The sequence below is a fragment of the Jannaschia faecimaris genome (assembly GCF_900107415.1).
Taxonomy (GTDB): domain Bacteria; phylum Pseudomonadota; class Alphaproteobacteria; order Rhodobacterales; family Rhodobacteraceae; genus Jannaschia; species Jannaschia faecimaris.
On record NZ_FNPX01000004.1, the window covers coordinates 1 to 223,942 of the forward strand.

The following is a 223,942-nucleotide window of genomic DNA, read 5'->3' on the forward strand; positions in this document are numbered from 1 at the left end:
TCATCTTGCATCCTTGGCGAAGTACGCGGCGGCCTTTTTTAAGATATCGCGCCCCCCAGTCATCCGCGCCAGCTCGCGCTTGAGCCTCCGGTTCTCAGCCTCGTGGTCCACAGATGATGCCTGTGACGCGGCTTTCGCATACAACTTCATCCATTTGTAGAGCGAGTAAGTGCTGACGCCTAAGCGCTCTGAAACCTCACGAACGGCGTACCCCCGCACTGCAATCTGATGCACCGCATCACGCTTAAAATCTTCACTGAAATTTGGCTTCCCCATAACGGCCTCCCTGCCTCAAAATTAGGGAAGAAAGCGTCTACAATACTGGGGGCTATTCAAGGGGCTATTCAGGGGTTGGTCCTCGACCTGCAGCACATCGTGTGTCACTCGCGTAGCGGCGTCAGCGGGAGAAACCGCGCAGGTAGTTGAAGAACTATCCGGCACGCGGCGAGTACATCGGCCCGGTCTGAAGATACATTTAATGTAATAATGGGGCCGCGCCTTTGACACCGGCCCCTTTTGCCTTGGGTTGGGTGCTAATCCAAACGCCACTTTAACGCGCAGTTGGGCAGGAGATCTGTGCGGTTGTCCTGTCACCAGCGCATGGGACGAGACAATCATCTCCGCAGGATACTGCTCCCCCGTGACAAGTCCACCGTCAGGAGCGTGGCAGATTGCGCGCCTGCGAACATCGAAGGGTAGGGGTTCACCAATATCCAAATGGCCCAGCCTCGCGGCACCCATATCGCCCAATTGTCCTGAGCGGCACGGTCACAATCAGCGCGCCGGCGGGGTTACCTGCGGCTGCCGACCACGCCGCTCAGGGGGGCGGTTCGAGTGCCTGTAGCTCAGACGCTCTCGACCCGTCGCGCCTGACGCCGATAAAGGAATTCCAGAACCTGCTCGCGATAGCGCACGGCCCCTCTAGCGGTCGCCAGTTCCAGCCGGTCGCGGGGGCGATCGATAGCGACCGCCAAGTCATCCCCGATCTGCGCCGCCGGGCCGTTGGTCATCATCAAAATACGGTCTGAAAGAAGGATCGCCTCATCCAGATCATGGGTAACCATGACCGTTGTAGTCGCGGTATCTGCCATGATCCCCATCAGCTCGTCTTGCAGGCTGGCCCGTGTCAGCGCGTCAAGGGCACCAAAAGGTTCGTCCAGCAGCAGCAGCGCGGGCTCCACGGCCAAGGCGCGGGCAATGCCGACTCGCTGCTTCATGCCACCCGAGAGTTCGGCCGGATAGCGCTTTGCAGCATGCGTCAGGTGCACCAGCTCAAGCGCTGCCGCGGTACGGTCGCTCAGCTCACTCTTGGATTCGGTCCTGCTGAAGACTTGTCTGACCCCCAAGAGTACGTTTTCAAAGCAGGTCAGCCACGGCAGAAGGGCATGGCTTTGAAACACCATCGCGCGGTCCGGCCCGGGACCGGTGACCGGGCGGCTGTCGCATATGATCCGCCCGGTTGTTGGCTGCGTCAGCCCTCCGATCAGATCGAGCAATGTGCTCTTTCCGCAGCCGGAGTGCCCAATCAGAGTGGCGAATTCGCCCTTTTCGATTTCGAGCGAAATCCCGTCGAGCGCGACGAAATCCGGCTTGCCCTTGATCGGGAAGCTTTTGGTCAGGTCCTGGATACTCAAATATGCCATTCGTTCACTCCTTGTGCGACCATCGGCGGCCGATCAGGCCCAACAGCGTGTCGAGTGCCAACCCCACGAGGCCGATCAAGACGATGGCGACGATCATGCTGGCGATGTCGAGGTTGTTCCATTCGTTCCAAATGAAATAGCCGATGCCGCTTTGCGTCCCGACCATCTCGGCTGCGACGATGACGAACCATGCGGTTCCAATCGAAATCCGCATCCCAGTCAGGATCATCGGCACGCTGGCCGGGAGGATCACCTGCCTGACATGGCCAAAGGACGACAGCCCGAAGACGCGGCTGACATTAATCCATTCGCGCCTGACCGAAGTCGCACCCACGGCCGTGTTGATCAGCATCGGCCAGACAGCGCAGATGAAGATGATGAAGATCGTTGCCGCAGAAGATGACCGCAAGATGTAGAGCGCCAGAGGCATCCAGGCCAGCGGAGATACTGGCCTGAGAATTTCGATGAACGGATTAACGATGCGGTGAAAGAGGGGCATGACCCCGAGTGCAAACCCGAGGGGCACGGCGACCACGGCAGCGATGACGAAGCCAAGCATGACGCGGCCCAGCGAATAGATCATGTGCCATAAGATGCCGACGTCATTCGGGTTGGACCGGTCAAGCGCCCCGCCGGCCAACTCCACCGCCCGGACCAGTGTGGCACCGGGACCGGGGATGACGCTGGCGGTTGTTGCCTCGGCGCTTTTACCGGCCAACAGGGCGTATTCCCTGTCGACTTCCGACATTTCCTGAACCGGGGCCAGCGTAAGCACGTGCCAAATGGCCACGAACAGAACGGCAAGCAGTATTGTCCCGATCCAGCTGTGATTTTCGAGGAGGTCTTTCATGAAATGCCAGACACCCTCAGAGGTAGTCTTCTGGCTTGCTTGAGTCGAAGGTTTCGCCGCCGATGGTTTCGGTGCCAAAGCCCACTTCAGGGGGCGTGCCACCCATCTCGGCCATGATGTCATGAGCTTGTGTTGCAAGCATCACCTCCTGCGCAAGCGCCTTGAAATCCATGTCTTGGTCGACGTAGTTCCAGCGTTTCAATTGAACCATCATCCAGACCGCCGCCGAGTAGTGCGGGAATGGCTGGTAATCGACACGGCGGGGGTCTTCCTTGATATTGCCCAGCCCGTCAGCATAGCGCCCGCCCACAACCTGTTGGATCACCACTTCGGGCGCGTTCAGGTATTCCGGCCGCGACATGATTGCTGCCATGTCGCCCCGGTTCGCCGGGTCGGATACGTGGAGACTGGAGGCGATGATCGCCCGGTAAATCGCCATAAATGTGTTCGGGTGCGCGTCGATCCAGGATTGCGTGGCCGTGACCGAGCAGCAGGGGTGACCATCCCAGAACTCCCTCGAGATCATGTGGATGAAGCCGGCATCCTCGTAGACTGCGCGCTGTCCGCCGGGCTCGCCGCCAAAGAAGCCGTCGATCGTGCCGACACGCAACATCGAGACGTATTCGGTCGGTGGCACAAGCCGATAACGAATATCGGTGTCCGGGTTCAAACCATGCTTAGCCAGATAAGCGCGCAGTTGCAGGTTCTGGTGGCTGTGTTCGAACGGTACGGCGAAGGTGAAGCCCTTCCAGTTGGCCGGATTGTTGTTGTCGGCGTGCCGCTTTGCCATAACCAGGGAGTTGCCGTTCTGGTTGAGAATGGACAACACCTTGGTCGGTATCGCCTGGCCACCAACGCCAGCGGACATAGTCAGCGCGACGGGCATTACCTGTTGCGAAATGTCGAGTTCACCGTTGATCATCTTGTCGCGGATGACCGGAACGCCGGGCACCTTGTTCAGCGTGACATTGAGTCCTTGCTTGGAATATTCACCCAATTCAGAGCCATAGATCAGTGGTGCCGCGCAAGTGATCGGGAGGAAGCCGAGGTTCAGATCAGTCTTCTCGAGCGGCCCCGGCTCGGCTGCCATGGCTTTGAGGGTATCGACCGGAAGGATCGTTGACAGCGCGCCCAGAACGGTCGCGGCTCCGACGGTGCGCAGAATGGTCCGGCGGGTCATTGGGTCGGGAAAGAGCCCGTGCAGAAGTGCCTGGTCCACGGCATCTGACATGACACTGTCATGGTCGCCTGTTAGGTGGTCGCTGCTGCCGCAAGTAAGACAGCCGCAAGGTGGCTGAAGTGAATTCTTGGTCATTTTTCTCTCCTGTCGGTGTCTCCACCCTCGGCTTGTTTTATTGGATTTCCGAGGTTGTCCCGAAACGCTAGGCTCGAAAGGTCGCACAAACTATCGCGCAAATTCGCAAGGTACTTTGCATGAATGCGCAGCGTTTTTTGACTGCCTGATTATTTTGCAAGAACGATCCGTATGGCGGCAATGTAATCGTTAACATTGCGTCAGGCGTATACTTTCGCCAATGCTCCGGCCAAGGAGATGGCAATGTATAACTGGCACGATCTCACATTTTTTCTGGAATTGGCGCGTCTTGGGCGCCTGACTCCTGCTGCCCGACGTCTTTCGGTGGACTATACGACCGTCAGCCGCCGCATTGCCGAGTTGGAAAAAAGCCTGGGCGTGTCCCTCTTTGAGCGACGCTCTGAGGGGTTCGTGATGACGTCGGACGGGCATCGCCTTTTTGCCATTGCCGAAAAGATGGAAGTTCTCAGTTTCGAAATAACGGAATCTACGCAGGAAGCCACGGTTGAACCCGCCGGAAAGGTGCGTCTTGCGACGATGGAGGGCATCGCTGCCTTTTACCTTTCACGCAAACTGAAGGATTTTCACGACCTGCACCCGAACATTACTGTCGAACTGGTGACGGAAAGATACCTCCTGAACCTTACGAAACGTGAGGCGGATGTCTCGCTCAGCTTCATGCCGCCTGCGGGCCCGCGTCTTACCGTGGACAAGATCGGCCAGTTCGGTCTTGGGCTGTTTGCGTCGCGCGAATATCTGGACCGGCGGGGAGTTCCGCTTAATATCAATGACCTGAACGAGCATGATTTCGTCGACTACGTCTCCGATATGGTCGAGATCGAAAATGTGCACTGGCTTCTGGACGTGCTAGACCCGGAAAACGTCGTCTTTCGGTCAACCAGCATGGCGGCGCAACAGCGGGCCGCCGCGTCCGGATTCGGGATTGCCCTGTTGCCGTTCTTTTCAGCCAAGACTGACCCGGCACTGATCCAGGTGCTGCCGAACAAGGTCCTGGTTAAACGCGATCTATGGCTTTCGGCCCACGAAGACACGGAATATCTGGCCCGGATCAAAGCCCTGCTGCGGTTCCTGCGCGAAGCTCTCTCCCAGGACTCCGACTATTTGAACGAACTGGCCTGAATCGTCGCAAGGTGATTTGCAGGGTTTCAGGGCGGTTACCGTCTGATCGCTGGGGTACGTTGTGGAAACGACAACAGGGAGTATCTCATGGCCGTGCGGATGGACCCGCCCACGACGACGCTGTCGATTCCGATGCAGCCCGCCGATATGCTCGACCAGATAACGCCCGTGTCGCAGATGATTTCCTTGTCGCATCTGGGTGTGCCGCAGATCCAGCGGTCCAATTGGCGGCTGAAGATCGACGGCCTGGTCGAACGCGCTGCGGAATTGACCTTCGATGACATCGCAGCTTATCCGAAGCACCGGATCGTCGCCGCCCATCAATGCGCGGGCAGCCCGTTGAATCCCCAGGTGCCGACCCAGAGGGTCTGCAACATGGTTTGGAGCGGGGCGCGCCTTGCTGACATCCTGGCAGATTGTGGACCATGTCTGGACGCCCGGTTCGTCTGGGCCACCGGGGCCGATCACGGAAGCTTTGCGGGTGTCGACGTCGAGAACTTTCAAAAGGATCTGCCGATAAGTCGGGTCGAAGAGGATGTTCTTCTGGCATACGAGTTGAACGACGCTCCATTGCCGGATTTCGCGGGCTTTCCCGTCCGACTGTTCGTGCCGGGCTATTACGGAACGAACAGCGTGAAATGGCTGACGCATCTGCACCTTGCAACGGATCGCGCCGACGGCCCGTTCACGTCGAGATGGTACAACGACCCGATGCCGGACGGTCCGGCCCGACCGGTCTGGGCCATTGCGCCGGCCTCGTGCATTGTCACCTCGTCCGGTCAAAAACCGTCCGGGCCGCAGGAAGTCTGGGGATGGGCCTGGGGCGACCGGGGAATCGACCGGGTCGAGGTCTCAACTGACGGCGGCACATCATGGCACACAGCCGTGCTCGAACCAGCCGAGGATCGCGGCTGGCAACGATTCAGCCTTGAGTGGTCACCCAGCAAAGGCGCTGCGCTTCTGATGTCTCGGGCCTATTCCAGGACCGGTGACGTTCAACCGGCCAGCGGAGCACGCAATGCCATTTTTTCCGTCGCCGTTACCGTAACCTGATGGCAATGCGGAATTCTCGCAAAGGCGCGTGCAGGTTTCCCAAATTCTGGCGGTCAGGCTTGCGCGTTACAAGCGTCCGATCCGAAACAGAAGAGGGCCTGACCCAGTGACCGCAATCGCAAATTCACCTCTTCCCAACCTGAAGGTCGCCGCCTGTCACGTCGCCCCGGTCTTTCTCGACACCGAAGCGACGGTTGCCAAAGCTGTTGACCTTATCGGTGAGGCCGCGCGGAACGGGGCCGAGGTCATCGTCTTTCCTGAATCCTACATTCCGGCCTTCCCCGTATGGGTGGCGCTGCAATCGCCCATCCAGTCGCACGATCTGTTCCGGGCATTTGCGCGGGCTTCGATCCGGATTGACGGCCCGGAGATCGCTCAGCTTCGCGAAGCGGCGCTCCAGCATGACGTTTATGTATCGGTTGGGTTCTCGGAGAGCACGGACGTCAGTCTGGGATGCCTATGGAATTCCAACGCGCTCATCGGGCCGGATGGTTCGCTGATCAACCATCACCGCAAGCTGGTCCCAACCTACTACGAAAAGCTCGTTTGGGCGAGCGGGGACGCGGCGGGACTTCAGGTAAGCGAAACGCGGGCGGGTCGCATCGGAATGCTGATCTGCGGGGAGAACACAAACCCGCTCGCGCGTTATGCCCTCATGGCGCAGGGGGAACAGTTGCACCTGTCGACGTATCCCCCGATCTGGCCGACCCGTCCATCAAGCGAAGCCGGAGGGTATGATCTCAAGTCAGCGATCCGGATCCGCGCGGGTGCTCATGCGTTCGAGGCCAAGGTATTCAATGTGGTCGCTAGCGGTTTCGTTGACGCCTCCCTCCGCAAGGTCGTGGAAACGCTTGGTCCGGAGGCGCTTGAGACTTTCGACACCTGCGCACGCGGAGTCAGTATGGTGGTCGGGCCGACCGGCGAACAGATCGGAGGCGAGATGCAGGAGGATGAAGGCATCCTCTATTGCGACATCAGCCTCGCGGATTGTATCGAGCCGAAGCAGTTCCACGATGTCGTAGGTTATTACAACCGTTTCGACATTTTCCGTCTGGAGGTCGATCGCACACGGCGGCCCCCGGCGGAGTTCGTCGGCGGCTCGGCAAAGCAAGGGTAGCTTTGCAATTGTCGGAAATAGCTTGCGACCCATCGTTCAGCCCGGCGGCATGATGGCAAGAAAACGTTCGTAAGATTGGCCGCCAATTCGCGCGACGGCTGTCGGCCGCGTCGGACGGGCTGCATTTCGACTACCTTGCCCGGACAACGTCGCCGGTCGGCGGTGGGGGCAGCGTGTTACGGACTGTCCCTTCCTCCCGTTTAGACTGGATTGAGGTCAACGCAGGCTGAATACTGCCAGCCCCACGACCAGCAGCATCGACGCCGCCATCGCGATGTTGATGCCCCGCTGGACCGCGCCGCTCAGGTTCAGGCTGCGCAGCCAGATGCCCAGACCCAGCCAACCGAAATGAATCGGCAGCCAGATGCTGTTCATGATGAGGAGTTTAATGCCAGCTTCCACCAATGGCGTGTCGGGCAGAAACGTAAACCCCGCGAACAGCGCCGTATTTACCGCGTAGGCCTTGGGGTTGATCGCCTGCAATGCCAGGCCATCGCGGACACCTGGTTCGCGCGTCGCGGGGATAATGGCGATTGTCGTGCCGGCTGTGGCGATCCTGTAGGCTAGATACAGCAAATATCCGGTCGAGCCGAGGAACAGGGCGACCCGCAGGGGGGGCCACGCCAGAAGGATGGCCGCCACGCCCGATATCACGCCAAAGGCCACGATATTGGTCCCGATGAACAGGCCCATCATGTAACGCGTGCCCGCCCGTGGCCCGAAGGCGGACCCCACGCCCGCCGTCGACAGGACACCCGGCCCCGGCGTGATGATCAGGAAAAAGACTGCGGCGGCAAAAGTTAGCATTTCATAAATCCCGTTGGACGCGTTCGCGCCACCAGATGACCAGCCCTGCAGCGGCGATGACAGCGGCTCCGAGCAGCGTCATCATATCGGGGACCGTGCCAAATACGACAAAGCCGCTGATCGCAAGGTAGATCAGGAACGAATAACTGAACGGCATCAGGACGCTCGCCTCGGCATAGCCGTGCGCCTGGCTGAAGAAGTGATGGCCACCCCATGCAAAGCAGCCGATTGCCAGCAATAGTCCCCAGTCCAGTGCCGTGGTCGGGCTGTCCCAGACCCAGAACGCGACGGGGGCAAGGACCACGCTGCCGACCAGCCCGGCGTACAACTGCATCGTTCGGGGGGCTGCGACGCCGGCCATCTTGCGTGTCATGATCGAGAAAAGCGCGAGGGCCGTCGCCGCCGTCAGGCTGAACAGGACAGCCCAGTGAAATTCCGCCGACCAGGGCCGGACGACGATCAACACGCCCAGGAACCCAAGCACGATCGCACCCCACCGCCAGGGGCCGACACGTTCTCCCAGCAAGGGCACCGAAAGGGCAGACACCAGGATCGGGGAGGAAAACATGATCGCCGCCGAGACGGTCAGGTCCAGGTATCGCAGCGCGATGAAGTTCGTCGTCGTCGACACCAGTAGCAATGTCCCGCGCCCCAGCATCGCCAGCGCCTGTGCGCGTGGGGCTGTCCATCCCGAATGGTCGGCCGATGTGATCATCGGTCCCGTGGACAGGGCCAGGTGTACGCTGAAGCGCATGAAGGCCATTTGCATCGCCGGGATGCCTGCCAACGACAGCCATTTGACCGACGTGTCCGTACAAGCGAATAGCCCATAAGCCAACAACATCAGCGCGATGCCGCGTCCGGGGTTGTCCTCCCGGGCGCGGGCAAGGTGGCTGACGGGGGCGGGTGTTGGCATCTAGCCTTTGAACCGGTCGACGTAGAAATCGACCATCTGGCTGACCATGTCGTCGCCGCGCCCCTCTTCGATGGCTTTTGTCATCGCCTCCTGCGCGCATTTCGACATAATCGTCTCTGCAGACAGGTTCTCGGCCATTCTCCCGTAATACCCGACATCCTTGGCCGCGTTGCGGATCGAGAACGCCAGCTTGCTTGCGTCGCCCTCGATCCCGTAGGCTGCCACGAAATCCATCATGCCTGAATGTAGCGGGCCTGCCGCCATTACTTCGTGGAGTTGTCGGCGATCGATTCCCGCGCAATCTGCCATGGCCAAGGCTTCTGCCATGGCATTGGCGACCGTCATGCCGAAGAAATTGTTGATCAGCTTGATCGTATGTCCGCTGCCCAAGGCCCCCAGGTGAAAGACGTTCTCGCCCAAGTCGTCCAGAACGGGGCGGACCTTGTCGAAGGCCACCTTGTTCCCCGAACACATGATGTTCAACTTGCCCTCGCGCCCGTGGCTGGGCGTGCGCCCAAGGGGGGCGTCCAGATAGATGCCACCTGCCGCCGCAACCTCGTCGCCAAGTGTCTTGGTTGACTCGGGCAGCGAGGTGCCGAAATCGATAACGACCTTACCCTCCGAAAGTCCGGCGATCACGCCGTCAGGCCCACGCATCCGGCCCTCGACATGATCGGATGTGCCCATGCAGAGCATCGCTATTTCACTCGCGGCAGCAACGTCACGGGCGGTCGCCACTTCGGTCGCGCCGCGCGCCAGCGCCGCGTCGACCCCGGTGCGGTCGCGGTTGCCGAGCACGGTCAGCGTATGTCCCTTGTCCAGCAGCCGCTGCACCATCGCAGAGCCCATGAGGCCCAATCCGATAAATCCGATGTTCGCCATCTCTTATCCTTTCGCCGTTTCGAAGGACCGCGCATGCAGACCTTTCTGGATTTCGTAGATCGTCTTGCCGATGGGCGGGGCGGGCAGGGGAACACGTACCGGCACGTCCGCCAGCCGCGGTTGCCGGGGCTGACCGCAGAGCAGTCTGCTGTCGTAATCGGCCAGATCGGTGAACTTGGTCATCGATCCCATGATCGGCCAGGCATCGGCCGCCATCATTTCGTAGAATAGGATGCGGCGCGATTTGCTGGAGGTGTTTAGGGCGGAGCCGTGCACGATACGCCCGTGGTGGATGCTGATCGACCCTGCCGGGCCCATCAGCGGGACCGCGTCCTTCATGTCGTACCCATCCCGCGCGAGGTCCATAGCGCCGACGAAGTATCCATCGGCGTGATGATCATGGATCGCGCCGCGATGGCTGCCGGGAAAGACCATCAGCGGGCCGTTCTCGGGGCCCATGTCGTCAAGGATAACTCCGATCGCCAGCACCGCGTCATTCGTGTGCGGGTAGAAGGCGAAATCCTGATGCCATTCGACGGCCGCCCCGTAGCCCGCCTCCTTCATGTTCAGCTTGGTGGTGTGCAACCGCAGGTCCGGCCCAATCAGGTCGCGCGCAGGGGCGAGGATCGTATCCGACAGCATCATGTCGCGGAACACGGCACTGTGGGTATGCGGCAGCTTGATGCGCCGCACGCGGGGGGCTTCGGGTTGGTGGCTGTCTTCCAGATCCAACTCATCGGTTCCCTCCGTCAGCCCGCGGGCCTTGGCTGTGTAGCGGTCGATCTCATCGTGGAGGGTAGCCAGCTGTTCGGCCGACAGACGTCGCTCCAGCAACAGGTAGCCATCCCGGTCATAGGTTTTCTTCTGGGTATGTGTCAGGAACTCCATTCCGTCACCTCGGTCTGAGTTCATTCAGTTTCGGCAAGGTCGTGGCGGGGTCGGGTGCAATGCCGGTGTAGGCTTCGAAACTCTGCATCGCCATAAAGCGGAACAGGTCGAAACCGGTCAACACCGCCAGCCCCGCACCCGAGGCACTGGTCAGGAAGGGCGTGTCTGTCGGCGTGTAGACCGCGTCGAACGCCCAGGCCTGCCGGTCCAGCAATGCCGCATCGAAGGCCGTGCCGCCATAGGGGTCCATGCCCGCCGGCGTGCAATTGGCCAATCCTTCGGCGTCGAGGATCGCGTCCGCCGCATCCGCGATGTCGATCGCCGTCGCGCCCGTTCGGGCGGCAAGATCACGGGCCCTTTCGGCGTCCCGGTCCCACACATGCACGGGCCCGGCACCCATCGCGATCAACGCGGGCACGACCGCCCGGGCGACCCCGCCTGCACCGGCTACGGCGACGGCCCCCGGCGGGCGATCGAGGACATTCGAAAACGCTGACAGAAACCCCGTGTAATCGGTGTTGAACCCCGCAAGTGGCGAAAAGATCAGCGTGTTCGACGCGCCAAGTGTCTCCGTCCCCGGCACCATTGCATCGCCCGCCCAATCGGCAGCGTAGGTTTTCCACGGATGGGTCACGGTCACCCCCGTCCAGCCATCGTGGCGGAGCAGGTCGACCTGTGCGTCGAAGTCGAATGCGTCCTGCCCCTTGGTGTCGATGGGCGTGAATGTGAATTCGATGTCGTGATCGCCGCACATGATAGACAGCGCGCGCGACAGTCGCGAATTTCCGATGTTGTCGCCGATAAGGCCGCAGATAAGTGTCTTCATCCGGACAACGCAGGGGTCTGCCCCGGTGCCCCCCGCAAAACGCAAGTGCAAGGAAAGACGGTCATCCGATCCCCGTCGTCGCTTCGATTTTCAGGACGACCTCAAGCGTCCCACGCGCGCTGACTGCGTCCACGATCGGGGCGGCGTGGCCCGCGATGACGTCTGCGAAATGTTCCAACTGGCGGATCAGGGGAACGGCGTCTTCGACGACCGTATCGTTTGGTCTCGGCTCCTCGTTCCAGTTGGCCGCACCCGACCAGACGCGGAGGCTGGGGAACTCGACACCGCCCGCCGTGCCAGCGATGCGCAGGCTATCCTGCGAAGTCTGCGGGATGTTCGGGTTCTCGCCCGTGCCCGCCTCGAACCCCCAAGGGGTCGGCGTTGTGTCGGCGTAGGTCAGGGTCGCAGTCACCCCGCCCTCGAAGCGCAGGACCGCCCCTCCGCTTTCAGGCCGTGCGGCCCCGCGAATGGCGTTGGAGGCGAGACCCACGACCTGCGTCACGTCGCCGAACAGCCAGCGGAGCGTGTCGATGTCATGGATCAGGTTCTGCTTGATGGGAGAGCCGTCCATTCCTGCGCGCCAGTCCAGATCAAAATATTCGTCCGGTTTGCGCATCAGCCACAGCAAGGACGCGGCAACCGGCGTCCCGATCCGACCGGATGTCACCACCTGGTGCAGCTTGGCCACGCGCGGATGATGGCGGCGGTGATGGCCGACGAGGATTTTCACGCCCGCTTCGTCCGCCGCGGCAATCATGGCATCGGCGTTTGCCAGGGTGTCTGCCACGGGCTTCTCCACCAGCACATGCCAGCCGCGTTTGGCGGCGGCGATGGTCAACGGCGCGTGGCTGGGGGTGGGGGTGGCGATCAGAACGCCGTCAACGGGCACGTCGACTTCGTCAAAAGACGAGAAGCCGCGTGCTGTGGGATGCGCGCGCCGGGCTGGATCGGGGTCGACGATGCCCGCAAGTGTCAGGTCTGGGTGCGCATCGATATGGGCCAGATGCCGTTCGCCTATCAGACCCGTACCGGCGAGGAGTATGCGGGTCACGGGAAACGCCTCACATCACCGCCCCGATCTGCCAAGGTACGAACTCGTAGTCGCCAAGGCCTTGTGCCTCGGACTTCGTGACCTCGCCCGATGCCACACGCAAGAACATCTCGTAAATTTCCCGTCCCTTGGACTCTACGCTGCTGCGCCCGTCCAGGATGTCGCCCGCGTTCACGTCCATGTCTTCCGGCATCCGGTCGAACAGGGTCTGGTTCGTGGCCACCTTGATCGTGGGGGCCGGTTTCGATCCGAAGGCCGAGCCGCGTCCGGTGGTGAAGCACACGATATGACAGCCGCCCGCGATCTGGCCCGTGACGGACGCGGGGTCGTAGCCGGGGCTGTCCATGAAGGTGAATCCCGCCGCCCGGACCTGCTCGGCGTATTTGTAGACGCCCATAAGCGGCGTGGTGCCGCCCTTGGCCGCCGCCCCGAGTGATTTTTCCAGGATGGTGGTCAAGCCACCCTTCTTGTTGCCGGGCGAAGGATTGTTGTCCATCGAGCCACGGTTGCGCTCCGTGTAATCCTTCCACCACTCGATCAGCCCGATCAGGCGGTCGCCGGTGGCACGGTCATGCGCGCGGCGGGTCAGCAGGTGCTCGGCACCGTAGATTTCGGGCGTTTCGGCCAGAACGCCCGTCCCGCCCTGCGCCACCAGAAGATCGCAGGCGTGGCCCAGTGCCGGGTTCGCGGTGATGCCCGACCAGGCATCGGAACCGCCGCATTGCAGGGCGACCTTCAATTCGGATGCGGGGCAGGGCGTGCGGGTCGCCTTGTCGGCGATGGGTAGCATGGCGCGAACCTTTTCGATGCCCAATTCAACGGTGCGACGGAGGCCGGCGACATTCTGGATGTTCATCGTTTGGAAGGTCGGGCCCTGTTTCACGCCCCAGGCTTCCAGCAGCCAGTCGATCTGGTTCATCTCGCACCCCAGGCCCACCATGAGGACGCCGGCGTGGTTGGGATGCTTGGCATAGCCCCACATGACGCGCTGCAACGCCTCGAAACCGTCTCCAGAGTCCGCCATGCCGCAGCCGGTGCCGTGCACGAAGGCGCAAACCCCATCGACGTTGGGATAGGCGGCCAGATCCTCGGGGCCAAAGGCATCGGCGATGCGGCGGGCGGCGGTGGCGGAGCAGTTCACCGAGGTGACGATGGCGATGTAGTTGCGCGTGCCGACCGTTCCGTTGTCCCGGCGGTACCCCATGAAGGTATCGCCTGTCGCGGGGGGCACGGGGTGCAGGTCGGTGCCGAATTCGTAATCCACATCCGTCGCCGCAAAGTCGCAATTCTGGGTGTGCACGTGGTCGCCGGGTGCGATGTCCACGCTCGCGTAGCCGATGATCTGGCCGTACTTGCGGATCGGCTCCCCGGTAGGGATCGCGCGCGTCGCGATCTTGTGACCGGACGGAATCAACGTCGCGGTCGCGACGTCCTCGACCGTCGCACCTGCTTCCAGGGCACGGGTTGCGGTCACGACATTGTCGAGCTGGCTAAGTCTGATGGTCAGGTTCATGGTCTCATGCGCAATGCGGGCTGTCAGATGTCCAGCGGTGGATCGGAATGTGGTCACGGGCGGCGCAGGCCAGACGTGCCTCGCCCCAAAGCCTGCGCCAGTGTCGCCAGTCGTGCAACTCGGATGCAGGGTGCGCCCTGCTGCGGGCAACGAAGGCGGGGAAATGGGCGCGGCCCGTCGGCTGGCCCGTCACTTGGTAGCGCAAGTCGAAAGACCAGCGGAACCCGTCGGAGAGATTGTCGAGCGAGGCATGCGGTACCATCGGATGCAGCAGAACAACTCCCCCGCGCCGCACGGGCAGCGCGCGGGCGCGTGCCGGGTCCAGATGTGCCTTCGGAATCGCCGTCTGCGACAGCGGGCAGTGGGGCAGCATGGACTGTGCACCGCCGTCGTCGTCCGCGAAGGGTTGCACGATCAGACATCCGTTCTCCTCGGTCGCGTCGGTCATCGCCACCCAGACGGTGATCATATCCGTGGCATCCGCCTCGGCATGGGCGACCCCGCGGTCCTGATGCCACAAGGTGCCGCCGACATGGGCGCGGGCCTCACCGGGGACCAGGTCGCGTGCCGGCGGTTTGATGCGCAGGTGCTGGATCGGCGTCGATGTGACCTCGGGGCCAAGGAGAGCTTCGGCGATGTCCAAAAGCGCGGGGGAGGTCAGCAATTCGAAGACCGCCGGACCGGCGTGGAACGGTGTATCCGCCGCGATTTCGTCACCGGGCAGGGAGATGTCCATCGGTTGAAACCAATCGTGCCCAGCCAAATGCATGGCGTGCAGCGTCGGGAAGAACCCCTTCCAGGGCAGGCCCCATCTTGCCGACAGACCGCGCAATACATCGGCGTACTCGGTCTCAATCAGGTTCAGCAAGTCCGTAGACAGAACGTCCTCCACCACCAGGTATCCCTGGCGGTGAAATGTCTGAACCCGATCAGGGGTAAGCGTCATGCCGCCCCCGTCAATCCAGAAGGATTTCAATGATTGGCGGATAAATCAGCAGGACCGACAGCGCACAGAGCTGAATGCAGATGAATGGCAGGAAGCCCTTGAAGATATCCGTCAGGGAGATGTGAGGTGGTGCCACGGATTTCAGGTAGAAGGCCGCCGGGCCGAACGGTGGAGATAGGAAACTGACCTGCATGTTCATACAGAACAGGACCCCGAACCAGACGGCCAGGTACCTGGGCTGCAACTCGCCCAGCAGGCCAATCTCCTCGATAGGCAGGCGCTGCACGATGGGCAAGAAGACCGGAATGATCAGCAGGACGATCCCGACCCAGTCCATGAATGCCCCCATGAACAGCAGGATCAGCATCATCACCAACAGGATGCCCATCGTGGGCAGGTCCGCGCTGACAATCATGTTGGCGACGTAGGTCGGCCCTCCAGCGATGGTGTAGGCCCCCGCAAGGGTCGCGGCCCCGATGGTCACCCAAATGATCGTCCCGGTGGATTTCAAGGTGCGCATCAGGCTGTCCCAGACCAGCTCAACGCTAGCCTCGCCCCGGAAAACCGAGATCAGGAACACCGCGATCACGCCCATGGCCGCCGCTTCGGTAATGCCCGAGATTCCGCCGTAGATGGAGCCCATGACCACACCGATGACAACGATAGGTGCAACCAGACCCTTACCCATGTTCCAGCCCCGCGCGCCGCGTTCCTTGCCGAAGACAAGGAAAATAAGCGCAAGGCAGGCCGCCAGGACGACGCCGGTCCAGATTACGTGATGGGGCTGACCCATTGTGATCGGCTCAACATTCTCGATTACCGCGTTTTGGCCGGTGATGGTGAAAAACGTCGCGCGCAGGAACAGCGCCGTGGCAAACCCCGCACCCAAGATGGCAAGGAACGCGCCGAAAAGCATCGTCTTCTCGGCACCCTTGGGATCGTTGGGGTCGTCGGGTGGCAGGGGGGCCAGGCTGGGGTTCAATTGCGTGCGTACCACGATATAGATGATAATGAACGAAGCCAGCATGAAGCCCGGCACGAAGGCCGCGGTGAACAGGGCCTTGATCGAGGTTTCGGTGATCAGGCCGAAAATGATCAGCACGATGGATGGCGGGATCATCGTACCCAGAGAGCCGGACGCACAGATCGTGCCGATTGCCATGTTCTGATCGTAGCCGAGGCGCAGCATCTGCGGCAGCGCGATAAGGCCCAGAAGGACGACCTCGCCACCGATGATGCCTGACATCGCCGCCATGATCACAGCCATGATCGACGTCACGATGGCGATTCCGCCGCGGGTCCGGCTGAGCCATACGTTAAGGGACGAGTACATATCCTTGGCGATGCCCGAGCGTTCTAGCAGCGAAGCCATAAAGATGAACAGCGGAATTGAGATCAGAACGTAATCCGTCAGCAGCCCAAAGATCTTCTGCGCCAGAATGCCGAGCGGCCCGGTCCCGAAGCGACCGGTCAGCAGCCCCTCCCCGAACTCCCAGGGAGCGGTCAGCAATTGCGGCTCGAACTTCATGACCAGGACAAGCACGGCAAGGACGGCCGAGGCGAATCCCAGCGGCATCCCGATTGCAAGCAGCAGCATCAGTCCGATCAAAAGGACCAGTGAAATCGTTCCGACATCCATGTCGTGCCCTCCCCCAGGGTGCCCGTCTCGGGCTTTAGTCGTTGGAGCCTACGGCGCGGCGCAGCCGCTCCAGCTCATCTTGGTCAATATCGTCGGCTGCCGTGTGAATAACCGGTTCCAGGTTCCAGTCCCGGAACAGGTTTGCCACGGCCTGCACCGCAACAAGAACAATCACCAAAAGGATCATCGGCTTGATTGTCGCGGGAAGCGGCGGGTTGAAGGCGGTGCCATACAACTCCCAACGCAGGAACTTGGCCACCGCTTCGCCATAGCCTCCGTACACAAGGAAGAACGCGAAGGTCACGATAAGCGCGGTCGAGATCACGTCACAGGTTCGCTGAATCCCGCGCGGCATCAGATCGTAAAGCAGGTAGATGCGGATGTGACTGCGCTGCTGCATAGCATAGAGGCCGGACAGAAGGAACGTGAATCCTGCCAGCCAGAGCGTTACCTCGTTGGCCCAGAGTGTCGGTTTCTCGAAGGCGTAACGCAGGAGGACTTCGTAGAGCATCACGCAAACCATCAACGCAATGATCGTCATGACGACGCGACCCAGGAAGCATGACACACGGTCGAACAGGCCCCAGTCCTGCCACTCCATCGGTGCACGTTTCACCGTTTTGATGCCGACGACCAGCAGAACGAAGGAGGCCAATGCCATCAGCCAGTCTATCGGGCCGAGCAGCGGCCATTCGCGCGCCAAACGGTCCAACTCGGGCCCGGGTTCGCGCAGCAGGATCAGAAATCCGGGAAAGTGCCAGGTCGTCCAAGCCATCGTTACCACGAATAGGAGCGGTACAATGACCTCGATCGCGTCGGGCTTGTAGACCATCGGACCGGCATCGGCGGCGGTTTCGACCGGGGTTGCGGGGCGTATCTCGGTCATGGTGACCTCATCGTGGGACTGCGCTGAAAATCATCCCGCCGGCCGATCGAATGAATCGCGGGGCGGGGTAGGTTGGCGCGGCCCGCCCCGGAATCGGGATGGACCGCGCCGAAAGGCTCAGATTATTCCTGAACCAGACCCAGTTGACGCAGATACGTCAGGTGCGATTCCACCAAGGCCTCGGCCTCAGGGGTGGTCGCGAATTCGGGCCAGGTGGCCTGAGCGGCGTTGCGGAATTCCTGCAGGTCTTCCGGTGACCACTCCGAGAGGGTGACCCCATCAGCGCGCAGTTGTGCTGCGGCTTCGGCGTTCTTCTTCTCGAACGTCAGCGCGGTTTGCAGGGCCAGGCTCTCCATCGCGATCGACATGATGCGGCGGTGATGCTCGGGCATACCGTCCCAAACGGACTTGTTGCACGCCAAGTGGTCCGACGGCATCGAGTGGAAGCCGGGGAAGTTGGCGAACTTGGCAATGTCGTAAAGACCCAGACCCACGTTGTTCGACAGGCCCGAGGCGTCTGCGCCGTCGATGATGCCGGTTTCCAGCGCGGTGAAGATTTCGGTGAAGTCCATCACGATGGGCGTGGCACCCAACTTCTCGAAGATCTTCGTTTCCATGCCCGGAGGCGAACGGAACTTCCAGTTCTGCAAGTCGCTGATCTGTGCGATCGGCTTCGTCGATGCAAAGCTCTCCTGACCGTAAACCCACCAACCGACAAGCTGCATGTCGTACTGGTTGTAGAGTTCCTGAGCGGCGGCAAGGCCGTCACCGTAGTACAGCCACGAAAGCTGCTGATAGGGGGTCGAGTAACCGCCCATGATGTCGCCGACGAACTGGAACGCGGGGTTCTTGCCCGTCTGGTAGGCCCCGCCGGTCATGTCGCAATCGAGAATGCCGGTCGCGGCCGCGTCGAATGTCTCGGTCGGCTTCACGACGGAGGCCGAGTAGAACATCTCGATCGCGATTTCGCCGTTCGACATTGTCTGAACGTTGTCGACATAGGCGGCCGCGAGACGACCCGACTCGGTCTCGGGGGCGTAGTGCGTCTGAATGCGCAGGCTGGTCGTGGCGTGTCCATCTGCCAGTGCCGCGGCACCTGTCAGAGCGGTTGTGGCGGCGGCAAGCGCAGCCAGGGTAAACGTCTTCATTCTTTCCTCCCTAAAAAATCGTAACTTGCGGCCCGGATCCGAAATGAATCTCCCTTCGAGCCGCGTGCTTCCGGAGCCTAACGGGGATTCGGCATAGCGCAACACAGAAAATGAAAATCGGTAGACAACCTGACATTTTCCAGAATATCAAAATTTCAGGAGGTAGATTGATGCGGGATAGTCGGATCGGAACGCCCGATATCTATGCAGATTTGCAGCATCGACTGCTGACGGGGGGATTCGCGCCCGGCGCGAAATTGATGCCGTCTTCGCTGCATGCGGAATATGGATGCTCGGCGAATACGGTCCGTGACGTTCTGCTTCAGCTCTCCAAGGTCGGTCTGGTCGAATTCGAGATCCAACGGGGATTTCGCGCCCGGAACGTCAGCGTTCAGAAACGAGCCGAGATTGCCCGGTTCCGCGTCTTGCTTGAACAGGAGGGGGCGGTCGCCTCCATGCGGAACGGCGGGTTGGAGTGGGAAGCAGCGCTGGCCGCCGCCCATCATCGATTGATGCATATCGAACAGCAGTTCGCCAAGGTGCGCGACGACATTCCGTTCGTCGGGATCTGGTCGGATGCGGAACTGTCGTTCCACCGGACCCTGCTGTCCGAGTGCCGACTGCCCCCGCTGCTAGAGACCTTCGACAGCGTCTACATGCAGTTCCGGCAACAGATGGTCGGCCTGGAGAAAAACTGCGTGCCCAGCTATTTTCACCGCATCGTTCAGGAACATCAGGCCATTGTTGACGCCGCTACGGCCAACGACGAGGCGGCGATGCGCCAGGCCATTTATGACCATCAGGCGCGCCACACCGAATTGGTGCCTCAATGAAGTCCGTTCAGTGCTTTGAGCTGCAGGAACAGCGCCGAATGATCCAGGTCGGCCCCGTCCATCTGGTCGCGCAGGATCTTGAAGCGGTCATTGATCGCGGTAACCGTCGGCAGCGTCAGGCCCAAGTCGTCGGCCTCGGCCAAGGTGTTGTCGAGGTCCTTGATCTGGAACTTGGTCAACCCGCCGGGAATGAAGTTTCCTTCCGTCATGCGCGCGCCGTGCTGTTGCAGGATGGTGCTGTCGGCAAAGCCACCCTTCAGGGCGTCGCGCACCGCCGCCGGGTCCGCCCCGCCCCGCTCCAGCAGCAGCATCGCTTCGGCGACAGCCCCGATTGTGCAGGCCACAATCGCCTGATTGGCCAGTTTAGACAACTGCCCCGCACCGACCGGTCCGACGTGAACCGGACGACCCAGGTCCGACAGCACGGGCTTGACCTTGGCAAAGGTTTCCGCGTCGCCGCCCGCCATGATAGCCAGCGTCGCGCCCTCCGCCCCTTTGGTGCCGCCGGACACCGGCGCATCGATGTATCCGATACCATGTTCGGCGAAGCGCGCGGCATGGGCGCGGGATTCCTCGGGCTTGATCGACCCCATCTCGACCCAGATCGCGCCGGGGGCAAAGGCGTCCATCGCGTCTTGCTGCACGTGCCCGGAGGCTGTGCCATCGGAGAGCATGGAGATCACGATCTGCGATCCGGCCACGGCCTCGGACGGCGTGTCGCACACCGTGGCTCCATCGGCAGACAACGGCGCTGCCTTCTCGCGCGAGCGGTTCCAGACTTTCAGGTCATGCCCTGCTCTCAGCAGGTTGCGCGACATCGGTGCGCCCATCAGGCCGGTTCCGAGAAGGGTAAGCTTGGTCATGGGGTATCCTTTGTTTGCGCTCACAGTAGAAACTCAATAGCCCGGTATACAAGCGGGCATCCTCGCAGTCGGAGTTCACGATGACAGATCGCCTCAAGGGTAAACGCGCCCTCATAACCGCCGCCGGACAGGGTATTGGGCGCGCAACCGCCGAGATGTTCATTGCCGAAGGGGCGGAGGTTTTCGCCAGTGACGTGAACACCGACCTGTTGGCCGGGCTCGATTGCGAGACGCTGATGATCGACGCGCGCAATGATGCCAGTGTTAATGCCGGGGTCCAGAAGGCGCAGCCGGATGTCCTGTTCAACTGCGCCGGGTTCGTTCATCACGGCACCGTTCAGGACGCCACCGATGCCGACTGGGAATTCGGTTTCGACCTGAACGTCAAATCCATGTTCCGCACCATTCGCGCGGCCCTGCCGATCATGCTTGCCAACGGGGGCGGGTCGATCATCAACATGTCGTCGGCCTGTTCCTCGGTCATCGGTGCGCCCAACCGGTTCATCTACGGCACGACGAAGGCGGCCGTGATCGGCCTGACCAAGTCGGTCGCGGTCGATTACATCAAGCAGGGGATCCGGTGTAACGCGATTTGCCCCGGCACGGTCGAGAGCCCGTCGTGGCACGACCGTGTCAAAGCCCTGGGCGAGCAATTGGGATCGGCGGACAAGGCGATGGAGCAGTTCGTGTCCCGTCAGCCGATGGGCCGGGTGGCATCCGCCGCCGAGATCGCGGCGTTGGTCACCTATCTGGCGTCGGACGAAAGCGGCTTCACGACCGGGCATCCCCATATCATTGATGGCGGCTGGTCCGGGCAGTAATCAATACCTTACGAGGCAAAATTCATGTCAAAGCTCCGCTCCCGCCTGTGGTTCAATAACCCCGACAATCGCGAGATGACCGCCCTCTATCTGGAGCGGTATCTGAACTATGGCCTGACGCGAGAGGAATTGCAGGGCGACAAGCCAATCATTGCCATCGCCCAAACCGGCAGCGATCTGAGCCCCTGTAATCGGCACCATCTCGAACTGGCGAAACGTGTGCGCGATGGCATTATCGAAGCGGGGGGCGTGCCGCTTGAAGTGCCGGTCCATCCCATTCAGGAAACGGGCAAGCGGCCCACCGCGTCGCTGGACCGCAACCTGGCCTACCTCTCGCTCTCGGAAACGCTGAACGGCTATCCGCTGGATGGCGTCGTCCTGATGATCGGCTGCGACAAGACCACGCCGGCCCTGCTGATGGCTGCGGCGACGGTCAACATCCCGGCAATCGCACTGTCCGTCGGCCCGATGCTGAACGGTTGGTTCAAGGGGGAACGGACCGGCTCCGGCACCATCGTCTGGAAGGCGCGGGAGATGCACGCGGCGGGCGAGATCGACGACGCGGGGTTCATGGAAATCGTCGCCTCCTCCACGCCCTCGGTCGGGTATTGCAACACGATGGGCACGGCGACCACGATGAACTCTCTGGCCGAGGCGCTGGGCATGCAACTACCTGGAAGTGCGGCGATTCCGGCCCCTTATCGGCAGCGGGGCCATATCAGCTACCAGACCGGACAGCGGATCGTGGGTATGGTGCATGAGGACCTGAAGCCTTCCGACATCATGACACGCGAAGCGTTCGAGAACGCAATCGTGGTTAACTCCGCCATCGGTGGTTCGACCAACGCGCCGATCCACCTGAACGCCATCGCCCGGCACATGGGTGTGCCGCTGAACAACGATGATTGGCAGGCATTGGGCCACGATGTGCCGTTGCTGACAAACCTGCAACCGGCGGGCAAATACCTGGGCGAGGATTATTACCACGCGGGCGGTGTACCAGCGGTCACCGGCCAGTTGATCGCGGCGGGGATGTTGCCGCATCCCGGCGCGCTGACTGTCAACGGCAAGACCATGGGTGAGAACTGCGATGGGCTGGCCACTCAGCTGCCCGATGTCATCAAACCCATCGATCAGCCCATGGTGAAGGCCGCGGGTTTCCTGAATCTGAAAGGCAACCTGTTCGAGTCTGCGATCATGAAGACGAGCGTGATCTCCGATGCGTTCCGCAAGCGCTATCTTTCCGATCCAAACGACCCAGAGGCCTTCGAAGGGCGCGCTGTGGTCTTTGATGGACCGGAAGATTATCACATGAAGATCGACGATGAGAACCTTGATATTGATGACAATTGCATCCTCATCATGCGCGGTGCAGGTCCCATCGGCTATCCCGGTGCGGCAGAAGTCGTAAACATGCGGCCGCCGGCCTATCTGCTCAAAAAGGGCATACAGGCACTGCCCTGTATCGGTGACGGACGGCAGTCGGGCACCTCTGGCAGCCCTTCGATCCTGAATGCCTCGCCCGAGGCGGCGGCCGGCGGGGGCCTCGCGTTGGTGGCCACAGGCGACCGGGTGCGGATCGATCTGCGCCGCGGTACCGCCGACATGCTGGTGGATGCGGACGAGTTGGAAAGACGCCGCGCCGCCCTGCCGGACCGGCCCTTCACCCCCGACAGCGAAACGCCTTGGCAGGAGATTTTCCGAGAGCGGGTCGGGCCGCTGTCCGAGGGGATGATCCTGCGCGGGGCGGATGCCTACCGCGGTACAGCGCAAAAGGGTGTCTCGCGCGACAACCACTGAACCGATACAAAGACCAAGAGAATTCAGGGAGATAAGAGATGAAACTTTGCCGCTTTGGAGAACCCGGTGCCGAAAAGCCGGGCATGATCGACCACAACGGCGATCTGCGCGACCTGTCGGAAGAGATCGAGGATATCGCGCATGAGGCCCTGACGGACCTGTCGCTGGAGATCCTGTCCAAGGTCGACCCCATGAAACTGCCGAAGGTCGAACAACCCGTGCGCTTTGGGCCCTGCGTGTCGGGCATCGGCAAGTTCTTGTGCATCGGGTTGAACTACTCCGATCATGCCGCCGAAACCGGGGCCGACATCCCCGAACACCCTATCTTGTTCCACAAGGCCACCAGCGCCGTCGTCGGCCCGAATGACGACGTGGTGATGCCCCGCGGCTCGACCCACACCGACTGGGAGGTCGAATTGGGTGTCGTCATCGGCAAGGCCTGCAAGTACGTCGATGAGGCGGATGCGCTGGATTACGTTGCCGGTTACTGCGTGATCAACGACGTGTCCGAGCGTCACTTCCAGACCCAGCTTACCGGCCAGTGGACCAAGGGCAAATCCTGCGACACCTTTGGGCCGACTGGCCCATGGCTTGTTACCCGCGACGAGGTGGGAGACCCGCAAAACCTGGGCATGTATTGCGACGTGAATGGCAAGCGGATGCAGACGGGCAATACCTCGACGATGATCTTCACCGTGGCGCAATGCATCAGCCACCTGAGCCAGTTGATGACCCTGCATCCGGGCGACGTGATCTCGACCGGCACGCCTCCGGGCGTGGGCATGGGGATGAAGCCCGAACCTATCTATTTGAAGGTCGGCGACGTGATGGAACTGGGGATCGACAAGCTCGGCAGTCAGCGACAGGAGGTGCGTGAGGATGCCTAAGGTCAAACTTCTTCAGATCGGGGCCATAACCGACCGCATGCGCGACGCACTCTCGGACGATTTCGACATCGATATACTGTTCGACCGTGACGATCGGGCCGGGTTTCTTGCCGCGCATGGGGCCGATTATCCGACGATCCTGACGAATGGGCACTGGGGTGTGCCCGATGACGTTGCTGCCGCGACGCCGAACCTGAAGGTCGTGTCGTCTTACGGCGTGGGCTACGATGCCATCGACGCTGACGCCTTTGCCGCGCGCGGGATCAAGGTGGCGCACACGCCCGACGTCCTGAACGACGAGGTGGCGGATACCTTCGTGATGCTCTGGCTTGCGGTATCCCGGCAGTTGATCCCGTCTGACCGTCACGCCCGCAGCGGCAAGTGGGAGACCGAGGGGAATTTCCCCCTGACCCGCTCGGTCCAGAACCGACGGGTCGGCATTCTGGGTCTGGGCCGGATCGGTCAGACGATTGCCGACCGATGCGAGGCCTTCGGCGCGGAGATCCATTACCACTCCCGCTCACCCAAGGATGTCGACTATATCTACCACGACAGTGCCAAGTCCTGCGCCGCAGCGGTGGAGGTGCTGGTGGCGATCACGCCGGGCGGGCCGTCCACGAAGCACATGGTGAACGCGGATGTCCTGGAGGAGCTCGGCCCAGACGGGTTCTTCATCAATGTGGCCCGCGGGTCGGTCTGCGACGAGGCGGCTTTGATCAAGGCGTTGCAGGATGGCAAGATCGCCGGCGCGGGCCTGGATGTTTTCGAAGAGGAACCAAAGATCCCGGACGCGCTCAAGGCAATGGACAACGTTGTCCTGACTCCGCACGTTGCCTCGGGAACGCACGAGACGCGGCAGGCGATGGGTGACCTTGTGGTCACGAACCTGATGCAATGGCTGAAGGACGGGTCTGTGCAGACGCCCGTTCCCGAATGCAAGCACCTCTGATCACCTCCGTCGCGGCACGTTTGTTCGACGTGCCGCTTGACGAAGTGCTGGTGGACGCCAAGCACGGCGACCACACGCATTTCCAGCTTGTGACCTGCACGATCACCACGTCGGACGGATTGTCCGGCACGGGCTATACCTACACCGGCGGCAAGGGGGGCACGGCGATCGTGGCGATGATCCGCGACGATCTTGTCCCCATGTTGATGGAGCAGGCGGCGGACCCGGACCTGCTTTACGATGCGATGCAATGGCACGTGCATTACGTGGCGCGCGGCGGCATCGCTTCGTTCGCCATATCCGCCGTGGATATTGCGCTTTGGGACATTCGCGGTAAATTGCGCGGCCATAGCCTGGTGCTGATGGCCGGCGGCGCGTCTGACAGGTGCGGGGCCTATGCCGGGGGGATCGACCTTGGCTTTGAGCTGCCCAAACTTCTGATGTCGATAGAAGGCTATCTTGAGCGCGGATTCGACGGCGTGAAGATCAAGGTCGGGCGTCCCGATGATCAGGCCCGCGCCGCCGCCGTTCGCAAGGTGATCGGCGACGACCGCGCCTTTATGGTCGATGCGAACTATTCCCTGACCGAGGCGCAGGCGATCGAGGCGGCCAAGGGTTTCATGGATCAGGACATCCTCTGGTTCGAGGAGCCGATTATCCCAGACTACTACGCCGGCTATGGGCGCATCCACGACGCGACGGGCTGCCCGCTGGCCATGGGAGAGAACCTGCATACCGAGTATGAGTTTGGCTATGCCTTGGCCCAATCCAAGCTGAGCTACCTGCAACCTGACGCCAGCAACTGCGGCGGTATCACCGGCTGGCTGCGCGTGGCGGCGATGTGCCGGGCGGCGGGCCTGCCGGTCTGTTCGCACGGGATGCAGGAATTGCACGTCTCGTTGGTGGCAGCCCAGGAAAATCCCGGCTTGATCGAGGTGCACAGTTTTCCCATCGACCGCTACACCACGCGGCCGCTTGTGTTGGAAAACGCGCAGGCCGTCGCGCCGTCGGATCCCGGCACGGGCGTTGTCTTCGATTGGGGCAGACTGGCACCGTTCGAGCGCGCCTGACGCCGTTCCATGGGATAGTCGTCGGGTGCCGGGTCGGTACTCAACCTGCCTTGGGCATGGTCCCGATCCGCGCTGCAAGGTGCGCCACGCGGTCCCAGACTTCGCCCCGGATCACGCCTGAACGGGGCGCGTCCCGAATGGTGGTGAACCAATGATCAGGCGGGTTCTTGCCCCGCGAATTGCCGTCGAACCGCAACCCGCGCAGTACGGCCTCCGCATTCGGGGGCAGGCGGTCTGGAATATCCTGATCGGACAAAACGGCCCAGGCCCCTGACCAGAGCCGCCCGACCGACCACGGATTGTATCCGCCCCCGCCCAGCAACAGGAACCGGGGTGCCAGCGGCGTCAGCGCCGCCAGCGTGTCGAAATGCGCGTTATTAGACAAAGTCAGGCGCGACAGCGGGTCTTCCTCCACTGCGTCGGCCCCGCATTGCAGGACGATGGCATCTGGGCCGAAGGCCTCGACCGCGGGCCGGATCAGGCGGTCGCGGACATGGGCGAATTCGGTATCGTTCGTTGCGCGGGGCAGCGGCAGGTTAAATGTCTGTCCGATGCCCGCATCCATCAGTGCGCCGGTGAAGGGCCAGCGCCTCTCTTCGTGGGTGGAAATCAGCAGAGTGTCCGGGTCGTCGGAAAACGCATGTTCCACGCCGTCCATATGATGCGCGTCGATGTCGATATAGGCAATGCGCCGCACGCCGTTTCGGCGCAACGACAGGATGCCCAGCACAGCGTCATTCAGGTAGCAGAAGCCGTTCGCCCGGTCGGGCATTCCATGGTGCGTCCCGCCGCCGGGGTTGTGGACGCGCCCCCCGTCACGCAGCAGCTCTCCGGCCAGAAGCGAGGCACCGGCACCCGTGGCCGGGCGGCGATACATCTCGGCGAAGACGGGGTTGGAATTGGTGCCGAGGCCGTGTCGATCACGCGTGCCGCTGTCCACTGCCCCGGTCGTTTCTGCGCTTTGCAGCGCCGCAAGGTATTCGGGCGTGTGCCAGACGGTCAGCGCGGCAGGTTTGGCGCGGGGCGACGTGCGGAACTGGGCGGCGGGAAGCCAGCCCATCGCACGGGTCAGATCCAGCACGGTGGAGACGCGGGGTACGCGCAGTGGGTGCCATTTACCGTAGGAGGAGCCGCGATAGATCTCCGATCCGAGCAACAGCGGCGTCATTCCGGCAAAACGGCCTCAATCGCGCGGATCATGCGGGGCGATTGCGGCCGCGTTCCCGCGCCCTCGAAGGCGACCAATGCGCCCGACGAGTCCAGCAGCGCCTTGTTGAAGTTCCAGGTAGGGGCCATGCCCTGGGTATCGGCCAACCAGCGGTAGAACGGGTGCGCGCCGTCGCCGATCACGGGGGTGATCGTCGTTAGCGGGATCGTCAGGCCGTAATTCACTTCGCAGAAGTCGGCGACTTCCGCTTCCGTTCCAAGTTCCTGACGAAAATCGTCCGACGGCACGCCGATGACGGTCAGGCCGGCGTCGCCGTAGGTGTCCTGCAAAGCCTGAAGTCCCGCGTACTGATCGGTAAATCCGCAGAGCGACGCCGTGTTTACAACAAGGACGGCACGACCGCGCAAAGCGTCGAGGTCGATGGTACCGCCTTCGAGGGCGTCGAACTCGAACGCGGCGGCGGGGCAGGTGAGGAAGAGAAGGGCCAGTAATAGTCGCATGGGGAGGAGAGTAGCCGTGACGCCCGCCCGATCAAGGTCACTCGCTTGCGTCGGGTGTAAAAGAACCTAGATTGAGAGGATATTATCAATAGGACTTGCGATGATCCGCTATTCGCTGAAATGCAAGGATGGCCACGGCTTCGAGAGCTGGTTCCAATCCGCCGATGCCTTTGATGCGCTGGTCGCGAAAGGTATGATCAGCTGTGCGATATGTGGTTCGGATGCGGTCGAGAAGGCCCTGATGGCCCCCAAGGTTGACACCAAAAGGCCCCTCACTGCGCCTACGTCAGACGCTGAGACCAAGCTGGCCGCCCTGCGTAAGAAGATCGAGAGCGAAGCGACTTATGTTGGTGGCCGCTTCACCGATGAAGCGCGGAAACTTCATGAGACCAAGGTCGACAAGCCGATCTATGGCGAGGCGAATGCCCAGCAGATCAAGGGCCTTCTGGACGACGGCGTCCCGATTGCCCCTTTGCCGTTCCTGCCGAAATCGAAAGCGAACTGATGCGTACACTCGTTACCGGGGCTTCGCGTGGCATCGGGGCCGCGTTGATGACCGAGGGGCGCGCGCGCGGGCACGTGATGCTTGGCACGGTGCGGTCGGGCGATGGTCTGCTGCTGGATGTCACCGACCCGAAAGCACAGACGCGTGTCGCTGCGCAGGTCGGTGCGCTGGAACTGGTGGTTTGCAATGCGGGCGTTTTCATTGACCGCGGCAAGACCGTGGACACCCTGACCGCGGACGACCTGAACGCGACCTTTGCGGTCAATGTAACAGGCGTGTTCCTGACTGTGCAGGCACAGCTGCGCAACCTGACCGAGGGCGGTCGGATCGCGGTGATCGCGTCGCAGATGGGTTCATCGACCAAGGCGACGGGCGACAGTTTTGCCTATCGCGCGTCCAAGGCGGCGGTGATAAACCTTGGCCTGACGCTCAGCGATGCGTTGCGGGCGCGGGGCGTGGCGGTTGGCATATATCACCCCGGTTGGGTGCAGACCGATATGGGCGGTGATAGCGCCGCCGTAGCGGTCGCGGACTCGGCTCGCGGCCTTTGGGACCGGTTCGAGGCCTTGGACATGACCCGAAGCGGCGCTTTCGAGACCTACGATGGCCAACCCCATCCGTTCTGACATCACGCGCCGCGGACTACTGGGCTCGGCGCTGGCGTTGATCTGGGTCGGCGGCGTGCGGGCGGCGGAGCGTCCCGTGACCGTCTTTGCGGCGGCAAGTCTGAAACCTGCGCTGGATGAGATTGCCAAAGGCTGGGATGTGGCATTGGCTTATGGCGGCAGCGGCTCAATCGCACGCCAGGTGGCGGCGGGTGCGCCGGCGGATATTGTGATCCTGGCGGCGACCGATTGGATGGACTGGCTTGTCGGCCAAGGTGTCCTGTCCGGCACCGCTCGGGTGATCGCGCGCAACCGGCTGGTTCTGGCCGGCGCGCCCGGTGTGGGTCCGGTCGCGTTGACCCGCGACGGTGTGATGCGCGCGCTCGGGACGGGACGACTGGCCATGGGCGACCCGCTGTCGGTGCCCGCCGGACGCTATGCCCGGCACGCATTCGAGACGCTGGGCCTGTGGACTGCACTTTCCAACCGGCTGATCCTTACGGAAGACGTGCGCGCGGCGCTTGCCTACGTCGCGCGGGGCGATGTGGCCCTGGGGGCGGTCTATGCGTCGGATGTGGTCGGCACGGACGTGGAGATTGCGGCGCGGATTCCATCCACGGCGCATGCGCCAATCGTCTATCCGGGGGCTGTAGTTTCGGGGCGACCGGACGCGACGGTTTTTCTTGATCATGTTGCAGGGGCGACCGAGATTCTTGCCGCCCATGGATTCGCCCCATGATCGACCTGCCGCCCGAGGCGTGGGAGGCGCTGATGCTGTCGCTCAGGGTGTCGATTTCGGCGACGATCTTGTCGTTGCCGCTGGCGATCTGGGTTGCGCATCTGCTGGCCCGCGGCCGCTTTGCGGGGCGGGGCCTGCTGGATGCGGCGGTTCATCTGCCGCTGGTGCTGCCGCCGGTTGTCACGGGCTATGCGCTTCTCCTCCTGTTCTCGAGGGCGGGGCCGTTGGGCGGCGTGTTGGAGCCGTTGGGCCTGGGCCTCGCGTTCCGTTGGACCGGTGCGGCGCTGGCCGCCGGGATCATGGCCTTTCCGCTTATGGTCCGCTCGATCCGTCTGGCTTTCGAGGCTGTCGACCCCAAGTTGGAGGAAGCAGCCGCGACGCTCGGGGCGTCCTCTTGGAAGGTGTGGCGCACGGTGACCTTGCCGCTGGCGGCTCCGGGGGTGCTGGCCGGTGTGACGTTGGGTTTTGCCAAGGCGTTTGGCGAATTCGGTGCGACGATTACCTTCGTCGCTTCTATTCCCGGTGAAACGCGGACCTTACCCTCGGCAATATACGCATTCCTTCAGGTGCCGGACGGGGGCGCGGCGCTGCGTGGGCTGGTCCTGATCGCGGTAGCGGTGGCCATAGGCGCGGTGTTGGTGTCGAACTGGCTGGCCCCGCGCATTGCTGCGCGGGTCGCGGGGCGCTGATGCTGGAGCTGTCGATCATGCGAACGGTCGGGACGTTCACACTGGACATGGCGCTGAAGGCCTCGCCAGGGGTGACTGCGGTATTCGGGCCGTCGGGTGCGGGCAAGACAAGCCTTGCGCGATGCGTTGCGGGCTTGGCGCGACCGGACTCTGGTCGCATCGCATTGGACGGTCGTGTCTTGTTCGACGCGCACACCGATGTCGCGGCTCATCGGCGCGGTATCGGGTACGTATTTCAGGAAGCCCGTTTGTTTCCACACATGAGCGTGCGTCAGAACCTGCTGTACGGTGCCGCGCGTGGAACCGATCCTGGGCGGGTCGCGGAGATGCTGGGAATTGTTCCACTTCTCAAGCGCCGCCCGGCCGGTCTTTCTGGAGGGGAGGCCGCGCGTGTCGCGATTGGACGGGCGTTGCTTCGTCAGCCGCGTCTGCTGATTTTGGACGAACCGCTCGCTGCGCTTGATGCGCGCCGTCGGGAGGCAGTGCTGCCTTGGCTGGAGGGGTTGCGCGATGCCGGGGTGCCGATCCTCTACATCTCGCACGCGATCGAGGAAGTGGCGCGGTTGGCCGATATGCTCGTGCTGATCGAGGGCGGTCGCGTTGTCCGCTCCGGTCCGTTGGCCGAGGTGCTGTCCGATCCGGCGGCTGCGGCGCTGATGGGTCCCTCGCAGGCGGGGGCAGTGCTGGACGGGCTGGTCACGGGCCATGCCGACGGGCTGGCAACAGTCGAAACGCCTGTCGGTGCCTTGCAAGTCGCCGGGGTCGGGCCGCACGCAAGGGCCGTCCGCGTCCGCATCCGGGCGGAGGACGTTATGATCGCGACCGAACCGCCGACCGGATTGTCTGCGCTCAATATCCTTCCGATGATGATCGCGAAGGTGCAGGCAGGGCAGGGGCCGGGCGTGATGTTGCGCCTGACATCCGGGGATGGCGCGCTGCTGGCGCGTATCACCCAACGGTCGCTGAAACGGCTGCACCTGAAACCCGGCCAACGGGTCTGGGCGGTCATCAAGACGAGCGGTGTCGCGCGCGCGGATGTGGGGCTGACGGGATCAAGATGACACTTTGAGGCGACCCACGACTGGGCTCAGACAGGGACCATACTAGGCGATCTGGGCCAGCTTGCGGTCGATCAGGGCCTGAAGGCTGCGCCGTTCCTCGGGCGTCAGGAAGGCACCGATCTCGACCTTCCGGGGCCCACCTTCCAGCGTCAGGTAGTCGACAATCCTGTTCACCTTGTCATGGCGTTTGACGCGCACCCAGTAGGAATTCGCTTCCCATGTAAGCAGGGTGCCGTCGGGCTGTTGCCGGGTCAGGCGGGCCGTGTCATTCGTGACAGTGAAGGTTTCGAGGATGTCGCGGTCGCGCCAGGAACGGTTCAACGACCACCAGAGCGCGCCGACAGAGATCATCGCGAAGGGTAGTATCCCCCAGAGGACAACCGTGCCCAACAATGCGAAAAGAGGCAGCATCGCCATGACGAAGGTGCCGCCGATGATCCAGACGAAGCCGTTGCCGGTCAGGCTTTGGTGGGGCCAGAGCTCCACTTGATACAGAAAGGCCCCGGGCGATACCGGGGCCTCCTGTCGGTCTATGGTGACCTTGTAGGGCATCAGTGACCCGGTTGCTTGTCCCACATGTCGCGGGTCGGAAGCTGCTCGAAGGTGTGCTCGGGCGGCGGGTTGGGCAATGTCCACTCCAGCGTGTCTGCATGCTCGCCCCAGTACGCCTTCTCCGTGATCTTCTTGCCGGCGAAGATCGTGTAGAAGACGACGCCGATGAAGAAGAGGAACGAGGCGAAGGACAGGAATGCACCCCAGCTTGACACCGCATTCCAGAGCGCGAAGGCATCCGGATAGTCGATATAGCGGCGCGGCATGCCCTGACGGCCCAGGAAGTGCTGCGGGAAGAACGTTAGGTTCGCACCGATGAAGAACGCCCAGAAGTGCAGCTTGCCGGCCCATTCGGGATACTGGCGACCGCTCATCTTGCCGATCCAGTAGTAGATACCGGCGAAGATACCGAACACCGCCCCCAGCGACATCACGTAATGGAAGTGCGCCACAACGTAATAGGTGTCGTGGTACGCCCGGTCGATGCCCGCCTGCGACAGGACGATGCCGGTGACGCCGCCCACGGTGAACAGGAAAATGAACCCGATTGCGAAAAGCATGGGCGTCTTGAAGGAAATCGAGCCGCCCCACATCGTTGCGATCCACGAGAAAATCTTAACGCCGGTGGGCACCGCGATGATCATCGTCGCGACCATGAAATACGCCTGCTGTGTCAGCGACATGCCCACGGTGTACATGTGGTGCGCCCAGACGACGAAGCCCAGACCACCGATCGCCACCATGGCGTAGACCATCGGCAGGTAACCGAAGATCGGCTTTTTGGAGAAGGTCGAGACGACGTGGCTCACGATGCCGAAGGCAGGCAGGACCACGATGTAGACTTCGGGGTGACCGAAGAACCACAGGATATGCTGGTAAAGCACGGGGTCGCCGCCACCCGCCGGGTCGAAAAACGTCGTTCCGAAGTTACGGTCGGTCAGCAGCATGGTGATCGCGCCGGCCAGCACGGGCAGGGCCAGAAGGATCAGCCATGCGGTCACGAAAATCGACCAAGCAAACAGCGGCACCTTGTGCAGGGTCATCCCCGGTGCGCGCATGTTCAGGAAGGTGGTGATGATGTTGATCGCGCCCAGAATGGACGACGCACCGGATACGTGAACGGCGAAGATCGCGATGTCGGTCGAGTACCCCTGTTCCGTCGTGGACAGCGGCGGATAGAGCACCCAGCCGATGCCGGATCCGGTTTGTCCGTTGCCGCCCGGCACGAAGACCGAAAGGACCGCCAGCGACGTTCCAGCAACGAACAGCCAGAAGGACAGGTTGTTCAGACGCGGAAATGCCATGTCCGGCGCGCCGATATGGAGCGGCATGAAGTAGTTGCCGAAACCACCGAACAGCGCGGGGATAACCACGAAGAACATCATCAGGATGCCGTGGCCGGTGATCAGGACGTTCCAGAGGTGCCCGTTCGGGGTACATTCGCCAGCAGCGGCGGCGGTCATCCGCGCGCCCTCGAGGCACATGTACTGGACGCCGGGGTCCATCAACTCCATCCGCATGTAGACGGTGAAGGCAACCGAGATAAAACCCGCAAGTCCGGAGACGAACAGGTAAAGGATCCCGATATCCTTGTGATTTGTGGACATGAACCAGCGCGTAAAGAAGCCGGGCTTCTCGTGCGTGTCGTGTCCGGCGTGTGCAGCGTCAGCCATGCGGTCGCTCCCCGTGACGTGAAATACGATTCTTCGGCGGGATTAGATTCACCCTACCGTTACTGGGGCGTTCTAGCCATCGTGGCCCGCGACGGCAACGGCACAAGTCGTCGCGCGGACCGGGAAAATTGACGCAGGCCGTGCCGGTCCGCAGCGACAATCAACCCAAACGGCCCGGATTATCCAGAAATCCTGCGTTTTCTTGACTGCTTTCGACACGAAACGGGCGAGGTGCTGCCGTCTCGATCCTTAATCCTTACGAAATGACGAAAACCCCGGAGCCCAATTCATGAGCAGTTTTTCCTACGACATCACAGGTGGAGACGTCACCGTTCGCGTGATCATCACCGAAATGGACGGTGGCTTGACGTTCGACCTCGAAGTCCTTGGAGACAGCGGAACGATTGGCGATCTCAACGCGCTTTATCTTGATATTCTTGACGACGATCTTACCGAAGGTCTGAGCGTTACCGGGACGGATGTCACCGCGTTCGAGTTCGACGCAGACGCCGTCACAAAGGTCGACAATTTCACGACGATCAAGGGAGAGGTTCTCAAGGAATTCGGAGCGTTCGACATGGGCGTCCAGTTCGGTACGCAGGGTATCGGCGATGACGACATCCAGTCGACGAGCTTCTTCTTGTCCCACGAAACCGAAACGCTCGAGATTGAAGATTTCCTGATGCAGGATTCAGCCGTACGCCTGACGTCGGTCGGCGAAATTGACGGGGAGCGCGACGGATCTCTGAAAATCGGCGGTATCGCCGAACCCATTTCTGAGCCTGAGCCGGAAGGTCCGATCTTGGAAGAGCCCCCCATCGAGGAGGAAGGTCCAACCGTCGGTGAAGACATAATTATCGTGGAGGAAATCCCGCTTGAGGACGAATTCGTCTTCTTGTCCGACCCGATCAACGGCGAAGGTCTTGGCGGCGAAATGATCCTCGACGTCTCTGTCGAAGAGGAAATCGGGGCCATGATCGAAGCGGAGCAACCGCTTTACGGCGGTGAGACGATCATCGTCGCGCCGATCGAAGATCCGTCGGGCGAGTGGATCACCACCTGAAACAAATGCCCGCGTCCGGCTGACCGGGCGCGGGCCCTCCCCGTAGCCTGTAAATCAGGGAAAGCGCGCCGCAAACGTTCGTTTCAGCGCCGCATCAAGGTCGTGCAGGGTGACCGGCAGTCCCAGGTCTACAAGCGACGTTATCCCGTGGTCGGTGATCCCGCAGGGGACTATTCCGTCGAAATGACTCAAGTCCGGCTCCACATTGATGGAAATGCCATGGAAACTGATCCATTTGGACAGCCTGATGCCGATCGCCGCGATCTTGTCTTCGCGCATTGATCCATCGGGCAGGGGCGCTTTGTCGGGTCGCTCAATCCAGACGCCCACGCGACCTTCGCGGATGTGCCCGGTCAGTCCGAATTCCGCCAACGCGTCGATCACCCAGGCCTCCAACCCGGCGACGAAGGCGCGCACGTCGCGGCCCCGCGCGCCGACGTTCAGCATGCAATAGGCGACCCGCTGGCCGGGGCCGTGATAGGTGTACTGACCGCCGCGCCGCGCATCGAACACCGGGAACCGTGCCGGATCGGTCAGGTCTGCGGGCTTGGCCGACGTGCCGGCTGTATAAAGCGGCGGATGCTCCAGCAGCCAGATCGCCTCGTTCGCGGTGCCCGCCTGAATGTCTGCGACGCGTGCCTGCATCGCGGCCAAAGCATCAGGATAGGCCACGGGGGCGTCGGAAGTGATCCAGTCGGGTTGCATCGGTCAGCCTTGGGATTCGCGGGTCGGTTGCCAACGTATTTGCGCCTTGCGGAACCCGAGCGCAAATCACCGAAGACTGTGTGTAAAAAGCTCTTCCCTTTCCGACGCGACGCGGCTATCCCGCGCCAACCTGACGGGCGACTGCGGTCGTGGCGGAATTGGTAGACGCGCAGCGTTGAGGTCGCTGTGAGGTAACACTCGTGGGGGTTCGAGTCCCCCCGACCGCACCACGTCCGTCAGGTAAATCAATTATTACGAATAATTTCGGGTCTGGTCCGCAACTTGACCCTCAAGCTGGCGCGCTTTCTGCGGGCTCATCTCTTGCTATAGGCGATCATCTCCCCTTCTCGGACGTACGGCGTTGCCTCTCGCCTGCGCGTAGCGATCTTGCCGGTCTTCGCCAAGCGATTGAGTTTCGCGCGGCTGATCCCGAATACTTCGGTCGCCTCATGCGATCTGGGTTTTTGCGTTTGGAGGGCTTCGCTTCCAAGGCCGAGGTCGATGCTCCAAGGGGCCCAGGGCCGCACGCAGCCAAGACTGAAGGCTCGCATGTTCGTCTGGTGCAGAATGGACGCCGCGAAAGAAAGGGCGGAAAGCGATCGTCTGCTGCGAGCTGCATTCAGGTCCGGTTTGCGGGATGCAGCACCAATTCGCGGCAGGAATACCAATGGCCGGTACCAGCGCATCAGGAATTTGCCTTTCGCCGCAAATGCACCAATGCCTATGAAAGAACATGCAAAGACGATGTCAGCCTGGGTTCGCTCCGAGCGGCAAAAGCGGCCAGCTACCCTCAGCTTCGCAAGAGTTATATTTTCTGGCGATCGTGCCCGGCCGGGAGCTTAAATATCGTGGTATCCGGCGTTTTCCATTGCGCGGGAAAGTGAACGTCGCGCTAAACCTGCTGATCGCGGACGCCTGAGGCATCACCTTCCAAAACCGGTCGCAGAAAGTGTCTATCGTATCGCAGGATGCATCTGGTTCTAACGGCGAAATCATAGGCCGCTTTGCAGTCTGGGTCGGCAGAACTTTCTGTCCGATAGGATTCGTAAGCCGCGAGGGATGTAAATGAAAATGCCGCAAAGGCTAGGTCATTCGGTCCTTCATGTGGCAGGAAGTATCCGTGATGCGAGCCCCCAAATCGTTCTACAAGAGGGATCCACGCACTTGCATAGACCTCGAATTCAGCGACTTTTTCGGGATCAATCTTGTAGGTCACGTGACAGGTTATCATGATGTTTCCGATTGCAATGTATCGCCGAAACCCGTCGCCGTTAATTTGGTACCTTAGGTCCCAATTACCGGAGCTTTGGGAATTCCGCGTGTGCGGGAACCTGCTCCAGATTCGACGCCCATGAAGGTTGCTCAGAGGTGAATATTCTAACCCGTTCGGCGACGATCGCGGGCTCACTTAACGATCCGGCAGGAACGATCATCTTGGTTCCGTCGTCGCTGGACCAAGGAACACCGGACCCGCAGACCCGGCAGAACGACTTGGAAATATCTCGCCCGGGCAATTGGTAATTTACAACATCGTCGGCACCCTTGAGCCAGTCGAACTCTTCGATGCTGACGAACAGGTTAGATGCAAAAGCTGAGCCGGTGATTTGGCGGCACTGATCGCAGCTACACATGAACAGCTTTTCAAAGGTATTTGCGACCTCGAATGAAATTGCTCCGCAAAGGCAGCGCCCCTTGATTTTCGTCATCGTCGTTATCCGATCTTATTTGGCTCAACTAGACTGCTTATCCGTCGCAAATGTTCTTCAGCCTGCGAAATCATTGCGTGGAGCGTGTCTTGCGCGGGTTCGATAGCTCTAATGAGATCAGCGGCTTCCCCGACAATCACCGGGGCGATGTCTGTATCGTCGGCAGTCCGAGCGGCCTCAAAACGCGCTTGCTCCTCGCTGAGAATTTTCGTGAGGCCCTCGGTATCCCCGCTCCATCGCCGGGTAAAGGAGTTTCGCAGCGTTCGGATATTCCAGTCGGCAGGCCAATCAAGACCGCGTGCCATGTCGAATACGGAGCTGCGCTCGGTATCATCACCAGAGCCGTTGATGGCGGTTTGTTTGGCGTTTTCGCTTGCAAGGGACTCGTCGCTGGCAAAGAATCCGGTTCCGCACAAGGCACCTGAAGCTCCGAGTGCCAGTGCCGCAGCCAAACCCCGCCCGTCGGCGATGCCTCCAGCTGCTATCACCGGTATTTCTTTTGCGATATCCACGACTGCTGGAACGAAAGGGAATGTCGCTCTGCTACCGCCATGTCCGCCCGCCTCGGTGCCCTGTGCCACGATGGCATCGACACCAGCTTCCAAAGCTTTGCGCGCTTGGTCCAGTGTCTGAACCTGAACGATTAGTTTGGTCTGTCCGCCCCTGATCTTGGGGAGAAATGGTTGAAAGTCGCCGAACGAGAGCATCAGCACGGCGGGCGCTCGGTCGAGCACCAGGTCCAGCAAGTGCGGCTGACGTGCCAGAGACCACGTGATCAGGCCCACGCCAATACGCGCATTTCCCGCCGCGTCGAATTCGCGGTTGAGCCAATCGGCATCGCCGTAGCCACCACCGATAAGTCCCAGGCCGCCAGCCCGGCTTACAGCGGCGGCAAGTGCGCCGCCGCTGACACCCGCCATTGGTGCCGAAAGAACAGGATGTTCGATGTCAAACAAACCGCAGAGGGGTGTGGTAATGGACATTTCGGTTAACTCGCGGCTTTGCGTCTGTATTGTTCGACCGGCAGGCCACCAACGCCCCAATCCTCAAGCTCGACTTCGTCGATGGTAACGAAGGTCGTCGCAGGGTTCTTGTTCAGAACGCGAACCAGCAAGTCGGTAGCGCCACTGATCAACTCGGCTTTCTGATCAGTGGTTACGCCCTCGCGGGTTATTTTGATGTTTACGTAGGGCATATGAGTTCCTTTCAGCTCTCACGTTCGGTTATCTGGAAGATCTTGGTCATGATCTTCCAAGTGCCATTGGTACGCACAAGGGTCAGGAAGTCGATGAAATCCTTCGTGCCAATCGAACACCGTACGCGGGCAAAGGCAGTATTCTCGCCCGCGAACTCTATGGATTCGATCACGTCGCGCCGGACTTCGCCGCGCGAAGCCGGGGATACGCGTTTCGCCACCACCGGAAGATATTCATCCATCGTGCGATACAAAAGCGGTGTTTCATCCGCCGTTGCATAGATCGCTTTTGGATGAAATGCGTTCCCCAGCCTTTCAATGTCGGCGTGGTAGAGACCATCGAAATAGGTCTCCAACACGTCGGTTACTGCGGCAAATACAGTCATGCAGCCTGCTCCATAAGACCCTCTGCGACCATCGCTTTGATCGAGGCAGGGCGCGCCGCGATACGCGCCACGTAAGCTTGGGTTTTTGGATGCGCGTCAAGGCTCACCCCGACAAAACCAGCCCAGTTGAGCACCACAAAAGCATAGGCGTCCGCGACGGTGAAAGTGTCACCTAGAAGAAAGGCGCGACCGTCTGCGAGGTTTCGTTCAATATGTGCGGCGCGGCGTTGGACACCAGCCTCGGCTTTCTGCCTTGCGTCGCCATCAAGCTCAGTACCCGAAAAGAACGGGCTGAAAGACTTGTGCAGTTCGGACGACACAAAGTTAAGGGCTTCCTGAAGCCGTGTGCGCTCCAGCGTGCCGTTCGGCGGCGCAAGTCCGGCATCGAGGGCCTGATCGGCCAGATACTGTAGCACAGCAGGGTTTTCCGTGATGATGTCACCAGCGTCGGTGACCAGGGCAGGAACATAGCCGTTCGGGCTGATCTTGAGGAAGTCCTGACCCGCCTCGGTCTTCTTGGTGTCGGTATCTGTTTTGTCGAGTTCAAAAGCGACACCGAGTTCGTTGAGGATGATGTGAGATGCCAACGAGCACGCGCCGGGCTTGTAGTGAAGTTTCATGATCGGTCCTTTTCTGAGGTACGTCGTATCGGTTCGAAAGCGATACCGTTCCAGATGGCCCATTAATAATATTGATTTTTCAATTTGATGATCTATATTATAGATCGTGTTGAGCAAGATGAGATGAACTGGGCCATGAAATTTGAACAGTTGATAGTGCTGCACGCCATCGTCACAGAAGGGACCTTTCGAGGCGCAGCCGAGAGACTCAACAAATCCCAATCCGCCGTTAGTCACATGCTCAAAAACCTTGAAACCGAGATCGATATCATTCTGCTTTCGCGTGAAGAGTACAGACCTACCCTAACTCGGGCAGGAGAAGTGTTTTATCGGCAAGCCACACGCGTATTGCAGCAGATGAAAGAGTTGAGCACTGTGGCGAGTAATCTTAACGCCAAGCAGGAGCCAGAGGTATACTTGGCCGTTACGGCCACGTTTCCGTTGAAGCCTGTTCTTGAAATTATCGGCACCATTAGGGATGAATATCCAGCCACCCATATTCGCTTGTCGCGGGAAAGCATGGGGGGGCCGATTGAGCGACTTTTAAGAAATGACGCTGACATAATCATCGCAACTATGGATAGTGTTCCCGTTGAGTTAGTAGAGGCGTTGTATTTTTCACAGGTAACCATTGTACCGGTAGCCCATCCAGACTTCGAACCCGCACGAAGTTCGCACATGAAAACAATCAACGAGATGCAAGGCTATACACAGGTTGTCGTTGCCGATAGCAGTACTGGCGAGTTTGTTCAGAGCCGGGATCTGCTTCCGGGCGGTCTTCGCTGGACGGTATCGGATTTTGCCGCAAAAAAGGAGATATTGTTGGCGAAACTTGGTTGGGGCGGTATTCCCACTCATATGATCGATCGTGAATTGGCTCGAGGTGATTTGGTAGTTCTCAATGTTGAAGGCTATCAAAAACGACAGTCACAACTTTTTCAAATGCGTAAGCGCGACAAGGATGTCGGAATTGTTGCGCAGTCGATCTGGGAGAAGCTCCAAATGTAGAGTCCCATTTCGCCTTTCATTTCAGAAACCCGATTTCTGGAGAGTGGCAGTCGGCTTGCGTTGCAACAGTCCAAGCTCTGCGCAGCGTCACGTTCTATTGGCCTCTGAGCGGTAGTTCGTTGCCTAAAAGCATCGCGGCACTCAGGCATAGGATTTGCCGCCACAGGCGACCATTAGCCGCCGATCACGCGGGATATATTGAGCGACATCTTCACAGCCCTTTGCAAACAGGAGCAAATCCGCAATCGAGTGTTGTCAGTCCATCGGCCAATACCGCGCGGATCAGTCGACGCCCAGTTTTACTTTGACCCTTGATCTTTGACTCCTCAAGACTTGCCTTTCCGCGTCAAGAAAGGTCGGGCCATGTTCACTGACGAGTTCTTTGGAAACGACGATCAACGCGCCGTGTTGCGACGGGGCCGAAGTATGGCGGCCTTGCTGGGTTCAGATAAGCGCTACAGCTACTACGGGCGTACAGTTGGCCTGCCCGAGCCAGAAGACGGCGACATTGATCAGCTGGCCGCCTTGGCCAAGGTTCAGGGTAACGCGGCCTACGGTGCCGTTCCTTTGAACCAGATTGACGCCATTAAGACCGCGTTGCAGTCGCGTGGATTGGTGCCCATGCATTATGACAAGTGGCAGGGTGCACGCTCCGCCATCGAGGCTGCCCGACTGGTTGTCGCGACCCTGTCCCTGCCTGAAGACGTGAAGATGCTTCGCCTGGATGCGTCGACACCCGGCCATATTATGGCGTCTCTGGCCGAGATGGCCTTGGGCTGTGGCGTCCTGCCTCCCTGTGGAGAAGTCTTGCGCGGACTATACCGGCCGGCGGTCTGCTTGGTTGCCTTGGATATCGCGTCAAAGGTCATTTCCTGCGCAGCGTCCTCGGCCTACGCTCACGAGGAACACGTCAGGCATGGCGAACAGGCTTGGTGGGGTATGTTGGCCACAGATCCTGCGCGGCGCGGTCAACGGCTGTCACTGATTCTGGGGGCAAATGCCCTGCTCGAGATGGAAACGCGGTTCGGTTTTGGCGATTTCATGACCGGCGTTGAGCCTGGAAACGCGCCATCAGAGGCCGTCTGCACTCGAATGGGGCTTTCACGGGCAGATGTTGCGATCATCGGCTGCGCCGATCCGCATGCCTTGGCGAGCGGAAGAATGACGAAATAGCGCCTAGGCCTGTCACATAGCCCGCTGATGACGGAACGGCATAACCGCCAGCATTGCGGACGCCGTTGCTAGATACTGGCAGGATCTGCGGTTGGACCCCTGCGGATATTCATGATGATTGCAGCAACTGTCCGCTTTGAGCCCTGAGCCGACACCTGGCTGGTCTTCGGTCAGCGGTTCAAATGCAAAAACCAGAGCCCACATCGATCAATGTCTTTCCAATGGTGCCCAATTGAGCGCACGGTGCGGCAGGAGGATCCCCATGGACATTGGTATGGGTGGCTTGGCGGCCATCGGGAATACGCCGCTTGTGAGGCTCGGAAAAGTCGTTCCCAAGGGTGCCGCAGAAGTTTGGGTAAAACTCGAGGGCGGCAACCCGACAGGCTCTTACAAGGACAGGATGGCTATTTCTGTCCTGTCATCCGCCATCGACCGCGGCGATCTGTCTCCGGGTGACACGGTTGTCGAATTTACTGGAGGAAGTACCGGCACTGCACTGGCATTCGTGTCGGGCGTACTGGGCCTGAAGTTCGTCGCCGTCTTTTCGGACGCCTTTTCAAACTCCAAGCAGCAGGCGATGGAGGCGTTCGGGGCGAAGGTTTTGGTTGAGAAGTGTATCGACGGCAAAATAACGCACGAACTCGCCGAACGCATGAAACAGCGGGCACTGGCCTTGGCTGGGCAACCGTCACACTACTACGCGGATCAATTCGGCTCTCCGGATGTCCGACGAGGTTATGTTCCCATGGGAATGGAGATTTCGCGCGCACTGGACGGCAGACTTGACGTCCTTTGTGCGGCGGTCGGCACGGGCGCAGCCTTAATGGGAACCCTTGACGGATTGCACGGGCAAGGCGTCAGTCCGAAGGTTATCGCCGTCGAACCCGCACAATCACCTCTTCTTACCACGGGAAAATCGGGCGGACACAAGGTCGAGGGTATTTCGGTCTTTCCCGACCCGCCGTTTCTGGACAAATCGGCGCTGAACGACGTGCGAACCGTGGATCAGGACAGGGGCTTTGATATGTGCCGCCGCCTTGCACGGGAAGAAGGTATCTTTGGCGGCGGTTCCACGGGCTTGAATGTTTGCGCCGCATTAGAGATCGCCAGCGAAATCGGGACGGGGTACCGGGTGGTCACTTTTGGCTGTGACAATGGTGTCAAGTATCTGGGCGGCCACATCTACAACTGAGGCTGCTCGCGCATTTTGCTGGCCGGGGTGGCTTGGAATACCAGCGACGGCTTTGTCCCGCATTGCGGACCTTGGTGCGCTCGGCAGCGAACGGCGGATCTGAACCCACTGCAACAGATGCGGCACTCGGCCCGGATGCCCCTTGCCTGCCAGTTCGCAGCAATTGACAGACGTCATGTATCAGCGCTCAGTAGAAAGAATTGCTAGGAGATGACATGTGACCGGGAGCCTCCTGAACGTTTTGCGAACTGAGAAACCAATTTTGTCTGCACCTATGGCTGGGGCGGCGGGGCCCGAATTGGTTGCTGCAGTCTGCAATGCAGGCGGCTACGGCGTCATACCGCTTTGGGGCAGATCCAAAGAGCAAGTGAGCAGCGGCATTGATGGACTAAGAGAACTGACTGACCGGAATTTTGCTGTCAATCTGAACCTGTCGTTCGCCTATCAAGAGCAATTGGAAATGTGCATCGACAAAGCTGTCCATGGGGTTTCGCTTTTTTGGGGAATGGATCCATCGGCCATAAAGCAGGCCAAGGCGGGAGGTCTAATCGTATTGGTCAGCGTCGGAAACGCTCAAGAAACTCGCACAGCGGCCGACGCCGGTGCCGATGTAATTGTAGCCCAAGGATGGGAGGCTGGAGGTCACGTTTGGGGGCAAGTGTCGACCATGGCACTCATTCCGGCGGTTGTCGACGCTGTCGGCATTCCAGTCGTTGCAGCAGGAGGCATTGCCGACGGTCGCGGGATGGCAGCGGCCATGATGCTAGGAGCCTCAGGCGTCTGGATCGGAACACGATTTCTGGCGAGTTCGGAGGCGACGATCCATGAAGTCTACCGGGCTCGCATCCTGCAAGCATCAGAAACAGATACGCAATGGGCCCATGATCTTTATGATGTTGGCTGGCCTGACGCTCCCCATCGTGCGCTCTTCAATACGACATCGAAGGCTTGGGTGGATGCGGGCTGTTCTGCGCCGGGCAAGCGACCGATGGAAAACGAACAGATCGGGCAACGGCCAAGCGGCGATCCAATCGTGCGATATCAAAGCTATACGCCGCTTCCCCAGACGGTCGGTGATGTGGAAGCGATGTCGCTTTGGTCAGGACAAGGTGTGTCGCTGGTGCGCGAAATCATGCCTGCAGCGGATATTGTTGATGAAGTCTACCAAGACGCGAAGAGGCACCTGCAAATGGGTGTCTCAGTCCTCCGATAGAAGTTGAATGGCAAGGAACCCGCAGGGCCGGACTTTCCGGGGAGACCAGATTTTTCCACATAGGCGCTGTCGCGCCGAAAGCACACTTTTTCACAGGGCAGATCTCGATGCAGACCGCAGGGAACGTCCGGTCTCGGCCCATTTCGACCGAAGCTATGCGCGGTGCACTGGGCGCGCTATCCACCGGTCTCGACGGCTGCTGACGACAAGTGGACGGGCATGTCATTGCCCGCGCCTTCGGACCCCTTGATCCGGCCGGCAGGCACGGTCCAAGTGTCACCGGCGATTTCATCCAACCGTGCGTTCCTGACGGAAAGGGTCCGCATTGTTATTGACATGTGCCAAGGTCCACAATTCGCGGCCGCAGATTTCCATGCGCGGGGCCGCTCGTTGGCCGCCGGGGTATCCTGCCAAGGCCTTACCGCATTCGGCACAGGCTTGTGCATCACTTCACCCAAGCTGCCGTTTACCATGCCCGCGACGCCTTGACTGCAGGGAAAGCACCATCAGGCGCGGGGTGCGCAACACGACCCGCGTTCGATCTATATCTCGTGTTGCCGTTGGGTGTTCCGTCCTTCTGATAGGCCGACCCACGTGACGATGTCGAAGCACCCACTTCCCGCCTCCGGCCCTCGCTAAGAGATTGAGGCCGTTGATGTCATGCAGCTTCCATCGGCGGCATTTTTCGTTTGCCATCAGCGGCTCAGGCCGTGCGCGTGCCCAGGCGCCAACCGGGGCGTGTATCCGTCAGCTTGATTTCACCATGCCGTTCGGACCCCAGACGAAGGCAAGCCTGACGCAGGATTTCGATCCCGGCGCTCGCGTCTTTGGGAAGTGCTGCCCCGTCAAGCGGGCGACCAAAGGTCAGGTGGTACGGCTGAACGTCTTTGTTCAGCGTCTCGTGGAACAACGTGATGTCGCGTAACGTTGAGTGGATCGCATCGAACGCATAAAACATTGCCGAATTGCGTGCCCGGATATGAAGCGGAATCACCGGCAGCTGGAACTTCCGCGCGATCATCGCTGCCGAGGCCATCCAGGGCCGTTCGTGCAATCGAAGGCCGCGCCGCTTGGCCAACCGGCCCGAAGGAAAGATCACGCCCATCCGCCCGGCTTCGAGTGCGGCGCGGGTCAGCTGCATCGTTTCGCGCGTCTTGGCGACGGTGCGTTTATCCTCGCGCCATTCCACCGGAACGATAATGTCGGCAAATTGCGGCAGTACGCGCAGGATGTCGCTGTTGGCGTAGTAGAATGCGTCGGACCGGCGGCTAAGCAATTGGTCTTGAAGGATGATCCCATCCGCAATGCCGGTCGGGTGGTTTGTTACGATCAGGGCCGGGCCGTCCGTCGGCACGTTTTCCAGACCGGTCGCCGTCACTCGCCGCGCAATGCGACGTGCCAGATCGGCCATAATCTCGGACACTGGCAAGTCGAGGTAGGTCGTTCCAATCTCGATCGACCGCTCATAGGCCAGCATGCGATCCAGAACGGCGCGAGCCGTGCGGGCCGAAATGGTTGGCTCGAACAGCCACGGCGCACGCTCGGCGATCAAAGGGTCGACACGGTCGCGCATGGCGCATCCCCAGAATTTTGTGCGTCAGAGTTTCAATCCTGACCAATACTTTGGCAATAGCGGTGTCTGGCATGCTTTTCCACATGGATTTGACGCCGGGCGGTATCCGGCCTTTTTCAGCGCCCGCCCGAGACGTCCAAAATAGTGTCGGTGACATAGGAGGCTTGGTCGCTGAGCAGCCATAGAACGGCGCGCGCAACCTCGTCAGCCGTGCCCGCACGCCCCATCGGAACCGTCGGGGCCAGCCTGTCAACGCGGTCCGCCTGACCGCCCTTGCCATGAATCGGCGTGTCGATGATGCCGGGGCGTATGGCAGTGACCCGGATGCCTTCGGCGGCGAGCTCCTGCGCCAGCCCCTTGGAAAACACTTCCAGCCCGCCCTTGGTCGCGGCGTAATCGGCGTATTGGCCGGGACTGCCGAAACGCGTTGCAGCCGAGCTGATGTTCACAATGGCAGCACCACGGACCATGCGCTTCGCGGCCTGTCCTGCCACGAGGATCGGAGAGGTCAGGTTGATCGCGACCATCCGGGCCACGCGGGCGGGCGTGAATTCGGTGACCCGCGCGGCGACATCCACGATGCCAGCGTTGTTCACCAGACCGTCCAGCCGATCATGAGCCCGGTCGAATGCCTCGAACAGGTCGGCCACGCGCTCTGGGTCGGACAGGTCCGCTTGGATCAGCGTGACGCGCGCGCCTTCTTGACGCGCAGCGGCGGCAACTTCCTCGGTCCCGTCACGATTGCGGTTGTAGTGCAGCGCCAAATCGTGATCCCGCGCGGCCAAACGTGCCGTTGCTGCGCCGATCCCCGAGGAAGCTCCGGTAATCAGCAATGTCTTGCGGCTCATGACTTCAGCATTCGCGTAACCATCTCGGACAAGTCGCGGCTCAGGCCTTCGGTGCCTGAGATCCGCTGCAACTGGGCGCGCATCAGGTCTTGGCGATCCGCATCGTAACGCTTCCAGCCGTCGAAGGCGGTCGACATCCGCGCAGTGGTCTGCGGGTTCGATTTATCCAAGTAAAGGAGCCAATCGGCAAGGAATTTATAGCCGCTTCCATCGGGATTGTGAAAGCCCGCCGGATTGCCCGCCGTCAGTCCGGCCATCAGTGAGCGGAAGCGGTTGGGGTTCGATGCGTCGAAATCCGGGTGCCGAGTCAGCGTGTCGGCCAGCGTCACCGCGTCGCGCGGGGCAGCATGGGCGACCTGCGCCATGAACCATTTGTCCATGACAAGACGATCATGTTGCCAGTCGTTCTCGAATTGCTTCGCAACGGTCGTATCGCCCGCCTCCAACAGATTGGCGAAGGCAGCCATCCGGTCGGTCATGTTGTCTGCCGCGTCATATGCGGTGCGTGCTGCCACGCCACCGTCAAGCATTGTCTGCAATCCCAGAAGGCGACCGGCCAAGGCCCGCTTGCCCGCGTCCTCGGCCTTCGGGTCGTAATTGCCGGGCGTGGCCATTGCATCGCGCAGGCCGGGCAGGGCATCACGCAGGCGGGCGGCAATCGCCAGCTGTGCCGCGCGGCGAACGGCATAGATCCGATCGGGATCGGGGACGACGCCGGCACCATACAGCGACTGGGCCAAGTCGTCTTCGGATGGCAACGCGAGCGCAAGGGCGCGGAACGCCGGGTCGGCGAGTTCGTCAGTGGCTAACGCCGCGACCGCGTTCAGCCAGGCATCGTCGAAACCGGCGTCTTTGGTGACCGCACGCATCAAACGGTCCTTGGCCAGCACGCGACCCGCCTCCCACCGGTTGAACGGGTCTGAGTCATGGGCCAGCAACGTCAGGCGGTCGCTTTCGGTCTGCTCGAACTCCAGGATCACCGGGGCCGAGAAGCCGCGCAGGATCGACAGCACCGGCTTGGCGGACATTTCGAACGTCATGCTGCCGGTCTCGGTCGTCAACTCGTGAACCTGTGTTGCCTGCGTTTCGGTCCCGTCCTGCGACAGCAGGCCAAACGCCAGCGGGATGTGCATCGGGCACTTGTCCGTCTGGCCGGGCGTGTCCGGAACGATCTGTTTCAGATCGATGCGGTAAATCCCGTCCTTGAAGGTCTCGGATACCTGCACGCGCGGTGTTCCCGCCTGCGCATACCACAGCTTGAATTGCGACAGGTCGCGGCCCGTTGCAGTCTCGAAGCAGGCGAGCCAATCCTCGATCGTGGCCGCATCGCCGTCGTGGCGCTCGAAGTACAGCGCGCAGCCGGCGTCGTAGCCCTTGGGCCCGACCAGAGTGCGCAGCATCCCGATCAACTCGGCACCTTTTTCATAGATTGTGGCCGTGTAGAAATTGTTGATCTCCACGAAGCTTTCGGGCCGAACGGGGTGGGCCAGCGGTCCCGCGTCTTCGCGGAACTGACGAGCACGCAAATTCAGGACATCGCCGATGCGTTGGGTCGCAAAGCCCCGCTCATCCTGGCTGAACTGCTGGTCGCGGAAGACGGTCAGACCCTCCTTCAGGCAAAGCTGAAACCAGTCGCGGCAGGTGATCCGGTTCCCGGTCCAGTTGTGGAAATACTCGTGCGCCACGATGCTTTCGATGTTTGCGAAATCGGCATCGGTCGCGGTTGCTGGTGAGGCGAGGACGTATTTGGAGTTGAAGATGTTCAGCCCCTTGTTCTCCATCGCGCCCATGTTGAAGTCGTCCACGGCCACGATGTTGAAGACCGACAGGTCATAGGGCCGGCCATAGACTTCCTCGTCCCAAGTCATGGAGCGTTTCAGGCTGTCCATCGCAAAGGCCGTCAACCCTTCGTCACCGGGACGGACCCAGACGTTGAGCGTGACGTCGCGCCCCTCCGAGGTGGTGAACCTGTCCGATGTGGCCAGAAGGTCGCCCGCGACAAGGGCGAAAAGATAGGTCGGTTTTGGCCACGGATCGTGCCACGTCCCGGGGCCCGTTTCGTTCCCGTTCGACAGCCGAACAGGCAGGTCGCCGCCGATTTCCACGTCATAGGTCGCCATGACGTCCGGGCGATCGAGCATATAGGTTATACGACGAAAGCCTTCTGCCTCGCACTGGGTGCAATACATGCCTTTCGACATATAGAGACCGGACAGCGCCTTGTTGTCTTCGGGGGCGATTTCGACTTCGGTTTCCAGCACGAAGCTGTCCGGCGCATCATACAGCGTCAGTGTCGTATCGGTTCGTGAATAGCGGTCTGCGGCCAGGGGCACGCCATCGATCGCGATGGATAGGAGTTTGAGCATTTCGCCATCGAGCACCATATCGCCCGACCCCTTTCGTTTGCAGGTCAGGCGCGCGGACACACGAGTTGCCTGCGGATCCAGGCGAAAAGACAGCGCCACATGGCTCACGGTCACCGGAACCGGCGTATAATCCTTGAGGTAGACGGTCTGGTTCTGTTCGGGTGTTGCGTCGCGCATGTGGGTCTCCTTTCGGCGCAAGCTAGGACTGGCCGGACGGAGCCGCCACCCTAATATCGGAGCAAATGACGCGATTTGCAGGGCAGGAGGACACAATGGCCAAGATGCGACGCAAGGGCGATCTGCCCACGAAGATTTGCGCGACCTGCGGCAAGCCCTTTGCCTGGCGCAAGAAGTGGGAGAAGGTGTGGGAGGAGGTGCGATATTGCTCGGATCGCTGCCGCACCAAGAGAAGTTGATCCGAATCGGTAAGATTATTTGACCAATTCTTGTTGCCGATAGGAAACCTGCGCGTTACATCGGCTTCAACGCTTCAAGGAGGATGCCCATGACCCGCACAAACAAACACGGCCTTCAGGTCTCTGACGATCTTGCCGCCTTTCTTGAAAATGAAGCGCTTGCCGGGTCCGGTGTGGAGCCCGACGCATTTTGGAAGGGGTTTTCCGAGCTGGTACACGATCTGGCCCCGAAGAATGCCGTGCTGTTGGAGAAGCGCGAGGAAATCCAAAGGCAGATCGACGATTGGCACAAGAAGAACACAGGCAAGCCGCATGATGCGGAGGCTTATACTGCTTTCCTGACCGAGATCGGCTATCTGGTGCCCGAGGGTGCGGATTTCGAGATCGAGACCGCAAACGTGGACCCCGAGATCGCCGAGTTGCCCGGCCCGCAGTTGGTCGTGCCGATAACCAATGCGCGCTATGCGCTGAATGCCGCAAACGCCCGGTGGGGCAGCCTGTATGACGCGCTCTACGGCACGGATGCCATTGGCGACCTGCCGACGGGCAAGGGCTATGACGAAGCGCGTGGCGCGCGGGTTATTGCCTGGGGCAAGGACTTTCTGGACCGCTCGGTTCCGTTGAAATCTGGCAAGTGGTCTGATGTCATCGCCATTTCGGCGACCGACGATGCGCTGACGATCGAGGGTGCCGGCGGGCTGAAAGATACCGGTGCTTACAAGGGCTGGGTCAAGGACGGGGACACCCTGCGGGTCCTTCTGCGCAACAACGGGCTGGGCATCGTTCTGGTCATCGCCAAGGATGGCGCGATTGGCGCGACCGACCCAATGGGCCTTGATGCGATCCACCTGGAGTCGGCGCTTTCCGCGATCATGGACTGCGAGGATTCGGTTGCCTGCGTCGATGCCGAGGACAAGATCGTCGCCTATGCAAACTGGTTGGGCCTGATGCGCGGCGACCTGGAGGAGAGCGTCACCAAAGGTGGTAAGACCTTCACCCGTAAGCTGAACCCCGACATGGAGTTCAACGGCCCGGACGGTCTGGTCTCGGCCAAGGGCCGCGCGCTGATGCTGATCCGGAACGTGGGTCACCTGATGAGCAACCCCGCGATCCTTCTCAAGGACGGCAGTGAGATACCCGAAGGCCTGATGGATGCGGTCGTAACCACGCTGATCGCGATGCATGATCTGGCCCGTGACGGCGGCAATTCGGTCAAGGGCAGCGTCTACGTGGTGAAGCCCAAGATGCACGGGCCCGAAGAGGTGTCCTTCGCGGACGAAATCTTTACACGTGTCGAGACACTCCTGGGTCTTCCCGCGAACACCGTGAAACTGGGCATCATGGATGAGGAGCGTCGCACCTCGGCCAACCTCAAGGAGTGCATCCGCGCCGCGAAATCCCGTGTGGCCTTCATCAACACAGGCTTCCTGGACCGTACCGGCGACGAGATCCATACCAGCATGGAAGCCGGCCCGATGTTGCCCAAGGGCGAGATGAAGATGACGCCGTGGATCGCCGCCTACGAAGATCGAAACGTGGATATCGGTCTGGCCTGCGGCCTTAAGGGCCGGGCGCAGATCGGCAAGGGCATGTGGGCCATGCCGGACCTGATGCAGGCAATGCTGGAGCAGAAGATCGGTCACCCCAAGTCGGGTGCGACATGCGCCTGGGTACCGTCGCCGACCGCCGCGACCCTGCATGCAACGCATTATCACGAGGTGGACGTACTTGCCCGGCAGGACGAGCTGAAAGCCGGTGGCCCGCGCGGCACCTTGGCCGATCTCCTGACCATCCCGGTGATGGAGGGGCGCAATCTGTCGGACGCGGAAGTCACCGCCGAGATCGAGAACAACGCGCAGGGTATCCTGGGGTACGTCGTGCGCTGGGTCGACGCTGGCGTCGGATGCTCCAAGGTACCCGACATCAACGACATCGGCCTGATGGAGGACCGCGCGACCTGCCGTATTTCGAGCCAGGCGCTGGCAAACTGGCTGCACCACGGCATCGTCACCAAGGAGCAGGTCGAAGCCAGCTTGCAAAAGATGGCCGCCAAGGTCGACGCGCAGAACGCGGGCGACCCGACGTATAAGCCGATGGCACCGGGGTTCGACGGCATTGCATATAAGGCCGCGCAAGACCTGATCTTCGCCGGGCGTGAGCAGCCGTCGGGCTATACCGAGCCGGTCCTGCACCGTCGTCGTCTTGAGCTCAAAGCGGCCTGAGCTTGCGCGAACCGATTACAATTCAAAGGAAGAACCATGCCTGAACTCAGCCTGCGCCGTGCGCGCCAGATCATCCGCGGTACACTCGCCAAAGGGCGCGAAATGGACCTGAAACCCCTATCGGTCGTGGTGCTGGACACCGGCGGTCACGTCAAAGCCTTCGAGCGCGAGGACGGGGCATCGCCCGGTCGGTTCGCCATCGCCCATGGCAAGGCCTATGGCGCGATCATGCTGGGAATGGCGGGCAAGGCCCAGATGGCTCGCGCCGAGCAGCAGGCCTATTTCATGGATGCCGTTAATGGTCTCTTCAGCGGGCAGGTTGTGCCCGTCCCGGGCGGCATCCTTGTTCGCGACGCCAAGGGCAACGTGCTGGGTGCGATCGGCGTGACCGGAGACACGTCGGACAATGACGCCGAAGCCGGCGTTGCGGGCATCGAAGGCGCAAACCTGGCTGGCGAAGCCTAAGCTCGAATTTGATAGCACCGCTGCCGAAACTATTGGCAGTGGTGCCAAGGCCTTGTGCGTCTGGCCGTCTGTGCATTTGCGCACTTCGATCTCTACCGAGTAGAGCCTTTGAATTGGGTGGATGCTACGTATACCTACGTGCAACCCGGAGGTCCGCATGCGCCCCATCGTCGGCATCATCTCGAACCATCACCTGCTCAATGATCAATATCCTTGCCATTTTAACGGCAGCATGAACACCGACGCGATTTCGCACGTCGCAGGTGCGATGCCGCTGACCTTTCCGGCCGACCCGTCGGTTCTGGAAATCGATGAATTGCTGGAAGTTTTCGACGGTTTTCTGTTCACTGGTGGTCGGCCCAACGTCCACCCAGAGGAATATGGTGAGGCCGAGACCGAGGCACATGGGACTTTCGACCGGAACCGGGACAGGGTGGCTCTGCCGCTGATCCGCGCCGCGGTTGAGCGAGGGCAACCGATCCTGGGTATCTGCCGCGGGTTCCAAGAGGTCGCGGTCGCATTCGGCTCCACCCTGCATCCCGAAATTCGTGAACTGCCGGGCCGCAACAACCATCGTATGCCACCCGATGGTTCGGTGGAGGAGAAATTTGCTCTGCGACACCCGGTTAGGTTTACGGAAGGCGGCCCTTTTGCCAACCTGATGGGATCTGGCGTAGTTCAGACCAACACACTCCACGGGCAGGGGATCATGCAGGCCGGTCCGCGCGTGCGGATCGACGGCTGGGCCCCGGATGACACGCCCGAAGCGCTGTGGATCGAAGACGCCCCGGGCTTTGCCTTGGCCGTTCAGTGGCACCCGGAATACAATGCCATTCAGGACCCGGTCTCTCGGCCGCTGTTCGAAGCATTCGGCGACGCGTGCCGGGCATGGCGGGCCGCACGGGGACAGACGCTGCGCAAGGTAAGTTAGGCCACGCGCCGCCAATCGGACCTTATCCGTAGGTTTCCAGCATTTTAAGAAGATCCTCGTGCGTGTTCGCCTCCGCGACGGGCTTGTCCTGCCGCCAGCGCAGCATTCGGGGAAATCGTAGTGCAACGCCTGATTTGTGACGACTGGATTTCTGAATCCCTTCGAACCCGATCTCGAATACATGCGCTGGCGGCACGCGGCGCACGGGTCCGAAACGCTCCAAAGTGTTGCGACGCACCCAATGGGTGATGTTGTTGAACTCCGCATCCGTCAGCCCCGAATAGGCCTTGGTGAAGGGTACTAATTCGTCGCCTTTCCATACAGCGAAGGTGAAATCGGTATAGAGGTTCGCGCGCCGGCCATGGCCCGCTTGCGCATAGATCATCACGGCGTCGATCGAGAGCGGGTCGAGTTTCCACTTCCACCAATCGCCCTTTTTGCGACCGACATGATACGGGCTGTCGCGCCGTTTGAGCATCAGGCCTTCCGCCGCCGCCGCGCGCGCATCGGCACGGATGGGGGCCAGATCGAACCACTCATCGAACGCAACGATAGGTGACAACGCAACGGGCGCTTCGGGGGCGATGCCCCGGAGCAGAACCTCCAGTCGCGCGCGCCGATCAGCAAAGGGCAGGGCGCGCAGATCTTCGCCATCCTGTTCCAGCAGGTCATAGGCGCGCAGGATCACCGGGGCTTCGATCAGTAATTTTTTGGGCACGGTCTTACGACCGATCCGCGATTGCAGCGCGTTGAAATTGCGCGGCCTCTGCGCGTCGGCGTCCCAGACCAGAACCTCACCATCAAGGACGGTACCTTCGGGCAGAAAATCGCGCGCGCGGGCGAATTCGGGGAAGCGGTCTGTCATCAACTCCTCACCCCTGCTCCAGAGGTGATGTTGCCCACCGCGCAGGATCAACTGACCCCGGATGCCGTCCCATTTCCATTCGGCCAGCCAGTCTGACGCTGGGCCCAGGTCCGCCGGATCACCCTCCACTCCATGCGCCAAGCAGAAAGGATAAGGACGGCTCAGCCCCGCCTCCGGATCGGGTTCGGTGATGAGCGCGGCATAGGATGTCGTGTTCGGGGTCCAGTTGCCCATAAGACGATGGGCCAGTTCCGCTTCCGGGATATCGGTCGCATGCGCCAGGGCGCGGGTCATCAGTTTCTGGCTGACACCTACTCGAAACCCGCCTGTAATCAGTTTGTTAAAAACGAAGCGTTCAGTTCCTGCCAACTCGTCCCAAGCCCGCAAGATCGCGGCCTTGCGCGCAGCCTCATCCTGCGGGGCCAGGCCACGGATCACGTCGATCCATTCGGACAGGCTTCGTTCGGACGTTTGACTTGGTTCCGGTAAGACCAGGTGGATCGTCTCGGCCAAGTCGCCGACCACGTCGTAGCTGGCTTTGAAGAGCCACATCGGAAGCCCCGCCACGTCTGCAGCCCATTCCGAAAGTCGGCTGGCATTGACGGTGCGCTTGGGCCGGCGGCCTGACAAAAGGGCGATCGTCCAGAGACGGTCCTCCTCGGGCGCTTCGCCAAGGTATTCAGCCAGCGCGGCGGTCTTCACGCTGGTCTTGGTCGTTTGGTCCAGCGCGATGAACAGGGTGGCAAAGCGCTTCATGCCTCGCCGCGCAGAAAGTCGGCCATCCGTCTCACGGCTCGGTCCGCCTTTGGCGTTCGATCCACGAAGATCTGCCAGACGTGGGGAACGCCTGACGTCTTCTGCACCGTCACGTCGGCCCCGCCATCGCGTAGACGGGCCGCGAGGGCGTCGGTATCGCCCTCCAGAAGTTCACCCCTGGCGCATTGGATCAGGGTCGGCGGCGCACCGGTGACGTTTGCGTAAATCGGGGAGACGCGGGGGTCTTTGGGGTCTGCATGTCTCGTGTAATCGCGGGCCACGCGATACAGGATCGAGAGTGGAAAGAGCAATTCGCCAGACATGTCTGGTACGGCGCGCTCAGGATCCAGGTCGACGACGGGCGAGGCAAGGATCAGACGTCTTGGCGGTGTTCCATCACGCAGCAAGTCGCTGAGGATGACGGTTGCCAAACACCCGCCAGCACTGTCGCCGCCAAGGGCGAAGGGGCCTTCGGATGCAACCACGCGTGCCACGGCAAGACAATCGTCTGGGGCGGCGGGAAATGGATGTTTGGGGGCGAGCCGATAATTCGGCAGGATCACGCGATACCCCGACTGTCGCGCCAGCGCCGCAGCCAGTCCGACATAGCTGCGGGCCGATCCAAGTACGAAACCGCCGCCATGCAGCCACAGCAAGGTACCTTCGACCACGGTTGGAGTGACCATGCCGCAGGGTACGCCCGCAATATCCTTCATCCCGAAGGTCGCACCCCGCACGGGAAGCGGCGGGGCAACCAGGCGAAACGCCTGTCGGTGAACGGACCAGGGCAGGGGCAGGCGAAGCACTTGTTTGACGATCGCGCGAGACGTGAGGGCCAGCACCTTGTCGCGCCACGTCATGCGGTTTCCTCCGCATCGATCAACTCGTCCCCAAATTCTGTGCGCACGATTTGCGCGTCGTATCCCTGCATTTCCAACCATTGACGAAACGTCTCGGTATAGCCGTGGGTTGCGAAGATTCGCGTCGCCCCAGTTTCGGCAATCGCCGCATTCAATCCTCTCCAGTCGGCATGATCGCTGACCACGAAGCCGCGATCAATTGCACGCCGTCGCCGGACGCCGCGCAGGGCCATCCAGCCGGAGGCGAAGGCCGATGCCACCGGGGCGAAACGCTGCGACCACCGGCTGTCGAGCGCGGAAGGTGGCGCGATCAGGAGAGCGCCGGGGTAAGCCTTTGCGTCCGTGTCGGGTGTTACTCGGACGGTGTCCGGCAAGCTCAGGCCCTGTCCGCGCAGCACCTCATTTGTATTTTCGACCGCCGCATGGGTCAGGATCGACCCGATCGCCGGGTCGACCATGGTGAGCAACCGTTGCGCCTTTCCCAGAGAGTAGGCACCGATGGCGCTGACCCGCCCGTCGGCCGCATTCGCGCTCCACCAAGCGTTGATCTCAGACGCGAGCGCCGCCTCGTCCTTCCAGTCGAATACCGGAAGGCCGAAGGTACATTCGGTGATGAAGGCATGGCAGCGCACTGGCGCGAAAGGTTCGGACAGGCCATCCGGTGTTGTCTTGTAGTCGCCCGAGACGACCCAGACCTCGCCCTTGTGCTCCACTCGAATTTGCGCGCTTCCTGGTACGTGCCCGGCGGGGTGAAAACTGACGCTTACGCCGTTGATGGATCGTGTCTCGCCGAAGTTCACCGTGTCGATCGCAATATCGCCAAGGCGATGACGGATCACCGGTGCCGCCGCAGTGCTGGTCAGATAGTGTGTGTGCCCCGGGTACGCGTGATCGGCGTGACCATGCGTGACCAGCGCGCGGTCGACCGGACGCCAAGGGTCGATATGGAAGCCACCGGCGGGGCAGAAGATGCCTTCGTCACGAAATTCAAGAACCATGAACGATACCTAGGGCTCGCATCCGCCTGCTGCCAGTCTTGGATACGAATCGGCGTCGGTCATGTGCTTTTGAAACCCAGCGAAATTGAGGCATCGATCGGGCAGGGCGCAGAAGGGGTGGCGGCCGAATCCGCCCAATTCTGGCAGCGCACCGCCACAGTATTGCCTTACTCTAGCCGTTGTAGCGCCAAGATCGACGATTCCGCCCATTGATTGCCACAATGTCTGGGCAGAATGGCCTTAATTCAAACAAGGGTTGCTGCCATGAACTTCTGCTTTAACGGCCTCAAGTCCGGCCCGATTTGCATCGGGGATACGATGTCGCAACTTCACGGCGATGAATTGGGCATGGGACATGTCGGTCTTGGAATGCTGGCTGTGATTGTGGTTGCGGTTTTCGTCTTCGTATTCCGCAATCCGGCCTAGGCTCCTCAATCCTCCCTCAGGCTGAGCGAGAGTACGCCCTCCTCTTCCATCTCCCGTATCACGCCCACGATTGTGGCTGTCGCGTCCTCGTATTCGTCGGGCGTCGGTGATGACCGATCCTCGATTTCTTCGCGCAACTGATCCCCCAGGCGTTTGGAAATCGTGGTCAGGATGAAGTCCGCGATTGCGCTATCGTCTTGCGGAATTCCGGCGAGAGCGGTGATCAGGACTTCGCTGTCGATGTTGCGGATGACCCGGGGCATGTCGCGCGGGGCGACGCGGTCGGGGATGTTTTCGAAACTGAAGACCACGGCGCGCACGCGCGCGGCGAAATCGGGGTTCGACATCTCGAGCGTTTCCATGATCCCGCGACGAACGCGGGCGGTGGCTGCATTCAGGATGTCGCCCACCCGTTTTACGCCATCCATTTCAAAGACAGGAGCCTTTCGCGCTGCCGTTTCCCGACCAAGGGCAATGCCGATCTGCGTCACCGCCGTTGAGGCGACCCCGTCGGTTCGGGCAAAGGCGGCCGCAATCTGATCGGCCCGCTCGCGGGGCAATAAACGTATCATGTCTGCGGCCCGCGCTGGTGGCATTTTCGACAACACAATCGCGCTGACTTCATCGGATTCGCTGTCGATCAGCTCGACCAGAACTTCGGGCTCCAGCGTCGCCACCTTGTCCCAGTGACCATGACCGGGCAGCAGGTCATCACCGAGTTCGGCTGATAACTCTTCAATCACTTCCAGCGAGAGCTGCGAGTCAAGCATCGAGAGGACTTTGGCCGGGTCGCGGGGAATATGCAGCCCGATGCTGTCCAGTTCTCGCGCGAACTCCGCAATCACCTCAGCCAGCGTTTCCCGGTTGATGAACCGCAACTGCGTCATGTCGCGCACCAATTGCCGCTGTTGGGCGGTTGGCAGGTCACGCAGTCCCGGATCGGCCCCGCCGGTGACCAGCAGATGCACGACCACGGCGGCCTTTTGACGTCTGCTTAGTGTCTGACGACCAGGCATGCCGGCGAGTTTGGGCTGGAACGACAAGAGGGATCTCCGACCTTAAGGTACGGCAGATGATTGCGCCCAAAATGTTAAAAAGTCGTTGCGGAATATGTTCCGCAACGGCCTTGGTCTCGCCGACGTGTCATATGGATCTGCGGAGTGTCCGTTTAGTCCGAGACGCTCGGGTAGGCATTGTAGCAGTTCACTTCGTTGCTGACCCAGTTGGTGCCTTCGTTGCACTCACCGAGCTCAAGGTTAGCCACATCGGATCCAGCCACGGTCGTTCCTTCAGCATTCGTCGTGGTACCGCTTCCGGAAACATCCAGGGTCAGAACGGACTGACCATCCTCGGTGGTTTCAACACGGGCGACGATGGCATTCTGCTCATCAGCGGACAGGGCACTTCCGTCGGCATTGGCCAGAAGCGCTTCGATCTGCTCGATCGTCGCCCCGTCAAAGACAACACTGTCGCCGTATGCGGAGAGGTCTATAACGGCGACCGGATCGGCGTCCGTTGCGACGGGGTCGGACGTGGACTCCTGCGTGGACGAGACAAGCGCGGGATCGCTGTCTCCTTCGACGCTGACAAATTTCTGAGCGTGTGCGATACCGGGGGACAGCATCAGAGCAATTGCAACACAGCGTAGCATGGTTAACACCTCGGGTTTGGCAGACCCTGTCAACCTTGCTTATATTTGCGGCAGAATTTGGATGTCTTTATGTCAGCCCGGCGGTTTCTTTGGCCCCGATCATGACGTTCAGGTTCTGCACCGCCGTGCCGGATGCGCCCTTGCCCAGGTTGTCCAGAACGGCGACGACCGTGACCCGGCCCTGTCTGTCTCCCTGAACCGAAATCTCCATCCGGTTGGTGTCGCGCAGGGCCTGCGGGTCGACCCTGTCGCCCGCTTGCACGACACTGACGAAGGGATCTCCGGCATAGAAATGGCGCAGGGCTGCCTCGATCCGCTCGTGTCCGGCGACCTCGCCGGGCAGAAGATCCGCGTGCAGGTGCAACTGGACAACCATGCCCTGTGCAAAATTCGCGACTATCGGCTGAAACAGCGGTTTCCGGGTCAGGCCTCCGTATTTCATGATTTCAGGCACGTGCTTGTGGGCCTGATTCATGGCGTAGAGGAACAAATCGGGGGCAGAGCCGGCCTCATATTCCGCGATCAGGCTCTTGCCACCGCCGGTGTAGCCGGAGACTCCGGTCAGCGTGACGCCTGCATCCGAGGGAAGGATACCCGCATCCGTCAAGGGCCGCAGCATCGCAATGGATCCCGTCGCATAGCATCCGACGTTGGCGACCAGCCGGGCGTCCTGGATCCGGTCCCGCTGGCCGGGAAGTTCGGGCATACCGTAAATCCACCCCTCCGCGATGCGGTGGGCGGTGGAGGCATCTATTATGCGCGTCTTGCCGGCGAGCGTTACTGCTTCGCGCGCGGCATCGTCAGGCAGGCACAGGATCGCGACATCGGCCTCGGCGAACGCGGCGCGGCGGGCGTCAGCATCCTTGCGCTTTTCGGGGTCGATCGAAACAAGTCGGATATCCTCGCGCGCCGTCAGCCGCTCGCGGATCTGCAGGCCCGTTGTGCCGGCTTCGCCATCGATGAAAACTGCGGTGGTCATGGGATGCTCCTTGTATCGATGAATGCGGGATAAGGTGTCGCGGGCCTTGGTGCAACGGGCTTCGCCTCTGGGTGGGCTGCGCTGCACATCGACCGCACCCCTGTGGCAAGGAATGAGGCCCAACACCTGCTTCTGCGGGACGATCCGAAGACCGTCTGTCTGGCGCTCGCAGGGGGCTGCCACATACCAGGTCTTTCTCAGGGAAGCGGCCAAGAGGTTTTCGCGAAAGCTCTTCCAACCCCACGCGTGGCGGCGTAACCCGAAACCATGCGTATTTTATTCCTCGGCGACGTCATGGGCCGTACCGGCCGTACCGCTATCACTCAACGCCTTCCCGGCCTGCGCGCTGATTGGAAGCTGGATGCAGTCGTCGTCAATGGCGAGAACGCGTCGTCGGGGCGCGGCCTGAATGCAAGCCAGGCCAAGACCATCTTCGAGGCCGGGGCCGACGTGATTACTCTTGGCGATCATGCCTTCGACCAGAAGGACATGATGCAGGCGGTCGAACACGACCACCGAATCCTGCGCCCGATCAACTTTTCCAAGGTTGCGCCCGGCAAGGGGTGGCGGGTCTTCGACATTGCGGGGCGCAAGGTGCTCGTGGCGCAGGTTCTGGGGCAGGTGTTCATGTCGCGGACCTATGACGATCCGTTTTCGGCGATCGAGCCGGTGCTCAAGGCGCATCCACTGGGCCGTGCCGTTCAGGCTACACTGGTCGATGTGCATTGCGAGGCGACGTCTGAGAAGATGGCCATGGGCCATTTCTGCGACGGCCGGGCCAGCATGGTGGTCGGCACGCACACCCATGTGCCAACTGCCGATGCCGGCATCCTGCCGAAGGGCACCGCGTTTCAGGCCGATGCAGGCATGTGCGGCGATTACGACTCGGTGATTGGCATGGAAAAAACCGAACCGATGCGTCGCTTCATCACGGGTATGACCCGCGACAGGTTCGAACCGGCGGGCGGCGAAGCGACGTTGTGCGGCCTGTTCGTGGAGACCGACGACGCGACCGGTCTTGCGCGCGAGGTCGTTCAGGTCCGCCAAGGGGGCCGCCTGTCTCAGAGCGGCCCGTCGTGAGGGCCGCGTGACCTGGATCGACCTGCCCCCGGGTAGCGATGCCTGGATCACCATCGCGGTGTTGGTCGTGATGCTGGCCCTGTTCATCAAGGAGGTTTACCCGACCGAAGTGGTGGCCATGTCGGGCGCGGCTTTCCTGCTGGCCACCGGCATCCTCCCGTATGATGCGGGCGTCGCCGTCCTGTCCAACCCGGCCCCTTGGACGATCGCGGCTATGTTCCTGCTGATGGGGGCGTTGGTGCGCACAGGCGCGCTCGACTGGTTCACGCGCTTTGCCGAGGGGCAAGTCGGGTCGCGGCCGCGGTTTGCGATCGGGGTGCTGTTGCTGTTCGTTCTGGTGGCCTCCGCCTTCGTGGCGAATACGCCTGTGGTGGTCGTCATGATCCCGGTATTCGTGCAACTGGCGGGCAAGATGGGTCTTGCCCCGTCCAAGTTGCTGATCCCGCTGTCCTACGCGTCGATCCTGGGGGGGACGATCACGCTGATCGGGACCTCGACGAACCTGCTGGTCGATGGCGTCGCGCGGGCGCAGGGTCTCAGGCCGTTCACGATCTTCGAGGTGTCCCCGCTGGCGATTCCGGTTGCGGCGGCGGGCATGGCCTACCTCTACCTTGTGGGGCGGCACCTGTTGCCCGAGCGTACGTCGATGGCCGCAATGCTGGGCGGGACGCGCAAGGCGGCCAAGTTCTTTGCTGAAGCGGTGATCCCGGCGGACTCGAACCTCATTGGACGCGAGGCGCAGGACGTGCAGCTTTTCAAGCGCGAAGGGGTGCGCCTGATCGACGTGGTGCGTGGCGATGCCTCGCTGCGGCGCAACCTGAAGGATGTGAAGCTGAAGGTCGGCGACCGGGTCATCCTGCGCACCGAGATCGCGGAACTTCTGACTCTGCAACGCAGTCCGGACCTGAAGCGACTGGACCAGGTCGGGGCAGTGGAGACCACGACGGTCGAGGTTCTGATTACGCCGGATGCCAAGATGGTGGGCCGCCGACTGGGCAGCCTGCGCCTGCGGCGGCGCTATGGCGTGTATACGCTGGCCTTGCATCGGCGCGACCGGAACATGTCGGGGCAGCTCGACGATGTGGTGGTGCAGGTCGGCGATACATTGCTGCTGGAAGGCGCGGCCGAGGATGTGCATCGTTTGGCGCAGGATCTGAACCTTGTGGAAGTCAGCCAACCGCGCGAACAGGCTTTTCGGCGCGAGCGCAGCTGGATCCCGATCGTCGCCGTCGCCGGGATCGTCGGCCTTTCGGCGTTGAATTTGGCCCCGATTTTTGCGCTGGCCGTGATGGGGGCCGTTATCGTGCTTCTGACCCGCAGCGTGGACGCGGACGAGGCGTTCGGCTTTGTAGACGGGCGTCTTCTGGCGATGATCTTCTCTATGCTTGCGGTTGGTGCCGCGCTTGAGGCATCGGGTGCCGTTGAGATGATCGTGAACGCGATTGCGCCAGCGCTGGAGACCCTGCCGGGGCCGCTTCTGGTGCTGTTCGTCTTTGCCCTGACATCCATTTTGACCGAACTGGTCAGTAACAACGCCGTCGCCGTCGTTGTCACGCCGATCGCCATCGCACTGGCGCAGACACTGGGCGTCGATCCGCGCGGGTTGGTCGTGGCGGTTATGATCGGCGCAAGTTGTGCCTTTTCGACACCCATTGGTTACCAGACGAACATGTTGGTCTATGGTCCGGGCGGATATCGGTTTACCGATTTCGCGCGGGTGGGAATCGGGCTTAATATTCTGGTTGCCCTCGTGTCGTCGGCCCTGATCCCGCTGATCTGGCCACTTTGACGGCCCTGTGAAATGCTTTTTGGAGGCTCTGCGATGCGCCCGGCCCTACTTCTTCTTCCGCTCGCCATCGCGGCCTGTCAGCCGGTGACTTCGGGCACGCAGGGCGTTGGTGCAAATGTCCCCCCCGGCGAGGTTCGCGTCGCCGCCGTCGATGCTACGCCCAGCCGGGTGGTCATTCGTCTGTCCAATGGGAAACGTTGCGTCTCCGAACGGCCCGAGGGCGTGCCTGGAAACTGGTCCGGCGTGACTTCGGGCGAAGACTGCGGCTACAAGCTGCCCTTCGCGGTCAGCTTCAAGCAGGGTGCAACGCCCCAGCGATTCACGATCGAAGCCGCGCCCGCCGGTGTCGGTCCAAGGGCGGAAGTGTTCGTCACCGATGTGGACGGCGTTCGGCGCCTGTTTGCATCGCCGCTGGGCCCCAACGTCCGGTTCGAACAGCAGGCTTGATCGTTGGGGCCATCAGGCCCCGCATCATTCCCCGGCCATCAACGTCTTGGGATGATGCGGTACCGGGGTCGGTTCAAGGCCACCGGGCGCGCTGCGCCCCTCGGAGGCCAGGCGCGAAAGCGCTGCGTTCAGGCGACGGCGAGCAGCGGGGCTGGCCCCCTTGCGTACCATATGACCGGCGACCAGGGCAGACAGCCACGGCCGGTCCATCCGGTCCGTCTTGCGCAGCAGGCCCATGAGCCAGGCGCTGTTCTGCCGCCGTCCGCGCCACAATTGCGCGAAGCGGAGTGGTGTGAGGTTGCCGGCCTCGGCTCCGGCGAGCAGGCGATCAAGAATGTTGATCTCCTCCAGCCGAGCCTGAATATCCGCCCCTGCGTGATGCGCGGCGCACCGGATCACGTGCTCGCCCTGGAAAAGGGTGGCATGCATCGCGTCAGCCGCCTCGGTCGGGTCGGTGATGACATAGACCCGGTTCGCCGCGTCGATCATCTGCGCCGCGTTGCCATAGCGCGGCTCGAACGCCATGGCCCAGGCCGAGCGGAAGCGGCGTTCCCAGGGGGCGATCTCTCGGTTGAGCGTCGCATAGGGCTGCATCAGGAACACCGTCGCGCCGGGTGCCGCGACGCTATGTGCCGCGGCACCGTAAGCCCCCATGCCTCCGCCAACGAAAAGAACAGAGTCGTAGTCGTCGAAGAAGCCATCATCCGTCAGGTTGTCGAAGAAGTCGTGAAGATCTTCATCTCGGAACCACGTGCGACCCTCGGCCATGATATCCAGCGTTGCGCAGCCGCGCTTGCGGGCAAGGCCGGTCGAGATGGGCAGACCGCCGTCACGAGCGCGGGTGGTATCAAGTGCTTCGAACGAGACGACCAGCGTATCGCCACCCGGTCGGAACAAAGCCAGATGATCATCCCCGATCTGCCGCAGATAGCCGAGATCTCCCGCCGCCTCGATAAGCGCTTTGCGATGGTCCGCGCGCGACATTGGCTGCATCTTGCGATCGTCCATCAGAATCCTCGGGCCTTAGTTCGGATTTCAGGATAACGCGGCCAGCCGCTGAATTCAGGCCTAAAAATGACGCGATCGCTTGATATTCCGGTCGCATTGTTCCCGTATCGGCGATGATGATGGCATTGGCAGGTTATTTGCCTGAATGGAGAGACATGGCCGAAGTCCCGCGTATCACTGTCGTAACCTGCTTGCGCGACGAAGGTCCGTACCTCGTGGATTGGGTTGCACATCTGCGCAGCATTGGTGTCGGGCAGATTTTGGCCTTCACCAACGATTGTCGGGATGGGACGGCGAATCTGGTCGATGCGCTGGCCCCGGCGGGGGTCGTCCACGTTCCACAAGGCGATATCCTCGCGCGCGATGGTAAGCCTCCCCAATGGCGGGCCATGGCCGCCGCCTGGAACCATCCGGCCTGCACCGGGGCGGACTGGCTTTCGCATCTGGATGCCGACGAATACGTGGCGATGACCGGGCACGCGACTTTGACGGGGTTGATCCGGGAAATGTCCGATGCTCAGGCCATCGCGTTGCCTTGGCGGCTGTTCGGATGCGCCGGGCGGCTTGAGGCGGGGCAGGGGGCGACACCTGCGCGGTTCGACCGGGCCGCACCTGCGGGGCTGGCCTATCCGGCGCTCGCCTCATTCTTCAAGACGCTGTTCCGTCGGGATGGCCCGTTCACCGGTTTCGGTATTCACCGCCCGCAGCAATCCGAACCGCCTGTCTTCATGGACGACACCGGCGCGCGCGACGACGGGCTGGCACGGGCGGCGAAGCGCATCCTGCTTTGGCGCAACGGGCAGGAGCCTGCGGGCCGCAAGCTGCAACTGAACCATTACTCCACACGCTCGGTTCACGAATTTCTGGTCAAACGGGGGCGAGGTCTGCCCAATCACACGGACAAGACGGTCGGCCTCGAATACTGGGTTGAACGCAATTTCAACGAGACGCGCTGCATCATGATCCAACCCCAACTGCCCGCTCTTGCCGCCGAGGCGTCGCGCCTGCGGGCGCTGCCCGGGGTGGCCGATGCCGAAGCGGCGGCCCGAACCTGGTATGATGCGGAACTGAAGCGCATCCTCGCCTCGCCCGAGGGCGCGCGGCTTTGTGGTCGCCTGGTGCTGGCGGCAGGCAGCCATGCGCCATCGCCGGGTCTTGGCCGGGCGCTCCTCGATCTTTATGCCCGCGCGCAGGGGGCGGCGAAATGATCGAGACACGGGCATTGGGCGCGCAGATCGTCGACGGGATCACGGTGTTGGATGTGGTAGGCGACCCGATGGGTTTGCGCCTGTTCCTTGGTACGGATACAGATCCAAGGGCGATCACAGCGCAGCGCGACGTGGTGCCAAAAACGGTCACGTCGGTCAGCAAGGCCCTGATGATACTGGCCGACTGGCCCGGTGGCGACCGCGCGGCCCTGCCGATCCGCGACAGCACGGTCGACATTGCAGTGACGGCACCCGAGCCGGACCTTTTCGACGATATGCGTGTCCTGCTCGCCAGTAGGAACGGCGAGACGCCCGAACTGGTACAGGATTGGCTCCGCTACCATGTGGAAAATCAAGGAGCTGATGCGGCGTTGGTTCTGGACCGGACGCGCCCGGACGAGGCCCCGCTGGCTCCCGCCCTCGATGCGCTGATTGATGCCACGCCGATTGCCGGACTGAAACGCCTGGTCATCGTGACATCGCCGCTGCCGCTGGGTGCAAACGCGGTCAGTGAACGCCATCCGTTGCAGGCCCCCGACGCACCCGGCAAGGACCGGATGGAGGCTCCCCAAGCCGACCCGTGGACAGCGCCGTTGGGACAGATGATCGTCTGGGAGGCGCTGCGATGGCGGTTCTTGGCGCGCGCGCGCGCCATCGCATTTCTTGAGGTGTCGGACCTGCTTGCTCCGGCACCGATCGGACGCCGTGCCTTTGACCTGATCGAAGGGACCGAAGCCGGAGTGGTCGCGCTGGTGGGGCGGCGCATCTATCCGTGGCGCATTCGCAAGGGACACGCGGCAAACTTCGGGGACCACATCTGTGACCAGTTCGACAACCCCTCCGGCAACCGCCGCTGGGTCGCCGCGCCCGCGCGTATTCCCGATGAGGCCCCCTTTCGTCTGGTTCGGGTTGGCAGCCAGAAACCCGCACCGCAAGACGTGGCTTTCTTTTACCGCGCCATGGGCGCACGCGTGTCCGAGGACGCGGGGACACCGCTGGCCCCCAAGGCCGGGCTGGTCGTCGATGAAGACCTGCTGACGCTGTCGCGCAGTGAATTCGGCTTCGACCCGGTCCTGCCGCCTGTGAACGACGCGCCGGATGCGAAGGGTCTTCCGGCGACGGTGCCGGGGCGAACGGCCATCGTCACCTGCATGAAAAACGAGGGGCCGTTCGTCCTCGAGTGGATCGCCCATCACCGTGCGATCGGCGTGGACGATTTCATTGTCTACAGCAACGATTGCACCGATGGCACGGATACCCTTCTGGATCTTTTGCAGGATCAGGGCATCCTTGCACACCGCGAGAATCCGTTCCGCGATATGCCTGATACGAAGCCCCAGCACGCAGCCCTGGAAGCAGCGGAATCAGAGCCGATCATGGCGCGCGCCGCGTGGGCCGTGTGCATGGATGTCGACGAGTTCATCAACATCCACGTCGGCGAAGGCACCCTGCGCGACCTTTACGCCGCTGTCGGCGACGCAAACATGATCTCGATGACCTGGCGATTGTTCGGGAATTCCGACCTGCGGGACTTTGTGGATATGCCGACACCCGCGCGTTTCGACCGCTGCGCCCCGCACCTGATCCGTAAACCGCACCAGGCATGGGGGTTCAAGACCCTGTTCCGGAACAACGGCATCTACCGCAAGATGGGCGTGCACCGACCCAAGGGCCTGAAGCCCGACCTGTGGGAGCAGATTTCGTGGGTCAACGGCTCGGGTGAGCCGATGCCCAAGCAGATGCTGCGCACGGGATGGCGTTCGTCGGTTGACACGTATGGCTATGACCTTGTTACGCTGAACCACTATGCGGTGCGCGATGCCGAAAGTTTCCTGGTCAAGCGCGATCGGGGCCGGGTGAACCATGTTGAGCGGGATCAAGGCCTTGGCTACTGGTTTCGCATGAACAACAACAGCGAACGCGACACCTCGATCCGTCGGATGCTACCCGCAATGGAGGCGGAAATGGCGGCGCTGAAGGCGCTGCCCGGCGTGGCCGAGCAGCACGACAAATGCGTCGCGGCCCACCGCGTCCGTATCGCCGAACTGCGTGGGCAGGACGAATTTGCTGCCATTTTCGCCCAGATCACCAGCCGGCGCATGGAACGGCTGAGCCGGATGCACCGCCATTTCGGGGCGAACGTGTTCTTGGCAGGTCCGGACTGCGTGCCGGAAAAGGTCTGGAAGGTGCCGGCATATCCCGACGATTTCTTCTTCACCGTCGGGGATGTCGACGAAACGGCGCACTGACGTGCATCAGCGGGTGCAGATCTCCCTCAGCGCCTGCCAGAGCGTGTCCTCCATCACCGGGGGCATCATCGAGGGCGCAGCGTCCCCCTCGGGCAGGTTTGTGGCGCGCGCGTAAGCCCCCCAAGTCAGACGTGCGGCGTCGAAGCCGGGGCGCAGCGTTTGGGCCGAAAGCATTTGCGGATCGGACAGCACCAGGCGCTCGACGTGGTTTTCAATCGCTGCAACAGGTACATTCCCGGTGGCGAGCATCCGCGTCAGGTTCAAGAAGCTCATCCGGTCGAGGAACGTCTCCAGCGGCACTACGGCCCGCGCCGTCAGGGCGGCGGCCAGGATGTGGCCGGCGGCCACGTCGGGATCGTCCTGCCGGTTCAGTACGCTGTCCGACATGGCAATGATCCCACCGGGCAGTGTCAGGGTGGTGCGCGGCAGGTCGCGCAGAATGACAAGCTGGACCGGCGTTGTGGGAAACAGACGTTGGCGCAGCTGTGCCAGCGCCTCGGTCCCGGTGGGGTTGCTGCAGGCGGGGCCTGTCAGCGCTGTCACCTCCTCCAGAATCGCGGTTCCGATTTCCATGCGCTGTGCCGGAGGAATGATCGTTGCGGCCTGCTTGCGCAGCGCGCCCGGTAGCCAGAGAGCACCGATCCCGACGACAAACCCAACGGTGAGGCCCAGCGTCAGGCGTCGCAGCGCGCCGGGGCGACGCCGCCCTTTTTCCACCGCCCGCATCACGCGGTCGAGCGCTGCGATCATCTCCGGTTCCTCGACCTCAAGCTGCTCGTCACTGGCATCCGAGGGGGCGAAGCGGGCAGGCAGTTCGGACGGGTTCAACCGGACGAGCGCGGGCAGGGACCAGTGGGACAAGGCGGTTCCGGCCTTATCCTCGATCACCAGTTCGGCGTCGCCCACGGTGATGTAGACGTTGCGCCGCTGCTCATCAGGGCCGGAGCGCCACAATCCCGGAGCCTCGAGTCGGTCAAGCCCGTCAAGTGCTGTCATTCAGGCGTCTCGCGGGCCCGCTCGCGCAGGACGAATTTCTGGATCTTGCCGGTCGAGGTCTTGGGCAACGGCCCAAAGGTCACGGCCTTGGGCGTCTTGAACCCGGCAAGCCTGTCGCGCACGAAGGCAATGACCTCGGCTTCGGTGGCGCTGGCCCCATCGCGCAGTTCGACAAAGGCGTGGGGAACTTCGCCCCACTTGTCGTCCGCCCGGGCCACCACCGCGCAGAGCGAAACCGCGTCGTGGTGCATGATCGCGCCTTCCACTTCCACGCTGCTGACATTTTCGCCGCCCGAAATGATGATGTCCTTGGCGCGGTCGCGGATCTGGATATAGCCGTCGGGGTGTTTGACGCCAAGGTCGCCCGAACGGAACCAGCCGCCGGCAAAAGCCTCGGCCGTGGCCTCCGGGTTCTTGAGATAGCCCTTCATGACCGCGTTGCCGCGCATCGCGATCTCGCCCTGCGTCTCGCCATCGGCGGGCACGGGGGTGCCATCCTCGGCGAAGACGTCGACCCCCTCCATCATAGGGAACGCCACGCCTTGGCGTGCTTTCATCGCGGCCCTGTCGGTCGCGTCCAGCGCGTCCCAGTCGCCGGGTTGCCAGACGTTCTCGACCACGTGGCCGTAAGTTTCCGTCAGGCCATAGACATGGGTGATGTTGAAGCCCAATGCCTCCATCCGGGCCAGCGTGGCGGCGGGAGGTGGGGCACCGGCGGTATAGACCTCGACCAACTGATCGAAAGGCCGACGCTCCGACATGGGTGCGTTCACCAGCGCATTCAGCACGATGGGCGCGCCGCCGAAATGGGTCACCTTTTCGTCCGCAAGCGCATCAAAGATCGCCGGGGCCGTCACGTCACGCAGGCAGATCACGGTCCCCCCAACCAGCGGTGCCATCCATGTGTGGCACCAGCCGTTGCAATGGAACAGCGGCACCACCACCAGCAGACGCGGATAGAGAACCATCCGCCAACTGACGACCGTGCCCATGGTGATCAGATAGGCCCCGCGGTGATGATACACCACGCCCTTGGGCCGTCCCGTCGTGCCCGAGGTGTAGTTCAGCGCGATGCTTTCCCATTCGTCCGCAGGCAGGATCCAGTCGAAGGATGCGTCGGCCTTGACAAGCTCGTCTTCATAGACGGGATGGCGGCCCGAGGCTGGAAAGCCTGTGTCCGGCACCTCGATCAGGAGGGGCGGAGGCGAGACATCGGCACAGGCCGCTTCCGCCAGATCCAGGAACTGGCTGTCGACCAGAATAACTTTCGCCCCGCCGTGGGACAGGATGTAGGCCACCGTGTCCACGTCCAGCCGGGTGTTGATGGTGTTCAAGATCGCCCCGCAGGCGGGCACACCGAAGCTGGCCTCAACCTGCGCGGGCACGTTTGGCAAAATCGTCGCGACAACATCGCCCGGCATCACGCCCAATGCAGACAGCATCGACGCTTGCCGTGTCACCCTGTCCCGGTACTGGGAATACGTCCAACGTTTCTGGCCATAGACCACCGCCTCGCGATCCGGCCAGATCAGTGCCGCGCGGTTGAGGTGTGAAAGCGGTGTTAACGCCACATGGTTTGCGGCGCACCGGTCCAATGCGGTTTCGTCCTGAAGCCAGCCCATGGATCCTCCCTTTGCGCCTGTGCCCATTGATGGCAATAGTGCGCGCACACGACGTCGAGGACAAGAGCGGGAGGGACCGTCATCAAGCAGAACCAACCCCTTGCCGCGGCAGTCAATATCCTTGCGGCGACTGCGCTTTTGTCCTTCGTGGATCAGTTCATCCGGATCATTGCCGCCGAAAGCAGCCTGTGGACGTTTCACATCGTACGGTCTGGTATGATGTGGGTCTTGGCGTTGGTCTTCGTTGCCGTGATGGGGCGGCGATTGAAGGTGGTGAACTTGCGGGCGGTCGCCGCACGCTCGGCGGTCATGTCCACCGCAATGATCCTGTATTTCGGGGCGCTCGGCTTCATGTCGGTTGCGGAAGCGGCGGCGGGATTGTTCTCGGCCCCGATTTGGGTGCTGATCTTCTCAGTTGTGTTCTTTGGCCTGCGGATCGGTCCGGTCAGGGTGGCCGCCGCTATCGTGGGCTTTGTCGGCGTGATTCTTGTGCTGTCGCCGGATATGGCGGCGCTTTCGGTCCTGAACCTTTTGCCTGTCCTGTCGGGCGCGTTCTACGCCGTCGCTGTGATCGCAACCCGAGAATGGTGCGACGGGGAGGATGCAATCACGCTGGCGCTGGGCGTGTTCAGTTTCATGGCATTCTGGGGCCTCTGCGGCATAGCCTTGGGCGCGGCTCTCGGGTGGGAGCCGACGGGCTATCTGACGCGCGGGTGGGTGACGCCGTCGAGCACAGTTTTCTGGCTTTGCGTTATGCAGGCCGTGTGCAGCTTGGTCGCGGTGACCCTTCTGACCCGTGGATATCAGTTGGCTGAAGCCTCGTTGGTATCGGTGTTCGAATACTCGGTTCTGGCGTTCTCGGCGCTGTTCGGCTTCCTTGTCTGGGGGGATCTGCTGACCCTTTGGTCGGGCCTCGGGCTGGTGCTCATTGCCGCCGCCGGCAGCCTGATCGCCCTGCGTGATCGGGGTGACCCCCGCGTGGTAGACGCAGTGGGGCGCTCGCCATGATCCTGTCGCCGGGCCGCGGATATGCCTTCGTACATGCGCCCAAGACGGGTGGCACGGCGATGGCATTGGCGCTGGAGGCCCACGCGATGGCCGACGACATCCTTATTGGCGATACGCCCAAGGCGTTGAAACGCCGTGGCCGGTTGAACGGCGCGCAGGCGGCAGGGCGGCTTTGGAAACATTCGACCCTGCGCGATGTTCGGGGGCTTCTGCCGGACCCGGTTCTGGACCGGCTGACGCCCGTGATGCTGGTGCGCAATCCCTGGGACCGGATGGTCAGCTATTACCACTGGCTGCGGGCGCAGGATTTTGACAACCCGGCCGTCACCCGGGCCAAGACACTTGGCTTCAAGGCGTTCGTGCTGGACCCGAAGACGGGCGAAAGCTTCCGCCGAAACCCATCCGCCAGTTACGTCGCAGGCGGGGCATTGCCGATCTTCATCCGGTTAGAACACCTGGAAACTGATTTGGTCCCTTTCACCGACCTGTTGGGCTTTGGCCTTATTTTGCCAAGGGTAAATTCCTCGGATCGCTTGGCTGATTGGCGGAGCTACTATGATGCGACGACCCGCGACTGCGTGGCGGAAATCTGCGCAGCAGATATTTCGGCCTTTTCCTACCACTTCGAACCGACCAATCGGGCGTAATCCCGCTTGTCGCGTTGCTTGCCGCAGGGTTTTGCACCGTTCGTTGTCGTCGCACAGCAAACTTTCGCCGGTGTCTGCCGCAACACTCCAAGGGACGAAAGAAACCCGCATGTCAGACCAGCACATCTTCACCCATGACGCTTTTCCCGTCATCGCCCCAGTCGCGCCCCGGTTCACACCCGGCGCGCGGCTTCCCACGCCCGAGGGATGTCGGGAGGTTGAAACCCTCGCCGTCGGTGACCTTTTGACGACGCGCTCCGGACCAAAACGGATCGCCCGTTTGGAGGTGACGCGCAGGCTGCGCGGCGAGTGGGCCTATGCCCGCGATACCTGGCCCGTACGTGTACCGGTTGGCAGCCTGGGCAATATCCGCCCCATGCGCCTGTCGCCCGACCAGCGGGTGCTGCTGTCGGGGGGCACCATCAAGCGGATCTGCAATGTCGCGGAGATTTCGGTGTCCATACGCGACCTGGTTGGACTGCGTGGCGTGATGGTAGAGCGACCGCTGGCGGACCTGCGCTATTTCGGGCTGTCGTTCGGAATTCCCGCCGTAATCGAGGCGGGCGGCGTGGTCTGCGAAATCGAACAGGGCGATGCAGCGGTCGTCTCTTGTGACATGGCGCGCCACGCATTCCAGACCATGCACGCAGTCGGGGAGCCGCCGCTGAAACGCTAGGTTAGCGTCCAGCATTCGCATGCGGAGTATCCGCGGTTGCACTGCATCACGACCCGGCCGCCGCGGATATGGAGGGGTTCGGGGCCCGTCCACTCGATGTCCCGGACAAAGTCGTCCGCCCTTCCGGACTCATCCGCCGGAGGAGGTGGCCGACCCTAATGTCAGCCAACCTCACCGTTGCTCGGCATCATCACCATGTCGCCGAAATCGTCGGTCAAGATGCGGTTCGCGGCCGGTGTGCGAAACACCTTCTCCGGGCGGATGCGTGAAAGGAGAGGTCATCGGTTTCATTTCCGGTGTCCCAGTCAGTTGGGGGGCTATGACGTTGACCTTGCCGCGTGAATCCGGCGGGAACATGGAACGGTTGGGACTGTCGCAGGAAACAATCGGAATGCGACGTCGGCCCTTCGCGTCAGGGGGCCAAGGCCAGCAGCACGGCACCGGAACCGATCAGGCCTACGCCGACCCACGCCAAAGGCGAAAGCTGTTCGCCCAGCACGGTAACCGCGATCACCGCTACAAACACGACGCTGAGCTTGTCGACCGGTGCCACGCGCGACGCGTCACCAAGTTGCATTGCCCGGAAATAGCACAGCCACGACGCCCCGGTCGCGAGACCCGACAATACGAGGAAGAGCCACGTGCGGGGCGAGATCGTGGACAGGTTCTGCATCTTGCCCGTTCCCCAGACGAGCGCGGCAAGTGCCAGAAGAACGACCAAGGTTCGGATTAGGGTTGCGAGGTCGGAATTGATATCCGCGACACCGACTTTGGCGAAGATCGCGGTCAACGCTGCAAAGACGGCCGCGAGGACCGCCCAGAATTGCCAGCTTCCTGTGAGTAGGGTCGCCATGAACGTCGCTCCGAGGCCATGCAGTTCCGGACCAGCATCATCCAATCGGCACTTTGACGCAAACACGCTGGCTGGCAGGCGGGGATCCGGAGTCGACCGAACCTCCGCCTGCAGCCGATTACAGTATCAGGCCGCGGCGCAGGCCGTGCCGTCGTAGAAGCTTTCATCCGCGTCGGCCATCTTGCGCAGCAGGGCGGGGGTCTTGAACCGGTCCCCATGCTTGGTGGCCAGCGCGTCGCAGGTTTCGGCAGCCCAGGCGGAACCCACGATGTCGAGCCAGCTGAAAGGGCCGCCGGACCAAGGCGCGAAGCCCCAGCCCAGGATTGCACCGACGTCACCCTCGCGGATGTCTTCCAGCACGCCTTCCTCCAGCGCGCGGACGGCCTCCAGCACCTGTGCAAACATCAGGCGGTTCTGAACCTCGTGCAGATCTGGCTGCTCCTCGGCCAGCGGGTAGCGCGCGGACAGCTCGGACCACAGGCCCTGACGTTTGCCCTTCTCGTCGTAGTCATAAAACCCGGCGCTCGACTTGCGGCCCAGACGGCCCGCGTCCTTGAACGCGAACAGGACTTCGTCGACGGCATCGTCCGGATAGGCGTCGCCCATCGCGGCCTTGGTTGCCACGGCAATTTTAACGCCCAGGTCGATCGACGTCTCGTCCACCAACTGAAGCGGGCCCAGCGGGAAGCCGAGCTGCTTGGCCCCATTCTCGATCAGCGAGGGGGACACGCCCTCGGCGACCATGCGGATACCCTCGTTGATGTAGGGAATGATGCAGCGGTTGGCGTAGAAGAAGCGCGCGTCATTAACGACGATGGGCGTCTTTCGGATCTGGCGCACGAAATCGAGCGCCTTGGCCACGGCAACGTCGCCCGTTTCCTTGCCCTTGATGATCTCGACCAGCAGCATCTTGTCGACGGGGCTGAAGAAATGGATGCCGATGAACTGTGCTGGCCGGACGCTTGCCTTGGCAAGCTCGGTGATCGGCAGGGTGGAGGTGTTGGTGGCGAAGATACAATCGTCGCCAACGATCGCTTCGACCGCCTTGGTCATCTCGGCCTTGACGCCCACGTCCTCGAAGACGGCCTCTACGATCAGGTCGCAGCCTTTGAGCGCATCAAGGTCGGTGGTCGCGGCGATGCGGTCCAACACGTCGTCCTTTTTCTCCTGCGTGACCTTCTTGCGCGACATGCCCTTGTCCAGGATGCCTTCGGCGTAGGCCTTGCCCTTGTCGGCGGCGGCCTGTTCGCGGTCGATCAGCACCACCTCGATGCCCGCGTTGGCGGAGACATAGGCGATGCCGGCCCCCATCATGCCCGCCCCCAGAATGCCGACCTTCGACACCTTCTGATCGGGCGCATCTGGGCGGTTCGCGCCCTTTTCAAGTGCTTCCTTGTTGATGAAGAGCGAGCGGATCATCGCCTCGGACGACGGGTTCATCAGGACATGGGTAAACCAGCGGGCTTCGATCTTCAGCGCGGTGTCGAATGGCACCAGCGCACCTTCGTAGACGGCCGAGAGCAGCGCCTTAGCTGCGGGGAATGCGCCTTGGGTTTTTCCGTTCACCATCGCGCTGGCCCCGACGAATGTCATGAAGCCGGCCGGGTGGTAGGGCGCGCCGCCGGGCATCTTGTAGCCCTTGGCGTCCCATGGCTTGAGGATGTCGGCGTCGGTGGCAGACAGGACCCAGGCGCGTGCATCGGCCATCGGGTCGGCGCTGACTTCGTCGATCAGACCCGCGGCCTTTGCCTTCTTCGGGTCCGACAGCTTGCCTTCCAGCAGGAAAGGCGATGCGGCCATGGCCCCGAGTTTGCGCGTCAGCCGCGTTGTGCCGCCCATGCCGGGGAAAATTCCGACCATGATTTCCGGCAGGCCGATCTTGGCCTTCGGATTGTCGGCGGCAAAGATGCGATGACATGCCAGCGGTATCTCAAGCCCGATGCCCAGCGCGGTCCCCGGCAACACACATGCCACCGGCTTGCCGCCCTTGTTGGTCTTCGGATCCATGTTCGCCCGCTCGATCTTGCGCAGTATGGCATGCGTTTTCATCAGCCCATCCATCAGACCTTGTGCAGGGTCATCGCCGGACATGGCCTTCATCTTTGCGATAACGTTCAGGTCCATGCCGCCGGCGAAGGTGTCCTTGCCGGAGGTTATGATGACCCCCTTGACCGCATCGTCCGCCAGCGCGTCAGTAATGCAGGCGTCAAGTTCGTCCCAGCCTTCAAGGCTGAGCACGTTCATTGATTTATCCTTCACGTCCCAGGTGATTGTCGCAACGCCATCGGCGTCTTTCGTCAGGGTAAAATCGGTCATCATGCTCTCTTCGGATTTTGATCAGGTGTCTTGATCCTCATCGACGACGTAGCGCGCCGTTCGCAGCGTTGCGCGCACGCCCGCCCCGAGCCACACGTCGTCTTTGAGTACAAGACACGCTTCGCTGGAGTAGGGGTCGATGAGGTGAGTGGCCCCGTCGAGGACGTAGACACGGTGAAACCCGTCGATCCGATCCTCGGCGTTGCCGGTGAACGCGGCGGCGATCGCCACGCGGTGATAGGCCGTGGCCCCGAGTTCTTCGAGGCGGTCACGGAACTTGATGGCCCAATTCTTCAAGGTCTCGGCGTTATCAACGGCGACAAGGCCCTCGCCGGTAATCAGCTCGTGCGGATAGGCCATTACCTTGGTCAACGCGTGGAAATCGCGGTTCCAGATGTGGCGTGATACAAGGTCGAGGTGATCCTGATAAAGTCCAAGCGCAGTTGTCATGTCCAAATCTCGCTGTTGATCGGATTGTTCATGTACTCGTCCTTGGGGACTGCGCTGCACGCTCCACGAACGGTTCGCGCGCAGAGACCTGTGATCTGGGCGGATTCAGTCATTGGAAGTCTGGTTTTTGGGGCGGTTGAAGATGTTATCGCGGTGGTAATATGCCATCCCGCTGTTGCGAACGGAGACCCGGATCGCGTCCGCCAGCCATCGCCCGTCCGTCTGTTTCAGGAGAGACATCGCGCAATCGTAGGGGTCGGTCAGATAGCTGCCGCCATGCATGACATAAGTTGTGTGGACGCCGATGATCCGGTCCGGAGTGTCCGGATCAAACCGCGCTTCGCGGCACAGGCGGTGGAAGGCCGTCGCGCCCAAGGCGCTCAGGCTCTCTCGGAAGGCCTCCGCGTCCTTGCTCTGCTCGGCCGGGTTCGAGATGACGCGGTCCGCCTCGGGCAGGTGGATGACGTGCGGGTAGTACAGCATATTCGCGACGCTCTCCGCGTCGCCATCCCAAAGAAGACGCGATACCTTATCAAGGTGTGCCTGGTAGATATCGCATGCACTTGTCATCAGAGTCGCTTTCCCGAGCGTCGGCCGATCGGATTGCCGGTAGGCAGGCCATGACGCATCGGTGGTGTCACGATGTCCGCAGCCAGCCAATTTCCTTCCTCGCAGGTAATCACCATCTCACAATTATAAGGTTCGCACAGGTAGTTTCCGCCACGAAGGACAGAACTCCATTTTGCGCCCGTGATCCGGTTGCGATCAAGCTGGTGGAAATTCGCCCGTTCGCAGACCCTGTGATAGCATGTCGTACCCATCCCCTGCAGACGCGTGCGGAACTGCTTAACCAGTTGGGTCAGTGCACCTTTCGTCAATAAAGAGCGCTGGTTGCCTGACTGACGAATGACTTGGGGATACTTGTGCATCATTGCGATTATCCTGAAATCCCGGTCCCAAATGGCACGGGACATCCGGTCAAGATGGTCCTCATGGATGCCCAGTGCCTCCACCGCTCAGATACGCTCAATTATCGTGGCCGCCCCCATGCCCGACGCGACGCAAAGCGTGGCAAGGCCGGTCCCTTTGCCGCTGCGCTCCAACTCGTCAAGGAGCGTGCCGATGATGATCGCGCCCGAAGCACCCAGCGGGTGGCCCATAGCGATGGCCCCGCCGTTGACGTTGAGCTTGGAGTGATCGACGTCGAAGGCCTGCATGAACCGCAGTACCACGGAGGAAAACGCCTCGTTCACTTCGAACAGGTCGATGTCGTCGATGGACATGCCAGTGTCCGCAAGGATCTTCTGAGTCGCGGGAACCGGGCCGGTCAGCATGATCGTCGGGTCGGTCCCGATCTTGGCCGTTCCGCGAATGCGGGCGCGGGGCGTCAGGCTCCATTTTTCGCCGAATTCCTTGTTGCCGATCAGGACGCCCGCCGCGCCGTCAACGATACCGGACGAATTGCCCGCAGTATGGATGTGATTGATCCGCTCCAGGTGTGGGTATTTCATCAACGCGATCTTGTCGAAGCCGGGCATCACTTCACCCATCGCCTGGAACGCGGCATTCAGGCTGCCGAGGCTTTGCATGTCGGTGCCGGGGCGAATGTATTCATCATGGTCCAGAATGGTCAGCCCGTTGATGTCGCGCACCGGAACGATGGATTTCTCGAAACGGTTGTCGGCCCATGCGGCGGCGGCGCGCTTCTGGCTCTCGACGGCCAAGGCATCGGCGTCGTCGCGGCTGAAGCCGTACTCGGTAGCGATGATGTCGGCCGAAATTCCCTGCGGCACGAAATAGGTTTCCATCGCGATCGACGGGTCCACCGCGATCGCCGCGCCGTCCGACCCCATTGCGACCCGTCCCATCATCTCGACGCCGCCGGCGATGTAGCCCATGCCCGCGCCGCCCTTGATCTGGTTGGCGGCAAGATTCACGGCCTCCATCCCGCTCGCACAAAAACGGTTGATCGACAGGCCCGGAATGCGTTCGTCGAGGTTCGACGCCAGAACGGCTGTCCGCGCAAGGCATCCGCCCTGTTCCATCACCTGTGTGGCGTTGCCCCAGATAACGTCTTCCACCGCGTGGCCCTCGAAGCCGTTGCGATCCTTGAGCGCGTCCAGCACGCCCGCCGAGAGCCGCGCTGCGGTCACTTCGTGAAGTGATCCGTCCTTGCGACCCTTGCCGCGAGGGGTGCGGATCGCGTCATAGATATAGGCTTCTGTCATGGTATTCTCCGGAACGTCATTGGTCGCGGTCGGAAGGCCGACCGGGCATCAGATCATAGGGGTGTTTCCAGCCGGGCAGGGCGCTGACGCGATCAAGCCAGGCGTCGATATGGGGCCAGTCGGCGCGGTCGAAGCCGAAGGGTTCAGAGTAGTAAAGGTAGCTACAGCAAGACAGGTCCGCGTTCGTCACGCCGTCGCCGACGATCCAGTCGCGGCCCTCCAGATGTCTGTTCAGCGTGTCATAAGCGGCCCTGAGACGGCCTTGGAAGAAGGCGATGACTTCGGCCGGGCGCTTGGCCTCGGGCAGGAAGTTCATCAGGAAGCGTGTCGTTCCGATCTGCGACGAAAGCTTGTGATTGTCCCACAGCACCCAGCGCAGCACTTCGTACTTGTCCGCCTCGGACCCGCCGAACTTGCCTGTCCGGTCAGTGATCCACTGTTGGATTGCACCCGATTGCGACAGGCGCGTATCGCCGTCGATCAAAAGCGGGGCCTCGCCCATCGGATTGAGGTCGCGGTAGGCGGGCGTGCGGGCGGCTCCGCCGAAAAAATCGACGAAAACGGGCTCCCAAGGGACGCCCGCAAGTTCCAGCGCAAGCGCCGCCTTGTAGCTGTTCCCGCTTTCGCCGAAGCAATGCAGTTGGATTGTCATGGTGCCCCCTCCCGAAGCGCCGGTTCCGTTGGAAAGAGCCTTGTCAGCTCTTCTCTTCTCGCTTGGCGAGCATCGCCTTGTGCAGCCCCAGCCGGTGCGGCAGGTTCTCTGCGTTGGTCACGCTGTCGAAATTCTCGAACAGGAACGACAACGCTTCTCCCTCCTCCAGTCCGGCCTCTCCAGCGAACTTCTTCAGGCGTCGATACCCGGCTTCGGACATCTGCGCAGGAAATCGGCGGGTCAGGCGTTGGGCGCGGGCCATTGGGTCTCCTGGATGTGGGTCTGTCGGCCCACCATGGGCCGACAGCACGAGATCGTCAAAAGGCTGTCGGTTCAAGCTCCATCACGGTCTCAGGGCCTGATTGAATGCGCGAAAGATGCATGCCGGTCGCGGGTAACTGCCGGGCCATGTAGTAGCGGCCCGTCGCGATCTTGGCCTCCAGGAAGTCCCGGTCTGCCCCATCGTCACCCAGCATCCCGCCGGCGGTTTTGGCCATCTTTGCCCACATCAGGCCCAATGCGACGTGCCCGAACATGGTCATGAAATCGTAGGAGCCGGCCAGCGCCGCGTTCGGGTTCTTCATTCCCGACTGCATGAAGTACATCGCGGCCGACTGAAGATCTTTGGACGCGGCTTTCAGCGGCTCCAGGAAGCCCGCTTTCAGCGTCTCGTCCTCGGCGTTTTCCTTGCAGAAGGATTTGACCATGTCGAAGAACGCCATAACATGCTTTCCACCATCCTGCGCAAGCTTGCGCCCTACGAGATCCAGCGCCTGAACGCCGTTGGCCCCTTCGTAGATCATGGCGATCCGGGCATCGCGGGCAAACTGCGACATGCCCCATTCCTCGATATAGCCGTGGCCGCCATAGACCTGTTGCGCCGCAGTGGCATATTCAAAGCCCTTGTCGGTCAGGAAGCCCTTGATGATCGGCGTCAGCAGCGAAATCAGGCCATCTGCGTCCTCGTCGGCGTTCCGGTGCGCCCGGTCGATCATCATCGCACCCCAGAACACGAATGCACGTGCGCCTTCCACGAAGGATTTCTGGTCCATAAGGTTACGACGGATGTCGGGGTGCACGATCAGGGGATCGGCAGGCCCGTCCGGGTTTTTGGTGCCGGTCACATCGCGCCCCTGAAGGCGGTCCAGCGCATAAGCCCGCGCGTTCTGATAGGCGATCTCGGCCTGGGCGTAGCCCTGAAGGCCCACGCCCAGACGCGCCTCGTTCATCATGGTGAACATGGCGCGCATGCCCTTGTGCGCGTCGCCCAGCAGATATCCCTCGGCCTCATCATAGTTCATGACGCAGGTGGAATTGCCGTGAATGCCCATCTTCTCCTCGATCTTGCCGACCGAGACGCCGTTGCGTGCACCCAGATTGCCGTCGTCATCGACCAGCACCTTGGGGACGATGAAGAGGGATACGCCCTTGATGCCCTCGGGTGCGCCCTGGATCTTGGCCAGCACAAGGTGGACGATGTTGTCGGACATGTCGTGGTCGCCGGCCGAGATGAAGATCTTCTGGCCGGTGATCCTATAGGAGCCGTCTTCCTGCGGCACGGCCTTGGTGCGCATCAAACCCAGGTCGGTGCCGCAATGCGGTTCCGTCAGATTCATGGTGCCGGTCCATTCGCAGGTGACCATCTTGGGAAGCCACTTGGCTTTCTGCGCGTCCGTGCCGTGGGCATGGATCGCCGAATAGGCACCGTGGGTCAGGCCCTGGTACATGTTGAAGGCCATGTTGGCCGATGACAGGATTTCGCCCACGCCGGTCTGCATGAGATACGGCAAGCCCTGTCCGCCATACTGGGTATCGCAGTCCAGCGCCGTCCAGCCGCCGTCGCGCACCTGGTCGAAGGCCTCCTTGAAGCCATCGGGCGTACGCACGATACCGTTCTCAAGCTTGCAGCCCTGCGTGTCGCCGACGACGTTCAGGGGATGCAGCACCTCCTGTGCCAGTTTCCCGGCTTCCTCCAGAACGGCACCGGTGAAATCCCGGTCCATCTCCTCGTAGCCGGGGATATCCTGCGTGGAAGCTCCTAGGACATCGTGCAGAACGAACTGCATGTCCTTGGTCGGGGCGGTGTAGCTGGGCATGTTGTCATCCTCCTCAAGACGGCGCGGGAGCGCGCCCCGCGAATTTTTATCAGGGGTCTGTGGGCCGCCCCTGAAGGCCTTTGGTCAGCCCGCCTTGCGGGCTTGCATCTGGTTCATCATCTTGGCACCCCAGCTCAACTGCTCCTCGAGCTCGGCGATGGCACCGTCGAGTTCCGCGCGCTGGGCATTCATCGAGGCCAGGCGTTCCTGCCCGATCTCGTAGGAGCGGGCGAGCTGCGTGTACTGGTTGTCGCCCAGATCGTAGAGGTCCAATAGCTGTCGGATTTCCTCCAGCGAAAAGCCGAAGCGTTTGCCGCGCAGGACCAGCTTCAGGCGCGCGCGGTCGCTGCGGGTAAACCAGCGGCGCTGGCCTTCGCGCTTGGGAAACAGCAACTCCTTCGCTTCGTAAAAGCGCAGGGTGCGGGGGGTGACGTCGAATGCGTCACACATTTCCCGGATGGTCATCAAATCGTCGGACATCCACTCGTTCCTTTAGCCGGTCATCGTGCTCTGAAATGCCAGATGCGGCTCTCGAAACGACGTTACAACCCTGTTTGACGATTACGTAAGTCGGACGTTACGTCATCTTCAAGTTGACGTAACGAACGCAAAGGTAAATTGCGCGCCGACGCAATTTTGCGTGTGACGCGCAGCCAATTTTCGGGACGATCAAGGCGTAGGAGGCGCTAGTCCTTGGTGGAGATGTCTGACTTCACCCGGTCCCTCAAGACGGTCAATTCATCTATCGCGTTATCAAGCTCGCGGCGGCGTTCGGTCAATTCGTCCAGTTGCCGGTCGGCAAGATCGATCCACGCCTGCATCTGCTGCCGGCCCTCGGGGTCAGCATCGTAAAGTTCCAGCCACTGTCGGATTTCCTCCAGCGAAAAGCCGAACTTCCGGCCCCGCATGATCAGGGTCATCCGGGCCACGTCCCGCGGGCTGTAGAGCCGGGCCCGACCGTCCCGCTCTGGCGATAGCAATTCGATATACTCGTAATGACGCAAGGTCCGTGGCGTGACATCAAAGCGCGCGCACATCTGCTTGAATTCGATCTTGTCGGTCATGATCCTTCTCCCGAAGATATTCTGGCACGCGGGCTACGGGCTGTCTATCCGGCCACTTGCGGGGGCGGGCGGGACGCGTCATGCCTTCAATCATGACAGATGAAACTACTCCGGCCGAGGCCGCCCGTGCGATCACCGCGCAAAAATTCATTGCTGCCCTGCCGCATTGCCGCGCACTTTCCATGACCGTAACGGCGGTGGGCGCGGGGGAGGCGACGATCACGATGCCGTGGTCCGCCGATATCGTGGGCGACCCGCGGACGGGCGTGGTGCACGGCGGAGCCGTGTCGGCCCTGATGGACACGACGGGCGGCGCGGCGGTCCTGTCCCATCCGACCGCACCGGTATCGACGGCAACGATGGACCTGCGCATCGACTACATGCGCGCGGCCACGCCGCACCACACGATCACCGCGCGGGCCGTCTGCCACCACGTGACGCGCTCCATCGCCTTCGTGCGGGCTGAGGCCTTCGACGAGGAGCCGGAAAAGGGCCCCGTCGCCGTCGCCAACGGAGCCTTCACGCTGGACCGGACGGACGGTCAATGAAAAAGCCAGAGCCGATCCAGGTCATCAAGCAACGCCGTGATGCCGCACTGCACGCGCTGGTGTCCGGCGTTCCTTACATCAAGTTCCTCAACATCACCTTTGACCGTCGGGGCGATGAACTGACCGGGGTGCTGCATTTCGACGATAAGCTGATCGGTAATCCGATGCTGCCCGCGCTGCATGGGGGCGTGACGGCGGCCTTTCTGGAGGTCACGGCCATCGTCACGCTGTCCTGGGCGATGATCTGGGACGACTTCGAGTCGGGGCGGATAGATGTGGAGACACTAACGCCTGAAACGCTGCCACGACTGCCCAAGACCATCGATTTTTCGGTCGACTACCTACGCGCGGGCCTGCCGCGCGACGCCTATGCGCGGGCGCGCCTGAACCGCAGCGGCCGAAGATATTCATCGGTCCACGTGGAGACATGGCAGGACAATCGTAACCGGCTGTTCGCGCAGGGTACCGGCCATTTCATGATGCCACCGCGCGAAGCGTGAGCACGACCGCACCTGTTACGGGCGATCTGACCAACCGGCGTATCCTGAAAATCGCCGTGCCTGTGGTCTTGTCCAATGCGACCGTGCCGATCCTGGGTGCCGTGGACACGGGTGTCGTCGGGCAATTGGCCGAAGCCGCGCCGATTGCCGCCGTGGGGGCAGGGGCGATCATACTGTCTTCGGTCTATTGGATTTTCGGGTTCCTGCGCATGGGAACGACCGGCCTTGCCGCGCAGGCGCTGGGCGCGGACGACCGGGGGGAGGTGGTCGCGTTGCTGTCGCGCGCGCTGTTGATCGGGGCGGCGGCGGGTATAGCGCTGATTGCGGTCCAATCGGCGCTGTTTGCGGGCGCATTCCGGATCGCGCCCACCACGGACGAGGTAGAGGGGCTGGCCCGGCAATACATGTCGATCCGCATCCTGTCGGCTCCTGCGGCGATCGCCATCTATGGGCTGACCGGCTGGCTCATCGCGCAGGAGCGGACGACGGCGGTTCTGCTCCTGCAACTGGCGATGAACGGGGCCAATATCGCGCTGGACCTGTGGTTTGTGCTGGGCCTCGACTGGGGCGTGCCGGGCGTGGCCTGGGCCACGTTTATAGCGGAGTGGACCGGTGTGGGGCTGGCCATATGGTTCTGTCGCGATGCCTTCGTGGGCCCCGAATGGCGCGACCGCGCGCAGATCCTGAACCCGGACCGTTTGCGCCGGATGGTGGCGGTGAACACCGACATCCTGATCCGGTCTGTCCTGTTGCAGGCGACATTCGCGTCTTTCCTGCTGACAGGGGGTGTGTTCGGGACGGCAACTCTGGCGGCCAACCAGGTGTTGCTGCAGTTCGTCTACATCACATCCTACGCTCTGGATGGCTTCGCCTTTGCCGTGGAGGCGTTGGTGGGGCGGTTCTTCGGTGCGGGCGACCGGTGCCGGCTTCGCCGGGCTGTCAAGCTATGCGGATGGTGGGCCGTCGGGACATCGGTCGCGGTGTCGCTGGCCTATGTCTTCGCGGGTGGGCCACTGATCAACCTGATGGCCAAGGCCGAGGACGTGCGAGCGGTCGCCCCGTCCTATCTGCCTTGGGTCTGGCTGATGCCGGTGCTGGGTGTTGGGGCCTTCATGCTGGACGGCGTCTTCATCGGCGCGACACGCACGCGGGACATGCGCAATATGATGATCGTCAGTTTCGTCGTCTATCTGGCGGCGTTGGCTGTCCTGGTGCCCTGGCTGGGCAATCACGGGCTGTGGGCGGCCTTGATGGTGTCGTTCGTGGTACGCGGTGTGACGCTGGGCTTGCGGTATCCCGCATTGGAGGCAGCGTCCCTTGCAACCGCGCCCCAACCGCTTCGGCAGACTTAGAACGCGAGGGTCGCGTCAGAGCCAGCGGTCGCGGTCGGAACCAACGGCATCTGCCACCGTGTCGAAGCCGTCGCGGGCCAGCAGGGTGTCGAGATCTCGCGCGATCTGGCCGGGCAGGCTGATGCCAGCATAGACCAGTGCGGTGTAAAGCTGCACCGCTGATGCCCCGGCGCGGATCTTGGCATAGGCCTGCTCTGCCGTCGCCACACCGCCTACGCCGACCAAGGGCAGGTCCGTCAGGGTCGAGAGGCGCGCGAGCGTTCGCGTCGACTTCTCGAACAGCGGCTGCCCGGACAGACCACCCTTTTCGCTCTTGTGGAAAGACGTCAGACCATCCCGGTCCAGCGTCGTGTTCGTTGCGATGATCGCGTCGATCCCGCCGGCGGCGCGGGCGACATCGGCCAGGTCGGCTTCGGTCAGGTCAGGCGCGATCTTGAGGAAGATCGGAATATGCCGGGGCAGGGCGTCGCGGGTGGCCAGCACCCCGTCGAGCAAAGCCCTGAGCGCTGCGGCACCCTGCAAATCGCGCAACTTTTCGGTGTTGGGACTGCTGACGTTGACGGTGGCGAAATCCACGTGCGGACCGCAAGTCGTCAGAACGCGGGCGAAATCCTCGGCCCGGTCGGCGCTGTCCTTGTTGGCCCCGAGGTTCAGGCCGATGACGGCATCAGCGGGCCGGGTCGCCAAACGCGCTGCTATGGCGTCCATCCCCTCGTTGTTGAAACCGAAGCGATTGATCGCGGCTGCATCCTCGGTCAGGCGGAACAGGCGAGGTTTGGGATTGCCGGGCTGCGGTCGCGGGGTGACGGCCCCGACCTCCAGAAAGCCGAAGGCGCAGCGGGCGAGGGGGGCAAGCGCGGTGGCGTTCTTGTCGAACCCAGCAGCCAGACCCACCGGGTTGGGCAACTCCAGACCGGCCAGCGTCGTGCGCAAACGCGGGGAGGTGACGGGCCCGCCACGCGGACCAAGGCCCGCGTTCAGCGCCATAAGAGCCAACCCGTGGGCACGCTCCGGGTCGAACCGGCGCAGAAGCGCAAGGCTGGTCGCTTCGATCATCGCAGGCCAGCCGGGAATTCGTGAACGCCATCGATCAGCGGCAGCGGCTGCGCCCAGGCCACCTGGTCCAGACGCAGAGGCGCGTAGAGATGGGGGAATTTGGCCCCCCCGCGTGAGACTTCCCATTTCAGGTTGTCCGCCACGGCGGCATCCTCCACCCCGATCAACCACAGTCCCTCGACCCCGGCGAAATGCCTGGCCGCAGTCTCGGTTGCCTGTCCGGCGGTCGAAAAGTGGATATAGCCGTCGGCTAGGTCGATGGGCGCACCGAGGGTCGTTTCATCGGCCCGAAGCGCCTGCCATTCGGGCGTGCGGAAGATTTTATAGATCATGGCGCGGGCATGCCCCCGCGATCCAGCAGCGTCAAGTCGCGCAACTGTCATATGGCTTTGACAACCTAGGGCGACCCGCGCACGATCCGCGCAGTCCAACCTAAGGGGGTTTGAGAGATGAAACGATTCCTGACCGCAACAACTGCGCTTGCGCTGACCACCGGCATTGCCAGCGCCGAATATTCGCTGACGATCCTGCACACCAACGATTTCCACGCCCGGTTCGAGCCGATCAGCAAGTATGACGGCCCTTGCAGCGCCGAGGACAACACCGCCGGTGAATGCTTTGGGGGCACCGCCCGCCTGGTAAACGCCATCGAGGCCGCCAAGGCGCGTACCAACAACCACATCCTGGTGGACGGCGGTGACCAGTTTCAGGGCACCCTGTTCTATACCTACTACAAAGGTACGATGGCCGCCGAGATGATGAACATGCTCGGCTATGACGGCATGACGGTGGGTAATCACGAATTCGACGACGGACCCGAGGTTCTGGCGTCATTCATGGCCGCCATCGATTTCCCGATCCTGATGTCGAACGCAGATGTCTCGGGTGAGCCGATCTTGGCGGGCAAGATGGCCAAGTCCACCGTGATTGAGCGCGGCGGTGAGCGTATCGGCCTGATCGGCCTGACCCCGCAGGACACCGACGAACTGGCGTCGCCCGGCCCCAACATCATCTTCACCGATCCGTCGGACGCGGTGCAGGGCGAGGTGGACAAGTTAACCGCCGACGGCGTGAACAAGATCATCGTACTCAGCCACTCGGGCTATGGCGTGGACCAGACGGTCGCAGCGAATACCACCGGCGTCGATGTGATTGTTGGTGGCCACAGCAATACCCTGTTGGGCGACATGGAGCGAGCCGAGGGCGAGTATCCTACCATGATCGGCGATACCGCCATCGTGCAGGCCTATGCATACGGCAAATACCTCGGTGAATTGAACGTCACATTCGACGACGATGGGAACGTTACGGAAGCCACAGGCGCGCCGGTGCTGATCGATGCGTCGGTCGAGGAAGACCCCGCCACGGTCGCGCGGATCGCCGAACTGGCCGCTCCGCTTGACGAAATCCGCAACAAGGTGGTCGCCCAGACCGACCAGCCGATCGGCGGCGAGCGCGATGTTTGCCGTGCGCAGGTCTGCGAAATGGGTGTCCTGATTGCCGACGCCATGCTGGAGCGGGTCAGGGATCAGGGCATTGATGTCGCCATTCAGAACGGCGGCGGCATTCGGGCCTCGATCGACGCGGGCGAAGTGACCATGGGCGATGTTCTGACGGTTCTGCCGTTCCAGAATACACTGTCGACCTTCCGGGTGGACGGCGCGACCCTTTTGGCGGCGCTGGAGAACGGCGTGAGCCAGGTCGAGGAGGGCGCAGGCCGATTCCCGCAGGTTTCGGGCATGTCCTTCGCTTTCGATGCCAGCGCTGAGCCGGGTAGCCGGGTAAGTGACGTGATGATCGGCGGAGAGCCGCTCGACCCCGCGAAGGTCTATGGCGTCGTGTCAAATAACTACGTCCGCAACGGTGGCGATGGCTACGACATGTTCAGGGATGCGGCCGACGCTTACGATTTTGGCCCGGATCTGGCTGACGTCACGGCGGAATATATTGCCGCGAGCGGCTCTTATGCGCCGTTCACCGACGAGCGTATCGTTGTCAAATGACATAGGTGTAAGCGACCGCTGACCGAATTGCGGAAGTCATTGAAGGGCCGGGGTATTCCCGGCCCTCGTTTCATTTTTCCGTTCTCGTCACAGCCTTGTTGCACTGCGTGGCAATACGTCGGACAAGACCGGCAGCGCATGCTGTCCGAGGGGCATCTCCCGGTCTTCATGCAACAAAATGTACCGTCGCTGATGTTGGCGAAACCGAGGATGCCGCCGATGCTTGCGCCCATTGCCGAGAACCAGCAAGCCCGGCTGGCCGCGATCAAGCGGTACAACCTTGATGGCGTGACACATGCAGGGGCCTTTGATGGCTTGGTGGAGCTTGCGGCCCAGATCTGTCAGTGTCCGATATCGCTGGTGTCTATCGTGCGAGAACATGATCAGCAGTTCGAGGCCGTCTGTGGCCTGGACATCATGTCGACCGGTCTTGATTCATCGATTTGCAGCCATGGCATTCTGCAGGAGGATATCCTGGAGATACCGGACACGCGTCTGGACATGCGCACACAGGACAACCCGCTGGTCGTGGATGTGGATGATCCGGTCCTGTTCTATGCCGGGGCGCGGATCATCACGAAGGCCGGCGTTGCCTTGGGGTCACTTTGCGTGTTGGACCGCCGCCCACGGCGTCTGGGGGATACAGAACGTCGGGCGCTCCGCATTCTTGCTGATCAGGTGATGCAGCGCTTGGAACTGCACGAGGCGCTGCGCAACGAGGACGCCATGCGCCGCGAGGTGGATCACCGCGTCAAGAACAGCCTTGCCAACATCTCCGCGATGACCCGGATGGTGTCACGCAAGGCATCAGTTGAGGTGCGCGAGGCGCTGGAGTCGGTTGAGCGGCGCATTGACGTCATGGTCGCGCTGCATGAAGACCTATACCACGCCGATCAGCCCGATGCGCCGATCGACGTCAGTGCATACCTGACGCGGATAACGACCCACCTGCGCGACATGGCTCCGCCGGGCGTAAAGGTCGATATGACGTTTCAGCCGGTATCCATGATCGCGCGCCGGGCTTCCGCGCTGGGTGTCTTGGTCAACGAGATGATCTCGAACGCCTGCAAGCACGCCTTCCCGGACGGTCGCGCCGGTCGGGTGCAGGTCACTGGCCAGCGTACCTCGGACACACATTACGAGATCACCTGTTCGGACGATGGCGTCGGGATCGCCGATCAAGGTGACCAGTCAACCGGGCTAGGCAACCGCATCATGGAGGCCTCGGCCGCGCAATTGGGTGGCACGCTGCGCGCCGGGCCAGGGCCGCAGGGATACCGTGTCGAACTGGATTTCCCGATCGACCTGACGTAGCCCTGCGCCTATGTGTGGACGCTATGCGCTGACCCTGCCGCATGAGGCAATGACCCAGTTGTTCGGCGCGACGCCGTCGAATGACCTGCCCGAAGGGCCGCGCTGGAACATCTGCCCGACGACGCAGATCCCCGTCGTGACGGCAGGGGGCGATATGCGTCGCCTTGTGTCGATGCGCTGGGGCTTCCTGCCACATTGGTACGAGACGCCGACCTCCGGCCCCCTCTTGATAAACGCGCGGGCCGAGACGATTGCCGAAAAGCCCGCCTTTCGAGATGCCTGTCGTCATCGGCGGTGCCTGATCCCCGCGACCGGTTTCTACGAGTGGACGAAGACTGCCGACGGTGCCCGACTGCCGTGGTATTTCCATGATCCGTCAGACGCCCCCCTGGTCTTCGCGGGCATCTGGCAGGACTGGGGCCCGGAGGCCATTTCGACCTGCGCCATCGTTAGTTGTGCCGCAGGCCCAACCATGGCCGAGGTGCATCACCGGGAGCCGGCGACACTTGCACCCAATGATTGGGCCCTGTGGCTGGGTGAAGAGGGGAAAGGCGCGGCACCCCTGATGCAGGCAGCTCCAGAAGACCGGATTGTCCGGCATCGGGTGTCCCGCGTCGTGAATTCCAACCGGACCGAAGGTCCGGAATTGATCGAGCCGCTGATCGATGAGGAAGACGTCTGAACCGATGTCTCTAATTTGGTGCGGCCCGGGCTTTCGCTCGGGCCGACCAGACGTCCAGGGAGAGATGGACGAGAACCGAAACCGGAAGATCGCAAGGGGGAGGATTGATCTATCCCGGTCCGATTTTCATCCTATGTCCACAATAGACCGAAAATCGGGCGTAATTGAGGCAGCAATCGGTAAAATCAGGGACAATCCTGCATTGCGATCGAATTGTCCCTGATTTGGCGACGCTATGCTATCTCTGATCGGGGGCCTTGGCCTCGGCCCCCAGGTCCGCCACAACGGTCTCGAGCGCAATCACCCGCGTCGTCTTTTCGCCAAGGCGGCGAAGGGTGACGGTGCGGTCCTCCACTTCCTTGCGACCAATGGCGAGGATGACGGGGACCTTGGCCAATGAATGCTCGCGCACCTTGTAGTTGATCTTCTCGTTGCGGATGTCCGCCTCGGCTCGGATGCCGGCCTTGGTCAGTGCGGCAACGACCTCCTGCACGTAGTCATCAGCCTCGGAAACGATCGACGCGACAACAACCTGCCGCGGTGCCAGCCAGAAGGGCAGTTTGCCGGCGGAGTTCTCGATCAGGATGCCGATGAAACGCTCGAAGCTGCCGAGTGTTGCACGGTGGAGCATGTAGGGCCGGTGCTTGGCGCTGTCTTCGGCGATGTATGTCGCGCCCAGACGCTCGGGCAGGTTCGGATCGACCTGGAACGTACCACATTGCCAGACCCGTCCGATGGCATCGGTAAGATAGAAATCTAGCTTGGGGCCATAAAACGCCCCATCGCCCTCCTCGACCCGGTAGGCGTTGCCGGTCGATTTGATGGCCGCCTCCAGCGCCCCCTCAACGTGGTCCCAGCTCTCATCGCTGCCGACACGCTTCTCGGGGCGGGTGGCGAAGGCGATGTCGAAACTTTCGAAGCCAAGATCGCGATAGGTTTCGGCCAGAAATTCGATGAAGCGCGCGCATTCCTCCTCGATCTGGTCCTCGGTACAGAAGATGTGGCCGTCGTCTTGCGTGAAGCCGCGCACGCGCATTATGCCATGCAGCGCGCCCGAAGGTTCGTACCGGGAGCAGGAACCGAACTCGGCCATGCGCAGCGGCAAGTCACGGTAGGATTTCAGGCCTTGGTTGAACACCTGCACGTGGCAGGGGCAGTTCATCGGCTTGAGCGCGTTTATCGCCTTTTCGCGGGCGTGTTCCTCGTCTACCTCGACGATGAACATGTGGTCCTGATACTTGTCCCAGTGGCCCGACGCTTCCCACAGCTTGCGGTCCACGACCTGCGGGGTATTCACCTCGACATAGCCGCCGGCCCGCTGGCGACGGCGCATGTAGTCTTGCAGGGTGGTGTAGATCGTCCAGCCGTTGGGATGCCAGAACACCTGGCCCGGTGCCTCTTCCTGCATGTGGTAGAGGTCCATGTCCCGGCCCAGGCGACGATGATCGCGGGCCTCGGCCTCTTCGAGGAATTGCAGGTGCTTTTTCAGGTCTTCGCGGTTGCGAAAGGCGATGCCGTAGATGCGCTGAAGCTGGGGCCGCGTGTTGTCACCAAGCCAGTACGCCGAGGACACGCGCGTCAGCTTGAACGCGTCTGCCGGAACCTGGCCGGTATTTTGCAGGTGCGGTCCGCGGCACAGGTCTTGCCAGTCGCCGTGCCAATACATGCGGATCGGTTCATCACCCGGAATGCGGTCGAGCAATTCCACTTTGTAAGGCTCGTTCGTGTCGACATAGTGCTGACGTGCCTTGTCGCGCGGCCAGACTTCGGTGCGGACGGGGGCGCGGCTGTTGATGATTTTCTTCATCTCGGCTTCGATTGCGCCAAGGTCTTCAGGCGTGAACGGCTCCTCCCGGTCGAAATCATAGAACCATCCGAAGTCGCGTACCGGGCCGATGGTGACCTTCACGTCCGGCCAGATCGCCTGAACGGCCCGCGCCATGATGTGAGCAAGGTCGTGGCGGATCAACTCCAGCGCCGGTTCCTCGTCCTGCATGGTGTTGATCGCGATCGAGGCGTCATCGTCGATGGGCCAGGCAAGATCCCAGTGTGCGCCATTGACGGTCGCAGATATCGCCTTCTTGGACAGCGACTTGGAGATGTCGGCGGCAACCTGACCGGGCGTGATGCCCGCATCCACGCTGCGCGAATTGCCATCAGGGAAGGTAAGGGTGATCTGGGACATGCGCTGTCCTCCGTCGTTTTGGCGCCCACGGAACGCCCGGTTGCGGGTAGTGTACGTGCGGCGTGGTGCAACGGAATGGCGCGGGGGGCAACCCCGACGCGGCCCTGGGGTGGCGACGAACTCCGCCAACCGGCGGTCTGTTGTGAAAATTGCTCGCATCTGGACGGTCCGGTGCCAAGATCAGGCGGGTCAGCTGGCATCGACCGCCCGATCCTTTGAACCCAGCCGTATCAAAAGGTGTTGGATGACCGGTGCGTTCAATCTGTGCCCGTCAATTCGTTTCCGTCTATTGGAATGGTCAATGGGCATTGATGCATTCGACCGCGCGGGGGCTTCCCCTTTTCGGGACGGCATGAAATAGAACCATGCCAACCGAACTCGACCGCAGGAGTGCTCCCATGGAGATTCGCGAGGCCCTCACCTTCGACGACGTGCTGCTTGTACCCGGGGCAAGCCAGGTGCTTCCGGGCACCGCGGACACGCGCACGCAGGTTACGAAATCCATCGCACTGAACATCCCGTTGCTGTCATCTGCCATGGACACGGTAACAGAGTCGCGCATGGCGATTGCCATGGCGCAGGCGGGAGGAATGGGCGTCATCCATCGCAATTTGGACCTCGACGCGCAGCAACGTGAAGTCAGGCGGGTCAAGCGGTTCGAAAGCGGCGTGGTCTACAACCCTGTCACACTCAGGCCAGACCAGACGCTGGCCGATGCCAAGGCCCTGCAGGAGCGTTATCGCGTGACGGGCTTCCCGGTCACCGACGAGAACGGGCGCGTGCTGGGGATCGTGACCAACCGTGACATGCGCTTTGCCAGCGATGACCGCACGCCGGTCTCTACGATGATGACTGGCGACAATCTTGCCATCCTGCGAGAGCCAGCCGATCTGCGCGAGGCTCGGTCGATGATGCATGCCCGTCGGATCGAAAAGTTACTTATCGTCAACGAAAAGGGACACTTGACTGGTCTGCTGACGATCAAGGATATCGAGCAGGCGGTGTTGAACCCGCAGGCTTGCAAAGACCATCTGGGCCGTCTGCGCGTGGCGGCCGCGACCACCGTTGGCGACGCCGGGTTCGAGCGGTCCGAGGCGCTAATCGAGGCGGGTTGCGACCTTATCGTGGTTGATACCGCGCATGGCCACAGCGAAGGCGTGGGGCTTGCCGTCGACCGCATCAAGCGCCTGTCGAACGATGTGCAGGTTGTCGCCGGCAATGTCGCCACCGCCGAGGCCACGCGGGCGCTTATCGGTTCGGGTGCGGACGCGGTGAAAGTCGGTATTGGCCCCGGTTCCATCTGTACGACGCGCATTGTCGCGGGTGTGGGTGTGCCGCAGATGACTGCGATCATGGACAGCGCCTCGGCTGCCGGTGATGTGCCGGTCATCGCCGACGGTGGCATCAAGTTTTCGGGCGATTTCGCCAAGGCCATCGCGGCAGGTGCGTCCTGCGCCATGGTCGGAAGCATGATGGCCGGCACCGACGAATCTCCGGGCGAGGTCGTCCTTTACCAGGGGCGCTCCTTCAAATCCTATCGTGGTATGGGGTCGCTTGCCGCCATGGCGCGCGGTTCGGCCGATCGGTATTTTCAGAAGGATGCCGCTTCGGACAAGCTGGTTCCTGAGGGGATCGAAGGACAGGTCGCATACAAGGGTAGCGCCGGTGCCGTTATACACCAGCTTGTCGGCGGCTTGCGCGCGGCGATGGGATACACCGGCTGCGCGACCGTTGCAGATATGCGGGGAAATTGCCGCTTCGTGAAGATTACCGGCGCAGGCCTGAAGGAAAGTCATGTGCACGACGTGCAGATTACGCGGGAGTCACCCAATTACCGCTCCTGACCGAGGACCGGCGCAATGATGCCCGGCGCGCGTGTTCAGGCCGCGATCGAGGTGCTGGACCGGATACTTGCCGGTGACGCTGCAGAAAAGGCGCTGACCGTCTGGGCACGGGGCAGCCGGTTTGCGGGGTCCAAGGACCGCGCGGCCGTTCGTGATCACGTGTTTGATGCTCTGCGTATGCTTCGGTCCGGGTCCTGGGCCGGTGGCATATACGGGATGCCTGTTGAGTATGATGGGCGGTCGGTACTCGCCGGTGTCCTGTCGCTTCAAGGTGCTGATCTGGGGGTATTGTTTTCGGGGCAGGGCCACGCGCCCGCACCTCTCGATCCGTTGCCGGTGGCACCGGATGCCGCGCCTGATGCGGTCAATCTCGATTGTCCGGACTGGCTTCTGCCTCTGCTGAGGCGCGATCTCGGTGGGGATGCCGACGTTGTCTTGCAGGCGCTTCGGACCCGCGCCCCGGTTTTCCTGCGGGTAAATGCTGCGCGGATATCGACAAGTGATTTGATCGCACGTTTGACATCGGAAGGTGTCGCTGTCGTGCCTGACGACACGGCCCCGACCGCCGTTCGCCTTGACGGAACGCCCCGCGGCCTGACGAATCTACCGTCCTTCCAAGAGGGTCTTTGGGAGTTGCAGGATGCGGGCTCGCAATCCTTGATCGCGCGCTTGCCCTCTACCAAGGGAATGCGCGTCCTGGACCTCTGTGCCGGTGGCGGCGGCAAGGCCTTGGCGCTGGCTGCGCGCGGGGACGTAACGGTTTTGGCGCATGATGCCGATCCGGCCCGGATGAGTGACATTCCTGTACGCGCCGAGCGGGCCGGCGTGAATATCAAACGACTTTCCGCGCCTGAAGATGACGCCCCGTTCGACGCGGTAATCGCAGACGTGCCATGTTCCGGAAGCGGAAGCTGGCGGCGTGCACCAGACGCCAAATGGCGGCTGACGCCGGAGCGGCTGGATGAATTGACGGCTTTGCAACGCGAAATCTTGCGCCGCGCTATCGCAATGGTGCGCCCCGGCGGTTGGGTCGCCTATATGACCTGTTCGATCCTGGCGCGCGAAAATGCGGAACTGGTCGACGCCGTCCTGGCCGATACGGGGGGTCTTGAACTTGGCGATCGGTGGTCCTGTCTGCCGCAAGAGGGGAGGGGCGACGGTTTCCATCTTAGCGTGATCAATCGCCGGGTTTAGCCGTCAACAGTTTTGTGCTTGGGTCGTTAAGGCGATCTTAACGTTTAAAGCTGATAGCGTTAAGGCGATTATAATGCGATCGTCGCCTGCGGGTGGCTCCTCTGCGAAGGTGTGGGCGAAGGCTTTGGGCAACACGACACAAATCTTGCGGCGATTGCGATTGGGCTCTTTCGTATTGCTTTTTGCCTCCGTTCTTACGGCAAGCGCGTCGTTTTGGGTAGCCTCGCCAGATCCGGACCGTCTTTTGCTGACCATCGCTGCCAGTCTTGCGGTTCTTTTCGTTGTTGTTCAGGTAGCGGCCTTTTTCGCAGGTTGGACCGCCGAGCGTCGGGTGCGGGCGGTGATGGATTTTCTCGAAAATGATGGCGCACCGGGGTTCTGCACGTCTGAAGATGGGGTGATAATGTCGCAAAATTGCGCGGCAAGGGACCGGTTTGGCCCCCAGGAGGGGGCGACCATGACCCGCGCGTTGGAGCCGTTGTTCGCCAATCCGGATGCTGTCGTGCATCGAATGCATCTTGCTGCGGCGAAGACCGATGTGGTCGCGCGCGAAGAGGTCGTGACGCGGCGAGGGCACGTGCGAGTCGCCGTGCACAGGATGCCGGTTGGATATGTGTGGTGCCTTGAAGATCTGGTCGATCGACCAAAACGCACGGCAGATGGTATTGGTCTGCCAGTCTTCACGTTCGGGCCGACGGGTACAATTCTTTATATGAACGAAGTTCTGCGGGCGACGGTCGGCAGTCGCGTCAAGCGGCTACGGGACATGTTCGATGTGGTTCCACTCGAAAACGGGGGCTTGAACCGTCTGATCACACGGGACGGAGGTCAGCCCGTCCGTGTCGTCCTGTCGGAACCGGTGGACGGCCGGCAGGAGGTTTTTGTCCTGCCCGCCAACGAAAGAACCGACGATCACGTGGCGTTGGACACACTTCCCGTTGCGCTGCTGCGCCTTGACGCGGAAGGGACTGTGGTTTTCGCAAATCGGCTTGCGCGTGATCTTCTTCCCGCGATTGCGGCAGGTCACGAACGTCGCCTCGCCGCGTTGGTAGAGGGGTTGGGCCGAAGTGTTCGCGAGTGGGTGAGCGAGGCGGCCGCTGGGCGAGGCCTCTACCGCGCAGAGGTGGTTCGCGTGACTGGAGCGGAGGTCGAGACGTACCTCCAGATAACGCTTGGTCGTCCCGTCGGCGATGGTGACAACGAACTGCTTGCGGTAGTCAACGACGCGACCGAACTCAAGACGCTGGAAGCCCAGTTTGTTCAAAGCCAGAAGATGCAGGCGATCGGACAGTTGGCGGGCGGTGTTGCACACGATTTCAATAACTTGCTGACGGCCATATCCGGGCATTGCGACTTGCTGATGCTGCGCCATGGCGAGGGTGATGAGGATTATGCCGACTTGACCCAGATCACCCAGAACGCCAATCGGGCAGCCGCGTTGGTCGGTCAGCTTCTTGCGTTCTCGCGCAAGCAGACCCTCGAGATGCAGCCGATCGATTTGCGCGACACGCTTGGAGATCTCGCGCATCTACTCAACCGACTTGTCGGCGAACGCGTGGTCCTCCGTTTAGAGCATGATCCGGCCCTGATCCCGATCCGCGGGGACCGCCGGCAGCTTGAACAGGTCCTGATGAATCTTGTGGTCAATGCGCGCGATGCCATGCCGGGCGGCGGCGAGATATTGGTCTCTACGGAATGCCGCTATCTTGACCGTCCCATGACCCGCGACCGCGTGTCCGTGCCAAGCGGACAATACGTTGTCGTCGTTGTGACCGATGAGGGGCAGGGCATTTCGCCTGACAACTTGGGCCGTATCTTTGAGCCGTTCTTTACGACGAAGCGACCGGGCGAGGGAACGGGCTTGGGTCTCAGTATGGCATACGGGATCGTCAAGCAGTCGGGCGGCTACATCTTCGCGGACAGCGTTCCAGGCGAAGGGACGCGATTTAGCCTGTTTTTCCCCGCGCTTACAGGGGAAGAATCTCAAGCGTTCAAGCTTCTCTCTGCGCGTACATCCAATGATGCGCAAAGCGCTCTTACGTTGCCGCTTCATAATCGCCATGCCCGTTCTGGCCGGCACGTCAGGCCCGGCGTGCCGATCCCCATCGACCCGACGCAAGCGCCACCCTCTGGCGCACCTCCGATGCATGCATTGGCCGATGAACCTGCGTCGGACACCCGGAATGAGACTGTTGACCAAACTTATCAAACCGCCGCCTCAGGAGAGATAGACAAGAGTCTTTCAGAGATCGCTCCGACGACACAGTTCGAAGGTGTTGAGCCTACCGCAAATGCGCATCAGACATCGCCATCGCGGCATGACGACGATCATAGCCCTTTGACGGAAATGCATGGTGAAATCTTGGGACAGCACAAGGACGATGATAGGGAGGTCCCGGATGCTCATTCGCGGGAAAACCTGACCGACTCGCTGGGGCCGCGTGTGCCAGACCTGAATAAACAGCGTGAGCGAATATTGGGAGCCGGGGACGTATTAACAACGGGGCAGAACAACCTTATGGATGCCGCTGCTGAGATTAAACCGAAGACTCCCTTGCCGGAACGGCCTATCGTATTGCTGGTGGAGGATGAGGCTCCGGTGCGCGCTTTCGCATCACGAGCGCTTCGACTGCGTGGCTATGATGTCCGAGAGGCGGAAAGTGCCGAGGCGGCTCTCGAACAACTCGAGGATATGTCCCTGAATGTCGATCTGTTTGTGACCGACGTGATGATGCCTGGCCTAGATGGCCCCACTTGGGTCCGTGAAGCGATGAAACAGCGACCTGACGTGCGGACGATCTTTATTTCCGGTTACACGCAGGATGCGCTCTCGGAAACGAGTGTCCCGGTCCCGAACTCAGTGTTTTTGCCGAAACCGTTCTCGCTCGCAGATCTTACCCGGACCGTGGAACGGGCGCTGGCTTGATATCAGCGGGACGACACCTTCCGCAGGCTGTCCCAAAGTTCAAAATCTGCTTTGTATTCTACCTTAAACGTCGCAAGTGTCGACGCAGACAATGCGATGCTGCCGCGCGGTGATACGTTCGTCGGCTGCGTTTCGATTGTTCGGCCCAGTCGGTCCCCCAGAAAGCCGAGCAGGCCTTTTTGGTCACCGTAGGCAAACAGATGATCGACGCCTCCTTCCAGAAAGTTGGCCTGTGATCCAACCTTTGCAAAGGGCGGCGGCGAATGGGATAGATATGCTTCAACGAAGGCATCAAAAGTGATCCCCGCGGTCGAATTCGGCTGCCCATTCAGCGCATCGCGGCTTCGGTATCTGTACCAGCTACCCAGCCAATCAACAGGTTCCCGCATGGTGGCCACAAGTTCCAGGGGACGCCTTCCATTCTGTTCAAAGAACCCGGAAAGGTCCCGCCGGAATTTCCGAACGTTGCAATGCTTGAGGCCCGGCGGGTTGAGGACCGCAGCGTCAGCGTCCGGCGCAAGGGCCAGCTCCAGTGCAGTTGTGCCTGTTTTGGGCACGGCCAGGAGCGCCAATCGCGCCTTCCAGAATATCAACATCATTGCCCTGCCTGTTGGTGCCGCGTTACGTCAACGCTTTGCTAACCATTTCGCATCAAGATCGTGCCAAGTCCAAGGGGCTTGCAAATGTTCCAATTTTGTTCCAACCCTTAACAAAGAACAATACATGAACAATAACGCGATTGCCGCTTCTGCGGCAGCATGTAACAAGGTTGAAAATCATGGCAACGGCGAACCTACTCGACATGGCTGATAAACGCAGTGCGGAAAAGCAGAAGGCTCTCGACAGCGCTTTGGCGCAGATCGAACGTCAATTCGGCAAGGGCTCCATCATGAAGCTCGGCGGGCAGAATCAAATGCCCGATATCGAGGCGACCTCGACGGGGTCTTTGGGACTGGATATCGCGCTTGGCATCGGTGGTCTGCCGAAGGGACGTGTGATCGAGATCTACGGCCCGGAATCTTCGGGCAAGACGACGTTGACGCTTCACACGATCGCCGAAGAGCAAAAATCCGGGGGCGTCTGCGCGTTCGTTGACGCGGAGCATGCGCTTGACCCGCAATATGCGAAGAAACTTGGCGTCAACCTTGATGAGCTCCTTATCTCTCAGCCCGATACCGGCGAGCAGGCATTGGAGATCGTTGACACCCTCGTGCGATCAGGTGCGGTAAGCATGGTGGTCGTCGATTCGGTTGCGGCCTTGACGCCGCGTTCCGAATTGGAGGGCGACATGGGCGACAGCTCGGTCGGGGTCCATGCGCGCCTTATGAGCCAAGCCATGCGCAAGCTGACGAGTTCGATCAGTCGCTCGAAGTGCATGGTTATTTTCATCAACCAGATTCGGATGAAGATCGGCGTGATGTTCGGCTCACCTGAGACGACGACGGGTGGCAATGCCTTGAAGTTCTACGCTTCTGTTCGTCTGGACATCCGGCGCATCGGTTCCGTGAAGGATCGTGACGAGATCGTTGGTAACCTCACCAAGGTCAAGATTGTGAAAAACAAGGTGGCCCCCCCGTTCAAGACCGTCGAGTTTGATATCGTCTACGGCGAAGGCATCTCGAAGACGGGTGAGTTGCTCGATCTCGGGGTTAAGGCTGGTGTCGTGGATAAATCCGGGGCCTGGTACAGCTATGGCGACGAGCGCATTGGGCAGGGCCGGGAGAATTCAAAGCAATTTCTCAAGGACAACCCAAGCGTCGCCAATTCAATCGAAGACAAGATCCGGGCCGCACATGGGTTGGATTTCGAAATGACCGACGATGACAAGGGCGACGTACTCGAGGAATGACCTTCTAGTCAGGCGACCGAGACGCTGGAGCTTAAGTGTATTTAAGATCAAAGAGGGGCTGTCCTGCGGATGGCCCCCTTTGCGCGAGTGGGTGCGCCGAGATTGGCTTGTCGCCACCGACCGGCATCGGTAGGACGTGATCAGCCCCGTGAGGAGTATAAAGATGGCCAGTCTGAACGATATTCGAAGCACTTTTCTGGACTATTTTGGACAGAACGGACATGCGATCGTCGAAAGCTCGCCTTTGGTGCCGCGCAACGATCCGACGCTGATGTTCGTCAATTCGGGCATGGTGCAGTTCAAGAACGTCTTTACCGGTGTCGAGACCCGCGACTACGTGCGTGCCACGAGCAGCCAGAAGTGTGTTCGTGCGGGCGGTAAGCACAATGATCTCGATAATGTCGGTTATACCGCACGCCACCATACCTTCTTCGAAATGCTGGGAAATTTCAGCTTCGGTGACTATTTCAAGGAGGACGCGATCCCCTTGGCGTGGGAGCTGTTGACCAAGCACTTCGGGATCGACCCGAAGCGACTGCTCGTGACGGTATATCACACCGATAATGAGGCGGCGGCGATCTGGAAGAAGGTGGCGGGCCTGCCGGACGAGAGAATTATCCGCATTGCGACCGACGACAACTTCTGGCGGATGGGCCCGACCGGCCCTTGCGGCCCTTGCACCGAAATCTTCTATGATCACGGCGATCATATCCCCGGCGGTCCTCCGGGAAGCCCCGATGAGGATGGGGACCGGTTCATCGAAATCTGGAATATCGTCTTCATGCAGAACGAGCAGTTCGAGGATGGCACGATGCGGCCCCTCGATCAGCAGTCGATCGACACTGGTATGGGGTTGGAGCGGATTGGTGCGCTGCTTCAGGGAAAGCATGACAATTACGACACCGATTTGATGCGCAGCTTGATCGAGGCATCGGCCAACGCGACTTCTACGGACCCGGATGGGGCGAACAATGTGCATCACCGCGTGATCGCGGACCACCTGCGCTCGACGTCGTTTCTTATCGCGGATGGCGTGATGCCGTCGAACGAAGGGCGCGGCTATGTGCTGCGTCGGATCATGCGGCGCGCTATGCGCCATGCCCATCAGGCTGGCGCGAAGGATCCGCTGATGCACCGTCTGGTCCCCGCGCTTCTTGGGCAGATGGGGCAGCATTACCCCGAACTTGGTCGAGCGCAGTCCATGATCGAGGAGACGTTGCGCGGTGAGGAGGAGCGATTCCGAATGACGCTGGACCGCGGTCTTCGGCTTTTGGAAGACGAAACGGCGACGCTGCCGCAGGGGGGCATCCTGGGCGGAAGTGCGGCGTTCAAACTCTATGATACCTACGGGTTCCCTCTCGACCTGACGCAGGACGCGCTGCGCGAAAAGGGGCTCGCAGTCGATATCGAAGGATTCGACGCGGCCATGTCGGAACAGAAAGCTCGCGCGCGCGCCGCTTGGTCCGGTTCAGGCGAACAGGCAGACGCAGCGATCTGGTTCGATCTTGCCGAAGCCCATGGACCGACCGAATTCCTAGGTTACGACACGGAGAAGGCCGAAGGTCAGGTTCTGGCCCTCGTCTCGGACGGGGCCGAGGTTGATGTGGCCAAGGCGGGCGATACCATTGCCGTCGTCGTGAACCAGACACCATTTTACGCGGAATCGGGCGGACAGGTCGGCGATACGGGCACTATCATAACCGAGGCCGGTCGCGCGATCGTCACGGACACGCGCAAATCCGCAGGCGTTTTCATGCATATCGCCAAAGTCCAGGACGGCGAAATCGCCGCCGGTCAGGCTGCCGCGCTTTGCGTGGACACGGATCGCCGTGGTGCAATCCGGGCGAACCATTCCGCTACCCACCTTCTGCATGAGGCGTTGCGCGGGGCTTTGGGCGATCATGTCGCGCAGCGTGGATCGCTGAACGCTGCTGACCGGCTTCGGTTTGATTTCAGCCACGGCCACGCGGTCACGCCGGATCAGCTGGCGCAAGTTGAGGCGGAGGTAAACGCTTACATCCGGCAGAATTCGCCGGTCTCTACCCGGATAATGGAGCCTGATGCTGCGCGCGAGTTGGGGGCACAGGCCCTGTTTGGCGAGAAGTACGGCGATGAGGTACGCGTCGTATCGATGGGATTTGACGAAGGGTCGGGGAAGGGATCGGATAGAAAAACCTACTCAATCGAACTTTGTGGCGGCACACATGTCCGCAACACCGGCGAAATCGGGGCGTTTGTGATATTGGGCGACCAAGCTAGCAGCGCAGGTGTGCGCCGGATCGAGGCGCTGACGGGGCAGGCTGCGCTGGATCATTTACAGGCGCAGGACCGGCGGGTCATGGAATTAGCCAGCCTGTTCAAGGCGCAACCCCACGAAGTGCCCGACCGGGTCAAGGGCTTGATGGACGATCGCAGGAAGATGCAGGCCGAGATCGCCCAGCTGCGTCGCGAACTTGCCATTGGGGCAGGGTCAAAGCCTGAGGAAATTAATGGCTTAAGCGCCGTTCTTCAGGTTGTTTCCGGCGTCTCGGGCAAGGATCTGGGGCCAATGATCGACGAACAGAAGGCTGCCATCGGTTCGGGCGTGATTGTTCTCATCGCTGATACGGGTACAAAGCCGGCAGTCGCAGCAGGCGTGACGAAGGATCTGACCGACAGGGTGTCTGCGGTCGATCTTGTGAAGGCAGCGGTCGAGGCTCTGGGCGGGCGGGGGGGCGGCGGTCGTCCCGAAATGGCGCAAGGGGGCGGGGCTGATATCGGTCAGGCCGACGCAGCGTTCGATGCCGTGAAAGCCGTCTTGACAGGCGCATGATCGCGCGGCCCGATCCGGTTATATTCGCCGGATCGGAGAAGCCGCCGTTCAGTGGCCCGTCGAGTTCGAAAAAACCTGCATAACGACGATCCCGGTGACGATCAGCGCCATGCCGAGGATTGCGGGTAAGTCCAGCTTCTGACCGAAGGCGATCCATCCGATCGTCGCGATCAAAACGATGCCGAGGCCGGACCAAATTGCATAGGTTACGCCAACTGGCAGCGTTTTCAGCACCATCGAGAGCAGGAACAGCGCACTGAAGAAGCACGCAAGCGTCAGGAGCGACGGCCAGAGGCGAGTAAACCCCTCGGATGTCTTGAGTGCGGTTGTGCCGATCGTTTCGAACGCGATGGCAAGGATCAGGTAAAGCCAGTGCATCACCGCCCCACGTAACGGTCTCGACGGTGGTTCGTCGAGATGATGAGATTGACGGCAACGGCACCCAAAAGCGACGCCAAGATAAGCCAGGGGTCCAGAACGATAGCCGCGATCGCGAAGAGGACCGCGTCGAAGCCAAGCTGAATCCAACCTGCCTGAATTCCAAATCGCTCCTGTATCCAGAGGGCCAGGATACCGATTCCGCCGAGCGATGCGCCGTGGCGAAAGATTACGATCAGACCCATGCCGATTACCGCACCCGACAATGCGGACGCGGCCCATGGGTTCAGCACGTCGAAGCCTACGAAGTCGGGCATCAGGCGTGAGACGACGGAAAGCATCGTCACCGCGACTACGGTCTTCAAAACGAAACGAGGCCCGAGACGGAGCCACCCGAAGACATAGAACGGCAGGTTCAGCAGGAAGAACCAGGTCCCGAAAGACCATTCGCTCGCGTATGACAGCAGGACTGCGGCACCCGCCGTCTGTCCCGTCACCAACCCTGCGGCCGTCAGGAACTGTATGCCCAAGGCACAGAGGAGCGTGCCCAGGACGAAGGCCTGCGCGTCCTCCAGCAGTGTGTGCTGCAATGGCGAGGGCCGATGTGGCTCACGGGAGTCGGGTGGCGGATAAGAGCGTACCATGGCGCAGGGGTATTTCGCGCGCTTCCGACTGTCCACCCGAACGCGAAGGGGGCGCAGTCGATACCGCGCCCCCTTCATCTTGCCAAAAATATCCCCGGGGTGTCGGGGCTGGCCCCCACTGCGCCCGCTGTCAGCCTTTCAGCGCGGCATCCAGATTGGAGGCGACCTTCTCCAGGAAGCCCATGGTGGTCAGCCACTTCTGATCGGGACCGACCAGCAGGGCCAGGTCCTTGGTCATGTCGCCGGATTCCACGGTGTCAACAACCACCTTTTCCAGTGTCTCGGCAAAGTTCCTGAGCGGCGCATTGTCGTCCAGCTTGGCACGGTGCTTGATGCCGCCCGTCCAGGCAAAGATCGACGCGATCGAATTGGTCGACGTCTCCTTGCCGGCCTGGTGCTGGCGATAGTGGCGGGTCACGGTACCGTGGGCGGCTTCGGCTTCGACGATCTTGCCGTCCGGTGTCATCAATTGCGATGTCATCAGGCCCAGCGAACCGAACCCTTGCGCGACAGTATCGGATTGGACGTCACCGTCGTAGTTCTTGCAGGCCCAGACGTAGCCGCCCGACCACTTCATCGCCGCGGCGACCATGTCGTCGATCAGGCGGTGTTCGTAGGTGATGCCAGCTTCCTTGAATTTGTCGGCAAACTCCTCGTCAAAGACCTTCTGGAACAGGATCATGAACTGGCCGTCGTAGTTCTTGAGGATCGTGTTCTTGGTTGACAGGTACACGGGGTAATTGCGTTTCAGGCCGTAGTTCAGCGAGGCCCGCGCAAAGTCCATGATCGACTCGTCGAGGTTGTACATGCCCATGTAGACGCCCGAGGAGGGAGCCTTGAACACTTCCTCTTCCATCACGGTGCCGTCGTCACCGACGAACTTCATCGACAGTGTGCCCGGTCCCGGGAACTTCATGTCTGTTGCGCGATACTGGTCCCCATAGGCGTGGCGGCCGATGACGATTGGTTGGGTCCAGCCGGGAACCAGACGGGGCACGTTGGAGCAGATGATCGGCTCGCGGAAGACGACGCCGCCCAGGATGTTGCGGATCGTGCCGTTGGGGCTGCGCCACATCTTCTTGAGGCCGAACTCCTCGACCCGGCCTTCATCTGGAGTGATCGTGGCGCATTTCACGCCGACGCCGATTTCCTTGATCTTCTCGGCGGCGTCGATCGTGATCTGGTCATCAGTGCGATCCCGCTCCTCGATACCCAGATCGTAGTAGAGCAGATCGACGTCCAGGTAGGGCAAGACCAGCTTGTCCTTGATGAACTGCCAGATGATGCGGGTCATCTCGTCGCCGTCGAGCTCGACGATGGGATTGTCGACTTTGATCTTGGTCATGGGGATCTCCGGTGGTCACTCAGGTTTGTCCGCGTCCTAGCAGGGTCCGCGCGCGTGCGCTAGATCGTATGCCATTGCATACCGCGTGAATTGACGGGAAGTGCGGAGTGAGGTCGGAAAATAGGTCGGCCCGGCGGTAATGCGCCGGGCCGTGCCGCCCCTTCGGTGTAAAACCGATTTCGGGGCGGCATCCTCCTGATCCAAACGAACGTCTCTGGCTGGTTTCGGGGTCAGACCCCGGTACTGATGAACTGGACGATATCTCGCGTCCATTACTTGTTAATTTCAGGGCCCGTCCGAAGGATCAGGAACTTCTGTCTAGATGTGGAAGGGGCCGAAAGAATGCCAACGCTTCGTTAAGATGGGACGACACTCGGTTTCGACTGACCACTGATCTGGAATTATTGGGCGGTAATCACGGTCATTACCAATTTCTCGTCAACACGGATGGGACCGTCTTCCGTGGCACCCAGGGTGTATTCAAAGACGCCTGTCGTCATTCCGCCGGTTTCGCCATGCACCATCAGCATCAGCATTTCGCCGGGGGCGACCTCTTCCTGCAAGATGGCCGCGACATCCGCGGTTTCGCCGGTGCGGATGGGCGCATAGGCGACGACGGGGCCGGGCTTCATTTCGGCATCCGTGCGGTGCACGACCAGCCAGCCGTTTTGGGACGCGGTCATGGATTCGGCGGACACGACACCGTTGGCGACCGACTGATCCGAGGCGGTGACAGAGGGGGTCATTGCATGGCCGGCTGCCATCGCGGAGCCTGCAAATGCGGTCAGGGCGGCGGCGGTGAAGATCGTCTTCATGGTGTCTCTCCGATGTTGGTTATCGTCTTGCGATGACAACAACCACGCGGGCCGCAGAGGAGAGTTTCAGGTATTTCGGAAAAAAGTTCTCAGCGAGCGAAAAAAGCCGCGATCCGGGGGCTCAGCCAGCCCCAGAGGGTAGGGGCTCCGCGTTCGATTTGCAGGCCGATACGGGCGCGGACCTGATGTTCCTCGACGCTGTAATCGGTCCAGCTTCCGCCGCCGTTTGCCAGGTTCAGCGTGGGCGGCTGAAATCGGTCGAGCGACTTGGCGAAAACGGCGTCGGGTGTCTCGGCGGCCTCGAACTCGTCCCAAAGTTCGCGAAAATCACGCGCCTGTGCTTCGGGCAGCAATCCGAAGATGCGATCGGCGGCGGCCTGTTCATCTGCATCCTGTGTGGCTGACCCGGTGCCGAAAATCGGGGTGTCGCCCGCGTCGATCTCGACCAGGTCATGCAGGATAAGCATGCGGACCACGCGCTCGATGCGCACGCCGGACGGGGCATGATCGGCCAGCGTGAGCGCATAAAGCGTCAGGTGCCATGAATGCTCGGCCGAATTCTCGTGCCGCGAACCATCCGCGAGGCGGGTTGCGCGCATCACCGACTTGAGACGGTCAGCTTCTTTCAGGAATGACATCTGGCGGTCGAGATTGGCATCGCCGCTCATGTCAGGCGACGCCGTCCGGTGGCCCATCCGTTTTCTGATATGTCTCGATCCGCGCCTTCAGTTGCCGGTCCGCACGAATTGCGGCCCGCTGCACGCGTACGGAGGTGATGAACGCCTCCTGCAGGGTTTGCGAACTGTCGCCGAGGGATTGCGACATGATCTTGATGATATCCTCGTCTCCCGTCTTTTCGACGTGAGCGATGACCTTGGCGGCCAGCTTGTTTGCAAGATCGTCAGCGAGGGACATTGAACGATACCCGGGCGTCAGCGCGTGGTTTCGGTCAGACGACGCGAGACGTAACCTTTGACGTCGTCGATCATCGGATCCATGTGCGGGTCTTCGAAGAAATGACCTGCCCCCTCGACTTCCTGGTGGGTGATCGTGATGCCCTTCTGCTCATGCAGTTTGCCAACCAATGTACGCGTGTCGGCGGGCGGGGCCACGCGGTCGTTCAGTCCGTTGATGATCAGGCCGGACGACGGGCACGGTGCCAGGAAGCTGAAGTCGTACCGGTCGGCGGGCGGAGAGACCGAGATGAAGCCGGTGATTTCAGGGCGGCGCATCAGCAGCTGCATTCCGATCCACGCCCCGAAGGAGAATCCGGCAACCCAGCAATGCTTGGCGTTGGGATTCATCGCTTGCAGGTAATCGAGCGCCGAGGCTGCATCCGACAGCTCCCCCACGCCCTGATCGTACTCGCCCTGGCTGCGACCGACGCCGCGAAAGTTGAAGCGCAGGACCGTGAAACCCATGCTGTGGAACGCGTAGTGCAAGTTGTAGACAACACGGTTGTTCATCGTACCGCCGAACTGCGGATGCGGGTGCAGAATGATCGCAATGGGCGCATCCTTGAGCTTTTGCGGGTGATAGCGTCCCTCGAGTCGGCCTTCGGGTCCGGGGAAGATCACTTCGGGCATCTGCATTCCTTCGGTCGAGTTAGTTGACGGGGCACCGGGGGCGGGGGTAAATCCGCCCATTCGCCGGGCTGTGTTTGCTTATGTGCAGGTAAGGGACCGGACCTGCATCGTCAATCTGCCGTCATGCATCGGCATCAGGACTGCGGTATAGGGAGAAGGCGGCATGAAGCTGAGCACGAAGGGCCGCTACGCGATGGTCGCATTGGCCGACCTGGCGCAGCAGACCGAGGGGGAGACGACTTCTCTGGGCGAGATTTCCAAGCGGCAAAGTATTTCGCTTCCCTATCTGGAGCAATTGTTCGTGAAACTGCGCCGCGCGGAACTGGTCGAGTCGGTCCGTGGACCCGGCGGCGGATACCGCTTGGCGAGATCTGCGTCGGACATGCGTGTGTCGGACATCCTTGAGGCCGTGGACGAGACGGTTTCGGCGATGCACACCGGGGCAGGGGCCTCGGGCGGATCGTCGGGCAGTCGCGCGCAGTCGATGACCAACCGCCTGTGGGAGTCGCTATCGGCGCATGTCTACGTTTTTTTGCATCAGACGCGATTGTCCGATGTGGTGGGCAACGAACTGACACCCTGTCCGGCGGTTCCCAACCTGTTTGAAGTCGTCGACGACTGACCGGTCACCGGGCGCGTTACCGGGCCAGAATATATCTGAATTGAGGAAGCGAGCGATGCCCGAACGGGTCTATCTGGATTGGAACGCGACGGCCCCTTTGCGGACCGAAGCGCGCGCCGCGATGATTTCGGCGATGGAGGTCGCCGGAAACCCGTCGTCGGTCCACGGGGAAGGCCGGGCGGCCAAGTCCCTAGTGGAAAGGGCGCGCGCCCAAGTTGCGGAGGCATTCGGCGCTTCGGCGTCTGACGTGGTCTTCGTTTCCGGAGCGACCGAGGCCGCGGCGCTTGCGATGGCCGGGCGTAGCTTGGCTTCGGCCCCGATTGAGCACGAGGCGGTCGCCGCTTGGGGTGACGGGGCGCTTGCGGTGGATGCAAGGGGAGCCGTCGCGATCGTCAATCCGGCGGGGAGCGCCGTACAACTGGCCAACTCCGAGACGGGAGTGCTGCAGGATCTGCCACAAGGCCTCGCCGTCAGCGATATGACCCAGGCTTTCGGCAAGATTCCCGTGGGCTTTGATTGGTCTGGCGTCGATATGGCTCTGATCTCGGCGCACAAGTTGGGCGGCCCCAAGGGCATCGGCGCACTTGTGATCCGCCGGGGCCTTGACGTCGTATCGCAGATCCGTGGGGGCGGTCAGGAAATGGGGCGTCGATCCGGGACTGAAAACATCATCGGGATCGCCGGATTCGGAGCCGCGGCAGAAGCAGCAGCCCGCGATTTGGAAAACGGGATATGGGACCGGGTTGCGCAACTTAGAACTTTTCTAGAAACAAGTCTTGAGGGTGATGGCAATCCGACTATTTTAGTAGGGAACGATTCGAAGCGTCTGCCGAACACGTCTTGCCTGATTTCGCCGGGCTGGAAGGGCGAAACTCAGGTTATGGCGCTCGACTTGGCTGGCTTTGCGGTCAGCGCCGGGTCGGCTTGCTCGTCGGGCAAGGTGCGGGAAAGCGCGGTACTTCGCGCAATGGGATACGGGCCGGGCGAGGCCGATTGCGCGATCCGCGTCAGTCTAGGCCCGGACGTTAACGAAGAACAGGTGGGGCGGTTCATCGAGAGCTTCCGCCGCCTCAGAGACAGGAGACGGTCATGACAGTTTTGGATGACGTGCAGGTCAAGGACGGTGTCGATCAAGAGACCGTGGACGCGGTGAAATCCCTGTCGGGAACGTACAAGCACGGGTGGAACACCGAGATCGAGATGGAATATGCCCCCAAGGGTCTGTCCGAAGATATCGTCCGCCTGATCTCCGAGAAGAACAATGAGCCGGAGTGGATGCTGGAGTGGCGCCTGGATGCCTACCGCCGCTGGCTGAAGCTGGAAGAGCCGACATGGGCGATGGTGGACTACCCGGAAATCGATTTTCAGGACCAGTATTACTACGCCCGCCCCGCCAGCATGGTCGAAAAGCCCAAGTCGCTGGACGAGGTCGACCCGAAACTTCTGGAAACGTATAAAAAGCTGGGCATTCCGCTGAAAGAGCAGGCCCTGCTGGCTGGAGTCGAACCCGCCCCCGAAGACCGCAAGGTTGCTGTGGATGCCGTGTTCGACTCCGTGTCCGTCGGCACGACCTTCCAGAAGGAACTGGCCAAGGCCGGGGTGATTTTCTGTTCCATCTCGGAGGCCATTCAGGAGCATCCCGAACTGGTGAAGAAGTACCTCGGTTCGGTCATTCCGGCGTCCGACAATTACTACGCCACCCTGAATGCGGCCGTCTTCTCGGACGGCAGCTTCGTCTACATCCCCAAGGGCGTACGCTGCCCGATGGAGCTATCGACCTACTTCCGGATCAACGCCGAGAACACCGGCCAGTTCGAGCGGACGCTGATCATCGCGGACGAGGGGTCGTATGTCTCCTACCTGGAAGGATGCACCGCGCCGCAGCGTGACATCGCGCAGCTTCACGCCGCCTGCGTGGAACTGGTTCTGCTGGACGATGCGGAGATCAAGTATTCCACCGTCCAGAACTGGTATCCGGGCGATGAAGACGGCAAGGGCGGCATCTACAACTTCGTGACCAAGCGGGCCGATTGCCGAGGTGCGCGCTCCAAGGTGATGTGGACGCAGGTCGAGACCGGGTCGGCGGTGACGTGGAAATATCCGTCCTGCATCCTGCGCGGCGACGACAGCCAGGGCGAGTTCTACTCCATCGCCATCGCCAACAACATGCAGCAGGCTGACACCGGCACCAAGATGATCCACCTTGGGAGAAACACCAAGTCGCGGATCGTGTCCAAGGGGATCAGCGCGGGCCGCGCGCAGAACACTTATCGCGGTCTGGTATCGATGCACCCCAAGGCCAAGAATTCGCGCAATTATACGCAGTGCGACAGTCTTCTGATTGGGTCGAAATGCGGGGCGCATACCGTTCCGTACATTGAGGTGAAGAACAATTCTTCCCGCGTGGAGCACGAGGCGACGACGTCCAAGGTGGACGATGATCAGCTATTCTATTGCCGCTCGCGTGGGATGGATGAGGAGGAGGCCGTGGCACTGGTCGTCAACGGATTCTGCAAGGAAGTGCTGCAGGCTCTGCCGATGGAATTCGCGATGGAAGCACAGGCGCTGGTCGCGATCTCGCTGGAAGGGTCGGTGGGGTGAAGATTCCATCTGCGGAACGTTGGTCGGTAATCAGGACGGAAGTGATGGTTGGTGCGTTCCTGCCGTTTGCTCTTACCCTGCCGCCCGTTTTCGCGATTTGGCTGTGGTCGTTTCTTGGCAAAAGTGGCGAGGCTACTGTCGCAGCTATCTTGGTGGGCGCTTCGCTGTTCGTCGCGTTTAAGGCACTTTACGCCTATTTCTCGCTGCTGTTCACCCTCAAGCAAGCCGGTAAAGATTGAACTTCGCGCTACAAGGCCCTGATAGGAAGTAAAAAGTCGAGATGAGCGCTAGCACCGAAATCAAGGACTTCTACGTCCCCGAACTGACCTTCCCGCCGGAGGAGCAGGCGCTCGTTCGCGAGGTTTATTCGGGTGCGCAGACGGTGCTGGAGTACGGCAGCGGCGGATCGACCGTTCTGGCGATGGACCTTGGCGTGCCGCACTTGATGTCGGTGGAGAGCGACAAGGACTGGCTCGACAACATCGGTTGCATCGTGGCCGACCGTAAGCCGGAGACGCGGGTCGATCTCTACCACGCCGACATCGGGCCGACGAAAAAGTGGGGTACGCCGGACGGCAACGATTACTGGATGAAATTTCCTCGCTATCCGCTGCAAGTTTGGGAACAGCCGTTTTTCGAGCATCCCGACGTCGTGCTGATCGACGGGCGGTTCCGCGTGGGATGCTTCTTGACGGTTCTTGCCCGCGCGACGAAGCCGGTCACCGTCCTGTTCGACGACTATGCCGGACGGTCCACCTATGCCCGCGCGGGTCAGTTCGCGGAGCCTACGCGCACCGTCGGACGGATCGGCGTCTGGGAGCTGGACGGGACGTGGAAGCTCGATGGCAAAGACCTGACGATTTTCGTCGATACATTTTTCAAAGTTCGCTGACACAAGACAAAACGCCAACCGGCGAGAGGTATGACATGCTGAAGATCACCAACCTGCACGTGAAACTGGAAGACGAGGACAAGCAGATCCTGAAGGGGATCAACCTGGAGGTTCCGGCCGGCGAAGTGCACGCGATTATGGGGCCGAACGGGTCGGGCAAGTCGACGTTGTCGTACGTGTTGTCGGGGCGCGGCGGGTACGAGGTGACCGAGGGGTCGGCGCATCTTGGCGACATCGATCTGCTGGACCTCGAGCCGGAGGAGCGCGCCGCCGCAGGCTTGTTCCTGGCATTTCAGTACCCCGTCGAAATTCCGGGCGTGGGCAACATGACCTTCCTGCGCACCGCCGTGAACGCGCAACGCAAGGCGCGCGGCGAGGAGGAATTGTCAGCTGGTGACTTTCTCAAGATCATCCGCGCCAAGGCGAAGGCCCTCAAGATCGATGCCGAGATGCTAAAGCGGCCCGTGAACGTGGGTTTCTCGGGTGGCGAGAAAAAGCGCAACGAAATCCTTCAGATGGCGATGCTTGAGCCGAAGATGTGCATCCTGGACGAGACGGACTCGGGCTTGGATGTCGACGCCATGAAGTTGGTGTCGGAGGGCGTGAACGCGCTGCGCGATCCAAACCGTGGGTTTCTTGTGATTACGCACTACCAGCGGCTTCTCGATCACATCAAGCCAGACGTCGTGCACATCATGGCCGCCGGACGCATCATCAAGACCGGGGGACCCGAACTGGCCCTCGAAGTCGAACAGAACGGCTATGCCGACATGATGGAAGGGGCGGCTTGATGTCAGCCGATCCGAAGAAAACCGCATTGGATGAACGGCTTGCTACGCTGACCCTGCCTGCGGGCGATGGATGGCTTGGGGCCGCACGACGCGACGCACTCGGACGCCTTCAGGCCGTCGGCCTGCCGACGCGGCGCGATGAATACTGGCGCTACACCAACCCTGCCAGTCTGTTGCAGGTCGAGCCTTCACAGCCGAAGCCGCAGCCGGGCGAAAACCCGTTCAGGGGGCTCGATGCCTATGTGATTACGTTCGACGGCGAGGTTGTGACGCTCCCGGACGGAATCGCCGGGTGCGAGATCGGCACATTGGCCGACGCCGGCAAGGCGGATATTCACTGGGTCAAGGATCTGTACGGCACGTTGGAGGCGGCAGGAAGCCGACCTGTCACGCGTCCGTTCGCGATGCTAAACACGGCCTTCGCGACCGACGGACTGATGATCCGCGTAACCGGAGCGGTCGACAAGCCGATCCACCTGCGCACGACCGGCGGAACCGATCCGATATTGCACCATGTGATCAAGGTGGAGGAGGGAGCGTCGCTCACCCTGCTCGAGTCCGGCAATACCGGTGCCCGGTCCAACGTCACCACCGAGGTTGATTTGGCCGATCGTGCCGCGTTCCATCATCTGCGGGTGCAGGGGGCCGACGCTGACCTGCACGTGAATACGCATATTTTCGCGCGTCTGGGTGCCGAGTCGCATTTCCGGTCGTTCACTCTGGCGGCGAACGGTCAGTTCACACGCAACGAGGCGGTGCTGGAACTTACGGGTGACGACGCCTTTGCCCATGTCGGCGGTGCGGCTTTCGGCGACGGCGACGTGCACCACGATGACACGGTGTTCATCACCCACGACGCGGTGAATTGTGAAAGCCGTCAGGTGTTCAAAAAGGTCCTGCGCAACGGTGCGACTGGTGTTTTCCAAGGCAAGATCCTGGTAAAGGAGGGCGCGCAAAAGACCGACGGCTACCAGATCAGCCAGTCGCTTCTGTTGGATGACGATGCGCAGTTCCTGGCCAAACCCGAACTTGAGATCTACGCCGACGACGTGGCCTGTTCGCACGGCTCCACGACGGGCGCGATCGACGAGACGGCACTGTTCTACCTGCGGTCGCGCGGCGTGACCAAGCGCGAGGCGACAGACATGCTGGTGCTATCGTTCCTGGCCGAAGCGGTTGCGGAGATCGATGACGAGGGTCTGCGCGAGCACGTCAACGAATTGCTTGCCGACTGGCAGGCGCGCAGCTGACGTGTCGGTCACGACTGACATCCCGCGGGCGTGGCTCCGCCCGCGTGCTGTCATGGCGCGCCGGTTCGCGCAGGGGCCGGATGAAAAAATCGCCTTCGTCTATCTCGCGGCGGCTTCCGTTCTGGGGTTCGTCGCGCAGCTGCCCGGCCTCGTGCGCACGTCTCGCCTCTCGGACCCTGCGTTCGAAGCCGAGATCGTGTCGGAGGCCGCCCGTGTGGGTGTGGCCATCCCTACCGACCTGGCCGATGCAAAGTTCGAAGCGCTGTTCTCCGGTGCGGTGATGGGCTGGATCTTTATCGTGCCGCTCTTCCTTTACATTCTGGCGTTTTGTTCTCACCTGCTGGCGAAAATGATGGGTGGGAAGGGGACCGGGCTGCGCGCGCGTGTCGCGTTGTTCTGGTCCGTTCTGGCCGTCACACCGGCTTTGTTGCTGCTGGGCCTGACGACCGGCTTCGTCGGACCGGGACCCGCTCAGGCCTTGGTGGCGGCGGTAACGCTGAGCGGGTTCATTTGGATATGGCTCAACTCCTTATATGTCGCGGAGACGCTGAATGTTTGATGTGGACGCCATCCGGGCGCAGTTCCCGATCCTGTCGCGCGAAGTGAACGGCAAGCCGCTGTGCTATCTCGACAACGGGGCGTCCGCGCAAAAACCGCAGGTGGTTCTGGATACGATCCAGCGTGCCTATGGCCAAGACTACGCAAACGTTCATCGCGGCTTGCATACGCTTTCAACGATCTCGACCGAGAACTACGAAGCGGTACGTGGCACGACTGCCAAATTTCTGAACGCGCCAAGCGAAGACCACATCGTCTTCACCTCCGGCACGACCGAGGCGCTGAACCTGGTTAGCTACGGCTGGGCCGCGCCGCGCATGAAGGCGGGCGATGAGATCGTCCTGTCGATCATGGAGCACCACGCCAATATCGTGCCCTGGCATTTCCTGCGCGAGCGGTTGGGTGTGAAGCTGGTCTGGGTCGAAACGGACGTGAACGGCGATCTGGACCCGCAGGCCGTCTTGGACGCGGTGACGGACCGGACGAAGTTGATCGCGATAACACATGTTTCCAATGTTTTGGGGACCGTGGTTGATGTAAAGTCCATCTGCACCGGGGCGCGTGCCAAGGGCGTGCCGGTCTGCGTCGATGGCAGTCAGGCGGCAGTTCATATGCCAGTCGACGTGGCAGACATTGGTTGCGATTTCTATGCAATCACCGGGCACAAACTGTACGGCCCCAGCGGGTCTGGTGCCGTGTTCATCCGGCCCGAGCGGATGGCCGAGATGGTGCCTTTCATGGGCGGCGGTGACATGATCCGCGACGTACACCGCGACACAGTCATCTGGAATGATCCGCCGCACAAGTTCGAAGCCGGCACGCCCGGTATCGTCCAGACCATCGGCATGGGGGCCGCTCTGAATTGGATGATGGACATCGGGATGGATAACATCCAAGCGCACGAAGCTGACCTGACGGCCTATGCCCGCATGCGGCTGGACGGATTGAACTGGCTGAACGTGCAGGGAAAATCAGCGAATAAGGCCGCGATTTTCAGCTTCACCCTAGACGGAGCGGCCCATCCGCATGACATCTCGACCGTCCTGGACAAGAAGGGCGTTGCCGTGCGCGCCGGGCAGCACTGCGCCCAGCCCCTGATGGAGCACATGGGGATCAACGCGACCTGTCGGGCAAGTTTTGGGGTCTACAACACGCAGGCCGAGGTGGACACGCTGATTGATGCACTGGAACTGTGCCACGATCTGTTCGCGTGACCCCGGTCAGGTAAAGTCGGCCAAAGTCGCCTGGGTGACCCGCTGCAAAACCATGGGATTGATTGGAAACACGTGGCGCGGCGTGCCCGCTGCGGCCCAGACGACTTCGAAGTCCAACAACCGCCGGTCCATCCACACCGGGGACGGTGCAAGATGCCCGAGTGGCGAAACGCCGCCAATCGCAAACCCCGTCACGCGCCGCACCATGCCCGCGTCGGCGCGAACAAGACCCGTGCCAGCAAGGGCCGATGCCTTGGCCCGGTCAACCTGATTTCCGCCTGCTGTCAGGAACAGGCCGCAGCCATCGCCGAGACCGAAAACGATTGATTTCGCAATCTGGTCCAGCGTGCAGCCGCAGGCCGCTGCCGCATCCGCGGCGCTGCGGCAATCACCCAACTCGACGGGGGCCACATCCAGTCCTGCTTCCCGCAGGGCGTTGATCACACGTTTCAGGCTCTTGCTCATCGCGCGGCGCTACCCGTTGACGTGGCGCGGGACAAGGGGTCAGGTCGGACCATGTTTCGTAATCTGATCACTCGTGCTCCTATCGCTTTCGATCTCGATGCGGGCACTACCGCTTTGGCGGACCTTGCCCCGCCGTCGGATGTCGCCGAACTGGTCCGCGGCACGGCTGGATGCAGCCCATTTCTGGCTGGGCTGATGATAAAGGAGCAGGACTGGCTGTCGGATCTGTGGGGCATAGACCCACGGGCCGTACTTGAAGACCTGCTTTCGGAGATCGGGGCGATCGAAGGCGATCCGAGGGTCGGTCTGAGGCAAGCCAAGCGGCGCGCCGCGTTGCTGGTCGGTCTGGCCGAAATCGGCGGCATCTGGCCCGTGATGGACGCGACCGCGGCCTGGACGGACCTCGCCGACGCAATGCTGGCCCGCGCGATGGACTACGGCGTGGCGCGCCACGCCAAGGGGCCGGTGGACGGTGACGGTGGGCTTGTCGCCATAGCGATGGGGAAGATGGGTGCCGGGGAATTGAACTATTCCAGCGACATCGATCTGGTGCTGCTGTTCGATGAAAGTCGATACGACCCTGCGGACTATGGCACGGCGCGCGCGATCTTGCTGAAAGCGGCGCGCACGGCCATGGGGGCGATGTCCGATATCACGGCGGACGGATATGTCTTTCGAACCGACCTGCGCCTGCGCCCCGATCCCGCCTCGACCCCGATCGTCCTGTCGATGGAAGCAGCGGAGCGCTACTACGAAGCGATGGGCCGGACGTGGGAACGGGTGGCCTGGATCAAGGCGCGGGCCTGCGCCGGTGCCATCGACGCGGGCGAGCGGTTCCTGGAGCGATTGACGCCCTTCGTCTGGCGGCGGCATCTGGATTTCGCGGTCGTGGAGGAGGCGTTCGACATGCGCCGCCGCATCCGCGATCACAAGGGACTGACCGGCGCATGGGATATTCCCGGCCATGACGTGAAGCTAGGCCAGGGTGGCATTCGGGAAATCGAATTTCTGACCCAGACTCAACAGATCATCGCGGGGGGACGTGATCCGTCGCTCCGGGTTCGCGGCACGCTCGACGGCCTCGACAGGTTGGTGGATGCGGGCTGGGTGAAGTCTGATGATCGGAACGTGCTGGTGCGCGAATACTGCCATCTGCGGGCGGTGGAACATCGCATTCAGATGGTTCAGGACGCCCAGACGCACCGGCTGCCGAAGGATGCGGACGGACTGCGCCGTATCGCGTGCTTCATGGGACAGGATGATGCGGACGCTTTCGTCGCGGACCTACGTGCCCGTATGAAGGCAGTGGAGGCGATCACCGATCCGTCCTTCCGCCCGCCGGATGTCGACGTGCCGCAGGGCGAGCTCATCGAGGGCGCGGATGCCGTCACAGACCGCTGGACATCCTACCCCGCGCTTCGATCCCGGCGCGCAAGGGAAATCTTCGGACGTGTGAGGCCGGGTCTTCTGGCGGCCCTGTCTACGGCGGCGCGCCCGAGCGAGGCCTTGGCGGCCTTCGACGGTTTTTTGCGCGGCCTGCCTGCGGGCGTACAGGTGTTTTCCCTGTTCGAGGCGAACCCCAAGCTGGTGGAGCTTCTGGCGGACATATGCGCCACCGCGCCGGACCTGGCGAATTACCTGTCGCGCAACGCCGGGGTGTTTGATGCGGTAATAGCAGGCGATTTCCTTGAGCCATTGCCGGATATCTGGGACCTGCCGCCGGTACGCGGCGATTTCGAAGAGCAATTGAGGACCCTGCGCCACTGGCACCGGGAGGCGCATTTTCGCATCGGTGTGCACCTGCTTCGGGGTCTGATCACGCCGGAGGCAGCGGGACCTGCCTATGCCCTGCTTGCGCGGTCGGTCCTCACTGTTGCCTGGGTTGCGGCAGAGACCGAGACGGCGCGCCGCTATGGCCAAGTGCCGGGATTGCGTCTGGCGGGGCTTGGCATGGGCTCGCTCGGCGTGGGGCGTCTGACGGCGCGGTCTGACCTCGACATGGTAATCCTGCATGACGGTGCCGAGGAGGGCGCGGTGTCCGACGGGCGGCGGTCGCTTGGCGCTGCGCAATGGGCGACAAAGTTTACCCAAGTGCTGATTACCGCCCTTTCCGCGCCCACTGGCGAGGGGCGGCTCTACGAGCTGGACATGCGGCTCCGCCCATCGGGGCGGCAGGGGATGGTGGCGACGCCGCTGTCGGGTTTCCGCAGCTACCAGACTGGCGAGGCCTGGGTTTGGGAGCATATGGCGCTGACGCGGGCACGCGCCGTTGTCGGTGACCCGCAGTTGCGCCAAGATGCAGAGGACGTGCGTTGCGACGTCATCAAGGACAGCCGATATTCGGACGACGAGATGCTGTCGCAATTCGCGGAAATGCGCGCCCGCCTGCTCGCGGCTGGGCGCGTCGGCGGTGGGCTGTCGGTCAAGGCGGGGCCGGGGCGGATGCAGGACATCGAGCTGGCCGCGCAGGCCCACGCACTCATGGCCGGGTCCAAGGCGCGGGGCTTGGCCGAACAATTGCAAATCGCGGGCTGGCTGACGCCGGAGGCGCGCATCCAGCTGACCGAGGTGCACCGGCTGCTGTCCTCGGTGCAGCAATTGGTTAAACTTCTGACCGACGACGATCCGCCGGGCACGCTTGGCATCGGGGGCGGGAACTTCATCGCGCGGACGTTGCACATGGAATTTCCGTCCGAGGTGATATCGGCCTGCGATGCGGCTGCCGCGAAGGCGGCGGCGGCCATCGACACGGCGCTGGACGGGATAACGGAGGCGGGCTAGCAGATGCGAAACGCGGAGGCGGACATGGCGAAAGACAGGCAGGGGCCGGATGACCCGAAGGGGTTGATCGCCGAGGCCTACAGGATCGATGGAATTACCGAGGACGAATGCCGCTCGATCTTCCTCGACTGGGCGCTGAGCCTGCCCGGAGAGCCGACCGCCGCGATTGAGCGCCTGCTGGACGGGCGTCCGGAGCATCCCATGACCAAGGTTCTGCGCGCGGGATTGGCCGCGCCCGAACGGACCGGGCGTCGCGGTGGGCGCACGGCGCGCATCCCCTAGGCCATTCGTTCGTCACGCGTTTGTTCCCCGTTCGCGGTAGGGCGTCTTGTTGTAGTGTGCGCGGTAGCATTTCGAGAAATGCGACGGAGAGGCAAAGCCGCAGGCAAGGGCAACATTGATGATCGACATGTCCGTCTGCATCAGCAGGTTGCGGGCACGCGCGAGCCTTAGCTCCATGTAATACCGCTTGGGGCTACGGTCGAGGTAGCGGCGAAACAGTCGCTCCAGCTGGCGTGTGGACATGCCGACATCGGCGGCAAGTGTCGCGGGGCCGACCGGCTCCTCGATCGAGGCCTCCATCATGCGGATGACCTGACTCAGGCGCGGGTGGCGAACGCCGATGCGCGTGGGGATCGACAAGCGTTGCGCGTCCTGGCCCGTTCGGATTGAGGAATAGACCATAAGGTCTGCGACCTGCATCGCCAGATCCTCACCGAAGTCCCGAGCGATCAGGTGCAGCGTCAGGTCGATTGCGCCGGTCCCACCCGCTGCGGTGATAATCTTGCCGTCGATGGTGAAGATGGACTTTGTCAGCTCGACATCCGGAAAATCCTCAATGAACCCATCGTGGTTTTCCCAATGGATCGTCGCCCGCTTCCCGTCCAGCAACCCGCAGGTCGCCAGCGCCCAGGCCGCAGTGTCCAGCGCGGCGATCGTGTTCCCCCGCCGCGCCTCGCGTTTGAGCCAGGACTTAATCTTGGGTGTCGTGGCCCGGCCAACGTCGATCCCGCCCACAAGAACAAGCGTATCGTCGCGCGCCAATACCGGCAGGTCGTCGTCCAGAACGAAAGTCGAGCCGGCCGAGCAGGTAACGGTCTGACCACCTTCACCAACCATTGACCAGGTATAGAGCGTCGCCCCAGACGTCCTGTTCGCCAGGCGCAGCGCGTCCAAGGCGCTGGCAAGGCAAATGAGGGTGAAGCGATCCAGAAGGGCGAAGACGTAATGATGGGGCCGCGCCGGCGGGCTTATCGTGACCGATGTCCCGGATGCGCGATCCGGAGTCGTGTTCTGCCCCGACATTGGCTCTCCATTTCTTCGGGTCGCCAACCCGGGATTCGGGTCCGCAGACGCTTTCGACGCTTATGCGCAACATCAGCCTCGATTCAAGCCAATCTGGCATTTGCGGCGGCACCGCATATAGGCTACTCCACATCCCTGTTATCGGGCCAGAGGAGTGGGCAAATGGCGAACAACGGCGCATGGTCGAAATCTAGCTGGCGGGAAAAGCCCCGCGTGCAGATGCCGGACTATCCAGATCAGGCTGCGCTAAGTGCCGTGGAGGCCAAGCTTTCGCGGCATCCGCTGCTCGTGTTTTCCGGCGAAGCGCGCACTCTGCGTGACGAACTTGCCGCTGCCGGACGGGGCGAGGCATTCCTGCTGCAGGGGGGAGATTGCGCCGAGAGTTTTGCCGAATTCTCCTCCAATAACATTCGCGACACCTTCAAGGTGATGCTGCAAATGGCGATGGTCCTGACTTTCGGTGCCAAAGTGCCTGTGGTCAAGGTTGGCCGCATGGCCGGTCAATTCGCCAAGCCCCGTTCGGCCCCGACCGAGACGATCAACGGCGTGGAGCTGCCCAGCTATCGCGGCGACATCATCAACGAACTGGCCTTCACGCCCGAGGCTCGGCACCCCGATCCGTCCAAGATGCTGGAGGCTTATACTCAGGCGGCCGCCACGCTGAACCTGCTGCGGGCCTTCTCCAAGGGCGGCTTCGCAGACGTGCACCAAGTGCACCAATGGACGCTGGACTTCGCCAGCGGTGAGCGCGCGGCCCAGTACCGGGATATGGCCGACCGCATTCAGGACACTTTGGACTTCCTGACGGCAGCAGGTCTGACGTCGGACCAGAACGCGGAGTTGGCGACGGTCGATTTCTACACTTCGCACGAGGCTCTTCTGCTGGAATACGAGGAAGCACTGTGCCGCGAGGACAGCACGCACCCCGGCGATATGCTGGCCGGATCGGGACACATGATCTGGATCGGTGACCGCACCCGTCAGCCAGATGGTGCTCATGTAGAATTCTGCCGTGGGGTGGTGAACCCGATCGGTCTGAAGTGCGGCCCCACGACGACTGCCGAAGATCTGAAGGTGCTGATCGAAAAACTGAACCCCCGCAACGAAATGGGTCGTTTGACCCTGATTGCGCGGTTCGGTGCGGGTAAGGTGCGGGAGCATCTGCCGCGCTTGATCAAGCAGGTGCAGGAGATGGGCGCGAACGTCGTCTGGACCTGCGATGCGATGCACGGGAACACGGTCAAGTCCGACTCGGGCTACAAGACGCGCCCCTTCGAGCGTGTTCTGGCCGAGGTGCAGGAATTCTTCGCCGTGCACCGCGAGCATGGGACCATTCCAGCCGGTGTTCATTTCGAGATGACGGGTCAGGACGTGACCGAGTGCACCGGCGGGGTGCGTGCGGTGACGGACGAAGATCTGTCCGATCGCTATCACACGGCCTGCGATCCGCGCCTGAACGCGTCGCAATCGCTGGAGTTGGCGTTCCTGGTTGCGGAAGAATTGTCCAACCTGCGGCAGGATCGTCTGCGCGTCGCCTCGTAAGGGGCTTGCACAAAAGGAAAAGGCGGCGCTCCGAAAGGAAGGCCGCCTTTTTCATGCCGGACCGTTCGCCGACTATTTCACGACGCGCAGCCAAGGCACGACCGAAGGCTTGCCTTGGAAGGGCACGGCTTGTTCGGCCATGCCGGCCTGGATCTCCACGGGCAGGCTGTGGTCTGTCATGCGGCGTTGCGGCTCGGCTGCGGGATCGCGCCGTGCGGTCCCGACGACGGGTATCAACGTGGAATGGGTCAATTGGAACCGGCGCGGAGGATCGGTGGCGATGCGGTCGGTCACCATGACGGCCAGGGCCTTGGTGACCTGGCCTGCGCTGTCAAGCAAGGGCAGGATCAACATCCGCCCCGTGACGATGCCGTCGGCACCCTCGGAAATCAGGTCGAATTCCAGCGTGGCGGGCCTTTCGAAAACCTGTTCGATCTGATCCATCACTCGGGTCCGGTCGGTCAGATCGAAGAAGGCGCGCACAGGCAGACCGCGCACCTCCATCCCCATCAGCTGACTCATGACGTGACCGCCCAAGCGGACGCGCACGTTGCCGGCGCGCAAGCGGTCCAACACCATGGAGTGGCCCAGGATCGGGCCCATCTCCTTAGGATCGAGCGCGGCGCGCCGAGGAAGTCCGGTGCCCAGGCGCTGCGACGTCCAGTATCGCCATGCCTGTTCCAGCAAGGGTGATTTGCGCATTGTCCGCAGCCCCTCGGTCCTGTCGAAGCGTGAAGTCCGGGCCGAATTCGGCCCCACAAAATCGTCGATGCCCGCCATAATTCAATTCCAGTCCTTGATCACATCGGGGGTTCATCCGAATTACGGCCTGAACCCGCCACCCAACGACAGAAATATGGCAAGCTGATACAAATTGCCCGTAATTGTTTAATAAATAGTTAATACTTGTTATCAGGACTGTCTCTTGTTCGGTCGGGGCGCAGCGGCTACGCCCTTGGCAGGTTGATGGCGGGGCGCAGATGGAACGACGTAATATGGATCAGGGCGCGCGGCGCGGCTTGGGGATCATCCTGTCCAGCCCGTCCGGTGCCGGAAAATCGACAATGGCGCAGCGGCTGATGGCCTGGGATCCTTCGTTGTCGTTCTCGGTTTCGGCCACGACGCGCCACCCGCGCGAGGGGGAGGTCGAGGGGCAGCATTATTTCTTCACCGATCGTGAAAGCTTCGGCCAGATGGTGCTGGACGGCGAGATGCTGGAACACGCCGAGGTTTTCGGGAACCATTACGGCAGCCCGCGCGCGCCTGTTGAGGCGTGTCTGTCCGCCGGGCGTGACGTGATTTTCGACATCGACTGGCAGGGTGGCCAACAGATCCGGAACTCGACGCTGGGCCGGGATGTTGTGTCGATCTTCATCCTGCCGCCCTCCATTTCCGAACTGGAGCGGCGGTTACGCGGACGCGGGCAAGACTCGGACGAGGTGATCGATGGGCGCATGGCGAAATCGGAATCGGAGATTAGCCACTGGGCAGAATACGATTACGTTCTGGTCAACGATGACCTCGACGCCTGCGAGGCTCGACTGCGCACGATCCTTGCGGCGGAACGTCTGCGCCGGGACCGGCAGCCCTGGTTGAATGAGTTCACGCGCGGGCTGACTAATGAATTCAGGGAAAGGCAGAAAGTATGATCTATGAATTGGACGGTGTATGCCCCACCGTGGACGAAACTGCCTGGGTGGCACCCGACGCGAATATCATCGGCGACGTGACCCTCGCTGCTGGGTCCAGCATCTGGTTCGGCACCACGATCAGGGGCGATAACGATCCGATCGCGATTGGTGCCAACAGCAATGTGCAGGAAAACTGCGTTCTTCACACCGATGTGGGCTTTCCGCTGACCGTGGGCGCGAATGTGACTGTCGGGCACAAGGCGACGCTTCATGGCTGCACCATCGCGGATGGCGCGTTGATCGGCATGGGAGCTACGGTTTTGAATGGTGCGGTCATCGGCGAAGGCTGCCTGATCGGAGCGGGGGCGCTGATCACGGAAGGCAAGGTGATCCCGCCGGGCAGTCTGGTGATGGGCGCGCCCGGCAAGGTTGTGCGACAGCTGGATCAGGCCGCACTGGACGAACTTTTGGCTTCGGCCGAACACTACCGACAGAACGCTGCACGCTTTGCCAAAGGGCTGCGCGCGGTCTGAACGTTACACGATCAGGCTCAGATGCGTTTCGTCCGCGCTGACCGATACAGGGCGGCGCAAACGTCGGGCCAGCCGCGCAAGGATTCCAAACTGCACTTCTGACCCTTTCAGGTCGGGGGGCAGGATGCCCCGTCCCAGCGACTGCCACAGCGGCTCGTCGATGCGCAGGCGTTTGGCATCTACGTGGATGACCCAGGCGGCTTCGTTGCGGACGACTTCGATGGTCGCCCCCCACGGGGTCGCCACCTCGATACAGGTCAACGCAAGACATGCCAGGCGCATCTCGTGGCGCGACCGTTCGGCATCGTCGCGCCAGACAACGCGGGTACGGCTTTGGCCATACATCTCGTCGAGGGTGGTTCTCATATCGCGCGCAGCAATCATCGCGTCATCCGCCCCTGCGCCGAAGGCCACACGAAAGAATTTTATCCGTGCCATTGCCGCGTTGAGCGATTCCCGCATCAACGCCATCTCGGCCTTGCCATCGCCGGGTGCCATTTCAAGCAGTTCCAACCCGTTGCCGATGGCACCGATGGGGTTGACGAGGTCATGGCAAAGCCGCGATCCAAGGAGTGCGAGCAGATCCGGATCTTCCGGCTGGCCGTTACTGGTCCCGTTGTTGTTCTCATCGCTCATTAGGAGTGCCTTTGCATGGATGATCTCAACGCTTTCCTTGAGCCCGGTATGCTGGTTCGTCATCCGTCCGCCCCGGATTGGGGCATCGGGCAGGTCCAATCAATCATAGATGGTCGGATAACTGTCAATTTCCAAGAGGTTGGCAAGCAGGTTCTTGATGGCAGTCGTGTCATTTTGCAGCCTGTTTACGAATGATCGTCAATTGCTGACGAACCAGAAGTGCGCTGAATTGGTTGCTAAATAGTTGATGACATCTAGTCCGCGCCCGTATTTGCGACGCGACCTTGCTTGCCTGAGTGCGAGCCTGGGCCTATCTGCGTTCCATGCAGGCAGGCCTGACCCTTTCCCTTACACGTGATGCGGATGAAATCCGCGACGCGCAACGCTTGCGGCACCGTGTTTTCATCGATGAGATGGGGGCCGACGGCGCAGGTGGGACCGGATTGGAGACGGATGTCTTTGACCGTAACTGCGACCACCTTGTGCTGCGCGACCCGACGCGGCCCGATCTGGGTGCCGTGGCGACGCTCCGGCTTGGCGCGGGAACGCGTTATACCGAACAGGAATTCGATCTTTCGGCGCTGCACGCTTCGGGGCGGTCGCTGGCGGAGGCCGGACGCGCCTGCCTGCATCCGGATTATCGCGGCGGCTTGGCCGGGATGCTGTTGTTCAAGGGTCTGGTCTCTGTTCTGCGGGAGCGGGGGATCGGCCTGGCCGTCGGAACAGCGTCATTCCGGGGGGCAGACGTCACGCCGCATCTGCCCGCGCTGCGGCGTTTGAACCACGAGGCCCTGGCCCCCGCCGAACTCCGCCCGGTTGCGCATGGGACGGGCGCTGTGGCAATCACCGGCACGGCCCCGCCGGCCGCCATGATCGGTGTGCCCGCCCTGATCAAGACGTACCTGCGCGCGGGGGCTTGGGTCGGGGCCGGGGCCTTCGTGGACCGAGATTTTAACACGGTGGACGTTTGCATGGTGCTGGACATGACCCGCGTGAAACTTCCGGCGCGGACGCGATGATCTGGGATGACGCGCCGCCGCCGCCTGCCCCGCGGGTGAGTTTTCTTGGATGGGGCCGGGTCGTCTTACGCGGCACTGCGCTTTTCGTCGTGGTCTTCGGCTGCTTGCTTTTGTTGCTGGCGGTGCGGCTGGTAGAGCGGCCGCTTCATGGCATGAGCCGGCCCTGGACCCCTTGGGTCACGCAGGGGGTCTGTATCACCGGGCTGCGCATTCTGGGCCTGCGCCGTGACGTTCGTGGGGCGGTCATGAAGGGGACAGGTGCGGTGGTGGCGAATCACGCGTCCTGGCTGGATATCTTCGTTCTCAACGCCTCCAAGCGGATCTATTTCGTGGCCAAATCCGAAGTGGCAGGCTGGCCGGGCATCGGTTGGCTGGCGCGGGCAACGGGCACGGTGTTCATTCGCCGCGACCCGCGCGAGGCCAAGGCGCAGCAGAAGGTCTTCGAGGAGCGGTTGGGCGCGGGGCATCGATTGCTGTTCTTCCCTGAAGGGACCAGCACTGACGGCCAACGGATCATCCCGTTCAAGACAACGCTCTTTGCCGCATTCCGCTCCGGGGGATTGCCGGGCGACATGCAGGTGCAGCCGGTTACACTGGCCTATCATGCGCCCGAAGGAACGCCGGCGACCTTCTATGGCTGGTGGGGGGATCAGAGCTTTGCGGCGCACATGCTGACAATGCTGGCCGCGCCGCGTCACGGATGGGTGGACGTGATCTATCATTCGCCGCTGGTGGTGTCGGATTTCGCGGATCGCAAGGAACTGGCACGTGCGGCGGAAACGGCGGTGCGCGCCGGGTTCGAGCAGGCGCGGTTGGAGCGGGCCGGCGTGTAGCCATCCGACGCATTTGACAAATGATAACGGCGTCAGGCGCGGAAAGGGGCTGTCAGATCCCTGAGGGCCTTAACAGGATCTTCCGTTGACCAGATTTCCTCACCCAACGCGATGAAGTCCGTCGCGTCTTTCAGGGTTTCTATCGTCGCGAGGTCCAGCGCGCCTTCGGCCACCACGGGCAATTCGATCATCTGGGACCACCACTGGAAAAGTTCGGGTTCGGCGCGCCCCGCCGTGCCGAGCGGTGCGGGACCCGCCGGGCCGAAGGCGACGTAATCGGCACCGGCCTCGCCCGCGGCCATTCCGTCGTGACGGGACGTGCCGCAGAAAGCCCCGATAATCGGGTCCGGACCCCAGTCGGTGCGCAATTTGCGCAAGGGGCGGGGGTCGGTCAGATGCACGCCGTCCAGGCCCAGCTTTTCCACGAGGGCGGAATGATCCGTGATAATCAAGGGCACCTCGTAGCGGTGCGCCACCTCGCGGCACAGATCGACGCCGCGGGTAATGCGGTCTTCGTCCTTGGTCGCGAGGTCCAGACGCAGACAGGCGATGTCATTTGAATCCAGAACCGAGGACAGCCTCCCCTCGAACCCGGCATCGATTTCGGGGGGCGTGATGAGGTAGAGTTGCGGCATATCGGTCATCGGAGCGTCCCCTTGGTTTGTCCCCAATTATCGGGGCCGCGATTGCGCCGCAAGGCGCGGCGCGCTAGGGCGCTCGTCATGACTGACGACACGTCCAATTCCGCCACCGATCCCCGCCCCGCCTTTGTCTTGGTGCGCCCTCAGATGGGCGAGAACATTGGGGCCGCGGCCCGGTCGATGCTCAACTTCGAGTTGGAGCACATGCGGGTGACCGCGCCGCGTGACGGCTGGCCCAATGAACGGGCGGTCGCGCTGGCCTCGGGTGCCGGGCGCATCCTGGACCATGCGCGTATCTGCGACACCACTCAGGAGGCCGTTGCGGATTGCACCTTTGTCTTTGCCACGACCGCGCGGGATCGGGACCTGACCAAACCTGTGTACACGCCCGAGGCCGCGATGATTGACGCACGCAAGCGTGGCGCGTCGGGTCAGAAGGTTGCCGTACTGTTCGGACCCGAGCGCACGGGGCTGGAAAATGACGACATCGCGCTGGCCAATGCCATCGTCTCGGTGCCGACAAACCCGGCCTTTGCATCGCTGAACCTAGCGCAATGCGTATTGCTGATGGGGTACGAATGGCGACGCACGGCCGCCATGCCCGTGCCCATGGAGATGGAGATGGCCGACACCCAATGGGCCAGCCACGCCGAGATGGAGGCCCTGATCGCGCATTACGAGGAGCGACTGGAGGAGGCGCGCTTCTTCTGGCCCGAGGGCAAGGCCGCGGCGATGAAGGTTACCTTGCGCAATCTGTGGTCGCGGATGCCGCTGACGCGTGCCGACGTTCAGGTCTTCCACGGGATGATGCGACAGATGGTACGCTGGAAGGAGCGGGGCTGAGGCATTATCCCGGTCCTGAACAAGGAGGCAGACATGGCCAAACGCGCGATTTTCGAAGACGTCACCACGACTGATCGCGCCGCCACGACCGGCGGTCTGATCGACGGCAAGCGGCGCGGATCGCGCGGTGCCGTCAAGCGCTGGCTGGTGCTGTTGTTCGTGCTGATCCTGGCGATTATCCCGGTGGGGGGCATGACCCGTCTGACCGACTCGGGCCTTTCGATCACCGAATGGAATCTTGTGACAGGGACCGTTCCGCCGATGTCGGAAGCCGCATGGGAGTCGGAGTTCGACAAGTATCGCCAGATCCCCGAGTACCAGTTGCAGAACCGCGGCATGGAGATGTCCGAGTTCAAGTTCATCTATTGGTGGGAATGGGGTCACCGCCAACTGGGCCGCGTGATCGGGGCGGTCTGGATCCTGGGGTTCCTGGGTCTTTTGGCGATGCGGAAGATCCCGCCAGGCTGGACGGGGCGGCTGGTGGTCGTGGGTGCGGGCATCGGCGCGCAGGGTGCGGTCGGCTGGTGGATGGTGTCCAGCGGTCTGTCTGGCACTATGCTGGACGTCGCGTCCTATCGGTTGGCAACGCATTTGGGCGGTGCATTTGCGCTTCTGTCGCTGATTGCGTGGTTCATCCTGTCGCTGTCACGCTCCTCATCGGAGCTGATATCGGCCCGGCGCTTGTCCGAGACGCGCCTGATGAAGGTCGCGACGGTGTTGATCGTTTTGACCTTCGCCCAGATCCTGATGGGCGCGCTGGTCGCGGGTATCGACGCGGGGCGCAATTACATCGACTGGCCGCTGATGGCCGGTGGCATCACCCCGCCGGGCATGTGGGAGTTGGAGCCGGCATGGCGCAACCTGTTTGAAAACGACGGCACGGTGCAGTTCTTCCATCGCCTGTTGGGATATATCCTGTTTGCCGTGATCATCATGGCCTGGTGGGTCGGGCGGCGTTCGGCCAACCGCAAGACGGCCGTGGTGTTTGTCGGCATTCTGGCGATGGCCACGGTGCAGATGCTGCTGGGAGTCGTCACCGTGATGCATTCCAGCCCTTGGTATCTTGCCATTTTGCACCAGTTCGGAGCGATAATTCTTATCGGTCTGACCGTGCGCGCGCGTCACCGGTCGAAATATCCTCTGCCTCAATTCGTAAGGACCTGACATGCCCGCATACGACGACCTCATGGCTTTTCAGCGCACGACCGAGGCCCTGTCGCAGGTTGCCGGGCGCACGGGGTGGGACCAGGAGACAATGATGCCAAAAGGGGCATCCCCACAACGGGCCGAGGAGATGGCCGCGCTGGAAGAGGTGCTGCACGCGCGGCGGACCGACCCTCGGATCGGCGACTGGCTGAATGAGGCGCATGCACCCGACGCGGCGGGCGATGCCAACATGCGCGACATCCGCCGCAGCTATGAGCGCAACCTGAAGGTGCCGGCGAAGCTGGCGTCGGAACTTGCGCGGGTTACGTCGCTGGCGCAGGGCCAATGGGTTGCCGCGCGCGGGGCCGAGAACGCAAAGGCCTTCGTGCCGGTGCTGGCCGAGGTTGTCCGCCTGCGGCAGGAGGAGGGCGCGGCCTTGGCGCAGGGCACCGAGCGCGACGCCTATGACGCGCTGATGCAGGACTACGAGCCGGGCGGGAATGCAGCGGACATGGCCGCAATGTTCGACAGGATGCGCCCCCGCCTGCGTACGATCCGGGACCGCGCGCTGGCGGGGAAACCGGCCCCGAAGCTGACGGGAAATTTCCCACGCGCGCAGCAACTGGCCCTGTCCGAGGAGGTCGCGGCGGCCTTTGGCTATGATATGACGCGTGGGCGGATGGACCTTGCGGCGCATCCCTTCTCCTCGGGCTCGGGGCTCGACGTTCGCATTACGACGCGCGTGGATGAGGCAGATCCGTTTAACTGCCTGTTCTCGACCGTACACGAGGTGGGCCATGCCGCCTATGAGCAGGGCGTCGATCCGGGGCACTTGATGACGCCGATCGGACGGGGCGTGTCGATGGGCGTGCACGAAAGCCAGTCGCGCAGCTATGAAAACCAGATGGCCCGGTCGGAGGCCTATTGCGGTTGGCTCTATGGTCGGATGCGGGATGTCTTTGGCGATATCGGCGTTGCGTCGGAACGGCAGTTCTACCGCGCGGTGAACAGTGTCGGCTCGGGGCACATCCGGACCGAGGCGGACGAAGTGAACTATAACCTTCATATCATGCTGCGTTTCGATCTGGAGCGCGCGGCGATCTTGGGTGATCTGGCGGTTGAGGACCTTGAGACGGCGTGGAACGACCGGTTTCTGGCCGACTTCGGGTTTGCCGTGGACAAGCCCTCGAACGGGTTCATGCAAGACGTACATTGGTCTGTCGGGTTGATGGGATATTTCCCGACCTACTCGTTGGGCAATCTGTTCGCGGGCTGCCTGATGGCCGCCGCGCGTCGCGACGAGCCGGGTATCGACGAAGCGCTTTCCAAGGGTGACCCGTCGCCCGCTACGGGATGGATGCGCAAGAATCTGCAAGTATTCGGTGCTTTGCGCGATCCGTCGGAGACTATCCGGCACGCAACCGGAGATGATCCGTCCGCAGAGCCGCTGCTGTCCTATCTAGAGGCGAAGTTCGGGGATCTGTATCCCTGACGCAGGGCGATTTGCCGAACGTCGCGGTGCGGCATAGGCTGCTTTCACAGCATACTCGGAGGAGCGTCCCGCCATGGCAGCAGCATTCGTGATCGGTCAGATGCAGATCCACAGCCGAGACTGGATGGATCAGTATTTCGCCCGGATTCCCGATGTGGTGGAGCATCACAAGGGCGTATTCATCGTTCGCGGCGGTGCGCCGGAGCTGATGGAGGGCGAGGCCACGCTGCCTGATGCGGCTTTCGTGATCCGGTTCCCGGACCGAGACCTCGCGCGGGAGTTCTGGGCATCGGACGCGTTTCAGGAACTTGCGGTCCTCCGGCGCTCCGGATCCACTCTCAACGCGATCCTGGTGGACGCGCTGGAGTGACACCGGTTGACCAACAAGCTCCCTCAGGCGGACTGCTTGTCCGTATGCGCTCCGTAGTAGAGGCCCACGACATGCTCGGCCTCGGCGAAGAACAGCCAGCGCTGTGCGAATAGCCCGGCCAGGTGCGACACCACCGCCAGCAACACCGGGATATGGTGTGCGCCGAAGATGACGACCAGGCCCACCGGCACGGCCGTCATGAGGACAAGCGCGATAACGCGCAGCTTCACCGCGTGCTTGCGCGCGACTTGATAAACCATTTCGTGCGTCAAATAATTCTCGCCCGTGTGCGGCTTTTCCCAAAGCGAAACCTTGCCATTGAGCTGCGTGGCTGTGCCGATCGTGGACCCGGCTTCAGCGAAGCGGCTGTCGCCCTTCCACCAATGGAACCCGACGACGACGGCGAGTACGATCAGCAGGACGATTGCAAGGTTCGGGTTGTTCGACAACAGCGCCCCACCGGCCAACGCGGCCACGACGAAGAAGGCCGGCGTTGCCGGTTGGCTCCAGCGTGGGATGGTTTTCAACTGTGCGTAGATCATGCCTGTCGCGAATACCGTGCAAAGTGAAAGCGCAGCCCCAAGCCAGCCGATTGTGGAAATCGTGGTGCCGAAGAAGACCTGAAAGAAGGCATGGATCCCCATCAGCAGGAGGGCCGAAACGGCGAACCAGCCTTCGCGCGACAGCCAGGACGTGCGCCACTGGCTGTAGGATTTCCAAGCGTTCTTCTTGTTGCCCAAATGGAAGACCGAGGCCATCAGGCCGCCCACGGCAAGCAGGTACGCGATGACGTAGAAGCCGAACGCTATGCCGCCGCTGACCGACGGCATGCCGAGACCCAAGAAGAACAACAGCCCGAAGCCTGCGCCCGATAGGGTGGAGAAGATGATTACGGAGGGTGCGGGTTGCATCAGAGTTTCTCCAGCGCGCGATCGAGCCAGCCGAGAAAGCCCTGCGGCTCCTCGGCAACGGGGGCGAGGAAGGGGGCTAGGATGTCTTCTTCGCCGTGCATCGCGGGTTGAATCGTGTCGCGGGGGCGGGGTGGCAGATACTGGTTCACGGGTTTGGTACCCTGTTCCGGCATCAGATCGACGCCGCCGCGTTCGGCCACCAGCTTACTGACGTCACTGGTGGGGTCACCCAGATCACCGAAGTGGCGGGCCCCGGCGGGACAGGTGCGCACGCAGGCGGGCTGGCGGTCTTCCTCGGCCAGGTTCTCATTGTAGATGCGATCAACGCAGAGCGTGCATTTCTTCATCACACCCGCCTGCTGATCCAGCTCCCGCGCGCCGTAGGGGCAGGCCCAGGCGCAAAGGCCACAACCCATGCAGGCGTCTTCGTTGACCAGCACGATGCCGTCCTCGACGCGTTTGTAGCTGGCCCCGGTGGGGCAGACGGTGACGCAGGGCGCGTCCTCGCAGTGCAGGCAGGACTTAGGGAAATGCGTCGTCTGGGCAAAGCCGCTTTCCGGCTGCGACTGGAAGCTGTGGATGCGGTTGAGGAACGTGCCCGAAGGCTCGCCGTAGGGGTCCTGATCCGACAGCGGCGCGCCGTAGTTCTGGGTGTTCCAACCTTTACAGGCGGTGACGCAGGCATGGCAGCCGACGCAGGTGTCCAGATCGATGACGAGGCCGAGTTTACGCTCGGTCGATTGTGGAAGTGCGGTCATTGGATGCGGCCCTCTGGGTTGAGAGGTCGGATGCCTCCGGCGGGGATATTTTTCGAAAGAGGAAGGATCATTTCACCTCCCACGCCAAACTGTCGGGCCCTTGGCCCACGGGGCTGGCCTGTCGGCCGGTATCGGGTTTCGATTTCAGATCGGCGGGGGGCGCGACCTTCTCGACTTTTACCTTGAGGTCGAACCACGCGGCCTGACCGGTAATCGGGTCGGAGTTTGACCAGCGCATCCCGTCCTGCTTGGGCGGCAGGAGTTCGTGAATCAGATGGTTGAGCAGGAACCCCTCCTTCGTTTCCGGCGCGTTGTCCTTCAGGGCCCATGCCCCCTTGCGCTTTCCGATCGCGTTCCACGTCCAGATCGTGTTGTGGTTAAGGGCGGGCATGTGGGCGACGGGTACGGTGATTTCACCGTGCGGGCTTGAGATTCTTGCCCAGCTGCCTTCGTCGAAGCCGTGCTGTTCCCAGATTTCGGTTGGCAGATACATCGGGTTGCGACCATGGATCTGCCGCAGCCAGGCGTTCTGCGTGCCCCAGGAGTGGTACATTGCCATGGGCCGCTGGGTGAGCGCGTTGACGGTGAATTCGCCCGCGTCGCCGCCATGATCCGCCATGGCATTCCACCAGATCGGCAGCGGGTCCATCGTGGCCTTGATGCGGGCGCGCAGGTGATCGGGGGGCTGTCGATCGCCGTGGCCTTCGGCGGCCAGTTGGAACCGACGCAGCGGCTCGCACCAGAGGGTAAAGAGGTATGGTGCGGCCTTGTCGAAAAGGCCAATCTCGACGGCCCAGTCCTGATAGGCCTTGTTCCACGGTTTGTAGAACTGCGCCTCTTCCGGGATGTGCGATACGGCATAGCCGCCGTTGTCGATATAGGCCTGCATTTGGTTCGGGTTTGGCGCACCGCGCCCCGTCTGGTCCCCGTTTTCGCCGCGGAACCCCATCAGCGGGCCGACGCCGGGGCGGCGTTCGTGGCTGACGATATAGTCGGCATAATCACGGAACTTCTGGCTGCCGTCGTCCTTGACGAAGCCGGGCAGGCCAAGCTTGGCCCCCAGGTCGATCAGCGCGGATTGGAAGCCCTTCACGTTGCGGTTCGGCTCGACCACGGGCCAACGGATCGCGTCGGCTGCCGCCTCGGCCTCGCAGATCGGGCGGTCGAGGAGCGAAATGCAGTCGTGACGCTCCAGATAGGTCGTATCGGGCAGGATGAGGTCGGCGTAGGCCACCATCTCGGAGCTGTAGGCGTCAGAATAGATGATGTGTGGGATAACGTAGTCGCCGTTCGCGTCCTTGTCGGACAGCATCTTCATGGTTCCGGACGTGTTCATCGAAGAGTTCCACGCCATGTTGGCCATGTACAGGAACAAAGTGTCGATCTTGTAAGGATCGCCTGCGTGCGCGTTCGAGATGACCATGTGCATCATCCCATGCGCCGACATCGGGTTTTCCCACGTGAACGCCTTGTCGATGCGTGCTGGGGTTCCGTCGTCTTTCAGCGCCAGGTCGGCGGGACCGTGGACGAATCCGAGATGCGGGCCGTCCAGCGGCGCGCCGGGCGTGACCTTGCAATGCGGCTTGGGATGCGCCGTCGCAGGCTTGGGGTAGGGCGGCTTGAAGCGAAAGCCGCCGGGGGTTTCAACGCTGCCAATCAGGATCTGGAGCATGTGCAGCGCGCGGCAGGTCTGAAAGCCGTTGGCGTGCGCACTGATGCCGCGCATGGAGTGCATCGACACGGGGCGCCCGGTCATCTTGGTGTGCTTGCGGCCGCGGAAGTCGGTCCATTCGATCGGCAACTCTATTGCTTCATCAAAGGCAACTCGGGCGATCTCTGCCGCCAGCGCGCGGATGCGGCCAGCGGGAATACCGACACGTTCCGCCACAGCCTCGGGGGCGTATTGCGTGTCGAGATACTTGTCGACCATGTGCTGGAAAACGGTGCGGTGCTTGATCCCGTCCACTTCCCATACGCCGGCGAGGTCGGGGTTCACGTCTTCCGCGTCATAGCAGCGGGCGCGCTTTTCGGTCCGATCCCAGACCAGTTTGTGCCCGTCGTCGTCCAGCAGCGCGAGGCCGTTGGTTGCGGAGTTCGGGTCGGCATCGATCAGGACGGGCGCGTCGGTGAAGTCGCGGAGGTACTCCAGGTCGATCTTGCCCGCCTTGATGAGGCAATGGACCAGACTGAGGATCAGCAGGCCATCCGTGCCCGGAGTGATCCCGAACCAATCGTCAGCGACTGCGTTATAGCCCGAACGGATGGGGTTCACGCCGACGACCTTGGCCCCGTTCTTCTTGATCTTGCCCAAGCCCATCTTGATCGGGTTGCTATCGTGGTCCTCGGCTACGCCGAACAGGATGAACAGCTTGGTACGGTCCCAGTCGGGCTGACCGAACTCCCAGAAGGCACCGCCCATGGTGTAAATGCCGCCCGCCGCCATGTTGACGGAGCAAAAGCCACCATGGGCGGCGTAGTTGGGCGTGCCGAAGGCCTGTGCCCACCAGGACGTGAAGCTCTGCGATTGGTCACGGCCGGTGAAGAAAGCAAGTCTTGATGGATCGGTTTCGCGGATCGGTTTCAGCCACTTGGCGGCAATGTCATAGGCCTCGTCCCAGGAGATTTCCTCGAACTTACCCTCGCCACGCTCGCCCACACGCTTGAGGGGCGCGCGCAGGCGGGACGGTGCGTTGTGCTGCATGATGCCCGCGCTGCCCTTGGCACACAGGACGCCGCGATTGACGGGATGGTCCTTGTTGCCCTCGATGTAGGCGACTTTCTGCGTCCCGTCGGGCTGGTTCTTCATATGCACATTGATGCCACAGCGGCAGGCGCACATGTAGCAGGTCGTCTTGCGCACTTCGTCCGAGACTTTGGGAGACAGGTTCAGGACCGGTTGGTTCATTGTTGCACTCCCTTGGTGGCGTCGATTTGGGCGCTGGTCACGCCGATCATGTCTAGGATGTCGTCGGCGGTGCAGCCACGCGACAGATCGTTGGCGGGCTTGGCCAGACCTTGCAAAACCGGGCCGATGGCGGTGGCCCCGCCGATGCGCTGCGCGATCTTGTAACCGATATTGCCCGCGTCAAGGTTGGGGAAGATCAACACGTTGGCCTGACCCGCAACATCACTTCCGGGGGCCTTGGATGCACCCACGCCAGCGTCGAAGGCGGCGTCGAACTGCAATTCGCCATCAATGTCGAAGTCGGCAGTCTCGCGCGCGATTTCGAGCGCGTCGGTAACCTTGTTGACCGCCATGTGATGCGCGCTGCCCTTGGTAGAGAACGACAGCATCGCGACCTTGGGGGCCGTCCCCAGCAAAGCGCGGGCGGAAGCGGCGGCCTGGGACGCAATGGCGGCAAGCTGGGTCGCATCGGGATCGATCACAAGGCCGCAGTCCGAAAAGATAAGGCCCGCGCCGGGGCGGGTCGGATGACTGTCCGGCAGGACCATCAGAAAGAAACTGCTGACCATCGGCGCGCCGGGAGCGGTCCCAATCATCTGAAGCGCCGCGCGTACCGTGTCGGAGGTGGTGTGGACCGCGCCGCCGATCGTGCCGTCGGCGGCCCCGATCCGTACCATGAGCGCGGCATAGGTCAACGGGTCGGATACTGCTGCGGCGGCCTGCTCGGCGGTCGGGTTACGTTTGGCGCGCGCGTCGAGAAAAGCTGCGACAAGCGCGTCGCGGTGCGGGCTGGTTTCGGGGTCCTCCAAGGCGACGCCATCGGGGACGGTGGTTCCCTTCGGGGCCAGCACCGTGATCCGGGCCAGCCCCTCGGCAACCGCGCGACCCGCCGCCGACAGCACGCGGCTGTCGGTACCTTCGGACAGGACGATGTGACGAAGGGACTGCTTCGCACGGTCCCTGAGAGCAAGGAGCGGCGAGGTCACGAGGCCGCTCCCATTATCGCATCGAAACAGATCACTCTGCGGCGACGTGCATGTCGCCTTTGGATACCCCGGCAACCCGGACCGGCTTCTTCATCGCGTCACGACGGAAAGGCTCGCCCAGTTCCTGGTTGAGGATCACCTCGATCAGCGTGGTCTTATTGTTCTCCATTTGATCCTTGATCGCCTGGTTCAGCATTTCGGTCAGCTCGTCCATCGTCTTGGCCTGCTTGCCGATCAGGCCGCACGCTTCGGCGATGCCCGCATAGCTGACTTTCATGTCCAGCTCGGTGCCCACGAAGTTGTCGTCGAACCACAGCGTGGAGTTCCGCTTCTCAGCTCCCCACTGGTAGTTGCGGAAAACGATCTGCGTGATGGCGGGCCATTCATCGCGTCCGATTGCCGTCAACTCGTTTACTGCGATGCCGAATGCGCCGTCGCCGGCGAAGCCCACAACCGGAACGTCGGGGCGGCCGATCTTGGCACCCACGATCGAAGGCAGGCCATAGCCGCAGGGACCGAACAGGCCCGGAGCCAGATATTTCCGACCTTCGTCGAAATCCGGGTAGGCGTTGCCGATCGCGCAGTTGTTGCCGATGTCGGATGAAATGATCGCGTTGCGCGGAAGGGCAGCCTGAATGGCGCGCCATGCCTGGCGGGGGGACATCCAGTCAGGGCGCGCTTGGCGGGCGCGTTCGTTCCAGGTGGTGCCGGGATCGTCCTGCTCGTGATCGAGGGAGGAAAGCTCTTGCTTCCAAGCCGATTTCGTCTGCGCGATCCGCGCCTTGCGATCGGCGCGACCGGCGTCGCCAGCGTTGTCCGAAAGGCCGTTAAGGATGCCCGTCGCCACTTTTGCGGCGTCGCCGACGATGCCGACGGAGACCTTCTTGGTTAGGCCGATGCGGTCAGGGTTGATGTCGACCTGAATGATCTTGGCGTCCTTGGGCCAATACTCCATGCCATAGCCCGGCAGGGTCGAAAACGGGTTCAGCCGGGTCCCGAGACAGAGGACAACGTCGGCCTCCTTGATCAGCTCCATGCCGGCCTTGGATCCGTTGTAGCCGAGCGGACCGGCAAACAGCGGATGCGAGCCGGGGAACGCGTCGTTGTGCTGGTAGCCTACGCAGACCGGCGCATCCAGGCGTTCGGCCAGTTTCATTGACGCGGCGATGCCACCGTCCGACAGGACAACGCCGGCACCGTTCAGGATGACCGGGTTCTTGGCGGAGGACAGCAGTTCGGCAGCCTTGCGCACGGAATTCTCGCCGCCCGGCGAGACTTCGAATTCGACCGGCTCGGGGATATCGATGTCCACCACTTGCGTCCAGAAGTCGCGCGGGATGTTGATCTGCGCGGGGCCCGACAGGCGCTTGGCCTTGGCGATGACCCGGGCCAGCGTCTCGGCGATGCGCGTGGGATCGCGCACCTCTTCCTGGTAGGCAACGCAGTCAGCAAACAGGTTCAACTGCTCCATTTCCTGAAATCCGCCTTGACCGATGGTCTTGTTGGCGGCTTGCGGCGTCACCAGCAGGCAGGGGGTGTGGTTCCAGTACGCGGTTTTCACGGCGGTCACGAAGTTCGTGATGCCGGGGCCGTTCTGGGCGATCATCATCGACATTTCGCCCGTGGCGCGGGTGTAGCCGTCGGCCATCATCCCGGCGGAGCCTTCGTGTGCGCAATCCCAAAAGGTGATTCCGGCGGTGGGGAAGATATCTGAGATGGGCATTATGGCCGAGCCGATGATCCCGAAAGCCTGGCGAATGCCGTGGGCCTGAAGGGTTTTGACGAAGGCTTCTTCGGTTGTCATCTTCATTGGATCTCTCCTCCCGAAAGAATTTAAAAATGAGACCAAGAGTCTCGATTTGTTACCTATCTGCCGTCAACATACGGCTTCGGTCAAGTCTTCGTTAGGTCCAGCAGGACTTCCGCCCTAGCGCCAGTGCGGGGGTGGTCCAGTGGTGTCACGCTCGGCAACGGGCGAGTGCCTGCCCTTCCTCGGCAATGCGACGGATGCCTTCGGGGATGTCGACTGCGGGAATCGACGAATAGGCCAGGCGGTAATGTGTTTCCGGATCGCGGCCCTTGCCGAAGAACGCCCCGGCCGGCTCGATCAGAACCTGACGGTGGCGCAGACGCTCGGCCAGTTGCGCCGCCTGCACCCCGCCGGGGGCCCGCATCCAGAAGGATGAGCCACCGAAATTGCTCGCTCCGGCCAAGGTAAGCCCCTCGGCTTGGATCGAGACCTCGGTCACCGCTCGGCGCTCGCGGTAGGCGCGCGCCATCTTGTGCACCTGCGCATCATAGTGCCCCTGCGCCAGAAAATAGGCCGTCGACCGCTGGATATGACCGGGCACGTGCCGCACGATCAGCGAGCGCAGCGTTCGCAGTTCGCGGATCAGGGGTTCGGGGGCCACGACATAGCCAAGGCGCAGGCCAGGGAAAAGCGATTTGGCAAAGCTGCCGAGGTAGGCCACGCGCCCCCCCCGGTCGAGCGATTTGAGCGCGGGCGAGGGGGAGCTGGTGAAGGCCAGTTCGAATTCGTAATCGTCCTCTACGATCAGGAAATCATGCTTCTCTGCTTGTTCCAGCAAGGCGCGGCGGCGCGAAACGGGCATCGTGGCCGAGGTCGGGCATTGGTGGGACGGGGTGACGAAGACGACATCGGCTTCGGGCGGCACATCTTCGGGCGGCAGGCCAAGGGCGTCTACCGTGACGTCCAGCGTGTTGCAGCGCGACTGGTGAAGGATTTCGCGCAATGCGGGATAGCAGGGAAACTCCATCACCGCAGTGCGCCGCTGCGTCAGCAGAACCTGTGCCAGCATCCAGAGCGCGTTCTGCGCGCCCATGGTCACCAAAACCTCGGACGGGTCGGCGACGATGCCGCGTCGGGGCAGGATGTGGCGAATGATCTGGTCGATAAGCTGCGGATCGTCGCGACCGTAACTGTCTTCGGTCAGCGCGGCGAAATCGCGGACACCAAGCGCCTGAAGCGCACATTTGCGCCAGTTCTGGTGATCGAAAAGGCGGGCGTCGGTCTGGCCATAAATGAAAGGATAGCGATAGCGCCGCCAGTCTTCGGGCCGTTGCAGCACAGTGGAAGGCGGAAACCGCTGCCCGATCGCGCGCGACCAATCGACGTTGGATTCCGTTCGCACCGGTGTCGGGAAGCTGGGCGGGCGGGGCGCGGATTCCGAGACGAAATAGCCCGATCGCCCGCGCGCCGACAGGTAGTCGTTCGCCACAAGGTCGGTATAGGCGAGGGTGACGGTGATGCGGCTGATCCCCAAGTGCCGGGCCAGACCGCGGGAGGAGGGCATCCGTTCACCAAGCCGGAACCGCCCGGCCAGAACGCCGCCCGTCACGATCTCCTGCAATTGCCGTTGCAAGGTGCCCCGGTAGTTGGGGTCCAGAAAGAACTGCTCGACAGCGATGGCCATATTGGACGTATAGCCCGACTGATCTGGCCCTAAAAGCTCAATCCGACATCCGGGCCAACAGCGCCAGCGTTGCGAAAGGCGCGATGAATACCGCCAGTTGCAGCCAGAGCACCGAAAGCGCGATCAACCCCAGTTCGTCCACTGCCCGTGCGAGGCCCCAGACGTCGAAGATAACCCCGGCGGCCAGAATGAACGTCGAGACGGCCACGCCGATGGCGAGGCTGTCGAGAAACAGAGCTATCGCGCGATAAGACATGTCCTGGAACCTAGGCCCCCGGACAGTCTTTCCAAGTTCAGCCGAAAACGCGGCCAAGGGCAGAGTCGACCGACGACACGATCTGATCGATGTCGTCTTTCGTTGCGATTAGCGCGGGGCTGAAGCACAGGGTGTTGTTGTAGCCGTCCAGAGAGCGGTTGGTCGCGCCGATAATCGTACCCTGCGCCATGCAGTCTGCCACGACGGCCTGTACCATCTTCTCGGCCACCGGCTCGCGCGTGTGGCGATCCTTGACCAGTTCTGCACCAAGGAAGAGGCCTTTGCCGCGGGCCTCGCCGATAACGGCGTGCCTGTCCTGAAGCGCCTTGAGCTGATCGAGCATGTAATCGCCCATCCGGAGCGTGTTCTCCAACAGATCCTCATTCTCGATGATCTTCATGTTGGCCAACGCAGCCGCCGGTCCGGCAGTGCATCCCCCGAAGGTTGAGATGTCGCGGAAGTACCCCAGCGGATCGGCGTGGTCGTCCTTGAACATCTCGAAGACCTTCTCGGAGGTCACACAGCAGCTGATGGCCGCATAGCCCGAGGCGACGCCCTTGGCCATGGTCACGAAATCGGGCTTCACGCCATAATGCTGATATCCGAACCAGGTCCCGGTGCGGCCGACGCCGCACACGACTTCGTCGATATGGAGCAGAATCTGGTACTTCTCGCAGATTTCCTGCACGCGCTCCCAATACCCCTTGGGCGGCACGATGACGCCGCCGCCCGCGGTCACCGGCTCCAGGCAGAGTGCACCAACTGTGTCGGGGCCTTCGCGCAGGATGACCTCCTCGATCGCATTGGCGGCGGCCACGCCGTAATCCTCGCCGGTGAGGCCCTTACCGAACTCCTGTTCGTGCGCACGATATTCCAGGCAGTGCGGGACCGAAACGAAGCCGGGCGTGAACGGGCCATACTGGGCGTTGCGTTGATCCTGACCGCCTGCGGACAGCGCCGTGATCGTGGTGCCGTGGTAGTCGCGATGACGGAACAGGATCTTGTGCTTCTTGCCGCCATGGTGGCGCGCCGAAATCTGGCGGACCATCTTGAAGGCCTTCTCGTTCGCCTCGGACCCGGAGTTGGCGAAATAGACCCGGCTGAGCCCCGGCATCTTGGAGATCAGTCTTTCTGCGAACTGCGATCCGGGAATTGAGCCGGCGCTTTGGGCAAAGAAGTTGATCTTGACCAGTTGCGCGTGTACCGCGTCGGCGATCTCAACGCGGCCGTAGCCGACGTTCACGGTCCAGACACCGCCCGACACGGCGTCAATGTGCTCCTTGCCCTTCTGGTCCCAGACGCGCATCCCCTTGCCTTCGACAATGATCCGCGGATCGTTGGTTTCCAGCGGCTTGTGCGGCAGCAGGTGATGCCAGATGTGGGCGCGATCGGCTTCTACGATGGCGGTCATGTCGTTGGGGGCGATGGTATCCATTTGCGGAATCCTCCCGGAAAAAGGTCGTTATACAACAATCGTATAAATACGATGCGCAGTCGATGCTCTTCGGTGCAGAATCCACGGAAATTGATCACGAGATAGGGCCAGTTTCGCCGGGGCGCTATGGCCAGATCGCAGACCGGCTTGCGAGATATGCTTTGCCGTTCATAGGCTCAGGGCGCATCGTCCAGGGTAATCTATTCTGGATTTGAGTCCGAGAGGTAAGGAAAAGTAGCGAAAACCGTGTATTGGAGCGCGTTTCAGGCGTGCGTTGGGCCGATTGCCCTGATCCGGGGTGGACACATTCGGGTCGACTAAGGTCGTTACACGTCAATAGGGGGTCGTTCGGTGGCGTGGTGCGTGGAGGAATTCGCGTGACTTACATCCGGACTTTCCGCTTTTTCGGTAAAGTTGATGAAACGCTTTGCAACTGCGTGGCATCAGCCGAAAGCCGGACCGATTCCTGCCTGAAAGGGCAGGTCAACCAAGGGGTGGGCAAACCGCTCTGTCATCAACTGGGAGTTTTACGAATGAAGAATATCACCTTCGCCACAATGACCGCAGCCGCCGCGCTGATGTCGGGGCAGGCCGCCATGGCCGATGGTCACCTGGACGAGATCACTGTCGCCTACTTCCTGGAGTGGCCGATGCCTATGCTGGCCGCCAAGGCCTCGGGTGCCTATGACGAAGCGCTGGGCGTCACCGTCAATTGGGTCAGCTTCGAGACGGGCACCGCGATGTCTGCTGCCATGGCTTCGGGCGACGTGCAGATCGCCGTGAGCCAGGGCGTTCCCCCCTTCGTTATCGCCGCCTCTGCAGGACAAAACTTGCAGGTCATCGACGTGGCCGTGTCCTATTCCGAGAACGACAACTGTGTCGTACGGTCGGACCTGGGCATCACCAAGGAAAACGCTGGCGAGCTGGCCGGCATGAAGGCCGCCGTGCCGCTGGGCACCGCTGCGCACTATGGTTTCCTGCGGCAGATGGATCACTTCGGCGTCGATATCTCGACCATCGAAGTCGTGGACATGGATCCGCCGACCGGTTCGGCGGCTTTGGCTCAGGGCGCGGTAGACTTCGCCTGCGGCTACGGCGGCGGTCTGGCCACGATGAAGGAATCGGGCAACGTCCTGCTGACCGGTGCCGAGAAGGAAGAACTGGGCATCCTCGTTTTCGACGTGACCTCGGCCCCGGCTGCGGTTATCGCCGAAAACCCCGAGATCATGGCGAAATTCGTCAAGGTGACGGCCGATGCGAACGCCGCTTGGGCCGCTGATCCCACGGAAGAGATGCTGCAGGTGATTGCAGATGAATCCGGTCAGGACCTGGAAGCCGCGCGCGGCGCGATTTCGACATTCGCCTTCCCGACGATTGAGGAGCAGCTCTCCGAGCGTTGGCTGGGTGGCAATGCCGCGACCTTCATGAAGGGCGTCGCCGACGTCTTCGTGGAAGCGGGTTCGATCCCCTCCGCGCTGGAAAGCTATGTCGACACCGTCAACACTGGTCCGCTGACCGACGCGTCGAAAATGTAAGACCAATTCGGGGGGTGGCCTGCGCCGCCCCCCGATTAAGCCAGAGGGTGCCCACAAGAGGCGACCCGGAAGGGATAGCGAATGACCGGACTCTCTATCGAGAATATCTCGATGCGATTTGATTTGCCTAACGGGTCTTTTGTCCAGGCGCTCAAGGATGTGTCTCTGGACCTGGGCAAGGGCGAGCTGATGTCGGTGCTGGGCCCTTCGGGTTGCGGCAAGACTACGCTTTTGAACATCGTCGCGGGTTTCCTGGCTCCGACCGACGGAAGGATCGTTCTGAATGGGCACACGGTGCAGGGGCCAAATGCCGAACGGGGCATGGTGTTCCAGCAGGGTGCGCTGTTCGAATGGATGAGCGTGCGCGAGAACGTGGAATTTGGGCCGCGCATGAAGGGCACACCGGTGTCCGAGCGTCGGCAAAGCGCCGATCACCTGCTGGAGATCACTGGCCTCAAGGATTTCAAGGACAAGGCCATCTACGAGCTGTCGGGCGGCATGCAGCAGCGCGTCGCGCTTGCGCGGTGCCTAGCCAATGACCCCGACGTGATCTTGATGGATGAGCCGCTTGGCGCGCTTGACGCGCTCACCCGTGAGAAGATGCAGGGTCTGGTCCTGAAGCTCTGGAAAGAGACGGGCAAGACGATCATCCTGATCACCCACTCCGTCGAGGAAGCCCTGCTTCTGGGCGAGCGTCTGCTGGTGATGGCACCACGGCCCGGTCGCATCCACCGCGAATACCGTCTGCCGTTTGCAGAACTGGGCGTCGATCAGGACCTTCGCGAGGTCAAGAAACACCCCGAGTTTGGCAAGACGCGGGAAGAGATCCTCTCCATGATTTGGGAGATGGAAGAGGAAATCATGGGCCGGACGGAGGACGCATGACATGACCGGACTTCTAATCATTTTTGTCTACGCCGCGCTTTTCGTCGGCTCCATGTTGTTGGTGAACCTGCTCACCGCGAAATCGAAACGCAAGGATTTCACCTCCCTCAAGACAGTCACCTTCGGAGACGAGAGCGCCGTTCGACCGAACCGTTGGGCCAGCGTTATCTCGGTCCTGGTGCTGTTCTTGATCTGGGGGGCTTTCACCGGCTCCAAACTCTCGCCAATCCACGTGCCGGGACCGTTCGAGGGCGACACGACGTTCACCTATACCGCGCAAAATGCAACCGGTCAGACGGACGACGCCACCGTGACCGTGCGTGTTCACGAGGTCGGGGCGGCGGTCGAGGATCCGATCGTTGAGCCGGGCGACGGCTTTGCCAAGAATGATGCCGATCGGATCGGTATTTACCGCTCCAAGATCATCCGCATGGCGAACAACGACGAAGGCGGAAACGTCGATGGCTATCAGATCGTCGCGATCAACGGAGAGCCGATTGGCGCGAACCAGGCGGTCCAGACCGGCAACGGTCGTATCACCATGAACGAACGCGGTCAGTTGAATTTCGTGCCCAGCCAGGGCTTCCAGATGCAACCGCTCTACCTTCCGTCGCCGGAGCGCGTGGTCGAGGCGCTGGTGGAAGTCGCACAGGAAGGATACCGCAATTTCACCCTGTGGGAGCATCTTGGCTGGTCGCTGTTCCGAGTACTTGCGGGCTTTGCGCTCGGAGCGCTGGTGGGCATTCCGTTGGGCTATGCCATGGGCCTGTCAAACTGGTTCCGTGGCTGGTTCGACCCGATCGTTGAATTCATGCGCCCTGTTCCTCCGCTTGCGTTGATCCCGCTGGTTATCATCTGGTTCGGCATCAACGAGACGGGCAAGATCGTGCTCCTGTTCCTTGCCGCGCTCTGGATCATGGCGATCGGGGCGAGGGCGGGCGTGTCTGGCGTCAACATCACCAAGGTGCACGCGGCCTATTCGCTGGGCGCATCCAAGGCACAGATATTGCGGCACGTGATTATCCCCAACTCCCTACCGGAAATCTTCACTGCGGCGCGTGTCGCGATGGGCGTCTGCTGGGGCACCGTGGTCGCGGCGGAACTCGTGGCGGCAAACGTCGGCGCGGGCATGATGATCACGACCGCGTCCAAGTTCCAGCAGACCTATATCGTGGTGATGGGCATCATCTTGATCGGGATCATCGGCTTCGGCATCGATATCCTAATGCGGAAGGCCGAGACTTGGCTGGTCCCGTGGAAGGGCCGCAGTTGATCCGTCGGATATCGTAACGTGGACTGGGCGGCCGTTGGGCCGCCCATTTCGTTTCTCGATATTGAATTAAATTCTCAGCCCGCGCGTCGATGCGAATTCCGTAGCCAGATCAGTGCGCCACCGGCCAGAACAAGGAAGGGCACCATCGCGATATTTACCGCCGACCAGCCTGACACCGCATCCGCAGCCGAGCCCATCAATCCACCAGACGACAGCGACGCCAGTGTCACCATGCCGAAGATCATGCTGTCATTCAGGCCCTGAACCGTCCCGCGCTCCTGCGCTCCATGGTACGCTGTCAGCATTGACGTCGCCCCGATGAATCCAAAATTCCAACCCACGCCAAGCAGGATGAGCGCGCCATAGAAGTTGAGTAACTCCACCCCTGACAGTGCCATGAGGCCCGCAGCGGCCAAGAGCATAAGGCCCGCCGCAATGATCCGTGTCGTGCCGTAGCGCGTGATCAGGTGCCCGGTGAAAAAGCTGGGGCCATACATGGCGATGACGTGGAACATTACGATGTTCGACGCGTCCGACACCGAAAAGCCGCATCCGACGACAGCAAGCGGTGTGGAGGTCATCACAAGGTTCATCAAGGCATAGGTGACCATCGCGCAGATGATCGGCACGAGAATGGTCGGCGTGCGCAGCAATTCCATCTTTGTGCGACCGGCAGATGCCCCTGCGGCGGGGGCCTCGGGTTTGGGAATGTCGAGCAGTAAGAACAGCCACATGCCGACTGCGTTCAGAACAAAAACAGTGCCATAGGTGGCCAAAAACGGAATAATCGTTGCCGTCTCAGTCGAGGTCACGACGGTTCGCGCCACGAAGGCCGACACCAGCCCGCCTGCCATCACATAGCTGATTGCCTTGGGCCGGAAGCTCTCTGACGCGGTGTCGGTGGCCGCGAAGCGGTAAAAGCCCAGCGTGGACATGAAAATACCGGTAAAATAGGCTCCCACAAGGAACAGCCAGAACTGTCCCGTTGTCAGCGCCAGCATCGAGAGAGCGGCCCCAGCCGCCCCCGCCATCGCACCCAGCATGAAGCCGAAGCGCCGGCCCCGTCGCTGCATCAATGGCGAAATCCAAGGCGCGGTTGTCATCGACCCGAACACGATCAGGCTGATCGGCAGCGTCGCCAGCAGCGGGGTTGGCGCAAGTGTCAGGCCGATCAGCCCCGCGACGGTAAAGGCGATGGGCAGTTGCGACCCCAGCAGCGCCTGCGCGGTTACAAGAACAAGCACGTTACGCTTGGCGAGGGAATCGTTGGAATCCGGGATAGTGGTGACTGTGCTCATGCGGCGGAACCTACGCAGGTGGCACCACCCGCACCAGCGCGGCATTGTACCCACACGCCGCGACCGGCTTGTGCGGTGATGCAGGGGTCAGACGGGGGCGATCAGGTGGGCGAAAGATCCGCAGGCCAGACCGCTGCGCAGGCCCATTGCGGGCAGGGCTGTGCCTTCGGCGTCCCGTGCGGTGAACACGGGTGTTCCGTCGGCGCGCAAGGTTGTGGCGTAGTGGAACTCGTGCGCGGCCCACGGTCCCGCGAATGGGCCCTCGGTTGCGGTCACGCGGCGATAGCCCAGGTGCAGCTTGCGGGCCGCAAAGCTTGTTTCCAACCGCAGCAGTCCGGCCATGGCGTGCGGCGTGCCATCGGCGTCGATCAAGCCGTCGCCCATCACCATATAGCCCCCGCATTCTCCATAGACGGCACGGTCGCGCAAAGAGGTCAGGAATTGATCGTTCGCCGCCAATCGACCTGCGTGCAATTCAGGATAGCCGCCCGGGAGAAAAACGAGATCGGCTGCAGGGGCTGGATCGTCATTTAGTGGAGAAAAGGTAATTATATCCGCACCAGATCTGCTCCATCCATCTAAAAGGTGTGAATAAGAGAAGGAGAAGGCGTTGTCCTGAGCAACAGCCAAGCGCTGTGCCGGCGGATGTATAGGTGCGTGAGGTGCATCTGGCAGCGGGGTCGCAAGGGTCTCCAACGCGTCGATGTCGATGCAATCGGCCATGACCCGGGCCGCATGGTCCAAGAACATTTCGAGCGAGTGATGCTCCGCCGCCTGCACCAGTCCCAAGTGGCGGGACGGGGTGGATAGCGCAGTGTCGCGCGGGACCGCCCCAAGGACCGGCAGGGGGCAGGCGGCGCGCAACATCGCCTCGTGCCGGAGGCTGCCGACCCGGTTGAGGATGACGCCCGCCACGCGAACCCGCGGGTCGTGCCCCGCGAACCCGGCCACCAGCGGGGCAAGCGATTGCGCCATGCGCGCGGCATCGACCACCAGAACCACCGGCAGGTGCAACTGCCGCGCAAGGTCTGCCACGGCCCCGCGCCCGTCGGGCGGTGCGCCGTCGAACAGGCCCATCGCCCCTTCGATGAGCAACAGGTCCGGCGTGGTGGTCAGCCCCGCGATCATCTCTGGTGACATGGCCCAGGCGTCCAGGTTCATGCACTCGGCCCCGCTGGCGGCGGCGTGAAAGCGCGGGTCGATGTAATCGGGCCCGGATTTCGCCCCTCGGACGGCCACGCCGCGGTCGCGCAGCGCGCGCAGCAGGCCAAGCGTTACCGTCGTCTTGCCGCTGCCGGAGCTGGGCGCGGCGAGGATCAGGCCGGGCACGGGATCAGCCCGCTTCGGCCGGGCGGCGAAGGTCGAGGGGGTCTAGGTTGCGCGGGGCCTGGCCGGCGGCATGTGCTTGCCAATCAAGCGCCTGTCGCAGGGCGACAGCCATGCCGATGCAGATGATCGCCGGTGGTTCCAACCCGGCGGCGGCGATGTCGGCCTCCACCTGTGCCAGCGTCGTTTCGATGGTGCGCTGATCGGACAGGGTGGCGGTCGTCGTGACGGCCACTGCCTCGGACGGGGCGCGACCGGCGGCGATGAGCTTGGCCGCGATGTCGCCGATATGCTTCATCCCCATGTAGATCACGATGATCTGACTGCCCCGCGCAAGGCCCGCCCAATCGAGCGCGGTCGGCGTGTCGCCCATCCGGTCGTGGCCGGTCACGAAGGTGACCGATTGGTTCACGTCGCGGTGGGTGACGGGAATGCCGGCATAGGCCAGGCCAGCGATGCCCGCGGTGATGCCGGGCACGATCCGGATCGGTATCCCGTGCTGGACCAGCGTCTGCGCCTCCTCTCCTCCGCGACCGAAGACGAAGGGATCGCCGCCCTTAAGGCGCAGAACGCGTTTGCCCGCGCGGGCAAGGTCCACAAGGTGCAGAGAGATATCGCGCTGTTTTGCCGAGGGTTTGCCGCCGCGTTTGCCAGCGTAAATTTTCTCCGCATGAGGAGCCCACTCCAGAATGCCCTCGGAGACGAGCGCGTCGTAAACGATTACATCCGCCTGCCGCAGCGCGTTGAGCGCGTGCAACGTCAGAAGGCCCGGATCGCCGGGGCCTGCACCACACAGCCAGACCCAGCCGCGTTGCAGCTCTGGCCAGTCATGAGAGGGGAGTCGCGTTTCCATGTTCCCTGTATGGCGCGACTTTTGCGGCAGCGAAAGATGCCAGGCTACCATTGGCGTTGCGCGGGCGGCATGGCATCAGAGCGCATGAGCGACACACCGAAACTGCGACGGGGCTGGACGACAGGGGCCTGCGCGACGGCGGCCTGCAAGGCGGCGCTGACGGGGCTTTGGGGCGGGACGGTGCCGGAACGGGTGACGATCACGCTGCCGAAGGGTGAAAAACCGTCTTTCGAGATTCTGCGCATCGGGCCGGCAGAGGCGGGTGTCATCAAGGACGCGGGCGACGATCCGGACGTGACCCACGGGGCCGAAGTCCGGGTGTCGGTCGCCTCGTCGACAGGTGGCGTGGTGTTTCGCGCGGGCGAAGGCGTGGGCACGGTGACCAAGCCCGGCTTGCCGATCGCAGTGGGAGAGCCCGCGATTAATCCCGTGCCCCGTGCAATGATGGATGAGGTGGTGGGCGAACTGGCCGCCGAATACGGTCGTGTCCCCGACGTGGAGATAACGGTGTCCGTTGTCGGCGGCGCGGCGCTGGCGGCCAAGACTTGGAACCCGCGGCTGGGCATTCGCGGGGGGTTGTCGATCCTGGGGACTACCGGAATCGTTCGACCGTTTTCCTGCGCCGCGTGGATCGCATCGATCCACCGGGGCATCGACGTGGCGCGGGCGGACGGGCTGACGCATGTCGCGGGCTGCACCGGGGCCACGTCCGAAGAGGTCGTGCAGGCGCTGCACAGGCTACCGGGTCATGCGATGCTGGACATGGGAGATTTCGCGGGTGGGATGCTCAAGTATCTGCGCCGCCACCCCATCGAGCGGGTCACCGTGGGAGGTGGCATCGGCAAGTTGACCAAGCTGGCGCAGGGGGCGATGGACCTGCATTCGGGCCGCTCCGAAGTCGATTTCGCGATCTTATCGGATTGGACTGGGCAGGATCTGACCGGTTGCAATACCGCACTGGAGGCGGTCACGCGTGTCCCGGATCTGGCGCAGATCGTGGCGCAAAAGGCGCGGGCGCGGGTCCAGGAAATGATCGAGGCGCAGGTTGATATCGTGGTGATTGACCGGGCGGGAAATGTGCTGGCGCGTGACGGGTAAGGTTCTGATCTTGGCGGGGACGCGGGAAGCGCGGCTGCTCTGTGCGTCCTGCGGCGGGCTGGATGTTCTGGCGTCCTTGGCGGGCGCGACGGAGGCTCCGCGCGATTTGCACGTGCCAACTCGGGTGGGGGGCTTTGGTGGTGCATCCGGGTTTGTGGCGGCTTTGGACGGAGTGTCGGCGGTTCTGGATGCGACGCACCCGTACGCGGCGGCGATCACGCGGCGGACAGTGCGTATCTGCGGGCAGCGCGACATTCCCTATCTGCGGCTGGCACGCGCGCCCTTTGCGCCCGACTGGACCTGGACACGCCATGCTGATGCAGGAGCGGCCGCGGATGCCCTGCCGAGTGGCGCGGCGGTGTTTCTGGCCACCGGCCCGGGCACTGTCGAGCCGTTCCTAGACCGTGGCCTGACCCTGCACTGTCGCCGAATCGACCCGGCCCCGGCGCGGGAAGGGGTCAATTGGATCGTCGGAGCTCCGCCATTTACCGACAGCGAGGAGCGTGCGCTGCTTGCCCTTCTGGGGGTCACTCATTTAGTGGCCAAGGACTCGGGCGGTGACAGGGCCAAGTTGAACGCGGCGGGCGATCTGGGCATAGCGGTACACATCATTGACCGGCCCGCGCATGCGGGCGGAGAGGAAACGCATGACATCGACCAAGCTCTCGCCTTCGTCCGTACCCATGCCCGGAAACTGGCGGATCATTGAAACCGAGGCGGACGTGGCCGAGGGCGCGGCCTGGCTGGCCGACCAAAACTCCCGTTTTGCCGAAGCTCTGGATATTTGCGGACCGCTGCCGCTGCGCCGGCGACAGGATGGGTTCCGCGCATTGCTTGGGGCGATCGTCAGCCAGCAGGTCTCGGTCGCGTCGGCCAACGCGATCGTCGCCCGCTGCGAGGCTGCGTCGCTGCATGAGCCGGATGTCACCCTGAAGGCCACCGACGAGGAAATGCGCGCCTGCGGTCTGTCGCGTCAAAAGATCAGGTATATCCGTTCTCTGGCCGAGGCAGGGATCGATTTTGACGCTTTGCGTGGTGTGCCCACGGACGACGTGATTGCGACGCTGACGCAGGTGTCGGGGGTGGGACGATGGACGGCGGAAATCTATGCGATGTTTTCGCTTGGTCATGCGGACGTTTTCGCCTCCAACGATCTGGCCTTGCAGGAGGCGGCGCGGATGCTCCTCGATCTGCCAGATCGCCCCAAGGAGAAAGAGATGCGGGCCATCGCCGAAGACTGGTCGCCTTGGCGTGCGGTTGCGGCGCGGCTGCTCTGGGCCTACTACGCCGAGGCCAAGAAACGGGAGGGCATCCGATGACATTGCGCCACGAACGCCGGGGGCCGGACGCGCCCAAACGCCTGGTAATCTTCCTGCACGGTTACGGCGCGAATGCCGCCGACCTGATCGGCTTGGCCGATCCCCTGATGCCGCACATGCCGGACACCGCGTTTGTCGCGCCCGATGCGCCTGAGTCCGTCGCGGGGCTCCCGGGCGGGTACCAGTGGTTCCCGATTCCCTGGATCGACGGGTCGTCGGAGGAGGATTCGATGGCTGGCATGGACCGCGCGGTGGACGAATTGAACGTTTGGCTGGCGCAGGTCATGGCGGCGGAAGGCGTGACCGCGGCCGAAACGGTCCTGTTCGGGTTCAGTCAGGGTACGATGATGGCACTGCACATCGGGCCGCGTCGTGCCGATAATTTAGCTGGGATCGTCGGGTTTTCGGGACGGATGCTCAAGCCCGAGGACTTGTCCGAGGAGGCAATCTCCAAGCCGCCGGTCCTGCTGGTGCACGGCGATGCGGACGAGGTGGTGCCTATCCAATCGCTCCCCCAGGCGGCCGAGGCGCTGGAGGCCGCGGGCTTCGACCGTGTCTATGCACACGTCATGAAGGGCACCGGCCACGGTATCGCACCCGACGGGCTGCAGGTGGCGCTGGCCTTCATGCGGGATGTTTTCGGCCTCGAATGATCCTGAAGCGGTCAAATACCTGCCGGCACCGCGCGGTAGGTCGGCCTCGTCTCACTGAAGCCGTCAGGTGCAACCTTGCATTCGTCTTTATGACCGTTCTGCCGTTTCTGGCCGTCGCGCATGGTAGAGCGTCCCAGAACCGCGCAACGCCGCCCTCATCTTGAGTCTTGCCAGTGTTCGGCGTCTATATATAGTCACCTCTGACAGGGGTCGCGCGCCCGGCTGATCTGGCGCGTCGCCCCCTTATCTGGAGGGCGTCCAATGTCCGCTCTAATGCAGGGGGCCTCGACCGGGTCAGGCCCCGATTTCAGAACCGAATTCACCCGCGATCCGGCGGGTCTGAAGCACTTTCCCGCGCTGGTTTTGAACGCCGATTACCGCCCGCTTTCCTACTATCCGCTGTCGCTCTGGCCGTGGCAGGATGCGGTGAAGGCAGCCTTTCTGGACCGTGTCATCATCGTTTCGGAATACGAGGAGGTGGTGCGCTCTCCCACGACGACGATCCGCATACCCTCCGTCGTCGTGCTTAAGGATTACGTGGCCCCGCAGCGGCGCGTGGCTTTCACGCGGTTCAACCTGTTCCTGCGCGATGAATTCGCTTGCCAGTATTGTGGGTCCAAAGGCGACCTGACCTTCGATCATGTGGTGCCCCGTGCGCGCGGTGGCGTAACCAGCTGGGAGAACGTGGTCGCGGCCTGCGGGCGGTGCAACCTGCGCAAGGGATCCAAGTCGCTGAAGCAGGTGGGGTTCCACCTGCGGAAAACACCGAAACAGCCGGGTGCCGCGCAGTTGATGAACATGGGCCGGAAATTTCCACCCAATCATCTGCACGACTCTTGGATGGATTATCTGTATTGGGATGCCGAACTGGAGGCGTGAAGGCCGTCACCCGCGCGGGCCGATGCGCCAATGGGCTTTGACGACCCCAGGTGGCGCAACAACGTCACATCAAGTCAGGTGTGTCGCCGAGGCGCGAAGCCAGCTTCGCGACCGTAAGGCCCTGAACGATAATTGAAAACAATACAACGACATAGGTGCAGGTCAGCATCAGCGTCTTCCATTCGTTGTCGGGAAGCGCCAGCACCAGCGCGACCGAGATCCCGCCCTTGAGGCCGCCCCAGGTCATGGTTCCGATGATGCCTTCCTCGAAATTGGGTCCGAATGGTTTCAGGAGCGCGACGGGCACGATAACTGCAGTGAACCGCGCGATCAGGTGCAACCCGATCGCTGCGATGCTTGCGAAGACATAACTGGCGTCGAAGGCGACGGCGAACACCTCAACCCCGATCAGCAAGAACAGGACGGCATTCAGGATCTCGTCCACCAGCGTCCAAAAGGTGTTCACGTGGGCGCGCGTGTCCTTGGACATACCGTACTTGCTGCCGACGTCGCCAATCAGAAGGCCCGCGATGACGGCCATGATGGGGGCCGAAACATGCAGCCAGACGGCCAGCTGGTAGCCCCCGAAGGCCAGCGCCAGCGTGATCAAAACCTCCAGCGGGGGGGCGTCGATCCGGCGCATTATCCGAAAGGCCAACCAGCCAAGCGCGCCGCCTAGGATCGCGCCGCCGAAAGCCTCCTGAATAAAAAGGAGCGCTGCCCCGGACAGGCCGGAACCATGCGCGTCGCCCGTCGGGAAGGCGATGCCGACCAAGACGAGGAAGACGACATAGCCGACGCCATCGTTGAACAGCGACTCGCCTGCAATTTTGGTTTCCAGCGTCTTGGGCAGGTCGGCGGCGCGAAGCACCCCTAACACCGCAACCGGGTCCGTCGGAGAGATCAGTGCGCCGAAAACCAGCGCGATCAACAAGGGCGCACCGGTGATCCAGCTGAAGCCGAATCCCGCAATCACTGTCGAAAGGCCGACGCCGACCGTCGCCATCAAGAGGACCAGCGCCCACTCGCGCTTGAGGTCCGCGACCTTCACGTGCAGCGCCCCAGCAAACAGCAGCGCCTAACATCCCCTCCAGCAAGGCGTCCGAGAAGCCGATATTCTCCACGAGACTACGAACCGTATCGGCGACGCCAAGGTCCGGTGCGATCAGGTCGACCACCATGACACCCATGCTGGCGGCCTATGCGACGATCAGGATGCCGATGGCCGACGGCAGTTTAAGAACCAGATAGTTGATGGCCCCGAACCCGGCCGCCAGAACCAGAAGGAGAGATACGATTTGAAGGAAATCCATTGGATCAAGCGCCGTCCTTCATGTTCGGGGAATGTCGAAATCGGGCGGGGCCAGGGTGAATCCTCCGAACTGAAATCCGGGCGAGACGGTGCAGCTGACCAGCGTCCAGTCGCCCGTTGTGCGCGCCGCCTGCCAGTGGTCCCGCGGGACGAGGCCTTGGAAGCTGTGCGCATCCATGTCGGGACCCAGCAGGTGATCCGTCGCCGGGCCGTCATCCGTGGCCGCGATCGAAAGGATCAGCGGCGCGCCCGCGTGCCAGAACCACAACTCGTCCGCGTCGACGCGGTGCCAATGGCTCCCCGGTCCGTCTTGTAACAGGAACAGGATCGCCGTGCCCGCCGGCCGCATCCCGTCCAGTGCGTCGGATTGGAACGTCTGACGAAAAAATCCGCCTTCGGGGTGCGGGGCCAGTTCCAGCCGGGCGATGATCTCGTCCGACGTCATGCGCTGCTCCGTTCACGCCAGAGAATGTAGAGTCCGGTCGCGATCGTCACGGCGATCCCGGCCATCGCAAGGGCGTTCGGGAAGTCGCCGAACAGGAGCAACCCGATGAGGGCCGCAACCGGAATCTCCAGGTATTGCATCGGTGCCAGGGTCGAGGCGGCGGCGAAGCGCAGCGACCAGGTCATCAGCAGATGCGCCGTCGTTCCCAGAAGGCCCATCGCCAGCAGCAAGGGCAAGGCCTGCACCTTTGGCACCACCAGCGCCAATGCGCTCGTGTCCGGGCTGACCGCATAAACCAGCCCGAGGCCGATCACCGCCATCGCGCCCGACGCGCCCTGCATAGCGATCGGGTCGGCCTCGCCCGAGATGCGGCGCGTCACCAGCATGAAAGCCGCGAAAACGAAGGCCACCCCCAACGGATACAGAACCGCCCAGCCGACTGCTGCGAAGCTTGGTTGCATGACCATAAGGGTTCCCAGAAACCCGACGCCGCAGGCGGCCAAGCGACGTCGCCCGACCTCCTCGCCAAGGATGAAGTGACCCATCAGCAGCAGGATGAAAGGCATGACGAAAGCGATGGCGATGGCATCTGCCAGCGGCAGAAAGGTCAGCGCCTTGGTCATCAGCCAGATACCCGCCACCTGAAGCACCGTGCGTAACCCCGTCAGTCGCCAGCCGAGAGGCGACATGCGCCAACTGCGCCGCGTCAGCGAGACGAGAGGGATCAGCACCGCCGCCTGAACAACGAAGCGGACCGCCACCAGTTGCAGGATCGGAAAGTCTTCGGCAAGAATCTTGGCCGTCGCATCACTGAGCGGGGCGAGTGCGCAAAATCCCAGCATTAGGGTCATGCCAAGAACGGGCCGGTCAGCCGCAACCAACTGCCGACCGGGGAGCAAGGAGACAGATGCAGGTGCGGTCATTGGGCGGACGTTTGCAGGACGAGCGTGGTGCCCGGCGCGGCAACGCAACTGCGGTGGTCTCGCGGTTTCAAAACCCGTCTATCTGTCCGCAGCAGGGCGCAGGGTTGTGCGGTCACGTGGCTGCTCCCACGCACGCGTGCAACGACCTTCCAGAAGAAGGCATCGTCGACAAGACGGCGCAACACGAACTGGAGCACGTGATTGGATCATAGTGCGGCATGGCCGGGCCCGCCCTCCCAAGAAATGAGACTTGGTATCGGACGCGACTTTTTCCGATTGCGACGGAGCCGTGCAGAATGCTGTCAACCATCCGACTTCCAACTCTACCATGTCTTGGTGACCCCATCGAACATCCCCAATCCTGACGGAGGCTAGCATTGGCTCGGATCGACACAAGGCGCGGAAGGAACGCACCCCCCTTGTTCACCCGCGGAGGATGGAACGCCCGGCATAGACAGCCGTCTCGCCCAGCATCTCCTCGATGCGGATCAGCTGATTGTACTTGGCCAACCGGTCGGAACGCGCGAGGGAACCGGTTTTGATCTGACCGCAGTTGGTGGCGACTGCCAAGTCGGCAATGGTCGCATCCTCTGTCTCGCCGGAGCGGTGCGACATCACGCAGGTCATACGGTTGCGATGCGCCAGCGACACGGCTTCCAGTGTCTCGGACAGCGTGCCGATCTGGTTGACCTTCACCAGCAGCGAATTCGCGGCCTTCTTTGCGATGCCGTCGGCGAGGCGGATCGGGTTGGTGACGAACAGATCATCGCCGACCAATTGCACCTTGTCGCCCAAAGCTTCGGTAAGGGCGACCCAACCGTCCCAGTCATCTTCGGACATGCCATCCTCGATCGACAGGATCGGGTAGTCGCGGACCAGATCACTGAGATACTGGACGTTCTCATCCGAAGTCAGCGTCTTTCCTTCGCCCGAGAGGACGTACTTGCCGTCCTTGTAGTATTCGGTGGCCGCACAATCCAAAGCCAGCATCATGTCATCGCCGGGCTTGTAGCCAGCCTTTTCGATCGATTTGAGCACGAAATCCAGGGCTTCGCGGGTGGACGGCAGATCGGGCGCAAAGCCGCCCTCGTCGCCCAGTCCGGTCGAGAGACCGGCGGCCGACAACTCACCCTTGAGGGTGTGGAACACCTCCGAGCCCATGCGCACCGCTTCGGCGATGGACGTGGCCGAGACGGGCATGATCATGAATTCCTGGATGTCGATCGGGTTATCCGCATGTTCGCCCCCATTGATGATGTTCATCATCGGGACAGGCAGGACGCGTGCGCTCGTGCCACCGACATACCGGAACAAGGGCAGGGCCGAGGCGTCGGCAGCGGCGTGGGCCACGGCCATGGAGACGCCGAGGATGGCGTTGGCCCCCAGGCGGCCCTTGTTTTCTGTACCGTCCAGTTCGATCATGGCCGCGTCGATGGCTTCCTGCTCGGTTGCATCGAAGCCAGATATGGCATCAGCAATTTCGCCGTTAACTGCCTCGACGGCCTGCAATACGCCCTTGCCCTTATAGCGCGACTTGTCGCCATCGCGCTTCTCCACCGCCTCATAGGCACCGGTCGATGCACCGGAAGGAACCGCCGCGCGGCCCATCGTTCCGTCCTCGAGGAAGACGTCGACCTCCACCGTCGGGTTGCCTCGGCTGTCGAGGATTTCGCGCGCGTGGATGTCGGTGATTGTGAACATGGAGGCCTCCGGCGGGGTTGGCTTGAATTATCGTCGCCGGTCTAACCCGTCTGATTACGCTTGGGAAGCGTTCCGCAGGCGTGCCTCGCGGATCAAGGTATAAAGGCCGGTAGCGATAACAATTGATACGCCGACAAGGGTCCAGAGATCGGGCCGTTCACCAAAGGCGATCCCGCCCACGATCAGCGCAAATAACATGCGGGAGTATCGGAAGGATGAGACAACGCTGATGTCGCCCAGCCGCGTCGCGCCCACGATGGCAAGATAGCCTAGCATCCCGATCCCCACGCACAGTGCCAGGATGCCAAGCTGAGCCAGATCAGGCCGCAGGAATTCCAGCCCGAGCAGAATTTGCAGTCCAAGGCCTGTGGGGACCAGCGCCCCGAAAGCGTGGAGCGACAGGCGAGCCCCAGAAATCTCGCGCGGCATCGTTCGGGTTGCAAGGTCACGCGCCGCCAACCCGAGCATTCCAGTCAGCGCCAACAGGGTCGCCGGCTCGAAGGATGCGGCTCCAGGGCGGATGATTACAAGAACGCCAGTAAAGCCGACAGTGATCGCCAACCACCGCCGCCAGCCCACCGTGGCCCCGAGAAACAGTGCGGCCCCCATGGCAACGACCAGTGGTGTCGCCTGGATTACGGCGGACGCGAGGGCGAGGGGGATCAATGCCAGCGATGATACGAAAAAGAGCGTACCGAATACCTCGAATCCCGACCGCAGCAGAACCCGGCGATGCAGATAGAGCGGAGACCACGCGCGCTTGCCGGTCGCCTGTAGCCATATTGCAAACGCCATCGCACCGCCCAGACCAAGCATCCAGATGATCTGCGCTGATGAGAATGTTGCGGACAGTCCCTTGATCAGGGCGTCTTCCACCGCGAAGCAGGCCATGGCACCGACCATCATGGCCGCGCCCCGCATCGTGTCGGTCATGGGTGGTGTACTGTCGCGTCGGGAGGAATCAGGCGGCCCAGCTCATCCCGGCGAGTTCCGCTTGCTGGTCGCTTTTTAATGGCCCCGACAGCAATATACCGGTCTCCTTTTCGGTACTCCAGCGCACAATTCCTGACAGATCGAAACGGGCTGCTTGAACCGTCACCGCGGTACCGCTCGGAAAGGCTTGCGCCAACGCAACCTTCAGTCCGGTCTCGGACACGTCGAGCAAGCGAACGGTCAGCTTCAGACCGCTGATGATGAGGGTAATATCCGAATCTGATGGAATTCGGCGGGATCGGTACTGCATGTCGGACCTCCGAGACTAAGTCCCGGCAGACTACCCTATGATCCGTTAACAAGCGGTTGAGCGCGGCAGTTCCTGTCACTTTCGGCGCGTCCCGAACAACTCCAGCCGATGCCCCTTGAGGTCATAGCCCAGACGTTGGGCGATCTTTTCCTGCAGGGCCTCGATCTCGGGGTCGACGAATTCAATCACCTCACCGGTCTGCACGTCGATGAGGTGATCGTGATGTTCACGCTCCGCGTCTTCATAGCGCGCGCGCCCGTCGCCGAACTCACGGCGTTCCAGCAGGCCTGATTCTTCGAACAGCTTGACCGTCCGGTACACGGTCGCGACCGAGATGTTGGAATCGATCGCGCTGGCACGGGCGTGAATCGTCTCGACGTCGGGATGGTCGGCGGATTCATCGAGCACCTGCGCGATGGTGCGGCGCTGGCCGGTCACGCGCAGCCCGTGGGCTTCGCAGCGGTTCAGGATCGTTTTCGTCATTCCTGTCCCTAACCCCGCCACGGGGGCGGGGCAATCTCAAGTCCCGCAGAAGGTGCGCATGACCCGTTCGTGTGCCGCGGCGGGGACGCGGTAGGATGCGTTCGCGTCGCTCGCGCGCCAGGGGTCGGCCAATGCGGCGTTCAGCGCATGAAACGGCGCATAATCGCCTGTGTAGGCCGCCGCGATGGCCTCCTCCACACGGTGATTGCGCGGGATGACGACTGGATTGGCACGAGCCATGGCAGCCTGATCGGGGCCCTTTTCCCGCCAGCGCGCCAGCCAATCGTCGAACCGTTCCCGGTTGAGTACCTGGTCACGGGCGGTGTCGGGCGCATCCGTGAGGGCGCGGAAGGTATTGGTGAAGTCCGCCTGGCCCTCGGCCATGATATCAAGAAGTTCCATGGCGAGGGCCATGTCGTCCATGCCGATCTTGGCCGCCATGACGCGCGTCCACTCGGCGGCATAGAGGTCGCGGAACCCGTCCAGAACCTCGGTCGCTTCATCAACGGCGGCGGCGCGCTCCCCCATGAGGGGCAGCAGCGCCGTCGCCAGTTGGGCAAGGTTCCAGATGGCGATATCGGGCTGGTTCTTCCAGGCGTAGCGCCCGCCGGTGTCGATCGAGCTGAAAACCGTGTCGGGGTGATAGGACTCCATGAAGGCGCAGGGACCGAAGTCGATGGTTTCGCCGGAGATCGTCATGTTGTCAGTGTTCATCACGCCATGAATGAATCCCAGGCCCATCCATGTTGCCACCAGCCGCGCCTGCGCCGCCATGACGTGCCGCAGCAGGCCCATTTGCCCCTCCGCCTCCGGGGCGTGGCGCGCAATCGCGTGGTCCAGCAAGGCCTGCAATGCGTCGGTGTCATCGCGCGATGCATAGACCTGAAACGTGCCGACTCGAATGTGGCTGGATGCGATGCGGGTCAGGATTCCGCCTGGCATGGGACCTTCCTGTCGCAAGACGGTTTCGCCCGTCGTCACTGCGGCCAGCGCCCGCGTGGTGGGCACGCCCAACGCATGCATAGCTTCGGAGACGACATATTCGCGGATCACCGGGCCCAGTGCCGACCGGCCGTCGCCCATCCGGCTGTAGGGAGTCGGCCCCGAGCCCTTGAGTTGCACGTCCACCCTGCGATCGCCCGACACGTGCTCTCCCAGCAGGATTGCACGACCGTCACCCAGTTGCGGGGACCAGCCGCCAAACTGGTGCCCCGCATAAAGCTGCGCCAGCGGAGCCGCGCCTTTTGGCACGGCATTCCCGGCGAACACGTCCAGCGAGTTGCGGAGTTCGACGGGATCCAAGCCCAGTTCGCGCGCCAAGCCTTCGTTCAGCGCGACCCAGCCGGGCGCGCGTACGGGCGACGGTTCCATCCTAGTGTAGAACCGCTCGGGCAGGCGCGCGTAGCTGTTGTCGAAGGTGAACATGGCGGCTTCCTCTTGGTTCAGGAATGCAGCGTCAGGACAGACGCTGCAAGCGCTCGGTCAGCAAGTCAAAGAATCCCTCGGCGTCCATGTCCCCGATGAAGAGCGCGTTGGCCGGGCGGTCCGTCACCCGCCACCAGTCGGCGACCGTCATGCCGCGGGTCAGTGGGCTTTCGACCTCGATCTCTACGTTGACCTCGCGCCCCGTGAACAGGTCGGGCCGCAGCAGCCAGGCGATGACGCACGGGTCGTGCAGGGGGGCACCGGCGCTGCCGTACTTTTCCTTGTCGAACCGCTCGAAAAAATTGGTCCAGGCGGCAACCATGAGGCCCACTTGGGTGCCCAAGTCGCGAAAGGCCTGCACGCGAGGCGCGGTGGTCAGCGCCTTGTGCGTCACGTCCAGCGGCAGGACCGTGATCGGGGCCCCCGCGCCGAAGACCACCTTGGCGGCCTCGGGGTCGACGTAGATGTTGAATTCGGCGGCGGGGGTGATGTTGCCCACCTCGAAATAGGCCCCGCCCATCAGGACGATGCGGGCTACGCGCTCCACGATGTCAGGCGCGCGCTGAAACGCGGTGGCAATGTTGGTCAGTGGCCCGAGTGGGCAGAGCGTTACAGTGCCGGGGGCCTCATTGCGCAGGGTTTCGATGATGAAGTCGACGGCGTGCTTGTCTTGCAATGGCATTGTCGGGTCGGCCATTTGCGGACCATCAAGACCGGTCTTGCCGTGCACATGTTCAGCCGTCACAAGGTCCCGCGCCATTGGGCGGTCGCATCCGGCGAACACGGGTACATCGGGGCGTTTAGCCAACTCGCAGACGATGCGCGCGTTCTTGGCGGTAAACTCCAGCGGCACATTGCCGGCGACCGCGGTCAGGCCCAGCACCTCAAGTTCAGGTGAAGCCAGGGCCAGCAGGATCGCGACAGCGTCGTCTTGCCCCGGATCGGTGTCGATGATGATTTTCTGTGTCATGGGCGCAAGAAGAGCGCCCCGCCCGGATTTGTCCAGAGCGGGGCGCGAATCCTTAGGATATATCGTCACGTGGGGCGCAAGAGGCCGCCGTGAGAGCCGATTTCAGGCTCTAGCTTCCGCTATCAAAATCCACCTGTTCAACCAACTTCAGCGCTTCCGCGCGGTGCGAGGCGATGGCGGTCAGGTCGGTGGCATCGGGGGTCAACTCACCCCAGCTCGCGACCAGGTCCGAGGGCTTCGAGCCGGGGGCGACAGGGTATTCGTTTACAACGTTGGCATAAATTGTCTGCGCCTCGGGCGAGGACAGGTACTCCATGAACGCAAGCGCCTCGGCCTCGTTCGACGCGCCCTTGACCATGGCGACGCCCGATACGTTCACGTGCGTGCCCGCTCCGTCTGCAAAGGTCGGGAATTCGATCCGCACTGAATTGGCCCATTCCGTCTGCTCGGGGTCGGCCAGCATTGCGCCCATGTAGTAGGTGTTGCCCAGGCTGATATCGCATTCGCCGGCCCAGATCGACTTGACCTGCGCGCGGTCGTTGCCTTCGGGGGCCTTGGCAAGGTTTGCCTTCACGCCCTCCAGCCAGGTCTTGGTGGCCTCCAGCCCGTTGTGCTCGATCACGGCAGAGACAAGGCCGATGGTATAGTCATGGGTGCCGGACCGGGTGCAGATGCGGCCTTTCCACTTGGGGTCGGCCAGGTCTTCATAGGTCGTGATCTCGCCCTCGGCGACGCGGTCCTTGCTGGCATAGACGATCCGCGCGCGTGTCGTGACGCCGAACCATTGGTTGTCGTCGTCGCGCATCGCATCGGGGATGTTCGCGGTCAGCAGATCGCTTTCCACGGTTTGCAGGACGCCCGCATCCTTGGCTTCCGACAGCCGGGCGATATCGACGGTGAAGATCATGTCCGCAGGGCTGCGCGCGCCTTCGGCGACCAGACGCTCGGTAATGCCCTTGTCGATGTAGACGACGTTGGCGGTGTGGCCCGTGGCATCCTGAAACCCATCGATCAGCGGCTGGATCAGCTCGGGCTGTCGATAGGAGTAAACGTTCACCTCACCGGCGAAGGCGGGGGTGGCGATAGTGAGGGCGGTCGTGGCCAGAACGGCAGTGCGGAGCATGGAAGCCTCATGTTTGGATTTCATGCCGGATATATTTCTGAGTATTTTAGTCGGGTCAATCCCGACTCTTTTACTTTGTTTCTTTCTCGCGCACTTTCGCCGCGTCCCAAAGTGCGTCCATCTCGACCAGGTCCGATTGGACCGGTGTGCGCCCGTCGGCGGCCAGTGCGTCCTCGATCGACTCAAACCGGCGCGTGAACTTGGCGTTTGCGGCACGCAGTGCGCCCTCGGGGTCGACACCCAGATGACGCGCCAAATTCGCGACAACGAACAGCAGGTCGCCCATCTCCTCTTCGACCTCGGTCTTGCTCAGGTGGTCGCGCGCTTCGACCAACTCGGCTGCTTCCTCCTGAACCTTGTCCAGAACCTGCGATGTGTCGGGCCAGTCGAACCCGACACGTGCCGCGCGGTTCTGCAACTTCACTGCGCGCAGCAGGGCTGGCAATCCGAGCGCAACCCCGTCGAGTGTGCGGCCCGCCTTTGCCTGTGCCCGTTCCTTGGCCTTGGCCGCCTCCCAATCCGCGACCTGCTGTTCCGCCGATTTGTCCCGGTTGCCGTCGCCCCAAATATGCGGATGCCGGTCGACCATTTTCTGCGCCACACGCTCGGCTATGGAATGGAAATCGAAGCGCCCGTCTTCCAGACCCATCTGTGCGTGGTACACGACTTGCAGCAGCAAATCGCCCAGCTCGCCCTCCAATTCGTCCCATGCGTTCCGTTCGATGGCGTCGGCAACTTCGTAGGCTTCCTCAATGGTGTAAGGCGCGATGGACCCGAAATCCTGTTCGATGTCCCATGGGCAGCCGGTATCTGGGTCGCGCAGCCGTTCCATGATTGCCAGTAATCGCGGCAACCCGCCGTCCGGGGTGGTGCAAATGTCGTCTTTTGAATTGGGGGTCATTGGCATTCCTCCGTCCGAAGTGTTGTCTGCCCCGAGACCCGCCGAAAGGACACCCCATGCCCGTCATCAACTCGATCGCCGCAATGGAGCCGGAAATGCGTGAATGGCGCCGCTGGTTGCACCGCAATCCGGAGCTTCAGTTCGACCTGCCCAAGACGGCGGGTTTCGTAGCGGGCAAACTGCGCGAGTTTGGCGTCGACGAGGTGCACGAGGGGATCGCGACCTCCGGCATTGTCGCCATCATCGCGGGGCGCGGCGAAGGCCCGACCATCGGGTTGCGCGCCGATATGGATGCGTTGCCCATCAAGGAAGCTTCGGGCGTCGAGCACAGCTCGGAAACCGAGGGAAAGATGCACGCCTGCGGTCACGACGGGCACACCACGATGCTGCTGGGTGCCGCAAAGTACCTGGCCGAGACGCGCAACTTCAAGGGCCGCGTGGCGCTTATTTTCCAACCGGCCGAGGAAGGCGGTGGCGGCGGCGATGTCATGGTGCAGGAAGGTGTGATGGACCGGTTCGAGGTGGAACAGGTGTATGGCATCCACAACGCGCCCAACTACGCCGAGGGCGAGTTTTTCACCACGCCCGGTCCAATCATGGCCGCAGTGGACACGTTCCACATCGACATCACCGGCAAAGGCGGGCACGGCGCGATGCCGCACGATACCAAGGATCCCGTGGTCGCGGCACTGGGTATTGGGCAGGCGATTCAGACCATCGTGTCGCGCAACCACTACGCGTTGGACGAACTGGTCGTGTCGATCACCCAGATTCACACGGGAACGGCGGACAACATCATTCCCGGTGGTGCCTATATCGAGGGGACAGTGCGCACCTTCGACCCGAAGGTGCAGGATATGGTAGAGCGCAGGCTCAAACAGATCGTCGAAGGGCAGGCGGCAAGCTATGACGTGACCGCGGCCTGCCGGTACGAGTGCGGCTATCCGGCAACGGTGAATGATGCCGAAAAGGCGGCCTTCGCCGCCCGCGTCGCGGCGGACGTCGTGGGCGAGGGGCGTGTCACGGCGAATGCGCCGAAGGAAATGGGAGCCGAGGACTTCAGCTACATGCTGAACGTGCGGCCGGGGGCTTACCTGCTTTTGGGTGCGGGCACGGGGCCTGTGTTGCACCACCCAGAGTACGACTTTAACGACAGCATCGCGCCGCTTGGGGCCAGCTTTTTTGCCCGCATGGTCGAGACCGCGCAACCTTTGTAATTCACTCCGGCCTTCGATCTTGATCGGAGCGCGCCTTATGACATGCATCCAAACGGTGCGGTCTGTCTGTTGCTTGTGTCACGGCGTTTCCTGCGGTTGCGCCTGTGTCGGGGGCGTCGATCGTTGAGGACAGGGCGGAAGACTTAGCGCGACCCGCTGGGCCTGCCGTGACCAACCTGTCAGGGCGCGACCCGGCTCTTCCGCAGGTGCGCCACCAGCGCCTTCGCCGACCAGCCCGCCGCGCGATAGCTTGCAAGCGACCGGGCGTCGTCACGTTTGGCCAGCCGTTTGCCGGCTGTGTCGCGCACCAGATCGTGATGATGATAGTCGGGCGTCGGCAGACCAAGCAGGCATTGCAACGCGATGTGGATCGGCGTCGCTTCAGCCAGGTCTTCGCCGCGTGTCACCAGATCGATGCGTTGTTCAGCATCATCCACGGTAACGGCCAGATGATAGGACGTTCCCATATCGCGCCTGGCGACAACGACGTCACCGATCGCAGCGCGGAACGCCTCGGCAGTCATGCTGCGCAGCTGTCCATCCTCGGTCCAGTGAAAATCGGGCACGTAATCGCCGTCGAGGCGCAGCGCCCTGTCGGTCGGGCGGGGGCCGGATCGGGACGAACCCCGACAATTGCCCGGATAGACCACTCCGTCCGGCCCCATCAGCGGAGCGCCCTCCTGCGGGGCGGAGGCTGCGGCTAGGATATCACGGCGGTTGCAGGTGCAGGGATACAGTACGCCCATCTCCCACAGCCGGTCCAAAGCTGCCCCATAGGCCCCCATCCGCTCCGACTGCCGCATCACCGGCTCGGGCCATGTCAGGCCAAGCCAGTGCAGATCGTCGTAGATTGCGACTTCCCATTCGGGGCGGGCGCGACCCTGGTCGATGTCTTCGATCCGCAGCAACATGTCGCCCCTATCCGCCGCCACCAGCGCCGCCCAGGCATGGCCCAGATGAAGCGGCCCGGTGGGCGACGGCGCGAAGCGGGTGATCATTCGGCCGCCTGACGAACCCCCAGCCAATCCTGCCAATCGGCCTTGGCCCGGTCGGTGTACATCTTGTAGCGGACCTGCCGGCCCTTGCGTCCGCCCTTTGCGTCCGAAACGGGCGGGAACAGGCCGAAATTTACGTTCATCGGCTGGAACGTCTTGGCCTCGGCACCGCCGGTTATGTGCGTGACCAGCGCGCCCATCGCCGTCGTTTGGGGCACCTCGGGAAGGCTTGCCCCCCGCATTTCAGCCGCCGCCATGCGCCCGGCAAGCAGCCCCATTGCGGCAGATTCGACGTAGCCTTCGACGCCGGTGATTTGCCCGGCAAAGCGAATGTGTGGTTTGGACTTCAGGCGCATCTGGGCATCCAGCAACGTGGGCGAGTTGATGAAGGTGTTGCGGTGGATACCGCCCAGCCGCGCGAACTGCGCGTCCTGAAGGCCCGGTATCATGCCGAAAACCTCTTTCTGCGCTCCGTATTTCATCTTCGTCTGGAAGCCGACGATATTGTAAAGTGTGCCAAGCGCATTGTCGCGGCGAAGCTGAACAACGGCATAGGCCTTTTCTGTCGGGTTGTGCGGATTGGTCAGGCCCACCGGTTTCATAGGTCCGAACCGGAGCGTTTCACGCCCGCGCTCGGCCATGACCTCGATCGGCAGGCAGCCGTCGAAATAGCCGGCTGTCTCGCCCGGTTTGAACTCGGTCTTCTCGGCCGCCAGCATGGCATCGATAAAGGCCTCGTACTGATCCTTCGTCATTGGGCAATTGATATAGGCCGTGCGCTCTTCCTCGGTCTCGCCTTTGTCGTAGCGCGACTGCATCCAGGCGGTGTCCATGTCGATGCTGTCGAAATGCACGATCGGCGCGATGGCGTCGAAGAAGGCCAGGCTTTCCTGACCGGCCTCATCCGCGATGGCCTGTGCCAGGCCGGAACCGGTCAATGGCCCCGTCGCGATGATCCAGTGGCCACTCTGGGGCAGGGCGCTGACTTCCTCGTCCACCACTTCGATCAGGGGATGGGCGCGCAGGCGGGCGGTTACGGCCTCTGCAAAGGGGTCCCGGTCGACGGCCAGCGCTCCGCCGGCAGGCAGGCGATGCGCGTCGGCCATCTCCATGATCAAGCCGCCCGCGGCCCGCATCTCCCAATGAAGCAGGCCGACCGCGTTCTGTTCGCTGTCATCCGAACGGAAGGAGTTCGAACAGACCATTTCGGCCAACGACCCGGTGCGATGGGCGAAGGTGCCGACACGTGGGCGCATTTCGTGGATGACGACAGGAATTCCGGCCTGAGCGGCCTGCCACGCCGCCTCCGACCCGGCCATTCCACCGCCAATGATATGAAGCTTTTCTGACATGGCCGCATAATAGGCCGAGAGGCGGCGGCGCGAAAGCGGATTTGACCATTCATCTGCCATGGGGCGGCGGCGTTTCGGCGCAGCGCCTCGCAGCAGTCGAAACAGGTCCGAGAAGGCCTTGGCCCTCGAAAATGCGAAAGCTGTCTTGCCTACTCGCTGGCCATGGCCATGGGGCTGGCACCGTTGGAGTTGCAGAACCAGTCAACGACGCCGCGCAGGGTCGCATCGCTGTGACGGGTCTCGTGGTAGGTGATCCAGAGTTCGCCCTTCACCGCGTTTCCCGGAAGGTCGGCCAGTACGAGATTATGGTGCGGTTGAACCATGAAGTCGGGCAAGAGGCCCGGCAGGCCCGTCTCGCAGACCATGTCGAGAGCCATTGGCATTTCCTCTACCCGGTAGCGGGGCTGAGCCTTCGCTTCCTTGTAGATGTCGCGCAGCAGGTCGGCATCCGGATAGCGATGGGTCAGGCCGATCCAATCCCCGTCCATCTTGATATTCTTACCGTGATACACGCGCAGGTAATAGTCGCAGAATTTGCGCGCCTTCAGGCGTCCGCCTTCGGGGCGACCGATGCGAACCTGAATGTCGGCTTCTCCGAGCCCCTGAGAAAAAACCTTGTCGGTCAACGTCAGCATGACTTGCGGCAGATACTCAGAAAGCTCCCCGGTGCGGGGCAGGACGAATTGTTTGTGCACCGCGGGTGGCGCGGCGATCTCGATCGGGATGGGGGTGGTTTTGTCGCCAGCGATCATGCTCGAAATCTCGCCGCGCAACGTGTGATCGAGGTCTTCTGCAATCAGCGCCAGTCGTTCGGCCACGATGGTAGCGACGAAACCCGTTCCCCGTTTTTCGAAAAGGGATACGCCAAGATCATGGCTCAACCGGTCAAGACGCCGCGAAACTGTCGCGACATTTGTGTCCAGATACCTTGCTGCCGCCGACATTGTGCCATGTCGCGTCATCGCAAGTACGAATTTCAGGTCGTCCCAGTTATCGAGCGTCATGCGCTTCTCCGAGAAACCTGAACGCTTGATCAGGCGAAATCAATGCTCAACAATAGCGGGAAACTGAAAACCAAAAAATACCCTAGGGTTGTGTTACCTTGCACCCACTTCGCCGGAGCGAAAACCCACAGATCGCCGGATCGCAAACCCAAACCAAGATTGGTACTGATCTGCATCACTCCGGAGTTGTATCGGTTGCATCGTCCGGTGACACCTCAACATCATCCTGTTTGTCCGCGACACGGGCAACGGTCACCACCCTTTCGCCAGCCTTCGTATTGAAGACCTTGACCCCGCCCGCGCTGCGCGACCGGAAGGAAATACCGTCGACCGGGCATCGGATCGATTGGCCGGTCGAGGTGGCGAGCATGATCTGGTCATCCATTTCCACCGGGAAGGATGCCGCGATCGGGCCGCCACGGGCCGCCTTGTCCTGTGCGCCCACACCCATGCCGCCGCGTCCACGAACCGGGTAGTCATGCGAGGATGACAGCTTGCCTGCGCCGCCTTCCGTGATGGTCAGGATCAAATCCTCGTGTGCGGACATCTCGGCATAACGCTCCTGGGGCAGGGATGCGTTGGCATCTCCTTCCTCGTCGGTGTCCATTTCCGCATCATCGGCCAGGCCGGCCATCGCGCGGCGCATCTTGAGGTAGGCGGCACGTTCATCACTCGTCGCATCGAAGTGACGGATGACGGCCATCGATACCACGGCATCATCCTTCCCCAGACGGATACCGCGAACACCCGTCGAGGCGCGGGAGTTGAAGACCCGAACGTCTGTCGCCGGGAACCGGATCGCCCGGCCGGACCGCGAGACCAGCATAACGTCATCATCGTTCGACGCGATACGGGCGTTGATTAGTTTCCAGCCCTCGTTCTCGCCCTCGAACTTCATCGCAATCTTGCCGTTCCGCATGACGTTGGCGAAATCCGACAGCTTGTTGCGCCGCACGGTCCCATGGTCGGTGCAGAACACGACCTGCAGTTCATCCCAGTGATCTTCGTCCCGGTCGATGGGCATGATTGCGGCGATGCCTGTCCCCGTCTCGATTGGAAGAAGATTTACCAGCGCCTTGCCCTTGGCGGTGCGCCCGCCCTGCGGCAAGCGCCACGTCTTGAGCTTGTAAACCATCCCGTCGGTCGTGAAGAACAGAAGCGGCGTATGCGTGTTGGCCACGAAGAGGGTGGTGACAACGTCCTCTTCCTTCGTCGCCATGCCTGCGGTGCCCTTGCCCCCACGTTTCTGCGCGCGGAAATCGGCCAGCGGCGTGCGCTTGGCGTAGCCCGAGGAGGTGATAGTCACGACCATATCCTCCCGCTCGATCAGATCCTCGTCGTCCATGTCGCCGGACCAGTCGGTGATCTCGGTGCGGCGCGGCACGGCGAATAGATCGCGGACTTCCGCAAGTTCGGCCGAGATGATTTCAAGGATGCGCGCGCGAGAGCCGAGGATTTCAAGGTATTCCTTGATCTTGCCTGCCAGCTCCTCCAGCTCGTCGGTGACTTCCTTGACGCCGATCTGGGTCAGACGTTGCAGGCGCAGGTCCAGTATGGCGCGGGCCTGTGTTTCCGAAAGGTTGTAGGTGCCATCGTCGTTCATCGTGTGCGTGGGGTCGTCGATAAGGCGGATGAAAGGCGCGATTTCCTCGGCGGGCCAGCGGCGTTCCATTAGTTTGCTTCGGGCCTCGGCCGCATCGGCGGAGGCACGGATCGTGCGTACCACTTCGTCCACGTTGCTGACGGCGACGGCCAGACCGCAGAGGATATGGCTGCGCTCGCGCGCTTTGCGCAACTCGTAGGCGGTGCGCCGTGCAATCACGTCTTCGCGGAACGACAGGAACGCGGTCAGGAAGGCCCGCAGGGTAAGCTGTTCGGGGCGACCGCCGTTCAGCGCAAGCATGTTGCACGCGAAACTGGTCTGCATCGGCGTGAAACGGAACAGCTGGTTCAAAACGACTTCGGCAGTGGCATCCCGCTTTAACTCGACCACGACGCGAACGCCGACGCGGTCAGATTCGTCCTGAACGTGGGCAATGCCCTCGATCCGTTTTTCCTTGGCGGCCTCGGCGATCTTTTCGATCATCGTGGCCTTGTTTACCTGGTAGGGAATCTCATCAAGGATGATGGCGTATCGGTCTTTCCGGATCTCCTCGACCCGCGTCTTGGCGCGCATGATGACGCTGCCCCGGCCCTCAAGGTAGGCTTTGCGGATGCCGGTTCGGCCCAGGATGATACCGCCCGTGGGGAAATCCGGGCCGGGAACATACTCGATCAATTGCTCCGACGTCAGGTCCGGATTCTCGATCAGCGCCAGGCAGGCGTCAATCACTTCGCCCAGGTTGTGAGGCGGAATATTGGTCGCCATGCCGACCGCGATGCCGCCGGCCCCGTTGACCAGCATATTGGGGAAGCGCGCCGGCAGAACCGACGGCTCGGTATCCTTGCCGTCGTAATTCGGCACCATGTCGACGGTGTCTTTTTCGATATCGGCCAGCAGGTAGGCGGCGGGCTTGTCCATCCGCACCTCGGTGTAGCGCATGGCGGCCGCATTATCGCCGTCCATCGAGCCGAAGTTGCCCTGACCGTCCAGCAACGGCAGCGACATCGAGAAATTCTGCGCCATCCGCACCAGCGCCTCATAGATCGCGGAGTCGCCGTGCGGGTGGTACTTGCCCATCACATCACCGACAGGGCGCGCCGATTTGCGATAAGATTTGTCATGCGTATTACTGGTTTCGTGCATCGCATAGAGGATGCGGCGGTGGACCGGCTTCAACCCGTCGCGCAGGTCAGGGATCGCGCGGGAAATGATTACCGACATCGCGTAATCCAGAAAGGACGTTCGCATCTCGTCGATGATCGATACCTGAGGCCCCGCATGCGCCATCACTTGGCGCTTGGGGGTTTCGTCTTCGTTTTCAGGGTTTTGCGGCTCGTCGTTCATTCGATTCTGCGCCTCAGGTCGAAACTATATCTGGTTGCCGGTACCCTTAGCATCCCCCGCATATGGGCTCAACGATGTTCGACGGCAGCCGACCTACAAGGTGTTGCCGGGTTGCCTTGCAGCCATATCCACGGAGTGCCAACAGGCTGTTTAGATTGACGTTTTATAATTCTCGGCCAAGCTGAATTCGGGGGGCATCAAAGGAGCCATCAATGAGCACCGAAACAGAATTGATGATGAAGGGCTACGGCCTGACCCTGGCCGAAATGTTCTATCATATGCCGGACCATCCCCATGTCCTCAACACGTTCATCTGGCAGGAGTACGACATCGCTCCGGATCATCCACGCCTGTTCAAATTCATCGAATACTGGAGCAAGGAAATCGAGGGGGCGCTTCATTCGGTGCGCTTCACCCACCGTAAGATGATCGCGCCGGGCGAATGGCGTAACGTCACCGGTGAATTCCCGCTGCACTAGGGCGGCGTATCAGGTGCGCCGCGCTGCAACGAACCAGATCATTGCCAGGCCAAGCGACAGCACACCGTTCCATCCGGCCATCGTCAGGCCCAGCTGCCAGACGATATCGTCGCACATGACGATCGTGTCGGTGATTTCAGTCGAAAGGAGGTCGGTTGCCGAGAGGGACGAGAGGCCGTCGCCCCCGCCGGTGCAGCTGCTGGGACCGGGCCACCAACCTTGTTCCACGCCGGCATGGAAAAAGCCGATTCCGCTGGTCGTGAGTGCGGCCAAGCCCGCCAGTGCCGCCATCGTCCGCGGCATCACTCCCGACACCGCCAGAATGCCCAGCACGATCGCCGCCGCATGGGGCCAGCGTTGCCAGATGCACATCGCACAGGGCGCATAACCAGCCAATTGGAACAGGAACGCCCCGCCTAGAAGGCCGATGTGGCCAACTGTCGCGATGCTGGACAGGGGCCGGGCGACAAGACGCTTCATATAAACCTCAGCAATACGAAAGCCCCGATCAGGACAACGAAAAAGGCGGAGAAAACAAGGCCCAGGTGCCGTTCGATGAAGCCGCGGATAGGGGGGCCGAATTTCCACAGCAGCCCCGCGACGATAAAGAACCGCAGGCCGCGTGCAACAACGCTTGATACAATAAAGACGGGCAGGGAAAGCTGCGTCCCCCCCGACAGGATGGTGATGACCTTGTACGGAAAGGGTGTCACGCCTGCTATCAACACGGCCCAAGACCCCCATTCGTTGTAGCGCGCTCGGAACGCTTCGAAGCTGTCGGCTTTGCCCAGCGCAGTGAGGACCGGCTCACCCAGCGTCTCGAACGCGAAGAATCCTATGGCATAGCCAGCCATACCGCCCGCAACGCTCGCCGCTGTGCACACAAGCGCGGTCAGCCAAGCGCGTGAGGGTGCGGCCAGAACCATCGGGATCAGCAGAATATCGGGCGGGATCGGGAAGATCGAGCTTTCGACGAAGCTCACGATGGCCAAAACCCAGAGCGCGCGGGGATGCGCGGCCCAGGAAAGCGTCCAGTTATAGAGGCTTCGGATCATGACTTGCCGGTCCCACGGAACCGTCGCAGGGTCAAGAGATTGGTTTGTCTCACCGGGGGAGGCGCATATGCGTTGGCAAGGGCGACGGGGAAGCCGCAACATCGAGGATCGGCGCGGGCGAAGCGCTGGCCGCGCCGTGGCCGGCGTCGGCAGCCTTGGCATCGGTGGGCTGCTTTTGGTCGTGGTCGTCGGCTGGGTGTTCGGGATTGACGTATCGCCGTTGCTTTCGGGCGGTAACGCGGGCGGTTCGCAGGTGTCGCGCCCCGTCACTGCGCAAGAGCAGCGAGAGGCGGAGTTCGTGTCCGTCGTTCTGGCCGACACCGAAGAGGTCTGGGCGGACGTGTTCCGCAGGCAGGTGGGCGAAGCATATCGCGCACCGATGCTGGTGCTTTTCTCCGGCGTGACATCCAGCCCTTGCGGCGGGGCGTCGGGCGCGACCGGCCCGTTCTACTGTCCCGCGGATCGCAAGGCCTACCTCGACACCGCTTTCTTCACCACGCTGGAGCAACGGTTGGGCGCGCAGGGCGACTTTGCAGCCGCCTACGTGGTTGCCCACGAGGTCGCGCACCACGTTCAGAACGAGTTGGGTATTCTGGGGCAAGCGAACCAGGTCCGGGCGCAATCGTCCCCGGAGCAGTCGAACGCGATATCCGTGCGGATCGAACTTCAGGCCGACTGTCTGTCGGGGATATGGGCGCGAATGGCCCAGGAAAGTTTCGGAAGTCTGGAGCGGGGCGACCTGCGCGAAGCGGTAAATGCCGCGCGACAAATTGGCGACGACCGGTTGCAGCGCATCCAGGGTCGCGTGCCGATGCCGCATACCTTCACCCACGGCACATCTGAGCAAAGAGCGCGATGGTTTGAGCGCGGCTACCAGAGCGGGGACATCCAGTCCTGTGATACGTTTTCAGCCCGTCAACTCTAGCAGGGATCGGCCGTCTTCCGGATTGACGGGGGCGGGGCGGGAAGATACGCAGCCCGCACTACCTCGCGAGACGGGCCCGTGTGGCGGAATTGGTAGACGCAGCGGATTCAAAATCCGCCGCCGCAAGGCTTGCCGGTTCGAGTCCGGCCACGGGTACCACCTGAATAGTAGGTTTATTAAGCGATACACCCCATTCGGGGGCCCGGATGCCGGAATACGATTCGCTGGGAAAGCCGAAAATTGTTTCGAAAGTGCGAACGGCCGAAAAACACGGGTGTAGCACATTCGGAAACAGAGCATTTTCAAGCCGCCTCACCGCCGCCTTATTTCGTTTCCGTTTTTGCAACGACCGATAGTGGACGGGATGAGCCTGACGGGAATTGCCCTGCATAAGATGATTGGAAACAGATGCTTGAAGATTCTTTCGTCGAAGGTGGCGCAGGTCCTGTTGAGTAAAACACTTCTATTGTTGAACACCTAGAAACAGATTGCCGTGACAATTGTGCGCGCTCGGCCCAAGCGCGCCTTAATTTGGCCGCATGCGCCCAACGCGGGACACTTTTCGCCTCATTTCACTTCCACGAGGTCGGTTGATCGGCTAAAACTTGCGTACGCCTGATTTTGGGCGGTGTGCGCTGGCCATTTTGGCGACCGCATTTGTGAGCATCCGGATGGATGTGGCTTGTTTTGTGCGGGTACGGTCCGATTAGGACGTACGATGGTTCTCTGCTGGAATCCCCTCACTGATACAGGCGCGCCATCCGCCAGTGTCTGCAGATGTGATTGCCCTTAAGCCATTCGGCAAACATCGCCAATCGATCGGGCCATTTTAACCGGACCGAGCGGAGTTGCCGTCTTGCTGACGTTGCCGACCCATCAGCACCATTACAGTGCAGTCACCAAGACTGCCTTGGTCCCTTCATTTAATGATCTCTGCCGGATTGCCGCGCCAAGCGCGCCTCGGTGCTGTTTCAGGAGTCACTGCCATGACCTTTCCCACTACGCCCGCAGATAAGACCCTGATTGACTTTAACGATCAGGGGGCCGGCACGATCATCGACGGGCAGTATTCGGTCGACGGCGTGACGATCAGCAGCATCAATCACGACGGGTCCATCGATTCCCAGAACCCCCCGATGATCTTTGATTCGGCGTGTCCGACCGGCGGTGACTGGGACCTGGCGACGAGCAACCTGGGCAAGGTTCTCATCCTGTCGGAGGATCGTGACAGCCATGATCCCGACGACAATGCCAGCGGCGGAATTTTCAAGTTCGACTTTGATGGCGATGTCACGGTGCACTCGCTGACCCTTCTGGATGTGGAGGAAGGCGCGTCGATCAAGGTCTATGACGAACACAGCAATCTGCTTAAGGAAGTAGACATCTACACATCGAACAATGGTCAGTACGTTGCCGATATCAGCGTCGATGACGCAGCTTACATGACGATCGAGCTTTGCGGCTCCGGTGCGGTTGACAACCTGTCGTTCACGAAGGGCCCCGCGCTCGATGGCGTCGTCAACGGCACCGGTGGGGACGATCTTATCAACTTGGTCTACGTGGATGCGCAGGGTGATCGGATCGACAACAACGATGCACTGGGTGTCGAAGGCACGACGGGTGACGAAGATCTGGTTCTGGCAGGGGCTGGCAATGATACCGTCTACGCCGGCGCGGCCGACGATATCGTGCGCGGGGAGAGCGGCGATGACGTCCTCGACGGTGGTGCCGGAAACGATGTGCTGGAGGGTGGCGACGGCGACGATGAAATCGACGGCGGTGTGGGCAACGATCGGATCGAAGGTGGCGACGGCGCAGACACCATCAGGGGTGGGGATGGTGATGACCTGATTGTCGGTTTTGATTCCGTTTCGATCAAAGATGGCGATACGACCGTTATGGAAGATGACGGCGCGGATGATCTTCTGATTGGCGGCTTCGGTGATGACACGATCCTGGGCGGCGATGGTGATGATACGATCCGCGGCGACGACGAGTTCGGCAATTGCCCCACAGGCGCGAGTACGTATTTCGAGGAGTGGGCGCAGGACATCTCGAACGTGGTGTTTTATTTCGACACGGACGGCGACGGTGTGTTCGACGTTCAGGTCAAGGTGGACGACTTCCCGGACGATGGTTCCGGCACATTCATCTCGAACGATCTGGACGACTTCTACGGTCAATTGGCCGCGTTTGCGGCCGACGGCGGCTCCGTGCCGTCCGACGCAACCGTTCTTGGGGTCTCAATCAAGGGTGGCACCCAGCCGACAAAGTATTTCGCTGTCGACGGCAACGCCAATGGCGAATTGCCCGACCCGGGCCCGACCAACAACACGGGGCCTGGAAACGATGCAGAGCTCAGCTACGGCGATTTCTTCTCGACCTATGACCCTGCCGCATCGAACGGAAGCGGGAGTGAAACGTTCAATGACCTGATCGACGGCGCCAACGGCGCGGATTTGATCTTCGGCGACAAAGGGGATGATACGATCTTCGGCGGGGCCGGTGATGACACGATTGACGGTGGTATCGGCAACGACCTGATCGACGGCGGCACAGGTAACGACCTGATCGAAGGCGGCGACGGCAACGATACCATCGATGGCGGTTCCGGAGGCGACACGCTGCACGGCGGGGCTGGTGAGGACCAGATTGAGGGCGGCACCGGCAACGACTCGATCACTGGCGGTGACGGCAACGACACAATCCGCGGCAACGGGGGTGATGATACCCTCGATGGTGGCGCGGGTGACGACTCGGTCTCGGGCAGTGCCAACGACGACCTATTGTTCGGCAGCGACGGCAACGACGAAGTGTTTGGCTCCGGCGGCAATGACACCCTGGACGGCGGCGCGGGTGACGACGAGGTGCGCGGCGGCAAGGGCGAAGATCGGGTTTCGGGCGGCGATGGTAACGACACCGTGACCGGCTCTGACGGCAACGATACGATCGACGGTGGCGACGGGGCCGACACGATCGACGGTGGCGATGACCGCGATCTGATCCTTGGTGCCACGACTGGTGACATGATTGACGGTGGCTCGGGTGGCGATGATTTCGATACGCTTGACCTGACCGGATCGGACGTTGCTTTCATCGATTACGACCCTGAGAATGTTGAGAATGGCGTCGTCAACTTCCGCGATGGCACCACGGCGCAATTCGAGGATATTGAGGCCGTTATCCCGTGCTTCACGCCGGGCACGCTGATCGCTACACCGAAGGGCGAGGTCGCGGTGGAGGCGTTGCAGGTCGGCGACCGGGTTATCACCCGAGACAACGGAATCCAGTTGATCCGCTGGGTCGGCAAGCGGGATATGACCGCAGCTGAGCTGTCGCAGAACGGGGCATTGCGCGCCGTGATGATCGGTAAAGGAGCCTTGGGTCACGGCCTGCCCGAGCGTGATATGGTCGTGTCGCCGCAGCACCGCGTCCTGATCGCCAACGACGAAACCATGCTCTACTTTGACGAGCGTGAGGTGCTGGTCGCGGCAAAGCATCTGGTCGGCCGACCGGGCGTCGAGCGGATGGGTGCGACTGATATCACCTACCACCACGTGATGTTCGACAACCACGAGGTCATTCTCTCGGACGGTGCCTGGACCGAAAGCTTTCAGCCGGGCGATCACTCGCTCAAGGGGCTGGGAAAAGCCCAGCGAGAGGAGATCTTCGCGATCTTCCCCGAATTGCGCGAACATGAAGGGCGCGAGGGGTATCCGGCCGCACGCCGGATGCTGAAGCGTCGGGAAGCTGAATTTCTCGTGCGGTAACACGTAACTGGGGTTTTGCCCGCCCTTTCTGGTGCGGGACGATTTGGCGTAGCGGGGCAGTAGATGGCGGCTGCCCCGTTAGCGTTTGAGGCGGCTGGTTTTCGTGTTAACTGCGGGGTCAGGAAAATTCGCGCGGAGAACATAATGCGGCGTCTGCACTTCTACATCATGGGTTTGATTGCGCTGGGTTACGGTGTGGTCGGGATGGCCGAATACGTCATGGTCTCCTACGGGTTGCAGCTGGGATGGCTCGATAAGTACCCGGCCGAGCAGATCGAATGGCTGGCCAGCCTGCCGAACTGGGTTCACGGGGTCTGGGGTGCGCATGCTACTCTGGCGCTGGTCGGAGCCCTTTGCCTGTTGGCTCATCTGCGTCCGGCAGTCTGGATGCTGTTTTTCGCTTTCGGCGCGTTGCTCGTGTTGGAGATATGGGCGGTGGTTTTCGCCTCGCCGTCGCTTCTTGCTCTGACCAGCAGCGCCACGATGACCTGGGTGGTCATGGCCTTGGTGACTGGCCTTAGCCTTCTGATTTATCTTTATGCGCGGCAGGAGCGGCGCACGGGCGAGGTGCTCTGATCCGCTTTACCGTCTTGCGCGGCGCTGCTAGGAAAGCCCGACTAAAACGCTAGGGGTTTGATGGCACCGCTTCTGCACGTCGAGGGACTTGTCCGGCATCTTGGCGGACGAAACGTGGTCGACAACATTTCGTTGTCCGTGCCGGCGGGCCAGGTGACATGCCTGCTCGGGCCGTCGGGATGCGGCAAGTCGACGACGCTGCGCATCATCGCTGGTGTCGATCGACAGGACGCCGGGGTTGTCAGGCTCAACGGCCAGATTGTGTCGGACGACACGCGCCACGTGCCTGCCGAAAGGCGCGGCGTGGGCCTAATGTTCCAGGACTTCGCTTTGTTTCCGCATCTTACGGTTGCCCAGAACATCGCGTTCGGCTTGCCTAAGGATGCCACGTCGACGGTGCGGGTGCAGGACCTCTTGAACCGAGTCGATCTGGCAGGCTACGGCGAAAAACATCCACATGAACTGTCAGGCGGCGAACAGCAGCGTGTGGCCTTGGCCCGCGCGTTGGCTCCAAGACCCAAGATCATGCTGATGGACGAGCCGTTTTCGGGCCTCGATAACCGTCTCCGAGACGAGATTCGCGATGCGACTCTCAGCGTACTCAAGCAGGAGGGGACCGCCGTTCTGCTTGTCACCCATGAGCCGGACGAGGCCATGCGGATGGCCGACGAAATCGCATTGATGCGCGACGGACGAATCGTTCAGCAGGCTGCCCCCTATAACATCTATAATGCGCCCGCTGACTGTGCGGCAGCCGGGTTTTTCAGTGATATCAATATTTTAAATGGGGAAGTCCACGGTGCACTGACCGAAACACCCTTCGGTCAATTCCTGGCACCGGGCCTTTCCGAAGGGGCGGAAGTTGACATCGTATTCCGGCCCCAACACGTCCGCATCGACTTTGATCGCAACGGCCAAGGTCCGCACCCGACAGCGGCCGAGGGGACTCCTGCGCGCGGCACGGTCCTGCGCGCGCGGTTCATGGGCAAAGAGAGTTTGGTGGAGTTCTTGATGGACGACGGAACAAGCCGAGTCACGGCGACCGTTCCGGCGGTTTTTCTGCCTAAGCCCGGCACGATCCTATGGTTGTCGATCCGACGAGATAGGTGCTTCGTTTTTCCCCGAAAGACGTCCGCAGCGGCATGATTTCGTACAGAAAAAGCCGCCCCGGGACAACAGGGCGGTTTTGGCAAGGCAGAACCTGTCAGAAGTTCAGCGTCCCCAGGACCGGACGTCACCACAGTCGACATGGGTGAAGTTCGAACCGGAGTAACGCCCGACACCACCAGCGCCGCAGCTGGCCGCGGCCCGTGATACCTGACTCACCGACCGGGAGGACAGGCGCAAATCGGCGGCTCGTCCTTCCAAGTGAAGCGAATACTTGGCAACACCGCTGGAGCGTCGGCGCAGCATCGCGTTCGTCGCCGGCGACCTATAACCCGACAGCAGGAGGAAAGGCTCTCGTGCGTCGACAAGGCGATGCGTCGCGGCAATGATGTCCACGGTGCGGTTATCTATCGATTTCACTTCGTTCCGACGCCAGTCGCGGAAGAAGAAGTTGATCTCGGCCAAAGCGTCACGAAGGTAGTCCCCCTCAATCCAATAGACCGTTTCCATGCTCTCGCCGGTACGTGCGTTGTGCATCTTGACTGTGCGGATGTCGCCACCCCCACGCAAGAACCCGGCTGCTTTGGAATAGGTTGGTGCGGCGGCCACTGCGGTTGCAGCGAAAGCGCCTAGAAGTCCCCGCCGTGTCATAGACATCGGCGCGCTTGCGGATATTTTTTCGCTCACGTTTTGCCCCAATTTGGTTTTGACCATCTTCGCGGTCTCGTTTGCCCTACCCCAAGCGACAGGCACTCAGTGACACAGACGGGGTGATTCTCGAAGCTGGGATACCTCCATTGGTGTAGGTGAGCAAAATCTCGCGCATCTGGGATTCGTGATGAAACCTTTTCTGGTCTGTTGCACCTGTGCCTAAAAAGACTTTCTTTGAAAAAGGTGAATGGACATCATTTTTCCCTCGGGTAACCTAATATTCGAGCTCTGATTTTTGAGGTTTTCGATGTTCCTGCGCGTCACTTCTCTTGCGCTTGCCGGGCTGCTTGCGGTCAGCGGTCCGTCTGCTGCGGCCCCTTTGGTGACGCCGATGCAACAGGCCGTGGCCCAAGCTGCCTCTGCTGACGAAACGATTGCAGCGTTCTACCGTGGGCGCGATTTTGCGCCGGTTTGGATGGGCGAGGGGGCGGGGGACCGTCGCGCGGCCTTCCTCTGGGCCCTGGATCAAGCCGAAGATCATGGCCTTCCCGCTGGCCGTTACGATGCCGCCACCATCCGCGCTGAATTCGCCGCCGCGACGGACCCGGCCGCGCGCGGTGCGCTGGAAGTGGCAATGACCGAGCGATTCCTGCGCTATGCGCAAGACGTCAGTTCCGGCGTTGTCGACCCCAGACAGGTCGACCCTACGATTGTGCTGAACGTGCCGAAGCGTGACTGGCTGGTGCAGATGACGCGTTTCGTGGAAGGCGATCCTTATGCCTTCGTGCAGGGGCTATGGCCGGCGTCACCAAACTATACCCGGCTTCTGCGCGAGAAGCTGCGCCTGGAGGAAATGGAGCTGACTGGCGGCTGGGGTGCGACCGTTTCAGGTGAATTGGTGGCCCGCGGTTCTGACGGTCGTGCGGTTGTAGACCTGCGCAACCGGCTGGTTCGCATGGGGTATCTGCGCCGCTCCGCGGTTTCCGCCTACGACGCAGGAATGGAAGCCGCCGTGCGCGCATTCCAGATTGATCATGGATTGACCCCGGACGGGGAGGCCGGCGAAGCAACGCTTGCCGCCATCAATGTCTCGCTCGAGGATCGGAAGGGTCAGATCCTGGTCGGGTTGGAGCGTCAACGCTGGATGAACAAGCCGTTGGAGCCTAGGCATATCCTGGTGAACCTGGCTGAGCAGCATGCCTACGTCTACGATGACGGCAAGGTGACTTTTGATACGGTCGTGGTGGTCGGTGCCGACACGCCCGACCGTCGCACGCCCGAGTTCAGCCACACGATGACGCACATGGTCATCAACCCCTATTGGCATGTGCCCCGGTCGATCACAGTGAACGAATACTTGCCCGCCTTGCGGCGCGGCGGGGCGCAGCACCTGGAAATATATTCGCGTAGCGGTCGTGTGAACCGATCGAATATCAACTTCTCGAACTATACGGCGCGCAACTTTCCGTTCAGCCTGAAACAGCCGCCAGGGCCGCGCAATGCCCTAGGCCGGGTAAAGTTCATGTTCCCGAACCAGTGGAACATTTATCTTCATGACACGCCAAGCCGAAACCTGTTCAGTCGCGACCAGCGGACCTTCAGCCACGGTTGTGTACGCGTCGGTAAACCGCTGGAGCTGGCCTATCATCTCCTGGCCCCGCAGACCGCAACACCGGAGTCCGATTTCGCTACCAAGTTGCGGTCGGGCCGCGAAACTCGCGTGAACCTGCAAGACCCAATCGGCGTACATCTTGTGTACTGGTCGGCCTGGGTTACGCCGACGGGCCGCGCTAATTATCGCGGCGACCCTTATGGTCGCGATATAAAAGTCTTGCGCGCATTGCAGGATGCCGGGGTGGAACTGGACGCGTCGCGCAGTTAAATCGCCCTCGGGGGCGCATCGCCCCCGGAGGTGCCGCGATGTTCACGCTCAACCAGATTGCCGAAGCACTGGGTCGCCCTGTTGTCGGGGATGGCACTGCTACTTTCGCGCGCGCGTCCGAACCGGACAGCGCCGGGCCGGATGATCTGGCACTGGCGATGTCGCCCAGCTACGCTGATGCGCTCAAATCGGGGAAAGCCCGCGTGGCGATCCTTTGGGACGGGGCCGACTGGGAATCGTTCGGCCTTTCGGGCGCAGTGCTAGTTCCCCGCGCGCGGCTCGCGATGGCCGGAATATCGGCCGCGCTGGATGCGGGACCGCAGATGAACATTGGTGTTCATCCCACCGTGATTATCGGGGACGGTGCCGAGATTGCCGATGGTGTCAGCATCGGTCCCTATAGCGTAATCGGCGCAGGCGTTCGGATAGGGCGCGGGGCGCGGATCGCGGCACATGTGACCATGGCGGAACATGCCACCTTGGGGGGGGACGCCCTGTTGATGCAGGGCGTTAGGATCGGCAGCTACGTCACTATCGGAGACCGGTTCATCGCGCAGCCCGGCGCGGTGATTGGCGGCGACGGCTTCAGCTTTGTCACGCCCGAGGAATCCGGCGTTGAACGCGCGCGGAAAACGCTTGGCGATCAGGGCGACATTCGCGCCCAAAGCTGGACGCGCATCCATTCGCTGGGATCGGTGACCATCGGCGACGACGTGGAGGTTGGCGCGAATACGACCATCGACAAGGGCACGATCGCAGACACCCGCGTCGGACGGGGCACGAAGATCGACAACCTCGTGCACATTGGCCACAACAATCGCATCGGCGAAGATTGCCTGATCTGCGGTCAGGTCGGGATGGCCGGAGGATCCAGGGTGGGCGACCGGGTCGTGCTGGGTGGGCAGTGTGGCGTGAACGACAATATCTCCATCGGGAACGATGTGGTCGCGGGCGGGGCGACCAAGATTTTCACCCGCGTGCGCGACGGCGAGGTAATCTTGGGCAGCCCGGCGGTGAAGATGGAAACCAACATGGCGATGTATAAGGCGCTGCGCCGTCTGCCGCGCGCGTTGGAGCAGCTGGCCGAGCTTCGCAAGATCGTTACGATCAAGGTTCAGGGGTCGCGCCATGACGACTGACATTCGAACCCGTGTCCATGAGATCGTGGCCGAGCAGGCGATGATCGACGTCACGGACGTGTCCGACACATCGGTGCCCGCTGATCTGGGCATCGATTCCATGGGACTGGTCGAGGCGATTTTTGCGATCGAGGAGGCATTCGATATCCAGGTGCCCTTCAACGCGAACGCGCCCGATGCGTCCGATTTCGATTATTCCTCGGTCGGGGCGATTGTCGGGGCGGTGGAGCGTCTGGTGGCCGAGAAGCGGGTGTGACCCGCCGCGTCGTCATCACCGGGGCGGGCACGATCAACGCCCTTGGCCACGACGTGCCAAGCACGCTTGCCGCGATGCGCGAAGGCCGCTCTGCCATCGGGGAACTGGACATACGCGATGTCGACCGCCTGACGATCCGCATCGGCGCTCAGGTGAAGAATTACACAGAAGGCGCACATTTCAACCGCCAGCAGATCGCGCTCTACGACCGCTACACGCAGTTCGCCCTGTTGGCTGCGGGGCAGGCGCTGGCGCAGGCCGGGTTGACGTTCCAAGGGAAGTTGGCGGCGCGATCAGGCGTCATCCTGGGCACTTCGGGCGGAGGGTTGAATACCCAGGACGAGAATTACCGGGCCGTCTACGAGGGCGGCAAGAACCGCGTGCATCCCTTCGTCGTGCCCAAACTGATGAACAACGCGGCCGCCGCGCATCTGAGCATGGAATACAACCTCAAAGGGCCGTCCTTTACCGTGGCCACGGCGTGCGCCAGCAGCAATCACGCCATCGGGCAGGCGTTCCATTTCGTCAAATCCGGAATGGCCGACGTGATGGTCACCGGTGGGGCCGAGGCGATGCTTTGCTTTGGCGGGGTCAAGGCGTGGGAGGGATTACGGGTGATGTCGCGTGACACGTGCCGCCCGTTTTGCGCCACCCGGTCGGGGATGGTGCAGGGGGAGGGCGCGGGCATCTTCGTACTGGAAGATTACGACCACGCCCGTGCACGTGGAGCGGAGATCCTGGCCGAGGTGGCGGGGGCCGCGATGACGTCGGATGCCTCGGACATCGTGATGCCCTCGCGCCAGGGGGCGGAGCGCGCGATGGCCGGGGCCCTTCAACAGGCGGGTCTGAACACCGGGGATATCAGCTACATCAATGCCCATGGCACGGGCACGGCGGCCAACGACAAGATCGAAAGCGCCGCGGTTGCCCACATCTTCGGCGCGGACGCGGACAGACTTGCGATAAGTTCAACCAAGTCGATGCACGGCCACTGCATCGGTGCGACCGGTGCGATCGAGCTCTTGGCCTGCATCATGGCCCTTCGTGATCATGTGATCGCGCCGACCGCCAATTGGCAGGAGTTGGACCCGGAATGCTCGTTGGACATCGTGCCTAACGTGGCCCGAGACGCAACGGTGACGGCGTGCTTGTCGAATGCCTTTGCCTTCGGGGGCATGAATGCAGTTCTTGCGCTGAAGGCGGTCTGAACGAAAACGGGCGGCCCAAGGGACCGCCCGCTCACACAACTTCAAGTATTTTACGGGTTCGCCACTTCGACTGCGGCCAGACCTGCGGTAAAGCCGGAAAGCGACATCGTAAGCTCGGCCCGCTGATCGGGGGCGAGTGCCGGGACCACGACCAGCGTCGCTGCGGCCCCGCGCTTGAAGGCGGCGACGTCTTCGGCGGTGAAGCCCATGCGGCTGTAGCAACCGGTGGCGTCACAGAAGCTGTAGGGATAGCGGCGCGGCTGGCCGCCATCGATCGACATCGTCACCTGCGCAGTCAGTAGGGTCTGAAGGGGTGTCAGAATGGTTGCACCGGCCACGATATCCCCACCATCGGGCAGATCGAAGAAGTTCACGTCGGCGGTCGGGTTGCCCTGCTGATCCGCCAGACGCTGGTACAGCTGGCAGGGGTCTTCTTGCCCCTCGGGCGCTTCCAAGCAGCGTACTTCCCAATCGCCATGCTCCTCGCGCACGTAGATCTGCGGTCCACCGCCAAGTGCTTCACCGACAGAGGAACCGGTGGCAAGGTCGCCGCCCGGCGTCGGGGCAACTGGGGCCTGTGCCGCAGGTGCCTGTTCGGTATCGGCGGCAGGCTCCTCCGTGGCGGTATCCTGTGCCCAGCTCGGGACGGCCAGTACCATGGAAAGCACCAAGGCGGACGCCAACGCTGGATTGAAACGGGAAGGGGTAAAAGTCACGGCCAACTCTCCTCAGAATATCATTTTGCGCCGTTTAGCACGGGTTGGAGAGAAGGTGCAGGGGGGATCGAAAGACGCCCGGCGGCGTGGCGCCGATCCAAGAGCGGATTGTCTGTCTAAAATAAGAAAAGGGCCCATCAAAAGGCCCTTTCCCGTCTTGTTGTTATCTCTCCCCGTCGGACTGGCCGACTTGATGCCGGAACCCTAAGCACCGATTCTGGATGCGTCAACAGGCTATTTTGAAGGGGTTTCGGGATTCGTCGTGATAGTATGCAGACAGGGCAGTGGGACAGGAAAAGAACCGCGCGGAGGGGAAAGCCGCGCAGTCAGTTTCAACAGGACGAAAGGGGTATCGCAGACTGTGCGATAGGCCCGTGGCCTGATATGCCGTTAAAAGGTTAAAAACAGGTGAACGTGATGACAGTTGAGGCAAAGACGATCTTTGCGGGTGGAGGCGGTGAAGGCTACGCCATCGCTCAGGGCCTGCGGTTGGATTACTCGAACCGGCACGGGCTGATCGCGGGGGCGACGGGCACTGGCAAGACAGTGACGCTCCAGATCCTGGCGCAGGGCTTTTCGGATGCGGGCGTGCCGGTCTTCCTGTCGGATGTTAAGGGCGACCTGAGCGGATTGGCCAAACCGGGATCGTCGGATCACAAGCTCCACGGTGCGTTTGCCGAACGGGCGGCCACGATTGGATTGGACCTGGCGTATGTGGCGGCTCCGGTGGCGTTCTGGGACCTGTGGGGCGAAGCTGGGCATCCGGTGCGGACCACCGTGTCCGAGATGGGACCGCTGCTGCTGTCGCGCTTGCTGGAACTGACCGACGCGCAGGAAGGCGTGCTCAACATCGCGTTCCGTGTCGCCGACGAGGAGGGGCTGGCGCTGCTGGACCTGAAGGACCTGCAATCGCTGTTGGTATGGGTCGGGGAAAATCGCAAGATGCTATCCACTCGCTATGGCAACGTCTCGACCGCATCGGTGGGCGCAATCCAACGGTCTCTGCTGACATTGGAGACCCAGGGCGGCATGCACCTGTTCGGGGAGCCGGCGCTGGAACTATCGGACCTGATGCGCGTGTCGGACGACGGGCGTGGTATGGTCAACGTGTTGGCCGCCGACAAGCTGATGGCGTCGCCGCGGCTTTATGCGACGTTTCTGATGTGGCTGCTGTCGGAGCTGTTTGAGCAACTGCCCGAGGTCGGTGATCCGGACAAGCCCAAGCTCGTGTTCTTCTTCGACGAAGCGCACCTTCTGTTCGACGATGCGCCCAAGGCCCTGATCGACAAGGTTGAGCAGGTCGCGCGTCTTATCCGGTCCAAGGGCGTGGGCGTCTATTTCGTAACGCAGAACCCCGACGACATTCCCGAGGATATTCTGGGCCAGCTGGGCAATCGCGTTCAGCACGCGTTGCGCGCCTTTACCGCCAAGGACCGCAAGGCCCTTCGGCAGGCGGCGCAGAACTACCGTCAGAACCCGCGCTTCGATATCGAAGACGCGATCCGGGAAGTCGGCGTCGGCGAGGCGGTGACCTCTTTCCTCGAACGCAAGGGCATCCCCGGCGTGGCCGAACGTACTCTGATCCGTCCGCCCGCATCGCAACTGGGGCCCATCACGGCGACGGAACGGAAGGTCATACTGCAAACGTCCGATCTCGCGGGGAAATACGAAGACAAGATCGACCGGCACAGCGCATTTGAGGTGCTGTCGAAACGTGCCGAGGACGCGGCCCGAGCCGCCGAGAAGGCCGAGGCCGAGGAAGAACGGGCCGAAGCCGCCGAGCGGGAATACAAGGCCGGGCGGCGCTACTCCGGCGGTAAGGTCAGTCGCTCCACCTCACAGACGCGAAGCCGACGCAGCGACAGCGTGGGCGAAGCATTTGCCAAGTCGTTTGCCCGGTCGCTGGGCAGCAAGGCGGGGCGGACGATCGTGCGCGGCGTACTCGGTGGATTGTTCCGAGGGCGATGATGCGACTTCGCCCGCCCCGTCTTACGGACGGCATGGAAATTACGGCGGTCCATGCCGAGGGGCTTGCCACGGGCCACGCTTCCTTTCGCGCCGAGCCTATCACTTGGGTGGAGTTCGACGACGCCTATTCGATTGCCCTCGTGGCCGAGGATCACGGGGCCGTTATGGGTTGGGCTGCGCTATCGGCAACGTCTCCTCGAGATACTTACGCCGGGGTTGGGGAAGTTAGTACCTACGTCGGGGCGCAGGCCGCCAGGCGTGGCGTCGGCCGGGCCCTTTTGTCGCGTCTGGTGACCGACAGCGAGACGCAAGGGTGGTGGACGCTGGTCGCACAGATATTCCCCGAAAACCCCGGAAGCCTAGCGCTTCACCGTGCCTGTGGGTTCGAAGTTCTGGGCACCCGCACGCGGTTGGGCCGCATGACCCATGGTCCATTGGCTGGGCAATGGCGGGATGTAGTGATGATGGAACGCCGCAGCAGGCGGGCAGGCCTGGATTAGGGCAAGGCGGCTTCGAAAAAGGGGACCGGCTGCCGGGTCTCGGCTTCTGTCAGGTGGTGGCGGTCGAAAATCCGAAACGAACCGTCGGGCGCGACGGGGGCATAGGTGTTTTCACCCGCATAAAGCGTTGGCAGCGGATCTACGACCGTCACCGTGTCCGGGAAGTCGGCGGCGAGGCGGTCAAAGATGTCCGATTGCAGCGTACGATCGTGGATGTCCTGCACAAAGGAAATGGCACAACCATTCTCAAGCTGAAGATCGATAGCGACCGGTGAATCCACCAGACTGGTCACCCACCGTGCCGGCACCAGCATGACAAGCAACCCGGTGCCTGAGGCCTTGAAGATTGTTCGGCGACTAAGGATTGTGCGATTGCGGAACGGTGTTTCGATGAACAGGTAGCTGAGCCAGCCCAGAAACACTGTCGCCGCTAGCAACAGGCCTGTGACCCAGACAGGCAGGATCAACGTCGTCGAATAACGCGTGAAGACGAATAGTGGCCGATGCCAGAGATAGGCGCTGTAGGAAATCAGGCCGACCCAGACCATCGGCCGCAGGGACAAGATCCTGTGCGCGGGCGCGCCCGGGACGGAAAACAGCAGGATGAGGGCCGTGCCACCCGTCGGCAAGAGGAACCAGAGGCCCGGAGTCGGTGTGTCGTCGTCGAACGCAACGATAAAAATGATGACACAAATCAGGCCGACTGCCGAAAGCAACCCCGCAGGGCGCAGGCGCGGCAGAGCGGGCCAATGGGCCAAGGCGATGGCGGCGAAACTGCCGATCAACAATTCCCAAGCGCGCGACAGGATGAAGAAGAACGCATCGTTCGGCGCGTTCACCGCCGCCCACTGCGCATAGGTCAGGCTGGCCAGGAAAATCACTGCCAGCGCGCCCGTCACCACGCGCATTCCAAGGTGCCAGAACCCCATCAGAAGCAGCGGGAAGAAGATATAGAATTGTTCTTCGACCGCGCGGCTCCAAGTGTGCAGCAGCGGTTTGAGTTCGGCGGCGGTATCGAAATACCCGCTCTGATCCCAGAAAGCCGTGTTCGACAGGAACAGGGCGACCCCCATCACGCTCTCCGAGAAGTTCTCCATGTCCGCTGGGAAATGGATGAACCAGGCCACAACGATCCTGACCGAGATGACGGCGAACAGCGCGGGAAGGATACGACGGGCGCGCCGCTCGTAGAAATCCCAAGGCAAAAGGGAACCGCGGGCCAAGTCGCGCTGGATCAAGGTCGTGATCAGGAAGCCGGAAAGCACGAAAAAGACGTCGACGTCGAAGAAGCCGCCAGAAAATGGCGCGACATCGGCATGGAACAGGATCACGGCCAGAACGGCGATGGCCCGAAGGCCGTCAATGTCGGGGCGTTAGTTCAAAACGATGCTGTTCCATTTCCATTGCGACAAGCGGGACACTCCGGCGACCGGACGATGTGCAAGCCCAGCCAGTGGTTTTGACGGTCCGGCGTGACCGTTATTCCCACTCGATGGTGCCCGGAGGCTTGGAGGTGATGTCATAAGTGACGCGGTTGATGCCCGGCACTTCGTTGATGATGCGCGTAGCCGTTTCGCCAAGAAACTCGTGGCTGAACGGATAGTAATCGGCGGTCATGCCATCCACCGAGGTCACCGCCCGTAACGCGCAGGCGAAGTCATAGGTCCGCCCGTCGCCCATCACGCCGACCGTTCGGACCGGCAGGATGGCGACGAAGGCCTGCCAGATGTCGTCGTACAGGCCGTGTTTGCGGATCTGGTCGATATAGACGGCATCGGCACGGCGCAGGATCGCCAGCTTTTCGCGCGTGATCTCACCCGGACAGCGGATGGCAAGGCCGGGACCGGGGAAGGGGTGGCGACCGATGAAGCTGGGCGGCAGGCCCAACTCGCGACCGAGGGCGCGGACCTCGTCCTTGAACAGCTCGCGCAGCGGTTCCACCAGTTTGAGGCCCATCTTCTCGGGCAGGCCGCCGACGTTGTGGTGGCTTTTGATCGTTACGCTGGGACCACCGGAAAAGGACACGGACTCGATCACATCAGGATAAAGCGTGCCTTGGGCCAAGAATTTCGCGTCGCCCACTTCAGTCGCGTGTTTCTGGAAGACGTCGATGAACAGACGCCCGATGATCTTGCGCTTGGTCTCCGGGTCCGAAACGCCGTCGAGTTCGCCCAGAAAAAGCTCCTGCTCGTCGGCGTGGATCAGCGGCATATTGTAGTTGTCGCGGAACATGGTCACGACTTCCTCGGCCTCGCCCTGTCGCAACAGGCCGTGATCGACGAAGACGCAGGTCAACTGATCGCCGATCGCCTCGTGGATCAGGACGGCGGCCACCGACGAATCCACCCCGCCGGATAGCCCGCAGATGACCTTGGCATTGCCCACCTGCTCGCGGATCGCGGCAATCGCCTGTTCGCGGTAACCGGCCATCGTCCAGTCGCCGGTGAAGCCCGCAACCCGAACGAAGTTCTCGTAGAGCTTCGCCCCTTTGGGCGTGTGATGAACTTCGGGGTGGAACTGCATACCGTAGAAATGACGGCTGGCGTCGGCCACGACGGCGAAGGGCGCGCCGGGTGAGGTGGCGTAGACCTGAAATCCATCGGCCAGACGGCTGACGTGGTCGCCATGCGACATCCAGACCTGTTCGCGGCCCGTCGATTCCGGCCCGTCGAACCAGCCTTGCAGCAGGTCCAGTGTTTGCGAGGGGGTGACATAGGCCCGGCCGAATTCGGCGGTGCCCTCACCGCGCGTCACAAGCCCGCCCAGCATTTGCATCATCACTTGCTGGCCATAGCAGATGCCCAGAACCGGCACCCCCAGCTCGAACACTTCCTTCGGTGGACGGGGCGACCCCTCGTCGGGCACACTGGCCGGGCCGCCGGAGAGGATGATCGCCATTGGCGCGAATTCGGCTAGGAAGTCGGGTGTCACGTTCTGGAACGGGTGAATTTCGCAGTAGACGTTCAGTTCCCGCAGGCGACGCGCGATAAGCTGCGTTACCTGAGATCCGAAGTCGACGATGAGAAGGCGCTGATGATCGGGCATATCCATGGCGGCGGATTACGCGGCAGCGGCCTCCGGGGCAAGAGCGCGGAGATGTCGCTTTCGCTCGGGTGAGGAGCGCAAATGGTCGGCGTGCGGACCGCAGCACGCGTTATCGGTCATTCAAGACGGTTTCGAAGGGATAAAAGCATGGCGGACGGCACACCCACACGTGGACGGCGGGGCGGCGGCGGTGCTGCGCGACGCGCGGAGCGCACAAGCACCAAAATCGATCATGCCCGTTTCATCACCCGAAATATCCCGAACTATGAAATCCTGACCGAGGAGGCGCTGGCCATCATTGAGGCTAATGCCGATGTGGTTCTGGAAGAGATTGGCGTCGCATTCCCCGAAAACGAGGAGGCGTTGGCGCTGTGGCGCGATGCAGGTGCGAAAGTGGATGGCGACCGCGTGCATATCCCAAAGGGCCTTGCGCGCAAGCTCTGCCAGACCGCGCCCGGCTCATTCACGCAGATCGCCCGCAATCCCGAGCGGAATGTCGAAATCGGCGGCCGCAACCTGGTGCTGGCCCCGGTCTATGGTCCCCCCTTCGTGCGGGATGCTGATGGGCGCCGCTATGCCACGATGGCCGACTTCGAGAAATTCGTTAAGCTGGGGCACATGTCCAAGTGGCTGCACCATTCGGGCGGGACCGTCTGTGAACCGACGGATGTTCCGGTGAACAAGCGGCATTACGACATGCTGCTGGCGCACATGACGTTGACGGACAAACCGTTCATGGGGTCGGTGACGGAACCCAGCCGCGCCCGCGATTCGGTCGAGATGTGTGACATCCTGTTCGACGAAGGCGACGGCAAGGGCCTGAACGGGCGGACGGCATTGGTCAGCCTTATCAACATTAATTCTCCGCTGACGTTCGACTCAATCATGATGGGCGCGTTGGATGTCTATGCTAAAGCGAATCAAGCCTGCATCATTTCTCCGTTCATCGTGGGCGGTGCGATGGCACCCGTCTCGGTCATGGGTACTTTAACCCAGGTCCTTGCCGAAGTGATGGCAGGGGTCGCTTTTTCTCAGCTCGTAAATCCCGGTGCGCCTGTCATCTTTGGGGCCTTCGTGACCTCGATCGACATGAATTCGGGGGCACCCACGTTCGGCACGCCCGAAGCGGCGCAGATCACTTACGGGGCGGGGCAACTTGCGCGGCGGATGGGCCTTCCGTTTCGCAGCGCGGGGTCGTTCAACGGGTCAAAGCTGCCCGATGCGCAGGCCGCATACGAGACGGCGAATTCGCTGAACGTGGGTCTGCTGTCAGGTGTGAACTTTATGCTGCACGCGTGCGGCTGGCTGGAGGGCGGACTGGTCGCCGATTTCGAAAAGTTTGTAATGGATGCGGATCAGCTGGGTGCCCTTCAAAAGCTGGCGGCGGGCATCCAGATCGACGAAGAGGCGCAGGCCATGGATGCCCTTCGCGAAGTCGGTCCCGGTGGCCATTTCCTCGGGTGCGCGCATACGCAGGCGAACTTCAAGGCGGCGTTCTGGAAATCGGACCTGTTGGACTACAAACCTTTTGAAACATGGGTCGACGAGGGCTGCCGGGACACGCGCACACTGGCCTCGGCGCGCGTGAACAAGCTGCTGGGCGACTACGTGGAGCCGGCATTGGACCAGGCGAAACGCGCCGCTTTGTTGGCCTATGTCGCGGAAAAAAAGGCGTCCATGCCAGACGCATTCATGTAGGTGCGATCCGGCCCGATCCCGTCAGGCGCGCGGTTCGCGAAAGGCCTGCGCTTCGGACATAAGCGCGACAAGGATGTCCACGTGCCGGGGGTAGCTGTAGTTCTTGTCGACAGTCAGTCGGCGCCTTTCCAGCGCCGCTTCGATCGGCATCAATTTTTCCAATGCGGCTCGCGGCGATGGCGGTATCGCAATGCGCAGCATCCGGCGCAGATCGCGCCGACGGTGATATTGCCGCGTGCCCTGAGCGGCTGCCTCCACCAGCAGGCGTGGACGGCGCATCTGGTTTAGTTCGGCTGAAATCTTACACATGATCTGGCAGGTCCTTGGCTGATTTGACTGCCTTGATCCTGCGCCCGGCGCGCCCCGTGTTGCGCAATCAAGTACGGGAGCGAACGCAGCGTGTCCGACGTTTACACTTTGGAAACACTTGTTTCGAAAACTAATACAATTAACGACTTGGTAACCAATCCAAGTGAGTTCTGATCAGGTTTTCCACAGGACCCGCTTCGGAGCTTTCAATGTCTTCCGTACCAATAGATCAGACCGTCCCACGGCTTCCCGAATGGGTGCCGGCAGCGGCCCGAGCATACGTTGCACATGCGTTCCAGGGACGCGCCCTACGTGATGTCGCACGGATTAACGGCTGTGCGGCATCGACGGTTCTGCGCCAGATACGGAAGCTAGAAGAGCGCCGGGACGACCCCCTTGTGGACGACATGATCGAGCGGCTCGCAAAGGCCGCCGGTACAGGCAAAAACCAAACAGACCCGAAGGATGCCCCTATAATGTCCGCTCTCCCGAAACGTGAGGCTCTTACTGATGACGAAACGCTCAACCGCGAGGCAAAACGCGTGTTGCGTCGTCTCTGCGAGGCGGAGGCTTTTCTCGCTGTTGGACAGGGAATGTCTCAGGCGGTGGTGCTGCGCGATACGGGTGATGCACCTACCCGCACCGCCACGGTGTCCCGAAGCGTGGCCCAGGCCTTCGTGCTCAAGGATTGGGTTTCGTGTTTCAAGGTCGGGAAAATCACCCGCTATCGCATTACCGATGCCGGTCGCGCGGCCCTCAAGCGGCTCTTGAACGACACGTTGGCGGCCCGGCAGGAGGCGCGGGGAATGGTCGAAGCCGCCAGCCCGTTCCTGACCCAGCATATGGAGATGGTGGAGCGGACGATCCCTTCGGGCGAGACGCTGCGCGTCAACTTGGCGGAATCGCCGTTGGGCGGATTGGCACGCAAGAAGGACCGAGACGGTAAGCCCTTCTTGCCCGCAGACTTGGTCGTCGCGGGGGAGCGCCTGCGCGAGGATTTTGAATTGGCGCAGATGGGGCCGCGCGTCGGGCAGAATTGGGAGCGGTTCCTGACGCCGGGCGACCGCGGGCAAATGTCATCTGGCAGCCCGCTGGGCGGGCCCGATGCCGCCCGCGAACGGGTCAGTCAGGCGCTCCGTGCGCTGGGCCCTGGCCTGGCCGATGTCGTGTTGCGCGTGTGCTGCTTTCTGGAAGGGTTGGAGACGACCGAAAAGCGGCTGGGCTGGGCGGCCCGATCGGGCAAGATCGTCCTTCGGATCGCGTTGCAAAGATTGGCCGCCCATTACGATGGCCTGCACCGTTAGCGCATTGCGCCCGCCGATCTCCTCGCCCCGCGTGCTTCAACCGCGGGGCGGCAATCTTGGGAAAGCGCCGCCCCGAAAGGCGGTGCTTCAGGTTGTCTCTTCGACTCAGCGCTTTTCGACGGGGATGTAATCGCGCTGCGTTTCGCCAGTATAAAGCTGGCGCGGGCGACCGATCTTAAGGGCTGGATCAGACAGCTGCTCTTTCCACTGCGAAATCCAACCGACGGTCCGCGACAGCGCGAAGATCGGTGTGAACATCGACGTGGGGAAACCCATCGCTTCGAGAATGATACCCGAGTAGAAATCGACGTTCGGAAAAAGCTTTTTGTCGGCGAAATACGGATCGGCGAGCGCCTGTTTTTCAAGCTCCTTCGCGACCTGCAGGATCGGGTTGTTTTCGACACCGAGCAGGTCCAGCACCTCGTCGGCACTTTCCTTCATCACCGTCGCGCGCGGGTCGAAGTTCTTGTAGACCCGGTGGCCGAAGCCCATGAGACGGAACGGATCGTTCTTGTCTTTGGCGCGGGCGATAAACTCGGGGATGCGGTCCACGGTGCCGATCTCGTTGAGCATCTCGAGGCAGGCCTGGTTGGCCCCGCCGTGGGCCGGACCCCAGAGGCAGGCGATCCCTGCGGCGATGCAGGCAAACGGGTTCGCGCCCGAAGAGGAGGCCAAACGGACAGTTGACGTCGAGGCGTTCTGCTCGTGATCGGCGTGCAACGTGAAGATGCGGTCCATGGCGCGCGCCAGGATCGGATCGGCGTGATAATCCTCGGCCGGAACCGAAAAGCACATCCGCAGGAAGTTCGACGCGTAATCCAGGTCATTGCGCGGATATACGAAGGGCTGGCCGATGGAGTATTTATAGGCCATCGCGGCAATCGTCGGCATCTTGGCGATCAGGCGGATCGACGCAACTTCGCGCTGCCAGGCGTCGTTGATGTCGGTGCTGTCATGGTAGAACGCCGACATCGCGCCGACGACACCGACCATCGTGGCCATCGGATGCGCATCGCGCCGGAAGCCGCGGAAGAAGTTGTGCATCTGCTCGTGAATCATCGTGTGCTGGGTCACGCGGCCCTCGAAATCCTGAAGTTCGGCGGCCGAGGGGAGGTTTCCGTATAGCAGCAGGTAGCAGACTTCCAGATAATGCGACTGACCCGCCAACTGACCGATGGGATAGCCGCGGTGCAGCAGAACGCCTTCATCGCCATCGATGAAGGTGATCGCGCTTTCGCAGGCGGCCGTCGAGGTGAAGCCGGGGTCGTACGTGAAGACACCCGCCTGGCCGTACAGCTTGCGAATGTCGACCACGTCGGGGCCCACGGTGGGCGAATGGACCGGCAGGTCGAAGTCTTGGCCATCGATGGTCAGTTTCGCGGATTTCTGAGTGTCAGCCATATCGGTCCTTTCGAGAGCGTCGCGACATGAAGGACATGCTGCAACTATTTATTTTGCCGACGTTTTGTCGTGCAGAGTGCAGCGTCAGCAACACCCGGATCTGGGTCGCTCTAGTGCTCGGGGCCTACGGCATCGGTCAGCCGCGCAAGGGTCTCATCCCGTCCGAGAACCAGCATCATGTCAAATACGCTGGGGGTGGCTGTACGACCTGCGAGTGCTGCGCGAAGTGGCGCGGCCAGCTTGCCCAGACCCAGTCCTTTTGACTGGGCTAAATCCCCAATAACACCCTCCATCGCGTCGCGATCCCAGCTAGCATTTTGCAGGTGCGGCGTCAATTCATTCAGTATGCCACGGGATACCGTATCCAGTGTTTTCATGGCCTTTTCATCCGGCGTGATCGGTCGGTCGATCAGCGCGAAACGCGCGCGTTCGACGATCTGGGGAAGGGTGCGACTTGCCTCCTTGACGATCCCGATCGCCGGCAAGAGGCGTGCGGCATCGATGGGCGGCTCGCCCGCGCGCGCGGCCCAATCCTGCACTGCTGCCAGGATGGTGTCGTCGTCCATCACGCTCAGGTGCTGCCCCGACAGGTTCTCCAGCTTCTTGAGGTCCAACCGCGCGGGGGCTCGGCCGATCCCCTCCAGGTCAAACCATTCGACCGCCTGCGCGTCGGTGAAGAATTCGTCGTCGCCATGCGCCCAGCCTAGCCGGGTCAGGTAGTTACGCAATGCTTGGGCGGGAAAGCCCATGGCCGCATATTCCTCTACGCCCGTCGCCCCATGCCGTTTGGATAACTTCTTTCCATCCGCACCGTGGATCAGCGGGATATGCGCCCAGACGGGCTGATCCCAGCCCATCGCCGCGAAGATCTGTGCTTGCCGGGCAGCATTGTTCAAGTGGTCGTCGCCCCGGATGACGTGGGTGATGCCCATGTCGTGATCGTCCACCACAACCGCCAGCATGTAGGTCGGTGTCCCGTCGGAGCGCAGCAGGACCATGTCGTCCAACTGGTCGTTTCGGAACGTCACGTCACCTTGCACGGCATCGTTGATGATGGTCGTACCCTTACGCGGGGCCTTTAGCCGGATCACGAAGGGCGCGTCCGGATGCTCCTCAGGGTCGGTATCACGCCAGGGTGACTGGAACAGGGTGGACGTGCCGGCCTCGCGTGCGGTTTCGCGGAACGCTTCGATTTCGTGCTGGGTCGAGAAACACTTGTACGCGCTGCCTTGCGCCAACATTTGATGCGCCACTTCGGCGTGGCGGGGGGCCTGTTCGAACTGGCTGACAGGGGCCCCATCGTGGTCCAGGCCAAGCCACTTCAATCCGTTCAGAATCGTTTGGGTCGCCTCCGGGGTGGAGCGTGCGCGGTCCGTATCCTCGATCCGCAACAGGAACTGCCCCCCATGGCGTCGCGCGAACAGCCAATTGAACAGGGCAGTCCGCGCCGTTCCGATGTGCATCGTTCCGGTCGGTGAAGGGGCGATGCGGGTCACAACCGGCTTGGATAGTGCGGGAGTTGACATGTTCGGACTGATCCTCGGCTTGGGCGGCGGTTTGGCAGGTCAGGGTTAACGGTTTGTAAACCCTGCGGCGCTCATCATTGGGCGGTTGATATTCAGCCCGGACGAGGAGGGCAAGGATGCACCAGACCCAGGTCGCCCCCCGGCCGCCGCCTGCGTTGTGGATATGGGCGACCGAAACGTCCCAAGCGTTACGCGGTCATCGACTGCCCTGGCTGGCAATTGCCCTCGCGGCCGGCATCGGTGGCTACTTCGCATTGCCGGCCGAACCTGCCGGTGTCGTTCTGATCTCATGGATTTGGCTGGGAGTCACGTTTGCGTGGGCCGGATGGCGTCTGCGCGCCTCCGTCGGCTTCATTTTTCTGATTCTGGCCGTCTGCGTATTGGGCGTTGGCGTGGCGCAATTGCGCACCCGGATCGTCGCCGGGCCCGTTCTTGAGTTCCGCTACTACGGCGCGGTCGAAGGGCGGGTGGTGACGCTGGACCGGTCCGCTTCGGGTGCCGTTCGCGTCACGCTTGACGGTGTTCGGCTCGACCGGGTTGCGCCCGACAGGACGCCGCGCCGCGTGCGCCTGTCCTTGCAGCAGCAGGAGGGGCTTGGGTGGATCGTGCCGGGTGCCCGCATCATGACAACGGCCCACCTGCTTTCGCCGTCCGGTCCGACCGAGCCGGGCGGTTTCGATTTTCAGCGCCATGCCTGGTATCTAAGCCTCGGGGCCGTCGGATATACACGCGTCCCCGTGGTGCGTGCGGCCCCTGACGCGGGCGGTTGGTTCACTGGCATCACCAAGGCACGGGGAATTGTTGCCAAGGCCCTGCGCGACCGGATGCCCGGTCAGGTCGGCGAGGTTGCCGCGGCGATCACCACGGGCGACCGGTCCGGCCTTTCGGACGAGATCACGGCGTCTCTTCGCGCCTCCAACCTTGCGCACCTGCTGGCGATATCGGGTCTGCACATGGGGCTGTTGGTCGGCTTTGTATTCTGGACGGTACGCGGCGGCTTGGCCCTCATTCCGTCGATCGCGCTTATCCGCCCGACGCGGGTCTGGGCCGCAGTGGCCTCATTGCCGTTCGCGACTGCCTATCTTGTCCTGTCGGGTGGAAGTGTCGCGACGCAGCGGGCTTATGTCATGGCCGTGGTCATGCTTGGGGCGATCGTGGTCGGGCGGCGTGCGCTGTCAATGCGGTCGGTGGCGATCGCGGCGATACTGGTGCTGCTTTGGCGACCTGAAAGCCTAACCGGGCCGGGGTTTCAGATGTCGTTTGCCGCGACTGGAGCGCTGGTGCTCGTCTTCGGAACGCTGGCCCGAACGGAGCGTCCGGACTGGCTGCGCGGGTGGCGTGGCGGCATCTTGTCGTTGCTGCTTTCATCGCTCGTGGCGGGGATGGCCACAGCCCCGATCGCCGCGCTCCATTTCAACCGTGTCGGGCATTATGGCGTCCTTGCGAACATGCTGGCCGTGCCGATGATGGGACTTGCCGTCATGCCACTCTTGTTCGTTGGCTTGATGTTGATGCCACTGGGCCTTGAGGCACTGCCGCTTGCGTTAGCCGGATGGGGGATCGAGTGGATCATGATGGTGGCGCAAGAAGTCGGGGGCCTTCCTGGAGCTGTCAGCGCGGTTCCGGCTCCGCATTGGCACGTGCTGCCGGTTCTCGGGCTGGGGATGGCTATTTTGGGAACTGCGCGGAGTGGTGCGGTGCGTTCGGTCGGGTTGGTGGTTCTGGCGGTGGCCGCGGTTCTGTGGGTTCGCAGCCCGCGCCCCGACATCCTGATCTCGGACGATGGCCGATTACTGGGTATTCAAACTGAGCAGGGCCGTTGGCTAAGCCGTGAAACTGGCGTGAGTTTCGTAGCGCAGTCTTGGTTGGAAAACGATGGCGATATGGTTGCTCAAGCGGAGGCAGCCGGCCGTGAAAGACCCGCCGCCATTCCCATCTCCTTGCATCATGCCGCAACCAAGACGGCGTTGCCGCAGGCGGTGGCAGACTGCGCGCGCGACCCTGGATGGCTGATCGTTAGCGTTGCCCCCGAAGTCGTGCCGGAAGGCTGTCGCCTGATCGGCCCGGCAACGCTGTCGCAGACGGGTGCGATAGCAGTCTACTTGGAAGATGGGATCTTGAAAGTATGGACCGCGCGAGAAGTTCAAGGGCGGCGTCCTTGGTCACGCGGCCCCTGATCGGGATTAGTAGCTGCGGATTAAACCAACCAACCGACCCTGCACCTGCACCTGATCGTCACGCATGAGTTGTGTCTGATAGGCTTGGTTCGCAGCCTCCAGCGCAATCATGCCATTGGTGCGGCGATAGCGTTTCAGCGTCGCTTCGTGACCCTCAACGAGCGCCACAACAATCTCGCCATTTTCAGCGGTGGTCTGTTCACGGATCACGACGATATCGCCGTCATTGATCCCTGCGTCGATCATCGAGTCGCCCCGGACTTCCAGGGCATAGTGCTCCCCTCCGCGGTCAAGCATCTGACCGGGTACCGCAACATGGTGTGAAACTTCGCTGATCGCGTCGATGGGAACACCGGCGGCAATTCGGCCCATGACGGGAACTTCGGTTGCATGGGCTTCGACCGACATTGCCCGCGCGGGTGCCGGTGCCTGGGGGGCGGACCCTTCGATCACTTGCGGTACGAAGTTCGCGCCGGCTGCCAGATCTTCGGGAAGGCGGGTAATCTCTATCGCGCGCGCCCGGTGGGCCAGCCGCCGAATGAAGCCCCGCTCCTCCAGCGCCGTGATCAAGCGGTGAATGCCGGACTTCGACCGCAGGTCGAGCGCATCCTTCATCTCGTCGAAGGAGGGCGGGACACCATCCCGTTGCACGCGCTTGTGGATGAAGGCGAGAAGATCGCGCTGCTTGCGGGTGAGCATGTCCAGGTCCCTCGATTGTCTGCACTCCAAACGGAGCTGTCACGGAATGTTCTAGTAAGGTTCCCGTTTTGTGTCAACTCCTTGTCTCATGGGGGCAGGGCGATGGTTGTCACGACGTCACCCATGTTTCGCGCCGGATCATGGGGCGGGCGGATGACAAGGTGGGTCGCCTTGGCCAGCACGCTCAGAAGGCTGCTATCCTGTCGGTCCGCGACGATCATGCCGGATGCCGTCAGCTGCGCGCGCATATAGTGTTGACGCGGGCCATTTTCCGAAACGGCCGCCGCAAGGCGGTGTTGTTCAGTGGGCGTGCCGATCGGCAGGCCGAGCATCTTGCGCAGCATTGGAAGGATAAAGATCGTACCGCAAGCAATTGCAGATACAGGATTACCGGGGAGTCCGACAAGAACAAGCCCGTTGATTTTTCCCGCCAAGAGCGGCTTACCGGGGCGCATCGCGACTTTGTGGAAGGCAAGGTCCAGCCCGGCCTTTCCAGCGGTCGGCGCAATCAGATCGTGATCCCCGACCGATGCGCCCCCAATCGTGATCAGCAGGTCCGCGCCCTCGGCCAGTCGGAAGGCTTGCCCCAAGCTTTCCGCGGTGTCCTGCGCAATGGGCAGAACACGCGTTTCGGCCCCGGCGGCGTCGAACATCGCGGCCAGACCGTAGCCGTTGGAGGCCGTGATCTGCCCCGGATGCAACCGTTCACCCGGCGCGCGCAGCTCGTCCCCGGTCATCAGGATGGCGACCAGGGGTTTGCGCACGACCGGCACGGCCCCGTGACCCATGGCGGCAATCAGGGCGATATCGCGACTGCCCAGTGGGCGCTTGGGGTCATGCGGTTCCCCGGCGGTGAAATCACCACCCGCGGGTCGGACGTGCGTGGCCGTGCCAGACGCTTCTGTATAGGTGATCCGGTCCTCCACGCGGGAGATATTCTCTTGCAGGATAACGCGCGTCGCGCCGGCGGGCACGGGTGCGCCGGTGAAGATGCGAACGGCCCCGCTGTCTGCCGTGATGGTTCCATCGAAGGGGTGTCCCGCAGCGCTTTCGCCGATCACGCGGTCCGTGTCGCCGGGCTGTACGTCTCGGGCTATGGCATAGCCGTCCATGGCCGATGCGGCGAAGGGCGGCTGATCATGGACGGCCTTCAACGGCCCGGCCAAGGCGCGCCCGGCGGCGGCACGCAGCGAAACGGTCTCCGACGGCAGCCGACCCACGAGCGATAGCAGGCTTTCCAGCGCCCTCTCGACTGAAATCACTGTGCCGGAGCCTTCCAGTCGCCGGATTTGCCGCCCGTCTTGGACAATAGGCGGATCCCCCCGATCTCCATGTCTTTTTGAGCGGCCTTGGCCATGTCATAGATAGTGAGGCAGGCGGTGGTCACTGCGGTCAGCGCTTCCATTTCGACTCCGGTGCGACCAGCGGTGCCGACGGTGGCGGTAATGCAAAGCCCCGGAAGCGTCTCATCGATCGCCAGTTCAACGGCCACCTTGGCAAGCGGCAGGGGATGGCAAAGGGGGATCAGGTCGGCCGTACGCTTGGCCCCCATAATTCCGGCCAGCCGGGCGATGCCAATGACATCACCTTTCTTGGCGGTGCCAGATTCAATAATTTCAAGTGTTTCCGGAGACATCTTCACCCATCCCGTCGCCACGGCGACACGGTCCGTCTCGGCCTTGGCGGAAACATCGACCATATGCGCGGCCCCGCTTGCGTCAAAATGGGTCAGGCCGCTCATCGACCGGACACCATCGGACGGGCCAACAGGGTTCGCGTCGCCGCCTCCACGTTCTCTTGCCGCATCAGGCTCTCGCCGATCAGGAAGCAACGCGCGCCGAATTGCGCCATCTCGGCCAGGTCTTCGGGTGTGTTCAGGCCGGATTCCGACACGAGGATCTTGTCTGCCGGAGCGCGGCGGGACAGGTCGCGAGTGGTGCCCAAATCGGTGACGAACGTGTTCAGGTCGCGGTTGTTAATGCCGAGCAGCCGCGACTTAAGCAGCGCGGCGCGGTCGAGTTCCTCGCGGTTATGAACCTCGATCAGGGCATCCATGCCCCAATCAGACGCGGCGGCCTCTAACTCAGCGGCTTGGTCGTCGGAGACGCTGGCCATGATGATCAGAATGCAGTCAGCCCCGAGCGCGCGGCTCTCGGCCACCTGCCAAGGGTCATACATGAAATCCTTGCGCAACACCGGCAGGTCGCAAGCCGCGCGAGCGGCCACAAGGTAGTCCTCGTGACCCTGGAAGCTGGGTGCATCGGTCAGGACCGAAAGGCAGGTCGCGCCCCCTTCGGCATAGGCGCGGGCGATCGCGGCAGGATCGAAATCGGCACGGATCAGGCCCTTGGAAGGGCTGGCCTTCTTCACTTCGGCAATCAGGCCGTAGCCCTCTATGGCCGCCGCGTGCAGGGCTTCGGCAAAGGGCCGCGGGTCATCGGCGTTGCGCGCCGCCTCCTCGATGGCGATTTGGTCGCGCTTGGCCTTGCGGGTGGCGATCTCTTCCAGCTTGTAGGCCTTGATCTTCTCAAGAATGGTTGGCGCACTCATGTGGAGGCCTCCGTGGTCAGTTTTGCCAACGCCTCGACCTTGCCAAGGGCGGCCCCTGTGTCGATTGACTTCGTTGCAAGTTCAACGCCTTCCGGTAAGGTCTTCACCTTGCCTGCAATCACCAGCGCGGCCGCAGAGTTCAGAAGGACTGCATCGCGGTACGCCCCCGGTGCACCGTCCAAAAGGGCCCGGAACGCGCGCCCGTTTTCGGCCGGCTCTCCGCCCAGAATGGCCTCGAACGGGTGGGTCGGCAGTCCGGCGTCGTCTGGCGTGATCGTACGTTCGCTAACGGTTCCATTTTCTAGCACGGCAACGGCGGTTGGCCCAGCGATGGAGATCTCGTCCGTGCCGTCCGACCCGTGGACCAGCCAGGCGGCTTCGGACCCGAGCGCGCCCAGAACCTCGGCCATCGGGCGGATCAGATCCGGTGAATAGGCCCCGGTCAGCTGTCGTTTCACGCCTGCCGGGTTCGTCAGCGGACCCAGCACGTTGAACACGGTGCGCGTTGCCAGTTCGCCGCGTACGGGCATGACATGCCGCGTGGCGGGGTGGTGCATCGGGGCCATCATGAAGCAGATGCCCACCTCGGCCAGCGCGCGTTCCGCGACATCGGCACCCAGCATCACCTCGATCCCCATTTGCGTCAGCACGTCGGCGGCACCTGATTTGGATGACAGGTTGCGATTGCCATGCTTGGCCACGGGCACGCCCGCGCCCGCCACGACGAAGGCGGTCGCGGTGGAGATGTTGAGCGTGCCCTTGCCGTCGCCCCCGGTACCGACGATGTCCATGGCACCGGCGGGGGCCGCGACGCGGGTCATGCGGGCCCGCATCGCGGAGGCGGCGGCGGCGATTTCCGCGACCGTCTCGCCCCGCGTGCGCAACGCCATGAGCAGGCCCGCGATTTCCACGGGGGTTGCCACGCCGTCAAAGAAGGCGGCGAAGGCGGCCTCGGCTTCCTGAGATGTCAGGGGGCGGTCAGGCGCGGCGTTCAAAAGGGGCTTCAGATCAGTCATGCGGGCGTGGTCTCGGGCATCATTTCGATGAAATTGCGTACTAGGGCGTGGCCATGTTCGGAGGCGATGCTTTCCGGGTGGAATTGCACTCCGTGGATGGGCAAATCGCGGTGGCGCAGGCCCATGATCATCCCTGACTCGAGCTCGGCATTCACGATCAGGTCGTCGGGCAGAGTTTGGCGATCAACGGTCAGTGAGTGGTACCGGGTCGCATCATAGGCAGCCGGCAGGCCCTTGAAGACGCCGGTGCCGTCGTTGAGCATCCGCCCCATCTTCCCGTGCACGATTTCGCCCGCGCGCACGACCTTGCCGCCAAACGCCTGGCCAATCGCCTGATGGCCAAGGCAGACGCCCAGAAGCGGCGTGCGGGTCTCGGCGCAGGCCTGCACCATCGCCAGACAGATGCCAGCTTGGTCTGGATAACACGGGCCGGGCGACAGCAGCACGCCCGCCGGGTTAAGCGCCATTGCGGCTTGCACATCCATGGCGTCGTTGCGCACGACTTTGACTTCGGCACCCTGTTCGGCGACGTAATGCACCAGGTTCCAGGTGAAGCTGTCGTAATTGTCGATCAGCAGAAGCAAGCCAAACCCTCCAACCAGTTGCATGCGGGGCTGTTCACGCCCAACAGTCGGGTTATACAGGACGCAAGGCTCGACGAAAGGGCCATCGGGCGTCCTTTGAATGGGGTGCAACGGGCTAGGAGACCAGAGGGCATGATCAAGGGACTTCTGTTGGGATCGGCCAGTGCGCTTGCGCTGTCGGCACTGCTTTTGACGGCAGTGGCCCTGTTCGCACCGATGCCGCAGCAGACCGCGCGCCCTGTGTCCGCCGTGCCCGAAGCCCCCGCCATGCGCGACCAGGCCGAAAGCAAACCGCGCGTTCCAGACCGGCCTGTCCGCGAGGTGCCCGTCCGCGAAGAACCTATCCGCGAGGTGCCGGTCGGAGAAGAGCCTGTCCATGAGATCGCAGCCCCCGAGGTGGTGCCCGCCGAGGGTTCAGCGCCCGAGTCACAGGTGGCGCAAGCGGCTCCGGAAGAACGGGCGACCCCGGTGACAGGTGTCGATCTGCCAGTCGCAAGCCAGTTCAACCGTCCGCCCGAGGATGGAGCCGCCGTTACGCCGGAAACCGAGGTGACACCAAGGCCTGTCGGAATTGCGGAGGGACTGGGCCGTGACCAGGCCAGCACCACCGCCGCCCCGGCACCCGAAACCGAGAGCGCGGCAGCGCCTGCGCCTTTCCAGATCGCTGGCTTCGGGGCCGCGCCCGAGGCGGGCGATGCTCCGTCCGTGCCGCGCCAGCTCAACGAAACCGCGCCGCAAACGTTTGGCGACGTCGCAACGCCCCCTGCGGCGGAGGCTGCTGACCCTGTCGCGGTGCCCGACGAGACGAGCCAGTCCGCAACGCCGGTAGCGGACGACGCGGCACCCGTCGCCAACACTCAGCCACCCACCGCACCTGAATCTGCACCCGAAGTTATCGACGCAGAAATACCGGAGGCTGTGGCTGCGAACGAGGCTGAAGTCATTCCCCCAGCGACACCAGAGGGCGCAGTCGAAGAGCAAGCGGAAGCGGTGGAGCAAGCGGAGCCGGTAGAGCAGGCGGAGGCGGTAGAGCAAGCGGAGCCGGTAGAGCAAGCGGAGCCGGTAGAGCAAGCGGAGCCGGTAGAGCAAGTGGAGCCGGTAGAGCAAGTGGAGCCGGTAGAGCAAGCGGAAGCGGTGGAGCAAGCGGAGCCGGTAGAGCAGGCGGAGGCGGTAGAGCAAGCGGAGGCGGTAGAGCAAGCGGAGCCGGTAGAGCAAGCGGAGCCGGTAGAGCAAGCGGAAGCGGTGGAGCAAGCGGAGCCGGTAGAGCAGGCGGAGGCGGTAGAGCAGGCGGAGGCGGTAGAGCAAGCGGAGCTGGTAGAGCAAGCGGAGCCGGTAGAGCAAGCGGAGCCGGTAGAGCAAGCGGAAGTCGTGGAGCAAGCGGAGTTGGCGGAGGACGTCGTGGTGGTCCAGGAGGCGTCTCCAAGGCTCGTCGCTCCGGACGATATCGAGGGGACCCAATCCGCCCCGGAAGAGCGGCGCAGCACCTCTCTGATCACGATCGTGGAAACGCCCATCGTCATTCCCTCGACCCCTGACATCGAGGGCGACACGGAGGGTGGTGTCGCGACGGGGACCGGCACAGCGGAGGTCGCCCTGCCGCGCCGTCTTGTCCTCGACAGTGAGCGTAATGCCGACATCGAGATGGCCCCTGAAGAGGTCGTACAGGAACAGACCGAGGCCGATATCCCTGAAGAGGAGGGAAGAGCGCTTGTCACCCAAGCGGCAGACTTCACGAATCCGGAGGGGCGACCGCTCATGTCGATCGTCCTGATTGACGATCCCGCGTCACCGGTTGACCGCGCGCGTCTGATGGCCTTCGACTTCCCGGTCACCTTCGCTATAGACCCGAGCCGCCCCGACGCGTCCGACGTGGCAGACGCGTATCGCGCCGCAGGACACGAAGTTGTCGCGCTGGCCCAAGCCTTCCCACCCGGGGCCGCTGCGCAGGATGTTGAGGTGGCAATGTCTGGCATTCGGCGTGCCCTGCCACAGGCCGTGGGCGTGTTGGATCGACCGACCGAAGGGTTTGTGGGCGATCGGGCCACGCTGGCCGCGATCCTGCCGTCGCTGGACGAGGCGGGCATGGGACTGCTGGCGTATCCCGATGGGCTCAACAGCGGGGTCACGCAGGCGCTGCGCCAAGGGGTGCCAGCCGCGACGCTCTACCGGGTGCTCGACGATGATGGGGAGCGCGCGCCGATTATCACCCGATTCCTCGATCGCGCCACGTTCGAGGCGGCGCGGGACGGCACGACAGTCGTTCTGGGCCATACCAAGCCCGATACGATTGATGCGCTTTCTGCCTGGCACCTGGGAAATCGGGCGGGGCAGGTGGCGGCGGCCCCGCTTTCGGCCGTGCTCAACGCGCGGTCGACTTCGAACTGACGGCGCGACTTCAGCCCGAAAGCGTATCCGGCAGTTCGATCTGGGCGACCTGTTCCGCGATCGGTTCAACCGACAGGGGGTGGGTCGAATGGGCGTGTTCGTCAGGGTGCCCGATGGCCTGCCACTGCCGGTCCTTGAAGATTTCCAGCGCCGAGAATTGCGCCTTGTAGCCCATTTTAGGCGAACCGGGGACCCAGTAGCCCAGGTACACGAACGGCAGGCCCGCGTCCCGCGCCACCTCGACATGGTCGAGGATGATATGCGTGCCCAGCGAGTCCTGCGGCATGTCCGGGTCGTAAAAGGAATAAACCATCGACAGCCCGTCATCGAGAACGTCGGTCAGGCAGACCGCGCGCAGGGCTGCCTTGCCGCCGGATTCCAGCGGCCGGTCGTCCCAGTACTCGATCACGCGGGTGCGAACCGGCGTTTCTTCGATCATGGCGGCGAATTCGAAGATATCCATGTCGGCCATGCCACCGTCGGCATGGCGTGCCGTGAGATAGCGGCGGAACAGCGCGTACTGGTCTTCGGACGCCCAAGGCGAGGTGATTTCGCGCCTCAGATGGGCGTTCCGGCGCGTCGTTTTGCGTTGAGAGCGATTGGACGAGAATTCGTCGACACGAATTCTGGCCGACAGACAGGCTGTGCAATCGGCGCAACTGGGTCGGTAAAGGACGTTCTGCGAGCGGCGAAACCCCTGTTTCGAAAGCTTGTCGTTCAGCGATCCCGCCCCCGAACCTTGCAGCGCGGTGAAGAGCTTCCGCTCCCTCCGACCGTCAATGTAGGGGCAGGACTGTGGCGCAGTCACATAGAACTGCGGCGTCAGCGGTAGGCTGTGGCGCATGAAGTCAGGGTCCCGGTTCGCTAGCCCCCTGACCGTAGCTACAAGGCCCGGCAGGTCAATCGAAAAGGCCTGCCGGGCCAGTGTGGTGCGAAATTTGGGACAATCGGTGTTGCTTTACGCGGGCCGGTTGATCGCCGCCGACCCAAGAACCAGGTCCGTCAGGCTTTGACGGCGGTCCGTGATCAGCATCGCCGCGATGGACGCCAGCATGGGCAACACGAACATCATCGAGCCGTAGTAGCCCAGAACGTGCAGGATCGACTGGGTGGTGTCGAACCGCTGCCCGTCATGGCCCCGCAACTCGATCCCCATCATCCGCATCCCCCACGTCGCCGAGCGGTTCGCGAGCGTCGAGACGCGGTAGAGCGTTCCGATGACGATGAAGAAAATTGGCCAGAGGAAGAACCCTATCGTCAAAGTGGCAATGCCCGCGCCCACGCTGAGCGCCGTGATGATCGCGACATCCACGATCCACGCAAAGCTGCGCTTGGCCAGTACGCCGTCATAGAACTGTGCCTCGATCATCGGGTCGGGCAGGCGGCTATCGTTTCGGTTGGTCATGTCGGTCCAATGGGTCATCGCGCGTTAAGTCTCCGGTGTTCGCGGTAAGGATGCCCCGCGCCCGGATGGCACGAGGCGTTGATATCAGGCGGCGTCCTTATCGTCACCGGTTTCGGCGTCGGTCCGCTTCTGGCGATCTTCCATGAACTGGTCGAACTCGGCCTTGTCCTTGGCTTCGCGCAGGCGCTGCAGGAATGTTTCGAACGCTTCCTGTTCGTCTTCGAGGCGGCGCAGCATATCGGCCTTATAGCTGTCGAATGCCACATTGCCCGAGCCGCGGAACCGGGTGGGGGCCATGCTACGGGCCGACCGGGCGCAGGATTCTCCACTGAACATGCGTTTACTCCATATCACGTAGGCCAGAATGGCGAGGCCGACTGGCCAGAAGAAGATGAATCCCAGAACCATCGTAGCGATCCAGGCACCCTTGCCGCGGGCATCGAGCCAGTCGGTCGCGCGGGTGAACCAGGACGCGGCGTTGGACGGTCCGGCGTAGGCGTGGGCGGGGGTCATGCAATCTCTCCTTGTGTGGCGGCCTGTCGGGCCGATCAATGTGAATGCTCTTCACATTACAGCAGATGGGAAGGCTCGCGTGTTGCTGCAAGGGGGTGGCGGGAAAAAAGTTAAACTGATTTACATTATCTGAAGTTGTCGAAGTTCTCACGGCTCTACCGTGATTGAATCGCACTTTAAGTACTTAATCCGGGGCTCCACTTCGGAAGTTTGTTGGTCAATAACCGCGCCAGATCCAGCCGCCGCCGAACACCCGCGTGCCGTCCAGATCATAAAAGACGCAGGCCTGTCCTGGACTCACGCCCTCCTCGGGCGTCAGCAATTCGACTTCGGCCAGGCCGCCCGGCTTGGGGCGCAGGATCGCTTCGCGTGGCGGACGTGTCGATCGAACCTTGACCCCGATGTGCCACTCGGCCCGGCTTTCCAACGGCTCTTCGCCGAGCCAGTTGATCTCGCGCAGGGGCACCAGCCGCGTGGCCAATTCCGACTTCGGCCCGACGACCACCTGCCGCGACTCCGGGTCCAGCTTCACGACGTAAAGCGGTTCGGACAGCCCGCCGATGCCTAGCCCACGGCGCTGGCCGATGGTGTAATGGATGACGCCTTCATGGCGGGCCAATTCGCGCCCCTCCATGTCGACGATCGCCCCCGGTTCACCGGCACCGGGGCGCAGCTTTTCGATAACGGCGGCATAGTCGCCATTTGGCACAAAACAGATGTCCTGGCTGTCGGGCTTATCAGCCACGGGCAGGCCGTACTTGGCCGCAAGCGCGCGCGTCGCGGCCTTGTCGGCAAGGTGTCCCAACGGAAAACGAAGATAATCCAGCTGTTCCCCGGTGGTGGAAAACAGGAAATAGGATTGGTCGCGCACCGGGTCGGCGGCCTTGTGCAATTCGGGGCCATTTGCGCCGATCTTGCGCTGAATGTAGTGGCCGGTGGCCATACAGTCTGCGTCCAGATCCTTCGCGGTCTCAAGCAGGTCGCGGAACTTCACCCGCTCATTGCAACGAATGCAGGGAACGGGCGTGGCTCCGCCAAGGTAGGCATCGGCGAATTCGTCGATCACCGACTCCCGGAAGGTGTTTTCATAGTCCAGAACGTAGTGCGGGAAGCCCATGGTTTCGGCCACGCGCCGGGCGTCATGGATGTCGCGGCCCGCGCAACAGGCCCCCTTCTTGGCCAGCGCCGCGCCGTGATCGTAGAGTTGCAGCGTCACGCCCACAACGTCGTAGCCTTCTTCGGCCAATTGCGCCGCCACGACCGAACTGTCGACGCCGCCCGACATCGCCACGACCACGCGTGTGTCAGCGGGAGCCTTTGGCAAGCCGAGCGAATTGAGTTGGGGCTGATCGAAGGGCATCTGCGACTCCTGACGGCGGAAGCGTTGCCACATATAGGAAAATCCGACATATTCACAAGGCGCGACTTCACTTTGGATTAACGCCCTCGCGGCAGGAAGGCCCGGCAGCAAAGAGGAGCCTGCCATGTATCTCAGGAAGGGACCGGGGCCACGGGTCGTCACCTTACCCGACGGCAGCCAGATGTCGCGCGCCGATTTGCCGCCGCAAGGCACGAACCGTTGGGTCGCACGGCGCAAGGAGGCGGTCGTTCGCGGAGTTCAGGCGGGCCTGATCACGCGCGAGGATGCGATAAAAATTTACGATTTGTCGGATGAAGAGCTCGATAGTTGGGAGCATGCCATGGCGAGTCATGGCAAAAACGGCCTGAAAACCACGCTGCTACAGCAGTACCGAAAAACTTAAGATGATTGTACTGATCCGTCTTTAAGTGGTAACGGTAAGTTAACCATTTGGGAAACAGGGTATCACCGAAATTAGCCCCCTGGAGAGAGTGATGCGAATTCTGCTCGTCGAAGACGATCCGACTACGTCCAAGAGCATCGAAATGATGCTTGGAAGCGCCAACCTGAATGTTTACTCCACCGACATGGGTGAGGAAGGCATCGACTTGGCCAAGCTGTATGACTACGATCTCATACTTCTTGACCTGAATCTGCCGGACATCAACGGGCACGACGTGCTCAAGCAACTGCGGATGAGCCGGATCGAGACTCCCATCCTCATCCTATCTGGCTCTGACGATACCGAAAACAAGATTCGCGGTTTCGGCGTTGGTGCCGATGACTACATGACCAAGCCGTTTCACCGGGATGAGTTGATCGCCCGGATCCACGCGATTGTACGCCGCTCCAAGGGGCACTCACAATCTGTTATCCGTACCGGGCAGGTCGCCGTGAATCTCGACGCCAAATCGGTGGAGGTTGACGGGCGCGGCGTGCATCTGACCGGCAAGGAATATCAGATGCTGGAGCTTCTATCCCTGCGCAAGGGCACCACGCTCACGAAGGAGATGTTTCTTAATCATCTCTACGGCGGCATGGACGAGCCGGAGCTTAAGATCATCGATGTATTCATCTGCAAGTTGCGAAAGAAGCTGTCTGTTGCCACGGGCGGCGAGACCCACATCGAGACCGTCTGGGGCCGCGGCTATGTCCTTCGTGACCCCGAAGGCAGCAGGAATGCGGATCTTATGCAGGCCTGATTGACCGCGCGACTGGATCAAGACAACGGCGGGCGGTGCAGATCGTCCGCCTCTTTCGTGTCTGATCGACAGTGTTCGGCCGGAATCGGTGGAAAGGAACCGGGTGTCGCCCTATCACCTGCTGGTATGAGGATGAGAGGGAACAGCCGTGGCAGGTGATGCGGAAATCGACGTTGATGACCTGACCGAGGAGCAGGCCCGCACCGAGTTGGCGCGCCTGACCGAGATTCTGACGCAGGCCAATGTCGCGTACCACGTCGAGGATGCGCCTCGGATTGACGACGCGACCTATGACCGGCTCAAGCGTCGCAACGGTGCGATCGAAGACCGTTTCCCGGCCCTGAAACGCCCCGATAGCCCGACCGAGCAAGTCGGCGCGGCACCATCCGAAGGGTTCGGCAAGATCCGACATGCGATGCGGATGTTGTCGCTGGCCAATGCTTTCGACGACGATGACGTCGCGGATTTCGATGCCCGCATTCGACGCTACCTCGATTTTGCGCCTGACGCGCCGCTGGCCTTCACCGCCGAACCCAAGATCGACGGGCTGAGCTTGTCGCTGCGCTACGAGAACGGCAAACTTGTCCACGCGGCCACGCGCGGCGACGGTGAAGTTGGGGAAGATGTTACAGTCAATGCGCGGACCATCGCCGACATCCCCATCGTGGTTGAAGGTGCACCCGATGTGCTTGAGGTGCGGGGCGAGGTCTACATGTCCCATGCTGATTTCGCCGCGTTGAACGAACGGCAGTCCGAGGTGGGAGCCAAGATTTTCGCCAATCCCCGCAATGCCGCTGCTGGCAGCCTGCGCCAACTGGACCCGGCCATCACGGCATCCCGACCCTTGAAATTCTTCGTCTATGGCTGGGGAGAGCTTTCAAAGCCATTGGCCGAGACACAGTGGGACGCGCTCAAGCGATTGGAAGCCCTCGGGTTCAAGGCCAATCCTGAAACGCGCCTTTGCCAAAGCGTTGATGAAATCATCGCCTGCTATAAGGCCATTGGTCAGGCGCGGGCCGAACTGGGCTATGACATCGACGGCGTTGTCTACAAGGTCGACGATCTTGCGTTGCAGGCGCGGCTGGGCCTGCGGTCGACCACGCCACGCTGGGCCATCGCGCACAAGTTTCCCGCCGAAACCGCATGGACCCGGCTGATCGGCATCGATATTCAGGTGGGACGCACCGGCGCGCTTTCGCCCGTGGCGCGGTTGGAACCCGTGACCGTCGGTGGCGTCGTCGTGTCGAATGCGACGCTGCACAACGAAGATTACATCGCGGGACGGGACGCCAAGGGGCATTCTATCCGGAGCGGAGACCTGCGTGTGGGCGACCGGGTGGAAATCTACCGTGCGGGCGATGTGATCCCCAAGGTTCGCGACATCGACCTGTCGGCCCGGCCCGACGGCACCACGCCCTTCGTCTTTCCTGAAACCTGCCCTGAATGTGGCAGTCCGGCGTACCGCGAACCGGGCGAAAGCGTGCGGCGTTGTTCGGGCGGGTTGATCTGTCCGGCGCAGCGGGTCGCGCGGCTGAAGCATTTCGTGGCGCGCGGCGCGATGGATATCGACGGGTTGGGCGACAAGGAAGTCGAGCGGTTCCACGACCTGAACTGGGTTCGGGAGCCGGCCGACATCTACACACTCGCCGCGCGCCACGGGACCGGGCTCCAGACGGTTGCCAACCTTGAGGGCTGGGGTGAAACCTCTGCCCACAATCTTTTCAATGGGATCGAGGCCTCGCGCACCCGAAGCCTGGCGCGCGTGCTCTTCGGGCTGGGTATCCGCCACTTGGGCGAGGTCGCGGGCCGCGATTTGGCTCGGCATTTCGGTGACTGGTCGACCTTCGTGGCCATTGTCGATGCGGCCTTGCCGGCCGCCGAGGCACACCGCACCGCCGAGGCCGCCGTGCTGGCCGAACGCGCCGCCGCCGAGGACGAGGGGCGCCGCGCGAAGCTGACCGAGGTGCGCACGCCAATCTGGGCTGAGGTGCCCGAACCCGCCCGCGCCGCTTGGGAGGAGTTGACGGGCATCGACGGTATCGGCGCGACGTTGGCCCTGGCGATCTGCGATGCGATGGGCGCACCCCAGGAACGGCGCGCCATAGATGCGCTGCTGGAGCAGTTGTCCCCCGCGCCGCCCGAGGCCGTGGCAAGTGCCAGTCCCGTGGCCGGCAAGACAGTTGTCTTCACGGGCACATTGGAAAAGATGACGCGCGCCGAGGCGAAAGCCCGCGCCGAAAGTCTTGGTGCCAAGGTATCGGGGTCGGTTTCAAAGAAAACTGATATCCTGGTTGCTGGCCCCGGGGCGGGGTCCAAAGCAACCAAGGCCGCTGAACTGGGTGTCGAGACGATGGACGAGGATGCCTGGCTGGCCCTCATTGGTGGCCGGTGACGGGTCGGCCAGAGCCTTTGTTTCCGCTGTTCGCCGGTTTGGAAACGCTGCCCGGCGTGGGTCCGAAGACTGCGAAGCTATTGGCAAACCTGGCGGTCGCAACGCCTAAGGACCTGATCTTCACCCTGCCCACGAGCGGCGTCGACCGGACCCCGGTCGCGTCGGTCCGCGATGCCGTTCTGCCGGGTGTGGTCACGGTGCCGGTCACCGTCGGGCACCACATCGCGCCTTCGGCCCGTGGGCGGCCCTACCGGATCGAGGTGGAGGACGCGAAGACGACGTTCCAAGTCGTCTACTTCCGCGGATCCGCCGATCTGCACGCGCGGTCCCTTCCAACCGGGCAGCGCCGCATCATTTCGGGCAAGGTCGAGCTTTACGACGGCGTCGCCCAGATGCCGCATCCCGACTATGTGCTTTCGGAGAATGAGACGCTGCCCGCTTTCGAGCCGATCTATCCATTGACTGCGGGCCTCGCGGCCAAGCTGATGCGGCGCGCGGTGGACGCGGCGTTGCTGCGCGTGCCCGAGATGCCGGAATGGGTTGATTCGCAGGTGGTTGCCGAGAAGAGCTGGCCCGGATTCGCAGATGCCTTGCGCCAGGCGCATCACCCCGAGGATGCGCGTGATCTTTCGCCCGGAACCGTCGCGCGGCAGCGGTTGGCCTACGACGAGTTGTTCGCGCATCAGGTCACGCTCGCCTTGGCCCGTTCGACCGAGCGGCGACGCAAGGGCGTGGTGACCGAAGGCGATGGGCGTTTGCGGCGCAAGGTTCTTGCCGCCTTGCCCTACAAACCGACCGTGGCGCAGCAGCGGTGCGTTCAGGAAATCGCCGATGACATGGCCGCGCCGCGCCGCATGAACCGTTTGCTGCAAGGCGACGTTGGGTCGGGCAAGACGCTGGTCGCGCTGATGTCGCTTCTGACGGCGGTCGAGGCCGGAGGGCAGGGCGTGTTGATGGCCCCGACCGAAATCCTTGCGCGGCAGCACGCCGAAGGGTTGCGCCCGCTAGCAGATGCCGCCGGCGTCGTGCTTGAACTGCTGACCGGGCGCGACAAGGGGAAGGAGCGTCAAGCCAAGCTGGACGCGCTGGCCCGCGGCGATATCCAAATCCTGGTGGGCACCCATGCTGTGTTCCAACGCGATGTGGCATTCGACGACCTGCGCCTTGCAGTCATCGACGAACAGCACCGCTTCGGTGTCCGCCAACGGATGTTGCTGGGCGAAAAGGCGGCCACAACCGACGTTCTTGTCATGACTGCGACGCCGATTCCGCGATCCCTTGCGCTCACGCAGTATGGCGACATGGATCTGAGCGTTCTGGATGAAAAACCGCCCGGTCGCACGCCGATCCAGACGGCCACCGTCCCGGTCAGCCGGATGGACGACGTCGTGGCCAAACTGCGCGCTGCCGTGACCGAGGGGCGTCAGGCCTATTGGGTTTGTCCGCTGGTCGAGGAATCGGAGGTGGTCGATACAACGTCGGCCGAGGAACGGTTCCGATCCTTGCGCGCGGCTTTGGGCGAAGGCGTCGTTGGAATGGTCCATGGCCAGATGCCCCCGGCCGAGAAAGACGCCGCGATGGCCGATTTCATCGCCGGCCGCACCAGCGTCCTCGTTGCGACCACGGTGATCGAGGTCGGGGTGAACGTGCCGAACGCCTCCATCATGGTGATCGAGCGGGCGGAGACTTTTGGCCTCGCGCAATTGCACCAGTTGCGCGGTCGGGTAGGGCGGGGGGCTGCGGCGTCCACTTGCCTGCTGATGTACAAGGCCCCGCTTGGGGAAACTGCCGAGGCCCGCCTGCGGATTCTGCGCGAAAGCGGGGACGGATTTCGAATCTCCGAAGAGGATCTCGCACTTCGGGGCGCGGGTGACGTCATCGGAACGGCGCAGTCCGGTCTGCCGCGCTTCCGGGTGGCGGACCTTGAACGCCACGCTGCCTTGATGGAGCTGGCCAGCCGCGATGCCCGCGCGCTTTTGTCAAGAGATCCGGCGCTGGAAACCGACCGTGGTCGGGCTGCGCGAATGTTGTTGTGGCTAACGGAACAGGACAGGGCGCTGCGACTGTTGTCCGTGGGTTAGGTCCAATAAGGGGAACAAATGCGGTTTGTTCTCAAATGTTCTAATAAAGTTCTTTACTTTTCCCGTGCGGGGTGAGAACAAAGAGACAACAAGAGCAGCAACAGGAGGTCCGACAATGACCCGCAAGATCAAGAACGCCGTCACCCGGATCGAAAATGCCCCGCTGACCGATATTCTAGGTGGTGTATGGCTTGTGACCCTGATGCTGAGCTTGATGCACCTTCCGTCGCTCATCGTTTGAGAGGATTTTCCTGACCGCGTTCCTGCGCGGCACCCGTTTTACAGTTACTGCCTGCATATCTTCGCTTGATGCCGTTTGCGCGCCTCCCCATGCGCGCGGCGGCGGTCGCCGCCTTCGTCCCCTTGGCTGCGACTAGGCCCGATCCGTTCCGCCCCGAACATCGGCCGCTGCCCAACGAGCCAAGTATGCCACTTCGCCGCCACCTCCGCCCAACGGAGTGTGGCGGTTTTTTTGTCTTCCCAATTTTCTGACTTCGGCGCGCCAGGCATTCGAACGTCTCACCATCACTGTGCAGAAACCGGTGCCCGCCGTCATGACCCCCATGCCGCCTTGTTCAACGCCCCTGAACCGTTCGGCAAAGCGCCAATCGCCTCGGCGGTTTGCTATGCCCGCGCTGCGGGCCGGGCCGGTCGCGAGCTGCGCACGGCTTCGAAATCGCGGCTTGATCCGCCATCAGGCAGGGGATCTACCGGTCCGTCAGTTCCGTCGCCGTGACCTGCTCCAGAGCTTCGACCGTCGCATCCAGCGCCAGCAGGATCGACGCATGACGGTTTTTGAAGTCGCGGGCCGGGGTCAGCACCTCAAGACCGTCAAAGGGGGCGTCGGGTACCGGCCCGTCGGCTTTCAGCATCGCGCGCAATTGGTCGCGGGCACGGCGCACTTCGTCCAAGTCGCGCCCGATCATTGCGGCCCCCGATACCGCGGCCGAGGCCTGGCCGAGCGCACAGGCCTTGACGTCCTGCGCATAGTGCACGATCCGCCCGTCTTCCGCATCCAGCGATACCGTCACCGTAGAGCCGCACAAAGGCGAGCGTTTGCGCACCGTCACCTGCGGCGAGTCGAGCGGCGCTGTCGCCGGCATGTCCGCAGCCAATGCCAAAATGCGGCCGGAGTAGAGCTTGATCAGATCATTGTCGGGCATCGGGCTTTCCTCGTCGACGTCTGATCCTTAGGTAGCGTCCGCAACCCCGGATGCAAAGGTGCGCCAAATGAACTTCGACCCTGCAACCCTGCGATATGACGCCGCTGGCCTGATCCCCTGCGTGGCCCAGGACCACGCCACGAACGAGGTTCTGATGATGGCCTGGATGAACGCCGACGCCGTGGCGCGAACGCTCGAAACCGGGCGCGTCACCTATTGGTCACGGTCGCGTCAGGCCTTCTGGGTCAAGGGCGAAACCTCGGGCCACGTTCAGAAGTTGATCGATTTGCGTGTCGATTGCGACCGCGACTGCCTGCTGGCGCTGGTCGAACAGACGGGCCCGGCCTGCCACACCAACCGGCGAAGCTGTTTCTTTACCGCCCTGCGCGACGGGGACGAGGTTGAGTTGTCCAAACCGATGGAGTGACGGCGAGGGCCGCTTCCTGCACCGCCAGAGCGCCACGCCCGACTAGCCACACCACGTTTTGTCGAGGCAGGTCGCGGTTTGCCCAGCCCTGTCCAAGACCGGTTTGACATGTCTGCCCGCCCATGGGACGCAGGCATTGCGACAGGGGCATCCGGGAAACCGGGTTGAGACGTACCCTTGGAACCTGAACCGGCTCATACCGGCGGAGGAAGTTGCGCTTGAGGCCATATGGCCTGCGTATCTCCGCTGTTAATTCAAAGGGATACGAAATGACGTTCACACAGGAACTTTGGTCCGGAACCTCCGCCCTGCAGGATGCGATCCTGACTATGCCCTTCAACCGTGCGCTGTCTGACGGTACCCTGCCGACCGAGGTTTTCCGCGGCTACATCGTGCAGGACGCGCATTACCTTGAGGGGTTCGCCCGCTCGTTGGCCATCGCCGCCGGGCGTGCGCCCGATGCCGACGCGATTGCACTGCTGGCCGGGGGCGCGAATGGTGCGATTGCCGCCGAGCGGCAGTTGCACACGGAATACATGACGCTCTACGGGATCACACCCGCACAGTTCAGCGCCACGCCGCCGTCGCGCAGTTGCGATCACTATATCAGTTTCCTGATCCGTCACGCCGCTGTTTCACCGTTCCCCGTTGCAGTCTGCGCGATTTTACCGTGCTTCTGGATCTATAATGTCGTGGGTCAGCACATTCACGCGCTGGCAGCCCCGGACCATCCCTATCGCGCATGGGTCGACACCTACGCCTCCGAAGCGTTCGGGCACGCGGTTCAAAACATGCTCGACCTGACGAACCGTCTGGCTCAGGAGGCCGGGCCCGAAACCCGCGCCGCGATGCACCATGCCTTCGCGCAGGCGTCTTGGCATGAGTGGATGTTCTGGCAGAGCGCCGATGACGGCGAAACCTGGCCTAATCCCTGAGATTTTCCGCCGACGCTGTCGGGCTTTCTGATTCTTACCCTTGAACCGTTAGCGCTAACGGTGCATTTGGAAAGAAAGAGGAGGGCCCGACATGCCGCTGGACAGCCGAATCGAAGCCATCACCGACCGTATTCGCGAACGCTCGTACGAGAGCCGGAGCGCCTATTTGAAACGAATGTACGATCAGGCCCAGCAGGGGCCGCGCCGCGCCCACCTGGATTGCGGAAACCAGGCTCACGCCTATGCTGCCATGGGCGAGCAGAAGGGCGATCTGGTGGCCGATCGCGCGCCGAACATCGGGATCGTCACCGCTTACAACGACATGCTGAGCGCGCACCAGCCGTTCAAGGACTACCCCGACCGCATCAAGGCCGCCGCCCGCGCCGTTGGGGCCACCGCTCAGGTCGCGGGCGGTGTACCCGCCATGTGCGACGGCGTTACGCAGGGCCAACAGGGTATGGAACTGTCGCTGTTCTCCCGCGACGTAATCGCGCTCGCCGCCGGTATCGCGCTTTCGCACAATACCTTCGATTCCGCGCTTTATCTCGGCATCTGCGACAAGATCGTACCGGGGCTGGTCATCGCCGCGGCCACCTTCGGCTACCTTCCGGGTATCTTCGTGCCGGCCGGTCCCATGACCTCCGGGCTGCCCAACGATGAAAAGGCCCGCGTGCGCCGCGACTTCGCCGAGGGCAAGATCGACCGGGCCGAGCTGATGAAGGCCGAAATGGCCAGCTATCATGGCCCCGGCACCTGCACCTTCTACGGCACGGCCAATTCCAACCAGATGCTGATGGAGTTCATGGGGCTGCACCTGCCAGGTGCATCCTTCATCAACCCCGGCACACCGCTGCGCGATGCGCTGACCGACTCCGCAGCCGTCCGTGCGACCGAAATCACCGGTCTTGGCAATGCCTTCACGCCGATCTGCGACGTGCTGGACGAAAAGGCTTACGTGAACGGGCTTGTGGGGCTGATGGCGACGGGCGGGTCGACGAACCTCGTCCTTCACCTGATCGCCATGGCCCGCGCGTCCGGCGTGATCCTGACCTGCGCCGACTTCGACGCCATATCCGACGCGACCCCCCTGATGGCGCGGGTCTATCCGAATGGACTGGCCGACGTGAACCACTTCCACGCCGCCGGTGGCCTGCCGTTCATGATCGGCAAACTCCTCGACAAAGGGCTGCTGCACGAAGATGTCAGCACGGTCGCGGGGCAGGGCCTGTCGGCTTACGCCACGGAACCCAAGCTCACGGACGGTCGCGTCACTTGGCATCCCGGCCCGACCGAGACGCTGAACGACAAGGTTCTCAAGACCCCTGACGCGGCCTTCGCGACGTCGGGCGGGCTAAAGCAGGTCCACGGCAATCTGGGCCTGGGCGTCATGAAGATTAGCGCCGTCGCCAAGGAACACCGCGTCATCGAGGCTCCCGCCCGCGTCTTCCACACGCAGGAAGACGTGAAGATCGCGTTCCGCGCAGGAGAGCTGGACCAGGACACGATCGTCGTCGTCCGCTACCAGGGCCCCAAGGCTAACGGCATGCCCGAGTTGCACGGCCTTACGCCGGTGCTGACGGTCCTGCTGCAACGGGGGCACAAGATCGCGCTGGTGACCGACGGGCGCATGTCCGGGGCCTCGGGCAAGCTGCCCGCGGCGATCCACGTCTCGCCCGAAGCGCTGGATGGCGGCCTGATCGGCAAGATCGAGGATGGCGACATCATCCGCGTCGATGCCACCGCCGGGGTGCTGCAGGTGCTGACCGAGGGTGTAGATGCCCGCAAACCGGTCCAACCCGACCTCAGCGCGAACGAACACGGTCTGGGACGCGAACTCTTCAGCTTGTTCCGCGCGACGGCTGGGCGCTCCGATCAGGGGGCAGGGGTGGTCGTCTAGGCTTTTCTGCTTCACAAATACTCAACCCGACACTTGCCAAAGGCACCGTCCATGACACCGCAAGACCAGTCCAAATCCGCCCGTGACATCGCGGGCCTCGCCCCCGTAATTCCCGTTCTCGTCCTTGACGACGTGTCGCATGCTGCCCCCTTGGCCGAGGCGCTTGTGGCGGGCGGGTTGCCCGCGCTGGAGGTAACGCTGCGAACGCCCGCAGCGCTCGACTGCATCCGTGCGATGGCCGCTGTGCCGGGCGGAGTCGTCGGGGCTGGCACCTTGCTGACCCCGGCGGACGTGAAAGCGGCCAAGGCGGCGGGGGCGACCTTCGGTGTGTCACCGGGGGCGACCGACACCCTGATACAGGCTTGCGTCGACGAGGATCTGCCGTTGCTTCCGGGGGCGGCCACCGCGACCGAAGCGATGCTTCTTCTGGAAAAGGGCTTTGACATGCTCAAGTTCTTCCCCGCCGAGGCCTCGGGCGGTGCGGCGGCGCTCAAGGCCATCGGCGCGCCAATCCCCCAGATCAGCTTTTGTCCGACCGGCGGCGTCAGCCTGAAAAACAAAGCCGACTACCTCGGTTTGCCAAACGTCATCTGTGTCGGCGGCAGCTGGGTCGCCCCCAAGGACATGATGGTCGCGGGCGACTGGGCCGGGATCGAGCAACTCGCCCGCGAGGCCCGCACCTGACCTGCCCCGACTTCAGGGAAGGCTGCGGGACTTGTCCGGCCGCTCGAACAAGACGTCAAGCAAGGGGTTGGGGAACTTCCGCTTGGCGGTGACCGCATGAAAGCTTTCGGACAGGCCGATCACGTGATCGGCCTCTTTCAGCAAACCTGATTCCAGTTCGTTCTTGACCACGATGGGCGGAAGCACGGCCAGGCCGATGCCTTCGCGCGCCAATAGGCGCATCATGGCCATGTCATCCACTTCTGCGGCCAGCACCGGCCTGACACCCAACTGGGCGCAAAGCGCGTCGAATCCGGCCCGCACGGGGCTTTCCAAAGTGGGCACGATCATCGGATTTGAAGCCAGAAGATCGAAAAGCGTTTCCCCGCCTTCAATCCGTTCCGGTTTGCCGATCAGGCTGACGGTTTGCTGGGATACGGGGTGAACGATGAACGACGTGAGCGCATCAGCCGTCGGCGCGCGGTTGGTCAGCACCACATCAAGGCTGAGCGTTTCCAGCGCCTGCATCAGTTCGATGGACGTGCCGGATCGCAGGACCAGCTCAACCTGCGGCTTGCCCAGAAGGGGGCGCAGGAACTCGATCTGGAAATTGCGCGACAACGTGGCAAGGGCACCGACGCGCAACACCTGCTGCGCGCTTCCCGTCCTGCGCAAAGTGGCGATCATCTCCCGACCGGCCCCGAAGATCGTATCCGCGTAATCCAGCGCGATCCGTCCCGCCTCGGTCAAATGCAACTGCCGATTGCGTCGCTCAAACACGCGCTGGCCAAGCCGGTCCTCCAGCTTGCGGATTTGAACCGAGATCGCGGATTGCGACAGATTGAGTCGCGCAGCCGTCCGGGTCAGGTTGCCGTCGTGGGCGACCTCCCAGAAATAGCGCAGATGATTGTAATTCATGTCGGACATTCCATTCGCTTTAAGCGAACGATACGTTTCGAACAATGAATTTTTATATCGATGGCAGGTTGCGTATGACGACGCGACCCAACGTCCGCCATCGGAGGCCCCATGCCTATCCACCTGTTGCCCCTTCTTGCCCCCGCCGTATTTCTTGGCGCGGCTGTCTTGCTACATTTCCGGCGCGACCTGTCGGTACGCACTGCCGCTCACCTGTCCGAGACAGCGGCAATTGTAGCCCTGATCGTTGCCATCCTGTCGGTTGCGACCCTGATTTCGCAGGGTTCAGGCGACAGCCCGCTTCTGGGACTGGCTGGCGTCGGTCTCTCTGCGCGTGTTGACGTGGTAAGCACCGTCATGGTGCTGCTCGTATGCTTCATCGGCTGGGTCGTAGTTCGCTTTGCCCGTACCTATCTGGACGGTGAGGCCCGGCAGACCGACTTTTCGATATGGCTGCTGGGGACGCTGGCCGCGGTGGCGCTGTTGGTGCAATCCGGTAATATTCTTCAGTTCGTCGGCGCGTGGGTCGCGACCAGCCTTTGCCTACACCGGCTGCTGTTGTTCTATCCCGGTCGCGTTGTCGCACAGCGGGCCGCCTACAAGAAATTCGTGACGGCGCGGATCGGCGATGCCGCATTGATCCTGGCCACGATCCTTTTGATCGCTACCTATGGCACGACGCAAATCTCGCAGATGCTGGCGGCGGCGCGCCTGGGTGAAGGGGGCGGGCTGGCTGTCGGGGGCGCGGCCCTGCTGGCGCTTGCCGCGGTACTCAAGTCCGCGCAATTCCCGACCCATGGCTGGCTGACCGAGGTGATGGAGGCACCGACGCCCGTATCCGCCCTGCTGCACGCGGGTGTGGTGAATGGGGGTGGGTTCCTGCTGATCCGGTTTGCCGACATCATGCTGTTGTCGCCGCTGGTGCTTGCGGTTCTGGTTGGGATCGGCGGCTTCACCGCGCTTTTTGGCGGGATGGTCATGTTGACACAGCCAACGGTCAAGGTTTCCCTGGCGTGGTCGACCGTGTCGCAGATGGGCTTCATGATCCTGCAATGCGGCTTGGCGCTCTTTCCGCTGGCCCTGCTGCATATCGTCGCCCATTCGCTCTACAAGGCGCATGCATTCCTGTCCGCAGGCGGCGCGGTAGAGCGGGTTGCGGCAATCCGCAAGCCCGGCCCGGTGGCGGTGCCCGATCTGGGGGCCGTCGTGCGCGCCTTCGGCCTGGCCATTGCGATCTATGGCCTTGTCTACCTGGCGTCCGGCATCCTGATTGGGTTCGGAAGCAAGTCACCGCAGGCCGTGGCGCTTGGCGCGATCCTGATCTTCGGGGTGGCCTATCTTTTGGCGCAGGGGCTTGCCGATGCCGCCCCGCGCGCCCTGACACGCCGCATGGCGCTTATGTCGGTGGTGGCGACGGTTGCGTATCTTGCGCTGCAACGTGGGTCGGAATGGCTGACGGCGGGGACGCTGCCGCCGACGCCTATGGCCGGACCATTGGAATGGGCGCTGACCCTTCTGGCGCTGTTCACTTTCGGCGCGGTGGCGCTGGCACAATCAACTTTGCCGCTTTGGTCGCATCACCCTGCGGTACAGGGGCTGCGCGTTCACCTGTCGAACGGTTTTTACATCAACGCCATCGAAGATCGCCTTCTCAAAGGCTGGTCCCGTAACACCTCGAAATCAGGAGCCAAGTCATGAAGACCGACACACCTGCCAGGTTTTCCGGCACGCAACTGGAATTCATTGCCGCATCGGAAGTGGCAAGCCGCGCAATTCCTCCGCTTTGGCCCCTTGCATCCTCGGTCGCGGTCAATCCCTTCCTTGGCCAGACGGATCAGACCCTGACTCAGGTTTCCGGGTTATTGGGGCGCGTCGCGGGAACGCACGTGACGATGCCGAACGACTGGTATCTGACCCGCATCGGCGATGGTACAATTACTGATATGGATCTCACGGAGGCACTTACGCTTGCACCTGCAGGCGCGCCCGCGAGCATCGAGGCGCTGAAGGCGGCGGCCGCTGCACCGGACGAGGTGCCCCAACCCTTGCCGACGGTCGCGCATTTGGCCCAAGGGGTGTCGGGCATCGACTGGCCGGGCCTGATCGAAGACCGGATCGGCAACTGGGCCGCGGGCTATTTCGACACGGGACAGGCGTTGTGGCAGGTGACATCCGGGCGCGATGCCTTCGAGAGTTGGCAGATATTCGCCAGCCGTGACCTGACGCCCGAGATCGCCGGACTGACCGGCTTTGCCGCCACGGTCGCCGCTTTGCCCGGACGGTCGCGCAGTGCGTTGTCGCTGGCCTGCGATGCGCTTGGCCTGGCACCGGATGCCTGTGCTACCTATTTTCACCAGTTGCTTCTGGGGCAGGGGGGCTGGTCACAGGTGGCGCGGCAACGTCTTTGGCAGGCGGAGTTGAAGGGGCAGACGGACCCGATCACCACGGACATGCTGACGATCCGCCTGATCTGGGAACAGGCGTTGCTGGCGCAATACGCGCCGCAGATCGGGGCGCGCTGGTCCGAGGTTTGTGCCGCACATGCCTCCCCGTCCGAACCCACGGCAGCCCAGGTCGCCGCTGGCGTCCTTCAGGACGCGGCCGAGCGGGCCGCCCAGCGTACCTTGGCCGGGGTCCTGTCCGCGCCTGCGCAGGACACGCCGCAGGAACGGCCCGCGCTTCAAGCGGCGTTCTGCATCGACGTGCGGTCCGAAGTCTTCCGCCGCGCGTTGGAAAGCCTCGATCCTTCCATCCAGACGATTGGATTTGCAGGGTTCTTCGGTCTGACGCCCGCACATCGGGACTTTGCTTCGGACGTTGATGAAGCGCGGTTGCCAGTTCTGCTCAATCCCGGATTACACAGCACGGCCACCAGTTCCGATAACGCCGATGCCGATCAATCTGCCCGGCTGAGGGCCCGTGCCGAACGCGCATGGGGCCGGTTCAAACTGGCGGCCGTGTCCTCGTTCGCCTTCGTGGAGGCGACCGGCCCGGTCTATGTCGGGAAGCTTTTGCGCGATGCCCTGCGCCGACCGTCAGGTTCGGGGGATGTCGACTTTCAACCCCACTTCAGCGACGACTTCGCCTTGTCGGATCGGGTCGCCGCCGCGGCAACCATCCTGCGCGCCATGTCGCTGACCGACAACTTCGCGCCGCTGGTCCTGCTGGTCGGTCACGGGGCGAGTGTGGTGAACAATCCCCATGCCAGTGCCCTGCATTGCGGTGCCTGTGGCGGCTACAAGGGTGACGTCAACGCGCGGCTTCTTGCCGGTATGCTAAACGATGCGGACCTTCGCACCGGACTGGAGGAACAGGGGATCACGATCCCGGCCGATACCGTTTTCGTCGGGGCGCTGCACGATACGACTACGGATGCGGTCTCGCTTTATGATGCCGATACCGGGATTTCCGCGCCGAAGACAGTGGTCGAACAAGCAAAGGGCTGGTTGGCCAAAGCGGCCAAGGTCGCCCGGACGGAGCGAGCCCTGCGCCTGCCGCGCGCCGACGGTGAGGCCACGATCACCAACCGGAGCGTCGACTGGGCCGAGACACGGCCCGAATGGGCCTTGGCGGGATGTAACGCCTTCATCGCGGCCCCCCGCAAACGGACCCGCGGCAAGGCGCTGGGCGGTCGGGCATTCCTGCACGACTACGACTGGACCGGGGATGACGGATTTGGTGTTCTGGAACTGATCCTGACGGCACCTGTCGTCGTCGCCAGCTGGATTAGCCTGCAATACTACGGCTCGGTCGTGGCACCTGACATGTTCGGCGCGGGCAACAAACTGCTGCACAATGTGACCGGCGGCATCGGTGTGGTCGAAGGCAACGGCGGCAACCTGCGCGTCGGCCTGCCGTGGCAATCGGTGCACGACGGCGAAAACTTCGCGCATGACCCGCTGCGGTTGTCGATCTGCGTGGAAGCCCCGGCCGAGGCTGTCTCGGATATCCTTGCCCGCCACTCCGAGGTACGCGCCCTGTTCGACAACCGCTGGCTGCACCTTTTCTTGTTGGATGGCAATGGTCAGATCGCACAACGCTATGCGGGCGACCTTGAATGGTCTGAATTCGGTGATCAATCAGGGCTGGCGGCGCAGGTCGTCGCGGCGTGAATGCGCAAGCCCCAAAATTTTGGGGCCTTGCTGCACATTACGGGAACCACGCGCTCTCTCTAGCGATGCGTGGTATCCGCACTTCCGGTGCGGTGCACGGGTGTCTTGAGGCCATGCCGGCACCGACAGAACAGAGGCGGAATTCAACTGCCGCCTGTCAGGCCACGGGCAAGCACCCTTTTCCATACAGACCAGGTGCCGCAACTCCGTAGGCTTCCGCGCGTTTGAACGCGGCACGTGCCCGAAGCCGTTCCAGGTACGCAAGTGTGAGGGGCGACTTTCCCGCATCCAGATCCATGATGCCCCAGTTGTGGAAGGTGTGCAGGCTCCAACCACAGGTCGTATCGGCCACGCTGAAGCCACTTGCCAGAAGGTAGTCGTTTTGACGGTCTTCGAAATGTGCCTCGAACCGGTCGATAGTTGCACTGAACACGCCGCGCATCGGATCGACCACGCGGTCCCTCAGCTCATCACGGGAGAGATCCCGATCCATGAGCGTAGGCATCAGCGGAACGCGGAGCGTGATGGCGGTCTCGGCCATTGCGATCCACTGCAGAACTTCGA

General features: G+C 62.1%; 212 protein-coding genes, 2 tRNA genes, 2 pseudogenes and 1 riboswitch (1 of these 217 cut by a window edge). Of the genes and pseudogenes, 101 read left to right on the forward strand and 115 right to left on the reverse strand.

Translation table 11 applies throughout. From position 1 onward, the window contains the following. The 4 genes and pseudogenes from BLV27_RS05865 to BLV27_RS05880 all read right to left on the reverse strand — a co-directional run. A pseudogene (locus tag BLV27_RS05865) lies at nucleotides 1–276 on the reverse strand (transposase); the annotation flags it as partial. Nucleotides 277–845: 569 nt separating this feature from the next. Further along, nucleotides 846–1,643 carry an ABC transporter ATP-binding protein gene (locus BLV27_RS05870; protein ID WP_092643868.1) on the reverse strand — a complete coding sequence of 266 codons (798 nt, stop codon included), beginning with the start codon at nucleotides 1,641–1,643 and terminating at the stop codon, nucleotides 846–848. A 4-nt stretch (nucleotides 1,644–1,647) separates the two neighbouring features. Continuing rightward, on the reverse strand, nucleotides 1,648–2,493 hold the full coding sequence (locus tag BLV27_RS05875) for an ABC transporter permease (protein ID WP_092643869.1): 846 nt from the start codon (nucleotides 2,491–2,493) through the stop codon (nucleotides 1,648–1,650). A gap of 16 nt (nucleotides 2,494–2,509) precedes the next feature. Further along, nucleotides 2,510–3,583 (reverse strand): CmpA/NrtA family ABC transporter substrate-binding protein, encoded by a 1,074-nt coding sequence (locus tag BLV27_RS05880; RefSeq protein WP_211605484.1) that lies wholly within the window; start codon nucleotides 3,581–3,583, stop codon nucleotides 2,510–2,512. A gap of 468 nt (nucleotides 3,584–4,051) precedes the next feature. Here BLV27_RS05880 and BLV27_RS05885 point away from each other — a divergent pair, with 468 nt between their 5' ends. The 3 genes from BLV27_RS05885 (at nucleotide 4,052) to BLV27_RS05895 (ending at nucleotide 7,118) form a co-directional block, all read left to right on the forward strand. Next, nucleotides 4,052–4,948, forward strand: a complete 897-nt coding sequence (locus BLV27_RS05885; protein WP_092643871.1) for a LysR family transcriptional regulator — start codon at nucleotides 4,052–4,054, stop codon at nucleotides 4,946–4,948. Between the two features lie 87 nt (nucleotides 4,949–5,035). Then, on the forward strand, nucleotides 5,036–6,001 hold the full coding sequence (locus BLV27_RS05890) for a molybdopterin-dependent oxidoreductase (RefSeq protein ID WP_092643872.1): 966 nt from the start codon (nucleotides 5,036–5,038) through the stop codon (nucleotides 5,999–6,001). Nucleotides 6,002–6,107: 106 nt separating this feature from the next. Then, a complete protein-coding gene (locus BLV27_RS05895; RefSeq protein ID WP_211605485.1) occupies nucleotides 6,108–7,118 on the forward strand; it encodes a carbon-nitrogen hydrolase family protein in 1,011 nt (336 codons plus the stop codon). Between the two features lie 216 nt (nucleotides 7,119–7,334). Here the strand turns inward: BLV27_RS05895 and BLV27_RS05900 are convergent, their stop codons facing one another. From BLV27_RS05900 to BLV27_RS05950, 11 genes are all read right to left on the reverse strand, one after another. Beyond that, a complete protein-coding gene (locus BLV27_RS05900) occupies nucleotides 7,335–7,925 on the reverse strand; it encodes a LysE family translocator (RefSeq protein WP_092643873.1) in 591 nt (196 codons plus the stop codon). 1 nt (nucleotide 7,926) lies between these two features. Beyond that, entirely contained in the window at nucleotides 7,927–8,841 is a 915-nt protein-coding gene (locus BLV27_RS05905; RefSeq protein WP_092643874.1) for a DMT family transporter, read from the reverse strand. Further along, nucleotides 8,842–9,723, reverse strand: coding sequence for an NAD(P)-dependent oxidoreductase (locus BLV27_RS05910; protein ID WP_092643876.1), 882 nt, complete (start codon nucleotides 9,721–9,723; stop codon nucleotides 8,842–8,844). Nucleotides 9,724–9,726: 3 nt separating this feature from the next. Next, nucleotides 9,727–10,635: a phytanoyl-CoA dioxygenase family protein gene (locus tag BLV27_RS05915; RefSeq protein WP_244504563.1), complete on the reverse strand. Its 909-nt coding sequence runs from the start codon at nucleotides 10,633–10,635 to the stop codon at nucleotides 9,727–9,729. Further along, nucleotides 10,616–11,437, reverse strand: coding sequence for a shikimate dehydrogenase family protein (locus BLV27_RS05920; protein ID WP_092643881.1), 822 nt, complete (start codon nucleotides 11,435–11,437; stop codon nucleotides 10,616–10,618). Before BLV27_RS05920 ends, BLV27_RS05915 begins: the two co-directional genes overlap by 20 nt. 61 nt (nucleotides 11,438–11,498) lie before the next feature. Next, entirely contained in the window at nucleotides 11,499–12,488 is a 990-nt protein-coding gene (locus BLV27_RS05925; protein WP_092643883.1) for a Gfo/Idh/MocA family protein, read from the reverse strand. Nucleotides 12,489–12,498: 10 nt separating this feature from the next. After that, nucleotides 12,499–14,001 carry a UxaA family hydrolase gene (locus tag BLV27_RS05930; RefSeq protein ID WP_092643885.1) on the reverse strand — a complete coding sequence of 501 codons (1,503 nt, stop codon included), beginning with the start codon at nucleotides 13,999–14,001 and terminating at the stop codon, nucleotides 12,499–12,501. Nucleotides 14,002–14,005: 4 nt separating this feature from the next. Beyond that, nucleotides 14,006–14,947: a phytanoyl-CoA dioxygenase family protein gene (locus BLV27_RS05935; RefSeq protein ID WP_092643887.1), complete on the reverse strand. Its 942-nt coding sequence runs from the start codon at nucleotides 14,945–14,947 to the stop codon at nucleotides 14,006–14,008. Nucleotides 14,948–14,957: 10 nt separating this feature from the next. Further along, nucleotides 14,958–16,586 carry a TRAP transporter large permease gene (locus tag BLV27_RS05940; RefSeq protein ID WP_092643889.1) on the reverse strand — a complete coding sequence of 543 codons (1,629 nt, stop codon included), beginning with the start codon at nucleotides 16,584–16,586 and terminating at the stop codon, nucleotides 14,958–14,960. Between the two features lie 34 nt (nucleotides 16,587–16,620). Further along, a complete protein-coding gene (locus tag BLV27_RS05945; protein WP_244504564.1) occupies nucleotides 16,621–17,472 on the reverse strand; it encodes a TRAP transporter small permease subunit in 852 nt (283 codons plus the stop codon). Nucleotides 17,473–17,594: 122 nt separating this feature from the next. Then, nucleotides 17,595–18,620, reverse strand: coding sequence for a TRAP transporter substrate-binding protein (locus BLV27_RS05950; protein WP_092643891.1), 1,026 nt, complete (start codon nucleotides 18,618–18,620; stop codon nucleotides 17,595–17,597). Nucleotides 18,621–18,790: 170 nt separating this feature from the next. Between BLV27_RS05950 and BLV27_RS05955 the strand changes: the two genes are divergently transcribed. After that, nucleotides 18,791–19,453, forward strand: coding sequence for a GntR family transcriptional regulator (locus tag BLV27_RS05955; RefSeq protein ID WP_170831364.1), 663 nt, complete (start codon nucleotides 18,791–18,793; stop codon nucleotides 19,451–19,453). Here BLV27_RS05955 and BLV27_RS05960 read toward each other — a convergent pair. Next, nucleotides 19,447–20,316 carry an NAD(P)-dependent oxidoreductase gene (locus tag BLV27_RS05960; protein WP_092643895.1) on the reverse strand — a complete coding sequence of 290 codons (870 nt, stop codon included), beginning with the start codon at nucleotides 20,314–20,316 and terminating at the stop codon, nucleotides 19,447–19,449. The two genes, BLV27_RS05955 and BLV27_RS05960, sit on opposite strands and share 7 nt — an antisense overlap. 80 nt (nucleotides 20,317–20,396) lie before the next feature. On the opposite strand from BLV27_RS05960, the gene BLV27_RS05965 reads away from it, so the two are divergent. The 5 genes from BLV27_RS05965 to BLV27_RS05985 are packed head-to-tail and all read left to right on the forward strand — an operon-like array spanning nucleotide 20,397 to nucleotide 25,843. Beyond that, nucleotides 20,397–21,137, forward strand: coding sequence for an SDR family oxidoreductase (locus BLV27_RS05965; protein ID WP_092643897.1), 741 nt, complete (start codon nucleotides 20,397–20,399; stop codon nucleotides 21,135–21,137). A gap of 24 nt (nucleotides 21,138–21,161) precedes the next feature. Then, the gene (locus BLV27_RS05970) at nucleotides 21,162–22,937 is read left to right on the forward strand and encodes an IlvD/Edd family dehydratase (protein ID WP_092643899.1); all 1,776 of its coding nucleotides are present in this window, start codon (nucleotides 21,162–21,164) and stop codon (nucleotides 22,935–22,937) included. Nucleotides 22,938–22,975: 38 nt separating this feature from the next. Continuing rightward, on the forward strand, nucleotides 22,976–23,824 hold the full coding sequence (locus tag BLV27_RS05975; RefSeq protein ID WP_092643901.1) for a fumarylacetoacetate hydrolase family protein: 849 nt from the start codon (nucleotides 22,976–22,978) through the stop codon (nucleotides 23,822–23,824). Beyond that, entirely contained in the window at nucleotides 23,817–24,773 is a 957-nt protein-coding gene (locus tag BLV27_RS05980; protein ID WP_092643903.1) for a 2-hydroxyacid dehydrogenase, read from the forward strand. The genes BLV27_RS05975 and BLV27_RS05980 overlap by 8 nt, the downstream gene beginning before the upstream one ends. Continuing rightward, a complete protein-coding gene (locus BLV27_RS05985; protein ID WP_092643905.1) occupies nucleotides 24,758–25,843 on the forward strand; it encodes a mandelate racemase/muconate lactonizing enzyme family protein in 1,086 nt (361 codons plus the stop codon). The genes BLV27_RS05980 and BLV27_RS05985 overlap by 16 nt, the downstream gene beginning before the upstream one ends. Nucleotides 25,844–25,883: 40 nt before the next feature. Here the strand turns inward: BLV27_RS05985 and BLV27_RS05990 are convergent, their stop codons facing one another. Beyond that, nucleotides 25,884–27,011, reverse strand: a complete 1,128-nt coding sequence (locus tag BLV27_RS05990) for an acetoin utilization protein AcuC (protein WP_092643907.1) — start codon at nucleotides 27,009–27,011, stop codon at nucleotides 25,884–25,886. Continuing rightward, nucleotides 27,008–27,511: a glutathione peroxidase gene (locus BLV27_RS05995; protein ID WP_092643909.1), complete on the reverse strand. Its 504-nt coding sequence runs from the start codon at nucleotides 27,509–27,511 to the stop codon at nucleotides 27,008–27,010. The genes BLV27_RS05990 and BLV27_RS05995 overlap by 4 nt, the downstream gene beginning before the upstream one ends. Before the next feature lie 100 nt (nucleotides 27,512–27,611). Between BLV27_RS05995 and BLV27_RS06000 the strand changes: the two genes are divergently transcribed. From BLV27_RS06000 to modC, 5 genes are read left to right on the forward strand one after another with little or no spacing between them, the layout of a single operon-like run. Then, a complete protein-coding gene (locus tag BLV27_RS06000) occupies nucleotides 27,612–28,016 on the forward strand; it encodes a DUF1178 family protein (protein ID WP_092643911.1) in 405 nt (134 codons plus the stop codon). Further along, the gene (locus tag BLV27_RS06005; protein ID WP_092643913.1) at nucleotides 28,016–28,642 is read left to right on the forward strand and encodes an SDR family NAD(P)-dependent oxidoreductase; all 627 of its coding nucleotides are present in this window, start codon (nucleotides 28,016–28,018) and stop codon (nucleotides 28,640–28,642) included. The genes BLV27_RS06000 and BLV27_RS06005 overlap by 1 nt, the downstream gene beginning before the upstream one ends. Continuing rightward, nucleotides 28,620–29,360: a molybdate ABC transporter substrate-binding protein gene (gene modA / locus BLV27_RS06010; protein ID WP_092643915.1), complete on the forward strand. Its 741-nt coding sequence runs from the start codon at nucleotides 28,620–28,622 to the stop codon at nucleotides 29,358–29,360. The genes BLV27_RS06005 and modA overlap by 23 nt, the downstream gene beginning before the upstream one ends. Then, nucleotides 29,357–30,049 (forward strand): molybdate ABC transporter permease subunit, encoded by a 693-nt coding sequence (gene modB / locus BLV27_RS06015; protein WP_092643917.1) that lies wholly within the window; start codon nucleotides 29,357–29,359, stop codon nucleotides 30,047–30,049. Before modA ends, modB begins: the two co-directional genes overlap by 4 nt. Further along, nucleotides 30,049–31,110, forward strand: coding sequence for a molybdenum ABC transporter ATP-binding protein (modC, locus tag BLV27_RS06020; protein ID WP_092643919.1), 1,062 nt, complete (start codon nucleotides 30,049–30,051; stop codon nucleotides 31,108–31,110). Before modB ends, modC begins: the two co-directional genes overlap by 1 nt. A gap of 42 nt (nucleotides 31,111–31,152) precedes the next feature. On the opposite strand, the gene BLV27_RS06025 is transcribed toward modC, so the two are convergent. Beyond that, nucleotides 31,153–31,662 carry a DUF2244 domain-containing protein gene (locus BLV27_RS06025; protein ID WP_092643921.1) on the reverse strand — a complete coding sequence of 170 codons (510 nt, stop codon included), beginning with the start codon at nucleotides 31,660–31,662 and terminating at the stop codon, nucleotides 31,153–31,155. Continuing rightward, complete coding sequence (locus BLV27_RS06030) at nucleotides 31,662–33,335, reverse strand: cytochrome c oxidase subunit I (RefSeq protein ID WP_092643923.1); 1,674 nt, start codon at nucleotides 33,333–33,335, stop codon at nucleotides 31,662–31,664. Before BLV27_RS06030 ends, BLV27_RS06025 begins: the two co-directional genes overlap by 1 nt. A gap of 289 nt (nucleotides 33,336–33,624) precedes the next feature. On the opposite strand from BLV27_RS06030, the gene BLV27_RS06035 reads away from it, so the two are divergent. Next, nucleotides 33,625–34,398, forward strand: a complete 774-nt coding sequence (locus tag BLV27_RS06035) for a hypothetical protein (RefSeq protein ID WP_092643925.1) — start codon at nucleotides 33,625–33,627, stop codon at nucleotides 34,396–34,398. A 54-nt stretch (nucleotides 34,399–34,452) separates the two neighbouring features. On the opposite strand, the gene lipB is transcribed toward BLV27_RS06035, so the two are convergent. Then, complete coding sequence (lipB, locus tag BLV27_RS06040; protein ID WP_092643927.1) at nucleotides 34,453–35,103, reverse strand: lipoyl(octanoyl) transferase LipB; 651 nt, start codon at nucleotides 35,101–35,103, stop codon at nucleotides 34,453–34,455. A gap of 143 nt (nucleotides 35,104–35,246) precedes the next feature. Between lipB and BLV27_RS06045 the strand changes: the two genes are divergently transcribed. Next, nucleotides 35,247–35,333, forward strand: a tRNA-Leu gene (locus BLV27_RS06045). Nucleotides 35,334–35,995: 662 nt separating this feature from the next. On the opposite strand, the gene BLV27_RS06055 is transcribed toward BLV27_RS06045, so the two are convergent. The 6 genes from BLV27_RS06055 to gstA form a co-directional block, all read right to left on the reverse strand. Then, nucleotides 35,996–36,334 carry an NIPSNAP family protein gene (locus tag BLV27_RS06055; protein ID WP_092643931.1) on the reverse strand — a complete coding sequence of 113 codons (339 nt, stop codon included), beginning with the start codon at nucleotides 36,332–36,334 and terminating at the stop codon, nucleotides 35,996–35,998. A gap of 64 nt (nucleotides 36,335–36,398) precedes the next feature. Further along, nucleotides 36,399–36,809 (reverse strand): GFA family protein, encoded by a 411-nt coding sequence (locus BLV27_RS06060; protein ID WP_092643933.1) that lies wholly within the window; start codon nucleotides 36,807–36,809, stop codon nucleotides 36,399–36,401. Nucleotides 36,810–36,814: 5 nt separating this feature from the next. Then, on the reverse strand, nucleotides 36,815–37,792 hold the full coding sequence (locus BLV27_RS06065) for an NAD(P)H-dependent flavin oxidoreductase (RefSeq protein ID WP_092643935.1): 978 nt from the start codon (nucleotides 37,790–37,792) through the stop codon (nucleotides 36,815–36,817). Nucleotides 37,793–37,797: 5 nt separating this feature from the next. Beyond that, nucleotides 37,798–38,004 carry a tautomerase family protein gene (locus tag BLV27_RS06070; protein WP_092643937.1) on the reverse strand — a complete coding sequence of 69 codons (207 nt, stop codon included), beginning with the start codon at nucleotides 38,002–38,004 and terminating at the stop codon, nucleotides 37,798–37,800. An 11-nt stretch (nucleotides 38,005–38,015) separates the two neighbouring features. Further along, nucleotides 38,016–38,390, reverse strand: coding sequence for a nuclear transport factor 2 family protein (locus tag BLV27_RS06075; protein WP_092643939.1), 375 nt, complete (start codon nucleotides 38,388–38,390; stop codon nucleotides 38,016–38,018). Further along, a complete protein-coding gene (gstA, locus tag BLV27_RS06080; RefSeq protein ID WP_244504565.1) occupies nucleotides 38,387–39,127 on the reverse strand; it encodes a glutathione transferase GstA in 741 nt (246 codons plus the stop codon). Before gstA ends, BLV27_RS06075 begins: the two co-directional genes overlap by 4 nt. Here gstA and BLV27_RS06085 point away from each other — a divergent pair. From BLV27_RS06085 to BLV27_RS06100, 4 genes are all read left to right on the forward strand, one after another. Beyond that, a complete protein-coding gene (locus BLV27_RS06085) occupies nucleotides 39,098–40,018 on the forward strand; it encodes a LysR family transcriptional regulator (protein WP_244504566.1) in 921 nt (306 codons plus the stop codon). The genes gstA and BLV27_RS06085 overlap by 30 nt on opposite strands. A gap of 363 nt (nucleotides 40,019–40,381) precedes the next feature. Continuing rightward, nucleotides 40,382–41,191, forward strand: coding sequence for a hypothetical protein (locus BLV27_RS06090; protein WP_092643943.1), 810 nt, complete (start codon nucleotides 40,382–40,384; stop codon nucleotides 41,189–41,191). Between the two features lie 118 nt (nucleotides 41,192–41,309). Beyond that, nucleotides 41,310–42,383 carry a PLP-dependent cysteine synthase family protein gene (locus BLV27_RS06095; protein WP_139176564.1) on the forward strand — a complete coding sequence of 358 codons (1,074 nt, stop codon included), beginning with the start codon at nucleotides 41,310–41,312 and terminating at the stop codon, nucleotides 42,381–42,383. A gap of 217 nt (nucleotides 42,384–42,600) precedes the next feature. Next, entirely contained in the window at nucleotides 42,601–43,596 is a 996-nt protein-coding gene (locus tag BLV27_RS06100) for an NAD(P)H-dependent flavin oxidoreductase (protein ID WP_139176565.1), read from the forward strand. A gap of 176 nt (nucleotides 43,597–43,772) precedes the next feature. On the opposite strand, the gene BLV27_RS19300 is transcribed toward BLV27_RS06100, so the two are convergent. The 4 genes from BLV27_RS19300 to pepN all read right to left on the reverse strand — a co-directional run bounded on the left by BLV27_RS19300 (nucleotide 43,773) and on the right by pepN (nucleotide 48,560). Next, nucleotides 43,773–43,922: a site-specific integrase gene (locus BLV27_RS19300; RefSeq protein WP_170831365.1), complete on the reverse strand. Its 150-nt coding sequence runs from the start codon at nucleotides 43,920–43,922 to the stop codon at nucleotides 43,773–43,775. A gap of 377 nt (nucleotides 43,923–44,299) precedes the next feature. After that, nucleotides 44,300–45,169: a 1-acyl-sn-glycerol-3-phosphate acyltransferase gene (locus BLV27_RS06105; RefSeq protein ID WP_092643950.1), complete on the reverse strand. Its 870-nt coding sequence runs from the start codon at nucleotides 45,167–45,169 to the stop codon at nucleotides 44,300–44,302. A gap of 116 nt (nucleotides 45,170–45,285) precedes the next feature. Beyond that, nucleotides 45,286–46,017, reverse strand: coding sequence for an SDR family oxidoreductase (locus tag BLV27_RS06110; protein ID WP_092643953.1), 732 nt, complete (start codon nucleotides 46,015–46,017; stop codon nucleotides 45,286–45,288). After that, on the reverse strand, nucleotides 46,014–48,560 hold the full coding sequence (pepN, locus tag BLV27_RS06115; protein ID WP_092643955.1) for an aminopeptidase N: 2,547 nt from the start codon (nucleotides 48,558–48,560) through the stop codon (nucleotides 46,014–46,016). Before pepN ends, BLV27_RS06110 begins: the two co-directional genes overlap by 4 nt. 95 nt (nucleotides 48,561–48,655) lie before the next feature. Between pepN and BLV27_RS06120 the strand changes: the two genes are divergently transcribed. From BLV27_RS06120 to BLV27_RS06135, 4 genes are all read left to right on the forward strand, one after another. Further along, a complete protein-coding gene (locus tag BLV27_RS06120; RefSeq protein WP_170831366.1) occupies nucleotides 48,656–48,799 on the forward strand; it encodes a DUF2256 domain-containing protein in 144 nt (47 codons plus the stop codon). Nucleotides 48,800–48,888: 89 nt separating this feature from the next. Beyond that, complete coding sequence (locus BLV27_RS06125; protein WP_092643957.1) at nucleotides 48,889–51,021, forward strand: malate synthase G; 2,133 nt, start codon at nucleotides 48,889–48,891, stop codon at nucleotides 51,019–51,021. A 36-nt stretch (nucleotides 51,022–51,057) separates the two neighbouring features. Continuing rightward, nucleotides 51,058–51,486 carry a GlcG/HbpS family heme-binding protein gene (locus BLV27_RS06130; RefSeq protein WP_092643959.1) on the forward strand — a complete coding sequence of 143 codons (429 nt, stop codon included), beginning with the start codon at nucleotides 51,058–51,060 and terminating at the stop codon, nucleotides 51,484–51,486. A 157-nt stretch (nucleotides 51,487–51,643) separates the two neighbouring features. Beyond that, complete coding sequence (locus tag BLV27_RS06135; RefSeq protein ID WP_092643961.1) at nucleotides 51,644–52,417, forward strand: gamma-glutamyl-gamma-aminobutyrate hydrolase family protein; 774 nt, start codon at nucleotides 51,644–51,646, stop codon at nucleotides 52,415–52,417. 22 nt (nucleotides 52,418–52,439) lie between these two features. Here BLV27_RS06135 and BLV27_RS06140 read toward each other — a convergent pair whose 3' ends face one another. From BLV27_RS06140 to BLV27_RS06150, 3 genes are read right to left on the reverse strand one after another with little or no spacing between them, the layout of a single operon-like run. Then, nucleotides 52,440–54,038: an ATP-dependent DNA ligase gene (locus tag BLV27_RS06140; RefSeq protein WP_092643963.1), complete on the reverse strand. Its 1,599-nt coding sequence runs from the start codon at nucleotides 54,036–54,038 to the stop codon at nucleotides 52,440–52,442. After that, complete coding sequence (locus BLV27_RS06145) at nucleotides 54,035–54,898, reverse strand: alpha/beta hydrolase (protein WP_170831367.1); 864 nt, start codon at nucleotides 54,896–54,898, stop codon at nucleotides 54,035–54,037. Before BLV27_RS06145 ends, BLV27_RS06140 begins: the two co-directional genes overlap by 4 nt. Then, complete coding sequence (locus tag BLV27_RS06150; RefSeq protein ID WP_092643967.1) at nucleotides 54,895–55,896, reverse strand: ligase-associated DNA damage response exonuclease; 1,002 nt, start codon at nucleotides 55,894–55,896, stop codon at nucleotides 54,895–54,897. Before BLV27_RS06150 ends, BLV27_RS06145 begins: the two co-directional genes overlap by 4 nt. A 264-nt stretch (nucleotides 55,897–56,160) precedes the next feature. Here BLV27_RS06150 and BLV27_RS19305 point away from each other — a divergent pair, with 264 nt between their 5' ends. Then, entirely contained in the window at nucleotides 56,161–56,322 is a 162-nt protein-coding gene (locus tag BLV27_RS19305) for a hypothetical protein (protein ID WP_170831368.1), read from the forward strand. A 5-nt stretch (nucleotides 56,323–56,327) separates the two neighbouring features. Here BLV27_RS19305 and BLV27_RS06155 read toward each other — a convergent pair whose 3' ends face one another. From BLV27_RS06155 to argC, 3 genes are all read right to left on the reverse strand, one after another. Next, entirely contained in the window at nucleotides 56,328–57,365 is a 1,038-nt protein-coding gene (locus tag BLV27_RS06155; protein WP_092643969.1) for a FliG C-terminal domain-containing protein, read from the reverse strand. 125 nt (nucleotides 57,366–57,490) lie between these two features. Continuing rightward, nucleotides 57,491–57,973, reverse strand: coding sequence for a hypothetical protein (locus BLV27_RS06160; protein ID WP_092643971.1), 483 nt, complete (start codon nucleotides 57,971–57,973; stop codon nucleotides 57,491–57,493). Nucleotides 57,974–58,040: 67 nt separating this feature from the next. Further along, the gene (argC, locus tag BLV27_RS06165; protein WP_092643973.1) at nucleotides 58,041–58,952 is read right to left on the reverse strand and encodes an N-acetyl-gamma-glutamyl-phosphate reductase; all 912 of its coding nucleotides are present in this window, start codon (nucleotides 58,950–58,952) and stop codon (nucleotides 58,041–58,043) included. A gap of 267 nt (nucleotides 58,953–59,219) precedes the next feature. Here argC and BLV27_RS06170 point away from each other — a divergent pair, with 267 nt between their 5' ends. From BLV27_RS06170 to BLV27_RS06180, 3 genes are read left to right on the forward strand one after another with little or no spacing between them, the layout of a single operon-like run. After that, entirely contained in the window at nucleotides 59,220–60,032 is an 813-nt protein-coding gene (locus tag BLV27_RS06170; protein ID WP_092643975.1) for a TIGR00282 family metallophosphoesterase, read from the forward strand. Nucleotides 60,033–60,039: 7 nt separating this feature from the next. Beyond that, the gene (locus BLV27_RS06175) at nucleotides 60,040–61,821 is read left to right on the forward strand and encodes an SLC13 family permease (RefSeq protein ID WP_092643977.1); all 1,782 of its coding nucleotides are present in this window, start codon (nucleotides 60,040–60,042) and stop codon (nucleotides 61,819–61,821) included. Nucleotides 61,822–61,854: 33 nt separating this feature from the next. Further along, nucleotides 61,855–62,268, forward strand: a complete 414-nt coding sequence (locus tag BLV27_RS06180) for a hypothetical protein (protein ID WP_139176566.1) — start codon at nucleotides 61,855–61,857, stop codon at nucleotides 62,266–62,268. Between the two features lie 24 nt (nucleotides 62,269–62,292). Here the strand turns inward: BLV27_RS06180 and BLV27_RS06185 are convergent, their stop codons facing one another. Next, nucleotides 62,293–63,276, reverse strand: a complete 984-nt coding sequence (locus tag BLV27_RS06185; protein WP_092643981.1) for a hypothetical protein — start codon at nucleotides 63,274–63,276, stop codon at nucleotides 62,293–62,295. A 155-nt stretch (nucleotides 63,277–63,431) separates the two neighbouring features. Between BLV27_RS06185 and BLV27_RS06190 the strand changes: the two genes are divergently transcribed. Together BLV27_RS06190 and BLV27_RS06195 are read left to right on the forward strand one after the other, a co-directional pair. Then, a complete protein-coding gene (locus BLV27_RS06190; RefSeq protein WP_170831369.1) occupies nucleotides 63,432–64,484 on the forward strand; it encodes a glycosyltransferase family 2 protein in 1,053 nt (350 codons plus the stop codon). Further along, nucleotides 64,481–66,733, forward strand: coding sequence for a glycosyltransferase family 2 protein (locus BLV27_RS06195; RefSeq protein ID WP_092643985.1), 2,253 nt, complete (start codon nucleotides 64,481–64,483; stop codon nucleotides 66,731–66,733). Before BLV27_RS06190 ends, BLV27_RS06195 begins: the two co-directional genes overlap by 4 nt. 6 nt (nucleotides 66,734–66,739) lie before the next feature. Here the strand turns inward: BLV27_RS06195 and BLV27_RS06200 are convergent, their stop codons facing one another. Then, nucleotides 66,740–67,729 (reverse strand): hypothetical protein, encoded by a 990-nt coding sequence (locus tag BLV27_RS06200; RefSeq protein ID WP_092643987.1) that lies wholly within the window; start codon nucleotides 67,727–67,729, stop codon nucleotides 66,740–66,742. After that, nucleotides 67,726–69,351, reverse strand: a complete 1,626-nt coding sequence (locus BLV27_RS06205; RefSeq protein ID WP_092643989.1) for an AMP-binding protein — start codon at nucleotides 69,349–69,351, stop codon at nucleotides 67,726–67,728. Before BLV27_RS06205 ends, BLV27_RS06200 begins: the two co-directional genes overlap by 4 nt. 117 nt (nucleotides 69,352–69,468) lie before the next feature. Between BLV27_RS06205 and BLV27_RS06210 the strand changes: the two genes are divergently transcribed. The 3 genes from BLV27_RS06210 to BLV27_RS06220 all read left to right on the forward strand — a co-directional run bounded on the left by BLV27_RS06210 (nucleotide 69,469) and on the right by BLV27_RS06220 (nucleotide 71,682). Next, on the forward strand, nucleotides 69,469–70,359 hold the full coding sequence (locus tag BLV27_RS06210) for a DMT family transporter (RefSeq protein ID WP_342024093.1): 891 nt from the start codon (nucleotides 69,469–69,471) through the stop codon (nucleotides 70,357–70,359). Next, a complete protein-coding gene (locus BLV27_RS06215) occupies nucleotides 70,356–71,006 on the forward strand; it encodes a sulfotransferase family 2 domain-containing protein (protein WP_092643993.1) in 651 nt (216 codons plus the stop codon). The genes BLV27_RS06210 and BLV27_RS06215 overlap by 4 nt, the downstream gene beginning before the upstream one ends. A 109-nt stretch (nucleotides 71,007–71,115) precedes the next feature. Beyond that, a complete protein-coding gene (locus BLV27_RS06220; RefSeq protein ID WP_170831370.1) occupies nucleotides 71,116–71,682 on the forward strand; it encodes a Hint domain-containing protein in 567 nt (188 codons plus the stop codon). Nucleotides 71,683–72,094: 412 nt separating this feature from the next. Here the strand turns inward: BLV27_RS06220 and BLV27_RS06225 are convergent, their stop codons facing one another. The 11 genes from BLV27_RS06225 to BLV27_RS06275 form a co-directional block, all read right to left on the reverse strand. Next, nucleotides 72,095–72,535, reverse strand: coding sequence for an EamA family transporter (locus BLV27_RS06225; protein ID WP_092643997.1), 441 nt, complete (start codon nucleotides 72,533–72,535; stop codon nucleotides 72,095–72,097). 126 nt (nucleotides 72,536–72,661) lie between these two features. Continuing rightward, nucleotides 72,662–74,851 (reverse strand): 3-hydroxyacyl-CoA dehydrogenase NAD-binding domain-containing protein, encoded by a 2,190-nt coding sequence (locus BLV27_RS06230; RefSeq protein ID WP_092644350.1) that lies wholly within the window; start codon nucleotides 74,849–74,851, stop codon nucleotides 72,662–72,664. 21 nt (nucleotides 74,852–74,872) lie between these two features. Beyond that, nucleotides 74,873–75,301 carry a hypothetical protein gene (locus BLV27_RS06235; RefSeq protein ID WP_092643999.1) on the reverse strand — a complete coding sequence of 143 codons (429 nt, stop codon included), beginning with the start codon at nucleotides 75,299–75,301 and terminating at the stop codon, nucleotides 74,873–74,875. A gap of 105 nt (nucleotides 75,302–75,406) precedes the next feature. Beyond that, nucleotides 75,407–75,871 (reverse strand): hypothetical protein, encoded by a 465-nt coding sequence (locus tag BLV27_RS06240; protein ID WP_092644001.1) that lies wholly within the window; start codon nucleotides 75,869–75,871, stop codon nucleotides 75,407–75,409. Then, complete coding sequence (locus tag BLV27_RS06245; protein ID WP_092644003.1) at nucleotides 75,871–76,233, reverse strand: hypothetical protein; 363 nt, start codon at nucleotides 76,231–76,233, stop codon at nucleotides 75,871–75,873. Before BLV27_RS06245 ends, BLV27_RS06240 begins: the two co-directional genes overlap by 1 nt. An 84-nt stretch (nucleotides 76,234–76,317) precedes the next feature. Next, nucleotides 76,318–77,529 (reverse strand): acetyl-CoA C-acetyltransferase, encoded by a 1,212-nt coding sequence (locus tag BLV27_RS06250; RefSeq protein ID WP_092644005.1) that lies wholly within the window; start codon nucleotides 77,527–77,529, stop codon nucleotides 76,318–76,320. A gap of 16 nt (nucleotides 77,530–77,545) precedes the next feature. After that, entirely contained in the window at nucleotides 77,546–78,181 is a 636-nt protein-coding gene (locus tag BLV27_RS06255) for a glutathione S-transferase family protein (RefSeq protein WP_092644007.1), read from the reverse strand. A gap of 43 nt (nucleotides 78,182–78,224) precedes the next feature. After that, on the reverse strand, nucleotides 78,225–78,443 hold the full coding sequence (locus BLV27_RS06260) for a hypothetical protein (RefSeq protein WP_092644009.1): 219 nt from the start codon (nucleotides 78,441–78,443) through the stop codon (nucleotides 78,225–78,227). A 55-nt stretch (nucleotides 78,444–78,498) separates the two neighbouring features. Beyond that, the gene (locus BLV27_RS06265) at nucleotides 78,499–80,277 is read right to left on the reverse strand and encodes an acyl-CoA dehydrogenase C-terminal domain-containing protein (protein WP_092644011.1); all 1,779 of its coding nucleotides are present in this window, start codon (nucleotides 80,275–80,277) and stop codon (nucleotides 78,499–78,501) included. An 84-nt stretch (nucleotides 80,278–80,361) separates the two neighbouring features. Then, nucleotides 80,362–80,757, reverse strand: a complete 396-nt coding sequence (locus BLV27_RS06270) for a MerR family transcriptional regulator (RefSeq protein ID WP_092644013.1) — start codon at nucleotides 80,755–80,757, stop codon at nucleotides 80,362–80,364. Between the two features lie 206 nt (nucleotides 80,758–80,963). Beyond that, nucleotides 80,964–81,341, reverse strand: coding sequence for a MerR family transcriptional regulator (locus tag BLV27_RS06275; protein ID WP_092644015.1), 378 nt, complete (start codon nucleotides 81,339–81,341; stop codon nucleotides 80,964–80,966). Between the two features lie 92 nt (nucleotides 81,342–81,433). Between BLV27_RS06275 and BLV27_RS06280 the strand changes: the two genes are divergently transcribed. From BLV27_RS06280 to BLV27_RS06290, 3 genes are read left to right on the forward strand one after another with little or no spacing between them, the layout of a single operon-like run. Continuing rightward, the gene (locus BLV27_RS06280; RefSeq protein ID WP_092644352.1) at nucleotides 81,434–81,889 is read left to right on the forward strand and encodes a PaaI family thioesterase; all 456 of its coding nucleotides are present in this window, start codon (nucleotides 81,434–81,436) and stop codon (nucleotides 81,887–81,889) included. After that, nucleotides 81,886–82,389: a PaaI family thioesterase gene (locus BLV27_RS06285; protein ID WP_092644017.1), complete on the forward strand. Its 504-nt coding sequence runs from the start codon at nucleotides 81,886–81,888 to the stop codon at nucleotides 82,387–82,389. The genes BLV27_RS06280 and BLV27_RS06285 overlap by 4 nt, the downstream gene beginning before the upstream one ends. Beyond that, the gene (locus BLV27_RS06290; protein WP_092644019.1) at nucleotides 82,386–83,741 is read left to right on the forward strand and encodes an MATE family efflux transporter; all 1,356 of its coding nucleotides are present in this window, start codon (nucleotides 82,386–82,388) and stop codon (nucleotides 83,739–83,741) included. The genes BLV27_RS06285 and BLV27_RS06290 overlap by 4 nt, the downstream gene beginning before the upstream one ends. 15 nt (nucleotides 83,742–83,756) lie before the next feature. Here the strand turns inward: BLV27_RS06290 and BLV27_RS06295 are convergent, their stop codons facing one another. Further along, nucleotides 83,757–84,797, reverse strand: coding sequence for a quinone-dependent dihydroorotate dehydrogenase (locus tag BLV27_RS06295; RefSeq protein WP_092644021.1), 1,041 nt, complete (start codon nucleotides 84,795–84,797; stop codon nucleotides 83,757–83,759). Beyond that, nucleotides 84,794–85,129 (reverse strand): DUF952 domain-containing protein, encoded by a 336-nt coding sequence (locus BLV27_RS06300; protein WP_092644354.1) that lies wholly within the window; start codon nucleotides 85,127–85,129, stop codon nucleotides 84,794–84,796. The genes BLV27_RS06295 and BLV27_RS06300 overlap by 4 nt, the downstream gene beginning before the upstream one ends. A gap of 117 nt (nucleotides 85,130–85,246) precedes the next feature. Here BLV27_RS06300 and BLV27_RS06305 point away from each other — a divergent pair, with 117 nt between their 5' ends. The 3 genes from BLV27_RS06305 to BLV27_RS06315 all read left to right on the forward strand — a co-directional run bounded on the left by BLV27_RS06305 (nucleotide 85,247) and on the right by BLV27_RS06315 (nucleotide 88,796). Further along, complete coding sequence (locus tag BLV27_RS06305) at nucleotides 85,247–86,800, forward strand: bifunctional metallophosphatase/5'-nucleotidase (RefSeq protein ID WP_092644023.1); 1,554 nt, start codon at nucleotides 85,247–85,249, stop codon at nucleotides 86,798–86,800. A gap of 219 nt (nucleotides 86,801–87,019) precedes the next feature. Further along, entirely contained in the window at nucleotides 87,020–88,114 is a 1,095-nt protein-coding gene (locus BLV27_RS06310) for a sensor histidine kinase (protein ID WP_170831371.1), read from the forward strand. A gap of 10 nt (nucleotides 88,115–88,124) precedes the next feature. Further along, entirely contained in the window at nucleotides 88,125–88,796 is a 672-nt protein-coding gene (locus BLV27_RS06315; protein WP_092644028.1) for an SOS response-associated peptidase, read from the forward strand. A gap of 238 nt (nucleotides 88,797–89,034) precedes the next feature. On the opposite strand, the gene thrS is transcribed toward BLV27_RS06315, so the two are convergent. Further along, on the reverse strand, nucleotides 89,035–90,981 hold the full coding sequence (thrS, locus tag BLV27_RS06320; RefSeq protein WP_092644030.1) for a threonine--tRNA ligase: 1,947 nt from the start codon (nucleotides 90,979–90,981) through the stop codon (nucleotides 89,035–89,037). Nucleotides 90,982–91,379: 398 nt separating this feature from the next. Here thrS and guaB point away from each other — a divergent pair, with 398 nt between their 5' ends. The 3 genes from guaB to BLV27_RS19670 all read left to right on the forward strand — a co-directional run bounded on the left by guaB (nucleotide 91,380) and on the right by BLV27_RS19670 (nucleotide 96,945). Beyond that, nucleotides 91,380–92,825, forward strand: a complete 1,446-nt coding sequence (guaB, locus tag BLV27_RS06325) for an IMP dehydrogenase (RefSeq protein ID WP_092644032.1) — start codon at nucleotides 91,380–91,382, stop codon at nucleotides 92,823–92,825. A gap of 15 nt (nucleotides 92,826–92,840) precedes the next feature. After that, complete coding sequence (locus BLV27_RS06330; RefSeq protein WP_092644034.1) at nucleotides 92,841–94,019, forward strand: RsmB/NOP family class I SAM-dependent RNA methyltransferase; 1,179 nt, start codon at nucleotides 92,841–92,843, stop codon at nucleotides 94,017–94,019. 766 nt (nucleotides 94,020–94,785) lie between these two features. After that, nucleotides 94,786–96,945, forward strand: coding sequence for an ATP-binding response regulator (locus BLV27_RS19670; protein ID WP_425283648.1), 2,160 nt, complete (start codon nucleotides 94,786–94,788; stop codon nucleotides 96,943–96,945). Nucleotides 96,946–96,947: 2 nt separating this feature from the next. On the opposite strand, the gene BLV27_RS06340 is transcribed toward BLV27_RS19670, so the two are convergent. Next, nucleotides 96,948–97,517, reverse strand: a complete 570-nt coding sequence (locus tag BLV27_RS06340) for a gamma-glutamyl kinase (protein ID WP_244504567.1) — start codon at nucleotides 97,515–97,517, stop codon at nucleotides 96,948–96,950. Nucleotides 97,518–97,723: 206 nt separating this feature from the next. Here BLV27_RS06340 and recA point away from each other — a divergent pair, with 206 nt between their 5' ends. After that, nucleotides 97,724–98,794, forward strand: coding sequence for a recombinase RecA (gene recA, locus BLV27_RS06345; protein ID WP_092644036.1), 1,071 nt, complete (start codon nucleotides 97,724–97,726; stop codon nucleotides 98,792–98,794). Between the two features lie 163 nt (nucleotides 98,795–98,957). Further along, nucleotides 98,958–101,606 (forward strand): alanine--tRNA ligase, encoded by a 2,649-nt coding sequence (gene alaS, locus BLV27_RS06350; protein WP_092644038.1) that lies wholly within the window; start codon nucleotides 98,958–98,960, stop codon nucleotides 101,604–101,606. Nucleotides 101,607–101,654: 48 nt separating this feature from the next. Here alaS and BLV27_RS06355 read toward each other — a convergent pair whose 3' ends face one another. The 7 genes from BLV27_RS06355 to BLV27_RS06385 form a co-directional block, all read right to left on the reverse strand. After that, a complete protein-coding gene (locus tag BLV27_RS06355; protein WP_170831373.1) occupies nucleotides 101,655–101,987 on the reverse strand; it encodes a DMT family transporter in 333 nt (110 codons plus the stop codon). Further along, a complete protein-coding gene (locus tag BLV27_RS06360) occupies nucleotides 101,984–102,628 on the reverse strand; it encodes a YitT family protein (RefSeq protein ID WP_092644042.1) in 645 nt (214 codons plus the stop codon). Before BLV27_RS06360 ends, BLV27_RS06355 begins: the two co-directional genes overlap by 4 nt. A gap of 130 nt (nucleotides 102,629–102,758) precedes the next feature. After that, the gene (locus BLV27_RS06365) at nucleotides 102,759–103,973 is read right to left on the reverse strand and encodes an NADP-dependent isocitrate dehydrogenase (RefSeq protein ID WP_092644045.1); all 1,215 of its coding nucleotides are present in this window, start codon (nucleotides 103,971–103,973) and stop codon (nucleotides 102,759–102,761) included. A gap of 401 nt (nucleotides 103,974–104,374) precedes the next feature. Continuing rightward, the gene (locus BLV27_RS06370; protein ID WP_092644047.1) at nucleotides 104,375–104,788 is read right to left on the reverse strand and encodes a DUF7282 domain-containing protein; all 414 of its coding nucleotides are present in this window, start codon (nucleotides 104,786–104,788) and stop codon (nucleotides 104,375–104,377) included. An 89-nt stretch (nucleotides 104,789–104,877) separates the two neighbouring features. After that, nucleotides 104,878–105,426: an HD domain-containing protein gene (locus tag BLV27_RS06375; RefSeq protein ID WP_244504568.1), complete on the reverse strand. Its 549-nt coding sequence runs from the start codon at nucleotides 105,424–105,426 to the stop codon at nucleotides 104,878–104,880. A 31-nt stretch (nucleotides 105,427–105,457) separates the two neighbouring features. Next, nucleotides 105,458–105,703, reverse strand: a complete 246-nt coding sequence (locus BLV27_RS06380; RefSeq protein WP_092644051.1) for a hypothetical protein — start codon at nucleotides 105,701–105,703, stop codon at nucleotides 105,458–105,460. A 17-nt stretch (nucleotides 105,704–105,720) separates the two neighbouring features. Further along, nucleotides 105,721–106,374, reverse strand: a complete 654-nt coding sequence (locus BLV27_RS06385; RefSeq protein WP_092644054.1) for an alpha/beta hydrolase — start codon at nucleotides 106,372–106,374, stop codon at nucleotides 105,721–105,723. A 163-nt stretch (nucleotides 106,375–106,537) separates the two neighbouring features. Here BLV27_RS06385 and iscR point away from each other — a divergent pair, with 163 nt between their 5' ends. Genes iscR through BLV27_RS06430 form a run of 9 tightly spaced genes read left to right on the forward strand, consistent with a single transcriptional unit; the run spans nucleotide 106,538 to nucleotide 114,302 of the window. Further along, on the forward strand, nucleotides 106,538–106,996 hold the full coding sequence (gene iscR / locus BLV27_RS06390) for a Fe-S cluster assembly transcriptional regulator IscR (protein ID WP_092644056.1): 459 nt from the start codon (nucleotides 106,538–106,540) through the stop codon (nucleotides 106,994–106,996). A 55-nt stretch (nucleotides 106,997–107,051) separates the two neighbouring features. After that, a complete protein-coding gene (locus BLV27_RS06395) occupies nucleotides 107,052–108,089 on the forward strand; it encodes a cysteine desulfurase family protein (RefSeq protein ID WP_092644058.1) in 1,038 nt (345 codons plus the stop codon). Beyond that, nucleotides 108,086–109,597, forward strand: a complete 1,512-nt coding sequence (gene sufB / locus BLV27_RS06400; protein ID WP_092644060.1) for a Fe-S cluster assembly protein SufB — start codon at nucleotides 108,086–108,088, stop codon at nucleotides 109,595–109,597. The genes BLV27_RS06395 and sufB overlap by 4 nt, the downstream gene beginning before the upstream one ends. 44 nt (nucleotides 109,598–109,641) lie before the next feature. Continuing rightward, entirely contained in the window at nucleotides 109,642–109,836 is a 195-nt protein-coding gene (locus tag BLV27_RS06405; RefSeq protein ID WP_092644062.1) for a hypothetical protein, read from the forward strand. 41 nt (nucleotides 109,837–109,877) lie between these two features. Next, entirely contained in the window at nucleotides 109,878–110,489 is a 612-nt protein-coding gene (locus tag BLV27_RS06410; protein WP_092644064.1) for a hypothetical protein, read from the forward strand. Nucleotides 110,490–110,524: 35 nt separating this feature from the next. Beyond that, the gene (gene sufC / locus BLV27_RS06415) at nucleotides 110,525–111,280 is read left to right on the forward strand and encodes a Fe-S cluster assembly ATPase SufC (RefSeq protein WP_092644066.1); all 756 of its coding nucleotides are present in this window, start codon (nucleotides 110,525–110,527) and stop codon (nucleotides 111,278–111,280) included. Continuing rightward, a complete protein-coding gene (gene sufD, locus BLV27_RS06420) occupies nucleotides 111,280–112,530 on the forward strand; it encodes a Fe-S cluster assembly protein SufD (RefSeq protein WP_092644068.1) in 1,251 nt (416 codons plus the stop codon). The genes sufC and sufD overlap by 1 nt, the downstream gene beginning before the upstream one ends. A 1-nt stretch (nucleotide 112,531) precedes the next feature. Then, a complete protein-coding gene (locus BLV27_RS06425; RefSeq protein WP_092644070.1) occupies nucleotides 112,532–113,089 on the forward strand; it encodes a hypothetical protein in 558 nt (185 codons plus the stop codon). Continuing rightward, nucleotides 113,082–114,302 (forward strand): cysteine desulfurase, encoded by a 1,221-nt coding sequence (locus BLV27_RS06430; RefSeq protein ID WP_092644072.1) that lies wholly within the window; start codon nucleotides 113,082–113,084, stop codon nucleotides 114,300–114,302. Before BLV27_RS06425 ends, BLV27_RS06430 begins: the two co-directional genes overlap by 8 nt. A gap of 6 nt (nucleotides 114,303–114,308) precedes the next feature. Here the strand turns inward: BLV27_RS06430 and BLV27_RS06435 are convergent, their stop codons facing one another. Then, a complete protein-coding gene (locus BLV27_RS06435) occupies nucleotides 114,309–114,767 on the reverse strand; it encodes a YbaK/EbsC family protein (protein ID WP_092644074.1) in 459 nt (152 codons plus the stop codon). A gap of 51 nt (nucleotides 114,768–114,818) precedes the next feature. On the opposite strand from BLV27_RS06435, the gene BLV27_RS06440 reads away from it, so the two are divergent. Continuing rightward, nucleotides 114,819–117,548: a [protein-PII] uridylyltransferase family protein gene (locus BLV27_RS06440; protein WP_092644076.1), complete on the forward strand. Its 2,730-nt coding sequence runs from the start codon at nucleotides 114,819–114,821 to the stop codon at nucleotides 117,546–117,548. Between the two features lie 24 nt (nucleotides 117,549–117,572). Beyond that, nucleotides 117,573–117,830 carry a hypothetical protein gene (locus tag BLV27_RS06445; RefSeq protein WP_092644359.1) on the forward strand — a complete coding sequence of 86 codons (258 nt, stop codon included), beginning with the start codon at nucleotides 117,573–117,575 and terminating at the stop codon, nucleotides 117,828–117,830. A 12-nt stretch (nucleotides 117,831–117,842) separates the two neighbouring features. On the opposite strand, the gene BLV27_RS06450 is transcribed toward BLV27_RS06445, so the two are convergent. Then, nucleotides 117,843–118,853 (reverse strand): GlxA family transcriptional regulator, encoded by a 1,011-nt coding sequence (locus BLV27_RS06450; protein ID WP_092644078.1) that lies wholly within the window; start codon nucleotides 118,851–118,853, stop codon nucleotides 117,843–117,845. Nucleotides 118,854–119,015: 162 nt separating this feature from the next. Here BLV27_RS06450 and BLV27_RS06455 point away from each other — a divergent pair, with 162 nt between their 5' ends. After that, nucleotides 119,016–120,395, forward strand: a complete 1,380-nt coding sequence (locus tag BLV27_RS06455) for a class II 3-deoxy-7-phosphoheptulonate synthase (RefSeq protein ID WP_092644080.1) — start codon at nucleotides 119,016–119,018, stop codon at nucleotides 120,393–120,395. 72 nt (nucleotides 120,396–120,467) lie between these two features. Here the strand turns inward: BLV27_RS06455 and BLV27_RS06460 are convergent, their stop codons facing one another. Next, nucleotides 120,468–121,097, reverse strand: coding sequence for a PAS domain-containing protein (locus BLV27_RS06460; RefSeq protein ID WP_170831375.1), 630 nt, complete (start codon nucleotides 121,095–121,097; stop codon nucleotides 120,468–120,470). A gap of 293 nt (nucleotides 121,098–121,390) precedes the next feature. Here BLV27_RS06460 and gmk point away from each other — a divergent pair, with 293 nt between their 5' ends. Next, a complete protein-coding gene (gene gmk, locus BLV27_RS06465) occupies nucleotides 121,391–122,044 on the forward strand; it encodes a guanylate kinase (RefSeq protein WP_092644084.1) in 654 nt (217 codons plus the stop codon). After that, nucleotides 122,041–122,559, forward strand: coding sequence for a gamma carbonic anhydrase family protein (locus tag BLV27_RS06470; protein WP_092644086.1), 519 nt, complete (start codon nucleotides 122,041–122,043; stop codon nucleotides 122,557–122,559). The genes gmk and BLV27_RS06470 overlap by 4 nt, the downstream gene beginning before the upstream one ends. Nucleotides 122,560–122,562: 3 nt before the next feature. Here the strand turns inward: BLV27_RS06470 and BLV27_RS06475 are convergent, their stop codons facing one another. After that, nucleotides 122,563–123,195: a histidine phosphotransferase family protein gene (locus tag BLV27_RS06475; RefSeq protein WP_170831376.1), complete on the reverse strand. Its 633-nt coding sequence runs from the start codon at nucleotides 123,193–123,195 to the stop codon at nucleotides 122,563–122,565. A 15-nt stretch (nucleotides 123,196–123,210) separates the two neighbouring features. Between BLV27_RS06475 and BLV27_RS06480 the strand changes: the two genes are divergently transcribed. The 3 genes from BLV27_RS06480 to olsA all read left to right on the forward strand — a co-directional run bounded on the left by BLV27_RS06480 (nucleotide 123,211) and on the right by olsA (nucleotide 125,047). Then, complete coding sequence (locus tag BLV27_RS06480; protein ID WP_092644361.1) at nucleotides 123,211–123,390, forward strand: DUF3553 domain-containing protein; 180 nt, start codon at nucleotides 123,211–123,213, stop codon at nucleotides 123,388–123,390. 128 nt (nucleotides 123,391–123,518) lie between these two features. Further along, the gene (locus BLV27_RS06485; RefSeq protein WP_092644090.1) at nucleotides 123,519–124,214 is read left to right on the forward strand and encodes a GNAT family N-acetyltransferase; all 696 of its coding nucleotides are present in this window, start codon (nucleotides 123,519–123,521) and stop codon (nucleotides 124,212–124,214) included. Further along, nucleotides 124,211–125,047, forward strand: coding sequence for a lyso-ornithine lipid O-acyltransferase (gene olsA, locus BLV27_RS06490; protein ID WP_092644092.1), 837 nt, complete (start codon nucleotides 124,211–124,213; stop codon nucleotides 125,045–125,047). The genes BLV27_RS06485 and olsA overlap by 4 nt, the downstream gene beginning before the upstream one ends. Before the next feature lie 32 nt (nucleotides 125,048–125,079). Here the strand turns inward: olsA and BLV27_RS06495 are convergent, their stop codons facing one another. Then, the gene (locus BLV27_RS06495; protein WP_092644094.1) at nucleotides 125,080–125,691 is read right to left on the reverse strand and encodes a thiamine phosphate synthase; all 612 of its coding nucleotides are present in this window, start codon (nucleotides 125,689–125,691) and stop codon (nucleotides 125,080–125,082) included. 78 nt (nucleotides 125,692–125,769) lie between these two features. Between BLV27_RS06495 and BLV27_RS06500 the strand changes: the two genes are divergently transcribed. The 4 genes from BLV27_RS06500 to BLV27_RS06515 all read left to right on the forward strand — a co-directional run bounded on the left by BLV27_RS06500 (nucleotide 125,770) and on the right by BLV27_RS06515 (nucleotide 129,539). Next, nucleotides 125,770–126,531, forward strand: coding sequence for an RNA methyltransferase (locus tag BLV27_RS06500; protein ID WP_092644096.1), 762 nt, complete (start codon nucleotides 125,770–125,772; stop codon nucleotides 126,529–126,531). A gap of 33 nt (nucleotides 126,532–126,564) precedes the next feature. Then, nucleotides 126,565–127,695, forward strand: coding sequence for a heme A synthase (gene ctaA, locus BLV27_RS06505; protein WP_092644098.1), 1,131 nt, complete (start codon nucleotides 126,565–126,567; stop codon nucleotides 127,693–127,695). Between the two features lies 1 nt (nucleotide 127,696). After that, complete coding sequence (locus tag BLV27_RS06510) at nucleotides 127,697–129,169, forward strand: carboxypeptidase M32 (RefSeq protein ID WP_092644100.1); 1,473 nt, start codon at nucleotides 127,697–127,699, stop codon at nucleotides 129,167–129,169. Nucleotides 129,170–129,242: 73 nt separating this feature from the next. After that, the gene (locus BLV27_RS06515; RefSeq protein ID WP_092644102.1) at nucleotides 129,243–129,539 is read left to right on the forward strand and encodes a DUF1330 domain-containing protein; all 297 of its coding nucleotides are present in this window, start codon (nucleotides 129,243–129,245) and stop codon (nucleotides 129,537–129,539) included. A gap of 23 nt (nucleotides 129,540–129,562) precedes the next feature. Here the strand turns inward: BLV27_RS06515 and BLV27_RS06520 are convergent, their stop codons facing one another. From BLV27_RS06520 to BLV27_RS06555, 8 genes are all read right to left on the reverse strand, one after another. Beyond that, nucleotides 129,563–130,450: a dimethyl sulfoxide reductase anchor subunit family protein gene (locus tag BLV27_RS06520; RefSeq protein ID WP_092644104.1), complete on the reverse strand. Its 888-nt coding sequence runs from the start codon at nucleotides 130,448–130,450 to the stop codon at nucleotides 129,563–129,565. Further along, on the reverse strand, nucleotides 130,450–131,208 hold the full coding sequence (locus tag BLV27_RS06525; RefSeq protein WP_092644107.1) for a 4Fe-4S dicluster domain-containing protein: 759 nt from the start codon (nucleotides 131,206–131,208) through the stop codon (nucleotides 130,450–130,452). The genes BLV27_RS06520 and BLV27_RS06525 overlap by 1 nt, the downstream gene beginning before the upstream one ends. Nucleotides 131,209–131,275: 67 nt before the next feature. Beyond that, on the reverse strand, nucleotides 131,276–134,113 hold the full coding sequence (locus BLV27_RS06530; protein ID WP_092644109.1) for a molybdopterin oxidoreductase family protein: 2,838 nt from the start codon (nucleotides 134,111–134,113) through the stop codon (nucleotides 131,276–131,278). Then, nucleotides 134,110–135,099, reverse strand: coding sequence for a phosphate acetyltransferase (gene pta / locus BLV27_RS06535; RefSeq protein WP_092644111.1), 990 nt, complete (start codon nucleotides 135,097–135,099; stop codon nucleotides 134,110–134,112). Before pta ends, BLV27_RS06530 begins: the two co-directional genes overlap by 4 nt. Nucleotides 135,100–135,130: 31 nt before the next feature. Further along, complete coding sequence (xsc, locus tag BLV27_RS06540) at nucleotides 135,131–136,909, reverse strand: sulfoacetaldehyde acetyltransferase (protein ID WP_092644113.1); 1,779 nt, start codon at nucleotides 136,907–136,909, stop codon at nucleotides 135,131–135,133. Nucleotides 136,910–137,057: 148 nt separating this feature from the next. Beyond that, nucleotides 137,058–138,533 carry a MocR-like pyridoxine biosynthesis transcription factor PdxR gene (gene pdxR / locus BLV27_RS06545; protein ID WP_092644115.1) on the reverse strand — a complete coding sequence of 492 codons (1,476 nt, stop codon included), beginning with the start codon at nucleotides 138,531–138,533 and terminating at the stop codon, nucleotides 137,058–137,060. A gap of 37 nt (nucleotides 138,534–138,570) precedes the next feature. Further along, nucleotides 138,571–138,789, reverse strand: coding sequence for a hypothetical protein (locus BLV27_RS06550; protein WP_092644117.1), 219 nt, complete (start codon nucleotides 138,787–138,789; stop codon nucleotides 138,571–138,573). A 37-nt stretch (nucleotides 138,790–138,826) separates the two neighbouring features. Continuing rightward, on the reverse strand, nucleotides 138,827–140,224 hold the full coding sequence (locus BLV27_RS06555; protein WP_092644119.1) for an aminotransferase family protein: 1,398 nt from the start codon (nucleotides 140,222–140,224) through the stop codon (nucleotides 138,827–138,829). 533 nt (nucleotides 140,225–140,757) lie between these two features. Here BLV27_RS06555 and BLV27_RS06560 point away from each other — a divergent pair. The 3 genes from BLV27_RS06560 (at nucleotide 140,758) to BLV27_RS06570 (ending at nucleotide 143,917) form a co-directional block, all read left to right on the forward strand. After that, nucleotides 140,758–141,759: a taurine ABC transporter substrate-binding protein gene (locus BLV27_RS06560; RefSeq protein ID WP_092644363.1), complete on the forward strand. Its 1,002-nt coding sequence runs from the start codon at nucleotides 140,758–140,760 to the stop codon at nucleotides 141,757–141,759. A gap of 81 nt (nucleotides 141,760–141,840) precedes the next feature. Next, nucleotides 141,841–142,644 (forward strand): taurine ABC transporter ATP-binding protein, encoded by an 804-nt coding sequence (locus BLV27_RS06565; RefSeq protein WP_092644122.1) that lies wholly within the window; start codon nucleotides 141,841–141,843, stop codon nucleotides 142,642–142,644. A gap of 1 nt (nucleotide 142,645) precedes the next feature. Further along, nucleotides 142,646–143,917, forward strand: a complete 1,272-nt coding sequence (locus BLV27_RS06570) for an ABC transporter permease (RefSeq protein ID WP_092644124.1) — start codon at nucleotides 142,646–142,648, stop codon at nucleotides 143,915–143,917. A 74-nt stretch (nucleotides 143,918–143,991) separates the two neighbouring features. Here the strand turns inward: BLV27_RS06570 and BLV27_RS06575 are convergent, their stop codons facing one another. From BLV27_RS06575 to cobA, 3 genes are all read right to left on the reverse strand, one after another. Further along, a complete protein-coding gene (locus BLV27_RS06575) occupies nucleotides 143,992–145,215 on the reverse strand; it encodes an MFS transporter (RefSeq protein WP_092644126.1) in 1,224 nt (407 codons plus the stop codon). 87 nt (nucleotides 145,216–145,302) lie between these two features. Next, a complete protein-coding gene (locus tag BLV27_RS06580) occupies nucleotides 145,303–146,544 on the reverse strand; it encodes a cobyrinic acid a,c-diamide synthase CobB (RefSeq protein ID WP_092644128.1) in 1,242 nt (413 codons plus the stop codon). Nucleotides 146,545–146,548: 4 nt separating this feature from the next. After that, nucleotides 146,549–147,394 carry a uroporphyrinogen-III C-methyltransferase gene (cobA, locus tag BLV27_RS06585; RefSeq protein ID WP_092644131.1) on the reverse strand — a complete coding sequence of 282 codons (846 nt, stop codon included), beginning with the start codon at nucleotides 147,392–147,394 and terminating at the stop codon, nucleotides 146,549–146,551. Nucleotides 147,395–147,478: 84 nt separating this feature from the next. Between cobA and BLV27_RS06590 the strand changes: the two genes are divergently transcribed. The 5 genes from BLV27_RS06590 (at nucleotide 147,479) to BLV27_RS06610 (ending at nucleotide 151,343) form a co-directional block, all read left to right on the forward strand. Then, nucleotides 147,479–148,492, forward strand: coding sequence for a cobalt-precorrin-5B (C(1))-methyltransferase (locus BLV27_RS06590; RefSeq protein ID WP_092644366.1), 1,014 nt, complete (start codon nucleotides 147,479–147,481; stop codon nucleotides 148,490–148,492). Continuing rightward, a complete protein-coding gene (locus BLV27_RS06595) occupies nucleotides 148,482–149,201 on the forward strand; it encodes a precorrin-6A/cobalt-precorrin-6A reductase (protein ID WP_170831377.1) in 720 nt (239 codons plus the stop codon). The genes BLV27_RS06590 and BLV27_RS06595 overlap by 11 nt, the downstream gene beginning before the upstream one ends. Next, a complete protein-coding gene (locus tag BLV27_RS06600; RefSeq protein ID WP_244504569.1) occupies nucleotides 149,176–149,811 on the forward strand; it encodes a DNA-3-methyladenine glycosylase family protein in 636 nt (211 codons plus the stop codon). Before BLV27_RS06595 ends, BLV27_RS06600 begins: the two co-directional genes overlap by 26 nt. Further along, on the forward strand, nucleotides 149,808–150,464 hold the full coding sequence (locus BLV27_RS06605) for an alpha/beta hydrolase (protein WP_092644137.1): 657 nt from the start codon (nucleotides 149,808–149,810) through the stop codon (nucleotides 150,462–150,464). Before BLV27_RS06600 ends, BLV27_RS06605 begins: the two co-directional genes overlap by 4 nt. A 261-nt stretch (nucleotides 150,465–150,725) precedes the next feature. Then, complete coding sequence (locus BLV27_RS06610; protein WP_244504570.1) at nucleotides 150,726–151,343, forward strand: HNH endonuclease; 618 nt, start codon at nucleotides 150,726–150,728, stop codon at nucleotides 151,341–151,343. Between the two features lie 64 nt (nucleotides 151,344–151,407). Here BLV27_RS06610 and BLV27_RS06615 read toward each other — a convergent pair. The 11 genes and pseudogenes from BLV27_RS06615 to mazG all read right to left on the reverse strand — a co-directional run bounded on the left by BLV27_RS06615 (nucleotide 151,408) and on the right by mazG (nucleotide 161,869). Then, nucleotides 151,408–152,656, reverse strand: a pseudogene (locus tag BLV27_RS06615) (cation:proton antiporter). 18 nt (nucleotides 152,657–152,674) lie between these two features. Next, entirely contained in the window at nucleotides 152,675–153,100 is a 426-nt protein-coding gene (locus tag BLV27_RS06620) for a cupin domain-containing protein (protein WP_092644142.1), read from the reverse strand. Then, nucleotides 153,097–153,942, reverse strand: a complete 846-nt coding sequence (locus tag BLV27_RS06625; protein WP_244504571.1) for a DMT family transporter — start codon at nucleotides 153,940–153,942, stop codon at nucleotides 153,097–153,099. The genes BLV27_RS06620 and BLV27_RS06625 overlap by 4 nt, the downstream gene beginning before the upstream one ends. Before the next feature lie 504 nt (nucleotides 153,943–154,446). After that, nucleotides 154,447–155,724 (reverse strand): phosphopyruvate hydratase, encoded by a 1,278-nt coding sequence (gene eno / locus BLV27_RS06635; protein ID WP_092644148.1) that lies wholly within the window; start codon nucleotides 155,722–155,724, stop codon nucleotides 154,447–154,449. A 54-nt stretch (nucleotides 155,725–155,778) separates the two neighbouring features. Continuing rightward, entirely contained in the window at nucleotides 155,779–156,657 is an 879-nt protein-coding gene (locus tag BLV27_RS06640) for a DMT family transporter (RefSeq protein WP_092644151.1), read from the reverse strand. A gap of 28 nt (nucleotides 156,658–156,685) precedes the next feature. Then, entirely contained in the window at nucleotides 156,686–156,967 is a 282-nt protein-coding gene (locus tag BLV27_RS06645; protein WP_092644153.1) for a PilZ domain-containing protein, read from the reverse strand. Between the two features lie 75 nt (nucleotides 156,968–157,042). After that, entirely contained in the window at nucleotides 157,043–157,450 is a 408-nt protein-coding gene (locus BLV27_RS06650; RefSeq protein WP_092644155.1) for a Fur family transcriptional regulator, read from the reverse strand. A gap of 36 nt (nucleotides 157,451–157,486) precedes the next feature. Next, entirely contained in the window at nucleotides 157,487–158,875 is a 1,389-nt protein-coding gene (locus BLV27_RS06655) for a protein adenylyltransferase SelO (RefSeq protein WP_092644157.1), read from the reverse strand. Between the two features lie 31 nt (nucleotides 158,876–158,906). Beyond that, entirely contained in the window at nucleotides 158,907–159,845 is a 939-nt protein-coding gene (locus tag BLV27_RS06660; RefSeq protein WP_092644159.1) for a nucleoside hydrolase, read from the reverse strand. 109 nt (nucleotides 159,846–159,954) lie between these two features. Continuing rightward, a complete protein-coding gene (locus BLV27_RS06665) occupies nucleotides 159,955–160,992 on the reverse strand; it encodes an extracellular solute-binding protein (protein ID WP_425283647.1) in 1,038 nt (345 codons plus the stop codon). 46 nt (nucleotides 160,993–161,038) lie between these two features. Further along, nucleotides 161,039–161,869, reverse strand: coding sequence for a nucleoside triphosphate pyrophosphohydrolase (mazG, locus tag BLV27_RS06670; RefSeq protein ID WP_092644163.1), 831 nt, complete (start codon nucleotides 161,867–161,869; stop codon nucleotides 161,039–161,041). A gap of 56 nt (nucleotides 161,870–161,925) precedes the next feature. Between mazG and BLV27_RS06675 the strand changes: the two genes are divergently transcribed. Next, nucleotides 161,926–163,086: a M20 aminoacylase family protein gene (locus tag BLV27_RS06675; RefSeq protein WP_092644165.1), complete on the forward strand. Its 1,161-nt coding sequence runs from the start codon at nucleotides 161,926–161,928 to the stop codon at nucleotides 163,084–163,086. Between the two features lie 179 nt (nucleotides 163,087–163,265). Here BLV27_RS06675 and gluQRS read toward each other — a convergent pair whose 3' ends face one another. The 4 genes from gluQRS to gyrA all read right to left on the reverse strand — a co-directional run bounded on the left by gluQRS (nucleotide 163,266) and on the right by gyrA (nucleotide 169,384). After that, nucleotides 163,266–164,084: a tRNA glutamyl-Q(34) synthetase GluQRS gene (gene gluQRS, locus BLV27_RS06680; protein WP_092644167.1), complete on the reverse strand. Its 819-nt coding sequence runs from the start codon at nucleotides 164,082–164,084 to the stop codon at nucleotides 163,266–163,268. Next, nucleotides 164,081–165,433 carry a methylenetetrahydrofolate--tRNA-(uracil(54)-C(5))-methyltransferase (FADH(2)-oxidizing) TrmFO gene (gene trmFO, locus BLV27_RS06685; protein WP_092644368.1) on the reverse strand — a complete coding sequence of 451 codons (1,353 nt, stop codon included), beginning with the start codon at nucleotides 165,431–165,433 and terminating at the stop codon, nucleotides 164,081–164,083. Before trmFO ends, gluQRS begins: the two co-directional genes overlap by 4 nt. A 149-nt stretch (nucleotides 165,434–165,582) precedes the next feature. Then, entirely contained in the window at nucleotides 165,583–166,437 is an 855-nt protein-coding gene (locus BLV27_RS06690) for a LysR family transcriptional regulator (RefSeq protein ID WP_092644169.1), read from the reverse strand. 175 nt (nucleotides 166,438–166,612) lie between these two features. Further along, nucleotides 166,613–169,384: a DNA gyrase subunit A gene (gyrA, locus tag BLV27_RS06695; protein ID WP_092644171.1), complete on the reverse strand. Its 2,772-nt coding sequence runs from the start codon at nucleotides 169,382–169,384 to the stop codon at nucleotides 166,613–166,615. A gap of 212 nt (nucleotides 169,385–169,596) precedes the next feature. Here gyrA and BLV27_RS06700 point away from each other — a divergent pair, with 212 nt between their 5' ends. Further along, on the forward strand, nucleotides 169,597–169,863 hold the full coding sequence (locus BLV27_RS06700; RefSeq protein WP_092644173.1) for an usg protein: 267 nt from the start codon (nucleotides 169,597–169,599) through the stop codon (nucleotides 169,861–169,863). A 9-nt stretch (nucleotides 169,864–169,872) separates the two neighbouring features. On the opposite strand, the gene BLV27_RS06705 is transcribed toward BLV27_RS06700, so the two are convergent. Together BLV27_RS06705 and BLV27_RS06710 are read right to left on the reverse strand one after the other, a co-directional pair. Beyond that, complete coding sequence (locus tag BLV27_RS06705; RefSeq protein WP_092644175.1) at nucleotides 169,873–170,343, reverse strand: disulfide bond formation protein B; 471 nt, start codon at nucleotides 170,341–170,343, stop codon at nucleotides 169,873–169,875. Then, complete coding sequence (locus BLV27_RS06710; RefSeq protein WP_092644177.1) at nucleotides 170,340–170,918, reverse strand: YqaA family protein; 579 nt, start codon at nucleotides 170,916–170,918, stop codon at nucleotides 170,340–170,342. The genes BLV27_RS06705 and BLV27_RS06710 overlap by 4 nt, the downstream gene beginning before the upstream one ends. 67 nt (nucleotides 170,919–170,985) lie before the next feature. On the opposite strand from BLV27_RS06710, the gene ypfJ reads away from it, so the two are divergent. The 5 genes from ypfJ (at nucleotide 170,986) to BLV27_RS06735 (ending at nucleotide 177,335) form a co-directional block, all read left to right on the forward strand. Continuing rightward, nucleotides 170,986–171,843 (forward strand): KPN_02809 family neutral zinc metallopeptidase, encoded by an 858-nt coding sequence (ypfJ, locus tag BLV27_RS06715; protein WP_092644179.1) that lies wholly within the window; start codon nucleotides 170,986–170,988, stop codon nucleotides 171,841–171,843. 74 nt (nucleotides 171,844–171,917) lie between these two features. Next, nucleotides 171,918–172,002, forward strand: a tRNA-Leu gene (locus BLV27_RS06720). Nucleotides 172,003–172,829: 827 nt separating this feature from the next. Further along, on the forward strand, nucleotides 172,830–175,613 hold the full coding sequence (locus BLV27_RS06725; protein ID WP_280140291.1) for a Hint domain-containing protein: 2,784 nt from the start codon (nucleotides 172,830–172,832) through the stop codon (nucleotides 175,611–175,613). Nucleotides 175,614–175,757: 144 nt separating this feature from the next. Beyond that, the gene (locus BLV27_RS06730; RefSeq protein ID WP_092644180.1) at nucleotides 175,758–176,189 is read left to right on the forward strand and encodes a hypothetical protein; all 432 of its coding nucleotides are present in this window, start codon (nucleotides 175,758–175,760) and stop codon (nucleotides 176,187–176,189) included. A 60-nt stretch (nucleotides 176,190–176,249) separates the two neighbouring features. Beyond that, on the forward strand, nucleotides 176,250–177,335 hold the full coding sequence (locus tag BLV27_RS06735) for an ABC transporter ATP-binding protein (protein ID WP_092644182.1): 1,086 nt from the start codon (nucleotides 176,250–176,252) through the stop codon (nucleotides 177,333–177,335). A 66-nt stretch (nucleotides 177,336–177,401) separates the two neighbouring features. Here BLV27_RS06735 and mepK read toward each other — a convergent pair whose 3' ends face one another. Next, nucleotides 177,402–177,947, reverse strand: coding sequence for a peptidoglycan L,D-endopeptidase MepK (gene mepK, locus BLV27_RS06740; protein ID WP_092644372.1), 546 nt, complete (start codon nucleotides 177,945–177,947; stop codon nucleotides 177,402–177,404). Nucleotides 177,948–178,254: 307 nt separating this feature from the next. Here mepK and BLV27_RS06745 point away from each other — a divergent pair, with 307 nt between their 5' ends. The 4 genes from BLV27_RS06745 to BLV27_RS06760 are packed head-to-tail and all read left to right on the forward strand — an operon-like array spanning nucleotide 178,255 to nucleotide 182,432. Beyond that, nucleotides 178,255–179,829 (forward strand): L,D-transpeptidase family protein, encoded by a 1,575-nt coding sequence (locus tag BLV27_RS06745; protein ID WP_092644184.1) that lies wholly within the window; start codon nucleotides 178,255–178,257, stop codon nucleotides 179,827–179,829. A 38-nt stretch (nucleotides 179,830–179,867) separates the two neighbouring features. After that, entirely contained in the window at nucleotides 179,868–180,968 is a 1,101-nt protein-coding gene (gene lpxD / locus BLV27_RS06750; RefSeq protein WP_092644186.1) for a UDP-3-O-(3-hydroxymyristoyl)glucosamine N-acyltransferase, read from the forward strand. After that, nucleotides 180,958–181,224, forward strand: a complete 267-nt coding sequence (locus BLV27_RS06755; protein WP_092644188.1) for an acyl carrier protein — start codon at nucleotides 180,958–180,960, stop codon at nucleotides 181,222–181,224. The genes lpxD and BLV27_RS06755 overlap by 11 nt, the downstream gene beginning before the upstream one ends. Then, entirely contained in the window at nucleotides 181,221–182,432 is a 1,212-nt protein-coding gene (locus tag BLV27_RS06760; protein WP_092644190.1) for a beta-ketoacyl-[acyl-carrier-protein] synthase family protein, read from the forward strand. Before BLV27_RS06755 ends, BLV27_RS06760 begins: the two co-directional genes overlap by 4 nt. Nucleotides 182,433–182,482: 50 nt before the next feature. On the opposite strand, the gene BLV27_RS06765 is transcribed toward BLV27_RS06760, so the two are convergent. Then, nucleotides 182,483–183,148, reverse strand: a complete 666-nt coding sequence (locus tag BLV27_RS06765; RefSeq protein WP_244504572.1) for an invasion associated locus B family protein — start codon at nucleotides 183,146–183,148, stop codon at nucleotides 182,483–182,485. 417 nt (nucleotides 183,149–183,565) lie between these two features. Here BLV27_RS06765 and BLV27_RS06770 point away from each other — a divergent pair, with 417 nt between their 5' ends. Beyond that, nucleotides 183,566–185,116 carry a helicase HerA-like domain-containing protein gene (locus tag BLV27_RS06770; protein ID WP_092644192.1) on the forward strand — a complete coding sequence of 517 codons (1,551 nt, stop codon included), beginning with the start codon at nucleotides 183,566–183,568 and terminating at the stop codon, nucleotides 185,114–185,116. Continuing rightward, entirely contained in the window at nucleotides 185,116–185,616 is a 501-nt protein-coding gene (locus tag BLV27_RS06775) for a GNAT family N-acetyltransferase (protein WP_211605487.1), read from the forward strand. The genes BLV27_RS06770 and BLV27_RS06775 overlap by 1 nt, the downstream gene beginning before the upstream one ends. On the opposite strand, the gene BLV27_RS06780 is transcribed toward BLV27_RS06775, so the two are convergent. Beyond that, nucleotides 185,613–186,980 (reverse strand): acyltransferase family protein, encoded by a 1,368-nt coding sequence (locus tag BLV27_RS06780; protein WP_092644196.1) that lies wholly within the window; start codon nucleotides 186,978–186,980, stop codon nucleotides 185,613–185,615. The genes BLV27_RS06775 and BLV27_RS06780 overlap by 4 nt on opposite strands. 115 nt (nucleotides 186,981–187,095) lie before the next feature. After that, on the reverse strand, nucleotides 187,096–188,661 hold the full coding sequence (gene guaA / locus BLV27_RS06785) for a glutamine-hydrolyzing GMP synthase (RefSeq protein WP_483095067.1): 1,566 nt from the start codon (nucleotides 188,659–188,661) through the stop codon (nucleotides 187,096–187,098). Between the two features lie 147 nt (nucleotides 188,662–188,808). Between guaA and BLV27_RS06790 the strand changes: the two genes are divergently transcribed. After that, on the forward strand, nucleotides 188,809–190,359 hold the full coding sequence (locus tag BLV27_RS06790; RefSeq protein ID WP_092644200.1) for a trimethylamine methyltransferase family protein: 1,551 nt from the start codon (nucleotides 188,809–188,811) through the stop codon (nucleotides 190,357–190,359). 21 nt (nucleotides 190,360–190,380) lie between these two features. Here the strand turns inward: BLV27_RS06790 and BLV27_RS06795 are convergent, their stop codons facing one another. Continuing rightward, on the reverse strand, nucleotides 190,381–190,668 hold the full coding sequence (locus BLV27_RS06795) for a DUF6477 family protein (protein ID WP_092644202.1): 288 nt from the start codon (nucleotides 190,666–190,668) through the stop codon (nucleotides 190,381–190,383). 476 nt (nucleotides 190,669–191,144) lie between these two features. Between BLV27_RS06795 and BLV27_RS06800 the strand changes: the two genes are divergently transcribed. Next, nucleotides 191,145–191,972: a DUF6456 domain-containing protein gene (locus tag BLV27_RS06800; protein ID WP_342024041.1), complete on the forward strand. Its 828-nt coding sequence runs from the start codon at nucleotides 191,145–191,147 to the stop codon at nucleotides 191,970–191,972. A 105-nt stretch (nucleotides 191,973–192,077) separates the two neighbouring features. On the opposite strand, the gene gltA is transcribed toward BLV27_RS06800, so the two are convergent. Both gltA and gltX read right to left on the reverse strand, forming a co-directional pair. Further along, complete coding sequence (gene gltA / locus BLV27_RS06805; protein ID WP_092644207.1) at nucleotides 192,078–193,373, reverse strand: citrate synthase; 1,296 nt, start codon at nucleotides 193,371–193,373, stop codon at nucleotides 192,078–192,080. A gap of 110 nt (nucleotides 193,374–193,483) precedes the next feature. Then, a complete protein-coding gene (gene gltX / locus BLV27_RS06810) occupies nucleotides 193,484–194,899 on the reverse strand; it encodes a glutamate--tRNA ligase (RefSeq protein WP_092644209.1) in 1,416 nt (471 codons plus the stop codon). Nucleotides 194,900–195,015: 116 nt separating this feature from the next. Here gltX and BLV27_RS06815 point away from each other — a divergent pair, with 116 nt between their 5' ends. Beyond that, a complete protein-coding gene (locus BLV27_RS06815) occupies nucleotides 195,016–197,076 on the forward strand; it encodes a ComEC/Rec2 family competence protein (protein WP_092644212.1) in 2,061 nt (686 codons plus the stop codon). A 6-nt stretch (nucleotides 197,077–197,082) separates the two neighbouring features. On the opposite strand, the gene lexA is transcribed toward BLV27_RS06815, so the two are convergent. The 6 genes from lexA to BLV27_RS06845 form a co-directional block, all read right to left on the reverse strand. Then, on the reverse strand, nucleotides 197,083–197,775 hold the full coding sequence (gene lexA / locus BLV27_RS06820) for a transcriptional repressor LexA (RefSeq protein WP_092644214.1): 693 nt from the start codon (nucleotides 197,773–197,775) through the stop codon (nucleotides 197,083–197,085). 86 nt (nucleotides 197,776–197,861) lie between these two features. Continuing rightward, nucleotides 197,862–199,037, reverse strand: coding sequence for a molybdopterin molybdotransferase MoeA (locus tag BLV27_RS06825; RefSeq protein ID WP_092644216.1), 1,176 nt, complete (start codon nucleotides 199,035–199,037; stop codon nucleotides 197,862–197,864). Then, nucleotides 199,034–199,516 (reverse strand): cyclic pyranopterin monophosphate synthase MoaC, encoded by a 483-nt coding sequence (gene moaC, locus BLV27_RS06830; RefSeq protein WP_092644218.1) that lies wholly within the window; start codon nucleotides 199,514–199,516, stop codon nucleotides 199,034–199,036. The genes BLV27_RS06825 and moaC overlap by 4 nt, the downstream gene beginning before the upstream one ends. Beyond that, on the reverse strand, nucleotides 199,513–200,325 hold the full coding sequence (gene trpC, locus BLV27_RS06835) for an indole-3-glycerol phosphate synthase TrpC (protein ID WP_092644220.1): 813 nt from the start codon (nucleotides 200,323–200,325) through the stop codon (nucleotides 199,513–199,515). The genes moaC and trpC overlap by 4 nt, the downstream gene beginning before the upstream one ends. Next, nucleotides 200,322–201,341, reverse strand: coding sequence for an anthranilate phosphoribosyltransferase (gene trpD, locus BLV27_RS06840; RefSeq protein ID WP_092644222.1), 1,020 nt, complete (start codon nucleotides 201,339–201,341; stop codon nucleotides 200,322–200,324). Before trpD ends, trpC begins: the two co-directional genes overlap by 4 nt. Next, nucleotides 201,338–201,925 carry an anthranilate synthase component II gene (locus BLV27_RS06845; protein WP_092644376.1) on the reverse strand — a complete coding sequence of 196 codons (588 nt, stop codon included), beginning with the start codon at nucleotides 201,923–201,925 and terminating at the stop codon, nucleotides 201,338–201,340. The genes trpD and BLV27_RS06845 overlap by 4 nt, the downstream gene beginning before the upstream one ends. A gap of 132 nt (nucleotides 201,926–202,057) precedes the next feature. Between BLV27_RS06845 and BLV27_RS06850 the strand changes: the two genes are divergently transcribed. Next, nucleotides 202,058–204,310 carry a polysaccharide deacteylase family 2 protein gene (locus BLV27_RS06850; protein WP_092644224.1) on the forward strand — a complete coding sequence of 751 codons (2,253 nt, stop codon included), beginning with the start codon at nucleotides 202,058–202,060 and terminating at the stop codon, nucleotides 204,308–204,310. A gap of 10 nt (nucleotides 204,311–204,320) precedes the next feature. Here the strand turns inward: BLV27_RS06850 and BLV27_RS06855 are convergent, their stop codons facing one another. The 4 genes from BLV27_RS06855 to mnmA all read right to left on the reverse strand — a co-directional run bounded on the left by BLV27_RS06855 (nucleotide 204,321) and on the right by mnmA (nucleotide 207,588). Then, nucleotides 204,321–205,154, reverse strand: coding sequence for an arginyltransferase (locus BLV27_RS06855; protein ID WP_092644226.1), 834 nt, complete (start codon nucleotides 205,152–205,154; stop codon nucleotides 204,321–204,323). A 114-nt stretch (nucleotides 205,155–205,268) separates the two neighbouring features. Then, nucleotides 205,269–205,733: an RDD family protein gene (locus BLV27_RS06860; protein WP_244504573.1), complete on the reverse strand. Its 465-nt coding sequence runs from the start codon at nucleotides 205,731–205,733 to the stop codon at nucleotides 205,269–205,271. Nucleotides 205,734–205,799: 66 nt separating this feature from the next. After that, nucleotides 205,800–206,228, reverse strand: coding sequence for a DUF2852 domain-containing protein (locus tag BLV27_RS06865; RefSeq protein ID WP_092644228.1), 429 nt, complete (start codon nucleotides 206,226–206,228; stop codon nucleotides 205,800–205,802). 217 nt (nucleotides 206,229–206,445) lie between these two features. Beyond that, entirely contained in the window at nucleotides 206,446–207,588 is a 1,143-nt protein-coding gene (gene mnmA / locus BLV27_RS06870; RefSeq protein WP_092644230.1) for a tRNA 2-thiouridine(34) synthase MnmA, read from the reverse strand. 124 nt (nucleotides 207,589–207,712) lie between these two features. Between mnmA and sciP the strand changes: the two genes are divergently transcribed. The 5 genes from sciP to BLV27_RS20010 all read left to right on the forward strand — a co-directional run bounded on the left by sciP (nucleotide 207,713) and on the right by BLV27_RS20010 (nucleotide 213,504). Further along, the gene (sciP, locus tag BLV27_RS06875) at nucleotides 207,713–207,991 is read left to right on the forward strand and encodes a CtrA inhibitor SciP (RefSeq protein WP_092644232.1); all 279 of its coding nucleotides are present in this window, start codon (nucleotides 207,713–207,715) and stop codon (nucleotides 207,989–207,991) included. A gap of 91 nt (nucleotides 207,992–208,082) precedes the next feature. Continuing rightward, nucleotides 208,083–208,790, forward strand: coding sequence for a response regulator transcription factor CtrA (ctrA, locus tag BLV27_RS06880; protein ID WP_092644234.1), 708 nt, complete (start codon nucleotides 208,083–208,085; stop codon nucleotides 208,788–208,790). 148 nt (nucleotides 208,791–208,938) lie between these two features. After that, nucleotides 208,939–211,182 carry an NAD-dependent DNA ligase LigA gene (gene ligA / locus BLV27_RS06885; RefSeq protein ID WP_244504574.1) on the forward strand — a complete coding sequence of 748 codons (2,244 nt, stop codon included), beginning with the start codon at nucleotides 208,939–208,941 and terminating at the stop codon, nucleotides 211,180–211,182. Next, nucleotides 211,179–213,263, forward strand: a complete 2,085-nt coding sequence (gene recG, locus BLV27_RS06890) for an ATP-dependent DNA helicase RecG (RefSeq protein ID WP_092644236.1) — start codon at nucleotides 211,179–211,181, stop codon at nucleotides 213,261–213,263. Before ligA ends, recG begins: the two co-directional genes overlap by 4 nt. Nucleotides 213,264–213,378: 115 nt before the next feature. Next, entirely contained in the window at nucleotides 213,379–213,504 is a 126-nt protein-coding gene (locus BLV27_RS20010; RefSeq protein WP_280140292.1) for a hypothetical protein, read from the forward strand. A gap of 466 nt (nucleotides 213,505–213,970) precedes the next feature. On the opposite strand, the gene BLV27_RS06895 is transcribed toward BLV27_RS20010, so the two are convergent. Continuing rightward, a complete protein-coding gene (locus tag BLV27_RS06895; protein ID WP_092644238.1) occupies nucleotides 213,971–214,426 on the reverse strand; it encodes an iron-sulfur cluster assembly scaffold protein in 456 nt (151 codons plus the stop codon). A gap of 67 nt (nucleotides 214,427–214,493) precedes the next feature. Between BLV27_RS06895 and hisI the strand changes: the two genes are divergently transcribed. The 4 genes from hisI to eda all read left to right on the forward strand — a co-directional run bounded on the left by hisI (nucleotide 214,494) and on the right by eda (nucleotide 218,369). Continuing rightward, on the forward strand, nucleotides 214,494–214,853 hold the full coding sequence (gene hisI / locus BLV27_RS06900) for a phosphoribosyl-AMP cyclohydrolase (protein ID WP_092644240.1): 360 nt from the start codon (nucleotides 214,494–214,496) through the stop codon (nucleotides 214,851–214,853). A 133-nt stretch (nucleotides 214,854–214,986) separates the two neighbouring features. Beyond that, nucleotides 214,987–215,081: riboswitch (TPP riboswitch) on the forward strand. A 41-nt stretch (nucleotides 215,082–215,122) separates the two neighbouring features. After that, the gene (locus BLV27_RS06905; protein WP_092644242.1) at nucleotides 215,123–215,788 is read left to right on the forward strand and encodes a TenA family protein; all 666 of its coding nucleotides are present in this window, start codon (nucleotides 215,123–215,125) and stop codon (nucleotides 215,786–215,788) included. Nucleotides 215,789–215,879: 91 nt separating this feature from the next. Next, nucleotides 215,880–217,685, forward strand: coding sequence for a phosphogluconate dehydratase (gene edd / locus BLV27_RS06910; protein WP_092644244.1), 1,806 nt, complete (start codon nucleotides 215,880–215,882; stop codon nucleotides 217,683–217,685). A 51-nt stretch (nucleotides 217,686–217,736) separates the two neighbouring features. After that, on the forward strand, nucleotides 217,737–218,369 hold the full coding sequence (gene eda, locus BLV27_RS06915; protein ID WP_092644246.1) for a bifunctional 4-hydroxy-2-oxoglutarate aldolase/2-dehydro-3-deoxy-phosphogluconate aldolase: 633 nt from the start codon (nucleotides 217,737–217,739) through the stop codon (nucleotides 218,367–218,369). 12 nt (nucleotides 218,370–218,381) lie between these two features. Here the strand turns inward: eda and BLV27_RS06920 are convergent, their stop codons facing one another. Beyond that, the gene (locus tag BLV27_RS06920; protein ID WP_092644248.1) at nucleotides 218,382–219,275 is read right to left on the reverse strand and encodes a LysR family transcriptional regulator; all 894 of its coding nucleotides are present in this window, start codon (nucleotides 219,273–219,275) and stop codon (nucleotides 218,382–218,384) included. 102 nt (nucleotides 219,276–219,377) lie between these two features. On the opposite strand from BLV27_RS06920, the gene BLV27_RS06925 reads away from it, so the two are divergent. Both BLV27_RS06925 and BLV27_RS06930 read left to right on the forward strand, forming a co-directional pair. Continuing rightward, complete coding sequence (locus tag BLV27_RS06925) at nucleotides 219,378–220,964, forward strand: NADH-quinone oxidoreductase subunit L (RefSeq protein ID WP_092644250.1); 1,587 nt, start codon at nucleotides 219,378–219,380, stop codon at nucleotides 220,962–220,964. Then, entirely contained in the window at nucleotides 220,961–223,378 is a 2,418-nt protein-coding gene (locus BLV27_RS06930) for a YbcC family protein (protein ID WP_092644252.1), read from the forward strand. The genes BLV27_RS06925 and BLV27_RS06930 overlap by 4 nt, the downstream gene beginning before the upstream one ends. A 157-nt stretch (nucleotides 223,379–223,535) precedes the next feature. On the opposite strand, the gene BLV27_RS06935 is transcribed toward BLV27_RS06930, so the two are convergent. Next, nucleotides 223,536–223,942: the 3' portion of a glutathione S-transferase family protein gene (locus BLV27_RS06935; RefSeq protein ID WP_092644254.1), read on the reverse strand. Its footprint extends 295 nt past the window's final position; the window shows 407 of its 702 coding nt (coding positions 296–702); the start codon falls outside the window, past its right edge; it ends in the stop codon at nucleotides 223,536–223,538.

What these genes read in the sequence shown, in the direction of transcription:
- BLV27_RS05870 (WP_092643868.1), bottom strand. Translation starts at nt 1,643, where the DNA reads ATGGCATATTTGAGTATCCAGGACCTGACCAAAAGCTTCCCGATCAAG.
- BLV27_RS05875 (WP_092643869.1), bottom strand. Translation starts at nt 2,493, where the DNA reads ATGAAAGACCTCCTCGAAAATCACAGCTGGATCGGGACAATACTGCTT.
- BLV27_RS05880 (WP_211605484.1), bottom strand. Translation starts at nt 3,583, where the DNA reads ATGGCAGCCGAGCCGGGGCCGCTCGAGAAGACTGATCTGAACCTCGGC.
- BLV27_RS05885 (WP_092643871.1), top strand. Translation starts at nt 4,052, where the DNA reads ATGTATAACTGGCACGATCTCACATTTTTTCTGGAATTGGCGCGTCTT.
- BLV27_RS05890 (WP_092643872.1), top strand. Translation starts at nt 5,036, where the DNA reads ATGGCCGTGCGGATGGACCCGCCCACGACGACGCTGTCGATTCCGATG.
- BLV27_RS05900 (WP_092643873.1), bottom strand. Translation starts at nt 7,925, where the DNA reads ATGCTAACTTTTGCCGCCGCAGTCTTTTTCCTGATCATCACGCCGGGG.
- BLV27_RS05905 (WP_092643874.1), bottom strand. Translation starts at nt 8,841, where the DNA reads ATGCCAACACCCGCCCCCGTCAGCCACCTTGCCCGCGCCCGGGAGGAC.
- BLV27_RS05910 (WP_092643876.1), bottom strand. Translation starts at nt 9,723, where the DNA reads ATGGCGAACATCGGATTTATCGGATTGGGCCTCATGGGCTCTGCGATG.
- BLV27_RS05915 (WP_244504563.1), bottom strand. Translation starts at nt 10,635, where the DNA reads ATGAACTCAGACCGAGGTGACGGAATGGAGTTCCTGACACATACCCAG.
- BLV27_RS05920 (WP_092643881.1), bottom strand. Translation starts at nt 11,437, where the DNA reads ATGAAGACACTTATCTGCGGCCTTATCGGCGACAACATCGGAAATTCG.
- BLV27_RS05930 (WP_092643885.1), bottom strand. Translation starts at nt 14,001, where the DNA reads ATGAACCTGACCATCAGACTTAGCCAGCTCGACAATGTCGTGACCGCA.
- BLV27_RS05935 (WP_092643887.1), bottom strand. Translation starts at nt 14,947, where the DNA reads ATGACGCTTACCCCTGATCGGGTTCAGACATTTCACCGCCAGGGATAC.
- BLV27_RS05940 (WP_092643889.1), bottom strand. Translation starts at nt 16,586, where the DNA reads ATGGATGTCGGAACGATTTCACTGGTCCTTTTGATCGGACTGATGCTG.
- BLV27_RS05945 (WP_244504564.1), bottom strand. Translation starts at nt 17,472, where the DNA reads ATGACCGAGATACGCCCCGCAACCCCGGTCGAAACCGCCGCCGATGCC.
- BLV27_RS05950 (WP_092643891.1), bottom strand. Translation starts at nt 18,620, where the DNA reads ATGAAGACGTTTACCCTGGCTGCGCTTGCCGCCGCCACAACCGCTCTG.
- BLV27_RS05955 (WP_170831364.1), top strand. Translation starts at nt 18,791, where the DNA reads ATGCGGGATAGTCGGATCGGAACGCCCGATATCTATGCAGATTTGCAG.
- BLV27_RS05960 (WP_092643895.1), bottom strand. Translation starts at nt 20,316, where the DNA reads ATGACCAAGCTTACCCTTCTCGGAACCGGCCTGATGGGCGCACCGATG.
- BLV27_RS05965 (WP_092643897.1), top strand. Translation starts at nt 20,397, where the DNA reads ATGACAGATCGCCTCAAGGGTAAACGCGCCCTCATAACCGCCGCCGGA.
- BLV27_RS05970 (WP_092643899.1), top strand. Translation starts at nt 21,162, where the DNA reads ATGTCAAAGCTCCGCTCCCGCCTGTGGTTCAATAACCCCGACAATCGC.
- BLV27_RS05975 (WP_092643901.1), top strand. Translation starts at nt 22,976, where the DNA reads ATGAAACTTTGCCGCTTTGGAGAACCCGGTGCCGAAAAGCCGGGCATG.
- BLV27_RS05980 (WP_092643903.1), top strand. Translation starts at nt 23,817, where the DNA reads ATGCCTAAGGTCAAACTTCTTCAGATCGGGGCCATAACCGACCGCATG.
- BLV27_RS05985 (WP_092643905.1), top strand. Translation starts at nt 24,758, where the DNA reads ATGCAAGCACCTCTGATCACCTCCGTCGCGGCACGTTTGTTCGACGTG.
- BLV27_RS05990 (WP_092643907.1), bottom strand. Translation starts at nt 27,011, where the DNA reads ATGACGCCGCTGTTGCTCGGATCGGAGATCTATCGCGGCTCCTCCTAC.
- BLV27_RS05995 (WP_092643909.1), bottom strand. Translation starts at nt 27,511, where the DNA reads ATGCGACTATTACTGGCCCTTCTCTTCCTCACCTGCCCCGCCGCCGCG.
- BLV27_RS06000 (WP_092643911.1), top strand. Translation starts at nt 27,612, where the DNA reads ATGATCCGCTATTCGCTGAAATGCAAGGATGGCCACGGCTTCGAGAGC.
- BLV27_RS06005 (WP_092643913.1), top strand. Translation starts at nt 28,016, where the DNA reads ATGCGTACACTCGTTACCGGGGCTTCGCGTGGCATCGGGGCCGCGTTG.
- modA (WP_092643915.1), top strand. Translation starts at nt 28,620, where the DNA reads ATGGCCAACCCCATCCGTTCTGACATCACGCGCCGCGGACTACTGGGC.
- modB (WP_092643917.1), top strand. Translation starts at nt 29,357, where the DNA reads ATGATCGACCTGCCGCCCGAGGCGTGGGAGGCGCTGATGCTGTCGCTC.
- modC (WP_092643919.1), top strand. Translation starts at nt 30,049, where the DNA reads ATGCTGGAGCTGTCGATCATGCGAACGGTCGGGACGTTCACACTGGAC.
- BLV27_RS06025 (WP_092643921.1), bottom strand. Translation starts at nt 31,662, where the DNA reads ATGCCCTACAAGGTCACCATAGACCGACAGGAGGCCCCGGTATCGCCC.
- BLV27_RS06030 (WP_092643923.1), bottom strand. Translation starts at nt 33,335, where the DNA reads ATGGCTGACGCTGCACACGCCGGACACGACACGCACGAGAAGCCCGGC.
- BLV27_RS06035 (WP_092643925.1), top strand. Translation starts at nt 33,625, where the DNA reads ATGAGCAGTTTTTCCTACGACATCACAGGTGGAGACGTCACCGTTCGC.
- lipB (WP_092643927.1), bottom strand. Translation starts at nt 35,103, where the DNA reads ATGCAACCCGACTGGATCACTTCCGACGCCCCCGTGGCCTATCCTGAT.
- BLV27_RS06055 (WP_092643931.1), bottom strand. Translation starts at nt 36,334, where the DNA reads ATGATAACCTGTCACGTGACCTACAAGATTGATCCCGAAAAAGTCGCT.
- BLV27_RS06060 (WP_092643933.1), bottom strand. Translation starts at nt 36,809, where the DNA reads ATGACGAAAATCAAGGGGCGCTGCCTTTGCGGAGCAATTTCATTCGAG.
- BLV27_RS06065 (WP_092643935.1), bottom strand. Translation starts at nt 37,792, where the DNA reads ATGTCCATTACCACACCCCTCTGCGGTTTGTTTGACATCGAACATCCT.
- BLV27_RS06070 (WP_092643937.1), bottom strand. Translation starts at nt 38,004, where the DNA reads ATGCCCTACGTAAACATCAAAATAACCCGCGAGGGCGTAACCACTGAT.
- BLV27_RS06075 (WP_092643939.1), bottom strand. Translation starts at nt 38,390, where the DNA reads ATGACTGTATTTGCCGCAGTAACCGACGTGTTGGAGACCTATTTCGAT.
- BLV27_RS06085 (WP_244504566.1), top strand. Translation starts at nt 39,098, where the DNA reads ATGATCTATATTATAGATCGTGTTGAGCAAGATGAGATGAACTGGGCC.
- BLV27_RS06090 (WP_092643943.1), top strand. Translation starts at nt 40,382, where the DNA reads ATGTTCACTGACGAGTTCTTTGGAAACGACGATCAACGCGCCGTGTTG.
- BLV27_RS19300 (WP_170831365.1), bottom strand. Translation starts at nt 43,922, where the DNA reads ATGCGGACCCTTTCCGTCAGGAACGCACGGTTGGATGAAATCGCCGGT.
- BLV27_RS06105 (WP_092643950.1), bottom strand. Translation starts at nt 45,169, where the DNA reads ATGCGCGACCGTGTCGACCCTTTGATCGCCGAGCGTGCGCCGTGGCTG.
- BLV27_RS06110 (WP_092643953.1), bottom strand. Translation starts at nt 46,017, where the DNA reads ATGAGCCGCAAGACATTGCTGATTACCGGAGCTTCCTCGGGGATCGGC.
- pepN (WP_092643955.1), bottom strand. Translation starts at nt 48,560, where the DNA reads ATGCGCGACGCAACACCCGAACAGAACCAGACCGTCTACCTCAAGGAT.
- BLV27_RS06120 (WP_170831366.1), top strand. Translation starts at nt 48,656, where the DNA reads ATGGCCAAGATGCGACGCAAGGGCGATCTGCCCACGAAGATTTGCGCG.
- BLV27_RS06125 (WP_092643957.1), top strand. Translation starts at nt 48,889, where the DNA reads ATGACCCGCACAAACAAACACGGCCTTCAGGTCTCTGACGATCTTGCC.
- BLV27_RS06130 (WP_092643959.1), top strand. Translation starts at nt 51,058, where the DNA reads ATGCCTGAACTCAGCCTGCGCCGTGCGCGCCAGATCATCCGCGGTACA.
- BLV27_RS06135 (WP_092643961.1), top strand. Translation starts at nt 51,644, where the DNA reads ATGCGCCCCATCGTCGGCATCATCTCGAACCATCACCTGCTCAATGAT.
- BLV27_RS06140 (WP_092643963.1), bottom strand. Translation starts at nt 54,038, where the DNA reads ATGAAGCGCTTTGCCACCCTGTTCATCGCGCTGGACCAAACGACCAAG.
- BLV27_RS06145 (WP_170831367.1), bottom strand. Translation starts at nt 54,898, where the DNA reads ATGACGTGGCGCGACAAGGTGCTGGCCCTCACGTCTCGCGCGATCGTC.
- BLV27_RS06150 (WP_092643967.1), bottom strand. Translation starts at nt 55,896, where the DNA reads ATGGTTCTTGAATTTCGTGACGAAGGCATCTTCTGCCCCGCCGGTGGC.
- BLV27_RS19305 (WP_170831368.1), top strand. Translation starts at nt 56,161, where the DNA reads ATGAACTTCTGCTTTAACGGCCTCAAGTCCGGCCCGATTTGCATCGGG.
- BLV27_RS06160 (WP_092643971.1), bottom strand. Translation starts at nt 57,973, where the DNA reads ATGCTACGCTGTGTTGCAATTGCTCTGATGCTGTCCCCCGGTATCGCA.
- argC (WP_092643973.1), bottom strand. Translation starts at nt 58,952, where the DNA reads ATGACCACCGCAGTTTTCATCGATGGCGAAGCCGGCACAACGGGCCTG.
- BLV27_RS06170 (WP_092643975.1), top strand. Translation starts at nt 59,220, where the DNA reads ATGCGTATTTTATTCCTCGGCGACGTCATGGGCCGTACCGGCCGTACC.
- BLV27_RS06180 (WP_139176566.1), top strand. Translation starts at nt 61,855, where the DNA reads ATGCGCCCGGCCCTACTTCTTCTTCCGCTCGCCATCGCGGCCTGTCAG.
- BLV27_RS06185 (WP_092643981.1), bottom strand. Translation starts at nt 63,276, where the DNA reads ATGGACGATCGCAAGATGCAGCCAATGTCGCGCGCGGACCATCGCAAA.
- BLV27_RS06190 (WP_170831369.1), top strand. Translation starts at nt 63,432, where the DNA reads ATGGCCGAAGTCCCGCGTATCACTGTCGTAACCTGCTTGCGCGACGAA.
- BLV27_RS06195 (WP_092643985.1), top strand. Translation starts at nt 64,481, where the DNA reads ATGATCGAGACACGGGCATTGGGCGCGCAGATCGTCGACGGGATCACG.
- BLV27_RS06200 (WP_092643987.1), bottom strand. Translation starts at nt 67,729, where the DNA reads ATGACAGCACTTGACGGGCTTGACCGACTCGAGGCTCCGGGATTGTGG.
- BLV27_RS06205 (WP_092643989.1), bottom strand. Translation starts at nt 69,351, where the DNA reads ATGGGCTGGCTTCAGGACGAAACCGCATTGGACCGGTGCGCCGCAAAC.
- BLV27_RS06215 (WP_092643993.1), top strand. Translation starts at nt 70,356, where the DNA reads ATGATCCTGTCGCCGGGCCGCGGATATGCCTTCGTACATGCGCCCAAG.
- BLV27_RS06220 (WP_170831370.1), top strand. Translation starts at nt 71,116, where the DNA reads ATGTCAGACCAGCACATCTTCACCCATGACGCTTTTCCCGTCATCGCC.
- BLV27_RS06225 (WP_092643997.1), bottom strand. Translation starts at nt 72,535, where the DNA reads ATGGCGACCCTACTCACAGGAAGCTGGCAATTCTGGGCGGTCCTCGCG.
- BLV27_RS06230 (WP_092644350.1), bottom strand. Translation starts at nt 74,851, where the DNA reads ATGACCGATTTTACCCTGACGAAAGACGCCGATGGCGTTGCGACAATC.
- BLV27_RS06235 (WP_092643999.1), bottom strand. Translation starts at nt 75,301, where the DNA reads ATGACAACTGCGCTTGGACTTTATCAGGATCACCTCGACCTTGTATCA.
- BLV27_RS06240 (WP_092644001.1), bottom strand. Translation starts at nt 75,871, where the DNA reads ATGACAAGTGCATGCGATATCTACCAGGCACACCTTGATAAGGTATCG.
- BLV27_RS06245 (WP_092644003.1), bottom strand. Translation starts at nt 76,233, where the DNA reads ATGATGCACAAGTATCCCCAAGTCATTCGTCAGTCAGGCAACCAGCGC.
- BLV27_RS06250 (WP_092644005.1), bottom strand. Translation starts at nt 77,529, where the DNA reads ATGACAGAAGCCTATATCTATGACGCGATCCGCACCCCTCGCGGCAAG.
- BLV27_RS06255 (WP_092644007.1), bottom strand. Translation starts at nt 78,181, where the DNA reads ATGACAATCCAACTGCATTGCTTCGGCGAAAGCGGGAACAGCTACAAG.
- BLV27_RS06260 (WP_092644009.1), bottom strand. Translation starts at nt 78,443, where the DNA reads ATGGCCCGCGCCCAACGCCTGACCCGCCGATTTCCTGCGCAGATGTCC.
- BLV27_RS06265 (WP_092644011.1), bottom strand. Translation starts at nt 80,277, where the DNA reads ATGCCCAGCTACACCGCCCCGACCAAGGACATGCAGTTCGTTCTGCAC.
- BLV27_RS06270 (WP_092644013.1), bottom strand. Translation starts at nt 80,757, where the DNA reads ATGTCCGACGATTTGATGACCATCCGGGAAATGTGTGACGCATTCGAC.
- BLV27_RS06275 (WP_092644015.1), bottom strand. Translation starts at nt 81,341, where the DNA reads ATGACCGACAAGATCGAATTCAAGCAGATGTGCGCGCGCTTTGATGTC.
- BLV27_RS06280 (WP_092644352.1), top strand. Translation starts at nt 81,434, where the DNA reads ATGACAGATGAAACTACTCCGGCCGAGGCCGCCCGTGCGATCACCGCG.
- BLV27_RS06285 (WP_092644017.1), top strand. Translation starts at nt 81,886, where the DNA reads ATGAAAAAGCCAGAGCCGATCCAGGTCATCAAGCAACGCCGTGATGCC.
- BLV27_RS06295 (WP_092644021.1), bottom strand. Translation starts at nt 84,797, where the DNA reads ATGATCGAAGCGACCAGCCTTGCGCTTCTGCGCCGGTTCGACCCGGAG.
- BLV27_RS06300 (WP_092644354.1), bottom strand. Translation starts at nt 85,129, where the DNA reads ATGATCTATAAAATCTTCCGCACGCCCGAATGGCAGGCGCTTCGGGCC.
- BLV27_RS06305 (WP_092644023.1), top strand. Translation starts at nt 85,247, where the DNA reads ATGAAACGATTCCTGACCGCAACAACTGCGCTTGCGCTGACCACCGGC.
- BLV27_RS06310 (WP_170831371.1), top strand. Translation starts at nt 87,020, where the DNA reads ATGCTTGCGCCCATTGCCGAGAACCAGCAAGCCCGGCTGGCCGCGATC.
- BLV27_RS06315 (WP_092644028.1), top strand. Translation starts at nt 88,125, where the DNA reads ATGTGTGGACGCTATGCGCTGACCCTGCCGCATGAGGCAATGACCCAG.
- thrS (WP_092644030.1), bottom strand. Translation starts at nt 90,981, where the DNA reads ATGTCCCAGATCACCCTTACCTTCCCTGATGGCAATTCGCGCAGCGTG.
- guaB (WP_092644032.1), top strand. Translation starts at nt 91,380, where the DNA reads ATGGAGATTCGCGAGGCCCTCACCTTCGACGACGTGCTGCTTGTACCC.
- BLV27_RS06330 (WP_092644034.1), top strand. Translation starts at nt 92,841, where the DNA reads ATGATGCCCGGCGCGCGTGTTCAGGCCGCGATCGAGGTGCTGGACCGG.
- BLV27_RS19670 (WP_425283648.1), top strand. Translation starts at nt 94,786, where the DNA reads ATGTTCGATGTGGTTCCACTCGAAAACGGGGGCTTGAACCGTCTGATC.
- recA (WP_092644036.1), top strand. Translation starts at nt 97,724, where the DNA reads ATGGCAACGGCGAACCTACTCGACATGGCTGATAAACGCAGTGCGGAA.
- alaS (WP_092644038.1), top strand. Translation starts at nt 98,958, where the DNA reads ATGGCCAGTCTGAACGATATTCGAAGCACTTTTCTGGACTATTTTGGA.
- BLV27_RS06360 (WP_092644042.1), bottom strand. Translation starts at nt 102,628, where the DNA reads ATGGTACGCTCTTATCCGCCACCCGACTCCCGTGAGCCACATCGGCCC.
- BLV27_RS06365 (WP_092644045.1), bottom strand. Translation starts at nt 103,973, where the DNA reads ATGACCAAGATCAAAGTCGACAATCCCATCGTCGAGCTCGACGGCGAC.
- BLV27_RS06370 (WP_092644047.1), bottom strand. Translation starts at nt 104,788, where the DNA reads ATGAAGACGATCTTCACCGCCGCCGCCCTGACCGCATTTGCAGGCTCC.
- BLV27_RS06375 (WP_244504568.1), bottom strand. Translation starts at nt 105,426, where the DNA reads ATGTCATTCCTGAAAGAAGCTGACCGTCTCAAGTCGGTGATGCGCGCA.
- BLV27_RS06380 (WP_092644051.1), bottom strand. Translation starts at nt 105,703, where the DNA reads ATGTCCCTCGCTGACGATCTTGCAAACAAGCTGGCCGCCAAGGTCATC.
- BLV27_RS06385 (WP_092644054.1), bottom strand. Translation starts at nt 106,374, where the DNA reads ATGCCCGAAGTGATCTTCCCCGGACCCGAAGGCCGACTCGAGGGACGC.
- iscR (WP_092644056.1), top strand. Translation starts at nt 106,538, where the DNA reads ATGAAGCTGAGCACGAAGGGCCGCTACGCGATGGTCGCATTGGCCGAC.
- BLV27_RS06395 (WP_092644058.1), top strand. Translation starts at nt 107,052, where the DNA reads ATGCCCGAACGGGTCTATCTGGATTGGAACGCGACGGCCCCTTTGCGG.
- sufB (WP_092644060.1), top strand. Translation starts at nt 108,086, where the DNA reads ATGACAGTTTTGGATGACGTGCAGGTCAAGGACGGTGTCGATCAAGAG.
- BLV27_RS06405 (WP_092644062.1), top strand. Translation starts at nt 109,642, where the DNA reads ATGGTTGGTGCGTTCCTGCCGTTTGCTCTTACCCTGCCGCCCGTTTTC.
- BLV27_RS06410 (WP_092644064.1), top strand. Translation starts at nt 109,878, where the DNA reads ATGAGCGCTAGCACCGAAATCAAGGACTTCTACGTCCCCGAACTGACC.
- sufC (WP_092644066.1), top strand. Translation starts at nt 110,525, where the DNA reads ATGCTGAAGATCACCAACCTGCACGTGAAACTGGAAGACGAGGACAAG.
- sufD (WP_092644068.1), top strand. Translation starts at nt 111,280, where the DNA reads ATGTCAGCCGATCCGAAGAAAACCGCATTGGATGAACGGCTTGCTACG.
- BLV27_RS06430 (WP_092644072.1), top strand. Translation starts at nt 113,082, where the DNA reads ATGTTTGATGTGGACGCCATCCGGGCGCAGTTCCCGATCCTGTCGCGC.
- BLV27_RS06435 (WP_092644074.1), bottom strand. Translation starts at nt 114,767, where the DNA reads ATGAGCAAGAGCCTGAAACGTGTGATCAACGCCCTGCGGGAAGCAGGA.
- BLV27_RS06440 (WP_092644076.1), top strand. Translation starts at nt 114,819, where the DNA reads ATGTTTCGTAATCTGATCACTCGTGCTCCTATCGCTTTCGATCTCGAT.
- BLV27_RS06445 (WP_092644359.1), top strand. Translation starts at nt 117,573, where the DNA reads ATGGCGAAAGACAGGCAGGGGCCGGATGACCCGAAGGGGTTGATCGCC.
- BLV27_RS06450 (WP_092644078.1), bottom strand. Translation starts at nt 118,853, where the DNA reads ATGTCGGGGCAGAACACGACTCCGGATCGCGCATCCGGGACATCGGTC.
- BLV27_RS06455 (WP_092644080.1), top strand. Translation starts at nt 119,016, where the DNA reads ATGGCGAACAACGGCGCATGGTCGAAATCTAGCTGGCGGGAAAAGCCC.
- BLV27_RS06460 (WP_170831375.1), bottom strand. Translation starts at nt 121,097, where the DNA reads ATGCGCAAATCACCCTTGCTGGAACAGGCATGGCGATACTGGACGTCG.
- gmk (WP_092644084.1), top strand. Translation starts at nt 121,391, where the DNA reads ATGGATCAGGGCGCGCGGCGCGGCTTGGGGATCATCCTGTCCAGCCCG.
- BLV27_RS06470 (WP_092644086.1), top strand. Translation starts at nt 122,041, where the DNA reads ATGATCTATGAATTGGACGGTGTATGCCCCACCGTGGACGAAACTGCC.
- BLV27_RS06475 (WP_170831376.1), bottom strand. Translation starts at nt 123,195, where the DNA reads ATGAGCGATGAGAACAACAACGGGACCAGTAACGGCCAGCCGGAAGAT.
- BLV27_RS06480 (WP_092644361.1), top strand. Translation starts at nt 123,211, where the DNA reads ATGGATGATCTCAACGCTTTCCTTGAGCCCGGTATGCTGGTTCGTCAT.
- BLV27_RS06485 (WP_092644090.1), top strand. Translation starts at nt 123,519, where the DNA reads ATGCAGGCAGGCCTGACCCTTTCCCTTACACGTGATGCGGATGAAATC.
- olsA (WP_092644092.1), top strand. Translation starts at nt 124,211, where the DNA reads ATGATCTGGGATGACGCGCCGCCGCCGCCTGCCCCGCGGGTGAGTTTT.
- BLV27_RS06495 (WP_092644094.1), bottom strand. Translation starts at nt 125,691, where the DNA reads ATGACCGATATGCCGCAACTCTACCTCATCACGCCCCCCGAAATCGAT.
- BLV27_RS06500 (WP_092644096.1), top strand. Translation starts at nt 125,770, where the DNA reads ATGACTGACGACACGTCCAATTCCGCCACCGATCCCCGCCCCGCCTTT.
- ctaA (WP_092644098.1), top strand. Translation starts at nt 126,565, where the DNA reads ATGGCCAAACGCGCGATTTTCGAAGACGTCACCACGACTGATCGCGCC.
- BLV27_RS06510 (WP_092644100.1), top strand. Translation starts at nt 127,697, where the DNA reads ATGCCCGCATACGACGACCTCATGGCTTTTCAGCGCACGACCGAGGCC.
- BLV27_RS06515 (WP_092644102.1), top strand. Translation starts at nt 129,243, where the DNA reads ATGGCAGCAGCATTCGTGATCGGTCAGATGCAGATCCACAGCCGAGAC.
- BLV27_RS06520 (WP_092644104.1), bottom strand. Translation starts at nt 130,450, where the DNA reads ATGCAACCCGCACCCTCCGTAATCATCTTCTCCACCCTATCGGGCGCA.
- BLV27_RS06525 (WP_092644107.1), bottom strand. Translation starts at nt 131,208, where the DNA reads ATGACCGCACTTCCACAATCGACCGAGCGTAAACTCGGCCTCGTCATC.
- BLV27_RS06530 (WP_092644109.1), bottom strand. Translation starts at nt 134,113, where the DNA reads ATGAACCAACCGGTCCTGAACCTGTCTCCCAAAGTCTCGGACGAAGTG.
- xsc (WP_092644113.1), bottom strand. Translation starts at nt 136,909, where the DNA reads ATGAAGATGACAACCGAAGAAGCCTTCGTCAAAACCCTTCAGGCCCAC.
- pdxR (WP_092644115.1), bottom strand. Translation starts at nt 138,533, where the DNA reads ATGGCCATCGCTGTCGAGCAGTTCTTTCTGGACCCCAACTACCGGGGC.
- BLV27_RS06550 (WP_092644117.1), bottom strand. Translation starts at nt 138,789, where the DNA reads ATGTCTTATCGCGCGATAGCTCTGTTTCTCGACAGCCTCGCCATCGGC.
- BLV27_RS06555 (WP_092644119.1), bottom strand. Translation starts at nt 140,224, where the DNA reads ATGGATACCATCGCCCCCAACGACATGACCGCCATCGTAGAAGCCGAT.
- BLV27_RS06560 (WP_092644363.1), top strand. Translation starts at nt 140,758, where the DNA reads ATGAAGAATATCACCTTCGCCACAATGACCGCAGCCGCCGCGCTGATG.
- BLV27_RS06565 (WP_092644122.1), top strand. Translation starts at nt 141,841, where the DNA reads ATGACCGGACTCTCTATCGAGAATATCTCGATGCGATTTGATTTGCCT.
- BLV27_RS06570 (WP_092644124.1), top strand. Translation starts at nt 142,646, where the DNA reads ATGACCGGACTTCTAATCATTTTTGTCTACGCCGCGCTTTTCGTCGGC.
- BLV27_RS06575 (WP_092644126.1), bottom strand. Translation starts at nt 145,215, where the DNA reads ATGAGCACAGTCACCACTATCCCGGATTCCAACGATTCCCTCGCCAAG.
- cobA (WP_092644131.1), bottom strand. Translation starts at nt 147,394, where the DNA reads ATGGAAACGCGACTCCCCTCTCATGACTGGCCAGAGCTGCAACGCGGC.
- BLV27_RS06590 (WP_092644366.1), top strand. Translation starts at nt 147,479, where the DNA reads ATGAGCGACACACCGAAACTGCGACGGGGCTGGACGACAGGGGCCTGC.
- BLV27_RS06600 (WP_244504569.1), top strand. Translation starts at nt 149,176, where the DNA reads ATGCCCGGAAACTGGCGGATCATTGAAACCGAGGCGGACGTGGCCGAG.
- BLV27_RS06605 (WP_092644137.1), top strand. Translation starts at nt 149,808, where the DNA reads ATGACATTGCGCCACGAACGCCGGGGGCCGGACGCGCCCAAACGCCTG.
- BLV27_RS06610 (WP_244504570.1), top strand. Translation starts at nt 150,726, where the DNA reads ATGTCCGCTCTAATGCAGGGGGCCTCGACCGGGTCAGGCCCCGATTTC.
- BLV27_RS06620 (WP_092644142.1), bottom strand. Translation starts at nt 153,100, where the DNA reads ATGACGTCGGACGAGATCATCGCCCGGCTGGAACTGGCCCCGCACCCC.
- BLV27_RS06625 (WP_244504571.1), bottom strand. Translation starts at nt 153,942, where the DNA reads ATGCTGGGATTTTGCGCACTCGCCCCGCTCAGTGATGCGACGGCCAAG.
- eno (WP_092644148.1), bottom strand. Translation starts at nt 155,724, where the DNA reads ATGTTCACAATCACCGACATCCACGCGCGCGAAATCCTCGACAGCCGA.
- BLV27_RS06640 (WP_092644151.1), bottom strand. Translation starts at nt 156,657, where the DNA reads ATGACCGACACGATGCGGGGCGCGGCCATGATGGTCGGTGCCATGGCC.
- BLV27_RS06645 (WP_092644153.1), bottom strand. Translation starts at nt 156,967, where the DNA reads ATGCAGTACCGATCCCGCCGAATTCCATCAGATTCGGATATTACCCTC.
- BLV27_RS06650 (WP_092644155.1), bottom strand. Translation starts at nt 157,450, where the DNA reads ATGACGAAAACGATCCTGAACCGCTGCGAAGCCCACGGGCTGCGCGTG.
- BLV27_RS06655 (WP_092644157.1), bottom strand. Translation starts at nt 158,875, where the DNA reads ATGTTCACCTTCGACAACAGCTACGCGCGCCTGCCCGAGCGGTTCTAC.
- BLV27_RS06660 (WP_092644159.1), bottom strand. Translation starts at nt 159,845, where the DNA reads ATGACACAGAAAATCATCATCGACACCGATCCGGGGCAAGACGACGCT.
- BLV27_RS06665 (WP_425283647.1), bottom strand. Translation starts at nt 160,992, where the DNA reads ATGAAATCCAAACATGAGGCTTCCATGCTCCGCACTGCCGTTCTGGCC.
- mazG (WP_092644163.1), bottom strand. Translation starts at nt 161,869, where the DNA reads ATGACCCCCAATTCAAAAGACGACATTTGCACCACCCCGGACGGCGGG.
- BLV27_RS06675 (WP_092644165.1), top strand. Translation starts at nt 161,926, where the DNA reads ATGCCCGTCATCAACTCGATCGCCGCAATGGAGCCGGAAATGCGTGAA.
- gluQRS (WP_092644167.1), bottom strand. Translation starts at nt 164,084, where the DNA reads ATGATCACCCGCTTCGCGCCGTCGCCCACCGGGCCGCTTCATCTGGGC.
- trmFO (WP_092644368.1), bottom strand. Translation starts at nt 165,433, where the DNA reads ATGTCAGAAAAGCTTCATATCATTGGCGGTGGAATGGCCGGGTCGGAG.
- BLV27_RS06690 (WP_092644169.1), bottom strand. Translation starts at nt 166,437, where the DNA reads ATGACGCTCGATAACTGGGACGACCTGAAATTCGTACTTGCGATGACG.
- gyrA (WP_092644171.1), bottom strand. Translation starts at nt 169,384, where the DNA reads ATGAACGACGAGCCGCAAAACCCTGAAAACGAAGACGAAACCCCCAAG.
- BLV27_RS06700 (WP_092644173.1), top strand. Translation starts at nt 169,597, where the DNA reads ATGAGCACCGAAACAGAATTGATGATGAAGGGCTACGGCCTGACCCTG.
- BLV27_RS06705 (WP_092644175.1), bottom strand. Translation starts at nt 170,343, where the DNA reads ATGAAGCGTCTTGTCGCCCGGCCCCTGTCCAGCATCGCGACAGTTGGC.
- BLV27_RS06710 (WP_092644177.1), bottom strand. Translation starts at nt 170,918, where the DNA reads ATGATCCGAAGCCTCTATAACTGGACGCTTTCCTGGGCCGCGCATCCC.
- ypfJ (WP_092644179.1), top strand. Translation starts at nt 170,986, where the DNA reads ATGCGTTGGCAAGGGCGACGGGGAAGCCGCAACATCGAGGATCGGCGC.
- BLV27_RS06725 (WP_280140291.1), top strand. Translation starts at nt 172,830, where the DNA reads ATGACCTTTCCCACTACGCCCGCAGATAAGACCCTGATTGACTTTAAC.
- BLV27_RS06730 (WP_092644180.1), top strand. Translation starts at nt 175,758, where the DNA reads ATGCGGCGTCTGCACTTCTACATCATGGGTTTGATTGCGCTGGGTTAC.
- BLV27_RS06735 (WP_092644182.1), top strand. Translation starts at nt 176,250, where the DNA reads ATGGCACCGCTTCTGCACGTCGAGGGACTTGTCCGGCATCTTGGCGGA.
- mepK (WP_092644372.1), bottom strand. Translation starts at nt 177,947, where the DNA reads ATGACACGGCGGGGACTTCTAGGCGCTTTCGCTGCAACCGCAGTGGCC.
- BLV27_RS06745 (WP_092644184.1), top strand. Translation starts at nt 178,255, where the DNA reads ATGTTCCTGCGCGTCACTTCTCTTGCGCTTGCCGGGCTGCTTGCGGTC.
- lpxD (WP_092644186.1), top strand. Translation starts at nt 179,868, where the DNA reads ATGTTCACGCTCAACCAGATTGCCGAAGCACTGGGTCGCCCTGTTGTC.
- BLV27_RS06755 (WP_092644188.1), top strand. Translation starts at nt 180,958, where the DNA reads ATGACGACTGACATTCGAACCCGTGTCCATGAGATCGTGGCCGAGCAG.
- BLV27_RS06770 (WP_092644192.1), top strand. Translation starts at nt 183,566, where the DNA reads ATGACAGTTGAGGCAAAGACGATCTTTGCGGGTGGAGGCGGTGAAGGC.
- BLV27_RS06775 (WP_211605487.1), top strand. Translation starts at nt 185,116, where the DNA reads ATGCGACTTCGCCCGCCCCGTCTTACGGACGGCATGGAAATTACGGCG.
- guaA (WP_483095067.1), bottom strand. Translation starts at nt 188,661, where the DNA reads ATGCCCGATCATCAGCGCCTTCTCATCGTCGACTTCGGATCTCAGGTA.
- BLV27_RS06790 (WP_092644200.1), top strand. Translation starts at nt 188,809, where the DNA reads ATGGCGGACGGCACACCCACACGTGGACGGCGGGGCGGCGGCGGTGCT.
- BLV27_RS06795 (WP_092644202.1), bottom strand. Translation starts at nt 190,668, where the DNA reads ATGTGTAAGATTTCAGCCGAACTAAACCAGATGCGCCGTCCACGCCTG.
- BLV27_RS06800 (WP_342024041.1), top strand. Translation starts at nt 191,145, where the DNA reads ATGTCCGCTCTCCCGAAACGTGAGGCTCTTACTGATGACGAAACGCTC.
- gltA (WP_092644207.1), bottom strand. Translation starts at nt 193,373, where the DNA reads ATGGCTGACACTCAGAAATCCGCGAAACTGACCATCGATGGCCAAGAC.
- gltX (WP_092644209.1), bottom strand. Translation starts at nt 194,899, where the DNA reads ATGTCAACTCCCGCACTATCCAAGCCGGTTGTGACCCGCATCGCCCCT.
- BLV27_RS06815 (WP_092644212.1), top strand. Translation starts at nt 195,016, where the DNA reads ATGCACCAGACCCAGGTCGCCCCCCGGCCGCCGCCTGCGTTGTGGATA.
- lexA (WP_092644214.1), bottom strand. Translation starts at nt 197,775, where the DNA reads ATGCTCACCCGCAAGCAGCGCGATCTTCTCGCCTTCATCCACAAGCGC.
- moaC (WP_092644218.1), bottom strand. Translation starts at nt 199,516, where the DNA reads ATGAGCGGCCTGACCCATTTTGACGCAAGCGGGGCCGCGCATATGGTC.
- trpC (WP_092644220.1), bottom strand. Translation starts at nt 200,325, where the DNA reads ATGAGTGCGCCAACCATTCTTGAGAAGATCAAGGCCTACAAGCTGGAA.
- trpD (WP_092644222.1), bottom strand. Translation starts at nt 201,341, where the DNA reads ATGACTGATCTGAAGCCCCTTTTGAACGCCGCGCCTGACCGCCCCCTG.
- BLV27_RS06850 (WP_092644224.1), top strand. Translation starts at nt 202,058, where the DNA reads ATGATCAAGGGACTTCTGTTGGGATCGGCCAGTGCGCTTGCGCTGTCG.
- BLV27_RS06855 (WP_092644226.1), bottom strand. Translation starts at nt 205,154, where the DNA reads ATGCGCCACAGCCTACCGCTGACGCCGCAGTTCTATGTGACTGCGCCA.
- BLV27_RS06860 (WP_244504573.1), bottom strand. Translation starts at nt 205,733, where the DNA reads ATGACCCATTGGACCGACATGACCAACCGAAACGATAGCCGCCTGCCC.
- BLV27_RS06865 (WP_092644228.1), bottom strand. Translation starts at nt 206,228, where the DNA reads ATGACCCCCGCCCACGCCTACGCCGGACCGTCCAACGCCGCGTCCTGG.
- mnmA (WP_092644230.1), bottom strand. Translation starts at nt 207,588, where the DNA reads ATGCCCTTCGATCAGCCCCAACTCAATTCGCTCGGCTTGCCAAAGGCT.
- sciP (WP_092644232.1), top strand. Translation starts at nt 207,713, where the DNA reads ATGTATCTCAGGAAGGGACCGGGGCCACGGGTCGTCACCTTACCCGAC.
- ctrA (WP_092644234.1), top strand. Translation starts at nt 208,083, where the DNA reads ATGCGAATTCTGCTCGTCGAAGACGATCCGACTACGTCCAAGAGCATC.
- BLV27_RS20010 (WP_280140292.1), top strand. Translation starts at nt 213,379, where the DNA reads ATGACCCGCAAGATCAAGAACGCCGTCACCCGGATCGAAAATGCCCCG.
- BLV27_RS06895 (WP_092644238.1), bottom strand. Translation starts at nt 214,426, where the DNA reads ATGCCCGACAATGATCTGATCAAGCTCTACTCCGGCCGCATTTTGGCA.
- hisI (WP_092644240.1), top strand. Translation starts at nt 214,494, where the DNA reads ATGAACTTCGACCCTGCAACCCTGCGATATGACGCCGCTGGCCTGATC.
- BLV27_RS06905 (WP_092644242.1), top strand. Translation starts at nt 215,123, where the DNA reads ATGACGTTCACACAGGAACTTTGGTCCGGAACCTCCGCCCTGCAGGAT.
- edd (WP_092644244.1), top strand. Translation starts at nt 215,880, where the DNA reads ATGCCGCTGGACAGCCGAATCGAAGCCATCACCGACCGTATTCGCGAA.
- eda (WP_092644246.1), top strand. Translation starts at nt 217,737, where the DNA reads ATGACACCGCAAGACCAGTCCAAATCCGCCCGTGACATCGCGGGCCTC.
- BLV27_RS06920 (WP_092644248.1), bottom strand. Translation starts at nt 219,275, where the DNA reads ATGTCCGACATGAATTACAATCATCTGCGCTATTTCTGGGAGGTCGCC.
- BLV27_RS06925 (WP_092644250.1), top strand. Translation starts at nt 219,378, where the DNA reads ATGCCTATCCACCTGTTGCCCCTTCTTGCCCCCGCCGTATTTCTTGGC.
- BLV27_RS06930 (WP_092644252.1), top strand. Translation starts at nt 220,961, where the DNA reads ATGAAGACCGACACACCTGCCAGGTTTTCCGGCACGCAACTGGAATTC.